This window comes from Roseateles paludis (assembly GCF_039872745.1).
GTDB classification, from domain to species: domain Bacteria; phylum Pseudomonadota; class Gammaproteobacteria; order Burkholderiales; family Burkholderiaceae_C; genus Pelomonas; species Pelomonas paludis.
The window spans coordinates 1-221,320 of sequence record NZ_JBDPZD010000006.1; the positions used below are offsets into that span (position 1 = coordinate 1).

Here is a 221,320-nt window from a genome sequence, read left to right on the forward strand (position 1 = left end):
CCTTCGGGTTGGGCCTGTAAGGGGGCTGATCCTTCGTTGCAAATGCGCGCTGGGCATTGAGCCCAGCTGTGCTTTGCGCCTCGGCTGAGTCCCCTTGCAGGCCCAACGCGCCCCCGGCCCAAAGCCCGACCGACTCCTAGAATCCCACAATGATTGCCGTCGAACCCACCCTTGCCCGCCTTGCCACCGCGCGTGCCGCGCTGCTGGAGCCTTTCGGCCTGACCGAGTCCGCGCTGGCGCAGGCGCTGCGCCTGATCACCGAGCACCGGGTGGACGACGCCGACCTCTACTTCCAGACCACGCGCTCCGAGGGCTGGAGCCTGGAGGAGGGCATCGTCAAGAGCGGCTCCTTCAGCATCGACCAAGGCGTGGGCGTGCGCGCCGTGGCCGGCGAGAAGACGGCTTTTGCCTACTCGGACGACATCTCGGAGGCTGCGCTGCTGGACGCCGCGCGCACCGTGCGCACCATCGCTGCCGCCGGGCAGAGCCGGCGGGTCAAGGTGCCGGTCGAGCCCCGCGTGGCCGGCAGCCGCGAGCTGTACGGCCTGGCCGACCCCATCCTCAGTCTCGACAGCGTCTCCAAGGTCGCGCTGCTGGAGCGCGTCGAGCGCCTGGCCCGTGCCAAGGACCCGCGCATCGTCCAGGTGATGGCCGGCCTCGCCGCCGAGCACGAGGTGGTGCTCATCGCCCGGGCTGACGGCACGCTGGCGGCCGACGTGCGGCCACTGGTGCGGCTCTCGCTCACCGTCATCGCCGAGAGCAATGGCCGGCGCGAGGTGGGCTCCAGCGGCGGCGGTGGGCGCTTTGGCCTGGCCTACTTCACCGAAGCCATGCTGGCCAGCTATGTGGACGAGGCCGTCAAGGCGGCCCTGACCAATCTGGAGAGCCGCCCGGCCCCAGCCGGCGAGATGGTCGTGGTGCTGGGCCCGGGCTGGCCGGGCGTGCTGCTGCATGAGGCCGTGGGCCATGGTCTGGAGGGCGACTTCAACCGCAAGGGCTCCAGCACCTTCGCCGGCCGTATGGGCCAGCGCGTGGCGGCCAAGGGCGTCACGGTGCTGGACGACGGCACCATCCCCGACCGCCGGGGTTCGCTCAATGTGGACGACGAGGGCGCCGCCAGCCAGCGCAATGTGCTGATCGAGGACGGCATCCTCAAGGGCTATATCCAGGACGCGATGAACGCGCGCCTGATGAAGACCTCGCCCACCGGCAACGGCCGCCGCGAGAGCTATGCCCACATCCCCATGCCGCGCATGACCAATACCTACATGCTGGGCGGCAAGGACGACCCGCAGGAAATCATCGCCTCCATCGACCGCGGCCTCTACGCCACCAACTTCGGCGGCGGCCAGGTGGACATCACCAGCGGCAAGTTCGTGTTCTCGGCCAGCCAGGCCTTCTGGGTCGAAAAGGGCAAGATCCAGTACCCGGTCAAGGGCGCCACCATCATCGGCAACGGCCCCGACGCGCTGACCCGCGTCAGCATGATCGGCAACGACATGGCGCTGGACTCCGGCGTCGGCGTCTGCGGCAAAGAGGGCCAAAGCGTGCCCGTGGGCGTGGGCCAGCCCACGCTGCGCATCGACGGCTTGACGGTGGGCGGCACGGCCTGAGTGCGGTTCGCCTCCCCCTAGGCTGATAAGTCCGGATTCATAGGCCTCTGGCGTTGGTGTGTCAGGCCTGGCGTGCGTCGTTGACGCGCGCAGGCGCTGGCAACCTTCCGGAGGCACCGATGCAATCCCCCCTGAGCATGGCTGTGGCCATGTCTGAAAAGAGCCTGCTTTCAGGCCACAACGCGGACGCTAATGCGCTGGTCCGGCGTGTGGTGGCTGAGATGCGCACCCTCATCGACGCTGCGGCGACGCCCGGCGACACGGCCCCCGCCGAGAGCGACCCGTTCGGCTTGCGCGCCAGCCTCGCTGCCGGCCGCCGCCTGGTCCAGGCGCGCGCGCCGCTGGCGTTGCCGCCCGCCCTGCCGGTGACGCAGCAGCTCTTCAGCCGCCCAGCCGTAGAGGTCGAGCCGCTGCTGGATGCGTCGCTGCAACTCACGCTGACCCACCTGGCCTGCCGGCGCGCCACGGCGGGGGCGGGCGATGACGAAATCCAGCTCTCGGGCGTGCTCGTCGACCCGCTGGGGGTGGTGACCCGCTTGCCGCTGCTGGATCTGGGCGACTTCCATGCGGGCGTGATCAAGAACAACGGCGGCACTGGCTGGGCTCTGGCCAGCAGCGCCAGCAATGCCGCCTGGGGCCTGCCCCAGCGCTGGAGCCTGGTGCTCGTCGTCAACGAGGTGGACAACGGCGGCTTCCCGGAGTTCCTCGCGGATCTGCTGGAGCGGCTCAAGACCGCCATCGTCGATCGGGTGAAAGAGCTCGTGTCGGCCGGTGTGGCCACAACCGTTGGCGGCGCGATCGGGAGCTTGGCGGGCGGCGCCTTTGGTGCGCTGATCGGCTACATCCTTGGCGAGTCCATCGGCCATGTGATCACCCTGCTCAAGGACTGGTGGCAGGACGACCAGCTGCGGCCCTGGTCCATCGCCATCTCGGCCGACAGCCCGTTTGAAGACCGTGTGGGCCTGGAGCCCGTGCAGTTCTCTGGCTTGGGGGGCGGCTACGCCGGGGCGGTGGAGGTCCGGCTGAACTGGCGCGCTGCGCCGGCCGCCATGGCGTTGGCGGGCGCCGGGCTTGCGGTGGGCGATGAGCGGCTTGATGTCTTCACCCGCACGCCCGGCCAGGAGCTGGCGCAACTGCCCATCACCCTGGGCGTGGTGCGCAACTGGCTGCGGCTCGGGCGCTTTGCAGCCTCCTGCCCGGCGGCCCTGGCCACGCCCGACGGCTTTGAGCTGCTGGCGCTGGACCCCAACGGCAGCTTCGAGGGCGTGCAGGCGCAGCAAGGGCGCATGACGGGCTCGCTGTTGGTGGCCCAGGGCGCCAACCAGAGCGCCGCGGCGCCCGCGCTGGTGTCCTGGGGCGGCGCGCGGCGCGATGTGTTTGCGCGCGGCGCTGACCGGCAGCTGTGGCATTGGTGGAGCGACGGGCAGGGCTGGTCCGGGCCGGAGCCGCTGGGCGGTCACCTCGTCTCCGCGCCGGCTGCGGTCTGCTGGGGGCCGGACCGCATCGACGTGTTTGCCGTGGGCTTTGACCTGGCGCTGTGGCACCTGTGGTGGGACGGCAAGGCCTGGTCGGCCTGGGAGTCGCTGGAGGGCGTCTGCACCTCGGCGCCAGCGGCTTGCTCATTCGCTGCCGACGAGCTGGACGTGTTCGTGCGCGGCGGGGACGGCGCGATGTTCCACAAGCGCTGGGACGGGCGCGGCCCGGGGCTGGCCGGCGCGCGCCACCTTAAGCCTGGGGCAGGATGGTCGGACTGGCGGACGCTGGGCGGCGAGTTCTCGGGCGCGCCGGCGGCGGCCGCGCGCAAGGCCGCCGCTTTTGAGATCGAGACGCCCCGCACGCCCGAGCGCTTTGCGCTGCCCTGGCCGAGCCGGCGCATCGACCTGGTGGCCCCGGGGCTTGATGGCGCCTTGTGGCACAACGCCCAGCTCGCGGGCCGGTGGCTGGGGTGGCAGAGCCTGGGGGCGCCCGCCGATTGAGCGGGTTGCTGCGCGCCGGGGCTCGCGCACTGCGAGGCCAGCCATGCGTGGCGGCGAAGGGCATGCCCCGGCACTGCCGTGCTACATTCCAGCCCCATGTCTCGCGCCGTCTATTTTTTTGCGTTCTTTTGGTTCTGCCCCACACCGGCGCAGGAGACTTGAACGCGTAAGCGCAAACCAAACTCCTAGAAACCGCCGGCCTCAAAGCCCGGCGGTTTTTTCTTTTCCAGCCCCACCCTTCACATCCAGGTGCCCCGATGAATGCCAAAGCCGTCTCCAGCCCCGAGTCCCAGCCGCGCTACGCGGTGGAGGACAAGACCAGCAAGACCGATGACGAGCGCATCGCCAGCGTCACGCCGCTTCCGCCGCCGGAGCACCTGATCCGCTTTTTCCCCATCAGCGGCACCAAGACCGAGGCCCTGATCGGCGACACGCGCAAGCGCATCCGCAAGATCCTGCACGGCAAGGACGACCGGCTGCTGGTCATCATCGGCCCCTGCTCCATCCACGACCCGGCCGCTGCGATGGAGTACGCCAAGCGCCTGCTGGTGGAACGCGAGCGCTACGCCGACACGCTGGAGATCGTGATGCGGGTCTACTTCGAGAAGCCCCGCACCACCGTGGGCTGGAAGGGCCTGATCAACGACCCCTACATGGACGAGACCTTCCGCATCGACGAGGGCCTGCGTATCGCGCGCCATTTGCTGCTGGAGATCAACCGCCTCGGCATGCCGGCCGCCAGCGAATTCCTCGACGTGATCTCGCCCCAGTACATCGGCGACCTGATCTCCTGGGGCGCCATCGGCGCGCGCACGACCGAGAGCCAGGTGCACCGCGAGCTGGCGTCGGGCATCTCGGCGCCCATCGGCTTCAAGAACGGCACGGACGGCAACATCAAGATCGCCACCGATGCCATTCAGGCAGCGGCGCGCGGCCACCACTTCCTGTCGGTCCACAAGAACGGCCAGGTCTCGATCATCCAGACCCGCGGCAATGAGGACTGCCACGTCATCCTGCGCGGCGGCAAGGCCCCCAACTACGACGCTGCCAGCGTGGCGGCCGCCTGCGCCGACTTGGAATCCGCCAAGCTGCCCGGCCGCCTGATGGTGGACTGCTCGCACGCCAACAGCAGCAAGCAGCACCTGCGCCAGCTCGAGGTGGCGCGCGACATCGGCGCCCAGCTCAAGGCCGGCAGCGACCGCATCTTCGGCGTCATGGTCGAAAGCCATCTGCACGACGGTGCCCAGAAGTTCACCCCCGGCAAGGACGACCCGACGAAGTTGGCCTACGGCAAGAGCATCACCGACGCCTGCCTGGGCTGGGATGACTCGCTGGCGGCGCTGGAGGTGCTCTCCGAGGCGGTCAAGGCACGGCGCTGACCTGACGCCCCTCGTCTGGTCTCGCCCCGCTGAACGCGGGCGAATCCAGCCGGTCCCCCGTGGGGACGTCGATGATGGCGGCATCGAGCCGCGATCATCGTCAGTGCGGGCCGGCTTGGGGCGGCCCGGCGCTCGGCCCGGGGGCGCCCAAGCCCGGAGATGCCTTTCAGCTCTTGAAATCCCCACCACGCGGCCCCATCTGGGCCGCGTTTCGCTTTCAGACCTTTCTCTGACCCGCCATGACCAAGCACACCCACGCCTTCCAGGCCGAAGTCAAGCAGATCCTGCACCTCGTCACCCACTCGCTCTACTCCAACAAGGAGATCTTCCTGCGCGAGCTGGTGTCCAACGCGTCGGACGCCTGCGACAAGCTGCGCTTCGAGGCGCTCGACAACGCGGCCCTGTACGAGGACGCGCCAAATCTTGAGGTGCGCATCCGCTTCGACGAGGACGCCAAGACCCTGACCATCAGCGACAACGGCATCGGCATGAGCGCCGAGGAAGCGGCGGCGCACCTGGGCACCATCGCCAAGAGCGGCACCCGCGAGTTCATGGCCAAGCTCGAAGGCGACCAGAAGAAGGACGCCCAGCTGATCGGCCAGTTCGGCGTGGGCTTCTACTCGGGCTTCATCGTGGCCGACCGCATCACCGTTGAGACCCGCCGCGCTGGCCTGCCCGCGAGCGAAGGCGTGCGCTGGAGCAGCGAAGGCACCGGCGAGTACGACATCGAGACCATCACCAAGGCCGGTCGTGGCACCGACGTGATCCTGCACCTGCGCGAGGGCGAGGAGGAGTTCCTCAAGACCTGGCGGGTCAAGAGCACGGTCAGCAAGTACTCCGACCACATCTCCCTGCCCATCCTGATGCGCAAGGAGACCTGGGACGCCGACAACGCCAAGCAGGTGGTGACCGACGAGTGGGAGCCCATCAACAAGGCCTCGGCCCTGTGGACGCGCAGCAAGAGCGAGATCACGCCCGAGCAGTACGAGGAGTTCTACAAGCAGATCTCCTACGACACGGAGGCCCCGCTGGCCTACACGCACAACCGCGTGGAGGGCCGCAGTGAGTACACCCAGCTGCTCTACATCCCGAAGAAGGCGCCGTTCGATTTGTGGAACCGCGACAAGCGCGGCGGCGTCAAGCTCTACGTCAAGCGCGTCTTCATCATGGACGACGCCGAGAGCCTGATGCCGGTCTATCTGCGCTTCGTCAAGGGCGTGATCGACTCGGCTGACCTGCCGCTCAATGTCTCGCGCGAACTGCTGCAGGAAAGCCGCGACGTGAAGGCCATCCGCGAGGGCTCGACCAAGCGCGTGCTGGGCATGCTGGAGAGCCTGGCCAACAGCGAGGACGCCGCCGAAAAGCAAACCTACGCCGACTTCTGGAAGGACTTCGGCCAGGTGCTCAAGGAAGGCATCGGCGAGGACCACCAGAACCAGGAGCGCCTGGCCAAGCTGTTCCGCTTTGCGTCGACGCAGGCCGACGAGGGCGTGTCCCTGGCCGACTACCTGGGCCGCATGAAGGAAGGTCAGGAGGCCATCTACTACATCACCGCCGACTCACTGAGTGCCGCCAAGCACAGCCCGCAGCTCGAGATCTTCCGCAAGAAGGGCATCGAGGTGCTGCTGCTGGTGGACCGGGTCGACGAGTGGATGCTCAGCCACCTCTACGAGTTCGAAGGCAAGCCGCTGCAATCGGTCGCCAAGGGCTCGGTGGACCTCGGCAAGCTGCAGGACGAGGAAGAGAAGAAGAAGGTCAAGGAAGCTGCCGAGCAGTTCAAGCCCCTGCTGGAGCGCCTCAAGACCACTCTGGCCGAGCGTGCCAAGGACGTGCGCGTCACCACGCGCCTGGTCGATTCACCCGCCTGCATCGTGGTGGAAGAGGGCGACGTCAGCGGCCATCTGGCCCGGTTGCTCAAGCAGGCCGGCCAGTCAGCGCCGGTCTCCAAGCCCACGCTCGAAATCAACCCCGAGCACGCCCTCGTCAAGCGCCTGGACGGCAGCGACCACTTTGACGACCTGGCCCAGGTGCTGTTCGATCAGGCGGTGCTGGCCGAAGGCGGCCACCTGGAGGACCCGGCTGCCTATGTGCGCCGTGTCAATGCGCTGCTGACGGCCTGAGCAGCCGCATCAATGCAAAGGGCCGGCATTGCCGGCCCTTTTTGCTTGGGGTGTTTGAGCCCCGAGGCGGCGCGTCAGGCGGACCGCTGACGAGCGCGGCGCACGGCGATGCCGACCAGGCCCAGGGCCATCAGTGCATAGGTCGAGGGCTCAGGCACGGCGGCAGCGAGTTGCAAGCCCAGCGATTGGTGCACGAGTGCTGAGGGGTGGATGTCGTCCCAGTAGAAATGCTGGTTCGGATTGGCGCACAGCGTTCCCGGCGTGGCGGGGCCACCGGTGTAACAGGGCGTCGTGATGTCCATGCCGAGGCCTGACGCTGCAGCCAGCAGCACATGCTGACGGGTGAAGGTGTCGAACAGCGTGAGATGGGCGTCGGGGTGCTGCGCTCCCCAGGCTGTGTAGACCGAGGAGAGTGCGCTGTTGAACACGAGGCTCAGGAAGCTCAGCCCGGTCGAAGCGCCGGGTAGCGAGGCGTCCAGGGCAAGTGCACGAGGGGTCGCCCCCAGGTCAGGCATGAGTGGCAACAGGAAGCTGCGTGCGCCAGCGTTGTAGAGCTGATCCACCGAGCTCACCAAGTTGAGTGCGCCACCGAGGATGATGCTGCCGAAGTTGGGCGACGGCGTGTCGAGCGCGACCAGGAAGTCGTTGGGCCCGCCCCAAACGAAGTACAGGCTGTTGGCGTCAGCGTGGCCCCCGGTTGCGGACAGATAGCCAGCCACCTGTGAGCGAATGCCCGTGGGCTCTAGCGCCGTGCCGGGGAATTGCGGGTTGCTGAACCCGGTGCCAGCACCGCCAAAAGCGACGTCAATCAGCGGGGCCCCGAGTTGCTGTGCGAGCACCTCGACGGCAACTTTGCCATTGCTGAAGCGCCCATTCCAGTAGGCACCGGTGAGGGGGATGAGGCCGCCGGTGGCGGACAACAGATTGCCGTTGTCGGACAGCGAGTCACCAAAGGCGACCACGGAGTTGTAGGCCGAGGCCGTCAGGCTGGCAGTGGCCAGGGCGGCCGCAGCCAGTACGGAACGCAAGGTGCTCATTGCAACGCTCCCAAACAATCGTTACCAAAGGACTTGAAGTGTCCGTGTGCACCCAAGTTCGGCTGAGGGGGGTACCGACCAAGAACTAGGGGGGTGAGGCGCTTTGCCCTTTGAATGGGGGGTGGGTTCAGGCGAAGCCGTCGCCGTCGAAGTCCACTTCGTCGTCCAGTCGGGGGGCTTGCGGCTGAGCGTCCTTGGGCTGCATCGCGGTGAGCTGTTCACGCAGCAGGCTGACCTGGTCCATCCAGTAGTTGGCCGTGCCGAACCAGGGGAAGGCCAGCGGGAACGCCGGGTCGCCCCAGCGGCGGGCCAGCCAGGCGCTGTAGTGGATCATCCGCAGGGTGCGCAGCGGCTCGATCAGACGCAGTTCGCGGTCGTCGAAGTCGGCGATCTGTTCGTACCCTTCAAGCAGGGCGCGCAGTTGGTGGTTGGCCTGGTCGGCGTCGCCGGACAGCAGCATCCACAGGTCCTGCACGACGGGGCCGTTCACCGCGTCGTCGAGGTCCACGAAGTGCGGGCCTGCGTCGGGCGTCCAGAGGATGTTGCCGGGGTGGCAGTCGCCATGCAGGCGGCACAGCTGCAGGTCGGGCAGCGACGCAAAGGCCGCTTCGATCATGGCGATGCACTGGGCCGTGACGTCGGCCCAGGCCGGCGCGATCTCGGGCGGTAGCGCATCGTTCGCCAACAGCCAGTCGCGTGCGGCACAGGCCGGGCCGGCACTGTGCCAATCGACGCGGTGGCGGAAGGCTTGGCGGCGCCCGACTTCATGCAGGCGCGCCAGCAGTCGGCCAATCCAGCGCAGGACCTCTGGGTCCTCCAGCTCGGGCCCTCGGCCCCCTTGGCGCGGCGCCACGGCCAGGCGCTGGCCGGCCACGTGCACCAGCGTCGCCGCCTGCCCCGACTCGTCGCGCAGCGACCAGGGAGCGACGACCGGGACCTCGGCCGCCGCCAGTTCGGCTGCAAAGGCATGCTCTTCCAGGATCTGGGCGTCTGTCCAGCGGCCGGGCCGATAAAACTTGGCGACCACTGCCTGGCCATCTTCCAGGTGAACCTGGAGCACGCGGTTCTCGAAGGAGTTGAGCTGCAGCATGCGGCCGTCCGGGCGCAAGCCGGCCGCTTCAAGCGCATCGAGCATGAACTCGGGGGTCAGCTCTCCGAAGCTGAGGTCGGGCGTGGCCCGCATCAACGGCGCCAGCGCGAGCTTGCCTGGTGGGCCGGGCGTGATTCGGGCTCGTCAACCACGATGCCCGCGATGTCTTCCGACAGTTCCTCGTCCGCCGGCACCTGGGTGCCAAAACGTGGGCGCATGGCCGGTCGGCGCGGCGACGTGCGGGGGTGGCTGCCTGGGCGTGGGAGCTCGGCCGGCCAGGGTGAGCGCAGCGTGGGCACGTCGTCCCACGAGCGCCCTGGCGCGGGTTCGTCCTGGCGTGAGCGCGGGCTGCGGCGTTCAGGCCCGACATAGGGGAAGGGGCTGCCGTAGGGCGTGCTCACGGCCGGCATCGGGGACATGACGGGCGCCGGGGCTACATCCGGCATCTCCACCGCTGGCGGCGGCATGGCCACGGCGGGCGCAGACACCATCGTCGGGGCAGCCATCGGCGCCGCACCACCGGCGCCGTGCGGCACCAGCGCTTGCAGCTCGCTCACCGAGGGCAGTTGGTCTGCTGCCAGCCGCAGGTAGCGGACGCGACATGCATCCAGCGCGGCGTGCTTGAGCTGCTGTCGCTGCAGCGAGGGGCCGCGATCGGTGTCGAGATCGATGGCCACCAGCACGCGGCCATTGGCGCTGCAGATTGCGAAACTGACGAACAGGCCTTCGACGACATCTGCCCAGACCGGGGCCTGCTTGGTCTCGCTGGGTTGGCAAAAGCGCTCCAGCGGCAGACGCGAGAGCAGCACATGGTGGGGCAGGGCCTCCCGCAGCAGTCGCAGCAGCCGGCGCTCCTCGCTGCTGAACACCGGGCGCGTGACGAGCGTCAGCTCCTCGGGCAGGGCTGCCGACATGCGACGCCCACGCCAGAGCGACCAGCCCAGTGCGATTGATAGCGCAATCACTGCAAGGCTGAGAACGACGATCCAGCTGAACGCGTACTCGGGCATGTGTGTCATCGTGTAACGGATATCACTTTAGCCGAGTGGGCGAACTTTGCCCTCTGGAGGTTCACCTGATCCGGGGTCTAGGAGGACCTCCAGGCAGGGGGCAGGGTTGCTACTGGCCCAGGCGCCAGGTATCTGCCCACGCTTCCAGCAGCCGTGCCTGCTGCTTCATCTGCAAATCCCATTCGGCCAGGTTTTGCTCGACGAGCTGGGCAATATGGCTGGAGACGTTGTCGGCTGGCAGCCGGACGCGAGCCTCGGCATCGGCGCCGAAGTATTCGATCTCGGCCCCGGCGGCGCGTGCAATTCGCAGCATCGGCTGGTTGATGGCCAGCGCCTGGATGATCAGGGTGTCGATGCCGCGATTGCGTGCGTGCAGGCTGGCCGCATCGAACAACCGGCGGCCCAGGCGGTGGCCTCTGGCGTGAGCAAGCACTGACACGCCGAAGTCTGCAACCGTCGGGCCGCAGGGTGCCAAGTGGGCCAGGCCGGTCAGTTCCAGTCGGTGGTTGAAGATGCCCAGCACCTCGTCCGCCTCGAAGTCGATGCGGCGCACATAGTCGGCAATCTCGCTGTCTGAAGCCTCGAATCCAAAGCGCAGGTAGCGGTCGCGGCTGTCCAGCGCCAGCAAATGGCGGCTGACCCTGGCCTTGTGGCGCCGGCTCAGTGCCCGGATGGGCACCCAGGTGGACAGGCGCGCCATGGACGCCCGGGCATCGGCCAGGCTGCCGTCCGGGTCGAAAGCCGGGTCGAAGGGCGTGGGCTGGCCGGGGTCAGGCTTGGGCATGGGCTGGATCGTCTCGCATTTGTTCGACCGAGAGACCGAATGGGGCGGGCCCAGAGCGGCAAATCCCCCCACGACTCGCAATATTGCGCGGCACCAGCATGCGTGCGCCGGCGCCGAACGGCCTGGCTTGGCGCTTGGGGGCGGTTCCGCTACACTAGTGGGCTTTTCCCGTCTTTGGCTGCGGGAAGGAACGATCGTGAGAGGCGGCGCCACTAAGCCTGCACCGAACGACGGATTCAACCAGCCAGTTTTAAGAGATCAACTCATGAAGACCTTCAGCGCCAAGCCGGCCGAGGTGACGCACGAGTGGTTTGTGATTGACGCCACCGACAAGGTGCTCGGACGTGTTGCCAGCGAAGTGGCACTCCGTTTGCGCGGCAAGCACAAGGCCATCTACACGCCTCACGTCGATACCGGTGACTTCATCGTCGTCGTCAATGCCGACAAGCTCCGTGTGACCGGCAACAAGGCCACCGACAAGGTGTACTACCGTCACAGCGGCTTCCCCGGCGGCATCTACGCCACGAAGTTCAAGGACATGCAAGCCAAGCATCCGGGCCGCGCCCTGGAGAAGGCCGTCAAGGGCATGCTGCCCAAGGGCCCGCTCGGCTACGCAATGGTCAAGAAGCTGAAGGTCTATGCAGGTCCCTCGCACCCGCACACCGCTCAGCAGCCCAAGGCTCTCGAGATCTAAGGAACGGCCATGATCGGAAATTGGAACTACGGCACTGGCCGCCGCAAGTCGTCGGTCGCTCGCGTCTTCATCAAGAAGGGCACGGGTCAGATCACCATCAACGGCCGCACGATCGAGCAGTACTTCGGTCGTCAAACGTCCATCATGGTGGCGCGTCAGCCCTTGCTGCTGACCAACAACGGCGAAGCCTTTGACATCAAGGTGAACGTGCACGGTGGCGGCGAGTCCGGCCAAGCCGGCGCCGTGCGCCTGGGTATCACCCGCGCGCTGATCGACTACGACGCAGCCCTCAAGCCCGAACTGAGCCGCGCCGGCTTCGTCACGCGTGATGCGCGTGAAGTCGAGCGTAAGAAGGTCGGCTTGCACGGCGCCCGTCGTCGGAAGCAGTTCAGCAAGCGCTGATCGGCGCTTTGCCCTGCTGGAAAGGCCGCTCATCGAGCGGCCTTTTTCATGGCCCTGTTCGCGGCGTGGAATCCTTTAAAGGGACAATCGCGTCCAGTCATTCACTACGAGATCGCCATGAGTGCCGTTCTGGACACCCCCAACACCGACATCCCTGCGCCCCTGGTCTTCACCGACAGCGCCGCCGACAAGGTGCGCGATCTGGTCGCTGAGGAAGGCAACCCGGACCTGAAGCTGCGCGTCTTCGTGCAGGGCGGCGGGTGCTCGGGCTTCCAGTACGGCTTCACCTTTGACGAGGCCGTCAACGACGACGACACGCAGATGATGAAGAACGGCGTGACGCTGCTGATCGACGCGATGAGCCTGCAGTACCTGGTCGGCGCCGAGATCGACTACAAGGAAGACCTGCAGGGCGCGCAGTTCGTGATCAAGAACCCGAACGCCAGCACCACCTGCGGCTGCGGCTCGTCGTTCTCCGTCTGAATTCGTTTCAGGCCGGGTAGAGCGCGCCGAGCAGGCGCAGCCCAGCCGCCCCGGTGACCTCGGGCAGATTGCCCGGTTGCCGGGTGACAAAGCGATGGCCGAGCCAGGCAAAAGCGGCGGCTTCCACCTGGTCAATCGGCAGCCCGAGGGCGCTGCTAGGTTGCACCTGGACGCCGGGCAGCAGCGCCGTGAATCGGGCCATCAGCGCTGCATTGCGCGCGCCACCGCCGGAGACAACCAGCCGGCTCAGTGCGGGCTGATGCTGCTGCAGCGCATCGGTCACACAGCGCGCCGCCAGTTCGCACAGCGTTGCCTGCACGTCTTGCGGGTCGAGGCCGGGTGACAGGTGGGCGTCGAGCCAGTCCAGATGGAACACGTCGCGGCCGGTGCTGCGGGGCGGCGGCAGCCGGAAGAAGCGGTCGGCCAGAAGCCGGTCCAGCAGCTCCGGCAGGACCTGGCCTTGTGCACCCCAGGCACCGTCACGGTCAAAGCGCTCGCCTCGGTGCCGCAGGATCCAGCCGTCCAGCAGGCAATTGCCCGGCCCCGTGTCGAAACCCAGGGTGCGCCCGTCGGCATGCAACAGGCTCAGGTTGCTGATGCCGCCAAGGTTGAGCACGGCAACGTCTTCACCATGTCGGCCAAACACCGCGCGGTGGAAGGCCGGCACCAAGGGCGCACCTTGCCCGCCAGCCGCGACATCGCGGCTGCGCAGGTCGCAGACCACGTCGAGCCCGCATAGCTCGGCCAGCAGCGCGCCATTGAGCAATTGCAGCGTGTAGCCCATGACCGGGCGGTGCCGCACCGTCTGGCCGTGTGCGCAAACGAGGGCAACGTCGGGGTGGGCCATGCGCAGTTGCCGGACGACATCCGCATAGCTGCGTGAGATCTCGCTCGCGGCCAGCGCGGCGCGGTGCAACTCGTTGGGGCCCGGCGTGTTGAGGGTCAGCAGGTCGTCACGCAGCTCGGGCAGGAAGGGCGCGTAGGCATGGGCCAGCACGGCCAAGCGCTCGGCGTCGAAGACGACACCATCCACGCCGTCGAGCGAGGTGCCGGACATCAGTCCGATGTAAAGCCTGGGTGTTGGCGCGCTGGCGCTCACTCGGCGGAGCTGACGCCGTCCATGGACTCAGCCACGGACAGCTGCGTCTTGACGCTGGCCACCGTGGAGAGGAAGGTGCCCTTGGCGTGCGCCGGCAGCACCACGGCTTCGGACGCCTTGGCGATGGCGCGCGGGTCCATGTGCCGGCCATTGACGCGGAACTCGAAGTGCAGGTGCGGGCCGGTGGCCCAGCCGGTCATGCCGACCTTGCCGATCAACTGGCCTTGCTCGACGCGCTGACCCTTCTTGACGTCGATCTTGGAGAGGTGGGCGTAGACCGTGCTGCGGCCTCCGGCGTGGCGGATCTGGACGACGTTGCCGAAGCCGGCGTTCCAGCCCGCCTGCTCGACCACGCCGTCGCCCACCGTGCGCACGGCGGTGCCGGAGGGGGCGCCGTAGTCCACGCCGTTGTGCTGGCGCCAGCTGTTCAGGATCGGGTGCATGCGCATCGCAAAGCCGGAGGTGATGCGCGAGAACTCCATCGGGCTGGCCAGGAAGGCGCGGCGCTTGCTGGTGCCGTCAAGGCTGTAGAAGCTGCCCTTGCCGGTGACCGCGTCGCGGAACCAGACGGCCGAGTAGGTGCGGCCGTTGTTGACGAATTCACCGGCAATCAGGCGGCCGGCGCCGCTGCTGCTGGGGCCGCCGTCCGTCGTGTTCCAGGTGATGGGCTCGCCGTCGGCGGTCATGGACTCGAAGACGACCGAGAAGCGGTCGCCCTTGCGCAGCTCGCGGTGGAAGTCGATGTCGCCGGAGAACATGTCGGCCATCTGGGAGGCGATGGCGTCGGGAATGTTGGCGTCGTCGGTCGCGGCGAACAGCGAGGTGCGGATGCTGCCGCTGCCAAAGCGCACCTGGGCCTGGAGCGGTGCGGTGGTCAGCGATGAGCGGAAGCTGTTGCCCACGCGCTCCACCGTCAGGCGCGTGAAGTGCGTGCCCAGTTGCTCACTGCGCTCGGCCGGGAAGCGGGCCACCAGGCGATCGACGCGGCCGGAGGCGTCGGCCGTCAGGTGGACCATCTTGCCGGCGCGGCCTTGCAGGATGCGGCGGGCCAGCGGGTCCTTGCGCAGGAAGGCGGCGGCATCGGGATCGAACGCGCCCGCGCGGCGCAGCAGGCTGTCCGGCGTGTCACTGCTGCGGGTCGCTTCAGCGCGGGTCAGCGCGAGGTCGTGGGCAGCCAGTTCGTTCAGTTGGTCTTCGACGTCCAGGCTGGGCAGCTGTTCGACGATCTGCTGCTTGGGCAGGCTGCTGGCGTCCGGCGCCAGCGGCGCAATGCCAAAGGCCGTGACCGCAAAGCCCGACAACGCCGTGACGACAGCGCCCGTCAGCGCGCGCGGGTAACGCGCCGCGAAGGCTTCGGCTTGGCTCAGCGCCGTTTGCAGTCGTTGCAGTACAGGGCTCAAGAGACGGGTCGGGTCAAAGGCAAGGAATCGGGACTGCAGGGTGGCCCGGAAGGCCAGCGGCGCCGGAGCGCGCTCCTCTAGAATCGCGGCCCGCGGGTGTAGCGAAATTGCTACAGCGCTGGCCCAGAGGGAAAGGGAATTCTACCGGGCGACCGGTCGCTGACATGGCTGGAAACCCGAGCCCTTTTCGACTTTGGCCGCCGCCTGCCCCCGAGAAATCCCTTCACCGCCGCCCGCCCGCCGCCCGCCTGCCGGCCCGGCGCACTGCTTGAACACCATGAGCCAAGACGCCGCCCGCCCGCAATACCCCGTCACCGATGCCGTCCTGGAGGCTCTGGCCGTCACGCGCCGGGGCGTGGAAGAACTGCTGCCCGAGGCCGAGTGGACCAAGAAGCTGGCGCGTTCCGCCGCCACCGGTGTGCCTCTGCGCATCAAGCTGGGCCTGGACCCGACGGCGCCCGACATCCACCTGGGCCACACCGTGGTGCTCAACAAGATGCGCCAGTTGCAGGACCTGGGGCACCAGGTGATCTTCCTGATCGGCGACTTCACCAGCCTGATTGGCGACCCCTCGGGCCGCAACTCCACCCGCCCGCCGCTGACCAAGGAACAGATCAAAGCCAACGCCGAGACCTACTACGCCCAGGCCAAGCTGGTGCTCGACCCCGCGCGCACCGAGATTCGCTACAACTCCGAGTGGTGCGAGCCCCTGGGCTCGGCCGGCATGATCCAACTGGCCGCCAAGTACACCGTGGCCCGCATGCTGGAGCGCGACGACTTCACCAAGCGCTTCCAAAGCCAGACGCCGATCTCCGTCCACGAGTTCCTCTACCCGCTGATGCAGGGCTATGACTCGGTCGCTCTCAAGAGCGACCTGGAGCTGGGCGGCACCGACCAGAAGTTCAACCTGCTGATGGGGCGCCACCTGCAGCAGGAGTACGGCCAGGAGCCCCAGTGCATCCTGACCATGCCGCTGCTGGAGGGTCTGGACGGCGTCGAGAAGATGTCCAAGTCCAAGAACAACTACGTGGGCATCACGGAAGCACCCAACAGCATGTTCGCCAAGATCCTCTCGATCAGCGACGTGCAGATGTGGAAGTGGTACGACCTGCTGTCCTTCAAGTCCATCGCCGAGATCGCGGCGCTCAAGGCCGAGGTGGCTGGGGGCCGCAACCCCAAGGACACCAAGGTCATGCTGGCCAAGGAGATCACCGCGCGCTTCCACAGCGCAGCGGCCGCCGAGGCTGCCGAGGCCGACTTCAACAACCGCGCCCGCGGCGGCATCCCCGACGAGATCCCCGAGGTCTCGCTCAGCGGCGCCCCCATGGGCGTGGCCCAGGTGCTCAAGGCCGCAGGCCTCGTTGCTTCGACGAGCGAAGGCCTGCGCATGATCGAGCAGGGCGGCGTGCGCATCGGGGGTGAGGTCGTGTCCGACAAGGCCTTGAAGCTCGACGCCGGCCAGCACGTGCTCCAAGTTGGCAAGCGCAAGTTCGCCCGCGTGACCCTGGCATGAAGACCCGCATCGAGCTCCTGGCCCCGGCCCGCGATGCCGACATCGGCATCGAAGCCGTCAACCACGGGGCCGATGCGGTCTACATCGGCGCCGACCGTTTTGGCGCCCGCGACAAGGCCGGCAATTCGGTGGCCGACATCGCCCGCCTCGCCGCGCATGCGCACCGCTACGGCAGCCGCATCTTTGTCACGCTCAACACCATCCTGCGCGACGACGAGCTGGAGGGCGCCCGTGCCCTGACGTGGGAGCTGTACGAGGCCGGCGCCGATGCGCTCATCGTGCAGGACATGGGCCTGCTGGAGCTGGACCTGCCGCCCATCCAGCTGCACGCCAGCACGCAGACCGACATCCGCACCCCCGAGAAAGCGCGCTTCCTGCAGGACGTCGGCTTCAGTCAGATGGTGCTGGCCCGCGAGCTGGACCTGAAGCAGATCCGCGCCATCAAGGCCGTGGTGCCCGATGCGCACCTGGAGTTCTTCGTCCACGGCGCGCTGTGCGTGGCCTACAGCGGCCAGTGCTTCATCAGCCACGCGATGACGGGCCGCAGCGCCAACCGGGGCTCTTGCAGCCAGGAGTGCCGCCAGCCCTTCACGGTGCTCGACGCTGCCGGTCGCATCGTGGCGCACGACAAGCACGTGCTCTCGCTCAAGGACAACGACCAGAGCGCCAACCTCGAAGCTCTGATCGATGCCGGCATCCGCAGCCTCAAGATCGAAGGCCGCTACAAGGACATGGCGACGGTCAAGAACGTCACCGCCCATTACCGCAGCCTGCTCGACGCCCTGTTCGAGCGTCGCCCCGAGCTGGCCGCCAGCAGCGACGGTCACTGCCGTTTCACGTTCACGCCCGAGCCCGAGCAAGGCTTCAACCGCGGCGGCACCGACTACTTTGTGAACGGCCGCAAAGAGGACATTGGCGCCTTCGATTCGCCCAAGCATGCGGGCATGGCGCTCGGCACCGTCTGCCGCATCGGCCCCGAGGACTTCGACCTCGACACCGGTGACGCCACCCGTGTGGTCAACAACGGCGACGCGCTCACCTGGTGGGACCGTCAGGGCGAGTTGCAGGGCGTGCCGGTCAATGTGGCTACCCCCCTTGGCGGCACACGGTGGCACATCGAGCCCAACCTGTCCAAGGGCCAGTCCTTCAGCGCCCTCAAGGACCTCTTCCCCGGCACCGCCATCAACCGCAACCGCGACATGGCCTGGGAGCGCCTGCTGGCCAAGCCGTCGAGCGAGCGCCGCATCCTCGTGGACCTCACCCTGGCCCAGACCCGCGAGGGCTTTGAACTCACGCTCAAGGACGAAACCGGCGTCAGCGCCCGCGTGCCCCTGCCGCTCGCCCACGAGCCGGCGCGCGATGCCAAGCAGGCGGACGCCCAGGTCAAGGACGCGCTGGCCAAGCTCGGCGACACGATTTTTGAAGCCCGCCGCGTGCGCACGGCCTGGCGCGAGCCCTTCTTCATCCCCGCCAGCAAGCTCAACGCGCTGCGCCGCGAGGGCATTGCGGCGCTCGAAGCCGCGCGCGCCTCAGCGCTACAGCGCCTGCCCCGCGCCACGCCGGTCAAGCCGCCCGTGCCCTACCCCGAAGACACGCTCAGCTACCTGGCCAATATCTACAACGCCAAGGCGGCCGCCTTCTATGCGCGCCACGGCGTCAAGGTCATTGGCGCCGCCTACGAGAGCCACGAGGAACTCGGCGACGTGCCGCTGATGATCACCAAGCACTGCGTGCGCTTCAGTTTGAGCCTCTGCCCCAAGCAGGCCAAGGGCGTCACAGGCGTGCAAGGCACCGTGCGCGCCGAGCCCATGACCCTGCAGCACGGCGAAGACCGCTTCGAGCTGCGCTTCGACTGCAAGCCCTGCGAGATGCACGTCGTCGGCCGCATGCAAAAGCATGTGCTGAAGGCGCTCAAGGCAGAGCCGATCACGTTCTACCGCGCGCGCTCGTAGCCGTCACACGCAGCGTCCAGAATCTGCCCATGGACGCCTGGCACGACACCACCCACGATCTGTGCAGCCCTGACGCGCTGCGCGCCCTCTACCCCGCGCCTCAGCGCCCGGCCGCAGCGGCCACGCTGGACAAGGAGTGCGACCACATCCACCCGGTCTACCGGCCCTTCATCGAGGCCTCGCCCTGGTGTGTGCTGGCCACGCGCAACAGCGAGACCGGCGCCTTGGACCTCTCGCCGCGCGGCGGCGCGGGCGCGGCCAAGCTCATCGAGGTGGTGGACGACGGCCGCACCCTGCTGCTGCCTGACCGGCGCGGCAACAACCGCATCGACACCCTGCGCAACCTCGCGGCCGACCCTGAGCTGGGGCTGCTCTTCCTGATCCCCGGCGTGGGCGAGGCCATCCGCGTGCAGGGCCGTGCGCGCATCAGCGCCCACCCCGCCTTGTGCGCCCGCTTCGCCATGGATGGCGACCGCCTGCCGCGCAGCGTGTTGGTGATCCAGGTCAGCAAGTGCTTCTTCCAGTGCGCGCGTGCATCCAAACGTAGCGGGCTCTGGCGTGCTGATGCACAAGTGGCGCGCGCCAGCCTGCCGTCTACCGGCAGCGTGCTCCAGGCATTGAGTGCAGGGTTTGATGGCGCTGGCTATGACGAAAGGTTGGAGGTGCGCCAACAGCAGACGCTTTACTAGCGGCTGGTCAGGTGTCAGACGGGAGCTGTCGTGGATTCAAAGAGCATTTTTCGAAATGGTGTGCTGGGTCTCGAAATCACGGTCTTTGTGTTGACTGCTTTCGTGAGTTCAGCTGGTGCTGAGCAGGTCCTCGAAAGGAGGCCAGCTGATGTTGAGTCGATCACCAAAGATTCTGTGGGTGTTGCTTGGGACTTCGTCGATATGCCACTTGGCAAAGTGTTGCTCGTCCGCGCTGGCACGCAGCGTTGCGCAGTTCGATTCCTTTCCTCGGGCGTCGTGAAGCCAGCTGACTCGGCGCTGGCCTTCTACCGTGGCCGCGAAAAGGTCGAAGCCACGATGGAGGTGTTCGATGCGAAGGAAGGGCGTGTCCGTCAACAGCGCCTGGACAAATGGACCGATTTCCAGTGGGGCAAGGTCGTTCCCTACGGACCTTCTCACGACTCGCTGAGGTGCGGTCGGTTGAAGCTCTTTTGGTTTCTTCCCACTGCGCTGAGTTTTGGCGACCAGAAGGGGGTCGAGTTCGCTCCAACCAACGTCGATAGCGTCGCTGCAATCAATTTCGACGATCCGCGTTGGCGCTGGTTTGGCATTGACATGCAGCGTGGGTACTTGGTACTTCCGGTTGACTCACTGGAGTTGGACAAGTCAAGTCAGGGCCACTGATTGATGGCCCTCCCGCAGGCTGGGTTACATCTCGAATGAGTATTGACCCAATGCAATGTCATCGGCGGCGGTTTGCACAGACACTGCACGCCCATGGCATCGCCGCCCTTGCTCCAGACCCACGCCCTCTGCGGATCACGCGGCGGGCGGGCCTTGTGGCAGGGCTTGAGCCTGCAAGTGCAGCCCCAGGACTGCCGCTGGCTGCGCGGCGCCAATGGCAGTGGCAAGACGACCTTGCTGCGCACCCTGGCCGGCTTGCGCTCGCCAGAGAGCGGGCGTGTCGAGCGTGGCGCCTTGCGTTACCTCGGGCATGCGCCCGGTGTGCCGGATGCGCTGACGCCGGCCGAACATTTGGCATTTGCCGCGCAGTGGCAGGGCAGCTCGGCGTCGTCGGATGCTCAGAAGCAAGCGCTGCAGCGCTGGTGCGGCAAAGCTTGGGCGCGCCGCCCGGCGCGCAGCCTCAGCCAGGGGCAGCGGCGGCGTGCGGCCTTGGCGGTGCTGGCCTTGCCGCAGCCGGTGGGCACGGTGTGGCTGCTGGACGAACCCTTTGATGCGCTCGACGACGAGGGCGTGAGCCTGCTCTGTGCGCAGATGCAGGCGCATGCAGATGCGGGCGGCGCGGTGCTCTTCACCTGCCACAGCCAAGCGCTGGCCGAGCGGGTGCGGCGGGGTGAGGACCTGGTGCTCGGATGAGTTGGATCCTGCTGCGCCGCGAGCTGCTGCTGGCCCTGCGCCGGCCCATGGACGCCTTGCTGCCGCTGGGCTTTTTCGTGGTGGCGGCCAGCCTTTTTCCGCTGGGTGTGGGCCCGGAGCCCGAGCGGCTGCGCGAGATGGCGCCGGGTGTGATCTGGGTCTGCGCGCTGCTGGCCAGCTTGTTGTCGCTGCACGGCCTCTTCGAGCCCGATGCGCAGGACGGCTCGCTGGACCAGCTGCTGCTGCCACCGCATTCGGCCTGGCGTCTCGCGGGTGTGAAGGCACTGTCGCACTGGCTCACGCATGGCCTGCCGCTGCTGGTGGTGGCGCCGCTGCTGGCCTTGATGTTTGGGCTGGGTGGCGCAGACCTCGGCCTGCTGCTCCTCACGCTGCTGCTGGGCAGCCCGGTGCTGAGCTTGCTCGGTAGCCTCGCCGCCGCGCTCACGCTCGGGCTGCGGGGCGGCGCGCTGCTCAACCTTTTGATCGTGCTGCCGCTGGCGGTGCCGGTGCTGATCTTTGGCAGCGGTGCCGTGGCGGCGCAGCAGGCCGGGTTGCAGGTAGCCGGGCATTTGTCGCTGCTGGCTGCGCTGCTGCTGGCCACGGCGGCCGGGCTGCCGCTGGCCACCGCGGCTGCTTTGAGAATCGCTGTGCAATGAGTCGTCTCTACACCTTCGCCGCTCCCGTGCGCTTTTATGCGCTGAGTGAGCGCGCCATGCCCTGGCTTTGGGCCGCCACCTTGCTGCTGGGTGCAGCCGGCCTCTACCTGGGCCTCGTCGTTGCGCCTACTGATGCAACGCAGGGCGAGGTCTATCGCATCCTCTTCCTGCACGTGCCGGCCGCCTGGCTGTCGATGCTGCTCTACCTCGCCATGGCTTTCTGGGCGGTGATGGGCTGGGCCTTCAAGGCGCGCATGGGCGGCGTGCTGGCGCGGGCCATTGCGCCCACGGGCGCGCTGTTCACGCTGCTGGCCCTGGTCACCGGCTCGCTGTGGGGCCAACCCACCTGGGGCACCTGGTGGGTGTGGGACGCGCGGCTCACGTCCGAGCTGATCCTGCTGTTCCTCTACCTCGGCTTCATGGGCCTGGTCAACGCGATTGACGAGCCCGCGCGGGCCGATGCCGCCGGGGCGCTGCTGGCCCTGGTGGGCGCGGTCAATGTGCCGGTCATCTATTTCTCGGTGCGCTGGTGGAACACCCTGCACCAGGGTGCCAGCATCAGCATGACGGCCGCGCCGCGCATGGCCGAGCAGATGCTGCAGGCGCTGCTGCTGTGCACGCTGGCGCTGTGGGCCTACGCCTTCGCCGTGGTGCTGCGTCGCGCGCAGGCCGGCATCCTGGCGCGCGAGGCGGGCATGGCCTGGGTGAGGGATTTGAGATGACCGACCACGAACTCTTTCTCACGGCGTCCTACGCCTTCGGCCTGCTGTGCTTGGTCGCCGAGGCCCTGTGGGTGCGCGCCCGCCATCGCCGTGCTTTGGCGGATGCCCAAGAAGCTGCGGAGGACGCTGCATGAAGCTGCGCCACAAACGCCTGGCCCTGGTGGGCGGTGTGCTCGTGCTGCTGGCGGTGATAGGCGCGCTCGTCGTCAATGCCATGCGCAGCAACCTCGTCTTCTTCTACACGCCCACGCAGGTGGCGGCCAAGGAGGCGCCTGAGGGCAAGAGCTTCCGCATCGGTGGCCTGGTGGTCTCGGGCAGCTTGCAGCGTGAGGGCGTGCTGTCCAGCTTTGTCGTCACCGATGGCGCGCAGCAGATCAACGTGCGCTACCGGGGCGCGCTGCCTGACCTCTTCAAAGAGGGCAAGGGCGTGGTCGCGCAAGGCAAGCTCGAAGGAACCACCTTCATGGCCCGCGAGGTGCTGGCCAAGCACGACGAGAACTACATGCCGCCCGAGGCTGCGGCTGCGATGAAAGCCGGGGGCAAACGGTGATCGCCGAACTCGGCCACTTCTCCCTCTGGCTGGCCCTTGGCGTGGCGCTGCTGCTGGGCGTGCTGCCCTGGCGCTGGCCCGAGCCTGGCGAGCGCCTGGCTGCGCCGCTGACCGGCTGGCTGGCGCTCTTTATCGGGGCTGGCTATGTGGCCTTGAGTGCCTCCTTCCTGCGTGCCGACTTCTCGGTGGCCTACGTGGCCCAGCACTCGCACAGCGCCTTGCCCTGGCCCTACCAGCTAGCGGCGGTGTGGGGCGGGCATGAGGGCTCGCTGCTGCTGTGGGTCACCCTGCTGGCCGGCTGGATGCTGGCGCTGCGCCGCGCCTCGCGTGACTGGCAGCTGGTGCTGCGCGCGCGGGTGCTGGCGGTGCTGGGGCTGCTGGCGGCGGGTTTTCTGCTCTTCCTGCTTTGCACCTCCAACCCCTTCGAGCGGGTGCTGCCCGCGCTGCCCGAGGGGCGCGACCTGAACCCCCTGCTCCAGGACCCTGGCATGGTGATGCACCCGCCGCTGCTCTACATGGGCTATGTGGGTTTTGCGGTGGCGTTTGCGCTGGCCATCGTGGCGCTGTGGGCGGGCGAGGTGGACGGCCCCTGGGCGCGCCGCGCGCGGCCCTGGACGCTGGCGGCCTGGGCTGCCCTGTCGTTGGGCATTGCGCTGGGCAGCTGGTGGGCCTACAGCGAGCTGGGCTGGGGCGGCTGGTGGTTCTGGGATCCGGTGGAGAACGCCTCCTTCCTGCCCTGGCTGGCCGGCACGGCGTTGATCCATTCGCTCGCGGTGATGGAGAAGCGCGGCGCCTTCAAGGCCTGGACGGTGCTGCTCGCCATCCTGGCGTTTTCGCTGTCGTTGCTGGGCACCTTCCTGGTCCGCTCGGGCGTGCTCAGCTCGGTCCACGCGTTTGCCACCGACCCGCAGCGCGGGCTCTTCATCCTGGGCTTCTTGCTGGCGGTGGTGGGGCCGTCTTTGGCGCTCTACGCCGTGCGGGCCGGGCGGCTGGGGCTGGGCACGCGCTTCAGCTTCTTGAGCCGAGAGACCGCGCTGCTGGCCAACAATTTCATGCTGCTGGCGGCCTGTGGCGCGGTACTGCTGGGCACGCTCTACCCCCTGCTGCTGGACGCACTGACGGGGCAGAAGCTCTCGGTCGGGCCGCCGTACTTTGAGGCGGTGTTTGTGCCGCTGATGCTGCCGGTACTTGTGCTGCTGGGCGTGGGCCCGGTGCTGCGCTGGCGGGAGGCGGAAGCCGGCCCGCTGCTGCGCGCCCTGCGCTGGCCGCTGGCGCTCGCACCCCTGCTGGCCCTGGGCCACGGCTGGGCTGAAGGCACCGTGGGCGTGATGACGGCCCTGGGCCTCTTGATGGGCTGGTGGGTGCTGGCCACCACCGCTGCGGACCTGGGTGCGCGGCTCGTCAAGTCACAGGCCTTGCCGCGCAGCGTGGCCGCCATGCTGCTGGCGCATGCGGGCGTGGGCGTGTTCGTCATCGGCGTCACCCTCGTCAGCAGCCAGCAGCAAGAGCTGGACACCCCGCTGCGCGCGGGCGAGGTGGCGACGCTCGGCTCCGTGCGCCTCAAGCTGCAAGACGTGCGCAGTGTGGACGGCCCCAACTATCGCGCCGCTGAGGCCCGCCTAGTGTTGTCGCGCCCCGGCCAGGCTGACACCGTGCTGCGCCCGCAAAAACGCCTCTACGAGAGCAGCGAAATGCCCATGACCGAGTCCGCCATCGAGCGCGATTGGCGTGGCGATGTGTACGTCTCGTTGGCCGAGCCGGTGGACACGCCGCAGGGCCGGGCCTGGATCGTGCACTTGGCGATCAAGCCCTATGTGGCCTGGGTCTGGGGCGGCGTGGTGCTGATGGCCTTGGGCGGCCTGCTGTCCGCGACCGACCGGCGCTACCGCACGAGGGGTGGCGCATGAAGCACTGGAAGCTCTGGCTGCCCCTGGCCGCATTGGCCGTGCTGGCACTCTTCCTCGCACGTGGCTTGCAGCTCAACCCGCACGAGTTGCCATCGCCCTTGATCGGCAAGCCCGCGCCGGCCTTCGTGCGGCCACTCCTGCAGGGCGGCAGCTTTGACACCGCCTCGCTGCAAGGCCGCGTGGCCGTGCTCAATGTGTTCGCGTCCTGGTGCGCGCCCTGCCGCGAAGAGCACCCGCTGGTGACGCGGCTCGCCCAGCAGCACCCGCAGGTGGCCTTTGTGGGCCTCAACTACAAGGACGAGCCCGCCGCCGCCCAGCGCTGGCTGCGCGAGCTGGGTGACCCGTACACGGCGGTGGTTGTCGATGCCGATGGCCGCGTGGGCATCGACTACGGCGTCTATGGCGTGCCCGAGACCTTCGTGATCGGCCGAGACGGCCGCATCGCCTACAAGCACGTGGGGCCACTGACGCCCGAGGTCATCGCGCAGCGCATCGAGCCCTTGCTGAAAGGGGCGGTGCCATGAAGCGATGGCTTGCTTTGCTCAGCTTCAGCGCCACGCTCGCGCTGGCCGCGCCCAGCCCTGCCGAGATCGAGGCGCGCACCAAACATCTGGCGCACGAGCTGCGCTGCCTGGTCTGCCAGAACCAGACCCTGGCCGAGTCCTCCGCGCCGCTGGCGCAGGACCTGAAAGTTCAGGTGCGCGAGCTGATCGCCGCCGGCAAGACCGACGACGAAGTGCTGGCCCACCTGACCGACCGCTATGGCGACTTCGTGCGCTACAAGCCGCCGCTCAAGGCCTCGACCTGGCTGCTCTGGGCTGGCCCAGCGCTGCTGTTTGTGCTGGGCCTGGGCCTGTTGGTGCGCCTGGTGCGCCAGCGCGCGCACCTGCCGGACGAGGCGTTTGATGAGGAGCCCCGCGATGACGCATGACCCTCTCAATGCCCCCGGCCTGGCCACCCTGCGCCGCCTGCGCGCCGAGTTGGCAGCCCTGCCTGATGACGCCGCACCCGCCGCGCGCGACGCCCTGGCGCAGTCGGTAGCCGCTGCCTTGCTGGCCACCCGCCCCGCACCCGTGCCGGTCTTGCCCTGGCGCTGGCGTGCGGGCTTAGTGGGGGTGGTGGTGCTGGTGGCTGCGGCCGGCTATGCCTGGAAGGGCTCGGTCGCCGGCTGGCACCCGGCGCCACCACCCAACCCGGCCGAGGCCATGGTGCAGCGCCTGGCCGACCGCATCGCCGCCGCGCCCGACAGCGCCCAGCCGGCCGAATGGGCCATGCTCGGCCGCTCGCTCACCGTGCTGGGCCGGCAGGCCGAGGCCATTGCCGCCTATCGGCAGGCGCTGACCCGGCTGGGCACGGCAGCGGCGCCGGAGGCAGCGGGTTGGCGCGTCGAGCTGGCCGACCTGCTGGGCAGTGCAAAGTCCGGGTCGCTGGCAGGGGAACCGGCTGAACTTGTGGCCCAGGCGCTCGCGCAGGATGATCGCCACCCAAAGGCACTGGCCCTGGCCGGTGCCGCCGCATGGCAAGCGGGGGAGCATGAACAGGCCCGGCGGTATTGGCGCCGCCTCCTGGAGGTGACGCCGGCCGACGAGCCCTTGCGACGAATCGCCGAGCAGGGACTCGCGCAACCTTGATCTGACGCAAGGGCTACCGCCCCACGCTTGCCGACACTGGCGTCGTCCTGGCAAGGGAGTCTCGACATGTCGGTTCTCGGGGTCGTTGTACGCACCCATCCTCAACATCTGGCCGCCGTGCTGCCGCGCTTGAATGCGCTGCCTGGCCTCGATCTGGTGGCCAACCCGGGTGATGGGCGGCTTGTCCTGGTCCTTGAAGACCAACCCGACCGGTCCGCCGCCGCCTGCCTGGGCGACCTGGCCCAGTGGCCCGAGCTGTGGTCCACCACCCTGGTCTATGAGTACTCGGGGCCTGACTCCCCCAGTCCTCACTCTGAGGCGACCGACTGGCGGCATGAGCTGAACACGCTCGACACGTCCGCTGCCCGCCCCGCCTCTACGGCGTCTTCTGCGGCCCCGCTCGCCGCCCCCATCCCGTCTTGAACTGGTTCATGGCGCGGTGCGCCATGGCCTGCCAAGCTCCATCGTTTTCCCCTTTTGTTCAGGATGCCTCCCATGGACGCAACGTTGCCCACCAGTGATCGCGACAGCAGCAGCAACAGCCGCCGCGACTTCTTGAAGACCCAGGCTGCCGCCGCCGCCACGGCTGCCGCTGGCCTGCCGGTTGCGGTCCACGCAGCGCCTGCCGCCGCCGACACCGGCGTGCGCTGGGACAAGGCGCCTTGCCGCTTCTGCGGCACCGGCTGCTCGGTCGTCGTGGGCGTGCAGAACGACAAGGTCGTGGCCACCCAGGGCGACCCCGAGGCCCCGGTCAACCGCGGCCTCAACTGCATCAAGGGCTACTTCCTGTCCAAGATCATGTACGGGCAGGACCGCCTGACCACCCCGCTGCTGCGCAAGAAGAACGGGGTCTATGACAAGGACGGCGAGTTCACCCCCGTCAGCTGGGACGAGGCCTTCGACATCATGGCCAGCAAGTGGAAGACCGCGCTCAAGGAGACCGGCCCCGCCAGCGTCGCGATGTTCGGCTCCGGGCAGTGGACGGTGTTTGAAGGCTATGCCGCCAGCAAGCTCTGGAAGGCCGGTTTCCGCTCCAACAACCTCGACCCCAACGCCCGCCACTGCATGGCCAGTGCCGTCACCGGCTTCATGCGCACCTTCGGCATTGACGAGCCCATGGGCTGCTACGACGACATCGAGCAGGCCGACGCCTTCGTGCTCTGGGGCAGCAACATGGCCGAGATGCACCCCATCCTCTGGACGCGCGTGACGGACCGCCGCCTCTCGCACCCCGAGACCAAGGTGGCCGTGCTCTCCACGTACGAGCACCGCAGCTTCGACCTGGCCGACATCCCCATGGTCTTCAAGCCGCAGACCGACCTGGCCATCCTCAACTTCATTGCCCACTACATCATCAAGAACGGCAAGGTGAACCAGGAGTTCATCAAGAAGAACTGCAACTTCAAGAAGGGCGAGACCGACATCGGCTACGGCCTGCGCCCTGGTCACGAGCTGGAGAAGGACGCGAAAAGCAATGGCTACCCAGGGACCGACGGTAGACCGAAGGGCAGCCCCAACGACGCCACGCCCATCAGCTTTGACGAGTACGCCAAGTTCGTCTCCGAGTACACGGCCGAGAAGGTGAGCGAGCTGTCGGGTGTGCCCGTCAAGCAGCTGGAAGACCTGGCCAAGCTCTACGCCGACCCCAAGGTCAAGGTCATGTCCTTCTGGACCATGGGCTTCAACCAGCACACACGCGGCACCTGGGCCAACAACCTCGTCTACAACATCCACCTGCTCACCGGCAAGATCAGCTCGCCCGGCAACAGCCCCTTCAGCCTGACCGGCCAGCCCAGCGCCTGCGGCACCGCGCGCGAGGTGGGCACCTTTGCCCACCGCCTGCCGGCCGACATGGTCGTCACCAACCCCGAGCACCGCAAGCACACCGAAGAGATCTGGGGCCTGCCCGACGGCACCATCCCCGACAAGATCGGCCTGCACGCCGTGGCCATGTCGCGCGCGCTCAAGGACGGCAAGCTCAAGTGCTACTGGAACACCACCAACAACAACATGCAGGCCGGGCCGAACATCAACGGCGAGATCCTGCCCGGCTGGCGCAACCCGGCGGCCTTTGTGGTGGTCAGCGACGTCTACCCCAATGCCAGCGCCATGGCGGCCGACCTGATCCTGCCCAGCGCCATGTGGGTCGAGAAGGAAGGCGCCTTCGGCAATGCCGAGCGCCGCACCCAGTTCTGGCGCCAGCAGGTCTCGGCCCCCGGCCAGGCCCGCAGCGACCTCTGGCAGTTCATGGAGTTCAGCAAGCGCTTCAAGATGGAAGAGGTCTGGCCTGCCGAGCTGCTGGCCAAGAAGCCCGAGTTCAAGGGCAAGACCCTGTTCGACGTGCTCTACAAGAACGGCAAGGTCAACAAGTTCCAGACGGCCGACCTCACCAAGGTCAATGCCAAGTACATCCCCGGCTACAGCAACGACGAGTCCAAGGCCTTTGGCTTCTACGTGCAGAAGGGCCTCTTCGAGGAGTACGCCGAATTTGGCCGTGGTCACGGGCACGATCTGGCCCCCTTCGACGTTTATCACGAGGCTCGCGGCCTGCGCTGGCCCGTGGTGGACGGCAAGGAGACGCTGTGGCGCTTCCGTGAGGGCTATGACCCCTACGTCAAGAAGGGCGAGGGCGTGAAGTTCTATGGCCACAAGGATGGCCGCGCCGTGGTCTTTGCGCTGCCCTACCAGCCCGCCGCCGAGAGCCCCGACAAGGACTTCGACCTCTGGCTGTGCACCGGCCGCGTGCTGGAGCACTGGCACACCGGCACCATGACGCGCCGTGTGCCCGAGCTGCACCGCGCCGTGCCTGAGGCCCTGCTCTTCATGCACCCCGACGACGCCAAGGCCCGCAACCTGCAGCGCGGCATGAAGGTCAAGGTCGCTTCGCGCCGTGGCGAGATCACCTGCCAGGTCGAAACCAAGGGCCGCAACAAGGTGCCACGCGGCCTCGTCTTCGTGCCCTTCTTTGACGAAGGCCGCCTGGTCAACAAGCTCACGCTGGACGCCACCTGCCCGATCTCCAAGGAGACGGACTTCAAGAAGTGCGCCGTGAAGGTCGTGAAGGCATGACAAGGACCACCCCCGAAGCGCTTCGCGCCTCCCCCTCAAGGGGGCGCACCCGATGGCCCGGCAAAGCCGGTTCCATGGGTGCCGCTGGGTAAGGCACTAGGTTGGCAAGCAAGGACAACTGGTGATGAGCTTGAGCCGTCGGGAACTGCTGCAAGGTGCTTCGACCGCCTGCACGGCTGGCCTCTTGGCTGGCGGTGCGGCCGTGGTCGCGCACCCGGCGCAGGCCCGCCCGGCGCAGGCGCTGCGTCCCCCAGGGGCACGCGCTGATGAAGCCGACTTCCTCGCCGCCTGCGTGCGCTGTGGGCTGTGCGTGCGCGACTGCCCGCCGCAAAACCTCAAGCTCAGCCGCTGGGGCGATGGCCTGGCGGCCGATGTGGCGGTGGGCACGCCTTACTTCGTGGCCCGCGACATCCCCTGCGAGATGTGCGAGAGCGTGCCTTGCGTCAAGGCCTGCCCCACCGGCGCGCTGGACCCGCAGCTCACCAAGATCGAGGACGCCCGCATGGGCCTCGCGGTGCTGATCGACCACGAGAGCTGCCTCAACTTCCTGGGCCTGCGCTGCGACGTCTGCTACCGCGTCTGCCCGGTCATCGACCAGGCCATCACGCTGGAGAAGGTCAGCAACCCGCGCTCTGACCGCCACGCCATGCTGCTGCCCACCGTGCACGCCGACGCCTGCACCGGCTGCGGCAAGTGCGAGAAGAGCTGTGTGCTGGAGCAGGCCGCCATCAAGGTGCTGCCGCGCGAGCTGGCGCAGGGCGAGCTGGGCCACCACTATCGCAAGGGCTGGGAAGCGCCCCAGCGCGAAGCCCAGCCGCAGTTCGACCTGCCCGTGCAGCGCCTGCCCCAGGGCGGTGGCGATGTGGCCCCCTTGCGTGGCGGCCAGGCGGCCTACCCGAACGCTGCGTACGGCGATGCTGCCGCCTCGGCACCCAGCCACGGAGGCGCGCCATGACGAGCGCCGCTACCGCGTCCGCCGTGCTTGGCACCGTGCAAGCCAAGCGCCCCGCCCGCTGGCGCTGGCTGGCCGCGCGCCGGCTCAGCCAGCTCACCGTGTTCGCGCTCTTTCTGCTGGGGCCCTGGGCGGGGGTCTGGGTCGTCAAGGGCAACCTGGCCAGCAGCCTCACGCTCGGCGTGTTGCCGCTGACCGACCCCTTTGTGTTGGCCCAGTCGGTGGTCAGCGGGCACTGGCCCGAGCGGGCGGCGCTCATCGGCGTTGCCATCGTGCTGGTCTTCTATGTTTTCGTCGCGGGCCGCGCGTACTGTGGCTGGGTCTGCCCGGTCAATGCCGCCACCGACGCTGCCTCGTGGTTGCGCCGCCGCTTCAAGCTCACGGGCGGCCGCACGCCGCCGCGTAGCCTGCGCTACTGGCTGCTGGGCGCTGTGCTGCTGGTCAGTGCGCTCACCGGCCAGATGGTCTGGGAGGCCGTCAACCCCGTCACGCTCACGCAGCGCGCGCTCATTTTTGGCGGGTCCTTCGCCTGGGTGCTGCTGGCCGCCGTGTTCCTGTTTGACCTGTTTGTCGCGCCGCGCGGCTGGTGCGGCCATGTCTGCCCCATGGGCGCCGCCTATGCGCTGCTGGGCAGCAAGCCGCTGCTGCGCGTGGCCGCCACCCACAGCAGCCGCTGCGACGATTGCGGCGACTGCTACGCCGTCTGCCCCGAGCCGCAAGTGCTTGTGGCCCCGATCAAGGCCAAAGGCGGGGCTGGCCCCGTCATCACCGCCCGTGAGTGCACCGCTTGTGCGCGCTGCGTCGATGTCTGCCCCACCGACGTGCTGCGCTTCACCCATCGCTTCGATACCCAGAGGGACTGACCCATGAACTTCCCCACGCTGCTCAAGAGACTCGCCCCCGTGCTGCTGGCCCTTGGCCTCTTTGCCGTCGGCATCGACCAGGCCCGTGCGGCTGACAAGCCCGCAGCCGCCCCCGTCAAGCTGGAGGGCCTGCGCAATGGCACGCCGCTCAACCAGGACAACCCGCCCGGCAACTTCCGCCAGGAGCGCGACCACCCCGTCAGTGAGCGCGACTTCGTGCAGCAGCCCCCGCTGATCCCGCACACCATCAGCGGCTACCAGATCACCAAGAACTTCAACAAGTGCCTCGACTGCCACGCCTGGCAAAAGACCAAGGAGAGCGGCGCCACCAAGATCAGCGTCACGCACTTCAAGAGCCGTGATGGTGTCGAGCTCGACAAGGTCAGCCCCCGCCGCTACTTCTGCACCCAGTGCCATGTGCCGCAGAGCGATGCCAAGCCGCTGGTGCCCAACACCTTCGAGCGCGCCAAGGGGATGCAATGAAGACGCTGGTGAAACGCCTCTGGGCTTTCGCCCACACCCGGCAGTTCTGGATCCTCTCCATCGCATTCGTCGGCGGCATCATCTTCTGGGGCGGCTTCAACACCGCCATGGAGTGGACCAACCGCGAGGCCTTCTGCATCTCCTGCCATGAGATGGAGCAGAACGTCTTCCAGGAGTACCGCAACACCATCCACTACCAGAACCGCACCGGCGTGCGCGCCACCTGCCCCGACTGCCACGTGCCCAAGGAGTGGGGCCCCAAGATGATCCGCAAGATCCAGGCGAGCAACGAAGTGCTGCACAAGATCCTCGGCAGCATCGACACGCCCGAGAAGTTCAACGCCAAGCGCGCCGAGCTGGCACAGCACGAGTGGGACCGCATGAAGCGCACCGACAGCCACGAGTGCCGCAACTGTCACAACTTCAACTACATGGACTACGCCGAGCAGAACCGCCGCGCGTCCACCCGCCACCAGGTCGCCTTCACGGCAGGCCAGACCTGCATCGACTGCCACAAGGGCATCGCCCACACCCTGCCGCCCATCGCCCAGCCCATTGGGGCCGAGAAGGCCGGCCAGGTGGAACTGCCGCCCACGACACCGGCCTCCGCCGCCTCAGCCAGCACCGGGGCCAGCCACTGAGATGGAGGTGCAGATCACTCCGTGATCTGCACGCCCTTGCCAAACGCCACACGGCCCTTGATCTCGGCCGCCGCCGCGTTCGGCTCCGGGTAGAACCACACCGCATCCGGGTTCAGCTCACCGTTCACAAAGAGGCTCATGTAATGGGCCTGGCCCTTCCAGATGCAGCTGGTGCGGTGGTTGCTGAAGCTCGTGTACTCGCGCTTCAGCGACTCGGGCGGAAAGTAGTGGTTGCCTTCCACCAGCACCGTGTCGTCGCTCTCGGCGATGGTCACGCCCATCCAGATGGCTTTCATTGCGCGCTCCGCAAACATTGAGGGCCGCCACGCTACCACCGCGTGGTTCAGCGAAGATCCAGACCATGAAAGTCATGGGAATCGCCGGCCGTTCCGGCATGGGCAAGACCACGCTGCTGGAGCGCCTGGTTCCGCACTTCACCGCCCAGGGCCTGCGCGTTTCGCTCATCAAGCACTCGCACAAGGACATCGAGGTCGACCGCCCCGGCAAAGACAGCTACCGCCTGCGCGAGGCCGGCTGCCAGGAGGTGCTCCTGCTCGGCCGCACCCGCTGGGCCCTGATGCACGAACTGCGCGGCGACCCCGAGCCCGAGCTGCCCTACCTGCTCTCCCGCCTCCAGCACTGCGACCTCGTGCTCGTCGAAGGCTTCAAGGGCGGCGACTTCCCCAAACTCGAAGTCTTCCGCCCCGCCCACGGAGCCCCACCCCTCTGGCCCGAGTGGCCGGGGATTGCGGCGGTGGCGAGTGATGCGGTGTTGGAGGACTGCCCGCTGCCGGTGGTGTCGTTGGGGGACACAGCGGGGATTGCGGAGGTGGTGTGGGGGAGGGCGGGGAGTGTCTGAGGGGCGGGTGGACGTGGACCGCCGCGCTCGGCGCGATCGCCAGTGGCGGGGAGGCACGGGTGCCGACGACACTTCTACGATCTCGCTGCGTCGGGGCTCGCGCTTGAACCGACGTTCGCTAGATCGTGAACGATCTCAAGTTGGCCCGCGCAACACGAAGGAGCGGTCACATGTGCACAGCTGATTGGCATCTCTTGTTGGAGTACCTCAAGGTGCTCTTGAGTTGGCCACCCATTTCACTCGTGATCGCGTTTGTTCTGATTACAAGGTTTCGGAGCGCTATTGACGACTTCCTCAAGCGACTTGTTGAGGGCAACATCTTTGGTCAAGAGTTCAAGGCTGTGCCTCCCGAGAGGCAATCTGATTCTGCTGGCGTGACAGAGGACGGCCTAGCAAAAGCAGCAGAAGCCTCTGCTCAATTGCCTGAGCCGCAACCGGCTCAAGTACAGCAATTGCCTCCAGAGCTTGCTGGCGATCCACTTGCTCCAGCAGCGGTTGCCTACGTAAGGAACAATCCCGCGCAGACCGTCCTTGAGTACAAACGTGTGCTCTTTGCCTACAACTCAGAGAAGTTGTTCGCTCGAATTTATGGAACTCAAATTGAGCTGTTGGAGTTCCTCGCTGCGCGTCGTGGGGACCCAGCGACCCTGACGTTGCTCGTCAGGTTTCATGAAGAGCACCAACAAAAGGTTGGTAGCGCAGACTATCCGCTATGGGAGTACGTAGCGTTCTTGGTCAACTTTGGCGTCGTCGCAGTGGCTGGACCTGAGAGTGCACGTGAGTACTCCGTAACTCAACATGGTTTGGAGTTCCTCTCGTACATCAAGACCAACTATCCGCACCATTGGAACAAGCGTGCGTATTGAGCTAGCCCTTGCGGTAATGTGCTTCGACAAGCGGGCAACCAGTTTGTCGAATGACAAGTTCCGGGGTGTGTGATACGGGTTGATCTACCCGGACCACACCCTCAATGCGCCAGCATCGCCCTCGGCGCTGCCAACTTGGCCTCGATCAGCGCATCCTCGGCGGACTCGCGGGCGGCTTCGAGTTGGTGGCAGAGCTCAGCAATGCCGTCGTCGCGGCCGCCGATGACTTCGGGGAGGGGGGCGGAGGCAATCTCGGCCGGCAGGTCGGCCAGGGCGCCGATGAGCTGGAAGAGCAGTTCCATGCTCGCCTCGCCGGGCGGCAAGTCACGGGCGGCGCCGAGGCTGCGGGCCAGGTACCAGCAGGCGTCGGCGGCGTTGTTGCAGGCCTGGGCTTGCAGCTCCAGCGCGCGGCGGCGGGCGTTGTCGGTTTGCTGCGCTTCGGCCTGCTCAATCCGCGCCGGCACGGCGCCATCGGTGACGAAGGCGTCGGGCGAAAAGTCGAAAAGATCCAGATCGAGGGCCATGTTCAGCGCTTTGCGAAGGCGAGCCTGGATGGTAAGGGTGGGTACTTGAGGGTTTCGTCCCCCCATCCCAACGCCCGTGCGTGAATTCGTCACGCGCGGGCCGGCTCCGTGGGGCTGCCAACGTTGTCGATAGCATCCGGCCGATGAACGCGACCCCCCAACGTCACCTCGACGTCCGCCACGGCGTGGCGCTGTGCGTGGGCATGGTGGTGGGGGCGGGCATCTTCAAGACCGCGCCGATGGTGGCGCAGGCCTTGCCCGATGCTTGGCAGCTCTACATGGCCTGGGTGCTGGGCGGTGTGCTGTCCTTTGTGGGGGCGCTGTGCTTTGCCGAGCTGGCGGCGGCCTTCCCGGACGCCGGTGGCGACTATCACTTCCTGCGCCGTGCCTTTGGTGACCGGGTGGGTTTCCTATTTGCCTGGTCGCGCTTTGCGGTCATCCACACGGGCTCGATGGCCTTGCTGGGCTTTGTGTTTGGCGACTATCTCGCCACGGTGGTGGACCTGTCGCCCTGGCTCGGCCAGCACGCGAGCAGCGCGCTGGCGGCGGGGCTCATCGTGGCGCTGACGGGCTTGCAGTGCCTGGGCGTGCGTGTGGGCCTGGGCACGCAGCTGGGTTTGACGGTGCTGGTGCTGGGCGCGCTGCTCAGCCTTGGCACGGCGGCCGGCATGCACGCGGTGGCGGGGCAGCCGGCGCTGGACGCGCGGGCGGCCACCACGGCAGTGGACTGGGGCCAGGCGATGGTGTTCGTCTTCCTGGCCTACGGGGGCTGGAGCGATGCCGCCACGCTCTCGGCCGAGCTGCGCGATGAACGGCGCGGCGTGCTGCGTGCGCTGCTTTGGGGCCTCGGTCTTGTGATGGGCGTCTACCTGTTGGCCAACTGGGCCTATGTGCGCGTGCTGGGCCTCGCCGGCCTTGCACGCAGCGAGGCGCCGGCGGCCGAGCTGATGCGCGTTGTACTCGGTCCCGAGGCCGAACTCCTGATGGTGGCGGGCGTGTCCTTCGCCGCCGTGGCGGTGATGAATGCCATCCTCATCGCCGGCCCGCGCACCACCTACGCCGCTGTGCGTGATCTGGACCGGGCCTGGCACCTCGGTCGCTGGGACGCCACGCGCGGCAGCCCTACCGGCGCGATGCTCGCCACCTCGGCCGTGGCCCTGCTGCTGGTGGCCTTGGGCGACTTCACACGCGGGGGCTTCTCGACGATGGTGGACTACCTGTCGCCGGTGTATTGGGGCTTCCTGCTGCTGAGCGGCGCGGCCTTGATGGTGCTGCGTCGCAAGGAGCCGGGCGCCGAGCGGCCCTTCAAAGTGCCGCTCTACCCCTGGCTGCCCCTGCTGTTTTGTGCCTGCAGCGCCTATGTGCTGTGGGCCAGCCTGGTCTATGTGAAGACGGGTGCCCTGGTAGGGCTGGGCGTGTTGGCGCTGGGGGCGGTATTGCTCAGCGCTTCTTGGCGGGCCGCGTCCAACCGCTGATGGCCACCTGCTTGCCCCGGGCCACTGCCAGCTCGCCGGCACCGACGGGCTTGGTGATGGTGGAGCCGCCGCCGATGGTGGCGCCCGCGCCAATGGTGACCGGGGCGATGAGCACGCAGTTGGAGCCGACGTGGACGTCGGGGCCGATTTCGGTGCGGTGCTTGTTGGCACCGTCGTAGTTGGCGGTGATGGAGCCGGCGCCGTAGTTGACGCGCTCGCCCACGGTGGCGTCGCCCAGGTAGGCCAGGTGGTTGGCCTTGGCGCCAGCGGCGAGGGTGGAGTTCTTGACCTCGACGAAGTTGCCGATGTGGACCTCGGCGCCGAGCTGGGCGCCGGGGCGCAGGCGAGCGAAGGGGCCGACGAGGGCGCCCTCGCCGACGCTGGCGCCGGCCTTCTCGCCGTCGATGTGGGTGAACTCGTGGATGCGGGCGCCGCTGGCGATGCGGGCGTTGCGGATCACGCAGTGGGCGCCGATGCGGACGTTGTCGCCCAACTCGACATGGCCTTCAAACACGCAGTTGACGTCAACCTCGCAGTCCTGCCCGTGGGTCAGGCTGCCGCGCAGGTCGAAGCGGGAGGGGTCGGCGAGGCGCAGGCCGGCACGCATCAGGCGGTCAGCCTGCTGGGCCTGGAAGGCGCGCTCGAGTTGGGCGAGCTGCACGGGGTCGTTGACGCCGAGCACTTCGGTCTCGGAGTGGGCCTTGATGCCGAGCACGGGCAGGCCTTCGGCCACGGCCATGGCGACGATGTCGGTCAGGTAGTACTCGCCCTGGGCGTTGTGGTTGGTGAGCGCGCCAACCCAACGCTTGAGCGCGCCGGTGGGGGCGGCCATCATGCCGCTGTAGCCCTCGTGGATGAGGCGCTGTTCAGGGCTCGCGTCCTTGTGCTCGACGATGGCGAGCACGCCGCCGTCCTCGGGGTCGCGAATGATGCGGCCGTAGCCGGTGGGGTCGAAGAGATCGACGGTGAGCAGCACCAGCGCCGCGCCGGCACAGGCCTCGATCAGCGCCTTGGCGGTGGAGGTCTCGATCAGCGGGACGTCACCATTGAGGATGAGCGTCGTGCCTTCGCCAACCAGCGCGGGCACCACCTGCTGGATGGCGTGGCCGGTGCCGAGCTGGGGCATCTGACGCACGAAGCTGATGCCCGGGGCAGCCACCGTGGCCTCGACTTGATCCGCCCCGTGCCCGGTGATGACGATGCGCGCGTCGGCCGTGAAGGCCTCACAACTGCCCAGCACGTGCGACAGCAGCGGGCGCCCGGCCAGCTTGTGCAGCACCTTGGGGGTGGCCGACTTCATGCGGGTGCCCTTGCCCGCAGCCATGATCACGATGTTCAGCGCCATTACGACTCAGCTTCTTAGAAAAGCAAAGTCGGGATTATGGGCAGCGCTCAGGCGCCGAACGTGGTCAACGGGGTACCTGGATCGTGACGCGGTGCGACTCAGGGTTGGATTTCGGGAATTCCGCAAGCGCGGCTTCAAAGAGGGCGCCGATCAAGGCGCCGTCGCCGCTGGACAGGCCATCGTTGCTGGCATGGGCTTCGTACAGCGCCTCGCCGCTGGCGCGGTCGCGCAGCAGCACGGCCACGGCGCGTTCGTAGCGCACGTCCCAGAAGGGGTCACGCCAGCCGGCGCGATAGGGGCCGACATAGCGCCAGGCCATCAGGCTGCCGCGCCAGCGCCACCACAGCGGGTCGTTCCAGGGGGCAGGGTCGTAGGCGCTGATGCGGGCGCCGAGCGAGACGAGTATGTCGGCGCTCTTGGTGTCGGCCGCGGGCTTGAAGCCGGCCTTTTCAAGCGCGGCGCGGGCGGCGGCTTCGAGCTCGTCCTGGCGCTTGTTGCCCTGCTGCGAGGGCAGGCGGTCAAAGGCATAGGTGCCGGCGGCGCGGCCTTCGGGCCACTGGCCAAAGGACTTGGCGTCGGCCGACAGGTGGTAGGGGCCGCTGCAGGCCGAGAGCGCCGCAGCAGCGATGGCCGTGAGGCCGATGAGGGCAGAACGACGGGTGGTGGACATGGCAGACCTCCGAACAGCGATGGGGGATGGCCCCCGGGGCATCTTGAGGCGCCAAGTTTGCCGCAGCATTGCTGGCAGGCTGGCCCTGAGCCGTCTAGGGGCTGACGCCGAGGTGGCGTAGGCAACGCAGCCGCTCAGGGTTGCGGTGCCGCCACGGTGGGTTTGGCGCAGCGGGCCGGCTGCTGGCCGCGCGTGGCGGCGTCCAGCAGGCTGGTCTCGGGGTCGTCAGGGCTGTCCATGCTCAGCTCAAAGAGCATCAACCCGCCCAGGCCCTGGCGGCGTGCGAACTGGGCCTTGCGGGCGACGAGGCCGGGTGTCTCGAAGTAGGTGTCATCGAGCACGCCGCGCTCCAGCGGCACTTGGCGTGCGTGCAGCGAGGGCAGCAGGGCGCGGTAGGGCAGGTCCTGCACCTCGCGGTTGCGGCCGTCGGCAAAGCGTTTGCCGTAGAAGGGGATGCCGGCCACGATCTTGTGGCGCGCAAAGCCGCGCTGCTGCAGGTCCTGCACGGCTAGCTGGAAGGTGTCGAAGTCAGCGTGGTGGCCGACGGGCGAGCTGTCCCAGCGGCCGGTGAAGTCGAAGGCCATGAGGTTGACGAAGTCGACGTGCTGCTGGATCTCGGGCAGGTATTGCGGCCCGATCCAGGGCCCGGCAAAGACCGAGGCGCTGAGCTGCACTGACGCCGGCAGCGCGGCCCGCAAGGCGGCCAGCAGGCGCACGAGCTGGCGGCTCTCGACGGGGTCATTGCCGCCCTGATGTTGGCGGGCCTGACGGGTCCAGTACTCCCAGTCGATGTCCACGCCGTCGATGCCTTGGCGCTGTACCCACTGGGCCACCTCGCCAGTGAAGCGCGCCAGGCGCTCGTCAGAGGCGGCAATGCGCTGGAAGGCATCGCCATAGCCCCGTGCGCCGCCGATGGCCACGGCCACCTTCACGCCCTGGGCGCGGGCGGCGCTGACAGCGGGGCCGACGAGCGCGTCCAGCGCCGAGGTGTCGAGGCTGCCGTCTGCCTTAGGCAGCGCAAAGACCAGGCCGAGGTGGCTGAGGCGGTCCCAGCGCACCTTGGCAAGCGGCAGCGCCTCCTGCGCCCACGAGGGGTAGACACCGATGACGGGCAGGCAGGTGGTCTTGGCCACGTCGTCGGCCGGCGGTTCGGCGCTGCAAGCCACCAGTGAGGCGGCCAGTGCAGCCAGTACGCCGAGCCGCATGCTGGCGCTGCTTACTTGCAGGTGAAGCTCTTGGCGTTCACCTCACGCACATTGCCGGCACCGCAGGTGGCAATGGCCTTCTCGCTCATCTTGGCCACGTCGCCCGCGACGTCTTGTTGGTAGGACGAGGGCGGGGCGAAGACGCAGCCGGTGGCCAGCACGGCGGCGGTGGCGATGAGGGCGAGGGAGCTGAGGCGGGGCAGGTTCATGGCCGTTGGGGCGCGGGGCCACCGAGGAGTTGAAGACGGCCGGACTCTAGGCGGGCAGGCTCTGGCGCGCACCCGCCACGCGACGAACTGCGGATTGGCGGGGTCAGGCCGCGTCAGTCCTCTTCGCGCATCAGGCGGATGACCGAGCTGGGCTGCGGCGTCTCGCAGCTCTCGTCGTCGTCAAACGCAATGTCCCCGCCAGCATCGGCCACGCCGGTGGCCTTGATGGTCTCGAAGGGGAACAGGGCCTTGTCCATCATGTGGGACGTGACGATGCTGCCCATGGCGGTGAAGATGTTGTCGATGCGGCCGGGGTAGCGGCGCTCCCACTCGTTGATCATGGCCTTGACCTGCACGCGCTGGAGGTTCTCCTGGCTGCCGCAGAGGTTGCAGGGAATGATCGGGAACTGGCGGTGCTCGGCCCAGCGGACGAGGTCGGGCTCTTTCACGTAGGCCAGGGGGCGGATGACGACGTTCTTGCCGTCGTCGCTGACGAGCTTGGGTGGCATGCCCTTCATGCGGCTGCCGAAGAACATGTTGAGGAAGAGCGTGGTGACGATGTCGTCGCGGTGGTGGCCGAGGGCGATCTTGGTGGCGCCAAGCTGCTGGGCCACGCGGTAGAGGATGCCCCGGCGCAGGCGCGAGCACAGGCCGCAGGTGGTCTTGCCCTCGGGGATGACGCGCTTCACGACGGAGTAGGTGTCCTGCTCCTCGATGTGGAAGGGCACGCCGCGGCTCTTCAGGTAGCCCGGCAGCACGTCCTCGGGGAAGCCGGGCTGCTTCTGGTCGAGGTTGACGGCCACCAGCTCGAACTTGATGGGCGCGCGCTGCTGCAGATTGAGCAGGATGTCGAGCATGGCAAAGCTGTCCTTGCCGCCTGAGAGGCAGACCATGACCTTGTCGCCTTCTTCAATCATGTTGAAGTCGGTCACGGCCTGGCCGACCTGGCGGTGCAGGCGCTTGGACAGCTTGTTGATCTCGTGCGCGGCCTTTTTGTCGGCGGCGGCTTGTTCGGGGTCGAGGGCGACGGCGTCGTTCATATCGGTTACCACTCTCCGGTTTCGGAGCTCACAGCGACTTCGCAGTCGGGAAAGATTTCAAGCTTGGTCAGCTTCACGCGCACGCCGACGACGCCGGTCAGGCTCATCAGGCGGTTGCTGAGTTTGCCCACCAGGGCCTCGACGAGGTCGGTGTGCTCGGTGGTGCACTCGTCGATGATGGCGGCGCGGATGCGGCGGTAGTCCAGCACGCGGCCGATGTCGGCGTCGCGCGCGACGATGGGCAGCGCGCCAAGGTTGACCTCGGCATCGACCTGGATGGGCTGCGGGCCGTCTCGCTCGAAGTCGAGGATGCCGAGGTTGGCCTTGAAGCGCAGACCCTGCAGGTGGATGACCTGGCGGTTGTTGAAGCGCTGCGGCGCGGCGGTCGGGCCTTCGGGCCGCAAGGCCTGCTCGATGAGCTTGGCGGCCTGGACGCCGTCGGCCAGCGCCGTCTGCACGCAGGGATGCCAGCGCCCGCTGGCGTCACCGGCAACAAAGGCATGCGGGCGGTCGTGCTCGCTGAGCAGGTCAAAGGCCGAGGGCTCGGGCTCGAAGCCCAGCAGCGCGGCGACAAACTCGAAGCGCTCGTCGCCGGCTGTGACGCCAGAGTCGTCGGGCCGCAACCCGTCGGGCAGCGGCGTGGCCAGGCGCAGCTGGATACGGGGGTGGACCTCGATGCGCTGGATGAGATGCGTCTGCGCGCGCCAGCTGCCGCGCGCCCAGAGCGTCACGTCAAAGCCTCGCTCGGCCAGGAAGAGCGCGTTCTCGGCCGCGTTGTCGCCCGCGCCCAGCAGCAGCACGCGGCCGGGCGGCAGGGTGTCGCGCTTGGCGGTCAGCGCGTTGGCGTCCAACACGCGCGGGTGCGGCACCGCAAAGTAGCGCGCTGGCTTCAAGAGCCGCAGGCCGGTGGCCACCAGCAGCGCGCGGGTCTGCAGGTGCTCGCCGCTGGCCAGTTGCAGCGTCCAGGCGCCGGCGGCGTGGCGGGCCGATTCGGCCGTGCTGGAGAGGCGCAACAGGACGCCGGGCGTGGCCTCCACCTGGGCCGCGTAGTGCAAGGCCAGGTCAGCCAGCGCGCGGGCCGGTTGGCCCAGCACCCAGTTCTGCCGGAAGCTCAAGGCCCGCAGCGCGGCGCACAGCTGCGGCTCGCGCTCCACCAGCACCGTCGACAGCCCCAGCTGCGCCAGCCACGACGCCGCGCTGCAGCCCGCAGGGCCGCCGCCGAGGATGGCAACGTCGAAGGAAGTTTGAGCAGGCATGGCGGGTTGCAAAGGCGACGCTGAACAAGTCCCCGCAAATGCGCGCGCCGCGATTCGGGATGGGCTGCTAGGCGCAAAGCGCAGCGATACCCGTAGGTATCGCGAGCATTTGCAACGACGCAGAGCGCCCGAACTCGAGGATGCGCGCGCTGCGAGGGACTTGTTCAGCGTCGCCCTGAGCCCGCGATTATCCCCGCCGGGTCTTTTTCCAGACCCGCCAGCCCAAGAGCCCCGCGAGCAGCACGCCATACACGGCCGGCTCGGCAAAGTTGTGCTTGCCGGCGCGCATCCAGATGAAGTGCAGCAGGGCAATCACGGCAGCCGCGTAGACCAGGCGGTGCAGCGCCTGCCAGCGCGCGGCGCCCATGGCCTTGATGGCGCGGTTGAAGCTGGTGGCGGCCAGCGGCAGCATCAGCACCCAGGCGCTGAAGCCCATCCAGATGAAGGGCCGCTTGGCGATGTCGGCCGCGATGGTGGGCAGGTCAAAGCCCTGGTCGAGCCAGGCGTAGGCCAGCAGGTGCAGGCTGGCATAAAGGGCCGTGAAGAGGCCCAGCATGCGCCTGAAGCGCGCCAGCGCGGCAATGCCGCTGAGCTGGCGCAGTGGCGTGATGGCCAGCGTGAGCCAGAGCGCGCGCAGCGTCCAGTCGCCCAGGCCGCGGATCAAGCCTTCGGCAGGGTTGGCGCCGAGCTGGTTGGTGCCGATGGCGTAGATGAGCCAGGCCAGGGGCAAGAGGCACGCAACGAAGAGCCCCGGCTTGGCGGCCGGGTGCAGCCACAAGGACTTGGCCACCTCAGTAATTCTTCTTGAGGTCCATGCCGGCGTAGAGCTGCCCGACCTGGGCCTCGTAGCCGTTGAACATCAGCGTCTGGCGGCGCCTGGCCAGCAGGGCGCCAAAGCCGCTGCCGCTTTCTTCGCCAATGCGGCGCTCGGTGGCCTGGCTCCAGCGCGGGTGGCTCACATTCGGGTTCACGTTGGAATAGAAGCCGTACTCCTGCTGCGCGGCCTTGGTCCAGCTGGAGACGGGCTCCTTCTCGACGAAGCGGATCTTGACGATGCTCTTGGCCGACTTGAAGCCGTACTTCCAGGGCACGGCCAGGCGCAGCGGCGCGCCGTTCTGGTTGGGCAGCACCTCGCCGTACATGCCGTAGACCAGCATGGCCAGCGGGTGCATGGCCTCGTCGATGCGCAGGCCTTCGACGTAAGGCCAGTCCAGCACGCCCGAGCGCACGCCGGGCATCTGCGACTTGTCGGCCAGGCTGGTGAACTCGACGTACTTGGCCTTGCTGGTGGGCTCGGCGCGCTTGAGCAGCTCGGACAGCGAATAGCCGACCCAGGGGATCACCATGCTCCAGCCTTCGACGCAGCGCAGGCGGTAGATGCGCTCTTCCATGGGCGCGAGCTTGAGCAGGGCCTCCAGGTCAAAGCGGCCGGGCTTGGCGCACTCGCCCTCGACGACGACGCTCCAGGGCCGGGGCTTGAGGGTGTGCGCATAGCGCGCGGGGTCGGCTTTGTCAGTGCCGAACTCGTAGAAGTTGTTGTAGCTGGTGGCGTCCGCCTGGGTGGTGAGCTTGTCCATCACCACGGCGCCCGCCACGCTGGAGCGCGTGGCCGCGAGCTTGGCGCCCGCATGGGCGGAGGTCGCGCCGAGCGACCCAAGCGCGCCAAAGGCAGCAAGCGCATCACGGCGGTTGAGATACAGCCGGCGTGGCGTGATCTCGCTGGGCGAGGGTTCAAAAGCGGCAGGGACGCGGATCAGCATGGGGGACTCTCCATCGGCAACCGCTGTCGGTCGCGCAAGCCGGGGCTGACCTTACAGCGTGCCGTAGCTGTGCAGGCCCGACAGGAACATGTTCACGCCCAGGAAGGCGAAGCTCGTCACCAGCAGGCCGACCAGGGCCCACCAGGCCGACACCTGGCCACGCAGGCCCTTCATCAGGCGCATGTGCAGCCAGGCGGCGTAGTTGAGCCAGACGATCAGGGCCCAGGTCTCCTTGGGGTCCCAGCTCCAGTAGCCGCCCCAGGCATCGGCCGCCCAGAAGGCGCCGAGGATGGTGGCGATGGTGAAGAAGGCAAAGCCGAGGGCGATGGCCTTGTAGAGCAGGTCGTCGAGCTGGACGAGGTCGGGCAGGCGGGCGGTGAGGCGGTTGCGCAGCACGATGGTGAGCGCGAGGAAGCCACCGACCCCGGCGATCTTGCGGGCCCAGGCATCGAGGCCGTTGACCGTGTCGGCGTCCAGCGTGGCGCCGACGCGCACCGCCAGGATCAGCGCGACGATGCCCAGCGGCATGCCAACCAGGCCGATCCACAGCGAGCGCGCAGGCGTGGTCTTGAGCAAATAGGCCAGGGCCACCATGGCCGCGAGCGCAAAACTGCCGTAGCCGACGAAGTTGGCCGGCACGTGGATCTTCATCCACCAGCTTTGCAGCGCAGGCACCAGGGGCTGGATCTCATGCGCCTCGCGCGCCACCGTGTACCAGAGCAAAAAGCCCACCGCACTGCTGACGACGAGCATCACGTAGGCGCCGAGCGCACGCGTCTGGAAGCGGGCCTCGTAATACAGGTAGAACAGCGTGGTCAGCCAGCAGAAGAGGACGAACACCTCGTAGAGATTGCTGACGGGGATGTGGCCGATGTCGGGGCCCATCTGGTGGCTCTCGAACCAGCGCACCATGGTGCCCACGAGCGCCATGAAGACGCCGCCCCAGGCCAGCTTGGAGCCAATGGCCTCGGCAGCGCTTTGCTGCCCCTGGCGGGTGAAGAAACCGCCCCAGTAAAAGAGCATGCTGAGCCAGAAGCACAGGCTCATCCAGAGGATGGCGCTCTGGCTGGAGAGCATGTACTTGAGCAGGAAGACCTTCTCGGCCGCGCCCAGGTCGGCGCCATGGGCACCGGGGTGGCCGCTGTAAAGCGCGATGGCGCCCAGCGCCGCAACGCCCACCGCCAGGGTCAGCCCGCGCAGCGGCGCCCAGAACCACCCCAGCAGCACCAGCGAGGGCACGGCGGCGGTGAGGATGCCTTTTTCATAGTCGTCCATCGCGGCGCCGTAGCGGGCAAAGGCATAGCCAGCCCCGGCGAGCACGAGGGCCGCAAAGCCCCAGTCCAGCAGGCTGCGGCGCTGCAGCAGGTGGCTGCGGGGCGGGGCGAAGGCGGTGGTGGTGTTCATGGGGCCTAGACCTTCTCAGTGCGCGCGTTCGTCTTCGTGCAGCACCGCGCGGCGCAGTTCATCAAACACGAGGGCGTTGTCCGGGGTGTCGCGGGTGGTGGAGAGCGCGAGCCTCACCAGGCTGCCACCCGCTTCGTTGGGGCTGGGGGTGATCCAGATCCAGAGGCGACGCTCGCGGATGTAGAGCATGGCGAAGACGCCGATGATCAGCAACACCGCGCCCAGATAGACCAGCTTTTGCCCAGGGGCTCTGGCCACCTGGAAGACGCTGGCCTGGACCTGCTCGAAGCTGCTGAGCTGCAGCAGGTAGGGCGCGGGGTAGTAGAGGCTGTCCGACAGCGCCAGCACCGACTGGGTCATGAAGGCTTGGGTGGCTGCGTCGGTGGCGGGGGGCGGCAGGCCGGCGGTTTCGCGCGCGAGCTTGTGCAGCTCAAAGAGGCTGCCGTTGAGGATGCGCAGCAGCACCTCGGACATCTTGGCGCGCTCGGCCTCGGGGACCTTGCGTTCGACAAAGTCCGACAACGCGGGCAGGCCGCGGGGGCGGTCCTTGGCGCTTGGGGCAGCGGCGTCCGCAACGGCGCCGGCAAAGAGGCCGAGCACTTGCTGCGTGGTGGCGAGCAGTTGGGGCTGCATGTCGGTCCGGCCGGCCGGGGTGCCTTGCGCGGCATAGCGCTCGGCAGCGCGCTGGCGCACGGCAGGGTCCAGCAGCGCGCGGCGCAGGTTCAGGAAGCCATCGAGGCTGTCCTTCTCGTCCACCGGCATGCGCAGGTAGCGGAAGCCCTCGGCGGCGGACTCGCGCATGCCGGCAAGGAAGACGCGCTGGCCGTCGAGCTCGACCGGCAGCATGTAGTTGTTGTACTCGCGCGCCTGGCCGGCCGCATCGCGCAGCCGGTAGCTGAACGAGGGGCCGACATTGCGCAGGTCCTTGTTGGTGCGGACCTTGGCGCCGCTGCCGAGGTGGTCGCCGAGCTTGAGCTCGGCGGCCGCTTCGTTGGCGCCCATGTTCTCGACATTGATCACGCGCAGCCCGGCGATCTCAAGCTGCTGGTCGCCCAGCGCGGCCACAAGCTGCTTGTCGCCCACGCGGCCTTCGAGTTCGAACGCCTGCCCGGCATCCATCGGCACGGCGTGCAGTTTGAGCTTGGAGCCGCCGTCGTCGAAGCTGCTTTGGTAGATGGCAATGCCGCGATGGATCACCGGCTCGTTCACGCGCACCGTGGCCTTGCGCTCGGCGCCGTGGCCGTCCAGGTCGCGCAGCACGATGTCGCTGGCAAAGCTCTTGGGCATGCCGGTGCTGTAGTACTCGACCTTGAACTGCTTGAGCTCGATCTCGAAGGGCAGGTCCTGCAGCACGACGCCGCTGGGCAGGGTGATGAGGCCCGTGGCCGCACGCTGGCCCTCGGGCACGAAGACGTTGGCCCGGAACCCCGGCGTGCTGCTTGCGAGCCGGTGCTCAGGTCGCACATCCGACACCAGGCCTGAGCCCGAGTAGGGCTGCTTGCCCTGGGCCCACATCACCAGGCGCACCATCAGGTCGCCATCGAGCAGACCGCCCACGCAGACCAGCACGATGGCCGAGTGCGCGGCCAGGTAGCCGATCTTGTTGGCCGCGCCCTTGCGGGCCGCGATCATGATGCCGTTGTCGCGCCGCTGGACGCGGAACTTCCAGCCGCGCAGCTGCAGCAGCTTGCTGAACTCGGTCAGCGCGAGGGACGGCGCGCTGTGCACATCGCCAATGGCCTTGTGGTGGTGGGCCGTCAGCGACTGCTCGCGCACGTTCTCCTTGAAGCTGCGCAGGTCAGCCAGGATCTTGGGCGTGTTGCGGGCAATGCACAGGCTGGTCGAGAGCACCAGGAAGGCCAGGATCAGCAGGAACCACGGTGCGCTGTAGACCGTGTAGAGCCCAAGCCGGCCAAACAGCTCGGCCCAGAAAGGCCCGAACTGGTTGACGTAGTTGCCCATGGGCTCGTGCTGCTTCACGACCGTGCCCACCATGGAGGCGATGCAGATCACCGTCAGCAGGCTGATCGCAAAGCGCATCGAGGCGAGCAGCTCGTAGAGCTCTCGCGCGGCGGAGCGGGAGGGAGGTGCGGTGGGGAGGGCGGCGTCCGTCATGGAAGCGGGGGCGCAAAAAAAGGCCGGTGCGCGGGCACCGGCCTTCGTTCAGCGAGGCTGCGTGGGCAGCGGATCAGCGAAGACCGGCGACGTAGTCGGAGACGGCCTTGATCTCCTTGTCGTTCATCTTGGCGGCCACGCCCGTCATCGGGGCGGAGTTGGTGCGGCCACCGGCGCGGAAGGCGAGCATCTGGGCTTCGATGTAGTCGCCATGCTGGCCACCGATGCGTGCGTACTGCGAGGGAATGCCAGCGCCCGTCGGGCCGTGGCAGGCGGCGCAGGCCGGGATGGCGCGGTCAGCAATGCCGCCGCGGTAGATCTTTTCGCCCAGCTGGACCGTGTCCTTATTCTTGGCAAAGCCCGGCTTGGCGGTCTTGCTGGCGTAGAAGGCGGCGACGTTGCGGATGTCTTCTTCGCTCAGCGGCGCAGCCATGCCGTTCATCACGGCGTTCTTGCGCTTGCCGGACTTGAACTCGGTCAGCTGCTTGACGAGGTAGTCAGCGTGCTGGCCTTGCAGGATGGGATTGGCCGGGCTGCCGCGCGAGCCGTCCGCCGTGTGGCAGGCGGCGCAGACGTCGGACGAAATCTTGGCGCCCTTGGCCAGATCAGGCTTGGCCGCTGCGGCGGGTTCGTTCGCGGAGGCCGACACGGCCAACAGCAGGCTCGACAAGACAGTAGCGACAATCTTCATGGATGCTCTAGGTTTCGTTGGGCGCAACCGCAGAATTTTACAATGACCGGCTAGCAAGCAGGACCCCTTCATGACCGATGCCTCCTCGCCCCCGGCGAACCCCGAAAAGATCGCCCTGGCCTGGACGCACACCGCGCGCTTCCTGACGACCGCCAGCCAACTGGATCAATTGCCCGCGACGGAGCTGCCGGAGATCGCCTTCGTCGGCCGCTCCAACGCCGGCAAATCTACGGCCATCAACACCCTGGCGCAGCACAAGCGCCTGGCCTTTGCGTCCAAGACGCCGGGGCGCACGCAGCACATCAACCTCTTCGAGCTGGGCCCCAAAGACGCGCCCGACGCGCTGTTTGCCGACCTGCCCGGCTACGGCTACGCGGCGGTCAACCGCGAGTCCAAGCTGCGCTGGCAAAAGGTGATGGCCGACTACCTGGAGGTGCGGCGCAGCCTCTCCGGTGTGGTGCTGATGGTGGATTCGCGCCTCGGGCTGACGGACCTGGATCTGCAGTTGCTGGACTTTGTGGCGCCCCGCGTGCGATCGGGCGCGGTGAAGTTCCTGGTGCTGCTGACCAAGGCCGACAAGCTCAATCGCAAGGAGGCCGATGCATCGCTGCGTGCCGTCTCTGACCAACTCGGGGTGCTGGCTACCGACGAGGCCGACGTCGGCATCTCGTTGTTCTCGGCACTGAGCAAGCGCGGCGTCGGCGACGTCGCCCAGGCCCTGCATGCCTGGGCCCATTCGGCCCCGCCCGCCAGCGAAGAATAGCCCAAGGCGCATCTAAATCGATGTATACTGCTAGCTTCAGTCGCGGGGTGGAGCAGTCTGGTAGCTCGTTGGGCTCATAACCCAAAGGTCGTAGGTTCAAATCCTGCCCCCGCAACCAATATTCAGCAGCAACGCTCGCGCGTTGGCAGCAGACGATTCAAAGCCCGCAGCAACGCGGGCTTTGTCGTTTCTGGCGGCACGTGGCGGAGCATTGCGCTTTTCAGCTGAGGCGCGGCGATCGGGCGTAATTCGGCCAAGAAAAAAGCCCAGCAACTTGCGCTGCTGGGCTTCTCTTGATTTGGTGGCGCTTCAGGGATTCGAACCCCGGACCTGCGGATTATGATTCCGTCGCTCTAACCGGCTGAGCTAAAGCGCCTGAGCCCGCTAGTATAGCGGGCCGTGCGAAGGTTTTGCAAGGCATGTTCAGTTTCTTCAAGAAGCGTCCCAAGGCCGAAGAGGCCAGCATCCAGACCCAGGCGGCGACCCCTGTCGCCCCGGCGGCCGTGCCAACTGCAGCGCCAACCGCAGCGTCTTTTGCGCCGGTCATGCCAGCCGCTGCATCCGGCGCTGCGGCCCAGGCTGAAGCACCGCGCAAGGGGTGGCTGGATCGGCTGCGGTCGGGCTTGCGCAAGACGGGCTCCAGCATCGCCCAGGTCTTCACGGGCACGCAGATCGACGATGCCTTGTACGAGGAACTTGAGGATGCGCTGCTGCTGGCAGACGCGGGCGTCAAGGCCACGCAGTTCCTGCTGGACGACCTGAAGCGGCGGGTGAAGGAGGCCAAGGCGACCGACCCGCAAGCCGTGCGCCTGCTGCTGGTGGATGCGCTGGCCGACCTGCTTCAGCCGCTGGAGAAGCCACTCGCTGTGGGGGCTGCGACGCCGACCGTGGTGATGGTGGTGGGCGTGAACGGCGCAGGCAAGACGACCAGCATTGGCAAGCTGACGCGCCATCTGGCGGCGGCCGAGCAGCGCGTGTTGCTGGCGGCGGCGGATACCTTCCGCGCCGCTGCGCGCGAGCAACTGGGCGTCTGGGCCGATCGCGCGCAGGTGGAAATCGTCAGTCAGGAGGGCGGCGACCCAGCGGCCGTGAGCTTTGACGCAGTGAATGCCGGCAAGGCGCGCGGGGCGGACGTGGTCATCGCCGACACCGCCGGCCGCCTGCCCACCCAGCTTCATCTGATGGAGGAGCTGAAGAAGATCAAGCGCGTGATTGGCAAGGCCATGGAGGGCGCGCCGCACGAGGTGCTGCTCGTGGTGGACGGCAATACGGGGCAGAACGCGCTCACCCAGGTCAAGGCCTTTGACGAGGCGCTGGGCTTGACGGGCCTCGTCGTGACCAAGCTGGACGGCACCGCCAAGGGCGGTGTGCTGGCCGCGATCGCGCGGGAGCGCCCGATCCCGGTCTACTTCATCGGCGTTGGCGAAAAGCTGGAGGACCTGGAAACCTTCAGCGCCCGCGAATTTGCCAGGGCGCTGCTGGAATAGCCCTTCAGTGATGGGCCTTCAGTGGGCGTGCGGTGAGTCGGTGTAGGCGCCCGCGCCCATAACCCTGGGGAAGAGATGCTGGTGCAAGCGCTGGCTGTCGTCGCTTTGCCAGGCGCGGTCCCACACCGTCACTGCAAGCCCCGACGCTTCCAGTACGCGCAGCAGGCGCTCGCGCTTGCGAGTGAGCCGAGGGTCTTCCTCGGGGGCTGGCATGACGATGGCCGACCGCACATAGCCATGCTCGTCGCACAGGACGAAGTCGACGGTCAGCAGTCCGGTGCGTGACAACCACTCGCGGTAGGAGTGCTGCTTGGGCACCTTTACCACCTTGTAGAGCGGCACATGCGCCAGCAAAAAGCCTTTGGGGTGCTCCAACGCCAGGGCCTGCGCGATGTGCTTGTGGGCGATGCGCTCGGCGCTGGCCAGCACCCGTGTGGGCGTGGGTGGCCAGAGCATGACGGTGTCGGTGGCGTCGGCACGACTGGCGCCGCGTTGTGCGGTGAGGTTGTGGAGCCAGGCGCCCACGGCGCGGGGAAGGTTGAGGTTCAGCATGTCCGAGACGCTATCCGGCGCGGCGCGCCTTGACCACCGCTGAGCGTCCCTTGAGCTTGGGGGCAAGTGTGAGGACTTGTTACCTGCCTCAGCCCATCATGCCGCCCATGCCCTTCATGCCGCCGAACTTCTTCATCATCTTCATCAGCCCGCCGCCCTTCATCTTCTTCATCATGCCCTGCATCTGGTCGAACTGATTCAGCAGGCGGTTGACGTCCTGGATCTGCACGCCGGCGCCGGTGGCGATGCGGCGCTTGCGGCTGGCCTTGCTCTTGCCGTCCATCAGCAGCGCGGGCTGCTTGCGCTCCTTGGCAGTCATGGCATTGAGGATGCCTTCCATGCGGCGCATGTCGCGCTCGGCGCGGTCCATGTCGGCCTGGCCGGGTTGCTTGTTGCCCATCATGTTGGTGGGTAGTTTGTCGAGCAGGCCACCCAGGCCGCCCATCTTCTTCATCTGCTGCAGCTGCAGCAGGAAGTCGTTGAGGTCGAAGCCGCTGCCGCTCTTGAGCTTCTCGGCCATGGCCTGGGCCGAGGCCATGTCCACGCTTTGCGTGACCTGCTCGACCAGGGCCACGATGTCGCCCATGCCGAGCACGCGGCCGGCGTGGCGGTCGGCATCGAACACTTCGAGGCCATCGATCTTTTCGGACACACCCGCGAACTTGATCGGCGCGCCGGTGACCTGCCGCACCGACAGCGCGGCGCCGCCTCGTGAGTCGCCATCAAGCTTGGTGAGGATCACGCCCGTCAGGGGCAGTGCGTCCTTGAAGGCCTTGGCGGTGTTGACGGCATCCTGGCCCTGCATGGCATCGACGACGAACAGGGTCTCGACCGGGTTCAGCGTCGCGTGCAGGTCCTTGATCTCGGCCATCAGCGCTTCGTCAATGGCGAGGCGGCCGGCCGTGTCGACCAGCAGCACATCAAAGAAATGGCGCTTGGCGTGGTCGATCGCGGCGAGCGCGATGTCGTGCGGCTTCTGGTTGGGCTCGGACGGGAACCACTCGGCGCCAGCCTGGCGCGTCACCGTCTTGAGCTGCTCGATGGCGGCGGGGCGGTAGACGTCGGCCGAGACGGTCAGCACCTTTTTCTTGCGCTTCTCGATCAGGTGCTTGGCGAGCTTGGCCGTGGTGGTGGTCTTGCCGGCGCCTTGCAGGCCGGCCATCAGGATCACGGCCGGGGGTTGGGCGGCCAGGTTGATGTCGGCCACGCCCTCGCCCATGGTGGCGGCGAGTTCTTTCTGGACGATGGAGACCAGCACCTGGCCGGGGTTGAGCGAGCCCACCACCTCCTGGCCCAGTGCCTTCTCCTTCACCCGTGCGATGAAGTCGCGCACCACAGGCAGGGCCACGTCGGCCTCGAGCAGGGCCATGCGCACTTCGCGCAGCATGTCCTGGACGTTGCTCTCGGTGATGCGGGCCTGGCCGCGCATCGTCTTGACGAGGCGACCCAGGCGGTCAGATAGGGTGGAGGCCATCGGGGGCGGGGCGCACCGGCAGACTGCACGGAGGCCAAAAGTACACTCGGCTCATGAGTTTATCGCCCGCCCTCACGTCGCCTGCCACGCCTTCGGTTGCGCTGGCCGTGGCGAGTGGCCTGGCCTTGTTGAGCTATGTCTGGGCTGGGGTGCAGGCCCAGGCGCGGGCATCGGCGCCGCCGGGCGAGTCGCAGACCATCCGCTCCGGCCTGAGATGGACGGCGCTGGCTTCGGCCTGGGGCGTGCATCTGCTGGCCTTGGTGGTGGATATCAGTGGCTGGGGCCAGGCGCAGGACGGCGCCCGCTTTGGCTTTGCGCCGGCCTTGTCGCTGACGGTCTGGCTGGTGTTGACGGTCTACCTGGTCGAGAGCCGCTTCTACCCCTTGCACAGCGTGCGCCGCGTGCTGGCCTTGATCGCGGCACTGGCCGTGGGGCTGGCCTGGTGCTTCCCGGGTGAACTGCGCCCGACCGCCGCTTCGGCCTGGGCGCCGCTGCATTGGATGTTCGGGCTTGCGTCCTACGCGCTGTTTGGCGTGGCCGTGCTGCATGCGGGGTTGATGAACCGGGCTGAGCAACGCCTGCGCCATGGTCGCGCCAGTGAGGGCTTGCCGGTACTGCGCCTGGAGCGCTTGACCTTTCAATTCGTGACCGCAGGCGTGGTGGTCTTGTCGCTGGCGATCCTGCTGGGCTGGTGGTTCACGCCGCACTGGCGCTGGGGTCACAAGAACCTGCTGTCGGTGTTGGGCTGGCTGGTGCTGACGGCCTTGCTGGCTGGGCGGCGCTTGTATGGCTGGCGCGGCCGGCGCGCCATGCGCTGGCTCTACGCCGGGGCCGGGCTGCTGCTGCTGGCCTATGTCGGCACGCGCTTTGTGCTGGAGGTCGTGCTGCAGCGCGGAGGAGGGCTGGGCGGATGAAATACCTGTTGTTGCTGATCGTGCTCGCCCTGGTGTTCTATATGTTGGGCCGCAAGCGCCAACCGCCGCCCGCGCAGCCGCCAGCGTCATCTGCGCCGCCGCCCGTGAGTCGCGGCCAGACCATGGTGGCCTGTGCGCACTGCGGCTTGCACCTGCCGGAGCAGGAATCCCTGCCCGGTCGAGGCGGGGCCTTTTGCAGCACCGAGCACCGGGCCGCCTACGAGGCTGCCCACGCTCGCCCGTGACGGTGGATAGCAGCCCCTCGGCCTGGTTCATCGAGGCGGCGGCCGCCGAGCCGGATGGCGATGAGGCCGGCAGCGCGTTTGACCGCCTGCACCGCGCCTTCATCGCCGCGCGCGCGGCCCTGGGCTTGGCCCTGGTGGCGGCGCAGCTGATTGCGCATGCACTGACAGCCACCCTCGCCACCCGCACCCTGAGCCTCAGCGCGGTCTATGCCGCCGAGGCCCTGTTGCTGTGGGCCTTGCCGCCGCTGCGTCGTGGCGTCACCGCGCGCAGCCTCGCGCGCGTCAGCCACCTGCACTGGTGGAGCCTGATCGGCATTGACTTGCTGCTCTTCGGGGCGCTGCACAGCCTCGATGCCAGCAGCGTCAACTACGGCGCGCTCTTCGTCATGCCCGTGCTCACGGCGGGTGTGTTGTGCCCACGCCTACTGGCCCTGGCCACGGCGGCCATGGCGACGCTGGCCCTGCTGGTGCCCGAGCTGTGGAGCCTGCTGACCAATGACGGCGGCAGCCTGCGCTTCACCCAGGTGGGTCTGGTGGGTGGCGGGCTCTTTGTCGTGGCCTTGCTGACCAGCGAGCTGGCCGGGCGTCTGGCGCGCGAAGAGCGTGCGGCGCGCGGCAGCCTGGCCATGGCACGCCAGCAGGAGCAGCTGAGCCGCCTCGTGATCGACGAGATGCAGGCCGGCGTGCTGGTGGTGGACCGACGGGGCCGGGTGCGTGCGGCCAACCCGGCGGCCGGGCAGTTGTTGGGCGAGGCGCAGCCGCTGTCGCTGCGCGGCCGCGCGGCCTGGCAGCCCTTGGTGGCGGCGGTCGAGCGCGCCTTTGCCGAAGGCGCCTGGCCGGAGAACGGCGGCGACGTGGTGTTGCTGCTGCCCGGCGGGGTGTCGCGCAGCCTGCGCCTGCGGCTGCGCTTCACGCGGCGGCGCGAGCAGCAAGGGGGCGAGGAGCTGTGCGTGCTGCTGCTGGAAGACAACCGCGAGCTGCTGGCGCGCAGCCGCCAGGAGAAGCTGGCTGCCATGGGCCGCGTGTCGGCCGGCATTGCGCACGAGATCCGCAACCCGCTGGCCGCCATCGCGCAGGCCAATGCCTTGCTGTCCGAAGACCTGGTGGGTTCGCGCAATGAGCAGCTGACCCAGATGATCGGCTCCAACGTGCAGCGCCTCAAGCGCCTGGTGGACGATGTGATGGAGGTGGCGCCTGGCGTGGGTCCCACCAGCCAGCCGCTGGATGCTGCGCAGCTGCTGCGCGATGTCGTCGAGGACTGGGTGCGCATCAATGGTCTGGCAGGCTCGGGCCGCTTTGTGCTGCAGCCCTTGCCGGCTGATGCGATGGTGCTGTTCGAGCCCGAGCATTTGCGGCGCGTGCTGGTGAACTTGCTCGACAACGCGCTGCGCCATGCCACTCATGACGCTGGCGCCATCCAGCTCTCTCTCGCCCCGTTGGCCGAGGACCCGGAAGCGCTGGAGCTGGTGGTCTACAGCGCCGCAGCGGCCATCGCGCCCGAGATTGAGCGGCATTTGTTTGAACCTTTCTTCTCGACGCGCAGCCGAGGTTCCGGCCTGGGGCTCTACATTTGCCGTGAGCTGTGCGAGCGCCACAACGGCCGTATCGAATACCGCCGCCGCCGCACCGAGCCCGAGGGCAATGAGTTCTGCGTCCAGATGCGCCGATTCCACCAAGCATGAGTTCCAAACCCCGCCTCCTGGTCGTTGACGACGAGCCCGATCTGCGCACGCTCTACGAGCTGTCGCTGCTGCGCGAAGGCTACGAGGTGGACAGTGCGGCCGGCGTGGCCGAGGGCCTGGCACTGCTGGCGGCGGGCAGCTACAACGCCGTCATCACCGACATGAAGCTGCCCGATGGCAGCGGCCTGGATGTGCTGCGCTGGCTGGAGCAGCGCGGCCGGGGCGAGAAGACCCTGGTCATCACGGCCTTTGGTTCGGCCGAGAACGCCGTCGAGGCCCTCAAGGCGGGCGCGTACGACTACCTGACCAAGCCGGTGGATCTGCGGCAGTTCCGCCTGGTGGTGGCCTCGGCCCTGGGCCGCAGCGCACCCGACCGCGAGGAGCGCCGTGCCCCGCCGCGCAGCCCGCAAGGCGCCATGGCCCGGCTGGCGGGCCAGTCGGCGGCGCTGCATGAAGTGCGCTCGCTCATCACCAAGGTGGCGCGCAGCATGGCGCCGGTGCTGGTGAACGGCGAGTCTGGCACCGGCAAGGAGCTGGTGGCGCGCGCCATCCACGAGTGCGGCGCCCGAGGCAGTCAGCGCTTTGTGGCCGTCAACTGCGGCGCCATCCCCGAGAACCTGCTGGAGGCCGAGTTCTTTGGCTACCGCAAGGGGGCCTTCACCGGCGCGCAGGAGGACCGCGAGGGCTTCTTCCAGGCGGCCGATGGCGGCACCTTGTTCCTCGACGAAATCGGTGACCTGCCGCTGGCCATGCAGAGCAAACTGCTGCGCGCGATCCAGGAGCGCTCGGTGCGCCCCGTGGGGGCGGTCGTCGAAGCGGCGGTGAACGTGCGCGTCGTGAGCGCCACCCACAAGGACCTGGCGGCCGAGGTGGCGGCCGGGCGCTTCCGGCAAGACTTGTTCTACCGGCTCAATGTGATCCAGATCCGCGTGCCGCCGCTGCGCGAGCGCCTGGAGGACCTGCCCGAGATCAGCGACCGCGTGCTTGAGCGCATCGCGCACGATGCCGGCGTCTCGCCGGCCCCGCGCCTCACTGCGGCGGCGCTGGAGACGCTGTCGCGCTACGCCTTCCCGGGCAATGTGCGTGAGCTGGAGAACCTGCTGCACCGCGCGCTGGCGCTGGTGGGCGGCGAGTGGATCGACGCTGACGAACTGGGCCTGCCCGACACCTTGCTTGACGACACCCGCAGCGACACACAGTTCGCAGCCATCGACGGCGAGGTGCATGCCAAGGGCAGCGCTGGCGAGGTCAGCGTGCCCGATGCGCTGCCCGAAGACCTTGCCGCCTACCTGGATGAAGTCGAGCGCGCCATCCTGCTGCGCGCGCTTGAAAAGCATCGTTACAACCGCACCGCCGCTGCCGCGAGCCTGGGACTGTCCCTAAGACAGATCCGCTACCGCATGGCGCGGCTCGGCATCACCGCGGGCGACTAGCCGAGATCGCCACTGCATCGGCCCCAGGATTGGCGCGGGCCAGCGGGCCAAAAGTGCGCCCAAGCGAGCATTGGCGCGGGGTTGTGGGGTGCGAGGTCCATGCCATCGCACTTGCCGGCCCGATGCTCAATTTCCGGCGTCCATTTGTGCGCTTCCGCTAGCCCTCCGGGCTGTCGTCGTCAAGCGGATTGATACGCTATGGGTAGTGGTTGAGCGAGGCATAGGCCACAGATATAGTGTCCTGCATGCTATTCTGCTGAACCGGTTGACCCCCAATGCCCACTCCCTGGTTCGTCGAGCAAACGCCCCTGCGGCGCACCGTGTCACGAACCCCCTCGCGAGTGTTTTGGCCCGCCAGTCAGCCGGACTTTCTGACCCCAACGCCATGAGTGCTTGAGCACTTGTAGGCGTGAGCTTTGCCGTATCGCTTTCCGACCCCACAGAGAGGACGTTCCATGCTTCAAGATGCCGTTGCGACCAGCGCCGCCGCTTCCTCCGCCCCCTTCTCGCCGGACCTGTCCGGCGCCGCGCCTCGCACGACGTCTCCGAGCGAGATCGTCCCGCCGACCGTTTACCAGTCCTACCAGATCATTCGCCGCAATGGCGCCGTCGTCGCCTTTGAGCCGAGCAAGATCGCGGTCGCTTTGATGAAGGCCTTCCTGGCCGTGCATGGCACCGGTGGCGCGGCGTCGGCCAGCGTGCGCGAGACGGTGGAGCAACTGACCCAGAACGTCGTCCGCGCCTTGCTGCGCTCGCGTCCGAGTGGCGGCACCTTCCACATCGAAGACGTGCAAGACCAGGTCGAGCTCGGCCTGATGCGCAGCGGCCATCACGAAGTGGCGCGCGCCTATGTGCTGTACCGCGAGCGCCGCGCTCAAGAGCGCGCCCGTGCCGGCGAAGCGACCAAGGCGGCCGAGCCGCAGTTCATGGTGCTGGACGGTGGCGAGCGCCGTGCACTCGACCTCGGCAGCCTGCGCAACCTGATCGCCTCCGCCTGCGAGAACCTCGGCGCCGATGTGCGCCCCGAGCCCGTGCTGGCCGAGACCCAGCGCAATCTGTACGACGGCGTGCCGATGGAGGAGGTCTACAAGGCCGCCATCCTCGCTGCGCGCACCCTGATCGAGAAGGATCCGGGCTACAGCCGCGCCACCGCGCGCTTGCTGCTGCACACCATCCGCCGCGAGATCCTGGGCCGTGAGGTCATGCAGGCTGAGATGTCGCAGGCCTATGCCGACTACTTCCCCGGCTTCATCAAGCGCGGCGTGCAAGCCGAGTTGCTGGACGAGAAGCTGCAACAGTTCGACCTGGCCAAGCTGGGCGCGGCGCTCAAGGCTGAGCGTGACCTGCAGTTCGATTACCTCGGCCTGCAGACCCTGTACGACCGCTACTTCCTGCACATCGAGGACGTCCGCATCGAACTGCCCCAGGCCTTCTTCATGCGCGTCGCCATGGGCCTGGCACTGAACGAGATCGACCGCGAAGCCCGCGCCATCGAGTTCTACAACGTGCTCTCCACCTTCGACTTCATGTCGAGCACGCCGACCTTGTTCAACTCCGGCACCCGCCGCTCGCAGCTCTCCAGCTGCTACCTCACTACTGTCGAGGACGACCTGGACGGCATCTACGAGGCGCTGAAGGAGAACGCGCTGCTGTCCAAGTTTGCCGGCGGCCTCGGTAACGACTGGACCAATGTCCGTGCGCTGGGCTCCTATATCAAGGGCACCAATGGCAAGAGCCAGGGCGTCGTGCCCTTCCTCAAGGTCGTGAACGACACCGCTGTGGCCGTCAACCAGGGTGGCAAGCGCAAAGGCGCGGTCTGCGCCTATCTGGAAAGCTGGCACCTCGACATCGAAGAGTTCCTGGAGCTGCGCAAGAACACCGGCGACGACCGCCGCCGCACGCACGACATGAACACGGCGAACTGGATCCCTGATCTGTTCATGAAGCGCGTCATCGAAGGTGGCGACTGGACCCTGTTCTCGCCCAGCACCTGCCCCGATCTGCACGACAAGTTCGGCAAGGACTTTGAGACGGCCTATGTCGGCTATGAGCAGAAGGCTGACCGCGGTGAGCTCAAGCTCTTCAAGCGCATGCCCGCCAAGGACCTGTGGCGCAGGATGCTCTCGATGCTGTTCGAGACCGGCCACCCCTGGATCACCTTCAAGGACGCCTGCAACGTCCGCTCGCCGCAGCAGCATGTTGGCGTCGTGCACTCGTCCAACCTCTGCACCGAGATCACGCTCAACACCAATGAGAGCGAGATCGCCGTCTGCAACCTCGGCTCGGTCAACCTCGCCCAGCACTTGAAGGATGGCCAGATTGATCAGGCCAAGCTCAAGAAGACGGTGGCCACGGCGATGCGCATGCTCGACAACGTCATCGACATCAACTACTACGCCGTCAAGAAGGCGCGCGACTCCAACCTGCGTCATCGCCCGGTCGGCCTCGGCATCATGGGCTTCCAGGACGCGCTCTACCAACTGCGCACGCCCTATGCCTCGGAGGCTGCGGTTGAGTTTGCCGACCGTTCGATGGAAGCTGTCTGCTACCACGCGTACTGGGCGTCGACCGAACTCGCCGCCGAGCGTGGCCGCTACTCCAGCTACAAGGGCTCGCTGTGGGATCGCGGCATCCTGCCGATCGACTCCATCGACCTGCTGGCTGAACAGCGCGGTGGCTACGTGGACGTGGACCGTTCGGTGAGCATGGACTGGGACGCCCTGCGCGGCCGCATCGCCGAGCACGGCATGCGCAACAGCAACTGCATCGCCATCGCCCCGACGGCCACCATCTCCAACATCATCGGCGTGGACGCCTCGATCGAGCCTTGCTTCGGCAACCTGTCGGTCAAGTCCAACCTGTCGGGCGAGTTCACGGTCATCAACGAATCGCTGGTGCGTGACCTCAAGAAGCTCGGCCTCTGGGACGACGTGATGGTCATGGACCTCAAGCACTTCGATGGTTCGCTGCGCCGCATCGACCGCGTGCCTGAAGACGTCAAGGCGCTCTACGCGACGGCCTTTGAAGTCGAGCCCGTGTGGCTGGTCGAGGCCGCGTCGCGCCGCCAGAAGTGGATCGACCAGGCGCAGAGCCTGAACATCTACATGGCCGGCGCCTCGGGCAAGAAGCTCGACGAGACCTACAAGCTCGCCTGGCAGCGTGGCCTCAAGACCACCTACTACCTCCGCACCATCAGCGCCACGCAGGCCGAGAAGAGCACGGTCACGCGCACGGGTCAGCTCAACGCAGTGTCTTCAGCACCCGCTGCCGCAGCCGCCGCAACGCCTGCGCCGATGGCTGCCGCCGAGCCTGATGTGCCTGCGACCGACATCAAGTTCTGTTCGATCGACAACCCCGACTGCGAAGCTTGCCAGTGATCGTGCAACGCAGCATGCAGTTGTCTATACAACTTCGTGCTGCGTTTTCGATGCCCTCGTGCAACAGGACGGGCTCTCGCGGCTTGCCAAGGCTTGTTGAGCTGTTGAGCCCCTACCGATAATTCACCGCCACAGGAAGACCCCACCATGCTGGTCTGGGACGAAGACACCGCCTCCACCGACACCTCTGCCGCCATCAAGGCCGCACCCCAAAACGCGACGGGCGTGATGCCCGTGACGCGTGAGGCTTCAACCCCTTTTGTTGCTCCTGTCGCCACCTCCGCTCCCGAGTTGCCTGAGCCCCGCCTGAGCGGCGAGCCGGCCTCCGCACGCCGCGTCCGCGCGGCTGACAAGCGCATCATCAACGGCCAGACCGACGTCAACCAACTGGTGCCGTTCAAGTACAAGTGGGCCTGGGAGAAGTACCTCGCCACCTGCGCCAATCACTGGATGCCGCAGGAAGTGAACATGAGCCGCGACATCGCGCTCTGGAAGGACCCCAACGGCCTGACCGAAGACGAGCGCCGCATCATCAAGCGCAACCTCGGCTTCTTCGTCACCGCCGACTCGCTGGCCGCCAACAACATCGTGCTCGGCACCTACCGGCACATCACGGCGCCCGAGTGCCGTCAGTTCCTGCTGCGTCAGGCCTTCGAAGAGGCCATCCACACGCACGCCTATCAGTACATCGTTGAGTCCCTCGGCCTCGACGAGAGTGAAATCTTTAACGCCTACAACGAAGTTCAGTCCATCCGCGACAAGGACGAGTTCCTGATCCCGTTCATCGACGCGATCATGAAGCCCGAGTTCAAGACCGGCACACCCGAAGCCGATCAGACCCTGCTCAAGAGCCTGATCGTGTTTGCCTGCTTGATGGAAGGCCTGTTCTTCTATGTCGGCTTCACCCAGATCCTGGCCATGGGCCGCCAGAACAAGATGACCGGTGCCGCCGAGCAGTACCAGTACATCCTGCGCGACGAGTCCATGCACTGCAATTTCGGCATCGACCTCATCAACCAGATCAAGCTTGAGAACCCGCACCTCTGGACCTCCGAGTTCAAGGCCGAGATCAAGGCCTTGTTCATGAAGGCTGTCGAGCTGGAGTACCGCTACGCCGAGGACACCATGCCGCGTGGCGTGCTGGGCCTCAACGCTTCGATGTTCAAGGGCTATCTGCGCTTCATCGCCAACCGGCGTGCCACGCAGATCGGGCTGGAGGCGCTCTTCCCGAACGAAGAGAACCCCTTCCCCTGGATGAGCGAAATGATCGACTTGAAGAAGGAGCGCAACTTCTTCGAGACCCGCGTGATCGAGTACCAGAGCGGCGGCGCGCTGAGCTGGGACTGATCCGAACTTTTTGCGCTGCAAGAGATCAAGACACGTGACGGCATCCTCCAACGACCAGCAGGTCCGGGCCATAGAGCCCATGGGGTGGCGTCATTCCCGCGTTCATGGCATCGGAGCGTTCCTCCTGGACGACTCGCGGGCCATGGATAGCCGCACGGCTTCGGACCGGTTCGAAGCAGGCGGTTTTTTCTCAACTTGATCAAGGAGAAACACATGGCAACTGCAACCAAGAAGGCTCCGGCCAAGAAGGCTCCGGCCAAGAAGGCCGCTCCGGCGAAGAAGGCCGCTCCGGCCAAGAAGGCCGCTGCAAAGAAGGCCCCGGCCAAGAAGGCCGCTCCGGCGAAGAAGGCCGCTCCGGCCAAGAAGGCCGCTGCGAAGAAGGCCGCTCCGGCCAAGAAGGCGCCTGCCAAGAAGGCCGCTCCGGCCAAGAAGGCTGCGGCTAAGAAGGCCGCTCCGGCCAAGAAGGCTGCACCGGCCAAGAAGGCCGCGATGCCTACCAAGAAGGCCGCTGCCAAGCCGGCTGCCAAGAAGGCTGCTCCCAAGAAGGCCGCTGCGCCCAAGAAGGCTGCTGCCAAGCCCGCCGCCAAGCCGGCTGCCAAGAAGGCTGCGCCCAAGAAGGCCGCCGCCAAGCCTGCCCCTGCTGCCAAGCCTGCCCCTGCGCCTGCTGCCGCCGCTCCGGCCCCGGCTGCCAAGACGGCTCTGAGCCCTCAGGCTGCCTGGCCCTTCCCGACCGGCAACAAGCCCTGAGCCTGAATGCCGACACTGGCGCTTTGGCGCCGGTGTCGGTTCAATGGCAACTGTGCTGCACCCGCCACGGCCTCGTGCCCTGGCGGGTTTTTCTTGCGCGCTTGGTTTGTCGGTCTGGCGTGCGGCGCGGCCTCAGCGCTTCAGCGCGCGATCGATCTGCCGGCGCTCAAGGCTGGAACACGTCCACCGTGTAACCCGTGACCCGATGCGTGCCCGTCGAGAGGGGCAGCGAGAACGCCTTCTCGGCCTCGGGCCCGAGACGATCCACAGCCGGCACGAGTGCCGTGGGCGGGAAGACGCGCCGTGCTAGCAGGGCACCGCTGGCGTCAGTGAGGCTCAGCTCCACCCAGGGCATGGCCACCTCGACGGCCGAGGTGTTGCGCAAACTCAGCCCCAGCTTGTAGGCATTGCGCTGGCCCATCTGCGTGAGCGAGGTGGTCTCGATCAACAGCACGTCAGCGCGCTTCCAGGGCTCGACCTTGCAGGCCGCGACGCTGCAAAGCGCCACCACGGCGGGGCGCAGCGCCGGGAAGAGTGCAGCCACTGCATCGCGGAAGTGGAGCGTCATTTGCGCCAGCAGCGCGATGCACAGCACGACCGATGCCGCCATCAGCCCGCGCCGCACGGCGGGCTGCTGCCAGCGCTCTCCCGCCCGCGCTCGGCGCATGAACTCGGGCAGCGCCTCGGTCGGGATGGGCGTGGGCGGCGTGGGGGTGAGCGGCGCAGCGCCCGTGGGCACGTCCAGCGCTTCGGCCTGGAAGGGTGCCAGGGGCTCGTCGACCCAGCGAGGCTCAAGCCGATCACCCCGCTGCGCAGAGAAGGCCTGCGCTGTATCCAGCGCAGGCTCTGCGGGCGCCGGGGCTTCAGCGGGCTCGAAGGACTCAGGCGCCGAGGCAGGCTCAGGTTCATCGCGGCGGCTGGCCTCCGGCGGGTCGCTGGCCCAGGCTTGGGGCGGTGCGCTCGGGGGCGAGTAGGGCGGCTCGTCCGGGGCCGGAGCGGGTGCCTCGGGAGGTGCTGAATAGGCGGGTGGCTCCGGCGGTGGTGGCTCGGGTGCGAAACGGGCTGGCCAGTCAGGCGCCGGCTCGCGCTCCATGTCGAACAGCAGCTCGCGGGCGTCGAAGACTTCGTTGCAGCGGCCGCAGCGCACCCAGCCATCGGAGACGCGCAACTGGTCTTCGACGATGCGGAAGATGGTGCCGCAGGCGGTGCAGCGGGTGGCCAGGCTCATGGGTGAATCATCCCATGTGGCAACCGTGCTGGCGTCAGGACTTGCGCTGGGCGGTCATCCGGATCCAGCCCTCGTCCTGTTCGCTCACTTCCAGGGCCAACCAGGGCGCGTAAGCGGCCTTCAAGTCATCGGCCTGGTGCGCCAGGATGCCGGCCAGCACGAGGTGCCCACCCGGTGCGACGTGGGCGCACAGCAGCGGCGCGAGCAGCTTCAGGGGCGAGGCCAGGATGTTGGCGAGCACCAGCGGGTAGGTGCCGGCGGCGGCGGCTGGATCGGCCGCGTGGACTTGAGGCGTGGCGTTGGCCGCCGCGTTGTCGGCCGTGGCGCGCAGCGCGGCAGGGTCGATGTCCACGGCGTCGATGTGCTGTGCGCCATGCAGTGCCGCGCCGATGGCGAGGATGCCGGAGCCGCAGCCGTAGTCGAGCACGCGGTCCCAGCCCGGCGCGAGCTCGGCATGCTGGGCGATCCAGCGCAGGCACATCCGCGTGGTGGGGTGGGTGCCCGTGCCAAAGGCCAGGCCTGGGTCCAGGCGCATCACGCGCGTGGCGGCGGGTGGGGCCTGATGCCAGGACGGCACGATCCAGAAGCTCGGCGTGATCTCGACCGGCGAGAACTGACTTTGCGTCAGGCGCACCCAGTCCTGCTCGGGCACGGCCTGGACGGACTGCACATGCACCTCGGCCGCCCAGTCCTGCGCCAGCAGCAGCGTGGCGGCCTCGGTGGCTTCGGCCTCGGAGCTGAACAGCGACTTGACGACCGAGCGCTCCCAGCCGGGCTTTGGCGCGGGCATGCCGGGCTCGCCAAACAGCGCGCGCTCTGCCTCGGTGTCGGCATCGGCGTCTTCGACCGAGACGGCCAGCGCCTCGATTTCCATCAGCGCGTCGCTGACGATTTCGACATCCGCCTCGCGGCAGACCAAGGCCAGTTCAAACAGATGGCTCACAACCACTATTTCTTGTGCTGCTGCATCCAGCCTTCGAGGTAATGGATGCTGGTTCCGCCCTCGATGAACTTGGTGTCGACCATCAGCTCGCGGTGCAGCGGGATGTTGGTCTGGATGCCTTCAACCACGGTCTCGGACAGCGCAATGCGCATGCGCGCCAGCGCCTGGTCCCGCGTGTCGCCGTGGACGATGATCTTGCCGATCATGGAGTCGTAGTTGGGCGGCACGAAGTAGTTGGTGTAGGCGTGCGAGTCCACGCGCACCCCGGGGCCGCCGGGCGGGTGCCACATGGTGATGCGGCCAGGCGAGGGCGTGAACTTGACCGGGTCTTCCGCGTTGATGCGGCACTCGATGGCGTGGCCCTTGAGCTCGATCTGGCGCTGGCTGAAAGGCAGCTTCTCGCCGGCCGCGATCTTGATCTGCTGCTGCACGATGTCGATGCCGGTGACCAGCTCGGTGACCGGGTGCTCGACCTGCACGCGCGTGTTCATCTCGATGAAATAGAACTCGCCGTTCTCGTACAGGAACTCGAAGGTGCCTGCCCCGCGATAGCCGATCTTCTTGCAGGCGGCGGCGCAGCGGTCGCCCACCTTCTCGATCACGCGGCGGGGGATGCCCGGTGCGGGCGCTTCCTCGATGATCTTCTGGTGGCGGCGCTGCATGGAGCAGTCGCGCTCACCCAGCCACACCGCATTCTTGAAGGTGTCGGCCAGCACCTGGATCTCCACATGGCGTGGGTTCTCCAGGAACTTCTCCATATAGACCTCGGGGTTGCCGAAGGCGGCACCGGCCTCGGCACGCGTGGTCTGCACGGCATGGACGAGGGCGGCCTCGGTGTGGACGACGCGCATCCCGCGCCCACCACCGCCACCAGCCGCCTTGATGATCACCGGGTAGCCAACGCTGCGGGCGATGCGGATGATCTCCTTTGGGTCGTCAGGCAGCGCGCCCTCGGAGCCGGGAACGCAGGGCACGCCCGAGCGGATCATGGCCTGCTTGGCCGAGACCTTGTCGCCCATCAGGCGGATGGACTCGGGCGTCGGGCCGATGAAGACGAAGCCGCTGCGCTCGACGCGCTCGGCAAAGTCAGCGTTCTCGGACAGGAAGCCGTAGCCGGGGTGGATGGCCTCGGCATCGGTCACCTCGGCCGTGGCGATGATGGCCGGCATGCTGAGGTAGCTCTGCGCCGACGGCGCGGGGCCGATGCAGACGGCCTCGTCGGCCAGCTTCACATACTTGGCGTCGCGGTCGGCCTCGGAGTACACGACGACGGACTTGATGCCCATCTCGCGGCAGGCGCGCTGGATGCGAAGGGCGATTTCGCCTCGATTGGCGATGAGAATTTTCTTAAACATGTTTGCTCGGCTCCATCGCCTCAGTTCGCTGCGCGAACTGCGCAATTTGCCGTGCCTGCGGCACGTCCGCGCTGCGCGCGAGCCCCCCGATTCGCAATCAGGATCTTCTTAAACATAGGCACTCGGCTCAACCGTCCTCATTCGATGACGAACAGCGGCTGACCGAACTCGACGGGCTGGCCGTTCTCGACCAGCACCTTGGTGATCGTGCCTGTCTTGTCGGCCTCGATCTCGTTCATGATCTTCATGGCCTCGATGATGCAGATGGCATCACCTTGCTTGACGGCCTGGCCGACCTCGGCAAAGGACTTGGCGTTGGGGCCGGACGCCCGGTAGAAGGTGCCGACCATGGGCGACTTGACGATGTGGCCGGTCTCGGCGGGCGCGGCGGCCGGGGCGGCAACAGCCGGGGCAGCGCCGGCAGCCATGACCACCGGGGTCGGTGCGGCAGGGGCGGCATAGACCGGGGCGGCCTGCAGCACGGCGGCCTGCGGGTCGGCCTTGACGATGCGCACCTTGCCGTCGGCTTCCGTGATTTCAAGTTCGGAGATGTTCGACTCCGAGACGAGGTCGATCAGGGTCTTGAGCTTGCGCAAGTCCATGGGAGAGGGCTCCAGCGGTTTGTTGTTGTCGTGGGGGTCAGGCCGACGCGGCAGGGCGGCTTGACAGGGCGTGCTGCAACGCCAGGCGGTAGCCGTTGGCGCCGAGGCCGCAAATGACGCCGACCGCCAGCTCACTCAGGTAGCTGTGGTGGCGGAAGGCCTCGCGGCGGTGGATGTTGGAGAGGTGAACTTCGATGAAGGGGATGCTGACCCCGGCCAGGGCGTCACGGATGGCGACGCTGGTGTGGGTGTAGGCCGCCGGGTTGATGACGATGAAGTCGGTACCGTCGGTGCGGGCAGCCTGGATGCGGTCCACCAGCGCGCCTTCGTGGTTGCTCTGGAAGGACTGCAGCTTGGCGCCGGCATCGGCCGCCATCTGCGCAAGTTCTGCGTCGATCTGCGCCAAGGTCTGGCGGCCATAGACCTCGGGCTCGCGGGTACCGAGCAGATTGAGGTTAGGGCCGTGCAGGACGAGAACTTGCATCGATCAGGCGCGTCCACCACGGTAGAGCCGCACCCCTAGAAATGAGAAGGGCGAACTTTACGCGCTTTCGGCACGATTTCGACGTGAGATCCGGGAGATTCCCGATCTGGACCGTATTTGGCCCCCGATGACCGCAGGATCAGGACGCAGCCAGCTTGCGCAGCTCGTCCAGGTGCGTGACGCCCATGCGCTGCCAGCTGATTTCGGCGGTGTCGTCGAAGACGATGGAGAACGGCAGGCCGCCGTCGGTGTTGCCAAGCTGCCGGACCAGGCCCAAGCCGCCGTCGCCGGCCATGGCGATGGGGAAGGCCAGCGGCTGCTTTTGCAAAAAGGCGCGCACCGGCTCTGGCTGGTCCACGGCCACGCCCAGTACCTGCCAGCCCCGGGCCTTGGCCTCGCCGTAGAACTGGTTGATCTCGGGCAGCTCCTTGATGCAGGGCGGGCACCAGGTGGCCCAGAAGTTGACTAGCAGGGGCTTGCCGCGCCAGCGGCTCAGGTCGATGGGCTGCCCGGTGGGGTCCCGGAAGTCATGGGTCCAGAAGGCCTGGGCGACCGCCGACATCGGTGGCGGCGTGAAGCGGCGCCAGGCGACAGCGCCGCCCACGAGGGCTGCGCCCACGCCAGCGCTGGCCAGGATGAGACGGCGGGTGATGGGGTTCATGGGGCGAGCAGGGCTTGGAGGGCAGGGAGGTCGCCGCGATCGGTGCGGCCTTGGGTGTCGGGCCGCAGGGCGCCGCGCAGATCGTCAAAGTCCAGGATGCTGAGGCACAGGGGCACGGTCTCGCCCAGGGGGCGGCAGGGCACTTCCAGCACCAGCATGTCCACATCCCGGCCGCGCGGGCCCCGGGTGGTGGTGACGTCGAAATCCTGCCCGCGGTTCAGCAGGGCGATCTCGGCGGCCTTGCTGTCGTCGCAGTACAGCTCCAGATGGACGCGCGACAGCCGGTTGGCCGTGCCGCGCCAGACGGCGCCGGTCAGGTGGGGGCGGAACTCGGTCAGCCGCTCCATCCAAGAGGCGGCCAGTTCACGCAGGCTGCGCAGCTCGGTGGGCTGGGTCTCGGCTTCAAAGACGGCGAGGTGCTCGATCAGCGCTTCCTCGACCAGGTCGTTGCCCGGCAGCGCGGCGCGCGGGCTGCCCAGGTCGCGGGCGGCGCGTTGCTTGGCGGCGCCCCAGTCCAGGCCTTCGTCGGCAATCAGCCGGGCGGCCGAGGCGGCGATCTCGCGGGCGAGCAGCGTGGGTTCGGCCATCGGGATCAGTGGCTCAGGGCAGTTGGACGTCGTTCATGCGGGCCGTGATGGTGCCAGCCCGGCCCAAGACGTAGGCGGACGCGGGGCTTTTCTCGAACTTCTTGGGTGCTGGGAGCATCACCGCCAGCCGGGCGGCCTCGGAGGCGCCCAGCCGTGCTGCATCAACGTGGAAGTAATGCCGCGCTGCCGCCTGCGCGCCGAACAGGCCCTCGCCCCACTCCACGCTGTTCAGGTAGATCTCCAGGATGCGGCGCTTGTCGAGCAGGGCTTCGAGCATCAGGGTCAGCAGCAGCTCCTGGCCCTTGCGGACGAAGTTGCGTTCACTCGAGAGGAAGAGGTTCTTGGCCAGTTGCTGGCTGATGGTGGAGCCGCCGGCCAGCTTGGCCACCGCCTGGCCCCGGGCTTCGGCACGGGCCTGGGCCTTCTCGTTCTTTTGCCAGGCCTGCTTGACGGCGTCCCAGCGCACGCCGTCGTGGCTGGCGAAGAGGTCGTCCTCGCTGGCGATGACGGCGCGCTTGAGCGTCTTGGGCAGTTGCTCATCGTCCAGCCAGGCCTGGCTCCAGAGCAGCTCATGCTTGTCGCGCAGCAGGCGCACGGCCTCGCTGCGCTGGAAGGCGGTGGACTGCGGGTCTATCCAGCGCATCGTGAGGATGCGCAGCGCAAAGAACGCTTGCAGCGCCACCAGCGCCAGCAGCCAGACGGCCAGCAGGCGGCGCACTTGCGTCACAGCTGGGCCCGCAGCGCAGCAAGCACAGGGGCGGTGTCGGGCCGCACGCCGCGCCAGAAGTGGAAGGCCTCGCCGGCCTGCTCCACCAGCATGCCCAGGCCATCGCGCGGCTCGGCGCCGTGCCTGGCAGCCCAGTCGAGAAAAGCCTGGGCCTTGGGGCCATACATCATGTCCAGCGCCAGGCCGCCGCGCTTGAGCACGCGGGCGTCCACCGGCGAGCCGGCACCCGCCAGGCTGGCGGCGGTGGCATTGATCACCACGTCCTGCTCGGCCGGGGCGTCATCGAGACCGCCTACCTGCAAGGGCACGCCCAGGTGGGTGTGGCTGGCCTGCAGCTGCTCGGCCTTGTCGCGGCTGCGGTTGACGATGCAGATGCGCGCCGGGCCAGCGTCGATCAGGCTGCCCAGCACGCCGGCCGCCGCCCCGCCCGCGCCGATCAGCAGCACCGACAGGCCCTTGAGCGGCCGGCCGGCATTGCGCTCGATGTCGCGCACCAGGCCGACGCCATCGGTGTTGTCGCCCACCCAGCCGTCGGCATCAAAGCGCAGGGTGTTGACGGCCTGCGCGAGTTGGGCGCGCGGCGTCAGGGTCTTGGCCAGCTTGTAGGCCTCGAACTTGAACGGCACGGTGACATTGCAGCCCTTGCCGCCCTGGGTCGCAAAGCGCCGCAGCTGGCCCTCGAAATCGTCCAGCGGGCACAGCAGGCGGCCGTAGTCGAGGTCCTGCCCGGTTTGCTTGGCGAAAGCGGCGTGGATGTCGGGCGAGCGGCTGTGCTCGACCGGGTTGCCGGCGACAACGTATTTGTCTGCAGTCATGGGTTGGGCTGGGCGGCCAAGGTGGTGGCCAGGCCCTCGTCGCGGGTGAAGCGGAAGCGTGAGGTGATCACCAGGATCTCGGCGCCCTTGAGCATCTCGGCGCTGAAGTAGCCGAAGGGGCTGGCGGCCTGGACGATGGCGATGGCGCGTTGGTCGAGCCGCGCATTGCCGGAGGACTGGACCATCTCGGTGTCCACAACGCGGCCGCGCGCATCAATGTGCAGGTTCATGGTCAGCTCGCCATAGAGCTTGCGGCCCCGGTACTCGGGGAAGTCGCGCGTGCCGCGCTCCTCGATGCGGCGGCGCAGCTGGTCGTAGTACTGGGCGTAGACGACTTCGCGCGTGGCCGGGCTCACGTAGCGCTTGCGTGGGCGGGCGTTCTCGTTGTTGACGCGCTTTTCGATCTCGGCGAGCAGCTCGACCAACTGGCGGCGGCGCTCGGCCTGAGCGCGTTCAGCCTGGGTGGTGGCCTCGCGGCGCGGGTCGGGCAGGGGCATCACGGCCAGCTCGCGGCGGATCTGGGTCAGCAGTTGCTGCTGCTGCTCCTGCAACTGCGTGACCTGGGCCTTCTGCACCTCGGCGGCGTCGCCGATCTCGGCCTTGGGCGAGGGCGGCAGCGGCGAGGTGGCGCGGCCCCGGTCGGCGTCCCCGCCGCCCGCCAGGCTGGCCTGGGCCAGCACTTGCGCCTTGGTGGGCGGCTCCTTGGAGCGGGCGTTGACGAGCACCACCTCCAGCGGCGTGTCCTGGAAGATGCGGTTGAAGGTGTTGGGCGACGCGATGCGCAGGAACAGCAGCCCTCCGTGGATGCCCACCGAGACGAGGAGGGCGATCTGGAGGGAGCTGAGGCGGCGCATGCGGCGGGAGGGCTCAGGCAGCCTCGCTGCTCGGCTCGGGAGTCTCGCTGACGTCGATGGCGAGGGTCAGCGGCGCGGCCGCTTCGAGCTCCTCGCCGTCGTCCTCAGCGTTCTCGTCCACCGCAGCGGCAGCATCCAGGCGTTCGATCAGGTTGGCGTGCACGTCCAGCGTCATCTCATCGATGCCCGTGATGCGCACCCGCACCTGGGTGCCGCGCGGCAGCGGCTCGCAGCCCAGGGCCTTGAAGACCAGGGGCAGGGTATCGGCGCGCACCAGGCCTTCCTTCATCACGCTGGCGGTCAGCTCGGTCACGCCGTTCTGGGCCAGGTAGCGCAGGGTCCAGAAGCGCTCGATGCCGTTCTGGAAGCCGTTGTAGGCCGCGTAAGCGGCCTCGAAGCCCGAGATGATCGAGAACAGCTGTGCGTCCTTCGGCTTGAAAGGCGCCACCAGAGCGGCGGTCTTGCCGTGGCGTGCGCAGGCAATGATCTGCCACTGGTTGACCAGGTCGACATAGCGGCGCAGTGGCGACGTGGCCCAGGTGTACTGCGCCACACCCATGCCGGCGTGGGGCTGCGGCTTGACGCCCATGCGCACCTTGATGCCCGGCGCCAGGCTGGCCTGGCTGCGGTAGATGCCGGGCAGGCCCAGCTCGGCCAGCCAGCCGCCCCAGGCCGAGTTGGCCAGGATCATGGCCTCGGCCACGATGAGGTCGAGGCTGGAGCCGCGCGGGCGGGTGCTGATCTCGACGGTCTCGTCGCCCGTGGGCGGCGCGGTCCGCTCGCCAGCCAAGCGGAAGTTGTAGTCCGGCCGGTTGAAGGTCTCGGGCTTGCCGCGCACCACTTCACGCGCGGCCTTCAGGTGCTTGGCCAAGCGCCAGGCAAAGGCCAGCTCGGGCGCAAAGGCGTAGTCGGCTGTTGCGCTGCCCGACAGGGTCGCGTCGGTGATCACGCCGTCCAGCTTGTCGTGGCGCAGGTTGGCGGCGATGGGCACGCGCTCCAGCTTGGTCTCGCGGGCTTTGAGCTCGAAGCTGGTCTCATCCAACGTGAAGTAGATGGAGACAGCAGGGCAGTCGCGGCCTTCGATCAGCGTGTAGGCCTGCACCACCTCGTCGGGCAGCATGGTCAGCTTCCAGCCCGGCATGTAGACGGTGGAGAAGCGCTCGCGCGCGACCTTGTCCACGGCCGAGTCGGGCTGGATGGCCAAGCCCGGTGCGGCGATGTGCACGCCGAAGATGACCGTGCCCGTGCCGAGGCCCTGGACGGACAGCGCGTCGTCGATCTCGGTCGTTTGGGAGTCGTCGATGGAGAACGCCTGCACGGCTGCCAGCGGCAACTCGTCCTTGATGGCCGGGGCTTCCAGCGCCGGGAAGCCGACGCCTTTGGGGAACTGTTCGAACAGGAAGCGCTTCCAGTGGAATTGGTAGGCACTGGTGATGGCACCCGCGGCTTGCAGCAGGTCCAGCGGCGCGCGCTGCGATTGGCGGCTGGCCTCCACCACGGCCTTGTACTCGGGGCCGTTCTTGTCGGGCTTGAAGAGGATCTTGTAGATCTGGTCCTTGACGGGGGCCGGGCACTGCCCGGCCACCAACTCGGCGGCCCAGGCCTCGATCTGCAAGGCCTGCTGGCGCTTGCGCTCGATGCCCAGCAGCGCAGCCTTGACGGTCTCTTCGGGCGCCTTCTTGTACTGGCCCTTGCCGGCGCGGCGGAAGTAATGCGGCGCCTCGTGCAGGCGCAAGAGCGCCGCCGCCTGGTGCGTGACGCCGGCCTTGGCGTCGAAGTAGTCGCGCGCCAGGTCGGCAAAGCCGAACTCGTCCTCGGGCGCGAACTCCCAGGCCAGGTCCAGGTCGATGGTTTCGGCCAACTGGCGGGCCTCGCTCAGCAAGGCAGCGGGGGCGGGTTGCTCGAAACGCAGCAGGATGTTGGCGGACTTCACCTTCACCCGCTTGCCGGTATCGAGCTCGATCTGGGCAGAGGCCTCGGCCTCGCTCATCACGCGGCCGGCGAGGAACTTCCCGGCGTCGTCAAAGAGGGCAAACATGGAGCGGCATTCTCGCCGAGCAGGAAGGCCTCCACGGCGGGCAGCAGGGGCTCGAAGTCGGTCAGCCCATGGTCACCGCCTTCCAGCAGCAACAGCTGTTGCTCGCGGTAACGGGCCTGCATCTCGCGCCAGTCCAGCACCTCGTCGCCTTTGGCGATCACCGCAAGGTAGCGCTGGCGCAGGCTGTGCGGTGGGCGCAGGGCCTGGAGCTGCGCGACGTGCTCGGCGGTGAACTCGAACGCGAGTTCGGGGTCGTGCCAGCAGGTTTGCAGGCCGATCTGCCGTGCCAGGTCACGCGCGGGCTCCACGGCGGGGTTGAACAGCACGCCCCGCCAGAGCCGCCGCTCGGCCAGCGCGGTGGCGTAGTAGCCCCCGAGCGAGCTGCCCACCACGGCCGTGCTGGCGGCGGGCCAGCTGGCGGTGATCGTGTCGATCAAATCCATCGCGGCTTGGGGGCCCGGCGGCAGCTGCGGGCAGGCCCAGTGCAGGCCCGGCTGCGCGGCCGCCCACAGGGCCATGCGGCGCGCCTTGGCGGATTGCGGCGACGAGCGAAAGCCGTGCAGGTAGAGCAGGTGTGTGAGCATTGCGACCCAAGTGTCAAAAGTGATGCGTGCAAATCACGTTGACTCTAGCCAGGCCGACGCAGACAGTGCGGCCTCTTCTCTATTGAGGATGTTGTACATGTTCCAGCCCCTGCCGACCCGCAGATTGATGGCCCTGGCCCTGACGCTCACTTTGGGCGCCTGCGCGACGGCGCAAACCACCATCACACCGATCCCGCCCGCGAACGGGGCCTCGGCGCCGGTGGCTGCCCCGCGCCCGCCGGTGGACCCGACGGCGCCCAAGCCCTTCCTGGACGTGATCAAGGGCGCGCGCGAGCAGCCGGGGCTGTTCCCCATCTGGCGCAAGGACGAGAAGGTCTGGCTGGAGATCCCCAAGGCGGCGTTCAACAAGCCCTTCCTGTTCTCCGTCAACGTGGCCAACTCGCTGGGTGAGCGGGGCCTCTACGCCAGCCAGATGGACGACAGCCATCTGGTCGAGTGGCGCCGCATCGGCAACCAAGTCCAGCTGGTGGCGCTCAACACCGCCTTCCGCGCCGAGGGCGACACCAAGGCCATGGTCGAGCAATCCTTCTCGCCCAGCCTGATCACGGCGGGTGTGGTGGCCGCGCAGGACCACCCGGATCGCAAGTCCACCCTGGTGGACGCAGGCATGTTCCTGTACGACATCCCTGGCTTCTCGACCGAGCTGGAAGTCAAGTTCCGGCTGGTGTACGGCCCGGACCGCGCCAACAGCTACTTCGAGGCCACGCGGGCTGAAAGCCAGCTCACCACGCTGACCGCCCGCATGCACTACGCGACCGCGCGCATCCCGGCGCCGCCGCTGGTGCCGCCGGCCGTGCCCATCCCCAGCGCGCCGCAGACCACGCCCGACGCGCGCTCCTTCTTCTTCAGCTTCGTCTACAACTTCCGGGCGCTGCCCGAGACGCCGGCCAAGGTCCGCCACCTGGACCCCCGACTCGGTCACTTCATGACCAGCTATGTCGACCTCTCCGACGACGTGAAGCCCGGCACCCGCGTGCACCTGCTGAACCGCTGGCGCCTGGAGAAGAAGGACCCCGCCGCCGAGCTGTCTGAGCCCGTGCAGCCCATCGTCTACTGGCTCGACAAGAACATCCCCAAGAAGTACCGCGAGGCGGTCACTGCCGGCATCCTGGAGTGGAACAAGGCCTTCGAGAAAATCGGCTTCAAGAACGCCATCGAGGCCCGCCAGCAGCCCGACGATGCCGACTGGGACAACATGGACGCGATGCACGCCTCGGTGCGTTGGTTCACGGGGGCTGACGTGGGCTTTGCCATCGGCCCGCGCCGGGTGGACCCGCGCACCGGCGAGATCCTGGACGCCGACATCGGCATGAGCGACGTCTTTGGCCGGGGCGCGCGCCGCTTTGTGCGCGACGACGTGTCTGCGCTGCGCGTGATGGAGGCTGCATCCAGCGAGCAGCGCCTGGAGCGGGTGACCCGCGCCTGGCGCGGCGAGGCCGAGCTGTGCACCTACGCGGCCGAGGCCGCGAGCGAGCTGGGCTTTGCGCTGGACCTGCTGGCCGCGCGTGAGGGCCTGGACTACGACGGCCCCGAGGCCGAAGCCTTTGCCCAGGCCGTGGTCAAGGACACGGTGATGCACGAGATCGGCCACACCCTGGGGTTGAAGCACAACTTCCGCGCCAGCAACTCGGTGTCGGCGCAGAAGCTCAAGGACAAGGCCTACACCGATGTCCACGGCATCACCAACTCGGTGATGGACTACACGGCCTACAACATCCCCTTGAAGGGCGAGGCGCCCACCACCCTGGTCAACAGCACCCTGGGTGCCTACGACTACTGGGCCATCGAGTACGCCTACAAGCCGCTGCCCCAGGACCAGGAGACCGCCGAGCTGGCGCGCATCGCGGCGCGCTCGACCGAGCCCGAGCTGGCCTATGGCGACGACGTGGACCAAGGCATCGGCGGGGCCTATGACGGCTTCGACCCGCGCTCCAACCAGTTCGACCTGGGGGACGACACCCTGGCCTTTGCCAAGAAGCGCCTCAAGCTCAGCCAGGAGCTGTGGGAGCGCCTGCAGACGCGCAAGCCCGAGGCGGGCGAGGACCCGATGCGCAGCCGGCGTTCGCTGGACTCGTCGTTCCGCCAGTTGGCGCGGGGCGTGCAGGCCGTGTCCAAGTACGTGGGCGGCCTCTACGCCGAGCGCGTGGTGCCCGGCATCACGCCCAAGACGCCGTTCCGCCCCGTCGAGCCCGCGCAGCAGCGTGAGGCGCTGAAGTTCATCACCGGTAGCTTGTTCTCGCCCGAGGCTTTCCGCTTCAAGCCCGAGTTCCTGGCCAGCCAGACCCTGGACTACAACGAGTGGGGCCGCGGCCTGCCGCTCTCCATCCCCGACGTGGTCCTGCAACTGCAAGGACTGGCGCTGGACCGCCTGCTGGCCCCGCAAACGGCGCACCGCCTGATCGAGCAACCCACCTATGTGCCCGAGGCGCAGCGCAAGGGCCTGATCTCGCTCGGCGAGGTCTGGGGCTCACTGCAGGGTGCGATCTGGAGCGAGCTCAAGACCGGTGGCGAGATCGACCCCCTGCGCCGCCGCCTGCAGCGCGACCACATCCGCCGCTTGCAGCAGCTGTTGAACCGCAGCCTCAATGGCGCTGCTGGCTTTGCCGATGCCTTTGCCGTGGCCCGCTTCCATGCGGTGCAGTTGGTGGCCAGCCTCAAGGCCGCCGGCGCCAGGCCCGGCCTGTCGCTCGAGACCCGCGCGCACATCGCCGAGAGCGCGGACCTGCTGGACGCGATGCTGAAGGCGTCGGTGACGAAGAGCTGAGTGCGAGGCCCCCGGGGCCTTGGTCAGGCCCGGGCGGCCAAGCTTTGCAACAGCTTGGTGTGGATGTCACCGAAGCCGCCATTGCTCATGCAGAGCAGGTGGTCGCCGGGTTTGGCGAGCTTGACGACGGCGCTCACCAGCGCCTCCACGTTGTCCGCCACCTGGGCGTGGCTGCCTAGCGGCGCCAGCGCCTCGCGGGCGTCCCAGCCCAGGCCGCCCTGGTGGCAGAAGCTCAGGTCGGCCTCCTCCAGCGCCCAGGGCAACTGGGCCTTCATGGCGCCAAGCTTCATGGTGTTGGAGCGTGGCTCGAAGATGGCCAGCACCCGGTCGCCAGCGGCAATGCGGCGGCGCAGGCCGTCCACCGTGGTGCGGATGGCGGTGGGGTGGTGGGCGAAGTCGTCATAGACCTTGATGCCCGCCACTTCGCCACGCAGCTCCATGCGGCGGCGCACGTTCTGGAAGCTGGCCAGCGCCGCGCAGGCTTGCTCTGGGGGAACGCCCACATGCTCGGCAGCGGCGATGGCGGCCAGGGCATTGAGCTGGTTGTGCTCGCCCATCAGCGCCCACTCCACGCGCCCGACCTTGAGCGCGCCGCGCAGCACATCAAAGGCCTGCGGCTCGCCCCGCACGCGCAGCACGCCGGGCTCCTCGCGCTTGGCACCAAAGCGCAGCAGCTCGCTCCACTGCCCGCGCGCCAGCACGCGCTGCAGCGCCTCGTCGCGGGCGTTCACCACCAGACGGCCTGAGGCCGGCACGGTGCGCACCAGGTGGTGGAACTGGGTCTCGATGGCAGCCAGGTCCGGGAAGATGTCCGCGTGGTCGTACTCAAGGTTGTTGAGCACGGCAGTGCGCGGCCGGTAGTGGACGAACTTGCTGCGCTTGTCGAAGAAGGCGGTGTCGTACTCGTCGGCCTCGATCACGAAGGCCGCGCCTTTACCCAGCCGTGCCGAGACGCCGAAGTTCTGCGGCACGCCGCCCACCAGGAAGCCCGGCTGCAGGCCGGCGGCTTCGAGGATCCAGGCCAGCATGGAGGTGGTGGTGGTCTTGCCATGCGTGCCCGCCACGGCCAGCACATGGCGGCCGTGCAGCACGTGCTCGGCCAGCCATTGCGGACCCGAGACATAAGGCAGGCCGGCGTCGAGGATGGCCTCCATCAGCGGGAAGCGCTCGCCCCGCGTGACCACATTGCCAATCACGAACACATCGGGCTTGAGCGCCAACTGGTCGGCCCCAAAACCTTCGATCAACTCGATGCCCAGGGCCTGGAGCTGGGTGCTCATGGGCGGGTAGACATTGGCGTCGCAGCCGGTGACGCGGTGCCCGGCCTCGCGCGCCAGCGCGGCAATGCCGCCCATGAAGGTGCCGCAGATACCCAGGATGTGAAGGTGCATGGCGGGTCAGCGCAGGGCCGAGCGGGCCGCTGCCAGGGTGGCAGCCAGGTCGGCCTCGCTGTGGGCCGCCGAGACGAATCCCGCTTCGTACAAGGCCGGAGCAAGATAGATGCCTGCATCCAGCATGCCGTGGAAGAAGCGGTTGAAGCGCTCCTTGTCCGTGCTCATCACGGTGCCGTAGTTCTGGGGCAGTTCGGGCAGCAGGAAGAAGCCGAACATGCCGCCCTGGCAGTCGGCGCTGAAGGGCACGCCGTTGTCGCTTGCCACGGCCTTGAGGCCATCCACCAACTGGCGGGTCTTGGCCGAGAGGGCGTCGAAAAAGCCGGGGCGGCTGATCTCGCGCAGCGTGGCCAGGCCGCAGGCCGTGGCTACCGGGTTGCCGGACAGCGTGCCGGCCTGGTAGACCCCGCCCAGCGGGGCCAGGTGCTTCATCACCTCGCGCTTGCCGCCAAAGGCAGCCAGCGGCATGCCGCCGCCGATGACTTTGCCGAACACCGAGATGTCGGGCTCGAAGCCGGGCAGCAGGCTGGCGTAATGGCCCTGGGCGCTGGTGAGACCGACGCGGAAGCCCGTCATCACCTCGTCAAAGATCAGCAGCGCGCCGTGCTGGCTGCACAGCTCGCGCAGGCGGCGCATGAAGGGCAGGCTGGCGCGCACGAAGTTCATGTTGCCGGCAATGGGCTCGACGATCACGCAGGCCAGTTCGGGGCCCTGTGCGGCGAAGCAGGCCTCGAGTTGCTCGACGTTGTTGTACTCAAGCACGAGGGTGTGCTGCGCCGTCTCGGGCGGCACGCCGCTGCTCGTCGGGTGGCCGAAGGTGGCCAGGCCTGAGCCGGCCTTCACCAACAGGGCATCGGTGTGGCCGTGATAGCAGCCCTCGAACTTGATGAACTTGGTTCGGCCGGTGGCGCCCCGGGCCAGGCGGATGGCGCTCATGGTCGCTTCGGTGCCGGAGCTGACCAGGCGCACCTGGTCCATGCTCGGCACCAGTGCCAGGATGGCCTCGGCCAGCTCGATTTCGCGCTCGGTCGGCGCGCCGAACGAGAGCCCGTCCCGCACGGCCTGTTGTACGGCTTCGACAACTGCGGGATGACCGTGTCCCAGGATCATGGGACCCCAGGAGCCGATGTAGTCCACGTAGCGGCGCCCTTCGGCGTCGTAGATATAGGCCCCCTCGCCCCGGGCGATGAAGCGCGGTGTGCCCCCCACAGCGCGGAAGGCGCGGACGGGCGAGTTCACGCCGCCCGGGATGACGCGCTGCGCGCGCTCGAAGAGCTCGATGTTCGTGGCCATGGCAGAGACAAAAAAGGAAACGGAGGGAGGCGTCAGTGCACGCGTCGCGGTGGGTCGGGGGGCGCCACTTCGGGCTCGCCCTCGGCGCCGGATTCGGGCTCGTCGCCTTCGGAGGGCGGCAGCGCCCAGAAGAAGCGATCGGGCACCACATTGCCCATGCCGGGGCGGAAGCCGGCGTCCAGCGACTGGTCCAGGAAGGACAGCGCCTCGCTGACGGCCGAGTGCAGCTCGGCGCCCACCGACATCAGCGCGGCCAGCGCCGCCGAGAGCGTGTCGCCGGCACCGATGAAGCCGGTCTCGAAGCGCTCGAACTTCTCACCGGTGATGGGGCCTTGCGCATTGGCCAGCACGTTGTCCACGAAGCCATTGGGCAACTGGATGCCGGTGACCAGCACATGCTGCGCGCCCGCCTCGGCAGCAGCCACGGCCAGCTCGCGTGCCGAGGGGTTGCGCTCGTTGTCCCACTCGGGGAGCAGGAAGTCGGTCAGCGACTTCTGGTTGCCCACCAGCACATTGGTCAGCGGCAGCACCAGCTCGCGCAGGGCGTCGTGATAACTCTGGCTGTCGTCCTCGTCCATCCAGCTGCTGGCCGGCAGGTAGGTGACCAGGGGCACGTCTGGGTAGTCACTCAGCACCTCGGCCACGGCCGAGACGTTCTCGGCATTGCCCAGGAAGCCGACCTTCCAGGCGGTGATGGGCACGTCTTCGAGGATGTGCCGCGCCTGCTCGGCGATGCAGTCATCATCGAGCGAGCTGTGCTCAAAGCTCTCGGCGGTGTCGCGCAGGACCACGGCGGTGACGACGGGCAGGCAATGCGCCCCCATGGCCGCAATGGTGGCCACGTCGCCGGCCATGCCGCCGGCGCCAGTGGGGTCGCTCGCATTGAAGGTCAGCACGCACGCGGGGGGCGGTGCCTCCTGCTCGTCCGCTGGCAGGTCGGCCTCGGCGGCGTCAGGGATGGATGTGGGACTCATGGTGTGGAGGGCTTCACGCGAACGCAGAAAAGGATGCTGTTTCTACCCTGTGTTTGCCCTCAGCAGGCGCATGATTTCGCGTGGCTAGAATGAATCGATTGTAGTGAGCAACCCCATAAGAAGACGGCATCGTGAGTGAACCGAAGACCTGGATGTGCCTGATCTGCGGATGGATTTACGACGAGGCCGCCGGAGACCCCGAGCATGGCATTGCGCCAGGAACTGCTTGGGCCGACGTGGACATGAACTGGGCCTGTCCTGAGTGCGGCGCGCGCAAGGACGACTTCGAGATGGTGGCCATCTGAAGTCGATCACAGCGCCCTCGCCCTTGGGTTAGGTTGACGATGGGCGTTCGAGCTGCGCGGCCACTGGGTCTTGGCAGAGGGATGAGCCACTGAGGAGACAGGGTTTGGAGCTTCAGGCAGTTGAAGTTGGACCGCAAGGCACGCAGGCAACGGCTCGCGTGCTCGTCATCGATGACAGCAACACCATTCGTCGCAGCGCCGAGATTTTTCTCAAGCAGGGCGGCTATGAAGTCGCGCTCGCCGAGGACGGTTTCGACGCCTTGGCCAAGCTGGGCGACTTCCGCCCCGACCTGGTTTTTTGTGACATCTTGATGCCGCGCCTGGATGGCTATCAAACCTGCGCCATCATCAAGCGCAATCCGCAGTTCGCCGCTGTGCCCGTGATCATGCTGTCCTCCAAGGACGGCTTGTTCGACAAGGCACGGGGCCGCATGGTGGGCTCGCAGGACTACCTGACCAAGCCCTTCACCAAAGACCAGCTGTTGCAGGCCGTGCGCCAGCACCGCCCCTGAGGATCGCCCGAGAGATCGACATGACCATCCATAACATCCTGTTGGTTGACGACTCCAAGACCGAACTGCATGCGCTGTCCGAGATGTTGACGAAGCGTGGCTACTCGGTGCGCACCGCCGAGAACGGCGAGGAGGCCATGAAGCGTCTGGCCGAAGCCAAGCCCGACCTGATCCTGATGGACGTGGTCATGCCCGGCCAGAACGGCTTCCAGCTGACCCGCGCGATCACGCGGGACGAGCGCTTCGTCGGCGTGCCGGTGATCATGTGCACCAGCAAGGGCCTCGAGACCGACCGCGTCTGGGGCATGCGCCAGGGCGCCACCGACTACGTCGTCAAGCCCGTCAAGTCGGACGAGCTGATCGCCAAGATCAAGGCGCTGGGCTGAGATGACGGCCACTGACACCCTCTGCTTGCCGCGCCGTCTGGCGGCCGGGCGGCACTGATGGCCAACCGTCAAGCGCTGCGCGAACTGCAGGAGCGCCTCGCCGCGCGGATGCAGGCTGCTCGCGAACAAACCGTCACGGCCAACTGGCTGGCAGTCGAATGCGCGGGGGCAGGCATGCTGTTCTCGCTCAAGCAGGCCAGCGAGATCTTTGCGCCGGTGCCGCTCAAGCCCGTGCCCTACGCCAAGCCCTGGATGGCGGGCGTGGCCAATCTGCGCGGCGGCCTCTACACCGTCATCGACCTGGCTGTTTTGCTTGGCCTGCGTGACCCCGGCCCGCGCGTCCAGACGGCGCAGAGTCGGCTTGTGGCCCTGCATACGGATCTGGGCCTCAATTGCGCCTTGCTCGTGGACCGCCTCAGCGGCCTGCGCAGCGATGCACAACTGCCACTGGCGGCTGACCAGCCGCAAGGTGCGCGCCCGCGTTTCGCCGGCCCGATGCGGGTCGACGACAACGGCCGCCGCTGGCAGGTGATCGATCTCGAAGCGCTTTCGCGGCAGGAGCATTTCCTGCGCGTGGTGGTCTGATAGTGGCGCATTGCTTGCGCCTGCACTTGGAAAGAACGAGGGTGAGATGAGCCTCCTGGACAAGATTCGCGGAAAGACGGACACCACTGAGGGCGCGGAGGCGCCGGACACCGACCTGGTGAGTGATGGCAGTGAGGCGGCATTCGACGCCACGCGCGCTTCAGACTCCATCCTGGTCGGTCCCGACACGATGTTCCGTGCCGATGCCACGCCTTCGATCATCACGCCCGTCGCGCCGAGCGAACTGGGGCCGAACAGCGAGTTCGCCTCCACGACGATGAGCTTCGGGCCCTCGACCCTGATTGAAGGTGCGGACCTTCAACCTAAGTCGGGTGCGGACAAGCTGCGCGACCTCTTCGGGCGCCACCGCCAGCGCGTGCTGACGGGCCTGGTCGTCGCCGGTCTGCTGGGCACGGGTCTCAGCGTCACGATGGTGCTGGTTAGCGGCAACCGCAGCGCGGCGCAGGTGCGCGGCGCGGGCCAGGCGCTGATGCACTCGCAGCGGATGGCGAAGTCCGTGTCGGCGGCCCTGGTGGGCAACACGGCGGCGTTCGCGGAATTGCGTGAGTCGGTCAGCACCCTGACCAGTGTGGTGGGCAGCTTGCGGACGGGCCAGGGCGACCTTTCCCAGGCGCCTGCTGCGGTGCAGCCTTCGCTGGAATCGCTGCAGCCGCTGGTGGACCGCGCCGAGAAGAACGGCAAGACCGTGCAGGACCAGGAAAAGGTGCTGACCCAGATCGGTCAAGCGCTGCGCGCCATCAACCGCCAGTCGAGTGACCTGCTCGAATCCGCCGAGGCCGTGTCCTCGCAGGCCCTGCAGATCAACAGCTCGGCGGCCGAAATTTCTGCCGTGGGTCAGCTCGTGATGCTGACGCAGCGGATCGGCAAGAGCGCCAATGAGTTCCTGACCGCCGAAGGCGTGAGCACCGAAGCCGTGTTCCTGCTCGGCAAGGACTTGAACGCCTTCAAGCTCATCACCGAGGCCTTGATCAGTGGCAGCTCCGAGCTGCGCCTGCCCGCCGCGCGCGACCCGCAGCTGAAGGAAAACCTCAAGACCCTGCTCAAGCAGTACGAGCAGACCCGCACCCAGGCCTCGGCCATTCTGGGCAACCTGCAAGGCTTGGTCGCGGCGCGTGAAGCCCAGACCGCCATGCTGGGTGACTCCGAGCCGCTGCGCAAGGGCCTGGAACTGGTTGCCAACGATCTGGAGAAGTCCGGTGGTGCTGGCTTCGGCCTGATCGCCTTCATGCTGCTGTCGCTGGTCGCCCTGGTGGGCGGTGCCTTCGGCTTCCTGCGCCTCTACCTGGCTGACCAGGAACGTCGCGCCGAGATCGCTGAAGCGCAGCGCCGCGAGGCCGAGGCGCAAGAGCAAGAGGCCAAGCGCGTGAACGACGCCAACCAGGCGGCCATTTTGCGGTTGATGAACGAACTGGCCGCGGTTGCTGAAGGTGACTTGACCCAGACGGCCACCGTGACCGAGGACATCACCGGCGCGATTGCCGACTCCGTGAACTACACGGTGGAGGAGCTGCGCAACCTCGTCGGCCAGGTGCAGGGCACAGCAGCGCGCGTGACGGACACGACGGCGGCGGTGGACCAAACCTCGACCGACCTGCTCGCCGCGTCCAAGGAACAGCTGCACGAGATCCGCTCCACCGGTGAGGCCGTGCTGCAGATGGCGAGCCGAATCAACGAGGTGTCCGCACAAGCGCAGGCAACCGCCGATGTGGCCCGCCAATCTCGTCAGGCTGCTGAGCAGGGCAAGGAGGCGATGCAGAACAACATCGCCGGTATGAACACCATCCGCGACTCCATCCAGGAGACGTCCAAGCGCATCAAGCGGCTGGGCGAGTCGTCACAGGAAATCGGTGAGATCACGGAGCTGATCTCGGACATTACCGAACAAACCAACGTGCTGGCCTTGAACGCCGCCATCCAGGCCGCGTCAGCGGGCGAAGCCGGTCGCGGCTTCTCGGTGGTGGCGGAAGAAGTGCAGCGTCTGGCTGAACGCTCCGGCGATGCGACGCGGCGAATCGCGGCGCTCGTCAAGGCCATTCAGACCGACACCCACGACGCCGTGGCCGCCATGGAGCGCTCAACGCGCGGGGTGGTGGAAGGTACGCAACTGTCTGACGCGGCCGGTAAGGCGCTGGAAGACATTGACCGTGTGTCGCGCGAGCTGGACGAACTGATTGTTCGAATCTCCGGCCAAGCCAGCCAGGAAGCCCGCCAGGCCAACGAAGTGGCGTCGAACATTCAGCACATCTTCGCCGTGACCGAGCAGACCTCCGAAGGCACACGCTCCACCGCGCAGATGGTGCATGAGCTGTCGCGATCCGCCGAAGCGCTGCGCGCCTCGGTGACCCGATTCAAAGTTGCTTGATCGCCCGCCGGCATGGACCAGCTCTCGCGAGACCAAGATCAACAGGCCGACCTGAGCCCCCTGGCGTGGGTTCAGGACGAACTGCGCCGCTCGCTTGAGAGCGTCCACAAAACCCTGCGTCGCCTCATCCGCGACGCCGACGTCAGCCGCACCGGCTTCGATGCCTCGCAGCCCAGTGTGCCGCTGCAGCAGGCGGCCGCGCAGCTGCACCAGGTGGTGGGGGTGCTGTCGCTGGTGGGCCTGCCCGCCGGGGCCACCGTGCTGCGCGCCTCCGAAGCAACGGTCCAGCGCTTGGCGCAGAACCCGCTGGAGGTGGACCTGCGCCACGTCGAGGCCATCGAGCGCGCCGACTTTGCGCTGATGTCCTACGTCGCCCGCCTGTTGGCTGGCACCAAGACCTCGCCGTTGTTGCTGTTCCCGGTCTATCGGGAGTTGCAGCAGCTCAACGGCGTCACACGCATCCACCCTGCTGACCTCTGGACCCACGAGTGGGTGTGGCGCGAGATTCCGCTCGAAGCGGACGTGCTGCCGCGTTCGCCCGAGGCTGTGCGTGCGCCTTTCGAGGCGGCGCTGCTGCGCCAGATGCGCACGCCTATGCCCAGCCATGCGGCCAACCTCAGCAACCTGTGCGCTGGGCTGGCGGCCTCGATCAACCCGTCCAACGCCCGCACGCTGTGGCAACTGGCGGGTGCCTTCTTCGAGGGCCAGGCCTTGCGCCTGCTGCCGGTGGACGACTACATGAAGCGCCTGGGCTCGCGCCTGCTGCACGAGCTGCGCTCCGTGGTCCAGGGCCAGCCCGAGGCGTCCGAACGCCTGGCGCATGACCTGCTCTTCTTCTGCGCCCAGGCCAAGGTGGCCCAGGGCGGCTGCCCACGTCTGCTGGCTGTGCACGAGGCCTGGCGCCTGGCCGACGAGGATGTCGGTAACTACGACGACAGCTCGCTCGGCCGTGTCGACCCGGCCTGGGTGGCTCAGGCCAAACGCCGCGTGCTTGCCGCCAAGGAAAGTTGGTCTGCCGCCGCCGAGGGCGATGCCCACCGCCTGGCCAGCCTGGACGAGCAGTTCGCGGCGCTGGGCGAATCCCTGACCCGCCTCTTCCCCAGTGGCGATGTACTGGCCCAGACCCTGCAGCGCGCCGTCGTGTCCACGCTGCGCTCCGGCCAGCCGCCGTCGCCCGCGCTGGCGATGGAAGTCGCCACCAGCGTGCTCTACATCGAGGCCGCGCTCGACGACGCCGCCTTCGACCAGGCCGACCAAGCCGACCGCGTGCGCCGCTTGGCGCGCCGCGTCGATGCTGTCGGGCACAACCAGCCGCCCGAGCCGCTGGAAGACTGGATGGAGGAGCTCTACCGCCGCGTCTCCGACCGCCAGACCCTGGGCAGCGTCGTGCATGAACTGCGCGCCAGCCTCTCCGAGGTTGAGCGCCAGTGCGACGAATACTTCCGTGACCCCAGCCAGCGCGCCAAGCTGATCCCCGTGCCCGGCCAGTTGTCGGCCATGCGCGGCGTGCTCAGCGTGCTCGGCATGGAGCAGGCGGCCCAGGCCGCAGTGCACATGCGCGATGAGGTGGATGGCCTGGCCAACACCGAGATCGACTTCCAGCGCGCCAGCGCCATTGGCGCTTTCGAGCGCCTGGCCACCAACCTGGGCGCGCTCGGCTTCCTGATTGACATGCTCAGCGTGCAGCCCCATCTGGCCAAGAGCATGTTCCGCTTCGACCCGATCTCGGGTCGCCTCGAACCCGTGATGGGCCGCCGCGAAGGCGCCGTCGAGCTGCCCGACTTTGCGGCCAGCGGCTTCGACGTCGAGACCCTGGATGGCGGCCACGAGCTTGCCCCGCATTCCGAGCCCGCCCTGCCGCATGTGGATCTGGCCGACATGGGCCTGCCCAGCCTCGACCTGGCCACCAGCGCGCCGGCGCCCGCCGTGGCAGCGCCCGTCGCCGCTCCGGCTCCCGCCCCTGCCCCACAAGTGGTCGATCTGGTTGACGACCCCGAGATGCTCGAAATCTTCCTGGAGGAAGCCGACGAAGTCATCGAGCGCGCGCGGGCCGCACTGGCCGCGCTGCGCGAGGCGCCCGCCGACCAGGAGCAGCTCACGGTGGTTCGCCGTGCCTTCCACACGCTCAAGGGCAGCTCGCGCATGGTCGGCCTCAACGACTTTGGCGAGGGCGCCTGGGCCTGCGAGCAGCTCTACAACAGCCGGTTGGCCGAGGTGCAGCCAACGGCCGACGTCTCCCTGCAAGCCTTCAGCCAAGGAGCGCTCGACTACCTCGCGCACTGGCGCGCCCAGATTGGCGGCGCGCAGCCCGGCATGTCGGCCTCGGCGCCGCTGCGGGCCAGCGCTGACGCCTTGCGCCTGAACGGCGAACTGCTGCCGCTGGGCGCCGCTCCGGCGCTCGACGTCACGCTCGAAGCCCTGCCCGAGGCCGCGCCCGAACCCGCAGCCCAGCCCGAGCCCCAGGTCATCGAGGTCGATGCCGAGGCCCCGCCGCTGGCCTCCGAGTTCGTGCTCGACATCGAGCCCGAGGCCCCTGTGGCCGAGGTGCCAGACAGCTTGCCCGAGATCGAGCTGGAAAGCCTCGACGGCATCGAGGTGATCGAAGCCGGCACCGAAGCCGGCAGCCTTGGCGAACTCGACGACCTGCGCTCCGCCCTGCATCCGGGCGCCGCACCGCAGACGCAGGCCTTCAGCGACACCGAGGTCATCGAACCCATGGTGTTGGCCGAGCCCAGTGCTGCGTCAGAAGCCATCACCGAAGCGCCGCTGGGCTTGGACCTCGACCTGGGTGGCACCACAGCCGGCGCGCCGCTCACCGAAGTGGAGGCCGAGGCCATCGCCAGCCTGTCCATGCCCGAGGTGGCTGACGTCGGCGCCGATGCGCCCGAGGCCCTCAGCATCGAACTGCATGTTGAGCCGGACGTTGCTGCGGACGTTGAACTGGTCGCCGAACCTGCTGTTGAACTCGTCGCTGACGAGCCAGCTGAACCTGCGCCTGCCCCCGAACCCGAACCTGAAGTCGAAGAGGTCAAGCACATCGGGCCGCTGGAGATCAGCGCCACCCTCTTCAACATCTTCCTCAGCGAGGCCGACGAGCTCTCGCGGCGCCTGCAGGACGGCCTGGCGGGCTGGGCAGCCGAACCCGGCACGCCCCTACCCACCGGCCCTGAGGCCCAGGCTCACGCCCTGGCCGGCGCCGCCGCCACCGTCGGCTACGACGAGCTTTCGCAACTGGCGCGCGCGCTGGAGCATGCACTGGAGCGCGCACAGCGGGCCGCGTATTTCGAGCCCGAGACGGTTGCGCTCTTCCTGCGTGCGGCCGAGGACGTGCGCCAGCTGCTGCACCAGTTTGCTGCCGGCTTCCTGAAGGCGCACGACGCCGAGATCGTCGCGGCGCTGAATGCCTTCGACCCGCCCGAGGCTGCCGAGACCGAGGCGGGCACCGTGATGGGCCTGCCGCGCGACTTTGGGCACGACGAGGACGACCACCAAGCCACCACGGCCGTGCCGTTCGATGAGGCCCCGGCCACGGTCGCCGCAGATCTGGCGGCTCAAGGCGACGCCTTGAACGACCTTGCCCAGGCCGCTGAGCCCATCTACGAACCGACCGCTGAACCAACCCACGCCGCGCACCACGGCGGCGACGAGGCCGAGTCCACGCTGCATGCGCCGCTGGCGATGGATGAGCCCAGCGAGCCCTCGGCCGCTGCCATGCCCGAGCCCGCCGCAGAACCCGCGCCCGAGCCGACGCCTGAAACGGCGCCCGAAGCCCTGGCCGAGCCCGGTGCAGGCGCTGAGACCGACACGCCCAGCGGCGACCAGATCGACCCCGAGCTCTACCCCATCTTCGAAGAAGAAGGTGTGGACCTGCTGGCCCAGCTGCATGCCGCCTTGCGCGACTGGCTGGAGGCCCCGGGCGAGCTGAGCCGCTCGGACGCGTCGATGCGCGCCCTGCACACCTTCAAGGGTGGTGCGCGCCTGGCCGGCGCCATGCGCCTGGGAGAACTGGCGCACAACCTCGAATCGAGTGTCGAAGCCCTGCTGCGCGCGGGCCAGGCCGGGCATGCCGATGTCCAGGCCTTGCAGGACCAGGCCGATGCGCTGGAGCACAGCTTCGAGCAATTGGGCCGCAGCCTCAGCGGCGCGCCCGCTACGCCGGCACCTGCGGTCCCCGCGCCAGCGCCGGTCATGGCGCCCGTCGCTGAACCCGAACCGCAGCCCGTGCTGGCTGCCGCAGAGCCCCCGGCCCCCGAGCCTGTGGCGCCGCCGGCTGCCGTCGAAGCCATCGTCGTACCCGCCGAGCTGCCGCGCTACGCGCCGCCCGTCGAAGAGGCCGCGCCTGCCGTTGTGCGCGAGATCGACTGGAGCCGCTGGAGCGCCGACGAGACCGAAGCCCCCGCAGCGACCGAATCGCTCGCCCTGGCCCAAGCCCAGGTGCGCGTGCGCGGTGCCTTGCTCGAGCGCATGGCCATGCAGGCCGGCGAGGTCAGCATCCGGCGCGCCCGTCTCGAATCCGAGCTGGGTCAGATCAAGGGCGCCTTGGTCGACCTGGACGACAACTTGGAGCGCATCCGCGCCCAGTTGCGCGAGCTGGAACTGCAGGCCGAAGCGCAGATGCACATCCAGCAGGAGCTGGCGCAGTCCGGTGGCCGTGAGTTCGACCCGCTGGAGTTCGACCGCTACACCCGCTTCCAGGAGCTGACCCGGATGCTGGCCGAGTCGGTCGGCGACGTGGCCACGCTGCAGCGCACGCTGGGCCGCAGCGTCCAGACCGGCGAAGACGAACTGGCCGCCCAGTCGCGGCTGACGCGCGAGCTGCAGGACGACCTGCTGCGCACCCGTCTCGTCAGCTTCGACAGCATCGGCGAGCGTCTGCACCGTGTGGTGCGCCAGGCGGCGCGCGACTCCGGCAAACAGGTGCGCCTCGACATCCAAGGCGCCCAGACCGAAATCGACCGCAGCGTGCTGGAGCGCATGGCCGGCCCCTTCGAGCACTTGCTGCGCAACAGCGTGGCTCACGGCATCGAAGCGGCTGAGCAACGCCAGCAAGCGGGCAAGGATTCGACGGGCGTGCTGCGCCTCGACGTCAGCCAGCAGGGCAACGAAGTGCTGCTGCGCTTCAGCGACGACGGCGCCGGCCTCAACCTGGAGCGCATCCGCCGCCGCGGTGAAGAGTCCGGCCTGCTGCAGCCCGGTGCCGAGGTTGATGCCGGCCGCTTGCACCGCCTGATCTTCGAGCCCGGCTTCTCCACCGCCAGCGAGGTGACCGAGCTGAGCGGCCGGGGCGTGGGCATGGACGTGGTGCGTGCCGAGGTCAACACCTTGGGCGGCTCCATCGAGACCGACTCCACGGCGGGGCAAGGCACCAGCTTCCTGCTGCGCCTGCCGCTCACCACGGCACTGACCAAGATCGTGCTGCTGCGCAGCGGCGACCAGATCGTGGCCGTGCCTGCCACGCTGATGGACTCCGTCCAGCGCACGCCGGTCGCAGCGGTCGAGTCGGCCTATGGCACGGGTCATCTGGCCTTTGGCGCTGACCAACTGCCGTTCTATTGGCTCGGCGGTTTGCTGGGTCAAAGCGGCCGTGGCCACACCACAGGCCGGCACGCGCCGGTCGTCATCGTCCGCAGCGGTCAGACGCGTCTGGCACTGCACGTCGACGAAGTCGTCGGCAACCAGGAAGTCGTGGTCAAGAACCTCGGCCCGCAGCTCAGCCGCGTGCCGGCACTGGCGGGCATCAGCCTGCTGGCATCGGGCGATGTGGCGTTGATCTACAACGTCGTGGCCCTCGCCGACCGCTACGGCGCCGAGGCGCGCGCGCGGGTGGGCGTCGATGCGCCGGTGGTCGAGACCGTGGTCGACACCACCGATCAAGCGCCGCTGATCATGGTGGTGGACGATTCGCTGACCGTGCGCCGCGTCACGCAGCGCCTGCTGGAGCGTGTGGGCTACCGAGTCCGCCTGGCCAAGGACGGCCTGGACGCGATGGAACAGCTCGCGGCAGACGAACTTCCTGTGGTGGTTCTCTCAGATATTGAGATGCCACGCATGGACGGCTTTGATTTGGTGCGTAATATGCGGGCCGACGCGCGGCTTGCGAACTTGCCGGTCATCATGATCACTTCGCGGATCGCGCAGAAGCATCGGGATTACGCAAGCCAGCTAGGGGTCCAGCATTACCTGGGCAAACCCTATGACGAAGAACAGTTGTTGGGCGTGATTGCCGGATTCGCCCGCACAGGGCTCCACCGGCGTAGTGAGTGAGGGGCATGTCGCAAGTCGTAGACCATCTTGCCGAGTTGACGGGCTTCCGTGACCGTGACGTCATGGACGTCACGCTCGTGACCGCGCTGCGCGAGTTGGTGCAGCCGGCCAGCGTGGCCATCTACCGCCCGGTTGGCGACGAAGGCAAGCAGCGCTGGCTGACGCGCGCCCGGCTCGAAGAAGGCCAGGCCGTGGCCACCGCCGACCCCGTCTGGGCCACCTTCGACAGCCTGCCGCCCGTCGCTTCCTACCCGCATCGCTTCGAGTGCTTGCGCACGGGGCAGTTCGTGCAGGCCGAGGTCGACACGCCCGAGGGCAAGCGCTGGGCGCATCACTTCCCGGTCGCCGCCGGCCGCGAGGTGCGTGGCGTGATCGAGTTGATCCGGCCGCAGGCCCTGGACGTGGGCGAGCAGCGCCTGCTGTCCAACGTGCTGCGGATTTATCACAACTTCCAGGGCCTGCTCGACTACTCCGAACGCGACACCCTCACGGGGTTGCTGAACCGCAAGTCCTTTGACGAAAGCTTCCTCAAGGCCCTGGGCGAACTGGCGGCGTCCACCGCCCATGCGCCCGAGCCCGAGTTGGATGGCGCTGACCGGCGCCACAGCACCGGCCGCCTGCACCATGTGCTGGGCGTCATCGACATCGACCATTTCAAGTCGGTCAACGACGGCTTCGGCCACTTGATTGGCGACGAAGTCTTGCTGCTGCTGTCGCGCTTGATGGGCTCCAGCTTCCGCTTCCATGACCTGCTCTACCGCTTTGGCGGTGAAGAGTTCGTGGTGCTGATGCGCTGCGACGAGAACGATCATGCGGGCCAGGCCTTCGAGCGCCTGCGCCATAACACTGAGAGCTATGCCTTCCCTCAGGTGGGGCGCATCACGATCAGTATTGGCTTCACCGAAATGCGCCCGACTGACACGCCGGCCTCCGCCTTCGAGCGCGCCGACAAGGCCGTCTACTACGCCAAGTCGCACGGCCGCAACCAGGTGCAGAACTTCGAGACCTTGGTTGGCCACGGTGAGCTTGAGGAAGCGGCCGAAAAGGCCAGCGACGTCGAGCTGTTCTGAGCCCCCTGCCGGCCGCACCGCGCGGGCCGGCTCTTGCCCTCCCCTCCCTAGCGCCAGTCGCCCGTCGGCGCGCGCTGCGCACCTGCGTGGTCGGCGTGCCGCAGCGCTTGCCAGCGCTTTCATGGTAGCGATAACTTGGTCACGCGCCGCTTGATCTACCGCGCGCCTGCCAGGCTGCGCGCTCCTATCCTGCCGGCCTTGTGTTCTCGCATGGATCGCGGAGACGGCATGGGACTGAATGCGTCGGCAAAGAAGTCGGGGGCTCGCTGGTGGGGCAGCTCTCGGGCGGTGGAAAGTGCCGAACTGGTTGAAGGCCTGAACGCTGCTTCGCGCGGCGACCTGTCGCAAAGCCTGGACAGTCACGATGGGCGGGGCCTGATTGAGCGCTTCAACGCCATGTGCGCCTCGTTGTCCGGGCGCGTGGGCCAGATCCGCAACAACGCCAGCATCGTGGCCATGGCTGGCGAGTCGCTGGCCGACGATGTGCGCCACCTCGACGAGCGCACCCAGGAGCAAGCGCGCCAGCTCGACCAGGCCTGGAGTCAGGTGCAGCAGCTGGGCGACAGCATGCAAACGGCTGCGCAACGCGCCGATTCGGCCCACAAGGTGTCGTCCCGCGTGCGCGAAGCGGCCGAGTCCGGCGCGGCGCTGATGCAAGAGGCGGTGACCCAGGTGCGCCAGATCGAGGCCAGCTCGCGCGAGATGAGCGACGTCATCGCCGTCATCGACAGCATCGCCTTTCAGACCAACATCCTGGCCCTCAATGCGGCCGTTGAAGCCGCGCGCGCGGGCGAGCAAGGGCGGGGCTTTGCCGTGGTGGCGTCCGAGGTCCGCTCGCTCGCGCAGCGCAGCGCCGAGTCGGCCGCCCAGGTCAAGCGTTTGATTGCCCGTTCCGCCGAGCAGGTGGACCTGGGCGTGCGCGGCATCGAAACCCTGGGCCAAACGCTCAGCAACATCGTCGATGGCGTGCGCGACCTGTCCACCGACATGGGTGAGATGGCCACCGCCAGTGCGGGCCAGGCCCAAAGCCTGAACCGCATCGCCCAGGCCGTTCAAGGCGCCAACGACCTGACCCAGCGCAATGCCGAGATGGTGGCTGCCTCGGCCCGCGCGGCGCGTGAACTGCACGCGCGCACCGACGAACTCACGGCAGCCGCCCAGCGCCTGCGCCTGCGCCAGGGCAGCGCGGACGAGGCGCGTCAGATGGTCGAGCGGGCGGTTGCCCTGATCAAGCGTTCGGGACTCGCTGCTGCGGTGCCGCGCCTGGTGGACAAGTCCGGCGAGTTCTTCGACCGCGACATGTACATCTTCATCTTCGACCGCAGCGGCATCTTCACCGCCTTCGGCCCCAACCCCAGCTTCCATGGCGGGCACCTGCGCCAGGTCAGTGGCCTGCAGTGGGAGCACCTGCTGCGCGACGGCTTTGCCTGTACCGACCAAGGCGGCGGCTGGGTGGACTACCAGACCGTGCGGCCCGGGACGGGCGAGGTGCTGGAGAAGGTGTCCTTCGTCCGCCCGCTGCCCGGCGATCTCCTGATCGGCTGCGGCGTCTACAAGCTCTGATCTTTTTTGACCACGGCAAAGCGCGCCAGCGTGCGCTCGCGCGCGGCTGCGTGGTCGACGATGGGCGCCGGGCCGCCATGCAGCCAGGGCTCGTGGATCTGCTTGGCGTCCAGGTGTGAGAGCTCGGGGCAGTAGCGTTTGATGAAGCGGCCCTCGGGGTCGAACTTCTGGCTCTGCGTGACCGGGTTGAAGATGCGGAACCAGGGCTGGGCATCGCAGCCCGTGGACGCCGCCCACTGCCAGCCGCCGTTGTTGGCCGCCAGATCGAAGTCCAGCAGCAGCTGGGCAAACCAGGCCTCGCCGCGCCGCCAGTCGATGCCGAGATCCTTGGTCAAGAAGCTGGCCGTCACCATGCGCAGGCGGTTGTGCATATAGCCCGTCTGCGCGAGCTGGCGCATGCCGGCATCCACCAGCGGGTAGCCAGTCTCGCCCCGGCACCAGGCCTCGAAGAAGGCCTCGTTGTCGTCCCAGCTGACGGCGCTGTACTCGGGCTTGAAGGGCAGGCGTGCGGCGTGCGGGAAGTGGTGCAGCAGCTGGTGATAGAAGTCGCGCCAGATCAGCTCGGACAGCCAGGTTTGCGCGCCGCCTGAGCTGTGCGACTGCGCCAGCCGCACCAGCTCCCGCACCGACACCGTGCCAAAGCGCAGGTGCACGCCCAGGTAGCTGGGGCCCTTGATGCCGGGGAAGTCGCGCGTCTCGTCGTAGCGGTCCATGCGGGGCAGAAAGTCAGCCAGCAGGGCTTGGGCGCCGGCCTCGCCCCGGCCCACGGCGGGGCTCAAGTCGCTGGCCTCAAAGCCCAGGTCGGCCAGGCTGGGCAGGGCGTCCTGGCCGCGCACCAGGCGTTCGGCCCGCACCACGCGCTCGGCCACGTCCTGCGGGCGCAGCCGCTGCAGCCAGGCGCGCTTGTAGGGCGTGAAGACGGTGTAGGGCCGCCCGGCAGCGGTCAGCACCTCGGCGCGCTCCAGCACCACGTGGTCCTTGCAGGTGTGCAGCGGGCAGGGCAGGGCGGCCGCCACCTCGGCGTCGCGCGCCAGGGCGGCTGGGTCGTCGTCGTGGCTGGCGTGCACGGCGTCCACGCCCAGTTCGCGTGCCAGGGCCGGGATGATCTGGCGCGGGTCGCCCACCCGCACCAGCAGGCCGGCGCGGGCATGCAGGTCGGCCACGGCGGCGTGGATGAAGTCCACCCGCCGGTCCTGCCTGGGCAGGGGCGCGAGGATGGTGGTGTCGAAGACAAACACCGTCCAGACGCGCTCGGCCTCCGCCGTGGCGGCGGCCAGGGCCGCCGAGTCATGCAGCCGCAAGTCGCGGCGCAGCCATACCAATGCAGTGCTCATGCGGGAAGTGTCGGACAACTAAAATGCCCTCATGCCCCCTGACCGCATCGTGCTGACCAACCAGTTCCTCATCGCCATGCCGGGCATGGCCGACGAGACCTTCGCGGGCACGGTGGTCTACCTTTGTGAGCACAACGAGAACGGGGCGCTGGGCCTCGTGATCAACAAGCCGATCTCCATGACGCTGGGCGGCCTGTTCGAGAAGGTCGAACTCACGCCACCCGACGACGAGCGCTCGGCCGGCCCGGTCTTCTATGGCGGCCCGGTGCAGACCGACCGCGGCTTTGTGCTGCACGAGCCGCTAGATGCCAGTGGTGGCCACTACAACGCCACGCTGTCGGTGCCCGGTGGGCTGGAGATGACGACCTCGCGCGATGTGCTCGAAGCCCTGTCCAGTGGCGCCGGCCCACGCCGTGTGCTGGTCACCCTGGGCTACAGCGGCTGGGCCGCCGGCCAGCTGGAAGAAGAGATCGGCCGCAATGGCTGGATCACCGTGGACGCCAGCCCGGACATCATCTTTGACACGCCGGTCGAGCAGCGCTACGAGCGTGCGCTGGCCTTGCTGGGCATCGACCCCCGCATGCTCAGCAGTGACGCGGGGCACGCATGAAGCCTGTGGCAGGCTCCGCGGCGTCCCTTCAGTCCTTTCTTGCTTTTGACTTTGGCACCCGCCGCATCGGCGTGGCCTCGGGCACGCGCCTGATGAGCGTGGTGGAGCCACGCGGCAGCCTGCGAGGCGGCGACGCGGCCTTCGATGACATCGCCCGCCTGGTGCGCGAATGGGAGCCGCAGGGCCTCGTCATCGGCGTGCCGCGCCACCCCGACGGCGCCCCGCACGAGATGACCGAGAAGGCCCAGCGCTTTGGCCGCCGCCTGGCCGGGCGCTTCCATCTGCCGGTGTTCGAGGTGGACGAGCGCTACACCTCGGTCGAGGCCGAGAGCCAGGGCGCCGATGACGTGGACGCCGGGGCCGCAACCCTGATCCTTGAACAGTTCCTGAGAGAGACAAGCTCATGAATGAATTGCTACTCGACGCCGAGGCCCTGTACCTCGACCTGCGTCGCGGGGTGGAGCGCCTGCTTCAGCCCGATATGGCCCTGGTGGGCGTCTGGAGCGGCGGCGCCTGGCTGGCCGAGCGCCTGGCGCTTGACCTCAACCTTGGCGTGGCCGGCGTCATCTCCAGCAGCCTGCACCGCGACGACTTCGGCTCGCGCGGCATGGTGCATGGCAGCGACCCCACGCGCCTGCCCTTCGAGGTCGAGGGCCGGCCCATCCTGCTGATCGACGACGTGCTCTACACCGGCCGCACCACGCGCGCCGTCATCAACGAGCTGTTCGACTTCGGCCGCCCGGCCAGCGTGCAACTGGCCGTGCTGGTGGACCGAGGCGGGCGCCAGCTGCCCATCGAGCCGGCCTTCTCGGCCGCGCGCGTCAGCCTGGCGCCGGGCGTGAGCCTGCGGCTGGAGAAGACCGAGCAAGGCCGCTTCGGCTTCCACCTCAAGACCCGGGAGAGCGCTGATGCTGAGTAAACGCAACCCGCAGCTGAACAAGCACGGCGAGCTCATCCACCTGCTCTCCATCGAGGGCCTGCCGCCGACGGTCATCACCCACATCCTCGACACCGCGAGCAGCTTTCTCTCGGTGAACGACCGCGAGGTCAAGAAGGTGCCGCTGCTGCGCGGCAAGTCGGTGTTCAACCTGTTCTTCGAGAACAGCACCCGCACCCGCACCACCTTCGAGATCGCCGCCAAGCGGCTCTCGGCCGATGTGCTCAACCTCGACATCGCGCGCTCCAGCACGGCCAAGGGCGAGACCCTGCTCGACACCGTCGCCAATCTCAGCGCCATGCACGCCGACATGTTCGTCGTGCGGCACAGCGAGAGCGGCGCGCCCTACCTCATCGCCCAGCACTGCGCCCCGCACGTGCACGTCGTCAACGCCGGTGACGGCCGCCACGCGCACCCCACGCAGGGCTTGCTGGACATGTACACCATCCGCCACTTCAAGGGCGACTTCCGCAACTTGACCGTGGCCATCGTGGGCGACATCGTCCACTCGCGCGTGGCGCGCAGCGACATCCATGCGCTGAACATCCTCGGCGTGCCCGAGATTCGCGCCGTCGGCCCCAAGACCCTGGTGCCGGGCGACCTGCGCGAGATGGGCGTGCGCGTCTGCCACGACATGGCCGAGGGCGTGCGAGATGCCGACGTCATCATCATGCTGCGCCTGCAGAACGAGCGCATGAGCGGCGCGATGCTCCCAAGCAGTGGCGAGTTCTTCAAAGCCTTCGGCCTCACGCCCGAGAAGCTGCAGCTCGCCAAGCCCGATGCCATCGTCATGCACCCCGGGCCCATCAACCGGGGCGTGGAGATCGACTCCACCGTGGCCGACGGCGCGCAGAGCGTGATCCTGCCGCAGGTCAGTTTCGGCATCGCCGTCCGCATGGCTGTCATGGCAATCCTGGCTGGAAACGACGCATGAAGATCCTCATCAAGAACGGCCGGCTGATCGACCCCGCCACCGGCCTCGACAAGGGCGGTGACCTCGCCATCGCCAACGGCCGCATCGTCGGCCTGGGTGACGTGGGCGCCTTCGAGCCTGATCGCGTGATCGACGCTGCGGGCCTGGTCGTGGCGCCGGGCCTTGTCGACCTGGCGGCGCGCCTGCGCGAGCCAGGGCACGAGCACGAAGGCCTGCTGGAGAGCGAGCTTGCGGCGGCAGCCGCTGGCGGCGTGACCAGCCTCGTGTGCCCGCCCGACACCGACCCTGTGCTCGACGAGCCGGGCCTCGTCGAGATGCTCAAGTTCCGCGCCCGCAAGCTGTCGCGCTGCCGGCTCTTCCCGCTCGGGGCGCTGACGCGCAATTTGGAAGGCAAGGCCCTGACCGAGATGGCCGAGCTGACCGAGGCCGGCTGCATCGGCTTCTCGCAGGCTGAGGTGCCCATCAAGGACACGCAGGTGCTGCTGCGCGCCTTCCAGTACGCGGCCACCTTTGGCTACACGGTGTGGCTGCGCCCGCAGGATGGCTTCCTCAGTGGCGGCGTGGCCGCCAGCGGCTCGGTGGCCACGCGCCTGGGCCTCTCGGGCGTGCCGGCCATGGCCGAGACCCTGGCGCTGCAGACGGCCTTCGAGCTGGTGCGCGCCACCGGCGCCCGCCTGCACCTGTGCCGCCTGTCCAGCGCCAAGGGCGTGGAACTGGTGCGTGCCGCCAAGCTTGAGGGCCTGCCCATCACGGCCGATGTGTCCATCAACTCCCTGATGCTGACCGACCGCGACATCGGCTACTTCAACTCGGCCTTCCGCGTGACACCGGTGCTGCGCCAACCCAGTGACCGCGATGCCCTGCGCGCCGGCCTGGCCGACGGCACGATTGACGCCTTGGTGAGCGACCACATGCCCGTCACGGCCGACGAGAAGACCCTGCCCTTCGCCGAGGCCACGCCTGGCGCCACGGGCCTGGAACTGCTGCTGGGCCTGGCCCTGCGCTGGGGCCAGGATGCTGGGCTCTCGCTCGCGCAGTCGCTCGCGGTGGTCACCGCCGCGCCGGTGCGCGTGCTGGGCCCTGCGCTGGGCTCGCTGGGCGAAAGCGCCGGCCGCCTGGTGGTGGGCGGCGTGGCCGATGTCTGCGTCTTCAACCCCAACGCGCCCTGGCAGGTGATGCCAGGCGAGCTGCGCAGCCAGAGCAAGCACACGCCCTTCGACTTCTCGATCAGCGGCGTCGAGCTGCCGGCCCGCGTGCGCTGCACCCTGGTGGCGGGGCAGGTGGCCTTCGACGCTGCCTGACCGCGCCGATGCGAGCCCTCGTCGGCGTCTGGCGCCTGCTGCGGCTGTTGCCGCACATTGCCGGTGGCCTCTGGATCGTGGCGCGGCGCTTCAAGCGCTGCAGCCCCGCCGAGCGCCACGCGCACATCCAGGCCTGGTCGCGGCAACTGCTGGTGATCTTTGGCGTTGAGCTGAGCGTGCAAGGCGCGGCGCCCGCCTCGCTGGCCGGCCACCTGGTGGTGGCCAATCACGTCTCCTGGCTCGACATCGCCGCCCTGCACGCCGTGCTGCCCCAGGTGCGCTTTGTCTCCAAAGCCGACGTCAAGCACTGGCCGGTGGTCGGGCTGCTGGTCGATGGCGCCGGCACGCTCTTCATCGAACGCGCCAGCAAGCGTGACGCGATGCGGGTCGTGCACCAGACCGCCGACGCCCTCAAGGCCGGCGATGCCGTCGCCGTCTTCCCCGAAGGAACCACCGGCCCCGGCCCCGAACTGCTGCCCTTTCACGCCAACCTGCTGCAAGCGGCCGTGAGCATCGAAGCGCCGGTGCTGCCGGTGCTGCTGCGCTGGCACGAGCCCGGGCAGCGCTTCTCAACGGCCGCGCAGTTCGTCGGCGACACGACGCTGGCGCAAAGCCTGTGGCGGGTGGTGACGGCGCGGGGGCTGAGGGTGGTGGTCTCGGTGCTGCCGGCGGAAGCATCCGTCGGCCAGGAGCGCCGCGCCCTGGCGCAGGCGCTGGAGCTGCGCTTGCGCGAGGCACTGGTGTCCTCTTAGTCCGGCACCACGAAGGGCAACTGCAGGCCGCTGAGGCTGGTGCGCCAGGCCTGGTCGTCCTTGCTGAGGGTGACGAGTTGGCGGGCTGGGGCACCTTTGGGCCCGAAGCGCACGGCGAGGTGGTCGAAGTGGTGGTCCAGCACGCCATGCGGGTGCTGCACCTTGATTTCGAATCGGCGCCTGGAGCCAGGCTCGCGGGCGGCCACGGCATGGCCGCCCAGATGCCGCCGGTAGGCCATGCAGGCTGGCGTGATCGCGCCCCTTGCGACGCATTCCGCGATCAAATGGACCAGGAAACGGTTCAGCAGATAGGCCTTGCCGAAGTGCCGCTCCATCACGAAGTGATCGACGCGGCCGCTGCCACGCCTCAGGCAGGACTCGATGGCCTGCTGTACCAGGGTATCGCCCGCCAGCCGGCCTGCCATTCGTTGGCAGGCGGCATCGATGGTGATTGAGCGGGCGCTGTCCTGCGTCGGGTGCCAGGCCGCAACCAGCCGGTGTTGCTGCTCCAGCGCGCTGAGCGTGGGCAGTTCGGCGTCGAGCTTGGTTTGCAGCCCGGCGTGGTGCTGCCGCAGCGCCTGCCACATCTGCAATGGGTGATCGAAGGGGGTGAGCGCGCGCAGCACGTCTTGCAGGGCGCCATCGCCGCCGCCGAACACGCCTGTCGCCTCGTCGGCCGTCGAGGCGGCTTGCAAAGCATCCGGCTCAGTCCAAAAGCCTGGGCCGCTGACGCCCAAACCCTTTTTCAGCACGGGGTCGGTCAGCTCGACGCCTTCATGCCCCATGCCGCCGGCCAGGATGACGTAGTCGGCATCGAAGTAAACGGACTTGAGTTTGCCGAGCCAGATGTCTCCGTAGAGACCGAGTAGTGGCAAGTTCGGACGCTGCATGAAGGGCGCCGGGGCTGCGTGCTGCGCCCGCCAGTGCTGGACAAAGGCCTGGACGTAGCGTGTCACCTCCGCAGGGTCGATACCGGTGAGCACCGCCGGGGGCCGGACCAGGCCCTGCAGCCAGGTCAGCATCTGGCTCGCGAAGGCCGACGCGGTCAGTGGGACGGCACTGGTCCAGGTGGGTGTGGCGGCCGGTGCGTGGGGCCAGTCAGTGCCTGTGGGCGGGTAGCTCTGGTCGCCGAAGAAGCTGGAGGGCCATTCGTACATGAAGGGACCCACATAACGCCAGGTGCAGGCCCGTTGGAGCGAGAGCGGTTTGGCATTGCGTTCCACCAGCAGGGTTTCGCAACCGGTATCGGCCAGCGCAGCGCCAGCGGCCACACCGGCGACGCCGGCGCCGACGATGAGCACGCGCCGGCACTCGGGCTCCTGCAGCAGCTCGCGCACCAGCAATTGCGCGCGCACCACCTGGTCGCGGATGCTGACGTTGCGCAGGTCGCTGGAGAGGTCGAACACGCGCGGCGCGCATTTGGCGGCCAGCAAGGCCAGGGTGGAGCCGGCGCTCATCGCTCGATCCTCGTCAGCGCGTTGCTCAGTGCGGCGTCAAAGTCCTCGGCGGCGTAGCTGAGGAGATAAGGGTGGCTCAGTACCTCGCGCAGGCCACGCGCGGGGTCGCCTTCGCCCTCGGGGGTGTTGCCGTTGCCGCCACCATCACCGCCTCGGCCTCCACCGCCACCGAAGGCGCGCGGCAGCCGCGATTCGTAGTGCCCTGATTGGTTGCGCACCAGCAGGCCTCTGTCAACCAGGTCACGCAGCATCGACTGCGCGAGCTGTGCCGCGTTTGTCGCACCGGCCTCCTCAAGGGTACGTTGCAGGTCGTAGGTGCTGAAGGGCTGATCACCCTGCCTCAGCAGGAAGCCCATCACCACGCCAGGCAGTTGATGGTCAGGCAGCGGTTCGCGCTGGAACTCCATGAGGCGGGCCCTCCCAAGGGTGGATGCCGGGCATGGTAGCGGCGAGGGTGCCGCTACGGGTCCTCAATACGGGTGATGCAGCCAGCCCAGGCCAGTGCTGGTGGCGCCTGCGGGCCTGTATTCCAGGCCCACGTGGCCAGCCCAGCCTGACGTGCCGAGCCAGACCAGCTCGGCCGCGAACTCACCCGGCGCCGGCTCCTGCCGCGCAGCCACGCCCGCGAGCTGCACATGGCCCAAGCGGTTCAGCGCCAGCGCATGCTGCAAGTGGTTGAGCGATTCACCACCCTCGCTGATGCGGCAGTGGTACAGGTCGAGCTGCAGCTTCACGCGCTCGGTGTCGAGCAGGTCGAGCAACTCGTGCGCCTGGGCCTGCCGGTGCAGGAAGTAACCGGGCATGCCCACGCGGTTGATGGGCTCGATGCTGAGGGTGAGGCCGGCCGGGGCGTGCTGGGCCGCCCAGCTCAGATTGGCGAGCCAGGTGGCGCGAGTCCCAGGCGTGTCCTCGGCGATGCCGGACATCAGGTGCAGCAGCGGGCAGCCGAGTTGCTGGGCGAGCAGCCAGCCCTGAGCGGCCGCCGCGCGGAAGTCGGCCTCGCGGCCAGGCAGAGCGGCCAGGCCGCGCTCGCCGGCGTCCCAATCGCCGGCGGGGGCGTTGATGAGGGCGACCTGCAGGCCCTCCAAGCGGGCTTGCAGGTCGTCGACTGCAAAGCCATAGGGCCTAAGCAATTCGACCGCTTCAAAGCCGTCCTGGCGGGCGGCCTCAAAGCGGTCGAGGTAAGCGTGCTCGGGGTAGAGCCAGTCAAGGTTGGCGGCAAAGCGCCAACGCTGACTGGGCCCCGGCTTGTGGATCAAGCCTTCTTGCCTTGCGCGGCAACAGCGGCAGCCGCAGCAGCAGCGGCTGCCGGGTCGCCGAGGTAGTAGCTCTTGATGGGCTTCAGGTCGGCGTCGAGTTCGTAGACGAGAGGGATGCCGTTGGGGATGTTGACGCCGACGATGGCGTCATCGGCGATGTTGTCGAGGTACTTGACCAGGGCGCGGATGCTGTTGCCGTGGGCGGCGATGAGCACGCGCTGGCCAGACTTGATGCTGGGGGCGATGGTCTCGTTCCAGAAGGGCAGCACGCGGGCCACGGTGTCCTTGAGGCATTCGGTCAGAGGCACCTCGGCGTTGTAGGCGCTGTAGCGGCGGTCGCTGCGCTCGCAGCGGGCGTCGGTCGCTTCTAGGGCCGGCGGCGGGGTGTCGTAGCTGCGGCGCCAGATGAGCACCTGCTCGTCGCCGTACTGCTTGGCCATGTCGGCCTTGTTGAGGCCTTGCAGGGCGCCGTAGTGGCGCTCGTTCAGGCGCCAGGAGTGGCGCACGGGCAGCCAGGTGCGGCTCATTTCTTCGAGGGCGTACCAGAGCGTCCAGACAGCACGCTTGAGCACCGAGGTGTAGGCGATGTCGAAGTCGTAGCCGGCTTCCTTCAGCAATTGGCCGGCCTGCTTGGCCTGGGCCACGCCGGTGGGCGTGAGGTCCACGTCCGTCCAGCCGGTGAAGCGGTTTTCAAGGTTCCAGGTCGATTCGCCGTGGCGGATGAGGACGAGCTTGTACATGGGGCAGCGGGGCTTGGGTGAGGGTGGATGAGGGGCAAATTGTAGGAAGCCGGGGCGTTGGCCGGCCGCGTGCCCCGTGGGCCGGGCTTCCGGGTGGGGCAAGGGCCGATTGCTTCGTGACGGAGTGGGGCTTGTCCGTGCCCGGTGTTGGGTCTTGCGGACGGGCGTCGATAATTTGCGCCCCGAGTCCTGCCGCGTGAGGCCCTGCTTGAAGTTCTTGATCGACAACTGGTTCTACATCATGGCGGCCCTGCTGTCGGGCGGCATGCTGGCCTGGCCGCGCCTACAGGCCAGCGCCACCGGCGGGACGCTGACGACGTCGGCAGCGGTGCTGCGCATCAACCGCGAGAAGGGCGTCGTGATCGACGTGAGCGAGCCGGCCGAGTTTGAGCAGGAGCACGTGGCCGGGGCGCGCAATGTGCCCTTTGGCCAGTTGGAAGGCCACAAGCAATTGCCGTCCAACAAGGCGCTGCCCCTGGTGGTGGTGTGCCCGAGCGGCGCACGCGCTGGGAAGGCCGCCGCGCTGCTGCGCAAGGCCGGCTACGAAAACGCGCAGGCCCTGACGGGCGGGACGCGTGCCTGGCGTGAGGCGCAACTGCCGGTGGAACGCAAGGGAGCCTGAGCATGGCCGCCGTGAAGATGTACACCACCCAGGTCTGCCCCTACTGCCTGCGGGCCAAGGCCCTGCTGAAGCAGCGTGGGGTGGCGCAGATCGAGGAGGTCCGCATCGACCTGAACCCGACCGAGCGCCAGGCCATGATGGACCTGACCGGCCGCCGCACGGTGCCGCAGATCTTCATCGGCAGCACGCATGTGGGCGGCTGTGACGAGCTGATCGCGCTCGATCAGCGCGGCGAGCTGATGCCGTTGCTGCAGGCCAGCTGACAGCCCCCCATCGAGGTGTCCGCAGGCCCTGCAGGGTCGTGCTGGATAATCCTGCTATCGCCCGCGGCGCTCCGGTCCAGCGGGCTTTTCTTTGAAAGCCATCCATGTCCGACGAGACCAACGCTCCCGCCACGCCCGCTGCCGCTCCTGAAGGCACGCCGATGTTCCAGATCCAGCGCATGTACCTGAAGGACTTGTCGCTGGAGCAACCGAATTCGCCGGGCATCTTCACCGAGCAGTCGCAGTCGCAGGTGGACATCAACCTGACGCTGGGCTTCGAAGCCGTCTCGGAAGGCATCTACGAGGTGACGGTCACGGCCACCGTGAACACGCATGTCGGCGATCGCACGATGTTCCTGATCGAGGCCAAGCAGGCCGGTGTCTTCGAAATCCGCAATGTGCCCGCGCAGCAGCTCGACGGCCTGCTGGGCATCGTCTGCCCGCAGATGATCTACCCCTATGTGCGCGCCATCGTTTCGGACGTGTGCAGCCGTGCTTGCTTCCCGCCGGTGATCTTGGCCGAAGTGAACTTCCAGGCGCTGTACGAGGCCCAAAAGGCACAACAGGCTCAGCAAGCCGCTGCTGCTCCGCAAACCCTGAACTGATGATTTGACCCGCCCGCACGCCCCACCTCGGTGGGGCGTTGTGCCTTCTGGCCCTCAATGAGCTGCCCATGACGCAATCGCTGCAGATCCAGGTGGTTGGCGCCGGTGCCTGGGGCACGGCCCTGGCGATCCAGGCCGCCCAGGCCGGGCACGCGGTGACGCTCTGCGCCCGCTCGCCCGCGGTGGCGCAGCGCCTGGCCGCCGAGCGGGTGAACGCGGCCTACCTGCCAGGCGCCGCATTTCCTGATTCGCTGGCGGTGGCGCATGACGCCGACAAGGCGCTTGCTAAGGCGGACCTGCACATCATCGGCACGCCCATGGCGGGTCTGCGCGAGGCGCTGGGGCGGCTCCCGGCGGCGGCCAGCGTGTTTTGGCTCTGCAAGGGCTTTGAAGCCGGCACCGGGCGCCTGGGCCACGAGATCGCACGCGAGGTGGGGCCGCAACTGCGCGTAGGCGTGTTGTCGGGCCCGAGCTTTGCGCAGGAGGTGGCCGCCGGGCGCCCGACCGCCTTGGTCGCGGCGAGCCGCGACGAGGGGCTGGCGCAGCTCGCCGTCACGGCCCTGCACTCGGAGCGGCTGCGCATCTACACCTCGGGCGACCCGGTGGGTGTCGAGGTGGGTGGCGCGGTGAAGAACGTGCTGGCGATTGCCGTGGGCATCTGCGACGGCTTGGGCCAGCGGGCCGATGCGCCGCTGGCGCCAGGGCTCAACGCCCGGGCGGCGCTGATCACGCGCGGGTTGGCAGAGATGATGCGACTGGGCCTGGCGCTGGGCGCGCAGCCGGACACTTTCATGGGCTTGTCAGGCCTCGGGGACCTGGTGCTGACGGCGACGGGCGATCTGTCCCGCAACCGCCGCGTGGGACTGGCATTGGCGCAGGGCCGCAGCCTGCCCGAGGTGCTGGCCGAGCTGGGCCATGTGGCCGAGGGTGTCTACAGCGCCCCGACGGTGCTGGCGCGGGCCCAAGCGCTGGCGGTGGACATGCCGATCACGGCGGCCGTCGTGGCGCTGCTGGCCGGGCGGCTCACGCCTTGGCAGGCGGTGGAGCAGCTGATGGGGCGCGGCGCGCGCGCGGAATCCGAGCGCTCCTAGGAGCCGCCCAGATAGCCGTTCTGCCGCCAGGCGTCGAACACGGCCACGGCGACGGCATTGGAGAGATTGAGGCTGCGCTGACCCTCTCGCATCGGCAGGCGCACGCGCTGCGCAGACGGGAAGCTGTCGCGCAGCTCGGCGGGTAGACCGGCCGTCTCGCTGCCGAACACCAGCCAGTCGCCCTCGCGCCAATGCATCTCGCTCAGCAGTTGGCTGCCCCGGGTGGTGAAGGCGAAGAGCCGGTCCATCGCCGGTGCTTCGCTGGCGAGAAAGGCCTCCCAACTGGCGTGGCGTCGTGTACGCGTGTACTCGTGATAGTCGAGCCCGGCGCGCTGCAGCAGGCGGTCTTCCATCGAGAAGCCGAGCGGTTCGATCAGGTGCAGCTCGCAGCCCGTGTTGGCCGCCAGGCGGATGACATTGCCGGTGTTGGGCGGGATCTCGGGGTGGACGAGCACGATGCGGAACATGCCCGCGAGTATCGGCGCCGATGAGGGCGCAGTTGGTGGCTCAAGTGCCGGGCTCGGGCGTGCGCGCGAGCGTCCAGGCCTGCACCTCGGCCGCGCCCGCCTGGCGCAGCACGCGGGCCACTTCAAACACCGTGGCGCCGGTGGTGAGCACGTCGTCCAGCACCGCCACGCGGGCGCCCTTGAGTTCGGCCAACCGGGTGGGTTCGGCAGCAAACGCGCCACGCACATTGGCGGCGCGGGCGTCGAGGTCCAACTGGGCTTGCGCGCCGGTGTCGCGCAGCCTCAGCACCAGCTCGGGCTCCACGCGCAATCGCAGGCGCCGCCCCAGCGATTTGGCAATCTCGTGCGCCTGGTTGTAGCCGCGCTCCTGCAGCCGCTGGCGAGACAGCGGCACTGGGACGATGAAGTCGGGGGCCGGCACGCCGGCGCCTTCGAGCGCCTGGAGCAGGCGCTCCGCCAGCACTTCGCGCAGGTCGAGCGCGAGGTGGTACTTGAAGCGTTGCAGCAGGGTGTCCCACGGGAACTGGTAGTCCAGCGCAGTGACGCAGCGTTCGACCGGCGGCGGCGTCTTGAGGCAGCGCCCGCACTGCACGCGGCCAGCCAGCGCCGGGCTGGCCGGCAGGCGTAGCCCGCAGCTGTGGCAGCGCAGGACGGGCGCCGCGTAGCGGCCCAGGCAGTCGGTGCAGACGCGGCGCTCTGACCAACTGCGGCAAATCGCGCACTGGCCCGCACAGCGCATCAGAACGCGCTCGACGAAGCGGGGCCGGTTGGGCGGAATGGTGCGCGCGTCGAGGCTCAAGGGCATTCGAAAAATATACTTTTCACCCATGCACCCCTCGCCAACGCCCCCTAACTCAAACGTGGGGTCCGGGGTCGCCCCGAGTCCGAGCACGCCGCAAGCCGCGCGGCCCGAAGCCATCGACGCGGTGGCCGTGTCTCGCCAGGCCCGGCGTCTGGCCCAGGCCGATGCGCCGCCCTGGCTGCACCTGGAGGTGGCGCAGCGCATGGCTGAACGGCTGGACTTCATCAAGCTGCGGCCGGAGCAGGTGCTCGACACCTCGGCGTGGCTCGGTGCCAGTGCGGAAGCCCTGAAGGCGGCCTACCCCAAGGCCCAACTGCTGTGGCGGCATGCCGACCCCGCATTGGCGCACCGGAGCCAGGAGGCGCTGGCGCGACCTTGGTGGGCGCTCGGCCGTGGCGCGCCGGCCCGGTGGGTCGGCGATGACCCAGCCACGGCGCCGCTGGTGTGGTCCAACCTGGAACTCCACGCCCGAGCCGACCTGCCTGCGTGGCTGGCCGACTGGGCCGCGCGGACCGAGGTGGGCGGCTTCGTGATGTTCTCGTGCTATGGGCCGGACAGCTTCGTCGAACTGCGGCCGCTCTTCCGGGCCGCTGGCTGGGGCCGGCCTGCGCCCGCCTGGTGGGACATGCATGACATCGGTGACCTGCTCGGCCGCGCCGGCTTTGCCGACCCGGTGATGGACCAGGAGCGACTGCGGCTGACCTGGTCGTCAGCCGACCGCTTGCTGACGGACCTGCGGGCGCTGGGCGGCAATGTGGCGCCGGATCGCTTCCCGGGGCTGCGCACGCCGCGCTGGCGTGCGGCACTTGTCCGGCAGTTGGAGGCGCTGCGTGGGCCTGATGGTTTGATCGCACTCAGCCTTGAGCTGGTGTTTGGTCACGCCTTCAAGGCGGCGCCACGGCCGGGCGCGGCGGGCGAAACGCGGATTGGCGTGGACGAACTGCGCGCCCAACTGCGCTCGCCGAACAAGGGCCGGCCGACATCCGGGGGTGAGTCGTGACGCCGTGGCCAGGAAAGGCCGTTGGCAGCCTGGAACGAGGCTCGACCTTGGTGCGCTGGGCTAGAATGCTGGGTCTTTCCGACCGGGCATTGCCGTCGTGCGCGTGACCGCACTGTGCCGGCTGGAAATTCAAATCCGTGGACGCCGCCAGCCGCAGCTGGCATGCGTTCCTGGGGATGCGAGGGTCGTCCTGGGTCTGCCGGCGCTCCCGCATTGGGTTGAGTTGATAAGCAAAGTGACGACCATGATGAAGATGAACGCACGAGTCCGTCGAACCGGCCGCCTGCTGTCGCAAGCGGCGCTCGGGACGGCAATGCTGCTCACCACCGGCGCCGCCATGGCGGTGAAGGACCTGCCCGGCGGTCCGGCCGTCAATCAGATCAACCTGCACCCCCCGGTCACCAAGATCGCGGCCGACCAGATGTGGCTGCACAACTTCATGCTGATCGTCTGCCTCGGCATCTTTGTCGCGGTCTTCGGTGTGATGTTCTATTCCATCTTCAAGCACCGCAAGTCCAAGGGCGCGGTGTCCGCCAACTTCCACGAGAGCGTGGCCGTTGAAATTGCCTGGACCGTGGTGCCCTTCATCATCGTCATCGCGATGGCCCTGCCGGCCACCAAGGTGGTGGTCGCCATGAAGGACACCACCAATGCCGACCTGACCATCAAGGCCACCGGCTATCAGTGGAAGTGGGGCTACGACTACATCAAGGGCGAAGGCGAAGGCATCGGCTTCCTCTCCACGCTCGATACCGCCCAGCGCGAGCAGTCCGACAGCGGCAAGCCCGAAGCGGTCGACAACTACCTGCTCAAGGTGGACAACCCGCTGGTGGTGCCCGTGGGCAAGAAGGTGCGCATCATCACCACCGCCAACGACGTGATCCACGCCTTCATGGTGCCGGCCTTCGGCATCAAGCAGGACGCGATCCCCGGCTTCGTGCGTGACACCTGGTTCAAGGCCGAGCAGACGGGCGATTTCTATGGCCAGTGCGCTGAGCTCTGCGGCAAGGAACACGCTTACATGCCCATCCATGTGAAGGTGCTGTCGGCTGACGACTACAGCGCCTGGGTGGCCGGCAAGAAGAAGGAAATGGCCGCCAAGGCTGACGACCCCAGCAAGGTGTGGGAACTGGCCGCGCTGATGGAGCGGGGCGAAAAGGTGTACTCAGCCAACTGCGCCGCCTGCCACAAGGCCGATGGCAAGGGCGCCGGCCCGATCAAGGCCCTCGATGGCTCGGCTGTCGTGACCGATGCCGACAAGCTGGCTCAAGTGGCCGTGGTGCTCAAGGGCCGCCTCGACAAGGGCATGCCGGCCTGGGCGCAGCTCTCGGACACCGAGATCGCCGCCCTCGTCACCTATACGAAGAACAGCTGGTCCAACAAGACCGGCCAAGTCGTGCAGCCGGCTGAAGTTGTCGCCGCTCGCAAGTAAAGCCCAGGACGCCAGGAACAAGGAAACATCATGAGTGCAGTGCTTGACCCCCACGGCCACGGCGTTCACGGCCACGACGACCATCACGACCACCACGCCCCTACCGGCTGGCGGCGCTGGGTGTTCGCCACCAATCACAAGGACATCGGGACCCTGTACCTGCTGTTCAGCTTCGCGATGCTGATGATCGGCGGCGTGCTCGCCCTGTGCATCCGCGCCGAGCTGTTCCAGCCCGGTCTGCAGTTCTTCAACCCCGAGCTGTTCAACCAGTTCACGACCATGCACGGTCTGATCATGGTGTTCGGGGCCATCATGCCGGCCTTCGTGGGCTTCGCGAACTGGATGATCCCGCTGCAGATCGGCGCGGGCGACATGGCCTTTGCGCGGATGAACAACTTCAGCTTCTGGCTGCTGATTCCCGCCGGCTTGATGCTCGCCGGGTCGTTCTTCATGCCTGGCGGCGCGCCGGCAGCAGGCTGGACGCTCTACGCGCCCCTGACGCTGCAGATGGGCCCCTCGATGGACGCCGGCATCTTCGCGATGCACATCATGGGCGCGTCGTCGATCATGGGCTCGATCAACATCATCGTCACGATCCTGAACATGCGCGCGCCCGGCATGACGCTGATGAAGATGCCGCTGTTCGCCTGGACCTGGCTGATCACCGCCTACCTGCTGATCGCCGTGATGCCCGTGCTGGCTGGCGCCATCACCATGACCCTGACCGACCGTCATTTCGGCACGAGCTTCTTCAGCCCGGCCGGCGGTGGTGACCCGGTCATGTACCAGCACATCTTCTGGTTCTTCGGGCACCCCGAGGTCTACATCATGATCTTGCCGGCCTTCGGCATCGTCAGCGCCATCGTGCCGGCCTTCGCTCGCAAGCGCCTGTTCGGCTACGCCTCGATGGTGTATGCCACGGCCTCCATCGCGATCCTGTCCTTCATCGTGTGGGCCCACCACATGTTCGCCACCGGCATGCCGGTGACGGGCCAGCTGTTCTTCATGTACGCCACGATGCTGATCGCCGTGCCGACGGGCGTGAAGATCTTCAACTGGCTGGCCACGATGTGGCGCGGTTCGATGACCTTTGAAACCCCGATGCTGTTTGCCGTGGGCTTCATCTTCGTGTTCACGATGGGCGGCTTCACCGGCCTGATCTGCGCGATGGCGCCGATCGACATCCAGATCCAGGACACCTACTACGTCGTCGCCCACTTCCACTACGTGCTGGTGGCCGGCTCGCTGTACGCGCTGTTCGCCGGCGTCTATTACTGGGGCCCGAAGTGGACCGGCGTCATGTACTCCGAGACGCGCGGCAAGATCCACTTCTGGTGGTCGCTGATCGCCTTCAACGTCACCTTCTTCCCGATGCACTTCCTGGGTCTGGCTGGCATGCCGCGTCGCTATGCCGACTACCCGATGCAGTTCACCGATTTCAACCAGATCGCCAGCGTCGGCGCCTTCGCCTTCGGTCTGGCCCAGGTCTACTTCTTCCTGTTCGTCGTCGTTCCGATGATGCGCGGCAAGGGTGCCAAGGCACCGCAGAAGCCCTGGGACGGCGCCGAGGGTCTGGAGTGGGAAGTGCCGTCGCCGGCACCGTTCCACACCTTCGAGACGCCCCCGAAGCTGGACGCCACCGCGACCAAGATCGTCGGCTGAACCGAGCTCAGTGGTCATGACGCCTGAACAGCGCAAGAGCAACCGGCGGCTGGGCCTGATCCTGGCCTCCGTGGCGGCGGCGTTTGCGATCGGTTTCGTGGCCAAGCTCGTGTTGTTCGGGCGCTGAGGACGGTAGACCGTGGCGCGCAATCCTTTCGGCACCCTGGTCGGTGCGCTCGCGAGTGCCAACCGCGAGCTGCTGTTGAAGCTCGCAGTGATTGCCGTACTGATGTTCGGGTTCGGCTACGCGATGGTGCCGATGTACCGGGCGATCTGCAGTGCGCTCGGCATCAATGTGCTGTCCTTGTCTGAGCGCCAGGAGATCTCGCGCCAGCAAGGGCTGGCCGACGGCAACGGGCAGGTGGACCGCAGCCGGTCCATCACGGTCGAGTTTGACGCCAATGCCCGCGGGCCCTGGGACTTCAAGCCTGCGGTCAGCCATGTCGTCGTCCATCCGGGCGAGCTGGCCACGGTGATGTACGAGTTCAAGAACGTGCAGAGCCGGCCGATGGTGGCGCAAGCCATCCCAAGCTATGCGCCCCATCAGGCCAGCACGCACTTCAACAAGCTGGATTGCTTCTGCTTCAGCGAACATGTGCTGCAGCCTGGCGAGAGCAAGCAGTGGCCGGTGGTGTTCGTCATCGACCCCAAGCTGCCGCGAGACGTCAAGACCATCACCTTGTCGTACACCTTCTTCGAGGTGCCCGGCAAGAGCGCAGCCAAGCAGGCGGCGCTGGTCGTGCCGGGAGCGCGGTCATGAGTCAGGACTTGCGCGAGGCCGTTCAGCGCAAGGTGTCTTTCAGGCAGACCGTCTCGGCGGTGGCCTGGTCATTCTTCGGCGTGCGCCGGGGGGCCGATCACGTCAGTGACATGCAGAAGCTCAACCCTGTGCATGTCGTGATCGCCGGCCTCATTGGTGCGGCTTTGTTTGTTGTGCTGCTGGTGCTGCTGGTGCAGTGGGTCATCGGCAGTGGCGTGGCGGCTGCCTGAGGCAGCTGGCCCGGATTTGAAAATAGGTAGAGGAGAAAAGCGCGATGTCCGCAGCAACGTCCCACGGCAGCACGCCGTACTACTTCGTGCCGGGTCCGTCCCGGCATCCGGTCCTGGCCGCCACGGGCCTGTTCTTTGTCATCCTCGGGGCCGGCCAGTGGGTCAATGGTCACGGTTGGGGCATGTACTCGCTGTTCGGCGGCCTTGTGTTCTGGGCCTTCGTGCTGCAGCAGTGGTTCCGTGAGGCCATCGCTGAAAGCGAGAGTGGCCTCTATGGTGACCGCATCGACGTCTCCTTCCGCTGGAGCATGTCCTGGTTCATCTTCTCCGAGGTCATGTTCTTCGCCGCCTTCTTTGGCGCGTTGTACTGGGCCCGCGTGCATTCGGTGCCCACGCTTGGCAATGCCGAGCATGCCTTGCTGTGGCCCGACTTCAAGGCCATCTGGCCCAGCGTCGCTGCCGGCAACACCGGTGCGCCCGCTGGCACGGTGGAAGCCTTCACGACCATGGGCCCCTGGCCGCTGCCGACCGTCAACACCGCGCTGCTGCTGACCTCGGGTGTGACGCTGACCATCGCCCACCACGCACTGATTGCCGGCAACCGCAGCAAGACGATCGCGTTCATGTGGCTGACCGTGCTGCTGGGCGTGACCTTCCTGTTCGTCCAGGGCTACGAGTACTCGCATGCCTACCACGAGCTCAATCTCAAGCTCAGCTCGGGCATCTACGGCTCCACCTTCTTCATGCTGACCGGCTTCCACGGTTTCCACGTGTTTGTCGGCATGCTGATGCTGCTGTTCATCACGCTGCGACTGCAGAAGGGCCACTTCACCCCGCAACGTCACTTCGGTTTCGAAGGCGCTGCCTGGTACTGGCACTTTGTGGACGTGGTGTGGCTGGGCCTGTACCTGATCGTCTACTGGATGTAAGCCGGCCCCAGCTGCCGACCACTCAAAGCGCCGCGCCTGCGGCGCTTTGTCGTTTGGTGGTTGTGTGGTTCCTTCAGCGGCCGGCCGGCAGGCCTGTCGGCTGGATCCAACCCAGGGCGTAGCCCAGCAACACCAAGGCAAAGATCGCGATGGACACGCCCACACGAACCGCCAATGCACGCGCCATCCGGGCGTTGCGGCTGGCGTCGTCGTCCGCGCCGCGCTGGCCATTGCGAAGCATGAAGAAGCCTGCGGCAGCCAGCGCTGCCAGCACGCCGACGAATGCGATGGCGACCAAGGTTTTCATGGTCAAGGATTATCCGTGCCGGCTCCCGCTCGCCTGAACCGCGCGCTGCTTGCGGCGCTGGCCGTGTCCGGCGCCCTCGCAACGGCCTGGCTGGGTCGCTGGCAGCTGCACCGCGCCGACGAAAAGATCGCGCAGCAGCATCTGATCGAGCAGCAGGCCGAACTGCCTGCCCTGGGGGTGGCCGACCTGGCCCGCGCGGACGCTGCCCGAGACCAAGGCCGGCGCGTGGTGCTGACCGGCCGTTGGTGGCACAAGCGCACGATCTACCTCGACAACCGGCCCATGGACGGCCGCGTCGGCTTCATCGTCGTGACGCCACTGCGCCTCTCGGATCAACGTGTGGTGCTGGTCCAGCGCGGCTGGGTGCCGCGCAATTTCGCGGACCGCCAGGCGCTGCCCACCTTGCCCCAAGCCAGCGACGAACAGCGGGTGCAAGGCCGCTTGATCGCCGCGCCATCGCGGGCCTACGAACTCGGCGCAGCCCAAGGGACATCGTCGATCCGGCAAAATCTCGACCCGGCGGCTTATGCGCACGAGATCGGCGCGCCGCTGCTCCCCATCACCGTGCTGCAGACCGACGCCGACGGCGACGGCCTCTTGCGGCATTGGCCTGCGCCGGATCTCGGCGTGTCCAAGCACCACGGCTATGCCTTTCAATGGTTCGCGCTCTGCGCGCTGATCTCGGGTCTTTATGTCTGGTTCCAATTCGTCCGCCCCCGGCGGGCACCCAAGCCCTGAGCCGCTGAACTTCTCCGTCCATGCGCTGCCTGACCCGCGCGACAGCGCGCGTGTGCGCGTCGGGCGGCTCAAGATGTTGTTCATCCTGGCCTTGTGCGCGGCACCGGTGGTGGCGTCCTACCTGGCCTTCTATGTGTTCAAGCCACGCGGTTCGGCTTATGGGGAGCTGATCCTGCCCACCGTGGAGCTGCCGTCCAGCCTCCCCTTGCGTGACCTGGCCGGCCGCCGCGTGGCGCCCGATGCCTTGCGGCAGCAGTGGCTGCTGGTGGTGGTGCAGGGCGCCGATTGCCCGGCCACCTGCGAGCGCGTGCTCTACGTGCAGCGCCAGCTGCGCGAGATGCTGGGCAAGGAGCGTGACCGCCTGGACAAGGTCTGGCTGATCCCGACCGAGGCTGACACCGACGCGCCGCTGGCCCTGCGCCCCGAGTTGCAGGCGGCCGTCTCACAGCCGGGCGTCGAAGTCGCCGTGCTGCGTGCGCCGGCGGCGGCCCTGCAGGCCTGGCTGCAGCCGGCACCCGGCCAGACGCTCGCCGATCACCTCTACGTCGTCGACCCCATGGGCCGCTGGATGTTGCGCGAGCCCATCGAGGACGACCCCGTCAAGATCAAGCGCGTGATGGGTGACCTGCAGCGCCTGCTCAAGGCCAGCGCGAGCTGGGACACCCCGGGGCGTTGAGCCGCCATGGCCATGGACTGGACCCCTTTGCTCCAGGTCGCTCTGCTCGGGGCGGCCGTGGCGGCCGTGCCGCTGACGTGGTGGCACCTGCGTGCCTCAGGTGGCAGCCCGGCGGCGCGCCTGCGTGCGCTCGCGGTGCTGACGGCCTTCCTGACCTTCGACCTCATCGCCTTTGGCGCCTTCACGCGGCTCACCGACTCGGGCCTGGGCTGCCCGGACTGGCCGGGTTGCTACGGTCAGGCCAGCCCTGTGGGTGCGCGGGCGCACATCGCCGTCGAGCAAGCCGCACGGCCCACGGGGCCTGTCACCCACGGCAAGGCCTGGGTCGAGATGATCCACCGCTACTTGGCGGCCGGCGTCGGCGTGCTGTGCGTGGTCTTGTGCTTCCAGAACTGGCGGCAACGCGCCAGCGGCGTGGGCCGCCCCGGCCTGGCGACGCTGACCCTGGGCTGGGTCATCTTGCAAGGCGCCTTTGGCGCGCTGACGGTCACGATGAAGCTCTTCCCCGCCATCGTGACCCTGCACCTGCTGTTTGGCATTGGCCTGCTGCTGTTGCTCGTGTTGCAGGCCGAGGCCTTGCAGCCACGGCCGCTGCAGGCGTCCGCCGCATTGCGGACCGGCCTGTGGGTGCTGCTGGTGCTGGTCGTCCTGCAGGTGAGCCTGGGCGGCTGGGTCAGCACCAATTACGCCGTGCTGGCCTGCGACGAGTTCCCCAGCTGCCGCGCCGGCAGCCTCTGGCCCGACGCAGACTTTGCCGGCGGCTTCACGCTCTGGCGCGAGCTGGGCACCGATGGCCGCGGCGGCCTGCTCAGCTTTGCGGCACTCATCGCCATCCACCTGGCCCACCGCGTGGGCGCTTTCGCCGTGCTCGCGGGCCTGATCTGGGCGGGGCTGCGGCTGCGGCGTGAAGGCCTGACGCGGCCGGCTGCCTGGCTCTGGGGTCTGGCGGCCTGGCAGTTCCTCAGCGGGCTGTCCAACGTCGTGCTGGGCTGGCCCTTGGTGGCCGCGCTGGCCCACACCAGCGGTGCTGCCGCCCTGCTGGCCGTTCTTGTGTCCTTGCTTGCTCGGCTGCACGCCGGGCAGCGCATCCGCTAGGCTTGATCTCCATGGCCACGACCTCTCCGGCTGCCCCCGTCGCGTTCTCCGCGCGCTGGCAGCAGTTCTACCAGCTGACCAAGCCGCGCGTGGTGCAGCTCATCGTGTTCTGCGCGGCCATCGGCATGGCGCTCGCCGTGCCTGGCTTGCCGAACGGCGCCGAGGCCCTGACCATGCTGTACGCCGTGGTCGGCATCTGGCTGGTGGCGGGCGCCGCTGCGGCGTTCAACTGCCTGATCGAGGACGGCATCGACGCGCGCATGAAGCGCACCGCCTGGCGCGCCACCGCCAAGGGCGACCTCAGCCGCAGCCATACCCTGCTGTTCTCGGCGCTGCTTTGCGGCGCGGGCATGGCTCTGCTGGCCTGGGGCGTCAATGTGCTGACCATGTGGCTCACCTTCGCCACCTTCGTGGGCTATGCGGTCATCTACACCGTGGTGCTCAAGCCCATGACGCCGCAGAACATCGTCATCGGCGGTGCCTCCGGCGCCATGCCGCCGGTGCTGGGTTGGGCGGCGATGCGCGGCGAGCTGGGCCCCGAGCCCTGGATGCTGTGCCTGATCATTTTCGTCTGGACGCCGCCGCACTTCTGGGCGCTGGCGCTCTACCGCGTCGAGGACTACGCCAAGGCCGGCCTGCCCATGCTGCCGGTCACGCATGGCAACGACTACACGCGGCTGCAGATCCTGCTCTACACCTTCGTGCTGCTGGCGGCCACGCTGCTGCCCTTCCTGGCTGGCATGAGCAGTTGGCTGTATCTCGCCAGCGCCCTCGTGCTGGGCGGCATCTTCTGCGCCTATGGCTGGCAGCTGTGGCGCGACTACTCCGATGCGCTGGCGCGCCGCACGTTCTGGTACTCGATCTGGTACCTGGCCCTGCTGTTTGCGGCGCTGCTCCTCGACCACTACCTACTAGGCTGAGCCCATGCTGAAACGCACCCTCCTGCTTGCCAGCGCCTTGTTGCTGCTGGCGGCCTGCCAGAAGGCCGGCCCGGAGCGCCAGGCCTTCAAGGGCATCGACCTCACGGGGGCCGAGTACGCGCGCTCCCTCAACCTCACCGACCAGGACGGCCGTGCACGTTCGCTGGCCGACTTCAAGGGCAAGGTCGTCGTGGTCTTCTTCGGCTACACGCAATGCCCCGACGTCTGCCCCACCACCATGGCCGAGGTGGCCGAGGTCAAGCGGGCCCTCGGGCCGGATGGCGAGCGTGTGCAGGGTGTGTTCGTCACCGTTGACCCCGAGCGCGACACGGCGGCCCTGCTCAAGGCCTACCTGGGCAGCTTCGACCCCAGCTTCGTGGGCCTGCGCGGCAGCGAGGAGCAGACCCGCGCCGCCGCCAAGGAGTTCAAGGTCTTCTACGCCAAGGTGCCCGGCAAGACGCCCGACTCCTACACCATGGACCACACGGCCGCGAGCTTCATCTTCGACACCGAAGGCCGCGTGCGCGTCTATGTGCGCTACGGCGCTGGCGCGCAGCCGCTGATCGATGACATCAAGCTGCTCTTGGCTGAAAAATAGGCCCACCCCCTACGGCCTTCGGCCGCCCCCTCAAGGGGGCACTGCCAGTGGCCCGGCGAAGCCGGTTCCACGGCAGTCGCTGGATGAAAAAAGCCCCGGCTCACCGGGGCTTTTTGTTGGGGAGGTCGGGGGCTCAGGCGGTTTCCAGCGCCTTGCGCATCTTCTTCATCGCCGCCACTTCGATCTGGCGGATGCGCTCAGCGGACACGCCGTACTCGGCGGCCAGTTCGTGCAGGGTCATGCCACCCGAGGCGTCATCGTTCACCTTGAGCCAGCGCTCCTCGACGATGCGGCGGCTGCGGGGGTCGAGCGCATCGAGGGCGTGCAGGATGCCGTCGCCAGCCAGGTGGTCACGCGTGCGCGCTTCCAGCACCTGGGTGGGCTCGTGCTGGTCGTCCGCCAGGTAGGCAATTGGGGCAAAGCTCTCGCCTTCGTCGTCGGTCGGGGCTTCCAGCGCCACGTCGCCGCCAGACAGGCGCGTCTCCATCTCCAGCACTTCCTCGGGCTTCACGTTCAGCTCGCGGGCCACGTGGGCCACTTCGGCCTCGCTCAGGCTGGTGCGGTGGCTGTCGGCGTCGCTGTGGCCGGCCTTGAGCGCCTGCTTCATCGAGCGAAGGTTGAAGAACAGCTTGCGCTGGGCCTTGGTGGTGGCCACCTTCACCATGCGCCAGTTCTTCAGGATGTATTCGTGGATCTCGGCCTTGATCCAGTGCATCGCATAGCTGACCAGGCGCACGCCTTGGTCGGGGTCAAAGCGCTTGACGGCCTTCATCAGGCCGACATTGCCTTCCTGGATCAGGTCGCCCTGGGGCAGGCCGTAGCCGAGGTACTGACGCGAGATCGACACGACCAAGCGCAGGTGCGACAACACCAAGCGCCCGGCGGCCTCCAGGTCACCCTGGTCACGCAGGCTGCGGGCAGCGGCAGACTCTTCCTCGACCGTCAGCAGTGGCAGCCGGTTCACGGCGGAGATGTAAGCGTCCAGGTTGCCCAGCGACGGCACCAAGGCCCACGGATCGCGGACGGTCAGCGCTGAAGTGGCAGTGGCAGCAGACATGTTGGATTCCCTCTCGTAGACACGGTGAACAACCCGTGACGAAGCAATATTAGCACTCGACTGTAGCGAGTGCTAAGAGTGTCCGAGACCCCGAATGACCACCAATTCACGGGGCGAATCCGGCGAGCAGGCGCTCACCTTGCCAGTCACCCGGGGTGAGACCCCGGGGCCGACTTGCCGAGGCTCCGTCAGTCCACCAGCCCGAAGTCCGGGCTTTTGATCATGGCCTCGATGTCCAGCAGGATCAGCATGCGTTCGCCGATCTTGCACAGGCCGGTCATGAAGCGGGAGTCGATGGCCGCCGGCACCTCGGGGCGGGGCTTGATCTCGCTGGCGGCCAGCTCCAGCACGTCGGAGACCGAATCCACCACGATGCCCACCACACGGCCTGCCACGTTCAGCACGATGACGACGGTGAAGCCGTTGTACTCGCTGGGTTGGCTGAGGCGGATGCGCAGGTCCAGGATGGGAACGATCACGCCGCGCAGGTTGACCACGCCCTTGACGAAAGGCGGCGCGTGGGCGACGCGGGTCGGCGCCTCGTAGGAGCGGATTTCCTGCACCCGCAGGATGTCGAGGCCGTATTCCTCGCCGCCGATGCGGAAGGTGAGGAACTGGCGGCCGTCCACGCGCGCGGCGGCTTGGGAGGCAGTGCCGGAGGCGGGCACGAGTTCAGTCGAGCTCATCGTGTGCTGGGCAGCTGTAATGCAGATGCTGATGATTCTGCACCGTCCAGGCCGGGTGGTGCGGCGGCGCGCAAGCGCAACACAAAGCAAGCGCCTGAGTCTGTGACATCGAGCGCATCCAGGCTGCCGCCGAGCATCTCGGCCAGATGGCGGCTGAGCACCAGTCCAATCCCGGTGCCAGGCACGCTGCTGCGCTCCTGGCCCAGGCGCTCAAAGGGTTGGAAGAGGCGCAGCCGCTGTTCGGCGCTAAGGCCGGGGCCGGTGTCGCGGACCCGGATCTCGACCCAACCGGGCTCGCGGCCTTCGGCCTCCAGGAAGACCAAGCCGCCGTCTCGGTTGTACTTGATGGCGTTGGAGAGCAGATTGGTCAGGATCTGGACCAGGCGTGTCGGGTCGGCATAGACGTGCGCGGCGCTGGGGGCCAGGGTCACCCTCAGCTCCACCTGCCGCTCCTGCGCCATGCCGCGCACCATGGCCTGGGCCGAGGCCACCAAAGGCGCCAGCGCCAGCTGGCTCAGCTCCGCGCGCATGCTGCCCGCCTCGATGCGGGACAGGTCCAGCGTGTCGTCGATCATCGCCAGCAAATGCCAGCCCGCCTGGGCGATCTGCTCGGCTCGCTCGGCGTGGGCGCGGGGCAGGGGCGACTCGGTGTCCATCTCCATCAACTGGGTGAAGCCGAGGATGGCGTTCAGCGGTGTGCGCAGCTCATGGCTCATGCGCGACAGGAACTCGCTCTTGGCGCGGTTGGCCGCCTCGGCGGCCAGCGCGCGCTGCTCGTCCGACAGGTCCTCCACCACCCCCAGCAAGGACTGCGGCTGACCCTGGGCGTCCGGCAGCAGGCTGACACGCGCGCGCACCTGGATCTCGCGCCCATCGCCGGTGCGGTAGCGCTTCTGGCGGCTGTAGGACGTGATCTCGCGGCGCAGCAGCTGGGCTGCCAGGCGGCGGTCCTCGGCCTGGTCCTCGGGCAGGGTGATCTGGCTGATGGACATGCCCATCAGCGCCTCGGCGCTGTAGCCCACCAGGCGGCAGTAGGCCGGGTTGACCTCCTGGAAGCGGCCCCTGACGTCGCAGAAGGCGATGCCGATGGGCGCCTGCTCGAAGATGCTGCGAAAGCGCTGCATGGTGTCGCGGAGCGCTCGCTCGCTCTCGCGGCGCTCGGCCATCTCGTGCTCCAGCGCGGCGGTGCGCAGGCGCACCAGGGACTCGACCTTCTCGGTGCGGCCCGACAGCGCCAGCAGCAGCATGCCGATCAGGGCCGAGCTGCCCAGGCCCATCAGCGCAAAGGGCCAGGTGTGCCGCTCGGTCAGCCGCGCCGCCTGGCTGGCGCCACTGGTGTCGCTGACGTGGATCGCCCATTGGCGCTGCCCGATATCCAGCACCCGCGTGCTGGCAAAACCGCGCGGCTGGGCACGTTCGCAGTCGGTCGGCCCAGCCAGGCGCTGGGGCAGCGCGCTGTCGGTGATGTCGGTCAGGCAGATGTCCAGCCGTTCGGGCCAGGTGGCCACCACGCGGCGCAGCAGCAGGTCGGGGCGCAGCGTGACGAAGGCCAGGCCGCTCAGGCTGATGCGGCGGTCGGCCGGCGTGGCGTGCGGGCCGTCGAACAGCGGCTGGTAGATCACCACGCCCGTCGCTGTCTCGGCGTCCTGCGTCAGTTGGAAGCCGGCGGTGGCAGCCGCCACGCCGGTGGCGATGGCGCGCTCGGCCGCTGCTCGGGCGTGCGGGATGGAGCGGATGTTCACGCCCAGCGCGCCCCGGTTGCGCGCCAGCGGTTCGATCAGCCGGATCGCCAGCAGGTCCTCGCCCTCGGGCGGCGCGGCGTCGTCCGTGCGGCTGCGGTCGTGGGCATGGAAGTCGTCCAGCCCGTCCGCGCGGGCCGCCGCCTCGAAGGCTGCAACGTCGGCTCGCGCCACACGGCGCGCCCAGCCCAAGGCACGCAGTGCGCCGTCTGCATGCACCAGGGGCGCCGTGGCGCGGGCAAAGTCCGCCTGCGAGGGCAGGCGGCCAGGCAACTCAGCAATGCCCTGCACCCCGGCCAGCGTGAGGAAGGGTTCGCGCAGCAGCCGCTCCAGGTCCAGCGTGGCGTGGGTGGCATCGCGGTCGAAATCGCTCTGGCGGCGCTCCAGGTCCCAGCGGCTCACCTCGGCCATGCCCAGCACCACGGCCGTCGTCAATGCCAGCAGGGGCAGGGCCACCGTGTAGCGGCGCGAGCGCCAGGCCTCGGGCGGCGTGGCCAGCAGGGTCAGGGTGATGGGCGCCGCGATCATGGCGCCCAGCGCGTCACCCATCCACCACGTGAGCCACAACTCGGCGCTGTTCTGGCCCAGTGCGGCCCCGCCCAGCACCAGGGCCGCCACGCTGGGGCTCACCAGGCCGCCGACGCCGACACCCAGGCCATAAAAGCGCAGGATGGCGCCGCGGTCGGTCAGGGTCAGCTGGGTGTCGCGGCGGCGGATCAGCCAGGCCCCCAGGGCGGCCTGGGCCATGGCACCCAGGCTCACCAGCGCCGCGTTCAGCACCGGCGCCGTGCCTGACAGCTGCCATTGCGCCGCGTAGTTGATGACCATGGCGCCCAGCCAGATACAGGGCGCCCAGCGCAGGCCGTAGACGGCCAAGGCGGCCAGGGCAAAACCGGCGGCCGGGAACAGCGGTGAGGCCGCCTCCCCCGGCAGCGTGACCCGCGTGCCCAGCCAACCCAAAAGGGCATAGCCCAGGGTCAGGACGGCGGCACGGCGGCTCAGGGCCAAGGCGTCTTTGCGCATCTTGGCCGCGAGTGTCTGCCAGACCCGGCAGTAGAGCTAGACGTTGAACAGGAAGTGCAACACGTCGCCGTCCTTGACGACGTACTCCTTGCCTTCCGCGCGCATCTTGCCGGCGTCCTTGGCGCCTTGTTCGCCCTTGAACTTGATGAAGTCGTCGTAGGCGATGGTCTGGGCTCGGATGTAGCCGCGCTCGAAGTCGGTGTGGATCACGCCGGCCGCCTGTGGGCCGGTGGCACCGATGGGCACGGTCCAGGCGCGCACTTCCTTCACGCCGGCGGTGAAGTAGGTCTGCAGGCCCAGCAGCGTGAAGGCCGCGCGGATCAGGCGGTTGAGGCCCGGTTCGTCCTGACCCATCTCGGCCAGGAAGAGGGCGCGGTCCGCGTCTTCCATGTCAGCCAGCTCGGCCTCGGTCTTGGCGCAGATGGCCACCACGGGCCCGTTCTGGGCGGCGGCGTACTCGCGCAGGCGATCGAGGAAGGGGTTGTTCTCGAAGCCGTCCTCGGCCACGTTGCCGACAAACATCGCCGGCTTGGCGGTGATCAGGCAGAGCGGCTTCAGGATGGCCAATTCTTCCTTGCTGAAGTCGATTGAGCGCACCGGCTTGGCCTGGTCCAGCGCGGCCTGGCATTTCTCCAGCACCTTGACCAAGGCGATGGCTTCCTTGTCGCCGGCGCGAGCCACCTTGTTGTATCGGTGCAGGCTCTTCTCGACGGTGCCCAGGTCGGCCAGGCACAGCTCGGTCTGGATCACCTCGATGTCGGCAATCGGGTCGACGCGGCCATTGACGTGGATGACGTTGGGGTCCTCGAAGCAGCGCACCACGTTGACGATGGCGTCCGTCTCGCGGATGTGGCTGAGGAACTGGTTGCCGAGGCCTTCACCCTTGCTGGCACCGGCCACCAGGCCGGCGATGTCCACAAACTCCACCACGGCGGGCAGGATGCGTTCGGGCTTGACGATCTCGGCCAGGGCCGCGAGGCGCGGGTCGGGCAGCTCGACGATGCCCACATTGGGCTCGATGGTGCAGAACGGGTAGTTCTCGGCGGCGATGCCGGCTTTGGTCAGGGCGTTGAAGAGCGTGGACTTGCCGACGTTGGGCAGGCCCACGATGCCGCATTTGAGGCTCATGGCGGGGCTTTCTGGAGACGGGGGTAGGCCGAACGGCCCCCCTTGTAAGGACCTGGGATTTTAGGTGCCCTCCCTACAATGCCTCGATGCAGAGCGCGGATGCGAATGTCGATGTCTTGATCCGGGGTGCCGGAGCCGTGGGCAGCAGCCTGGCGCTGGCGCTGTCGGCCCAGGGCCTGTCGGTTGCCCTGCTGGGGCGTGAGGAGGCCCCGCGCGGCCCCGATGTGCGCACCTACGCCCTCAATGCCTCCGCCGTGTCGTTGCTGCGCGAGCTGCGCGTGTGGGATGCCTTGCCGCCCGAGGCCATCGCGCCGGTCTATGACATGTGGGTCGCCGGTGACGCGCCGGGCGCCCGGCTTGATTTCTCGGCCTGGCAGCAGGGCGTGTCGGAGCTGGCTTTCATCGTTGATGCCGGCGCGCTGGACGAACAACTGGCTGCCGCCTTGCGCTTTGCGCCCCGGGTGACGCGGGTGCGCGAGCCGGTGTCGGCGCGCCTCACGGCCCTGTGCGAGGGGCGTGACTCGGCAAGCCGGCAAGCGCGCGGTGTCGAGTTTGCGGCCAAGGCCTATGGCCACCATGGCGTGGCCGCGCGCCTGGCCAGTGACCAGCCCCACCAGGGCGTGGCGCGGCAGTGGTTCCGCGCGCCCGACGTATTGGCCCTGCTGCCTTTCAACCGGCCGGAGCCGGGGGCGTCCCATGGCCTGGTGTGGTCGGTGCCCGCCGAGCGCGCCGAGGCCCTGCTGGCCATGCCGCCGGAAGACTTTGAGCGTGAACTGAACGACGCGACGCAAGGTAGCGCCGGCCGCCTGCAGCTGGGCAGCGAGCGCGCCGCCTGGCCGTTGATGCTGGCGGCAGCGTCCGAGGTCAGCGGCGAGGGCTGGGTGCTGCTGGGCGATGCCGCCCACCTCGTGCACCCGCTGGCCGGCCAGGGGCTCAACCTCGGGCTGGCCGACGTGGCCTGCCTGGCCCGCGTGCTGGCCGCGCGCGAACCCTGGCGCGGCCTAGGGGACGCGCGCCTGCTGCGCCGTTTCGCCCGCGAGCGCTACTTGCCCAACCTGGCCATGGGCCAGCTCACCGATGCGCTGCAGCGGCTCTTTGCCAGCGATGCCGGCCTGGTGCGCGAGGCGCGCAATCGGGGCCTCACGGCGCTCAACCACCTCCCACCATTGAAGCGCTGGCTCACCCAGCGCGCGCTCGGTCTATGAAGTCAATCTCCACCCGTTGCCTCGCCCTGCTCGCCGTCCTGGTCACCGCCGCCCTGCCGGCGCTGGCCAATGAGGCCGCGATCCGCAAGTCGCTCACCACGCTGCAGCCTCAGCTGCCCAAGATCGACGAGGTGCGGCCCGGGCCGCTGCCGGGCTTGTGGGAGGTGCGCTTTGGCAACCAGATCAAGTACACCGACGCGACGGGCACCTACTTCATCGACGGCGAGATCCACGACCTCAAGAACCAGCGCAACCTGACCGAGGAGCGCGTGGTGGCCGCCAGCCGCATCGACTTCAACAGCCTGCCATTCAAGGATGCGCTGATGTGGAAGAACGGCAGCGGCAAGCGCAAGATCGCCGTCTTTGCCGACCCCAACTGCGGCTACTGCCGCCGCTTTGAGCAGGCGCTGCAGGAGATGAAGGACATCACCGTCTACACCTTCGTCATCCCCATCCTCGGCGGCGATTCGCCTGAGAAGAGCCGTGCCATCGCCTGCGCCAAGGACCCGACCGCCACCTACCTGGCCTGGATGCTGCGCGGCGAAGCTTTGCCCAAGATGCCGGCCGGTTGCGACAGTGCCGTGGTCGAGCGAAATGCCGCGTTGGCGCAAAAGGTCTGGGTCAATGGCACGCCGGCCGTCATCCTGCCCGACGGCACTCGGCTGCCGGGCGCCGTCGGCGCGGTGGAACTGGAGCGCCGGCTGCAACAGGTGCTCGGGGGCAAGTCGTGAGCGAACTGGCTGCGCTGGCCCTGCCAGCGGACCGGCAGCAGGCGGAGCGCCTGGCCTATGCCGGCCTCGTGCCTTTCGTGCTCGGCACGCTGCTGATCTGGCTGATCGGCGACCGTGACCTGGAGCAGCATGTCTTTGTGAGCCATGGCCTGTCGGCCTACGCGGCCTTGGTGATCTCCTTCCTCGGCGGCATCCACTGGGGCCTGGGCTTCACGCGCGGCGTGCCCGGCAAGCGAGCCTTGTTCTGGGGCGTGGGTGCCAGCCTGCTGGGGTGGCTGGGCGTTTTGATGCCGCCCTACGCCGGCCTGGCCCTGCACGGCGCCGTGCTGATTGCCTGCTACTTCAATGACCGCCGCGTCTACCCCGCCTACGGCGCGGGCGACTGGCTGACGCTGCGCTTCCGGCTCACGGCGGTGTCGTCGCTGAGCTGCTTCCTGGCAGCGGCGGGCAGCTGATGCTGAGCTACCGCATCGAACTGGCGCACCAAGGCGCCCATCAGTTCCGCGTCACGCTCACCGTGCCCCAGCCTGCCGACCAGCAAGTGCTGGCGCTGCCGGTGTGGATCCCGGGCAGCTACCTGGTGCGCGAGTTCGCCAAGCACTGGAGCGGTTTGTCCGCGCAGCAGGCCGGCCGGCCCGTGGCGCTGAAGGCGCTCGACAAAGCCTCCTGGCAGGCTGATTGCGTGGCCGACGTGCCGCTGCAGGTCAGCGCCACGGTCTACGCCTTTGACCCCTCGGTGCGCACCGCGTGGCTGGACGCCGACCGTGCCTTCTTCAACCCCAGCAGCCTGTGCCTGCGCGTGCTGGGGCAGGAGGAGGCCGTGCACCGCATCGAGCTGGGGCCCCTGCCCGATGGCTGGCAGGTCGGCACAGCGATGCGTCGCGTGGAGCATGGCTACGAGGCCACGGGTTACGACGAGCTGGTGGACCACCCCTTCGAGATCGGACCCTGGCGTGCGGTGGACTTCGACGCGCTGGCCGTGCCGCACGAGATCGTGCTGGCCGGCGCCTGGCCCAATGCCGACCTGGGTCGCCTCGCGGCCGACGTGCAGCGCATCTGCGCGGCGCAGATCGCCTTCTGGGGCGTCGCACCCTTTGATCGTTACCAGTTCCAGCTCTGGGCGGTGGACGACGGCCACGGCGGCCTGGAGCACCGCGCCAGCACGGCCCTGATCGCCGCGCGCCGCGAGCTGCCCACGGCCATCGAGAGCACCACGGCGCCCAGCGACGGCTATGTGCGCCTGCTCGGCCTCTTCAGCCACGAGTACTTCCATGCCTGGAACGTCAAACGGCTGCGGCCGGCCGAGTTCGCGCGCTTTGACTACCAGCGCGAGAACACGACCGAGCTGCTGTGGTTCTTCGAGGGCTTCACGTCCTACTACGACGACCTGATGCTGCTGCGCGCCGGCCTCATCGACGCGCCGCGCTACCTCAAGCTGCTGGCCGCCACGGTCAATGGCGTGCTGGCCGCGCCGGGGCGCTTGACGCAGTCGCTGGCCGAGGCCAGCTACGAGGCCTGGATCAAGTACTACCGCCCCGACGAGAACAGCCCCAATGCCACGGTCAGCTACTACGCCAAGGGCGCGCTGGTGGCCTTGTGTCTGGACCTGGCGCTGCGCGAGCAAGGCCGCGACCTGGACGGTCTGATGCGCCAGCTCTGGGCCGAGACGAATGGCGGCCCGGTCAGTGAAGCCCAGATCCTCGCTGCAGCCGGTGCTTGTGCCGCGCGCCTGCATGACTGGGTGCACACCACGGGCGAGTTGCCTTTGCGCGAGCTGCTGGCCGGCCATGGCATCGAGTGGCGCGACGAAGGCCGCGCCATGCTGGCCCAGCGCCTGGGCCTGCGGCTGCGCGAGGCCAGCGGCGTGCAGGTCACGCATGTGCTGGCCGGCTCGGCGGCGCAGGAGACCGGGCTCAGCGCCAGAGATGAGATCCTCGGGGTCAATGGCTGGCGCGTGCGTCGGCTCGACGAGGCTTTGCAGTGGCTGGAGCCCCAAGGCGCGCTTGAGCTGCTTGTCGTCCGTGATCAACGCTTGCTGACCCTGAGTGCGCAACTGCCGCCTGCGGGCCCTGCCAGCGTGACGTTGACGCTCGGCTCCGATGAGGGGCCAGCCCTGCGGCTACGGCAGGCCTGGTTGGGGGCTTGAAGACACGGCCGCCCTTGCTGCTGGTGCTGGCCGTCGTGCTGGCGCACTGGGCATTGCGCCAGGGCGTCGAGCAGGTACAGGCCGATTGGCGCGAAAGCGCTCCCCCACCGGCGCGGCTGCAAGCTGCATTCGTACGAGAACTTCGTCCAAGCCTTCCGCCTGCAACGCCCCCCAGATCGGCGCCGCCTGCCGTGCCAGCGGCAAGCCCGTCCGAGGGGCTGCCGTTGCATCGGCACCGGCTCGGCGAGGGCATGCCCAATGAACCCGCGCCCCCGGCCTCAGCCCCGCAGGAGCGGGTCCCGCTTGCCCACGTCGAATCCGCAGCGTCTGCGGTACTGCCGCCAGCGCTCGACCTGTCGCTGCCCGCCACTGCCCTGCCTGTAGGCCTTGGCGAACCCGGCCCCGAATGGCCGCTCTCCACGCGGCTCGACTACCGGCTCACCGGCAACTACAACGGACCGCTCCACGGGACCGCCCGTGTCGAGTGGCTGCGCAAGGGCGCCGAGTACCAGATGCATCTGGACGTCGAGGTCGGCATCCTGCTCACCCGGCGATCCTCCAGCTATGGGTTGCTGACGGCCGAGGGCATTCGCCCACAGCGCTATGTGGAGGAGACCAAGGTTCCGCTGCTGGCACCGCGCCGGGCCACTGTGCAGTTCTTTGAGCACCAAGTGCAATTTGCAGACAACCGCATCGAGTTGCTGCTCGCCGGTGCGCAAGACCAGGCCAGCCAATTCGTGCAGCTCACCTGGCTCTTTCTGACCGGCCGCAAGCCAGTCATGCCAGGTGTCGTTGTCGACCAACCCCTGGTGCTCGCTCGCAAGCAGTACGCCTGGCGCTATGAGGTCGTGGGTGAGGAGCTGCTGCAGACGCCGCTCGGCGAACTGCCGACCTGGCACATCAAACCCCAGCGCGAGGCCGGCGGCGGCGACCTGACCGCCGAGGTCTGGCTGGCACCGAGCGTCCAATACCTCCCCGTGCGCATGGTGCTGCGGCGCGATGCGGACACCTGGATCGAATTGCAGCTGAACCGCGTGCCGCTGCAGGCGGAAGCCGCCCCCAGTGAAGCCACGCCCCCCACACGGAGTGCCCCATGACTTACGAATGCATCCTCACCGCCACCCAGGGCGCTGGTCCGCGCAAGACCGGCGTGATCACGCTGAACCGCCCCAAGGCGCTCAACGCCTTGAACGACCAGCTGATGAACGAGCTGGGAGACGCGCTGCACGCCTACGAGGCCGATGAGGGCATCGGCTGCATCGTCATCACCGGCAGCGAGCGAGCCTTTGCGGCCGGCGCCGACATCCCGGCCATGGCCCAGCACAGCTTCATGAGCGCCTTCAAGAGCGGCCTCATCAGCAAGAACTGGGAGGTGCTGCGCGAGATCCGCAAGCCCGTCATCGCGGCCGTGGCCGGCTTTGCGCTGGGCGGCGGGTGCGAGCTGGCCATGATGTGCGACTTCATCATCGCGGCCGACACCGCCAAGTTCGGGCAGCCCGAGATCAAGCTCGGCATCATCCCCGGCGCCGGCGGCACGCAGCGCCTGCCGCGCGCCGTGGGCAAGAGCAAGGCCATGGACATGCTGCTCACCGCCCGCATGATGAACGCCGACGAGGCCGAGCGCGCCGGCCTGGTGTCCCGCGTCGTGCCGTTCGAGAAGCTGATGGACGAGGCGCTGGCCGCTGCCGAGGCCATCAATGCCATGAGCGGCCCCTCCGTCATGCTCATCAAGGAGCTGGTCAACCTCGCCTACCAAGCGCCGCTGTCCGACGCCGTGGCCGTGGAGCGCCGCTACTTCCACGCCCTCTTCGGCACCGACGACCAGCGCGAGGGCATGGCCGCCTTCGTCGAGAAGCGCGCGCCGGTGTTTCGTCATTCCTGAAAACAGGAAATGAAGGCGCCGGAATGGTCGATTCGCTCATAAACGCGAATAGTGTTTTGATTTTTGCCTAGTGTTTCCCCTGAGAAGGCTTCCCTAGAGTTCAGGCCATGGACAGCGCGGTCGCTCTGTCCGCAGACCCCGGCGGCAAGCCCGCCACCAGTTTCTCTAGGAGCCTCTCATGAACGCATTTGCCACCTCTTCGCGCATCGCCATCGCCCTTGCTGCCGTGCTGACGGCCGGCACCGCACTGGCTCAATCCGAACCCGCCCCGGCCCGCACCCGCGCCCAAGTGATCGCCGAACTGGTTGCCGCCCGCGCCAACGGCGAACTGGCCGCCATGCACCAGGAAAAGGGTGTTGACGTGCAAGCCCTCGTGGGCGCCCCGACCACCGAGCTGCCCGCCCACGCCGTGCTGCCCCGCACCCGCGTCACGGCCGAAGAAATCGCCGAAGCCCACGCCGCCAACGGTGAGCGTGAGCTGGGTAACTTCGAACCCGTCGCCCCGCGCAAGCCGCGCGCCGTTGCTGGTCGTTGATCAGACTGCCAAGCGTCAGTTGTCGCAGGGCGCCCCGGGAGGGGCGCCCTTTCTGCTTTGGTTCGGGGCGCAGGGAGCGGCGGCCTGAGTGATCGTCAGTCCAGGAAGCGCGCCGCTTTGTCGGTCGGAGGCACGAGGCAGGCCTCAGTCCGGCCGAACCAGCGGTAGCGGTTACGGGCGATCAGGCGATAGAGCGGGTCTCGGATGGGGGCTGGTATCAGCCAAGCCAGCCAAGCCAGGCGCCAAGGCCAGCCCAAGGCGTGCAAGACACGGAAGATCGCCGCCGTGTGCTGCCAGGATCGATCACCGTCCACCACCAGCAGGGTTTGCAGACTGTTCACCTGCAGGCCCGCCTGCTTCAACAAGGCTTGGCCCGTCTGGCCCTGCATGGACGCAAATCGGATCCGGCCGACGCGGTCACGCGGGAGCAGGAATTGCACCCAGGCATTGCAGAGCAGGCAGTGCGCGTCGAAGACGATGATCACGGGGCCTCAGGCAGATCCAGATGGCCACGATAGCCGGCCACGCGCCCGAGGCCGGGCACCTCGGCGCTTACCTCGAAGTGCAGGCGCTGCCCGTCCCCGTACTCCCGGGCCACGACGCGGGGCATCAGCCAGGTCGGGCAGGGCAAGCCCAGGAAGCGCAGCCCCACCAACTGCATCTCCAGCCCCTGCGGGCTGGCGGCGAGCCGGAAGCGCAGGCGCGACAGGCCGAGCGACTCGTGCAACTCCTGCCTCACCAGGCGCAGGGTGGACCGCATGGTCTGCGCTGGGAAGTGGCGGGTCCAGGTTTCGGCAGTGGGCGAGGCATGCAGCTCAAAGCGAATCGCGCCGGCCGTGGCCTGGCGGGGCGTGCCCAGGCACCAGGCCAGGCATCGGGCCAGCCAGGTGGCGGGGGCATCGGTCTCGACCTGCCCGGTCAGCGACCAATTGCCGCTGAGCGTATGAAAGCGTCGCACGGCCTGGGGCAGTTGCTCAAAGGCCGGCCCCAGGGCCTGGCAGTACATGGCGAGTTCAGCCACCGGTGGTCTCTCCCATCTCGATGTTCAAGCCCTCGCACTCGCGGGCGAACTCGGCGAGGCTGAGCAGGCCAACGCAGGGCTGGGCGCCGATCAGGCTCGCATCGCCGGCTCGCAGACGGCGCACCAGGGCAGCGGCGGCCAGTGTGGGGACGTACGGCCCATCGCCGCGTGTGGCGCACAAAGTCCAGGTCCGGAAGGTCGTGCGGCCAAGGGCCTGCAAGCCCGTCACGCACACGTGCATGGCCCCGGCGTCGGTGCCGAAATGCCGCAAGGCGTCCGACGCGCGCTTGAGCCAGTTAGCGTGGCGTGACCAGTCGCGCACCCAGCCCCAGCGCGCCAGTTGCGCCATCAAGTTCATGCCTGCGTGTAGCAGCTTGAGCTCCAGTCCCGCGCCAAACCGCACCTCGGGCTGGCCGGGGTAGCGCTGCGGCAGCAGGGCCAGGTCAGGCACATCGCAGGGCGACAACCAGCGCAGCCCGACGGGCGCCGGGTAGCGATGCGCCCAGCGGCCGACCCAGCCGTGGCGCAGCGCACCTGCCGCTGCCGGCAGCGGCTTGCCGCAGTAGCTGAGGATGGCCTGCACTGTCGAGAGCCCGCGCTCGGTCTTGTTGCCGGGGCTGATGCCGATGTCAATCCTGTGCAGGCGCTCGAAGCCCGCGCTCAGATGGTCCGCCGCGGCACTCGACAGCGCCGGCACCGAGCTGGCCCCACTCAGCACGGCCACGCCGGCCTCGCGCGCGGCGGCGTCCAGGCGGTGGATGCCGCAGACGAAGTCACGGCCGTCGGCGAGGTCGATGTAATGGGCACGGGCCTCGATGCAGGCCTCGGCAACGCGATAGCTCTGGCTCTGAAAGGGGCCGCAGGTGTGGATCGCCACCGCGGGGGCTAGGCTGCGGAGCTGGGCGTCGAAGTCGGGCGCGTTGATGTCCAAGGCCAGCGCGCGCAACGAACTCACGGCGCTGGCTTGGAGGCGCTGGACCCGAGCCTGCGCTTGGGGCAGTGAGCGACCGGTGACCAAGACTTCCAGCCCCGGCTGCCGGCACAGGCGCTCTACCAAGCGGCTGCCGAAGAAGCCGTAGCCGCCCAGGACAAGGACGCGGTAGGCCGGCATGCTGAGGTGTCAGTCTGCCGGCGCCCGCCAGGGTCTCACCCCTCCCGCCGCAGCGCCGGGAACAGCACCACGTCGCGGATCGAGGGGGAGTCGGTCAGCAGCATGATGAGGCGGTCGATGCCGATGCCGCAGCCGCCGGTGGGGGGCATGCCGTACTCCAGTGCGCGGATGAAGTCGGCGTCGTAGAACATGGCCTCTTCGTCGCCAGCGTCCTTGTTGGCTACCTGGGCCTGGAAGCGGGCGGCCTGGTCTTCGGCGTCGTTCAGCTCGGAGAAGCCGTTGGCGTACTCGCGGCCGGTGATGAAGAGCTCGAAGCGCTCGGTGATCTTGGGGTTGGTGTCGGAGGCGCGGGCCAGGGGCGAGACCTCGACGGGGTAGTCGATGATGAAGGTCGGGTCCCAGAGCTTTTCTTCGACGACGGCTTCGAAGAGCCCGAATTGCAGCTCAGCGAGGCTCCAGCGCGCCGGGGCTTCTTCGCCCTTGGCGACGATCTTGGCGCGCAGCACTTCCGGGCTGTCAGCCTCGGCTTCGGTCAGGCCGGCGTAGCGGATCAGCGAGTCACGCACCGAGACGCGGGCAAAGGGCTTGTCCAGCGCCACGGGCTTGCCGGCGTAGCTGAGGGCCGCGCTGCCGGTGGCGTGGATGGCGGCGTCGCGCAGCACGGCTTCGGTGAAGTCCATGATGTCGTGATGCGTCCAGTAGGCCGCATAGAACTCCATCATCGTGAACTCGGGGTTGTGCCGGACCGAGATGCCTTCGTTGCGGAAGTTGCGGTTGATCTCGAACACGCGCTCGAAGCCGCCCACCACCAAGCGCTTGAGGTAAAGCTCGGGCGCGATGCGCAAGAACATCTGCTGGTCCAGCGCGTTGTGGTGGGTGATGAAGGGCTTGGCGTTGGCGCCGCCGGGGATGGGGTGCAGCATGGGCGTCTCGACTTCCAGGAAGCCGTGGTCGACCATGAAGTTGCGGATGGAGCTGACCGCCTTGCTGCGCGCGACGAAGCGCTTGCGGGCCTCTTCATCGGTGATCAGGTCGACATAGCGCTGGCGGTACTTCTGCTCCTGGTCGCTCATGCCGTGGAACTTGTCGGGCAGGGGGCGCAGGCTCTTGGTCAGCAGGCGCAAGGAGCTGACGCGCACCGACAGCTCGCCGGTCTTGGTCTTGAAGAGCGTGCCCTCAGCGCCCACGATGTCGCCCAGGTCCAGGTGCTTGAACTGCTCGTAGCTGGCCTCGCCCACGCCGTCCTTGGTGACGAAGAGCTGGATGCGGCCGGTGGCGTCCTGCAGGGTGCCGAAGCTGGCCTTGCCCATGATGCGCTTGAGCATCAGCCGGCCTGCGACGCTGACCTTGAGCGCTTGCGGCTCCAGCGCCTCGTTCTCCAGGGCGCCGTACTCGGTCTGCAGCGGCAGCGCGCGGTGCTGGGGCTTGAAGTCGTTGGGGAAGGGGATGGGGGTCGAGGCCCGCAGCGCGGCGAGCTTCTCGCGGCGCTCGGTGATCAGCTGGTTCTCGTCAATGGCGGGGGAGGCAACAGCAGGGGCGGAATTCGGCGTGGTCATCGTGGGCCTTCACAAGGGGCCGCGATTTTAGAATCCTGCGCCCTATGACCGCCGCATGACCGATTCCCACCGCCTGACGCGCGCCACGCTGACCCTGCTGGGCGGCAGCGCCTTGGCGCAGGCCCTGCCATTGCTGCTGGGCCCGTGGCTGGCGCGGCTGTACACGCCGGCCGAGTGGGGGCAGTTCGCGCTGGTGTGGTCGGTGGCGGCCAATCTGGCCGTGGTGGGCTGTGCGCGCTACGAGTTTGCGCTGGCGCTGGAGCTTGAGGAGCCCGCCGCCGCGCGCTTGATGGCGCTGTGCCTGCGGGTGTGGCTGGCGGTGGTGGGTGCGTCGGTGCTGGTGGGCGCGGCCTGGATGCTCTGGGCCGACCTGCCGCTGGCCGCCGCGCTGCCCCTGGCCGTGGCCGCCAGCAGCTTGAGCCAATGGATGGCGCAATGGGCGGCGCGGGGCGGCGCCTTCCGCGCCTTGGCGGCGGGCCGCTTTGTGCAATGGGGTGGGGCGGCCGTGGCGCAGGTGGGCGCGGGGCTGCTGGCCTGGGGCGTCTGGGGCTTGATGGCTGGTGCCACGCTGGGCGCCGCAGCCGCTGCCTGGCTGCAGATGCGGCCGGCCCCCGAGGGCGGCTGGCGACGCCTGCTGCAGGCCCAGCCCTGGCGCGATCTGGCGCACAAGCACCGCGACTTCCCGCTGCTCAACACACCACATGCCTTCGTGGGCGTGCTGCAGGACACGCTGGCCCTGGCGCTGCTGGCGGCCTGCTGGGGCGACGCTGCGGCCGGCGCCTGGGCCCTGGCCCTGCGCTACCTGAAGGCGCCGGCCAGCCTGGTGGGCGGGGCGCTGTCGCAGACGCTTTATCCGCAGCTTGCGCGAGAGGCCGATGGCCGCCCGCTGGTGCGCCGCAGCCTGCTGCTGCTGGCCGCCTTGGCCCTGCCGCTGATGGCGGTGCTGCTGCTCTGGGGGCCAGCGCTCTTCGTCTGGGCCTTTGGGCCGGCCTGGGCCCCGTCGGGTGAGCTGGCGCGCAGCCTGGCACCTTATGTGGCGCTGCACTTCATCGCCTCGCCGCTGTCGGTCGTGTTGATGGCCTGGGGCGCGCAGGCCTGGGGGCTGCGCCTGGCGCTCGTGGGGCAGGTGCTCTTCCTGGCCGGGCTGACGCTGGGCAGTTGGTGGGGCGGGCTCACCGGCGCGGGCTGGGGGGTGTCGGCGGCGATGCTGCTCTACTTCGGCTACTTCTTCTGGAAGCTCTGGCACTGGCCTCGATGATGCGCACCCTGTTCAACCGTTGGCGTCGGCGCCTGGCCCGCGCGCTGCTGCACCGCATGGTCTTTGGCGAGGCCGGGCAGCCGCACACGCGCATCGCGCCCAGCACCTGCATCGAGGGCGAGGCCGGCCTGCGGCTGGCGGACCACGTCTTCATCGGTCAGTTCAATTTCATCGACGCGACGCACGGCCTGGTGGTCGAAGAGGGCGTGCAGATCACCAATTTCTGTTCCATCGTGACCCACAGCACCCATGACACCCTGCGCGTCAACGGCCGCCGCACCGCCACCCTGGGCGGCGAGCTGCCCGGCTACCGCAAGGGCGCCATCCACCTCGGGGCCTACAGCTTTGTGGGGCCGCACAGCTTGATCGAGCCTGGGAGCCGCCTGGGCAAGGGCGCCATCCTCTGCGCCTATGGCCAGCTGCGCGGCGATGCGCCCGACTTCGCCATCATGGCCGGCCAGCCTGCGCGCCCCGTGGGCGACACGCGCGAGCGTGATGCCGCCTTGATCGCCAAGCACCCCGAGCTGGCCGAGGCCTATGCCGCCTGGGCCGGAGCCAAGCCATGAAGACGCGCCGCCTGCCCAGCCCACCGTCACGCCAAACCCTGGGCCAGACCCTGGGCCGGACCGCGCTTTCCGGCGGCTTGCGCCTGGTCTTGATTGGCGATGGCGAGAGCCCGCATTTGCTGAAGTGGGCGCGTGCGCTGGCGCCCCGCGTGCAGCTCTGGGCCATCTCCTCGCGCGGCTTCATGCCGGGCTGGGAGTTGTTGGTGCCCGATGCCCAGCGCCTCGCGTTGAACACCCGGCCCGAGCATGGCGGCGGCAATATTGCGTTGCTCAAGCAGCTGCCCAAGGTGGGCGCGTGGCTGTCGGCCGTGGATGCCGATTGGATCCACGCCCACTACCTCACTTCCCACGGCAGCCTGGCCTGGGCGGCCAGGCTCGGGTGGCGGCTGCGCGCGCAGATCGCGGGCTCGGCCTGGGGGAGTGACATCCTCGTCACGCCGGATCAGAGCGCGGCCTACCGCTGGCTGACCCGCAAGGTGCTCAAGGCCTGCGCCGTCACCACGTCGGACTCGCAGCACATGGCCGACAAGATGCGCGAGCTGGGCGCTGGGGAGGTGATGGTTTTCCCCTTCGGGCTGGAGGCCATGCCTCGCCAGCGCGGTGAGAAGGAGCCCTGGCTCTTTTTTGCCAACCGGGGCCTGGAGCCGCTCTACCGCCCGCAGCTGGTGCTGGAAGTGTTTGCGCGCATTGCCTCGCAGTGCCCGCCGGCCCGGCTGGTGATGGCCAATGATGGCTCGCTGCGCCCCTGGCTGGAGAACGACGTGATGGGCCGGGGCCTCGCTGACAAGGTCAGCTTTGTGGGCCGGCTGGGCGCCGACGAGCAGGCGCGCTACTACGACCAGGCCAGCTGGTACCTGAGCCTGCCCGAGAGCGACTCGGTCTCGGTCTCGGTGCTGGAGGCCATGGCCCACGGCTGCGTGCCGCTGCTGTCTGACCTGCCGGCCAACCGCGAGTTGATCGGCAATTCGGAGCGCGGCCTCATCGTCTACGAGCCCAAGGGCATCACCAAGCGCTTGGTGCAACTGCAGCCCGAGCAACTGGCAGCGGCCAACCGCCAGTGGGTGCAGCAGCACGGCCTCTTCGAGCCCGGTGTGCAGCGCTTCTTGACGCGGCTGCGTGAGCTGTCCCGCGCATGAGGATCCTGCTCATCAACCACTACGCCGGTTCGCCCCGGCACGGCATGGAGTTCCGGCCCTACTACCTGGCGCGCGAGTGGGTGCGTGCGGGGCACGAGGTGACCATCGTCGCGGCCTCGCAGTCCCATGTGCGGGCGGTGCAGCCTGAAGTGGGCGCAGCGCCGGTGGAGGAGCTGATCGACGGCATCCGCTACCGCTGGCTGCCCACCCCTGTCTACCAGGGCAATGGGGTGGGGCGGCTGCGCAATATCGCGTCCTTCCTGCGGCAGGTGTGGCTGGATGCCGCGCGGCTGGCGCGCGAGCTGCGGCCCGAGGCGGTGATCGCCTCCAGCACCTACCCGATGGACATCTGGGTGGCGCGCCGCATTGCTCGGATGGCCGATGCCAAGCTGGTCTATGAGGTGCACGACCTCTGGCCGCTGTCGCTGATCGAGCTGTCCGGCATGTCGCGCCGCCACCCCTTTGCCATGCTCTGCCAGAAGGCCGAGAACGACGCCTACCGCGACTGCGACCGCGTGATCTCGATGCTGCCCAAGGTGCAGGTCTACATGAAGGCGCACAAGCTCAACCTGGCGCGCCTGCACATCGTGCCCAATGGCTTTGCGCCCGAGGAATGGGCGGCACCTGGTGCGCCGCTCGCGCCCGAGCTGGCGGCGCATTTGGCCGCACAGCAGGCGGCCGGGCGCGTGGTGGTGGGCTACGCCGGCAGCATGGGCCTGCCCAATGCGCTGGACGTGCTGCTGGACGCGGCCGAGCAGTTGCCTGATGCAGAGATTGCCCCGATCGCCTTCGTGCTGGTGGGCCAGGGCCACGAGGCCGCCCGCCTGGCCGAGCGGGCCCGGGGCCTGCCCAACGTGGCCTTCTTCCCCGCCATCCCCAAGGCCCAGATCCCGACGCTGCTGGGCGCGTTCGACATTGCCTACATCGGCTGGCAGCGCACGCCCATCTACCGTTTCGGCATCGCGCCCAACAAGCTGATCGACTACATGATGGCCGGCCGCGCCATCCTGCATTCCGTCGAGGCTGGCAACGACCCCGTGCGCGACGCTGGCTGCGGCCTGACTGTGGCCCCCGAGGACCCGGTCGCCGTGGCCCAGGGCCTGCAGCGCCTGGCTGCGATGAGCGCGGATGAGCGCGCCGCCCTGGGCGCCCGGGGCCGCGCCTACGCCCTGGCCCACCACGCCTACCCAAAGCTCGCCGCCCGCTTCATCGAGGCCCTGCGGTGAGCCACGACGAGCTGGCCCAGATCGAGGCCCGCTACGCACGGCGCGGCGCGTCGGCGGCCGACCGCTACTCGCTGCTGCGCCCCGACGTCTGGCAGATCTGGGCCGAGCGGCACCGCGCGCTGCTGCGCGGCCTGGCGCGCCAGCCCACAGGCCCGCAGCACTGGCGCGTGCTGGAGGTGGGCTGCGGCGCGGGCGGCAACCTGCTGGACCTGCTGCGCCTGGGCTGCCAGCCCGAGCACTTGACGGGCCTGGAGCTGCTGCCCGAGCGCCTGGCCGCTGCGCAGGCCTGCCTGCCCGCTGCGGTGCGATTGCTGGGGGGCGACGCCACCACGGCTTCAATAGCGCCCGCCAGCCAGGACCTGGTGCTGCAGTTCACCGTGTTCTCGTCCATCCTGGACGCTGACCTGCAGCAGCGCCTGGCCGCCGCCATGTGGCGCTGGCTCAAGCCGGGCGGCGCCGTCGTCTGGTACGACTTCGTCGTCAACAACCCCGGCAACCCCGATGTGCGCGGCGTGCCGCTGGCCCGCGTGCGTGCGCTCTTCCCCGAGGGCGTGCTGCGCGCAGAGCGCCTGACCCTCGCGCCACCGCTGGCGCGCGCCGTGTGCCGCGTGCACCCGGGCCTGTACGGCCTCTTCAACGCGCTGCCTCTGCTGCGCACCCACCGCCTGGTGTGGATCGAGAAACGACAATCCGCCGCATGAGTTCGCCCCTGCCTTTTTTGCCCTTCGCCCTGCCTGAGATCGGGGACGACGAGATAGCTGAAGTCGTCGACACCCTCAAGTCCGGCTGGGTCACCACCGGCCCCAAGGCCAAGCGATTCGAGGCCGCGTTTGCCGAGTTCCTGAACGAGCCGCAGATCGAATGCATCGCCGTCAACTCGGCCACGGCGGGCTTGCACCTCGCGCTGGAGGCCATCGGCATCGGCCCGGGCGACGAGGTCATCACAACCACCCACACCTTCACCGCTACGGCCGAGGTGGTGCGCTACCTGGGCGCCGACGTGCGCCTGGTGGACATCGACCCCGCCACGCTCAACATCGACCTCGCCCAGGTCGAGGCCGCCATCACGCCCAGGACGCGCGCCATCATCCCGGTCCACTACGCCGGCCTGGCGGTGGACATGCTGGAGCTGCTCGACATCGCCCGCCGCCACGGCCTGCGCGTCGTGGAGGACGCGGCGCACGCGCTGCCCAGCACCATCGAGAAGGAGCTGATCGGCACGCTGGGCAGTGACGCCACGGTCTTCAGCTTCTACGCCAACAAGACCATGACGACAGGCGAGGGTGGCATGCTGGTCACCCGCAACGCCCAGCTCGCCAAGCGCGCCCGCGTGATGCGCCTGCATGGCATGAACCGCGACGCCTTTGACCGCTTCACCGCCAAGGTGCCTAGCTGGTACTACGAGATCGTGGCACCGGGCTACAAGTACAACCTCACCGACATCGCCGCCGCGCTGGGCCTGCACCAACTCAAGCGCTTGCCGGCCTTCCAGGCGCGGCGAGAGGCCATCGCGGCCCGCTACCAGGCGGCCTTTGCCGACCTGCCCGTCATCCTCCCGCCCGAGGCGCCCGAGGGCGACACGCACTCCTGGCACCTCTATGTGCTGCGCCTGGCCGACACGGCGCCCATCGACCGCGACGCTTTCATCGAAGGCATGTTCGCCGCCGGCATCGGCTGCAGCGTCCACTATGTGCCCCTGCACCTGCACCCCTACTGGCGTGATCGCTACGGCCTCATGCCTGAGCAGTTCCCGCACTCGCAAAAGGCCTTCGAGACCATGGTCAGCCTGCCGCTCTACACGGCCATGAGCGATGCCGACGTGGAGCGCGTCATCGGCGCCGTGCGAGCGCTGTTGGAGGCCTGAGTCGTCGTGGCCAAGCGCCTGTTCGATGTGCTGGCGGCCGGCATCGGCTTGCTGGTGCTGGCGCCCTTGCTGCTGCTGATTGCGGCCTGGGTCAGGCTTGATTCACCCGGGCCCGTGCTCTTCCGCCAAGAGCGTGTCGGTCGCCATGGCCGGCCCTTCCTCATCCACAAGTTCCGCACCATGCGTGTGGAGCCTGGCCCTTTGATCACCATCGGGCAGGACCCACGCATCACCCGCAGCGGTGCCTGGCTGCGTCGTAGCAAGTGCGACGAGCTGCCCCAGCTCTGGGACGTGCTGCGCGGCGCCATGAGCCTCGTCGGCCCGCGGCCCGAGGTGCCGCGCTATGTGGCGCTCTACCCGCCCGCGCTGCGCGACCAGGTGCTGGCCGTTCGCCCCGGCATTACCGACCCAGCCGCGCTTGCTTTCAGCCACGAGGCCGAGCTGCTGGCCGCCGCCGGCGACCCTGAGCGTGAGTACGTGGAGGTCATCCTGCCGGCCAAGCTGGCTTTGTCCGCGCGCTACGCGGCCGAGGCTTCGCTGGCCACCGACCTGCGGCTCATCCTGCAGACGCTTGGCCGGCTGTTGGGCCGGCAGCTGACCCGGTGAGCGCGCGGCGACAATCCCGCCCCCGATCATGAACTGGCAGCAACTCGACACCGTCCTCACCCGCCTGCGCCCGCAGCGTGAGCGCCTGGCACTACTGCTGGACGCTGCCGTTGTGGCCCTGGCCTGGCAGGGCACCTATTTGTTCCGTCTCGGCTTCGAGCGCTGGTTCAGCGCCCGTCCGAGCTACGACGGCTGGGTCTTGCTCGGGTTGGTGGCGGTCTACGCGCTCGTGTTCAAGGCTTTGCGAGTTCCCAAGGGCATGTGGCGCTTCTCGGGCTTCGGCGAGGTCAAGCGTCTGGCGGTGGCCTGCGGGCTTGCGGGCCTGTTGGCCGCCCTGGGCGTGCGCATGGCCGCGCTGCACGAGGTGCCCCGCGCCGTCCTGGCGCTGCACCCGCTCTTCACCCTGATGCTGCTGGCCATGATGCGCATGGGCTATCGCATGCTCTATGAGCACATGCGCAGCCGCATCAGCGGCAGCAGCCATGAGCAGCGCCGAGCCCTCGTCATGGGTGCGGGCGACGCTGGGCGCCTGCTCGTGGCCGGCATTCAGCACAGCGCCGGCTGGGTGGTGGTCGGTTTTCTTGACGATGACCCTGCCAAGCGCCATGCCCGCGTCGCAGGCTTGCCCGTGCTCGGCGCCCTGACCGACGCACCGCGCTTTGCCGAGCTGCACGGGGCCACCCACCTCATCGTCGCCATGCCCGCCGCCACAGGCCCCGAGCGCCGCCGCGCGCTCGACCTGGCTGCCGAAACCCATCTGCCCGTCCTCACGGTGCCCAGCAGCGCTGAACTGCTGGCGGGCCGCCGGGTCAACGAGGTCCGCGACATCGAGCCCGAGGACCTGCTCGGCCGCCCGCCAGTGCAGCTGGACGAGGCTGGAATTGCAGAGACGCTGAACGGCAAGGTCGTCATGGTGACCGGCGCGGGTGGCAGTATCGGCAGCGAGTTGTGTCGCCAGATAGCCCGCTACGGCCCGCACACCATCGTGCTCTATGAGCTTAGCGAATTCGCGCTCTACAGCATCGACCAGGATCTGTCGCAGGCTTTTCCGCATGTGCAACTGATAAGGCTGATCGGTGATGTGAAAGAGCTCCAGCACCTGCGCGATTGCATGGCGTTGCATCGACCGGAGGTGGTCTTCCATGCGGCCGCGTTCAAGCACGTACCCTTGATGGAAGAAGAGACCAACGCGCTGGCTTGCCTGCGCAACAACACGCTAGGCACGTATCACGCTGCCCTGGCTGCGGCTGAAGCTGGCGTCCGGCGCTTTGTGCTCATCAGCACGGACAAGGCCGTCAACCCCACCAATGTGATGGGGGCGACCAAGCGCGCCGCCGAACTGGTTTTGGCAGAAGTGGCCCTGGAACATTCGGGCACGCGCTTCATGGCCGTGCGTTTCGGCAATGTGCTGGGCTCGAGCGGCTCCGTGATCCCGAAGTTCAAGGAACAGATTGCGCGTGGTGGCCCTGTGACGGTGACGCACCCCGACATCATTCGGTACTTCATGACCATTCCCGAGGCGGCCCGCTTGGTGATCCAGGCAGCGGTGATTGGCGAGAGTGGTCAGGTGCTGGTGCTCGACATGGGTGAGCCAGTGAAAATCGTTGACCTCGCGCAGCAGATGATCCGCATGAGTGGACACGGCCTCGACGAGATCCGGATCGAGTTCACTGGGCTGCGCCCTGGCGAGAAGCTCTTCGAGGAACTGCTCGCCGACCGCGAGGCCACCGAGCCCACCAGTTGCACCGGCCTGCGCGTGGCGCGCCTCGTCAACGACGGTGCTGGTGCGGTCGTGCTGCAGGATCTACTCACTTCGCCTGACGCAGGGCCACGCGAGTTGCTGCGGCGCTGGTTGGGCGCAGAGTTTCATGTTCCACATTGAGTCGAGGATGTCGATGATTTTGAGCATTCGTGGTTTTGTGGTGTCGGCAAGTCTGGCCCTCGGGCTGGGAGGAGCGGGCGCGCAGGTGCCTTGGTCGGCCGGGCAGATCGAACTGAAGAGCAGGCCGAGTGAACTGCTGATGGCGCCCGCTGCTGCCTGGTACCCGGTGCTTGCGACGGTGCAGTCTCGGTTGGAGGCTCGTGGCCAGCAGGAGGCCACCTTCAGCGCAGGCGAGAAGGTTGAGCTCTTGGTCTATCGCACCGCACTGGCCCAGGCGCGTAGCGACTGGAAGGCCGTGCTTCAGTACACTCAGGCGGTCCGCGAGTTGCAGACCGGCGAGTCTGGCCGTCGCACCGCAGGACTGCTGAACGAGTTGCTGGCGCGACAGGCCCTGGAAAGGGCTGATGACGCCTGGCTGCGCGAGACTACGCGTCGTCAGGTAGCGGCGATGCCTTGGGACGACGTAGCACCGGCCATCCTCGCGATCCGCAAGGCATTGGCCGAGATGCAGCCGGAGGCGGTTCAGCAGTTCGTCGCCAGCCAGATGGACCTGTCCACCAGCATGACCAAGGGGCAGGCCAATCTGCCCTTCGTGATGCAGCTGCTGGGTGCGCGCTATCAGCTCCAGCAGGTCATACCGCACCGCGCTGCTCTGCTCGTCGGGCTGGACGACGCCATCCGCGAGCGCGAAGGCGCTAAGTGAGAGCGGCCGTCAGGCGCTCTATGGCCTGATCAGGCGTGCACTCCGCGGTGTCGACGCGCAGCTCCGGTGCTTCGGGCGCCTCGTAAGGCGAGTCGATGCCGGTGAACTGCCGTATCTCACCGCGGCGCGCCTTCGCGTAGAGGCCCTTGGGATCGCGCTGCTCGGCCACGGCCAGTGGTGCATGGACGTGTACCTCGTAGAAGCGCCCCGGCGCAAAGCGCTCGCGCGCTAGCTGACGTTCGCGGGCAAAGGGTGAAATCAGGGCCACCAGCACCCACAGGCCTTGGTCGAGCATCAGCCGGGCCACCTCGGCCGTGCGGCGGATGTTCTCGACGCGGTCAGCATCGCTGTAGCCGAGGTCGGCACACAGGCCGCGCCGCAGCGCGTCGCCGTCTAGCAAAGCCACGCGCTCACCGCGTGCGCGCAGGGCCACTGACAAGCCCTCTGCCAAGGTGCTCTTGCCGGCCCCGGAAAGGCCTGTGAGCCAGATCACTTTGGCTTCACTCATCGCTTCATTTGCCGCCATGCTTCAGCCAACTCATCCGGCAACCGGCCTTCGTAATAGCCTTGGCGCGGGGGGGAGAAGTCCTGCTTGCTTTCTGGCATCCGTAGGACAGCGAAGAGGCCTGATTCTTTGCTCAGGCGCCCTTGCACAGCTAGGGCGACGTAGGCCGCCCGGTTGCGTATTTCGGTGAGTTTGTGAATCGTCCCGCTGCAATCGACGTGACCAAGCAGGATCGCGCCGTATCCGTTGGCCTCACAGAGGTCAAAGAAAAACGTCGGTTGGTAATTGAAAAACCCGTGGTCGTAGGCCCCCTGGTTGGGAACGGAGTGGAGCATCAGGCCCCCGGGGGCGCAATGCTCGTGCATGGTCTTGAAGACTTGGTATTGATTGAACACATGCTCTGAGGTGCCGAAGTTTGTAACGACTTCGAATTGCCCCTGGAGAGGCACGGGTGAGTTCAAGTCATAGGCGAGCGCCACGCCGGGCGAACCATTGAGGTCGATGGCGACATAGCGTTCATGCTCATACACGAGGCGGTAAAACAACTTGGCGATGTGGAAGCGCTGCCAGTCGCCCCCGGTCTCCAGCGTTTCGGCAAGTTGTGCCTCGACCTCCTTCTTTAGTGTTGCTGGCACACCCAACTGGTCGGCTATGTCGGGAAGTTCGTTCGCGTCCACATCGCCGAACCAGTTTTGCTCGCCCAACTCGAGCAGGTTTGGCGTCTTTCCACCGCCAACGTAGCCTCCGCGCCGCAAGGCCATGAGTATTTGGATGTGCAGGTGGGCAAGTGCCATGAATCGTTCCGTGAGCTTACTGACCGGCTTCGCAAACCAGAAAGACGGTGGAGCACAGGTCGGGGTACTGCTGGCCGAGCTGGTAGCAGCCCTCCAGGTAGGCTGGCGTGATGATGTCGGTCTTCAGCAGCCGGTCCCACTGAAAGTTGGCAAGCGCCTTGAAGAAGATGCCGGAGCGGTGCAGCACCTTGAGGCCGGCTCGCGTGGCGTCGCGCTCCAGGGTGTCGAGCGCATAGGTGCAGCGGTGGCCGTGCTCGGCCTCGGCCGGCGTGACGGCGGCGTTGTGGTCGATCAGGCCCATCTTGACCGCAATCTGGCGTGACGGCGCGTTGGCGTTGGGGCAGGCCAGGAAGAAGCGGCCACCGGGCACGAGCCATTCGCGATTGACGCGGGAGAGCACGGCAATCGGATCGTCCAGGTGCTCTAGCACATGGGTCATCACGATGTTGTCGTAGCGGCGGGGCAACTGGACCTGCTCGAAGAGCGCATTGACGCCTTGAAACTTGTCGCCAAGCCGTTGCTTGGCCTCCTGCATGGCTTGGTCCGAGGCCTCGACGCAGGTGATGTCGCTGAAGTGCTCGGCCAGGCGGCGGGTGAAGTCGCCCTTGAAGCTGCCCAGCTCCAGCATGCTGCCCGGCCTAAAAAACGGGGCAAAGGAGCGCACCATCAGTGGGTGCATCACGTCGAAATCGAAGCCGTAGGCGTACTGGCGCGCGTTGTCGGCGTGCTCGGCGTTGTAGTCGCGTGGGTTGCTCATCAAAGCGCTCGTTCAAGAATGAGGGTGGGGCAGTCGGTGGGTGTGGGCTCGGCCCGGAAACCATGGCGGCGGTACAGCGCGCGCGCGGGCGCATTGTCGTTGTGGACTTCAAGCCGAATGCGCTTCAGGTCAAGCTCGATCGCTAGCTGCAGCGTGCGCTCCAGCAGTTGGCCGGCCAGACCTTGCCCCTGGTGGCTTGGCAGCACGCTGACGCTGCTGATGAAGCCGCCGCGATCCGGGTCATTGGCATACATGGCGATGCAGCCCGCCAGCACTGGGCCGTCCCAGACCTCGATGCGGGTCGCACGCGCCGCGAGCTTTTCAGCGTAGGCGGCGAGTTCGAGTCGGTGGCTCAGCGGTGGGATGAAGCTTGTGTCTGTGGCCTGCAGATGAGCCAGCAGTTGGGCGGCGTTGGCCTCGTCCCGGGCGAAGCGCAAGCTGCTCACGGTTCGAGCAACGCCGCGCCGAAGCCTTCACGGCCAAAGGCGTTGCCGTTGTAGAGCAGCACAACGCGGCCGTCGATCTCGGTCAGGTGGGGATAGCACACCATGTCGCCGTCCCAGGCGTCCGGCTCTCGCTCGAAGCGAGGCAGGTCATCGGCGCGCGTCCAATTGACAAGGTCGTCGGACCAGGCCTGGCCGAGCCGGTAGCCGCGCGATGGATCGGTGCGAAAGCCGGAGGCCTCGCGATAGCAGAACACCATCAGGTAGCGGTTGTTGACCTGGATCACCGAAGGCAGGGCTTGGCATTCGTCGGCGCCGAGCCGGTCAGGGATGAGGGCGCGGCCCTCCTCTTTGGTCCAGTGGATGCCATCAGGCGAAGTGGCGTGGCCGATCTTGTAGATGCGGTCGGGCGCCGGCTCGCCGGCGAATTCCTTCCAGCCGGTGCCAAACATGGTCCACATGTGGAAGAGGCAGTTGAAGCGGCGCACAAAGGCGTCGCCAACGAGGCAGGGCTCGTGCAGGCTGGGCCCGAGCACGGGGCCGGGGCCGGCGCGTTCGAAGCTGCAGCCACCGTCACGGCTTATGGCCAGGCCCACGGCGGTCTCGACCGATACCGCGACGCGGCGGCTCCAGCCGGTGGTGTAGGCCCATATCTCGTTGCTGACGACGGTCGGGCTGAACGGGAAGATGCCATGTTCGTCGAAGCTGCCCAACCCGCCGAGCGGGAGCACAGGCGCCGCGTTCACGCCGATCACGGTCCGCAGGTCGCGCGAGAAGTCAGCGAAGGCGACTTGGCTCAAGAACTTGCCATTGCTCTCGTCGCGGGCTCGGGTGGCGAAAAACACCCGCACGCGGTCCGGCAGCACCACAGCCTGAGGTGATTGCGCAAAGCCGGCTCCCGCGCCAGGCAGGGCGTGATCGAAAGGATTGAAGATGCGCCCGAGCTTGCGCCAGTGCATCAGAGGTCTCCTTCGAGACGGGCAATGCCGAAGCCCTCGCGGCCGACGCCATTGCCGAGGTAGGCGAGGTAAGTCACGCCGTCGACCTGGAATACGTGGGGGTAGGCCACCATCTCGCTGTCCCAGCCTTCGGGTGACACATCGAGACCAGCGCGAGCATCGTTGCGAACCCAGTTCAGTAGATCCGAGCTTGACGCATAGCCTATGCGGTAGCCCTTCTCCTTGCCGCGGAAGCCTGCGCTGTAGCGGTAGCAGAAGAACATGTGGAAGCGCCCGCCCGACTCGAAGACATCGGGGCTGGCTTGCGCCTCGTCGGGCTCGATGCGGCTCTCGATCAGGTCGCGGTCCTGCCGCTGCCAGCGCAGGCCATCGTCGGAGGTGGCCATGCGGATCTTGTAGACCGGCTCGGGCTTGCCATCGACCTGCTTCCAGTTGCGGCCGGCAATGTAGAAGAGCTGGTATTGACCCATGCCAGGGACGTTGAAGCGCCTGACTTTGGGGCCGCTGATGACATAGGGTTCGTTCAGGCTGGCCGCCAGCAGCGGGCCATCGCCTTCGCGCTGGAAGGTCCTGCCGCCATCTCGGCTGACGGCAGTGCCGATGGCGGTGTCGAAAGGGACTGACTCGCAGCGCGTCCAACCGGCGTAGTACGCGCGCAGCACATCGCCCTGCGGGATGACCGACACGGGGTAGGTGCCGAACTCGTCAAAACAGCCAAGACCGCCGAGAGACAGGATGGGCTGCTCAGCCATGTCGAGCACCCGGAGCGGGTGCTGTCGGTCGAGGTCTACCCAGGCCGAGTAGGAGACGAACTGCCCCCGGGCATCAGGCTCAGGACGGCACGAAAAATAGACTCGGAGCCGATCCGGCAGGTGCAGTACGTGGGGCGCCTGGGCGAAGCTGCGCAACCAGGGGCGGTCATGGATCTCCTGAGGCACGAACGGGCGACCAAGTTTGGTCCAGCGATACGGGTTCAAAGCAGTTCGAATCGGGTGCGGACGGCCTCGGCCACGGCCTCCGGGGGGTTGAACATCAGCACATCCAGGATGGACAGCCAGGGCACGAATGCGTTGCCGAACTGGGGGTACTCGAAGGGCAGGGCCTTGTGGAACTTGAGTTCGATGCCTCGCGCCGCGAAAGCCTCGCGGTCATACAGTTCATGGCCGCCGATGGCGTTGATATAGGTGCTTGCGCCGAGCGCCTCACACAGCGCGAGGACCTTGTCCTGAGCCTTCAGGCTTTCGTCGTGCGCCACCGTCGACGAGACGACCAGCTGCGTCGTGAGTCCCAGACAATCTCGCACCTTGACGATGGACTGCCAGAGATAGTCGAACAGATTGGCAGCCGGGTGCAGCACGATGCTCTGCAGCCAGGGCAGCAGCGCCTCGAACTGAGGAGCCTTGCGGTAGGCCCCTTCGAGTTGAGCCAGCAACTTGCGGCGATCAAAGGCGGGCGCCAACTCCCGCTCGCAAACCATCAGGGCGTCAGAGCCCTGCGTCAATTGAAGCGAGAACATGGCATCGCTGCCGTTCAGCAGCATGCGGTTGCGGTTGATCCAGCCCTTTTTTGTGTATTTGATGCGGTCGTAGACGACGAAGGCGTCTACCGCCGCCATCAGCTGCCAGTAGCCGATGTAAGGCAGGAAGTAGGGCTGCATGATCGCCAAGCGCATGGCAGCTCAGCGTCGTTGGGCACGGATCACGTCGACGATCTGGTCTTGCTGAGAGGAGGTCAGGTCTGGGTAGATCGGCAAGCAGAGCACTTGCTCAGCGGCGCGGGTGGCAACGGGTAGGTTGGCAGGCGCGGCCGAGGGCAGCGCGCGATACATCGGGAAGCTGCTGATCAAGGGGTAGAAATAGCGGCGCGCGTAGATGTTTTCGCGGCGCAGGGCCGTGTACAGCTCATCGCGCGAGCCCCCGAATTCAGGCTTCACCAGGATCGGAAAGTAAGAATAGTTGTGCTTGCTGCCAGGGCTCGGAGGCAGGCACTCGATGCCGGGAATGTCTGCAAGTGCCTGTCGGTATTGCCTGTCAATCTGACCACGGAGGCGCAGTGCCTCGTCAACGTGCTGCAACTGGAGCAAACCCAGCGCCGCGTTGAACTCGCTCATCTTGCCGTTGATGCCAGGCGCCACGACGGTCACTTCGTCTACAAAGCCGAAGTTCTTCAGCTGATCGATGCGCAGCTTGGTCTTGGCGTCCTTGCAAACAATGGCGCCACCCTCGAAGGTATTGAAGACCTTGGTGGCATGGAAGCTCAGGACGGAGAGGTCGCCGGCGTTCAAAACGCTCTGGCCATCCGCTTCGACGCCGAATGAGTGTGCTGCGTCGTAGATCACCTTGAGGTTGTAGGTGTCGGCAATCCGCTCGATCGCTGCGATGTCGCAAGGGTGACCGTAGCAATGCACCGGCATGATGGCGGTCGTCTGCGGCGTGATGGCGGCTTCGATCTTGGAGGGATCGAGGTTCAGGTTCACCGGGTCCACATCCACGAACACGGGCTTGATGCCGTTCCACAGCAGCGAATGCGCCGTCGCTACGAAGGAGTACGGGGTCGTGATCACCTCACCCGTGATTCGCAGCGATTGCAATGCTGTGAGCAACGCCAAGGTGCCGTTCGAGAAGAGTGCGATCTGATTGACACCAAGATACTCACACAGCGCCCGCTCGAACTTCTGGTGCATCGGCCCGCCGTTGGTGAGGAACTTGCTGTCCCAAACCTCTTTGAGGTACGGCAAAAACTCCTCAAACGGCGGCAAGTGTGGCTGAGTGACGTAGATCGGTTTCTGGCTCATGACGGGGTGCTCAGGCAGGGATGGGCTCGCCGACCTTCAGCAGGTGGTGTGAACTGGCCTGAAGGGCCTCGTGATTGCGATAGATCCAGTCAAAAGCGTCGACGAACTCGGTTTCATCCTCCGGGCGCGGTGGTCGAAAGAGCTTGGCCTTGACGTCGGTAGCTTTGAGCTGATCAACGATGGCTTGTCGCGCGACGTCATCGTGGATCAGCTTCATAGCCGTCTGAAAGTAGTCTTCGTCGTTGTCCGACACAAGCCATGAGGGTAGTCCGACCATGCGCATGACGTCACGATCACCAATGCTAAGAACCTCGTTGGCGAAGTACGCAACGGTCGGCACGCCAAGCAGACAAGTGTCGACGGTACTGTTGGTGTTGCCAAATGGAAAAGCGGCAAGGGCGACATCGCAGCGCTTGAGTGTTTTTAGGAATGCAGCATAGTTTCGCGAAGGCTCAAGGGTGAAGCGTCTAAACCGTCGTTCAAAGACTTGCTTGATCCGATCAAACATCACTCCGGATGCACTAGCAAAAAAATGGAAGTGAACGGGGCGGCTAGCTTCGGTTTCTATGCGTTCGCACAGGTTTAGAAACCTGGGAGACAGCTTCATAAGCGAGCTGTTTACCGCCACGTGAACTCGCCCGTCCTCGAACGGAGTACTCTCGAAATCAAAGTCCAACGACTCATCGAATGGGATGAACTGACCCCACGCAGACCTCTCGATGACTTTGGCTCCAAACTCATGAGCGGCCTCACCATGGCCCAGCTGGACAAGCGTGTAGTCGATCGTGTCGGTCATGGCCGGTGCTGGGTGCCCAAGCGTCATTACCTGGATCGGCGAGAAGCGCAAGTTCGCGACCATCTGAGTCCACTCCGACATACCTAGACTCGGGTAGTAGATGATGTCAGGAGCCATCTTGACGATGCGTGCACCAATGTCCTTCATGTTGACACCCTCTTCGAGATAGACGACATCGTCGAAAAGCTCCTCAGCTACTTCGGGTGTTGCGAAGCCGGCGCTAACCATGCAAACGGTTCTGAACTTGGACTTCAGTTGGCGCCAGCACGCCGCGTAGCTTCTGAGCATTGCGTGACCATTTGTCATGCGCTCTGCTGCGACCAAGAGGGTTGGATGCTCCACAACTCGGCGTGGAGCAGATCGCCCTTTCAAGCCGCCAATCTGATCCAAGCGCCGCCAGACCTCATTCAGGGACTGCTTGACTCGATGCTTGCCTGCGTGGTCTGCGTAGCTGCAATGCATCCATGCAGAAGTCATCGCTTGGATGATCCCAGGGGTAGGGCGTGCACCTTCAATCAGATGGCAATTCTCAATCAGCAGGCTCCGGTTCGCCTCCCCGCGCGCATGATGAACGAACGGCGCAGTGAACCAACCAACCACCAGTGGTAACAGCTGATCAGGAGGCAATTTCAGGACGCCCTGGATCAGCGAGTCGGGGAGTGCATCGAGCGAATAGAAGAGGGACAGGACGAAAACTTGATTCGAACGGAGCGTGACACTGTCATCGGCATTTCGGATGCCGTTGTAGCGTAGAAGATGGTAGGGGCCTTCGTAGCCACTGAGCTCAAAGATCGCTTCGAGCATGGGTTTTCGACCTGAAAGAAAGTCGATCTGGCCAAGGTCAATCTGGAAGTCTGGGCTGCAGATGAGCGCAGAGATCATTGCCGCGATTCGGGTGTAGGCCGCTCTGCGGTCCTCGGCCGGCGCTTGGGGCAGGATGCCCAATGGGGATCTGCGTAGGCTCATCGCTTGAAGCAGATTCAGCAGCAACTGCACCCCTTCCTTGGTTCTACGCTGGAAAACGGCGCGCTCCAGCTCGTCAATCAGGCGGTCAATATCGTCGTCTTGTGAGGTCATAGATGGGGTTGAGGTGGGGCTGCAGGCCGCATTCGAGGCAAGACGAGTCGCAGCGCCAGTAGAGGCTCTATGCAGCGCGGCAGTCTATCTTGCGGACGGTCTCCACTTCCGTTGGCCCCCCGATGGCGAGCGCAGAATCGGGCGTGCTCTGGCGCGGGCATGCCGTGGCACCGTAGCCAAGAATTGATGCGTGCACGCAACGCGAAAGGGGAAAACCCCGAGGGTGGTCGCAGTCGAACCCCCCGACCCCGTTGGAATCGTCTGATATGCTGCTCGGCAACCTGCTTCGGAAGACCGTGCATCAAATGCATAGTTCGGATGACGCGGGGGAGGCGAAGCAGAGCGCTCTGCGTCGACGCAGTGGTCGCCGTATTGGTGGCTGTTGCGGCCCTGTTAAGGGGCAGAGCATCATCCCGTGCGGCGTGCTGAGAGCGCTGAATCGCTAAATCCAAGTGTTTGATACTTTGTTGCAACAACGATCCGGAGAGTTCATCAAGATGAAGAGCTTCACCACCAAGGCCCTCGCTGTGGCGGCCGCCGCAGCCTGCGGTTCCACCGCCTTCGCTGGCTCCCAAACGGCCACCCAACGCAATTACGCCTTGGAGGCCATTACCAACTCCACCGCCGTCACGCTTGATGACATCAAGACGCAGATTGGTGTGGCGCGTACGCCTGCCCAAGACTTCACGGTTGTTGTGAAGCCTCAGGGCAGCGGCAGCAAGTTCAATGGAACCTGCCCGATTCCGACGATTGAAGTCGGCTCTGGCGGTACCAACTATGCCGCCAATATCGCCGTTTCCCTGAAGCGTGCCTCGGCAACTGAGTGTGCGTACGAAGTGGACGTCACCAATCAAACCATGCAGGCCAACAACATTCTGTTGAACCTGTCTGGCTTGGTGCTGCAAAACCACAGCCTTGCCGCTGAAGGTGCCACGGAAAGCGTCAATGTTGGTATCTGGGATCTCGGTGAAACCGCCCGCATTGATAACTCCGACGGCTTGGTTAACGTCGTTGCAAAGAGCCAGCGTGCTGTCACCCTCTCTGCTGCGCAGGACACTGGGACGACCGCCGACGTGAACTTCAACGGTGGCAATTCGCCCCTGTTCGGTTTCGTCAATCAAAACGCCGACACCACGACCGTTGCAGAAGCCAACTTCTCGCTGTTGTCGAACAACTCGCTGGTGAATGCCACGGGTTCAGCTTTTGACGTTAAGGTCCACGTCACCAAGGTGACCTTCACCGTGACTGGTGATCAGGATGGTCTCGATGTGGCCAACGCAGTGGTCAATGTGAACCTCGGTGGTACTGTTGTGAACCCGACGGTCGCTGCTGCTGGCAATGGCACCAGTGCCACTTTGACGTTCAATACGGCTGGTACGTCGTTCGCCAATGGCGCTCCTGGCGCTACCGGCACTGTCGTGCAGGTGAAGGTGCCAACGGCAAACACCAAGTCGCTGGGTACTTCGCGTACCTTCGGCGTCTCGGCTGTCGTCGATCCGGCCTTGGCAAATGTGCCTGACCAAAACCTGGCTGGCAACGCTTCGTGGTGGGTTTGGGGTGCGAACGCAATCGAACTACGCACGGCGTTCTTCAATAACGATACCGCAGGTGGTAACCTGACCCGCTTCTTCTTCCAGAACACGGGTTCTGCCGCCAAGGCGACAGCGGTTTGCCACGGCGAGCCGACGTCCTGGGCGTCAGGCGCTACCACCCCGACGTACGGTTCGAAGCAGACCTTCACGCTGGACACCGGCACGACTGCTGTGAACGCTTCGGACATCTGCACGTTCAATAACGGCAGCAAGCGTGGTTCGATCGTGTTCACGATCAATTCCGCTGCTTCGAAGGTCAAGGGCGTCTATCAGCAAGCCGTCAACGGTACCGCTGCTGGTTATATCCCGCTGGAGCGTCCGTACGCTGGCAGCACGTATTGATCGTTGCCGCCTAGCGGTTTCGGGCAAGGGGCACCTCGGTGCCCCTTTTTCTTTGTAGGATGAGATCAGTCGCAAGGGCTGAACTCATCGACTCGCATCCCTTTCTTTCCGACGCTTGCACATGCCGACGAAGCCGCATCGCAACCTCGCCGCCAGAAACGTTGGCTTTACCTTGCTCGAAATGCTGGTTGTGTTGACCATCATTGGCCTGATTGCAGGATTGGTTGGCCCTAGGCTTTTCAAGAAGGTGGACCAAGGCCGCATCACCACGGCAACCACTCAGATCAAGTTGCTCCGTGGCGCAGTTGAGAATCTACGCTTGGATATCGGCCGCTATCCAACCGCTCAAGAGGGGCTGAGCCTGCTCACTCGGGCGCCAGCGGATCCCGCTCTGGTGACACGTTGGAGGGGGCCTTACCTTGATGAAGCGGTCCCGCTAGACCCGTGGGCGCATCCCTACCAGTACGCTACACCAGGCCGTGATGGCCAGCCATTTGCATTGTTCTCGCTGGGTGCCGATGGGCAGCCTGGAGGAGAAGGTGATGCCCAGGATTTGGGTGTTTTGCCGCCGAACTAAGTTGCGGGGCATCCCACTTGCGATCGCTCTAGCCGCAAGGCGGGGCAATGCGGCCCAAGCGCACATCGCCGCTGAGCCGAAGTGCTCTGGATTCACGCTGCTGGAGATGCTGGTTGTACTGGCTCTACTGGCGCTAATGACCGGGCTGGTCGCTCCCTGGAGTTCAGGCTGGCTAATGGGTGCCCGTGAACGTGGCTTGGAATCTGACCTTCGGGCCTATTTGGAGGCGATGCCGATCCGGGCCTTCCATGCGGGTGAAGCGCGGCAGGTGGAGGCGGAGGAGTTGCTAAGCGCGATTTCCGATAGGTCTGGCCACGTGATCCTGAAGCTAGACAAGCCGCTCCGATACGCGGCCAATGGATTTGCAGAAGGCGGCAAGATCGAGATCATCCGAGGTGCGCGACGTGACGTCTGGTTGGTCGAGGCCGTCAGTGGCCAAGTTCGCGAAGCGCCTTGAAGTGACGTCTCGTCTCCCTAGCGGACTGGTGCGTGGCTTCACGCTGTTGGAAGTGGTGGTCGCATTGATGATCCTTGCCACCTCCGGCCTTGCGCTTTTCGCGTGGCTCAGTCAGAACATGCAAACGGCTTCGCGACTGGAACTCGTGCAACGTCGAGCGCAATTGCAGTTGGAGGGGATCGAATGGCTCGCCACTATCAATCCGGCGCTTGAACCAGAGGGCGTGCGCATTAAGGGAGAGCTGAAGTTGGTCTGGACGAGCGCGTTGCTGGAGGCGCCTCGACCAGAGTTTGATCATGGGGGTGCCATGGTGCCCCGATGGCAGCTGAGCCTTCATCGCATCGCGGCGAAGCTTGAGAAACTTGATTCGCAGTTGTCGGTCGAATGGGAGCAAGACCTCGTCGGCCGGCGGATGCTGTTCGGGGCACTTCGTGCAGAAGCAAAGACCCCACATGTCGAGCGCGCAAGATGAGAAGCTCGGGACTGCCGTGGCAGCGTGCAGCCGGCTTTACGCTGGTGGAAATGCTTGTGACGCTCGCGCTTACCTCGTTGATCGCGACCTTGTTGTGGCAAGCCGTTCAGCAGGCGGCACGCGTCGAAGCAATATTGCAACGAGCTGGGTTTGACGGGCAACTCCTGACGGTGAGACGGGAGTGGGTGCGAGACCTAGTCCGTTCCGCAACGGTCGAGATGCTTGGAGCGGAAAGGACGTTTGTCGGCACGACTGACCGCGTTCGACTGGTGAGTGGCGAGACCCTCGGATTCGCGCCGAAACCGTCCAGAAGCCTGGAGATTCGGATCGAAGCCGATGTTTCGCGAAATCAGCGAAGGCTAGTGCTTGCGGATGAGACTGAGGGCGGCGCAAACGGTGTGCCCAAGCGGGCGGTTGTCGAACTCCTTAGGTGGGGCGGCAGTGCCGGTGCGATACGCTACTTCAATGATGCGGGTCAATGGGTGGATCAATGGCCTGCTGAACCGCAAATGCAGGCACAAACCGGAAATCCGGAGTTGGATCTTCGGCTGGAAGCGCTTGCGAAACTACCGCGACTGCCAAGATTTGTCTGGCTCGAGATGGGAGCGGATGCTGGTGGACCGTTGATTGTAGAAGTGGCGGTAACGCAAGCGGGCCGCCCACGCTTGTCTGCCTGGGAGCTTCAGTGAGGCGGTTGAACAGGCGCAGCCGCCAGTCTGGCTACGTGCTGCTCATGGTCCTTGGCGCATTGGTCGTCATCGCGTTCATCGCGCAGCGTTTTGCTCAGCGGAACGATGAGTTGCGTCGGGCTGCGCTGAACTTCCAGTCCTACGCTCAGGGTGCTACTGCTGCCTCGAGCGCGTTGGCGCAGATCCTGTACTGGAACGCGTCACGCCCTTTGATGCCGGCGGGGCGAGGCAGCCTTGCCGGGCAGGTACGTCACGATGGGACGCCATACCGGACGCAAGCCGGGGCGGTGATCTCCGTTCAAGACTATCGCGGCTTGCACTCCATCAACGGGGGCGACAGGCGAAGCCTTTTAGCCCTGCTAGTTCAGGACGGCGTGGAGGTCTCGAGAGCGCAAGCGATGATCGATGTGCTGGACGACTACATCGACACCGATCGCCTGAAGCGATTGAACGGCGCAGAGTACTTCGAGTATCAGGCGCTAGGACTCGCGGGTCCTCGTAACGATTGGCTGGTCTCGATCAGCGAGTTGAGCTCGATGCCACTCTGGCGTGATGACCCCGTGCGACTCGCTCGGCTGGCGAGCAACGTTTCTCCGGATCTGGGCCATCTCTACAACCCATTGACGGCGCCCATAGCAAGCTTGAAAGCTATGTTTCCGAAGTTAGCCCCCTCGCACTTCGGGCGCATACTGCAGGCGCGCAGTGAGGAAGGCATATCGAGGCTGCCACAACTGAGTGCGCTCGTGGGGCAGCCGCTTGACGATGACGCATACATTCTGCTGCCCGGAAACGACAGCCGTATCGTCGTCTGGGCTCCAGGCTTGCCAAGGGCGCGTGAGTACAATGTCCGCTTGACACCCGCAGGGGAGCTAGGCCCGTGGGTCATCACTGAACAGCACAGCACCAAGCGGCTAAAAACGTCTGATGAAGCTCCCCGCGCTATTGCATTCCCTCTGGCGATTTCCGCGCAGCGCCCCGAGGGCAGCGTGGCGCCTTGATGGGTTTGTTGCGGCTCCAGCGCACAGTGCCTGGGCGCATACCGATGTCATCGTCGCGCGCAGCTGTTGCCGTTTGAAATGGTTCCGCCTGCAGGGCGTACCTCCGGCAGAGAGGCTCTCGGCGTTGCGCTTGCAGGCACAAGCTTGGCAGCCCTTTGAGTCGCATTCGGCCCGGTTGATCATTTGGGGCGAATTGGGTCTTGCAATCTCTTGGGATGCCGACGCGTTGGAGCGCGATCTTGTTGAGCATGGCCTGATGCTCGACCAGTGCCATGTGATTCCTGAACTGCTGTTGCAGCAGTCGATGGGTGATGGCGTGCGCATTGCGCAGGGCCTCGAAGGCTTTGAAGCGCAGTGCTGGCAGTCGGGGCAACTGCATTCGAGCCGATGGTGGCCAACGCGTCCTGCGGCTGCGGAATGGCTGAGCTTTCTGAGGTCGGCAGGGCAGACAGGTGCCTCAGACGAGTCGATAGCGCCGATGCAGTTCGATGTGCCGGAGGCTGTTGAACTGCTGCCGGAAGCATCGCCATGGGTCAAGCATTACGCTTTGCAGGCGGCGGGCAACGCCGGGCATCGGCAGTTGGAAGGGCGCCTTGTCTATGGGGGCGCTGTGTTGCTGGCGCTTGCTGCTGGCGCAGCGGCGCATTCGCTTTATGAGGCATGGCGCCTGGAAGCCGTCCTCAAGGCTCAGCTCTCCGAACTCAAAGCCAAAGCGGATTCCGTGATTGCCGTAAGAGAACGAGCGATCAGCGAACTCACAGATGTGCAGAGACTGGCCAATTTCGCCGCAGTGCCGCAGCCGATAGAGGTGATCGGCCATCTGCACGACACGCTCGCGCGGACCGGCATCCAGGTCAAGGAGTTGGAACTGGAAGGCGAGCGGCTGAAGCTGGGCTTGCAACTCGGACCAAACGTGGCCAGGGCCAGCATCGTCAAGGACCTTCAATCGGGCGGCTGGTTTGCGGACGTGAACGAGGCGCGTGGTGACGGTGGTGGGCGCACGCTGCTCACACTCGAACTCAGAATCAAGGGCGCACATGCTCCAGTGGCCGGGGCTGCCGAGGCCCCGGCGGCGAGCCCGCCACCGGCGCCGAATGGGGCCCAGCAAGTCTCGACATCGCCGGCGCCAGCGCCTTCGACGATGCCGCCCGCTCCCGGCCCGGCCGCAAAGCCGCCGGCGGCAGACCAGCGCAAACGCAATGACCCGCCGCCGGCGGAGCCCTTCAAGCCCATCTTTGCCAAACCCGATGCGAATGGCATGCCGCCTGCGGATGTGTTTGACGCTATTCCGAGCCGCTGATGACGCCTGACACCGTTCAAGTACAGCTCGCGCAATTGCGATCACAGTGGGAGGAATCGGGGCTCATCCGACTCGGTCTGTGGGCCGCTTTGGGCACCCTTTGTTTGTACGCAGTGCTGGCGGGGTTTGACGCGGCGGATGCGGCGGTAGAGCGCAGCCAGGGCTTGCGGGCTGAAATCCAGCGGTTCCGGTCTCTGACCAAGGATCAAGAGTGGCCGCGCAGGCAGGAGGAAGTGCTGGGCTTGCGTGCCGCCTACGACACGACGGTGTGGTCAGAGGCGGACCTTGCACTTTCGGAAGCGGCACTTCAGGACTGGCTGCGCAACGCGGCTCAAAAGCTCGGGCTGAAGTTGCGCGACTTGGCGGTGGTCCGGGCAGAGGCGGACGCGAAGAGCGCCTCTGACCTGCCAGCAGGGTATGTGGTGCTGAGAGTTCGAATGAGCTTGGAGATGCAACGCACGCCGCTGCTGAGTTTGCTGGCCGAGATTGGACGACAGGAGCGTCGCATCGTGGTGGAGCGACTCACGATGCGCACGCTCAGCCAGCCAGCCACGGCCGACATCGATTTGCGCGTGCTGGCGCGTCCGGGGGCGGCACCATGAAGCCCATGGCCTGGGGGCTACTGGTGGTTGTATTTGGCCTTGGCTGGCTGGTTTCTGGCAGCACGTCCGAGAGCCCATCATTGGTCGCGGCGCGCCGCGATGTCTGGGAACTCCCGGACCTGCCCGCAAGACGAGACCAGGCCGCGCGTGCGATTGCGCTGGCGGGTTCTCCAATCTTCGAGCCCGAGGCCGCAGTCTTGGCGGCGGCTGCCGCTGCCAAGGCTGAGGACAAGCGTTGGCGTGTCGCCGGAATTTACGGTCGGGGCCACGAGCGCCGGGTGCTGATTGGTTTTGCCGTCGCCGGCAAGCCGCCATTGCGGCTGGGTGTTGGCGACAAGGTGCCCAGTGGCGAGCAAATTACCCAAATCCGTGACGGCGAAGTTTTGATCCGCGTGGGCAAGAAGCAGGTTCCCTTGGGGGCTGATTACCGTGAATGAAATCAAGATGAAGCATCGGCAACGCCCGTCAGCCCCGCTGGCACTGAGCATGGTCATGGCGCTTCTGGCGGGTTGTGCGCCGTTGGCGCCGACCATCCCGGCACCGTTGATGAAGTCGAACAGCGCTTCAGAGTCGTCGCGCGCCACCGACGGTGTCGCGCGTGGCGAGACGCGAATCGTGGCCGGTCCCGTCACGCCTGAGACCAAGGTGCAGAAGCTTGAGGCCGTGGCTCCCAGCCCAGCGCCCACGGACGACACCGTGGCGGCTGTCAACCTGCAGCAGGTTGCGCTGCCGACCTTTATCCAGGTCGTGTATGCCGATGTGCTCAAGAAGAACGTCAGTGTCGACCCCGCCGTCAATGCACGCACCGATCTCGTCACCTTCAAGGCTGGCCAAGGGCAGACCGCATCGCAGGTTGAGTCGGCGATGCGGCTCTTGCTCAAGAGCTACGGCCTGTCGGTCGTTGAGGTCGGAGGGCTCGTGCGCGTGGTGCCTGACAACGCCAGCCAGGGGGACCTTCCAGGCATTCGCTATGGAGCCGCCCTGCCCGAAGTTCCGGTGTCCTTGCGTCCAATCTTTCAGTTGATTCCGCTGCAGTCCGTCCGCCAGACGGACGTGGTCAATTGGCTCAGGACCTTGTTCGGCGAGCGGGTCAAGGTTCAGGAGGACTCGTCGCGCAATGCCGTTCTTGTGAGCGGGAATCCAGACAACGTGAAAGCTGCGGTAGAGGCCCTGGCGGTGCTCGATCAGCCGGCGCTGAAAGGCCGCACGAGCTTGACCCTGACACCTGCCTATGGCTCGGCAGACGAACTCGCGCGGCGCCTCTCCGAGGTCTTGACGGCAGAAGGCTATGCCGTGCATCCCGTTGGGTCACCCGTGGTGGCTGGTGGCTTGCGCAGCCCAATCATCCTGCTGCCCGTGTCCAGTCTGAACCAGGTGTTCGTGTTTGCGGTCGGCGAGAAGGTCGCCGACCACATCGCCGAATGGGCCAGGACACTGGATCGGCCGAACGAGCGTGGTGTCGGCAAAAACCTGTTCACCTACGCCGTGAAGCACAAGGATGCCGAGTTGCTCGCGGTCACGCTGGAGCGCGTGCTCGGGGGCGGGGGCAGCGTCGCCAGCGCCGCTGCGCCAACCGCCGGTAGCGGCACCCCGACCGCCGCGACAAGTGGCCGAGCCAACGTGGTGGTGGACAAGGCGTCGAACACCTTGATCTTTCAAGTCAACCCTGATGAGTTCGGTCAGGTTTCCGCTCTGCTCCAAAGCCTGGACCGCCCCACCAAGTCTGCGCTGATCGAGGTCACCGTCGCTGAGCTCAAACTGGAAGAGGGCGCCCAACTTGGCGTGCAGTGGCTGTCGGATCACATCTCTGCGCAAAGCGGCTACAAGGTCTCGGCCAGCAGTGGCGCTGGAACGACCGGCGGCTTCAACTTCCAGATCCTGAACGGCGCTGGTGCGGCACGCGTCGCCATCGATGCACTGGCCAGCAACTCGCGGGCCACGATCCTCTCAAGCCCTCGCCTGATGGCTCGCAACGGCGAGACGGCGTTGATCCAGGTTGGCGACGAAGTCCCGGTGCTGACCCAGCAACTCGGCTCGACAACAACCGCCGGCGCGACGGCGGGTCTGTTGCAGACCTATCAGTACCGCTCGACCGGCGTGATCCTGAAGATCAAGCCGGTGATCCACTCCGGCGACCAGATCGACCTTGATCTCTCCCAGGAGGTCAGCCAGCCTGTCCAGGTGACGACTGGCAACGCGACGGCCCCCACCATCTCCACGCGAAAGGTCGAGACCAAGCTCACCTTGCGAAACGGCTCCACCATGCTGTTGGCTGGGCTGATCGATGGATCGTCCTCCGACGGCAATGGGGGTGTGCCCCTGCTCAAGGACATTCCGCTGCTCGGCAGTCTCTTCCGCAACCAGACCGTCAAGAAGTCCCGGCGCGAGATGATCATCCTCATCACGCCCTACATCGCCAACGACTCGTCCGAGGCCGAAGCGATCACGGACTCGTTCCGCAAGACGCTGGGTGACTGGGCGCGGACGCCGGCGCTGGACACCACCGGCACGCCCATCCCCAAGCCATGAATACGTCGGCGCCCGCCGCAGTCGCCCCCTTGATCGGCGCGCTGCTCCTGCAGCGCGAGCAGATCCGTGCGGAGGACCTGAACAGCGCGCTGCGCTTCCAGGCCGAGCAAGGGGGGCGCATCGGCGCCGTACTGCTGCGCATGGGCGCGGTGACGGCTGAGCGCCTGTTCGCCGCCCTGTCCGAGCAACTAGGCCTAGGCTGGGCCCGCTTCGAGGCACTGGATGAAGGTGCCCTGCGTGAGGCTGCCGTGCGCCTCGGGGCTGCCAGCGACACCTTGCGTCGCCTCCAGGCCTTGGCTTGGCATGACGGCAACTGCTGGCAGGTGGCGAGCGTTGATCCGCTGGACTCTGAGGTGCGTGAGTGGGCTCAGTCACACCCGGACCTCGTCGATGCCGCCTGGTGGCTGATCGCGCCGGACGACTTCGAGCGCTGGTGCCAGCGTCTCGAGCAAGGCGTGCTCAGCACGGCAATGGACGAGCGCGCGCTGCGCGAGATGGCCGAAGACGCCCCGGTGATCGCCTGGGTCAACAACCTCATCGCCCAGGCCGTCGAATCCCGCGCATCAGACATCCATCTGGAGCCGGGTGAGCGCGAGTTCGAAGTCCGGCTGCGAGTGGACGGTCAACTGCACACGCGCCTGAGCCTGGGCATGGACCGCTACCCGGCCGTCGCCTCGCGTATCAAGCTGGTTGCTGGGCTCGACATCGCCGAGCGTCGGTTGCCGCAAGACGGGCGCATTTCCACCCGCGCGGCGGGCGCCGAAATGGATGTCCGCGTCTCCACCATTCCGGCGGTGTTCGGCGAGTCCATCGTGATGCGGCTGCTGCCCAAACGCCGCGCTGATCTCAGCCTGGAGCGACTCGGCTTGCGACCGAGCCAGTTGCAGCAGTTCAAGCATTGGCTGGGCCTGGCCAACGGGCTGGTGCTGGTGACGGGCCCCACCGGCGCGGGCAAGAGCACGACGCTGTATTCGGCACTGGCGGCGACGAACGACCAGAGCCGAAAAATCCTGACGGTGGAGGATCCGGTTGAGTTCCGGCTTCCTCACGTCATTCAGGTTCAGGCGCAGCCCGAGATTGGCTACACCTTCGCACGCGCGTTGCGAGCCTTTCTGCGGCACGACCCGGACATCATCATGGTGGGCGAAATCCGTGACCGCGAGACCGCCGAGATCGCCATCCAGTCGGCCCTGACAGGGCACCTCGTGTTGGCCACATTGCACACCAACGATGCGCCGTCGGCAGTCACGCGGCTGGTGGACATGGGCGTTGAGCCTTTTCTGGTGGGAGCGGCGTTGCGGGCCGTGATGGCTCAGCGCCTCGTTCGCCGGCTGTGCGAATCCTGCGCCGCGCCGCGGACGGATGCGCCCGCCGTCAGCGAAGCGGATCTGGCCCTGACGTTGGCAGATGCGACGGCTGAGGATCCATCGCAACCCTTCCCGAGGTGGCGGCAGGCTGCTGGTTGCCCCGCCTGTGATGGAACCGGCTTCAGGGGGCGCATCGGCATTTACGAAATGCTCGACATCGATGCCGAGATGCAGCATGCGCTGGCCCGTGAGGCTGGGCAGACGGCCGTGGTCGAGATGGCTCGCCGCAGGGGCTATCGCACCTTGGCGCAAGAGGGCGTGCTCAAGGTTGTGCAGGGCGTCACCACGCTCGACGAAGTGCTGCGCGCGACCGGTGGCGCAGGCGACTGATGCGCTTCGAGTACACGGCCCGGGACTTGGCAGGCCGCCCGCATAGCGGCCAATTGGATGCGGCGGACGCTGCCGACGCCATGGCTCAGGTCTCGGCCCAGGGTCTGACTCCCGTGCAGTTGCGGGCGCTGGTGGAGCGCCCCGCCGTCTCGCGTGCTGCGGCCGGCCGCGTCAAGCTGGCGGATCAGGTGGTCTTGCTGCGCGAGCTGGCCACGCTGCTGGCTGCCGGCGTCGCGCTTGGCGAGGCGTTGCCCAGCCTGGTGGAAGCCTATGCGGGTCAGGCCCTAGGGGCCCCGTTGGCGAGCATGGAGATCCAGGTGCGCGGCGGTGGGCGCTTGTCCGATGCGCTCAAGCTGCCCGACTTGCGCATGCCGGTGTACGTGATCGCCTTGACCCAGGCCGGCGAAGCCAGTGGCGCCCTGGCGCAGGCACTGCAGGACGCTGCTGAGCAGATGGAGCTGAGCCGCCGCGCCGTCGAAGACCTGCGCAGCGCCCTCATCTACCCGAGCGTTCTGGTCGGCGCTGGCACGCTGGCGGTGTTCTTCATCTTCGTGGGGGTGGTGCCTCGGTTTGCCAATCTCATCCGGGGCAGCCGCCAGGTGCCCGAGTTGTCGCGCTGGGTCATCGAGTCCGGCGTTTTCGTGCGTGCGCATCTGTGGGAGACGCTGGCGCTGCTGGGTGCAGTGATCGGCGCCATCGCCTTCTCGATGACGCGGGCCTCAACGCGTGATGCCCTGCTGCAGGCGCTGCTCAAGGTCCCCGTGGTGGGGCCGTGGCTGATACAGGCCGAGATCGGGCGCTGGGCAACGGTGCTGGGCGCGTTGCTCACCAACAAGGTGGCCATCCTCCCGGCCCTGGAGCTCGCACAGGGTGTGCTGCGCTTGCGCCCGCTACGTGCCGGCCTGGAGCGGGCGGCCAAGGGCCTGCAGCAGGGGCAGAGTTTGAGCGCGGGCCTGGAAACGCAGGCCTGGTTCCCTCGGACACGACTGAATCTGATTCGCGTCGGTGAGCGCTCGGGCGAACTGCCACGCATGCTGCTGGCGCTGGGCCAGAGTCAGCGCGAGGCGGCGGCGCTGCTTCAAAAGCGCATGCTCGGGCTGATCGAGCCCATCGCCATTCTGCTGATCGGCGCGGTGATCGGTTTCGTGATGGTGGCGGTGATGATGGCCATCACCAGCTTCGACACGCTGGTGTAGCCAGCCGCTATCTGAACGCCTGCTGCGCCGCGTCCAGCGCCTCGACGCCCTGGGCCGCCGCCGCTGGAATGCCGGCATCGTAGTGATCGATGCGCCCTTGGGCTACGCGGCCCACGGCTGTCTGCAGGGCGTCTGGATGCTCAACCGACAGCCCGAGCCGATGCAGGACGCGCTCCACAGCCTCGCCCGGCCGCTCGGCGAGGTCTTGCTGCCAGCAGGTCGTCCAGCGTGTGGCCGGCAGCGATTGCAGTTCAGGGCTGCGCAGCACCTCGGCGCAAGACCGCAGCGCATCGCCCAGGAAGGCGTCGACCCTGTCGGCCGACCAGGGCACCGAGCTGATGTGGTGTTCCTCGATCATCTGTCGCCACATCTTTCGGTTGGAGTGCAGCACGCTGGGGGCATCGCGCAGCATCCACACCACTTGAGCATTCGGGAAGCGGCGCAACAACGCGGGCAGCCGGAAGCTGTGGTTCGGTGACTTCAAGAGCAGGCGCTGCCCATGCCGCTGCTCAGTCGCAAGCACGCCCTGCAGGAAGCGCTCAAACCTGGGCAGCCAGGCGTCAGCCGACGCCAGCCAGTAGCTGGGGTCCAGGGCGCGTGTGAGTTCGCCGCAGCGGTGGGGTTGCAGGAAGGCGCGGTAGGCCGAGTCCACCCCTAGGCATAGCAGCGCGAACTCGTCCTCCTGGGGCGAGCGTGCGCTGATCTCCAGCCCGTCCATGGGGCGCGCGCGCCTGACGGTGTCAGGTGGTGCGGGAAGCAGCTGGAACGAGGACGCGTTCATGCATTGCCAGGTCTGCGGCGTGGGCAGGCCGGTTGCCGCTGTGAGCAGCTCGTGCATGACGGTGGTGCCGCTGCGCCAGGGGCCGACGATGAAGATGGGCGCGGCCAGGGGGGGCGCTTGCGTCAACTGCGCGTCGCTGAGGCGGCGGTTCCAGCTTGCCCAGAAGCTGCGCCACGCCATGCCGAGGCGCTGGGCTTGCGGCAGCTCGTGCCAGTGGGCGTCCTCACGCAGCCAGCGCAGCAGGTCAGGATGCACGGTGTGCAGGGGGCTAGTGGCCACGCGGCGTACCAAAGCGCGCGGCGCGCTGTGCTTCTGCGTCGTTCAGCTTCGCGTCTAGCAAGGCACGCAGGCGCTTGGTTGTGGCGGCATCCTGGGTGCTGAGGTCATGCTGCTCCAAGGGGTCGGCGCGCAGGTCGAACAGCTCCACGCGGCCCGCCGCCAGGTGCAACACCAGCTTGAAGTGCCCGTCGATCACGGCGTAGTGCCCGTCGTGCAGCGGTTGGAAGCGGCTTTGCCGTTCCATGGCCATGCTGAACACGGGCGCCTCGGCCAGAGCCTCGCCCCGCAGCGCCGGCGCCAGGCTGCGGCCATCGGCCGTCGCGAGCTGCGGCGCGCCCGCGATGTCGGCCATGGTGGGCGCAAGGTCGGCGAGGCTGACGGGCTGCTCCACCACCCGACCCACCGTCTGGCCGGGCAGCTTGATGACCAGCGGTACCCGGATCACCGCGTTGTGGATCAGGTCCCCGGCATGGCCGAGGAAGCCGCGCTCGAAGGACTCGCCATGGTCGGAGCTGATGACGATGAGAGCCTTGTCCAGCTTGCCTCGGCGCGCCAGGGCATCGAGAAACTCGCCCAGCGCCGTGTCGGCACCCATCATGGCCTCGCGGTAGCGCAGGCGGTGCTTGTCGATCAGGGCCTGCTGCGCAGGCTGGTAGTCGCCCATGCTGCGCATCTGAGCCCAGCGGTCGAGCTCGCCGCGCGGCAGCAGCTTGTACTTGCTGGAGGCGGGTGGCAGGTACGGGTCATGCGGCGGCAAGGTGTGCACCCACAGGAACTGTGGGCGCCCGGCGGGCGCAGCGTCCAGGCGCTGCAGTGCGGCGGTGTAGGTCAGCTCCGGCGCAAAGGGGCTGTGCTCGGCGTGCTGGTAGACGTCCAGCGTGTCCAGGAAGGGGATGAGCGACGACAGCCAGAACGGCAGCGTGGTGTCGGCAAACACCGACAGCGCCCGGCGCGGCACCAGGCCCAGCGATGGAGAGTCGGCCACTTCCTCGGTCGAGTAGGTGGCGAAGCTGCCGTGGTGACGCGGGCTGGCCATCAAGTTGGCGCTGAGGGCGTGGGCCTCGTAGCCCTGGGCGCGCAGCAGGGCTGCGAGCGTGGCGGAGCGCGCCGGCTCGGCCATCTTGGCCACGATCTGCACGCCCCAGTGCGTCCAAGGCAGCGCACCGGTCTCCATGGTCGCGGTACTGGGGGTCGTGAAGTTGGCCGATGCGTAGTGCTGTGAGAAGCAACTGGCCTGGGCCGCAAACGCCTTCAGGCGTGGCATGTGGGTGGGGCCGGCCTCGCCACAAATGGCTGCATCGGCTGCCGCCATGGTGTCGAGCGTGATGAAGTAGATGTCCGGCGCGGGCTGCGTGGGGGCTGCGGCCAGGGCCGGTGCAGGCCGCCAAGGCAGCACCCGAGGCGGCAGCGCCAGCAACAGGCCGAGGCCAGCCACCAGCACCAAGGCCGCCAGGGGCCGCAAGGCCAACAAGGCCAGCGCCCAGCGCTGCGCCAAGCGTGCAATCGCACCTCGATAGACAAGCCACGCCAGCACCGCCAGCACCGCGAGCGCGGCGGCCACCCGCTGCGGGGCGCCAATGGCCGGCAGCGCGGGCAGGGTCATGCGCAGCCAGGCCCATCCGGCTGAGCCCAATTGCCACACACAGACCCAGCCCACGGGCAGCAGCACAAGGCTCCAGGCCAGCGCATGGCCCACCCTCGGTGAGGCACCGAGCTTGCGCGCGAAGGCCGACAGTGCACACCCCGTCAAGGCCAGCACCAGGGCCACCAGCGCAAGCAGCCAGGCGGCCAGCCCCACATCGCGCGCCAGTTCAAGGCCGGTGGCAAAGCCCAGAAAGGCATCGATCTGGCGCAGCAGGGTCACCGGCATCCATAGCACCACCAGGCCGGCCAGGCCCGCAGTGGCCAGGCGCCAAACGGATGCTGCCAATGCGTCCGACCCTGCCGGCGCGTCCTTCATTGCGTGGACTTGCCGCGCAACCGTTGCCACAGCCGCCGCAGGGTCTCTGCAATCCAGCGCCGCAGGAACAGCCACGCACCCACGATGGCCGCGAACACCGGCGTCAGGATCTGGAACAGCAGGCCGCCCGCGTTGGGGTCGATATAGGCCTGGCTGTCGGGCGCATACAGCACCAGCAGCAGGCAAATCACAAAGGTAGGCAGTTTCATGCGCGACGAGAGAAGGCCGTAGAGGGGGCCACGCTGGCCCCGGGGGCGCATGCGGGAGCGAGGCCAAAATTCTAGCGACAGGCTCCTAGAATTCCGCGCCCCTCACCCTTTCGTCACCGGCGCTCGCCCGTGCCCCGCCATTGAAGCTCGCCGGCCCCACGCTCCTCAACCTCATCGGCCTTGGCTTGCCGATGTTGTTGGGGCTGGCCTTGATCCCCAGCTTGCTGCTAGGACTTGGTGGCAGCCGCTTCGGGGTGCTGGCGCTGCTCTGGACGGTGGCGGCGTATTTCGGGCTGTTTGACTTTGGGCTCTCCCGAGCGTTGACGCAGGCGGTCGCGCGCTGCCGGGCCGCTGGCGATGCTGCCGCCGCGCGCGGCGTGGCGCGTGTGGGGCTGTGGGTCCTGGGCTTAGGGGGAGTGGTGCTGGGCTTGGTCTTGGCTGCTGTGGCGCCCTGGGTGGTGGGTAGCTGGCAGCAGGTGCCCGAGCCGGACAGGGCGATCCTCGCCTTGCGGGTGCTGGCGTTGGGCTTGCCCGGCTTCATCCTCAGCAGTGGTTATCGGGGCGTGCTGGAGGGCGCGCAGGCGTTCAAAGCGCTGAACCTGCTGCGCTTGCCGATGGGGGCCTGGACCTTTCTGGGCCCTTGGCTGGCCTTGCAGATCTGGGGGCCCGATCTGGTGGCCGTGGCCTGGATGCTGATGGCCGGGCGCTGGCTGGCTTGCCTGGCCCATGCCGCCGTGGTGGCGCGCGTGCTGGGACGCGGGCCCGTCACGCCGCCCGATGCTCGCGGCCTGCTCGTGGCAAGCGGCTGGCTGTCGGTTGTGGCAGGCGTGAACCCGCTGGTGGCGGCGGCGGATCGCTTCATCCTGGGCGCGCTGGCTTCGGCCCATGCCGTGGCCCAGTATGTGACGCCGCAGGAGTTGGTGACCAAGCTCAGTGTGCTGCCTGCCGCACTCACCTCCGCCCTGTTGCCGCAGTGGGTGCAGGCCGGGCCTGTGGGAGCGAAGCAAGCCTTGCTGCGAGCGCTGCGGCCACTGCTGTACCTGGTGCTGCCGCCGCTGCTTGTCCTGGCCATGGTGGCCGAACCCTTCTTGCAATGGTGGTTGCGCGCCGCCTTTGAGCCCGGCATCGTGCCGGTGCTGCAGGTCCTGTGTGTGGGCGTTGGCTTGAATGCCTTGGGCTATCTGCCTTCGACCTGGCTGCAAGCCTGCGGCGACTTCCGCAGCCTGGCCTGGGTGCAACTGGCGCTGCTACCGCCCTATGTGCTGCTGATGTGGTGGCTGTGCCAGCGCCATGGCGCCTTGGGCGCTGCCGCCAGCTGGACGTTGCGCATGGGCGCGGACGCTGCCTGGCTGTGGCTGCGTGCGCTGCGCACGCAGCCGGCCCCATCGGAGGCACAGCCGTGACCCAGCCTCTCGTCACCCTCGTCACACCCGCCCACAACCAGGGCGAATACCTGCGCGAGACCATGTTGAGCGTGCTGGCTCAGGACTACCCGCATCTCGAATACATCGTCATCGACGATGGCTCCAGCGACGAGACCTGGGCGGTGGCGCAGGCGGTGGCGGCCGAGCATCCGGGGCGGGTGCAGGTGCTGACGCAGGCCAATGCCGGGCAGTCGGCCACGCTGAACCGGGGCTGGGCGATGGCGCAGGGCGAGTTGCTCGGCTATCTCAGCTCGGACGATCGCCTAGAGCCCGGGGCGGTGCGGGGTCTTGTGGCCGCCTTGCAGGCCGCGCCGGCCTGTGCCGTGGCCTATGGGGACTTCAGGATCGTGGACGCGCAGGGCCACTTCATCCGCATGGCGCGGGCGCCCGCGTTCGACCAGCGCGCCTTGCTGGAGGACCTGGTCTGCGCGCCTGGCGTCGGGGCCTTGTTCCGGCGCGAGGTGTTTGCGCGCACGGGCGGCTGGGACGTCCAGCGCCGCCAGGTGCCGGACTTCGAGTTCTGGTTGCGCGCCAGTGAGGTGGGCGACTTTGTTCACCACCCTGCCTGCGTGGGCGACTACCGCATCCACGAGGGCTCAGCCTCGTTCAAGGTGATGCCGCCCGAGCGGGCCGATGAGATTCTGCGTGTGGTGCAGCAGCACTGGGCCCGGCGACCCGACACGCCACCGGCCGTTGCGCGCAGGTCCGTTGCGCGTGCGTTCACGCTTGCCGGCAAGAATCACGCGCAGTCGGGCCGTGTGGGGCAGGCCTTGCAGCGCTATGCCGCCGCGCTGCGTTTGCGCCCGGCCCTGCTGTTCGAGCCCGGCCTGTGGCGCCAGATCGTGGTGGGCTTTGTGCGGCGCTGGCATTTCAATCGGCAGATGGCGAAGGAGTCGAGCTCATGAGTGAACCCACCCTGCTGGTGATGGGGGCCAACGGCATGCTGGGGCATGTGGTGCTGCGCTGGTTTGCATCGCGCGGAGCCCATCGCGTGGTGGGCACGGTGCGCACCGAGGCTGCCGCCGAGCCACTGCGCGCGCAGTGCCCGCAGGCGGAGATCCGCGTTGGCGTGGATGCCACCAAGATGTCGGGGCTGCGCGCGCTGTTTGCCGAGGTCAAGCCCACGGCCGTCATCAACTGCGTTGGCATGGTCAAGCAGCTGGCGGGGGCAGACAGCCCGGCCACAGCCATCCCCGTCAACGCCATGCTGCCGCACCGGCTGTCGCGCCTGTGCGGCGACACGGGCGTGCGCCTGGTTCACATCAGCACCGACTGCGTGTTCTCGGGCTCACGGGGCCGCTACACCGAGGGCGACACGCCCGATGCCGAAGACCTCTACGGCCGCACCAAACTGATGGGTGAAGTCGAGGCGCCGCATGCCGTCACGCTGCGCACCTCCATCATTGGCCCCGAGCTGAACAGCACCCACGCCTTGCTGGGCTGGTTCCTCGCGTCCAAGGGCACGGTGCCGGGCTTCAGCAATGCCATCTTCTCGGCCCTGCCCACGGTGGAGCTGGCCCGGGTGATCGACGAGCATGTGCTGGCCCGGCCCGAGCTGCAGGGCATCTATCACGTGGTGGGCCCGAGCATCAACAAGTGCGACCTGCTGAAGCTGGTGGCCAAGGTTTACCGCAGCGACACGCAGGTGAGCGAGGAGCCCAACCCGGTGGTGGACCGCTCGCTCGACGGCCGCCGCTTCGAGGCGGCAACCGGCTATCGCTCGGCCGACTGGCCGGCCTTGCTTGAAGGCATGCGCGCCTTCGGCTGAAGCGCGGCGCGCAGCAGATCGCGGGTCTGCGCCACGGCGGGTGATGCGGCGAGGGCGTGCTCGGCATAGGCCCGGCATTGCGGGCGCGTGGCGGCCAATGCGTCGGGGTCCAGCGCATCCAGCCAGGCCACGAAGGCTTGCGGGTCGTTCAGCGGCAGGTCGGCCCCCACGCCGGCCGCTTGCAGCTGGCGCCAGGGCGTGCGGTCGCTGAGCAGCACGGCGCAGCCGCAGAGCAGGGCTTCCTGCACCACATAGCCGTGGTTCTCGCTCAGGCTGGGCAGGAAGAGCAGGTCCTGCGCGGCCAGCAGGGGCGGCACGGCGGCAGGCGCTTGCGGGCCTAGGTAGCTGGCCTGGATGTGCGCGGGCAGGGCTTGCAGGCGGGCCTGGCAGTCGGCCCACACGGCGGCGTTGCCGATGGGGCCGGCGATGCTGAACTCGACCGGCCGCGAGACGCGCGCCAGCACGTCGATGGCAAAGCCGAGGTTCTTGACCGGGTCGATGCGGGAGAGGAACAGCACGCGCAGTGGCCCTGGTGCATGCGCAGTGAGCGCTGGTGCCGGGAAGTCGGCCAAGGGTGGTGGCAGGTCGGGCGCGATGTGGGCCCGGGCGCCCACGGCGCGCTCGATGGCCGCCGCTTCCTCTACTTGCGTGGCATGCCATTGCGCTCGCGCCAGCAAACCCAGGCCGCGCAGCAGGGCCAGGTAGAGCCGCTTGGCCAGGGGGCGCTGCGCCAGGGCACCCGGCATCAGCTCGCCGCGTGGGGCGATCAGCAGTGGCGGCGCATTGGTCCCGCGCCGACGCGCCCAGAGCAGGGGCAGCAGGGCCAGGTCAGGCGCCATCAGGCTTTGCAGGTAGATCAGGTCGAAGGGCTCAGCCAAGGTGGCGTGCAGCACCTGCCTGCCGGCCTGCCCGCGGGCCAGGTAGCGCAGATCGAGGCCGGTGGCGCGGCGGGCGGCGTCGCGCGCGGCCTCGGGGTAGGTCGTGGGGCTGCGCAGGTCGTGGTCACGGGCGAGGACGGTGAAGTCGAATTCGTCCTTCAGCGCTGCGGTGAGTGCCTGCACGGCGCGGACCGAGCCGCCGCCTTGCTCGGCCGGCAGGAAGTAGGGGCTGAGCAGCAGCACCCGGGGGCGGCGCGGGGAGGCGGGCGCCGCCGTCGTGCTCATGACCGGGCCTCGGCCAGCAGGCGCTCAAGCTGGGTGATCAAGGTCGCGCGGTCGAACTCGCGCTGGCCGTAGGCACGCGCCTTGGCGGCCATGTCGGCGCGCGCCTCGGGCGGCAGGGTGGCCATCTGCAGCGCGAGTCGGGCGAGCTGTGCGCCATCTCCGGCAGGCGCCACCAGGCCCGCGCCAGCCTCGCGCACCACCTGCGCACCTTCGCCGTCGATCATGGCCAGGATGGGCCGGCCGGCGGACAGATAGGCCGAGACCTTGCCGGGGATGGTCATCGCAAAGATGGGCTCGGCGCGCAGCGAGACGATCAAGGCATCGGCGCCCTTGAAGAACTCGGGCATGCGCTCCAGCGGGTGGCGGCCGAGCATGAAGACGGTGTGCTGCAGGCCACGGGCCTCGATCTGCTCGCGGATCCAGGCGGCCTGGCGGCCATCGCCGACGATCAACCAGTGCAGGTCAGGGCGGTGCCGGGTAGCCTCGGCAGCGTCGAGCAGGGCGGGGAAGTCCTGCGCATCGCCCAGGTTGCCGGCGAACATGAGCTTGAAGCAGCCGGCGTGCGGAGCCAGCTCGGGCGCTTCGACGACATCGTCCAGCCCGGCATCAAAAGTGGCCTCGCCCCATTGCGGGAAGTAGCGCGTCTTCTCGGGCGTTTGCGACCAGCGCTCGATGGCGGGAAAGAAGCCCTTGGACTGCGCCAGGATCAGATCGCAACGCTTGTAGATGAAGCGCACCAGAGCGCCAACGGCGTTGAGCCCTCGCTCCGAGCGCACCATGCCCACGGCCGAGAGCGTGTCGGGCCACAGGTCCAGCACCCAGAGCAAGAGCGGCGCGCCTTTGAGGCGCCGCAGCAGCACGGCGGGCAGGGCCGAGGTGATGGGCGAAGTCTCGAAGCAGAAGATGGCGTCGAAGCGCCGGCCGCGCAGCCGCCAGGGCCCAAGCACGCAGCCCCAGAAGACGAAGCTCCAGTAGTTGAGCAGCAGCCGCAGCGAGCCCTGACCGCGCGGGCGCAGCGGCAGGCGGATCACCTCCGCGCCGTGGTACTGGGCAAAGGCGGCGGGGTCGGCCACGTAGTCGTCAAACAGGCTGCCGCCGGGGTAGTTGGGGCGGCCGGTGAGCACGGTGACTTCGTGGCCACGCGCACGCAGCTCCGAGACGATCTCGTTGACGCGGAAGACCTCGGGCCAGAAGTACTGGCTGACGACGAGGACGCGCATCGATGTCAGTCGTATTGGCGCCAGACGACGCGCTTCACGTAGTCGGTGTAGCTGTGCAAGATGCGCACGACCTTGTCGGACACATTGGGCATGCTGTAGTCGGCCACCAGGCGCAGGCTGCGCTCATCGCCGCGCGGCTGGGTGGCGAGGACGGCGAGGCCCTGGCGCACGCGTTCAACAGAGAGCCCGGTCATCATCACCGAGGCCTCTTCCATGCCCTCGGGGCGCTCATGGGCCTCGCGCAGGTTGAGGGCCGGGAAGTTGAGGATGGAGGACTCTTCGGTGATGGTGCCGCTGTCGGACAGCACGGCGCGGGCCGAGCGCTGCAGGCGCACGTAGTCGAGGAAGCCCAGCGGCTTCATCAGCCGCACGCCGGGGTGGAATTTCACGCCTTCGGCGTCGATGCGCTTCTGGGTGCGCGGGTGCGTGGAGACGATGACGGGCAGGCCATGGTCCTCGGCCACCGCGTTGAGCACGCCGCAGAGCTTGCCGAAGGTGCGCGGCGATTCGATGTTCTCCTCGCGGTGGGCGCTGACCACGAAGTAGCCGAACTCGGTGAGGCCGAGGCGCTGCAGCACGCTGGAGGCGTCGATGCCGGCGCGGTAGTGATTCAAGACCTCGAACATCGGGCTGCCGGTCTTGATGACCTGGTCGGGCGGCAGGCCTTCGCGCAGCAGGTAGTCGCGGGCGATGCTGCTGTAGGTGAGGTTGATGTCGGCCGTGTGGTCGACGATGCGGCGGTTGGTCTCCTCGGGCACGCGCATGTCGAAGCAGCGGTTGCCGGCCTCCATGTGGAAGATGGGCACCTTGCGGCGCTTGGCCGCGATGACGGCGAGGCAGGAGTTGGTGTCGCCGAGCACCAGCATCGCCTCGGGCTGCTCGGTCTCCAGCACGCGGTCCACGCCGGCGATGACGTTGCCGATGGTCTGCGCGGCGCTGCCCTGGGCGGCGTTGAGGAAGTGGTCGGGCTTCTTGACGCCGAGGTCGTCGAAGAAGACCTGGTTGAGCTCGTAGTCGTAGTTCTGGCCGGTGTGCACGAGCACGTGCTCGCAGTGCTGGTCCAGCGCGGCCATCACGCGCGAGAGGCGGATGATCTCGGGCCGGGTGCCGACGACGGTCATCACCTTCAAACGCTTCATGATGTCTTGACCTTCATGCCGGTGGTGTCGGGGCGGGCGCGGTCGAAGTTCTCGTTGGCCCAGAGCATGACGATGAGCTCGTCGTCCCCGATGTTGGTGATGTTGTGGGTCCAGCCCGGGATGGTCTCGACGATCTGGGCCTCGCCGCCGCGCGTGACGATCTCGTGCGTCTCGCCAGTGTCAATCTGCCGGAAGCCGAAATGCGCGGTGCCCTTGATGACCAGGAACTTCTCGGTCTTGGTGTGGTGGTAGTGCTCGCCGCGCGTGATGCCGGGGCCGGCCGTGAAGTAGCTGAACTGGCCGGCGTCGGGCGTCTTGAGCATCTCGACGAAGACGCCGCGCGGGTCGGCATGCCGGGGCACCTGGTAGGCAAAGCCTTCAGGGGGCAGGTAGCTGACGTAGGTGGCGTAGAGCGCGCGCTTGAGGCCGGTGCCTACGGCGTCGATCAGCAGGCTGTCGCGCGTGGCACGGAAGCCCCGCAGGGTCTCGGCCAGCTCGCCGACTGTGGTCTCGTAGGTGCGCGCAATCTCGACAAAGCCGCCGGGCGGGCGGCCCAGCAGCGAGAGGAAGTGGTCGAGCACGTCGTCGATATAGACCAGGCGCAGCGGCGCAGCCGGGTCGTTGATGGTGACGGGCAGGTCGCGCGCGATGTTGTGGCAGAAGGTGGCCACCACCGAGTTGTAGTTGGGCCGGCACCATTTGCCGAACACATTGGTCAGGCGGTAGATGTAGACCGGCACGCCGCAGACGCGGCTGTAGCGCAGCAGCGCGTCTTCGGCGGCGCGCTTGCTCTGGCCGTAGGTGTTGTCCAGCAAGGCCTGGGTGGACGAGGCAAAGGCCACCGGCGGGCGCCCGGGCAGGCTGCCGAGGATGGACACGAGGCGCAGGCTGAAGTCGGCATTGCCATCGTCGAACTCGACAGGGTCTTGCGGGCGGTTGACACCCGCGAGGTGGAAGACGAAGTCCAGGCCCTGCAGCTGCGCGATCAGCGTGGCGTCATCGACCTCGTGCGAGATCAGCCGGATCTCGTGCGACTGCAGCTCGCGCAGCCGCCACTGCAGGTTGCGGCCGACAAAGCCGGAGGCGCCGGTGATGCCGATCTTCATCAGTCTTCCGCGGTCACGTTGGCTTCACCGGCTGCGATGCGGCGCATGAAGTCGAGCTTGTGCAGCAGGGCGGTCATGCCAGCCACGTCGAGCTGCTCGGTGTTGTGCGAGGTGTAGTCGGTGGCTTCCTGGATGCGGGATTCACCTTGCTCGACGTACTTGGTGTAGTTGAGGTCGCGGCCATCGGCGGGGATGCGGTAGTAGCCGCCCAGGTCTTCGGCGGCGGCGCGCTCCTCGCGGCTGAGCAGGGCTTCGTAGAGCTTCTCGCCGTGGCGGGTGCCGATCTCGCGGATGGGGTGCTGCGGCGTGCCCAGCACGCCCAGCACGGCCTCGGCCAGCACGCGGATGGTGGCCGCTGGGGCCTTCTGCACAAAGATGTCGCCATTGCGGCCGTGCTCGAAGGCGTAGAGCACCAGTTCGACCGCGTCGTCCAGCGTCATCATGAAGCGCGTCATCTCCGGGTCGGTGATGGTGATGGGCTGGCCCGCACGCACCTGGCTCACGAAGAGCGGGATGACGGAGCCGCGTGAGGCCATCACATTGCCGTAGCGGGTGCCGCAGATGACGGTGCCCGTGCCCTCCAGGTTGCGCGAGGCAGCGACCATGACCTTCTCCATCATGGCCTTGGAGATGCCCATGGCATTGATGGGGTAGACGGCCTTGTCGGTGGACAGGCAGACCACGCGCTGAACGCGGGCCTGGATGGCGGCCTCCAGCACGTTCTCGGTGCCGAGCACATTGGTGCGCACGGCCTCCATGGGGTGGAACTCGCAGGACGGCACCTGCTTGAGCGCGGCCGCGTGGAAGCAGTAGTCCACGCCACGCATGGCGCCAGCCACGGCACGCGGGTCGCGCACGTCGCCGATGTAGAACTTGAGCTTGGACGATGCGTACCTCTTGCGCATGTCGTCCTGCTTCTTCTCGTCGCGGCTGAGGATGCGGATCTCGCGCAGGCCGGAGTCGAGGAAGCGGCGCAGCACGGCGTTGCCGAAGCTGCCGGTGCCGCCGGTGATGAGGAGGACTTTGTCGTCAAACATGGTCAGCGGGGCAGGGCGGTGGCAAAGAGCGCGTCCTTCTGGGCGGGCTGCGGATAGTTGATAAGCACGGCGCGGTACTGGCCCTTGAAGACGAACAGGCTGCCGGCCGCGCAGCCGACGACGCCACAGGCGCGGATCAGGGCCTCGATGTCGGCCAGCGAGCCGGCGCCGCCCAGCACGCTCATGGGGATGCGCAGGGCCGCGCGCATCTGCTTGGCCAGGTCGAGGTCGTAGCCCTTCATCGTGCCGTCGCGCTCAACCGAGTTGATCACGATCTCGCCGGCGCCTTGGGCCTGGCATTCCCGGGCGAAGGCGATGGGGTCCAGCTTGTGGGCGCGGGTGGCGTTGTGGCTGCAAAGCTCGTAGCCGCTGGCAAAGAAGCCGGTCTTCTTGCGCACGTCCAGCACCACGACCACGCTCTGGCCACCCACGGCGTCGGCGATGCGGCGGATGCAGCCGGGGTCTTCCAGGGCGGCACTGCTCAGGCAGACCTTCTCGACCCCCAGCTCGATGATGCGCTTGGCCTGCTCGGGGGTCGAGACACCGCCACCATAGGCCAGGGGCATGCGGCACTCGGCGGCCAGGTCCTGGATCAGCTTGTAGTCGGGCTCCTTGCCCAGGCGCGTGGCGTCGATGTCGAGCACGATGAGCTCGTCAGATTCCTTCTCGTTGAAGATCTTGACGGCATTGATCGGGTCGCCGACGTAGGTGGGGTCCTTGAAGCCGACCGTCTTGACGAGGCCGCTCTCATGGACGAGCAGGCAGGGGGTGATGCGGGGGCGCAGCATGCTCAGGCCTCCAGCTGAGAGAAGTTGCGCAGCAGCGCGGCGCCCCAGTGGTGGCTCTTCTCGGGGTGGCCTTGCATGCCATAGATGCAACCGCGCCGGACCGAGGCGGTGAAGCGCCCGCCGTAGTCCGCCTCGGCGGCCACGTCGGCAGCATCCTGGCACTCGAAGTGGAAGGAGTGCAGGAAGTAAAAGCGCGCGTCCTGCTCCAGCCCGGCAAACAGCGGCGCGGCGGGCAGCGGGGCCACGTCGTTCCAGCCCATGTGGGGCAGGGGCAGGCCGTCCATGCGGCCGGTGCTTTCAAAGTGCCGCACGCGGCCCGGCACCCAGGCGAGGCCACGGGCCTGGCCCTCCTCGCTGCTCTCGGCCAGCATCTGCATGCCGACGCAGATGCCGAGGATGGGCGTGCGGCCCCGTGCCGCCACGGCGTCCAGGGCCTCGCGCATGCCGGAGGCGTTGAGGCGGTTCATCGCGTCGTCGAAGCCGCCCACGCCGGGCAGGATGATGTGGCTCGCGTCCTCGATCTCGGCCGGCGTCGTGGCAAAGCGCGTGGCGATGCTCATGCGCTTGTACATGGTGGCCAGGGCGCCGATGTTGCCGACGCCGTAGCTGACGATGGTGACCGTCACCGGATGATGGCCCGCTGGATACCCAAGGCGCGCAGCACCTTGGTGCCGAGTTCAATGAGCGCCATGTCGTTGGCGTAGTCCTTGTAGGTCTTGTTTTCGCCGGCGTGCAGGGCTTGCAGTTCGGCCACGGAGAGGCCCAGCTTGGTGGCGATGTATTCGAAGTCCTGCGCCAGCGCGTCCTCGGTGTAGGCGGGGATGGCGATCTTGGCCAGCGCGTCCTCACGCTTCAGTTGCCCCGTGAGGATGAGGCTGGAGAAGTGCGCACGGCGCTTGTCGTAGCCGAACTTGCTGGGCAGCCAGTAGCCCTCGTAGAAGCGCGTGAAGCGCGACTCGTAGTGCTTGTGCGCGTACTTCTGCCAGCCGTACTTGGCCACCAGCTCGTCCATCGCCGCTTCCTTGAAGAAGGGCACGTTGTTGAGCGGCTTGACGACCTGCACGCCCTTGAAGAAGCGGTAGTAGATCTTGAACTTGAAGATCCCGGCGAGCGGGAACTTCTTCAAAGGCCGGGTGCCGAAGCGGCGGTGGATGTCGCGCAGCTGGCGCACGTCGGACGCGTGGTAGTGCCACTCCAGCGGCTCGCGCACGCACTCAGTCGAGTAGTTGGCGCCGGTCAGGATGTACTTGGCGTTGTGCTTGGCCGCGAAGTTGTACAGGCCGGCGAAGAAGGCGTGGTCCTGCGGCGTGTCCAGGTGCGGCACCTGGGCCTTGAAAAAGGCCAGCTGCAGGTCGCGCATCTCGGGCCAGTCCACCACCTCGGTGAAGAGGTCGAGCCCGAGGCCATCAACGAGCTTCTCGATGTTGTTGACCGCCTGCTGCGAATTCCAGCCCGCGTCCACGTGATAGAGCAGCGGCCGCAGGCCGAACTTCTCCTTGGCCAGGTAGGTCACGTAGCTGCTGTCCACCCCACCCGACAGCCCGATCAGGCAGTCATGGTCACGGCCCTGGCCGTCGCGCTTCATGCGCTCCACCACGGCCATGATCTCGCGCTCACCGCGCTCGTCGGTGTGCCAGTTGGGGAGGATGTTGCGGTGGTAGTTGTTGCAGTAGTCGCACCAGCCGCGCTCGTCGAACACGATGCCGGAATCGGACGTGTCCATGATGCAGTTGGAGCAGATTTGGTAGGGGCGCATGGTGGGGGAGCTAGGGCGAGGCCGGTGGGGCGAGGCGCCTTGCGAGCTCGGTGTAGTCGAGGTTCTGGCGCGCGAAGGCCAGGGACCGCTGCTTCATCTCCTCGACCTGCTGGGGGGCGCGTGCCAGCGCCTGCATGGCGTCTGACAGCGAGGTCTGCGAGTTGATGAGGAAGCCGTTGTTCACGAAAAGGGCTCGGTGGCTGGGGACGTCCGACACAACCAGGGCGCAGCGGCAGCACATGCTGGTCTGGGTCGTCGCGGTTTGCCCTGAGGGTTGCAGGAACACGTCAGCGGCGCAAAGCACATCTTCCAGCTCTTGAGGGGACTTCCAGCCCAGGAACCGGATCCGAGGGTCTGAAGCGATCAAGGCCTCACAGCTTTCGGCGTCGTCCACGATGGTGCCGACGATCCAGAACCTCAAGTGCTCCGAAGGCGTCCCGACAAAGGCACGCAGTGCGTCTGGCAGCAGTTTGTTGGCCGTGATTTTGCCCGATTGCACGATGACGATTTCCGCCTCAGCAACGCCGTGGGCTTGCCGGACCTGGTGGCGCCGTGCGTGGTAGTCGGCGTCGTCGTGGATGTGGCCCGCCAGCGGAAAGAGATCGACCTGGCTGCGGGGCACGCGGTAGAAGTCGGTGGCGAACTGGATGGACTCGACGGTGATGCACAGCACCCGCCGCACCACGTCGAGCACGCTGCGCAGGATGGGGCGGTAGAAGCTGGCGTGCAGCAGCTGCCGGGACACCCAGCCCCGGGCACTGTTGTTGAAGTCCTCGTGGCAGTCGACATAGAGCTGCACGTCGGGGTGGGCGCGCGCATAGCGGGCCACGGTCAGCAGCTCCCAGGCGCACATGCCATGGAAGAGGATCACGTCCGGCTTCAGCTCTTCCAGCCATCGCCGCACACCGGGGTAGGCGCGCACCTTGCGCGCCAGCGTGGCGGGCAGGCCGGCGCGGTAGGGCAGCCGGATGACGCGCGCCCCGTCGGTGCCCAGGTAGTCAGCGGGCTCCACGTAGCAGGGCTTGCGCTCGGCATCGAAGGACTCGGTCGACGCAATGATGGTGACCTGATGCCCGTCCTTCACATGCTGGGCGGGCAGGTGGTTCTCCTGGTAGCCGTAGCCGTCTATGTAGAAGCAGGAGAGGCAGAGGTGGACGATCTTCATGCGGCGTCCAGCCGGGCCAGGAAGGCGACGGGGTCGGTTATCACCGGCCCGAATTCCCGCAAGCGTGCGTCGGGCCAGGTCCACCATTCGCTGCGCAGCAGGCCCTCAACGATCTGCGGCTCGAAGCGATGCCGGATCAGGCGCGCCGGGTTGCCAGCCACGACGGCGTAGGGCGGCACGTCGTGGGTGACCACGGCGCCCATGCCGATGATGGCGCCGTGTCCAATGCGCACGCCGGCCTTCACGAAGGCTCCGTCGCCGATCCAGACGTCGGCGCCGATGCGCGTGCGGAGCTGGGGCAGGTAGTCGTGCCGCGCGAACTTGGTCGTCACGCTGTCCTTGTGCGCCAGGAAGACCGGGCTGGTGGACACGAAGTGAGCCGGATGGGCGACGCCGCCGATGCAAAGGTGGCTGGCCAGCGAGCAGAAAGGCCCGAGCTCGACATTGAGCAACTGGCAGTCATAGCCGACGAAACTGTGGCGGTCGACCGTGCAGTCGACCAGTGTGCTGCCCGAATGCACGCGTGAGGTCGCGTGCACGCGGGTGTTGCGCAGGGCCGTGCCGCGCGCGACCTTCACGAATTTCGACCAGAGGTAGGCAAGCATGGTGGACGGGGCGCCTCAGGCGATGGGCGCTTTGGGTTTGGCGCCGTGCAGGACCGCAAGCCAGAAGACGCCGCCAAAGGACAGCATCGTGGTGAAGAAATTGCCGTTCGTGAGCGAGATGCCCACGGGTAGCAAGGCCAGGGTGCTGAACAGCGGAGGCCACCCCCGTGAGACGCGCCCCAGCAGCCACAGCCAGCCGGTAAAGACGACGCCGATGCACAGCACGCCAACAGCGCCAGCAGCAGCAATGCCGTCGCCCGCGAACAGGTTGGCGTTCACGTTGAAGATGGGATTGTTGTAGGTCCGGTCACCCACCATGTAGCCGAGGTTGGGCCAGAGTGAATCGCCATGGGCATAGGCGGGGGGCGGGATCAGCAGATCGACGCCCTTCACGTGCGTCCAGGCCGTGTGGCCGATCTGCGAGAAGAGGTCCTCATACTGGCTGAGCGTCAGCCCGGGGATGGCGATCGTCCGGAAGGTCAGCAGCAGGGCGAACAGGGCCGCCACGAGATCAACCTCCTGGTACTGGCTGGACAGCAGCATGGCCACGGCCAGCACGGCGAGGATGAACTCAGCCGCCGCATGGCGGCTCCGGCGGCCGTTGAGCAGCAAGTACATCAGGACCAGGATGATCGGCAGCAGCAGGATGGTGCGCTGCGCGGTGATGGCATACATGGTCAAGCCGCCGGCCAGGCCGCCGAGGATCATCCAGTAGCGACGGCGCAGCAGCCCGAGCAGCAACAGCGTGGGGTTGAAGACGTTGGAGAAGTAGGTTTGCAGGTAACCCAGCACGGCACTGTCGGCGGTTCCCGAGACCCGCTGCTCGTACACCATGGCCTGGTCGTCGAGCGATGCGAAGCCCATCACCGAGTGGTAGTTGCCCAGCAGGGCGAGCATGCAGCCCAGCCAGACCCAGCAAGTGAAGCGCTCAAGCGCGCGGCTGGGCCCCTGCGAGGGCAGCCTATCAACCGGGTTGGGCGCGCGCCGCCAGAGCGTGAGCCCGACCGCGATGAAGACGGCAGACAAGGCCAGCAGGAACGGGCCGTAGACATCGAGCGCGTCCGTGCGGAGCAACAGCGAGGTCACCAGCCCAGGGATGTAGACATTGGCATAGAGCAGGAAGGCGACGAGGGCCTGGGGCGACGACAGCACCGGGCATTGCACCAGCGCTGTTGCGATGAGCAGGACCGCGCCAAATGCGAGTCGGTTGCTGTCGAGGGGCTCGTAGGTGAAGCCGAAGTAGTTCCAGACCGGAGAGAGGTAGGTCACGTAGGCGTCATAGAAGGCGCCGGTGAACAGCAGCACGAAGGCCAGGAACACGAGCCGACGCTCCAGCGAAATGGAGACGCCTCGATCGCCGGCGGCGATGCCCGAAGGCAGGGTGGCCAGGGCAGGGGTCGGTGTCATGCGTGCACCAGCCGGCCAGCACCAGCGGCGAGCACGGCGCCGCCCACCCAGGCCGCCACCGGGCGTGCCTGCGCCAGCATTTCGCGCAGCGCGGAACGGCCGCTGGCCCCAACCGCCCACAAGATAACCAACAGGTAGGCCAGGTAAAAGACGCCGCCCGAGAGCGCATACACCTCAGGGGTCCACGCCGCAGCCCAGTGCAGGCTCAGCAACACCAGGCCCACGCGCAGCGCCAGCCCACCCAGCTGCAACATCAGCGCGGCGCGCTGACGCGAACACACGTGCAGTGCCATGGATAGCGGCACCGCCAGGAACTGCAGCAGGAACCACGGGGTCATCCAGCTCAGCAGGTGCCCGGCACGCTGCCACTGGGCCCCAAAGACGAGTGGAAACAGCAACGGGGCCAGGATGCCAACGGCCAGCAGGGGGCCAGCGCCGGCACGAACCAGGTTGCCGAGCACCGCGACGCTGAAGGCGCCGAGCTGGCCCTGACGCAGAGACTCTGGCGCGCGCGACAGGTAGGCCTGGCTGATGGCGGTGCCAATGAGGGACAGGGGCGCCTGGGCCGCAAACATGGCCATGGACAGCTGGCCGGCCTCGGCCGGGGCCACCTGCGCGGCGATCAGGATCACCGGCAGTTGGATGGCGGCACTGTTGGCCAGCGCTTCAGCGGTGGAGTAGAGCGGGAAACGCCGGTAGGCCTTGGCCTGCGGCCAGAGCCGCTGCAGCGGGGTGGCGCGCCAGGCCGACCAGGCGGCCCTGCCCATGACCAGGCTGCCCACGCCCGCGTTGAGCACATTGCCCAGCAGCAGCCCGACGGGATGACCGGTGGTGGCTCCGACGGCGAGTTGGGTGCCTGCGCCGCAGGCGGACTGGGCCACCCGGCTGCGCGCCAGCAAGCCAAAGGCTTTGCGCCTCACGGACCAGGCCTGCATCGTGGCGAAGGCGCCTGCTGCCAAGAGTCCGAGCGGAAACAGCCACAGGTAGGGCGCCAATCCTGGCTGGCCCAGTCGCGCCACGAGCCAGTCGGGCGCCAGGGCCACGACGAGGGCGAGCAGCAGGCTGGTGCCAACGCAGCAGGCCAGCGACAGCACGACAAGCTCCTGAGCTTGCGTATCGCTTTCGGGCAGCGCGATCGCGAGCTCGTAGCGCAAGCAGGCGGCCACGGACAGCACGGCCAGGCAGCCGGCGAAGACAGCCAGCAGTCCGAAGTGCTCCGGGCTGTAGAGCCGAGAGAGCAGCGGCATCGAGACCGCCGTGATGCCATGGGCCACGACCGCACCACTGGCCAGCACCATCACCGCGCGCGCAAAGGCGCCGGGCGGCTCGGGATGTGGCGCTTGTGGCTTCATCGGGGAGGCGGGCAAACCTGGCGCAGACCTCGCCGCTCAGACTTGGGTTGTGGCGGAGCGCAGGGCTTGCACGACGCGCTCCTGCGTCGCGGCGTCCAGGTCGGCACTCATCGGCAGGCTCATCACCACATCAGCCGCCCAGTTCGAGTGCGGGAAGGCCTCGGCCGGGCAGTCGGGCACGGCGTAGGCGGGTTGCTTGTGCAAGGGGCGCGGGTAGTGGACGGCGGTCGGGATGCCCTGCTGCTTGAGCGCCTCGACGACCGCAGGACGGTTGGCGACCTTGACGGTGTACTGAGCCCACACGCAGTCGCGGTCGGGCGCAACCTGCAGCAGCTCCACCGGCGCGCCGCTGGCGCGGATGAGTTCGGCATAGCGGGCACCGATGCGCTTGCGCTCCTCGATCTCCCACTCGAAGCGTTCCAGCTTGCCCAGCACGATGGCGCATTGCAGGGTATCCATGCGGCCACCGACGCCGACGCGGGTGTGCAGGTAGCGCTGGCTCTGGCCGTGTGTGCGGATCTCGCGCATGGCTTGGGCCAGCACGTCGTCATTGGTGAAGAGCGCGCCGCCATCCCCGTAGCAGCCCAGCGGTTTGCTGGGGAAGAAGCTGGTGGCGCCGATGCGCGAGACATTGCAGCTCTTCCTGCCCTTGTAGGTGGCACCAAAGCTCTGGGCGGCGTCCTCGATCACGCTGAGGCCGTGGCGGGCCGCGATGGCGTTGATCTCGTCCATGTCGGCCACCTGGCCGTAGAGGCCGACCGGCATGATGGCGCGGGTGGCCGGGGTGATGGCGGCTTCAATCAGGGCGGGGTCGATGTTGCAGTCGCCGGGCTTGATGTCGACGAACACCGGCTTGGCGCCGGCCAGCACGATGGTCTCGGCGGTGGCGGCAAAGGTGAAGGGCGTGGTGATGACCTCGTGGCCGGGGCCAATGCCTTCGGCCATGAGGGCAATCAAGAGGGCCTCGGTGCCGCTGGCGACGGTGATGCAGTGTTTGGCGCCGGTGTAGGCGGCAAGCTTGGCCTCCAGCTCGGCGACCTCAGGGCCCATGATGAATTGGCCATGATCGAGCACGGCCTGGATGCGCGCGTTGATGCTGGGCTTGAGGGCTTGGTATTGGGACTTGAGGTCGATGAACTGCATGCGGGTCAGTCCTGGATCAGTTCGCAGCGACCGTCAAGCAGCCGATAGCGATCGCCCGTGTGTGGGCAGGTGGCGGCATCGCCGTCGAAGTGCAGGCGCTCGCCGTGGCGGCTCATCCAGCCGGACTGCCGGGCAGGCACGCCGACCATCAAGGCAAAGTCGGGCACGTCGCGGTTGACGACGGCGCCAGCGCCGATGAAGGCGTAGCGGCCGATGGTGGTGCCGCAGACGATGGTGCTGTTGGCGCCCAGCGTGGCGCCCTGGCGCACGACGGTGCGGCGGTACTCGGCCTTGCGGGTGACGGCGGAGCGGGGGTTGTAGACGTTGGTGAAGACCATGCTCGGGCCGCAGAAGACGTCGTCTTCCAGCGTGACGGCGTCGTAGACCGAGACGTTGTTCTGGATCTTGACGTTGTTGCCGATCACCACGTCGTTGCCGACGAAGACGTTCTGGCCGAAGGAGCAATCACGCCCGATACGCGCACCACCGCTGATGTGCACGAAGTGCCAGACGCGGCAGCCGTCGCCCAGTTCGGCGCCGGCGTCGACGATGGCGCTGGGGTGGATGGTGGTGGCCGTGGCCATCAGTAGTGCAGCGGCAGGTTCACGCGCTTGCCGTCGCGGGCCGATTGGTAGAGGCCGATCAGCAGCTCCAGGGACTTGAGGCCCTCGCGGCCATCGGTCTCGGCGTTGGCCTTGCCCTGCAGCACGTCGATGACGTTGCGGTAGTAGAGCGGGTGGCCAAAGCCGTAGACCGAGGTGGTCTGGTAGCTGGCGTCCTGGATCTGCGCATCCATGGCGTGGGGCTCGGCAAACTCCCAGTGCTTGATCTCGTTGACGGCCATGCCGCCGACGACCACGCTGCCCTTCTCGCCCAGGATGGTGATGGAACCTTCCAGGTTCTTGGGGTAGGTGAGCATGGTGACGTTGATCGAGCCCATGGCCCCGTTGCGCCACTTGATGGCCGCGACGCCGGTGTCCTCGACCTCGATGTTGCGCGCCAGGGTGCCGGTGTAGGCCATGATGCTTTCGACCGGGCCGACGATCCAGTCCAGCAGGTCCACGTAGTGGCTGGCCTGGTTCATGAAGGCGCCGCCGTCGAACTCCCAGGTGCCACGCCACTTGGCGCTGTCGTAGTAGGCCTGGGGGCGCGACCAGAAGACGTTGACCGTCACCATGTAGATGCGCCCGAAGCGGCCCTGGCTGACCGCGTTCTTCAGCATCTGCAGCGTCGGGTTGCGACGGTTTTGCTTGACGACGAAGAGCCGCACGCTCGCCTCGTCACAGGCGCGCACCATGTCCAGGCCTTCTTGCCAGCGTGTGGCCATGGGCTTCTCGGTCATGACGTGGAAGCCCGCCTTGGCGGCTTCAATGCACTGGCGCGGGTGCAGGCCGCTGGGGGTGGTGAGCACCACGCAGTCTGCCTCGGTGGCGGCCAGCATGGACGCGAAGTCGGCGTGGCCGCGCGCGCCGGTCTGGGCGACGGCGGCTTGCAGCGCGGCGGGGTCGGTGTCGCAGACGTCGACCAGCTCCGCGTCGTCAGCCAGCTTCTTGATGGACTCGAAGTGGTTCTTGGCGATGCGGCCACAGCCGGCGAGTGCAAAGCGGACCTTGCGGCCCTGGATGGGGGGATGGGTGGGCTTCATGGCCGGAAGACTTTCAAACTCTCAGGCGCCGGAGGCGCGGCGGCGGGCCAGCGCTAGGGCCACGGCGGCGGCGAGACCCAGCCCGAAGCCCACGATGGCGAAGATGCTGCGCTTGGGCTTGGATTTGCGTTCGGGCACCAGGGCCGGGTCGATGACCTGCACCTGGCCGCCTTCACGGCTTTCGTCGACGCGAGCGATCTCGTACTGGCGGGCGATCAGGTCGTACAGCGTCTCTTGGTACTTGAACTCGCGGTAGGCGCCGATGTAGCCGCCTTGGGTGACTCCCGCCTGCTCGGCGCGGGCCTGGCGGTCCATTTCGCCGCGCAGGGCGGCCACCACAGCCGATTGCTGCAGCACCTCGGGGGCTTGGTCGGCCAGGTTGCGGCGCATGGCCTGCAGGCGCACTTCGGCGGTGGTCAGCTCGGCACGCAGGCGGGCCAGTGCCTCAACGGCGGCCTTGGGCTCGACCTTGATGGCGCTGCCTGCGAGCCCGCTGCCTTGCAGCGCGGCCTGTGCGGCGTCCAGCTTGACGCGCACCTGCTTGAGCTGAGACTCGAAGAACTCGCGGCGCTGCTGGGCCTCGCTGAGGGTCAAGCTCGCGGCCAGCTTCCGCAGTTCCTCGACGTAGGCATTGGCAATGTCAGCCGCACGCTGGGGATCGTGGTCATCCACTTCGATGCTGATCACGCCGTCCTTCTTGCCGAGGCTGGCGCGTGTGCGCTCAACCAGGGTGATGCGAGCGTCGTGCTTGAGCTTCTCGTCGTAGACCTTCAGCAGATCAAAGCGGTCTAGCAGACGGTCGGCGACGCTGCGGCTCTGGACGAAGGCCACGTACTGGTCACCTGTGTTGCGGATGGCACCTGAAAGGCCGGCAAGTGCACCAAGTGATGCCAATGCCCCACTGGCGCTGGACTGCTGCGATTGGGGCGGCAGGAAGCTGGTGCGTGCGGTGAAAGTGGGCTTGATGAGATAGCTCAGGCCCACTGCGAGCGCCGCGACCAGGAACGGCGTCGCCACCGCAACGCGCCAGTTGGCCACCAGCGCGCCAACGATGTCTGTCAAGTTGAGGTCGGCCGGCGCGCCACCGGAGGCTGGCGTTGGAGTTGTCATCACCGCGCGCCTCAGTTCTTGAGCGCCTTGAGGCCAGCAGCCCCGAGACCGAACTGGTAGAAGATCTGCGTCCAGTCGCGGGCGCTCTGGACGAAGGTGGACTTGTTCAGCTCTTCCGGCACAAAGATGGTGTCGCCGGGCTCCGCGTGGATCGCGGTCAGCCCAGAGTTGCTCGACATCCACCCCGAACTCTGGCGCGCGCTGAGCACGCTGCCATTGGCACGGACAACGAAAGTGCTGCCAACGTCGGCCCCCCGCGTCGGCCCGCCCGCCTGCTGTAGAAAGTCCTGCAATGCACCGCCGCGCCCGAACACGAAACTGCCTGCATTGAAGACCGAGCCAAAAACACCCACAGTGCTTGGTCGGGCCGGGATGACCAACCGGTCACCGTCTTCCAGCGCGAGCGCGGGCAAGGACGTTGCTGAGGGTGTCATTTGCAAAACGATGCGGCCGGTGGGGCGAACCGTGCGCATGCGTTCGACCAGCTTGCCGGTGCTGGTCTGCCGAGCTGTCTGAACTGTGGCCTCTTCGGCCGTCGTGGCGCGCTGAGTGGAGGCAGAGCGCACGAGCTCGTTTTCCAAGTCCCGCATGGCACGTTCGTAGTTCATTTCCTGCTGCTGTCGCACGCTTTCCCGCAGGAACTCCGCGCCAAACGGGAAGGCTCCGGGCGTCAGGCCGCCGGCTGCGGTCACCGCATCGGCCAGCGTGCTTCCCGGGGGCAGGATGTACTCGCCCGGTCGCAGCACTTCACCTTCAATGCGGACCCGCTTGTTCTGCCGCTGCTGCGGCTGTGCCGCAGTGATGGCGCTGACGGCCCGCACCACGTCACCCGCGCGCGGTAACTGGCTGCCTTGCTGGGGCAGCGCCAGCTCGACAACTCGCTGTTCGCTGCGTTGGCTCAGACGCTCGATGAGCAGACGCGACCGGTCGGCGACTGCTGTGAAGCCGCCGCCCATGGCGAGCAAATCAGCAACCGTTTCGCCGGCTTTGAGTTCGAAGACGGCCGCGTTGTTGACGCTGCCAATGAGGCCGACCTGTTCACCGACGGCCGTGAAGTGGATGACGTCCTCGGGCTGCAAGCGGCGGTCTGAACTGCGATCGCCCTTGATGAGCAGGTCGTACAGGTCGAACGCCACCGGCGCGGCGCCGGCGCGCCTGAGTTCGATGCGGCGGAAGCTGCCGGCGGCGTTGGGCCCGCCAGACAGCATCACCGCGTTGATCAGGGAGGCAGCACCCGTCACGGCATAGGCGCCCGGGCGCTGGGCGTAGCCCGTGACGTACACCCGCATCGTGCGTAGACGGTCGATCGAAGCGCTGAGCTTGAAGTTCTTGAACACCTGCGCCACCCGCGACTGCAGCGTGGCGTTGAGCTCATCCTGGCGCAAGCCTGCCACCATGACTGGGCCAACGCGAGGCAGGTGGATGCGGCCGAGGCGGTCAACCGTGGGGTTCAGATCGCCCTCGACGGAGCCCCACAAGGTCACTCTAAGCTCATCGCCAACGCCAATCACGTAGTCCGGCGGCACCAGGGCGCCGGATTCGGCATCCACAACAGGAACACTGTCGCCAGAAATCAAGCGAGCGCCAAAGCGCTCAATGACTAGATCTTTGTTCTCCACAAGCCCTTGGACGTATTGCTCGAACTCTCCGGGCTGATACGGCGTTGTGGGCTGCACCACCGGACGTTCGCGCCGGTCGTCGTCGTCGGACCGCCGGTCCCGGTCTTTCTCGCGGGGCTTATCGTTGTCTCGTGCACGGTCGTCGCCGCGATCACGGCTATTGCGCCCGCGGTCACTTTCGCTGGCCTTGCGTTGCGATTCCAGGCGGTATACCCCGGATGGCTCCGCTGAGCCATTCGATGCATTGCTTGAACGGGCATCTGAGTCGGTAGCAGCCAGGGTTGGCATCACCATGACAGTGAGCAAGCTGGCAAGCGCGAAGACCGAGCCCACCCGCCGGTTGGCTCCGTTGCAAATGGAGGTGAGGGTGCTTTGAGTCATGCGAATAGGGTCATGCCGGGAGCCATCCTGGCGGATGAAGGCAATACATGTGGCCGGACAACGGCCTATAGCAAAGCGGCGCGAGATTCTAGGGGACGCATGGAGGCACATCGGGCTATAGCGGGCGGATAAACTGCTGCCGGTCGCGTACTCGTTTCGGGGTTGTCGGCTGACGGGGTGTGACAGCAAGGTATCGCCCACTGCCTGGCTCTTGAGGGAACACAGGACATGCTTGTCGTCTTCTTTCTGAGCTTCTTCTGCGCCGCAGCCCTGACCTTGCTGCTCGTGCGTTCGTCGCACCTGCACGGCGGGCTGTCCAAGGACTTTGATCTGGCGGGGCCGCAGAAATTTCACTCGCGGCCGGTGCCGCGCATCGGCGGTGTCGGCATCTTCGCGGCCTTTGCGGCGGGTGTGCTGACGCTGGCCTGGCGGCAGGTGACGAGCTTTGAGTGGGTGCTCACGCTGCTGCTGTGCTGCGCGCCGGCCTTCGTCTCGGGCTTGGTGGAGGACCTGACCAAGCAGGTCAGTGCACTGCGACGTCTCAGCTTCACGGCGTTGTCGGCGCTGCTGGGCGCCTGGCTGCTGGATGCATCGATTGCGCGCACCGAGATCCCGGGGCTGGACTGGATCGCCGCAATGCCGGTGGGCGCCGCCGCCCTGGCGGTGTTTGCGGTGGCGGGCGTGGCCAATTCGGTCAACATCATCGATGGCATGAATGGCCTGGCGTCCATGTGTGTTGCCATCATGCTGGCCGGCTTGGCCTATGTGGCCTTGCAGGTGGGCGACACGCTGATCGCCAGCCTGGCCATCACCGTCATCGGCGCGACGCTGGGCTTCTTCCTCTGGAACTACCCCAACGGCCTGATCTTCCTGGGAGACGGCGGCGCCTACTTCCTGGGCTTTGTGCTGGCCGAGCTGGCCATCCTGCTGCTGGCGCGCAACGACACGGTGTCGCCGATGTTCCCGCTGCTGCTGTGCGCCTACCCGGTCTGGGAGACGGTGTTCTCCATGTACCGGCGCAAGCTGCTGCGGGGTCGCCCGGTGGGCATGCCGGATGGCATTCACCTGCACAGCCTCATTTACCGGCGCCTGATGCGCTGGGCCATCGGCAGCCGGGATGCAGCCATCCTGACCCGCCGCAACGCGCTGACGGCGCCTTACCTCTGGGTGCTGTGCAGCCTGTCCGTCATCCCGGCCACCATCTGGTGGGACGACACCCAGGCGCTGCAGATGATCCTGGTGACCTTCGTCGTGGGCTATGTGCTGCTGTACTGGCGGATCGTCAAGTTCCGCACCCCGAAGTGGCTGGTGCTGCGCGTGCCGCAAGCCGTGGCGCCGCCGCCCGTAGCTGCCGCCGGGGCCTCGGTTTCCAGGGGCGGGGATAATCCGCCGCATGATTGACACCCACGAGCCGGCACTAGACGCCGCGCCAGCCGCCCGTTTCGACACCCTCCCGCTCGACCCCAAGCTCCTGCGGGCAGTGGCCGATTCCGGCTATCTGACGATGACGCCCATCCAGGCCAAGGCGATTCCCATCGTGCTGGAAGGGCGTGACGTGATGGGTGCGGCCCAGACCGGCACCGGCAAGACGGCGGCGTTCTCGATCCCGCTGCTGCAGCGCATGCTCAAGCATGAGAACCCCAGCGTGTCGCCCGCGCGGCACCCGGTGCGGGCCCTGGTGTTGGCCCCAACGCGCGAGCTGGCCGACCAGGTGGCCGAGAACGTCAAGAAGTACGCCAAGCACACGCACCTGCGCTCGACCGTCGTCTTCGGCGGCATCGACATGAAGCCGCAGACCTTGCAGCTCAAGGCGGGCGTCGAGGTGCTGATCGCAACACCGGGCCGCTTGCTCGACCACATCGAGGCCAAGAACTGCGTGCTCAACCAGGTCGAGTACGTTGTCCTCGACGAAGCCGACCGCATGCTCGACATCGGCTTCCTGCCTGATCTGCAGCGCATCCTCAGCTACCTGCCCAAGGCGCGCCAGACTCTGCTGTTCTCGGCCACTTTCTCGCCCGAGATCAAGCGCCTGGCGCAGAGCTATCTGCAGGACCCCATCCTGGTCGAGACCGCGCGTCCCAACCAGACGGCCTCCACCGTCGAGCAGCGCTTCTACGGCGTCACGGACGACGACAAGCGCGGCGTGATCCGCCAGATCCTGCGCGACCGCTCGATCCGCCAGGCCATCGTGTTTGGCAACTCCAAGCTCGGCGTCGCGCGCCTGGCGCGTTCGTTTGAGCGCGATGGCCTGCGTACCGCCGCTCTGCACGGTGACAAGTCGCAGGACGAGCGTCTCAAGTCGCTTGATGCCTTCAAGCGTGGCGAGGTGGACCTGCTCGTGGCCACCGACGTGGCGGCGCGGGGCCTGGATATCGCCGACCTGCCGGCTGTCTTCAATTTCGATGTGCCCTTCAATGCCGAGGACTATGTCCACCGCATCGGGCGCACGGGCCGCGCCGGCGCCTCGGGCCTGGCCGTGACCCTGGTGACCCGGGCGGACACCCGTCTGGTGGCCGACATTGAAAAACTCATCAAGCGCAAGATCGAGGTCGAACCCTTTGAGGTCGAAGGCGAGCGTCCGCGTTTCGAGTCCCGTCGCCGGCGCGAAGAGGCGCCTGTCGAAGAAGAAGCACCGGCGCCCCGCGTGAGCCGGCCTTCGTTCCGCCCGGTGGCGCCGTCTGCGGACCCGTTCTTTGACAAGCCCTACGAGTCTTCCGAGCGCGTCGAACCCGCCGCCTGGGAGAAGGGCAAGCCCACCAGCCCGGCGCCCAAGGGCCTGTCGGCCTATATCAAGCCCAAGCGTCAGGTGGCGGCACTCTTTGGCGGCAAGCCCAAGGCGCCCGCCGAGTCGGCCTGATCGAGGCGACTCTCAGGCCAGCAAAGCGAAGACCGCGGGCACCTTGTCCGGCAGGCTGCGGCCTGAGCGCTTCCAGTCGGCGACCGTGGCCGTGTGCGTCCAGCCGCCCGGCAGCGTGAGGCCCACCGAGATCGACAGCCGGGTGCTGGGCTTGAGCGCAGCCAGCAGGGCCTGCCGCAGCGCCTCGTTGCGGTAGGGCGTCTCGATCATCAGCTGGGTCTGCTGCTGACGCTGCGACAGTGCTTCAAGCTCGCGCAGCCGTGCCGTGCGGGCGGCGGCCTCCACCGGCAGATAGCCCACGAAGGCAAAGCTCTGGCCATTGAGGCCGCTGGCGGCCAGCGCCAGCATCAGGCTGCTGGGCCCCGAGATCACCACCACCTCCAGGCCTTGCGCGTGTGCCAGCGCGACGAGGCGGGCGCCCGGGTCGGCAACTGCCGGCAGGCCGGCCTCGGACAGCAGGCCCAGGTCGTGCCCGGCGTGGGCCGGCGCCAGCAACGCAGCCCAGTCGGCGCTGTCGTCGCCCGTGGCGCGCCCCTTGGGCGGGCGCGGCAGCTCGGTGATCTGCACCGCCTGCAGGGGCTGGGCCAGCGGTGTCAGCTGCGCCACCCGCTTGAGCAAGGCTCGCGTGGTCTTGGCGTTCTCGGCGGCCCAGTGCTGCAACTGCGCCGCGCGGTCGATGGCTTGCTGAGGCAGCACCTGGCGCAGGTCGAGGCTGTCGTCCACGCCAAAGTCCAGCGTGTTGGGCATCAAGATGAGGCGGCCGCGCGTCATGCCAGCGGGTCCAGGCCAAAGTGGCGCAACAGGGCGCAGGTGCGGATCAGCGGCAGGCCGATCAGCGCGGTCGGGTCGTCCGACTCGACAGCCTCTAGCAAAGCGATGCCGAGGCTTTCCACCTTGGCGCTGCCGGCGCAGTCGTAGGGCTGGTCCAGCCGCAGGTAGCGCTCGATGGCGGCGTCACTCACATCGCGCACCCGCACCGTCACCGTGGCCACATCGGCCACCAATTCCGGGCCGCGTGCCACGGCCACGGCGGTGTGGAAGTGCAGGGTCTTGCCCCGCATCCGCTGAACCTGCGCCAGCGCGACTGCGTGGCTGCCGGGTTTGCCCAAGGCGGCGCCGTCCAGGTCGGCGACCTGATCGGAGCCAATCACGATGGCGTCTGGCCGCCCCAAGCCGCCGGCCCGCGCCTTGGCGGCTGCCAGGCGCGTGGCCAGTTGCAGCGGCGTCTCTCCCGGCAACGGGGTCTCGTCGACCTGGGGGTCCACGGTGTCAAAGGGCAGATGCAAACGGACCAGCAGTTCGCGTCGGTATGGCGAGGTCGAAGCCAGGATCAGGGCAGTCATGCCGGGATTTTCTACACTCCGGGCCTATGAAACGCAGTCACGTCGCCACCAAGCTCGACCTCGAAGCCTTCGCCCGCGATGGCGCCAGCCTGGCCGGCGAGTGGCCGGCCGCCGACCTGCCGAGGCTGGTCGAGTCCGGGGCGCTGGACCATCCTGCCGCCCAATGGCCCGCCGTGCGCTGGAGCCTGCAGGGCGAATTGCGTCAGCCCCGCGCGGCGGCCGCCCAGATCTGGCTGCATCTCCAGGCGCAGGCCGAGCTGGACCTGACCTGCCAGCGCTGCCTGCAGGCCTACCGCCAGCCGCTGCAGGTGGACCGCTGGCTGCGCTTTGTGAGCGAAGAGGCGGAAGCGGCCGCCCTCGATGCCGACAGCGACGACGACGTGCTGGCGCTGGAGCGCCACCTCGACGCCCAAGCTCTGGTGGAGGACGAACTGCTGCTGGCCTTGCCCATCGTGCCGCGCCACGAGGTCTGCCCGCAGCCGCTGGTGGCAGCCAACACCGAGCTGCCCGACGTCGAGCCCGTCCGCCCCAACCCCTTCGCGGCCCTGGCCGCGCTGAAGCCTTCGCCCAGCAAAGACTGAGCGGTCTTCAGCCGGCTTGGCAGGAAAAGCCCGTGCTGCTACAATGGCAGGCTTTTCTGCGGTCGGGATGCGCTTGGGCTTTCGAGCCGGCAAGTCACCGGTGTGAGCGCAGAACCTTCGCTGTTTCTTCTGCGCTAGCCCCTCAGAACTGATCTCTGGAGAATCCTCATGGCCGTTCAACAAAACAAGAAGTCGCCCTCCAAGCGCGGCATGCACCGTTCGCACAACGCCCTGGGCACGCCCGGTACGGCCATCGAGCCCACGACCGGTGAAGTGCACCTGCGTCACCACATCAGCCCGACCGGCTTCTACCGTGGCCGCAAGGTGCTCAAGGGCAAGGCTGACGCCGCCTGATCGTTGACCCGTGCGTGTTGCCTGCGGCAAAGCCCCAGGCCGCGCTCCTGAGACACCCACAACCCGGCCTGCGAACCTCGCTGTGCCGGGTTTGGTCTTTGTGGATCCCCACATCCCATGACCGCTTTGCAGCCATTGCCCGATCCGATTCGCCTTGCGGTGGACTGCATGGGCGGCGACCACGGCCCCAGCGTCACCTTGCCGGCCTGCCAGGCATTTCTGGCCCAGCACCCGCAGGCCGAGCTGATCCTCGTCGGACGCGCCGAAGCCTTGGCGGCTGCCCGCGCCTGGCCGCGCTGCCATGTCGTCGAGGCCACCGAAGTCGTTGAAATGGACGACTCCATCGAGGTGGCGCTGCGCAAGAAGCGCGACTCGTCGATGCGCGTGGCCATCCAGCAGTTGCGCCCGAAGGAGCCTCAAGCGCTGCTCGCCCACGCCTGCGTGTCGGCGGGCAATACCGGCGCGCTCTGGGCTGTGGCCAAGTTCGTGCTCAAGACCCTGGAGGGCGTGGATCGCCCGGCGATCGCGGCCGTGATGCCCAACCGCCGGGGCCGCTTCACCACCGTGCTCGACCTGGGCGCCAACGTCGACAGCACGGCCGAAAACCTGCTGCAGTTCGCTTTCATGGGGAGCGCCCTGGTGGCGGCTGTGGAGGGCATCGAAGAGCCCAGCGTCGGCCTGCTCAACATCGGTGAAGAAGCCATCAAGGGTAGCGAAACCATCAAGCGCGCTGGCGAGCTGCTGCGCGAGGCCTCGGCCGCTGGTCAGCTCAACTTCCATGGCAACGTGGAAGGCAACGACATCTACAAGGGCACGACCGATCTGGTCGTCTGCGATGGTTTTGTCGGCAACGTCATGTTGAAGACCTCGGAAGGCTTGGCCGGCATGATGGGCGACTTCATCAAGGACGAGTTCAGCCGCAACGGCCTGACCAAGCTGGCGGCACTGGTGGCGATGCCCGTGCTCAAGCGCTTCAAGCGCCGTGTGGATCCGCGTCGCTTCAATGGCGCGGCCTTGCTGGGTTTGCGCGGATTGGTCTTCAAGAGCCATGGGTCGGCCGATGCCGTGGCGTTCGAGAACGCTCTGGCGCGCGCCTATGATGCCGCCCGCAACCGGCTGCTCGACCGGGTCCAGGACCGCATCGTGGCCACGCTGCAAGCCGCAGGGAACACGTCGCCGGTCGCCACCGCTGAATGACCGCCTCCTCGACCGCACTCCCGCCTTCCTCGCGCATCCTTGGCACCGGCAGCTACCTGCCGGCAAGGCGAGTGACCAACCAGGACCTCGCGGACCAACTGGCCCGTGACGGCATCGAAACCTCGGACGACTGGATCGTCGAGCGCACCGGCATCCGCGCGCGCCATTTCGCAGCAGACGGCGAGACCACCAGCGATCTCGCGCTGCCGGCCGCACGCGCCGCGCTGGACGCGGCGGGCCTCACGGCCGACGAGATCGACCTGATCATCGTCGCCACGTCCACGCCCGACATGGTCTTCCCGTCCACCGCCTGTCTGCTGCAGCAAAAGCTCGGCATTGCCGGCTGCGCGGCATTCGACGTGCAGGCGGTCTGCTCCGGTTTCGTCTATGCGCTCAGCGTGGCCGACGCCATGATCCGCACCGGTGCAGCGTGCAAGGCGCTGGTGGTCGGTGCCGAGACCTTCTCGCGCATCCTCGACTTCAAGGACCGCACGACCTGCGTGCTGTTTGGCGACGGCGCCGGTGCCGTGGTGCTCGGGGCCAGCGATGCGCCCGGCCTGCACGCCACCGAGCTGCACGCCGATGGCCGGCACGCGGACATCCTCTGCACCCCCGGCACCGTGGCCGGCGGTCAGGTCTCCGGTGTGCCCCTGCTGCGCATGGACGGCCAGGCCGTCTTCAAGCTCGCCGTCGGCGTGCTGGAGAAAGTCGCCCGTTCGGTCCTCGACAAGGCCGGCGTGCCTGAGACCGACATCGACTGGCTGATCCCGCACCAGGCCAATATCCGCATCATGCAGGGCACGGCCAAGAAGCTGCGCCTCTCGCTCGACAAGCTCATCGTCACCGTCGACGAGCACGGCAACACCTCTGCTGCCTCCATCCCGCTGGCCCTCGACGTGGCCGTGCGCGATGGGCGCATCCAGCGCGGCCACAAGCTGATGCTCGAAGGCGTGGGCGGCGGTTTCACCTGGGGCGCGGCCCTGCTGACTTACTGATCCATCCCGTTCTTTCGCCATGACTGCACGATTCGCTGTTGTCTTCCCGGGCCAGGGCTCCCAGGCCGTGGGCATGCTCGATCCCTGGGGCAACCACCCCGAAGTGCTGCGCACCTTGGCCGAGGCCTCCGAGGCCCTGGGCGAGGACGTCGGTGCCCTGATCCATGCCGGCCCCAAGGACCAGCTCGACCTCACCACCAATACCCAGCCTGTGATGCTGACGGCCGGCATCGCCGCCTGGCGCGCCTGGGTGGCCGAGACCGGGCTGCAGCCGGTGGCCGCTGCGGGTCATTCACTCGGCGAGTACACCGCCCTCGTGGCCGCTGGCAGCCTGAGTCTGGCTGACGCACTGCCCCTGGTGCGCTTCCGCGCCCAGGCCATGCAGCAGGCCGTGCCCGTCGGTGCCGGGGCCATGTACGCCGTCCTGGGCCTGGACGGTGATGCCGTGCGCGCCGGATGCGCCCAGGCCGCCGCCGAGACCGGCGAGGCCATCGAGGCCGTCAACTTCAATGACCCCAAGCAGACGGTGATCGCTGGCAGCAAGGCCGGCGCCGAGAAGGCGGCCGAGATCCTGAAGGCCGCCGGCGCCAAGCGGGCGCTGCCGCTGCCGGTGTCGGCACCGTTCCACTCCAGCCTGATGAAGCCGGCCGCTGATGCGCTGCGCGAGAGGCTGGCAAGCGTCACCTTTTGCGCGCAGGCCTTCCCGGTCGTCAACAACATCGACGTTGCCGTCACCGACAACGCCGACGCACTGCGTGACGCGCTGTACCGCCAGGCCTTCGGCCCCGTCCGCTGGGTCGAGGTGGTGCAGGCGCTGAAGGCGCGCGGCGTCACCCACATCGTCGAATGCGGCCCCGGCAAGGTGCTGACCGGCATGGCCAAGCGCATCGATGCCGAACTGCAAGCCACCTGCGTGGCCGACCCTGCCACCCTTGCTGAAGCCCGCACTTTGTTGGGCTGACCACCATGACTGACACCACTTCCTTGGGCGTTGCTCTCGTCACCGGCGCTAGCCGCGGTATTGGCCGCTCTATCGCCACCAAGCTGGCTCAGGACGGCTGGCGCGTGATCGGCACGGCCACCAGCGAGTCCGGCGCCGCCGCCATCACCGAGGCCCTGGCGCCCCACGGCGGACGCGGCCTGGTGCTCAACGTCACCGACGGCGCCAGCGCACAGGCGGCTGTCGATGAGATCGTTGCCAAGGACGGCGGCCTGCACCTGCTCGTCAACAACGCCGGCATCACCCGCGACGGGCTGTCGATGCGCATGAAGGACGAGGACTGGGACGCTGTCATCGACACCAACCTCAAGGCCGTCTTCCGACTGTGCCGCGCGGCCACCAAGCCGATGATGAAGCAGCGTGCCGGTCGCATCGTCAACATCACCTCGGTCGTGGGTGCCTCGGGCAACCCGGGCCAGGCCAACTACTGCGCGGCCAAGGCCGGCGTGGCGGGCCTCACGCGCTCGCTGGCACGCGAACTCGGCAGCCGTGGCATCACGGTGAACTGCGTCGCCCCTGGCTTCATCGCCACCGACATGACTGAGGTCCTGCCCGAGGCGCAGAAGACTGCGCTGCTGAGCCAGATTCCCTTGGGCCGCCTTGGCCAGCCGGGCGAGATCGCGGCGGCCGTGGCCTTTCTGGCCAGCCCTGCGGCCAGCTACATCACCGGCACCGAACTGCACGTCAACGGCGGCATGTTCATGAGCTGATTCCCCTTACGGGCAGCCACCTAGGGCCGCAGCTCTAGAACTCGTAGAATGCGCGGCTGTTTTTCTTTCCCCCTACTCCTGGAGGAGTCATGAGCGATATCGAAGCACGAGTCAAAAAAATCATTGCCGAACAACTCGGTGTGGCTGAAGCCGACGTCACCAACGAAAAGGCTTTTGTGGCCGACCTCGGCGCTGACTCCCTGGATACCGTCGAACTGGTGATGGCCCTCGAAGACGAGTTCGGCATCGAGATCCCCGACGAAGAAGCCGAGAAGATCACGACCGTTCAGCTCGCGATCGACTACGCCGTCAAGCACCAAAAGGCCTGACGCGCCCGCACCCGCATGACCCGTAGAAGAGTTGTCGTCACCGGCCTGGGCCTCATCAGCCCTGTGGGCAATACGGTGACCGAAGGCTGGGCCAATATCCTGGCCGGCCGTTCCGGCATCGCCACCGTCACCCGCTTTGACGCCAGCATCCTGGCCTGTCATTTCGCGGGGGAGGTCAAGGGCTTCAAGATTGACGAGTACATCTCGGCCAAGGAAGCCCGGCACATGGACACCTTCATCCACTACGGGCTGGCCGCTTCGATGCAGGCCGTGCGGGATGCCGGTTTGCCCACCGGCGACCAACTCACCGAAGAGACGGCCGAGCGCATCGGCGTGATGGTGGGCTCGGGCATCGGCGGCCTGCCGCTGATCGAAGAGACCCACACCGAGCTGGTGAATCGCGGCCCGCGCCGCATCTCGCCGTTCTTCATTCCGGCCTCGATCACCAACATGATCTCGGGCCACGTCTCCATCCAGTACGGCTTCCAAGGCCCCAACCTCGCCATCGTCACGGCCTGCACCACGGGCCTGCACTGCATCGGCGAAAGCGCTCGCATCATCGAGCGCGGTGAAGCCGATGTGATGGTGGCCGGTGGCTCCGAGGCCGCCGTGTCGCCGCTGGGCATTGGCGGTTTCGCGTCGGCCCGCGCGCTGTCCACCCGCAATGACGACCCGGCCACCGCCTCCCGCCCCTGGGACAAGGACCGCGACGGCTTTGTGCTGGGCGAGGGCTCGGGCGTGCTGGTGCTCGAAGAGTACGAATACGCCAAGGCTCGCGGCGCCAAGATCTATGCCGAGATCGTCGGCTTTGGCATGGGGGCGGATGCCTTCCACATGACGGCCCCCAACGTCGACGGCCCCAAGCGCTCCATGCGCGCGGCGCTGCGCGATGCCGGCCTCAACCCCGACCAAGTCCAGTACATGAACGCTCACGGCACCTCGACGCCGCTGGGCGACGTGAACGAGACCAACGCGACCAAGCTGGCTTTTGGCGACCATGCCAAGAAGATGGTCATCAGCTCGACCAAGTCCATGACCGGCCATCTGCTCGGTGGCGCGGGCGGCATTGAGTCCGTCTTCACGGTGCTGGCCATCCACCAGCAGATCGCGCCGCCCACGATCAATATCTTCAACCAGGATCCTGAGTGCGACCTGGACTACTGCGCCAACGCTGCGCGGGAGATGAAGATCGAGTACGCCGCCAAGAACAACTTTGGCTTCGGCGGCACCAACGGCACGCTGATCTTCAAGCGGGTCTGATCCCGCGTTCACGTACCGCAGCGCGACGGCCATGCGCCAAGCGCCCCCTCTTGTCGTCGTGGTGCTGCCCGATCGGCGTGCGGCCTGGGCGGTTGCCGCCTGCGTCACGCTAGCTGCAGGGGGGCTGGCGCTGCGCTTCCTGCCGTGGGCGCTGCTTGGCCTGCCCTTGGTGGCCTGGTTGGGGTTCAGGCTTGCCCGCCCGGCAGAGCGCCGCCTGCGGTTCGATGGGCAGCAATGGTGGCTGTTAGCACCAGGGTGGCGTGACGAAGTGCAGGTCAACCTGCGGATCGCCATTGACCTGGACGGTTGGCTGCTCCTGCAGGCCACGGCAGCCACCTCACGTTGGATTCGCTATTACTTCCCCTTGAATCGGGCGGGGCAAGGCAGCATCTGGGGGCAGCTACGGGCCACGTTGATTTCGGCCCCGACCCGCCCCCATGGATGACGCAGACGCTTTTCTCGTTGCCCAGGCCCAGTCTGGCAGCCAAGCCGCCTTCGAGATGCTGGTGCTCAAGTACCAGCGCCGCGTCGAGCGCTTGCTGGCCCGTTCCGTGCGCGAGCCCGACCTGGTGGCCGATCTGTGCCAGGAAACCTTCCTGAGTGCCTGGCGCGCCTTGCCGCAGTTCCAGGGTGGCAGCGCCTTTTACACCTGGCTCTACCGCATCGCCATCAACCTGGCCAGCAAGCAAGCCCAGCGCCAAGGCAAGCGTTTGGTGCTGGAGACGCAAATTGATGGAACTTTTGAGCCCGAGCCGGATCCAAGCCATCAGGACACGCCCGAAGCCCTGCTGGCGAGCCGCCAGATGGCAGAGCGTTTGAACCAGGCGGTGGACGCTCTGGCCGACGATCAACGCCAGGCCCTGTTGCTGCGTGAGGTGGATGGATTGAGCTACGAAGAGATCGGAGAGTTGATGCAGTGCGCGCCCGGCACCGTGCGCTCGCGCATCTTCCGCGCTCGTGAGGCGGTGGCTGCCAAGCTGCGCCCCTTGCTCGACCGCGCACGGGGAGCCGGGCGATGGTGAGCGAGCGCCTGCAGCAAGCCCTGTCGGCCCTGGCCGATGGCCGTGCCACGGCCCAGGAGTGGGCCGAGATCGAAGCCGCCTGGGCCCACCAGCCCGAGCTGCGGGCTCAGTGGGCCGAGATCGCCTGGATCGGTGATGGCCTGCGCTCGCAAGACCTGCTGCGCCAGCGGGTGTCTGATGAAACCCTGCAGGCTGCGCTTCGTGCCTCACCCCATGCCACCCCCAACGCCGGACCACGCGCGCGCCGCGACTGGTGGGCGCCCGCCGCCGCCGTAGCAGGCCTGGCGCTCGTGGCTTGGTTGGTGCCGGGCCTGCGCGGCGAGGCGCCCGTGGTCATCGCAGCGGCACCCGCCACCACCAGCCCCTTGGCCGGCGAGAGCTTTGCCCAGGCCGTGGCGGCCCCCAGCTACGGCCGCAACCCCGGCGCCTGGTCGCACCTGCCAGCGGCTGGTGGTGTGCGCGAAGCGAGCCTCGGGGTCGCGCCTGCGCCTGTTTTCCCTTGGGACCTGGCGGTGACGCCGCCTTGGGTCCCGTCCCTGCCCGCGTCGGACCCGGCCTCCGGGCCGGCCGTGCGTCGTTGACTGTCCTTGTCCATTTCAACCTGACTAGAACTCCTATGCCCCAAGCCCCTCGTCGTCTTGTGCTTGCGCTGGTTGCCGGCGCATTGAGCCTCAGCCTGTTCGTGCCGGTCGGCAGTGTGAGCGCGCAGCCGCGTGTCGAGCTGCCCGATTTCAGCGAGTTGGTCGAGCGCGTTGGCCCCGCCGTCGTGAACATCCGCGTGTCAGAGAAGGTGCGCGGCGGTGTGTCGATCAATGGCATCCCGGAAGAGATGCTGGAGCAGTTCCGGCGTTTCGGCGTGCCCGTGCCAAATCAGCGTCGCGGCGCCCCGCGTGGGGGTGACGATGACGACGGCCCGATGCGCAAGGGCGTCGGCTCGGGCTTCATCCTGAGCAGCGATGGCTATGTGATGACCAATGCCCACGTTGTGGGCTCGGCCGATGAAGTCATCGTCACGCTGACCGACAAGCGCGAGCTCAAGGCCAAGATCATCGGCAGCGACCAGCGCTCCGACGTGGCCGTGGTCAAGATCGAAGCCACGGGCCTGCCGGTGGTCAAGATCGGCGACAGCAGCAAGGCCAAGGTCGGCGAATGGGTGATGGCTATCGGCTCACCCTTCGGCCTGGAGAACACCGTCACCGCCGGCATCATCTCGGCCAAGCAGCGCGACACCGGCGACCTGCTGCCCCTGATTCAGACCGACGTGGCCATCAACCCCGGCAATTCAGGTGGCCCGCTCGTCAACCTGAAGGGCGAGGTGATCGGCATCAACTCCCAGATCTACAGCCAGAGCGGTGGCTACATGGGCATCTCGTTCTCGATCCCCATCGACGAGGCGATGCGGGTGGCCGACCAGCTCCGCGCCGGTGGCCGCGTGGTGCGTGGCTTCCTGGGCGTGCTGCCTGATGACCTGTCCAAGGAAGTCGCTGAGTCGCTCAAGCTGCCCAAGGCCGCAGGTGCCGTGGTGCGCCAGGTGACCGAGGGCAGCCCGGCGGACAAGGGCGGCGTCGAGGGGGGTGACGTCATCACCAAGGTGGATGGCAAGCCCGTCGAGAAAGCGGCTGACCTGCGCCGCCTGATCGCTGCCGTCAAGCCAGGCCAGAAGGCCACGCTCCAGGTCTGGCGCCGGGGCGCCTTCAAGGACCTGGTGATCACCATCGGCGAGGACGAGCGCAGCAAGCGCGCCACCAATGCCGACCCCGACGCCGGCGACAAGTCGCCCAACCCGGCCGCCACACTGGGCCTGCGCCTCGGAGACCTGAGCGACGCCCAGCGCAAGGAGGCCAAGGTCAAGGCCGGCGTGCGCGTCGAGTCGGCCAGTGGGGTGGCTGCCAAGGCCGGCCTGCGCGAGGGCGACATCATCTTGTCGGTCGACAACGTCGAGGTCAGCACCGTCAAGCAGTTCCAGGCCCAGGTCGCCAAGGCCGACAAAGGCAAGGCGCCGCTCAACCTGGTCGTCAAGCGCGACGACATGGTCAGCTTTGTGCTGATCAAACCCAGCCGGTAATCCAGGGCCCCCATTGTTGGGGGGCAATCCAGCGTTGGCTGGTCGGACATACCGGATTGCGAAACCCAAAGCCGGGCCGACCGGGCGCCCCAAGCCCAGGCCTGGCGCAGGTATGCGCTTGCTCACCTGGCGGTGGAGCCGGGATTGGCGGTACGAGCCGCTAGAATTCAGCCGTTTTCGGGCCATTTGGTGCCGAATCCCGGCTGATTCGTCGGGCCTTCGCCACAGCCCGCAGACATCCACAGATTGCCCACAGGGGCCTGTGGATAAGCTGTTGAAAGTTTTTGCTGTTGGCGACCTGCAACGACCGGGAATTGAGCGCTGGCGCGGGTTTCCGGGCAGGCCTTTTGACTAGAATGAAGGCCCAACAAGCAGTTGCCATACGATTTTGTTGGAAGGCGCGTCTCCCCTTGGACGTGCCTTTTTTTTGACTTCAGCACGCCGCTTCGCGGCTTCACATCGCTTCGCGATATGAGCTTCCGTCGCAACGGCTGCCGCCGTTGTAGCTCCTGCTCCGCGTGCCCAAGACTTTGATGAACCACATCCGCAACTTCTCCATCATTGCCCACATCGACCACGGCAAGAGCACGCTCGCGGATCGAATCATTCAACGTTGCGGGGGCCTGTCTGACCGCGAGATGGAAGCCCAGGTGCTGGACTCGATGGACATCGAGCGCGAGCGCGGCATCACGATCAAGGCGCAGACGGCTGCGCTGCAGTACACGGCGCGGGACGGCCAGGTCTACAACCTGAACCTGATCGACACCCCGGGGCACGTGGACTTCTCGTACGAAGTCAGCCGATCGCTATCGGCCTGCGAGGGCGCGCTGCTGGTGGTGGATGCGAGCCAAGGTGTCGAGGCCCAGACCGTGGCCAACTGCTACACGGCGCTGGACCTGGGCGTTGAGGTGGTGCCGGTGCTGAACAAGATGGACCTGCCCTCGGCCGACCCGGACAACGCCAAGTCCGAGATCGAGGACGTGATCGGCATCGATGCGTCGGACGCCATCCCTTGCTCGGCCAAGACCGGCATGGGCATCGACGAGATCCTGGAGGCCGTCATCGCCCGCATGCCCGCGCCGCGTGGCAACCCGGACGGCGCGCCCCGGGGCATGATCATTGACGCTTGGTTCGACAACTACGTTGGCGTCGTGATGCTGGTGCGTGTGGTCGATGGCCAGATCGGCAAGGGCGAGCGCATCCGCATGATGGCCACCAATGCGGTCTACGGCATCGAGCACCTGGGCGTGTTCACGCCCAAGAGCGAGAACCGCGAGCAACTGCGTGCGGGTGAGGTGGGCTTCGTCATCTGCGGCATCAAGGAGCTGGCCGCCGCCAAGGTGGGCGACACCATCACCCTGGAAAAGAAGCTGCCCAACAATGCCGGCCCGGCGACCGAGCCGCTGCCCGGCTTCAAGGAAATCCAGCCCCAGGTGTTTGCGGGCCTCTACCCGACCGAGGCCAGCGAGTACGACCAGCTGCGCGACGCGCTGGAGAAGCTCAGCCTCAACGACTCCTCGCTGCGCTTCGAGCCCGAGGTGAGCCAGGCGCTGGGCTTCGGCTTCCGTTGCGGCTTCCTGGGGCTGCTGCACATGGAGATCGTGCAGGAGCGCCTGGAGCGCGAGTTCGACCAGGACCTCGTCACCACCGCCCCGAGCGTGATCTACGAGGTCGAGCTGGGCGACGGCACCATCCTCAAGGTCGAGAACCCCAGCCGAATGCCCGACCCCGGCCGCATCGCCGAGATCCGCGAGCCCATCGTCACCGTGCATCTCTACATGCCGCAGGACTACGTCGGCGTGGTCATGACCCTGGCCAACCAGAAGCGCGGCGTACAGCTCAACATGGCCTACCACGGCAAGCAGGTGATGCTCACCTACGAGATCCCGCTGGCCGAGATCGTGCTCGACTTCTTCGACAAGCTGAAGTCTGCCTCGCGCGGCTACGCGTCCATGGACTACGAGTTCAAGGAGTACCGCGCCGCCGACGTGGTCAAGGTCGACATCCTGATCAATGGCGAAAAGGTCGACCCGCTGGCCATGATCGTCCACCGCAGCCAGAGCCAATACCGCGGTCGTGCCGTGGCCGCCAAGATGCGCGAGCAGATCCCGCGCCAGATGTACGACGTGGCCATCCAGGCCGCCATTGGCGCCAACATCATCGCGCGCGAGAACATCAAGGCGCTGCGCAAAAACGTGCTGGCAAAATGCTATGGCGGCGACATCACCCGCAAGCGCAAGCTGCTCGAAAAGCAAAAGGCCGGCAAGAAGCGCATGAAGCAAATCGGTTCGGTCGAGGTCCCGCAGGAAGCCTTCCTGGCCATCCTGCAGGTGGACGACTGAAGCCCCCCTCCCATCCCCTTTCAAAGTCTTCGATGAGTGCTCTCACCGGTGTTCTGTACGCGCTGCTTCTGGCCTACCTGGGTGGCTGGTACATGGGGCAGTGGAGCGGCAACTTCGCCCTCCTGCTCTTCATCCTGACGACGGTCACCTTTGCCTACTGGCTGGCCGAGCGCTTCCACTTCCTGCCGGCCCGCAAGGCCGCCGCGCAGGCCCTGGTGGACAGCGACGCCAAGCGCCGCGAGACGCTGGCCAGCCAAGGCATTCAGCGCGTGGACGGCGACATCGAAGGTGCCCGCCAGACCCTGCTTCAGCAACCTTGGTGGCTGGATTGGACGGCAGGTCTCTTCCCGGTCATCTTGGTCGTCTTCCTGCTGCGCTCCTTCGTCGTCGAGCCTTTCAAGATCCCGTCGGGCTCGATGGTCCCGACCCTGATGGTGGGTGACCTCATCCTCGTCAACAAGTTCCACTACGGCATCCGCCTGCCGGTCATCAACAAGAAGATCATCGCCAACCACGACGTGCAGCGCGGCGACGTGATGGTCTTCCGCTACCCGATGAACCCGGAGCAGGATTACATCAAGCGCGTGGTCGGCATCCCGGGTGACGAGGTCAGCTACCAGAACCAGCGCCTCTACATCAACGGGCAACTCGCGCCCGTGCAGCCGCAGGGCGACTTCTACGACGACAGCGGCTCGCCGCGCCTGTACCGCCCGCGCTTCACCGAGAAGCTCGGCGAGCGCGAGCACCAGATCCTGGTTGAGCCCAAGCAGGGCGCCCTGTTCCGCCCCGACGCGAACTTCCCGCACCTCGACCAATGCAACTACACGCTCGAAGGCGTGAACTGCAAGGTCCCGGCGGGCCATTACTTCATGATGGGTGACAACCGTGACAACTCACGCGATTCGCGTTACTGGGGGTTCGTGCCTGACGAGAATATCGTGGGCAAGGCCTTCTTGATCTGGATGAATTTCGGTAACCTCAAGCGCGTCGGCTTCTTCGAGTGACGCCTCGTCGTCATCACCCCTCACACCCCATGCAGCAGCAGCGCGGACTGACCCTCATTGGCCTTCTGTTCTGGGCCGTTGTCGTTGCCTTTGTGGCCTTGATTGGCATTCGGGCGGTGCCCACGGTGATCGAGTACTACACGATCCAAAAGGTCGTGGACCGCATCGCTGCCAGCAACCCCTCGACCGTGCCAGCCGTGCGCCAGGAGTTCGAACGCTTCGTGCAGGTCGAGTATTCGATCCAGAGCATTCGCGGCTCGGATCTGCAGGTGACCAAGGAGAACGACCGGGTCGTCATCTCCTTTGCCTACGACAAGGAAGTGCCCATCGCCGGGTCGGTCTATCTGCTGATCAAGTACGAGGGTCGCAGCCGCTGATGGCCAGTGGGCTTGTTGCCCTGCAGCAGCGCCTGGGGTATGCCTTTAGACAGCCCGAGCTGCTGACCCGGGCCCTTACCCACCGCAGCTTTGGGCAGGACCACAACGAGCGGCTGGAGTTCCTGGGCGATGCCGTGCTGGGCCTCGCGGTGTCTAGCCTGCTCTTCGAGGGGCGCTCGGCGTCCAGCGAGGGCGACCTGACCCGCGTGCGGGCTCACCTGGTGCGCGAGGCCAGCCTGCACCAGCTCGCGCTCAAGCTCGGCCTGCCCGATGTGATGCGCCTGTCCGAAGGCGAGGCCCGCGATGGCGGCGCACAGCGGCCCTCCATCCTGGCTGACGCCGTCGAGGCCGTGCTTGGTGCCGCTTACCTGGACGGCGGCTACGACGCCGCGCTCGGCATCGTGCGGCATTTGCTGGGCGCCACCATGGCTGAGGCCAGCGCCACCCCCAGCTTCGCGCGTGACCCCAAGACCGCCCTGCAGGAGTGGCTGCAAGCCCGTCGCCACGCGCTGCCGCAGTACCGCATCGTCGCTACCCGTGGTCGTGCGCATGACCAAGAGTTCGACGTCGAGTGCGCCGTCCCTGCCTTTGAAGCCACCGAGATCGGCCAGGGCCGTTCACGCCGCAGTGCCGAGCAGGCGGCGGCAGAGCGTATGCTGGCGCGCCTAACCCGCTTGTGAAGATGCTTCCCGGCCATGTCTGACGCTGTCGCACCCGACCCCAGCCCCGAAGCGCCGCAGCGCTGCGGTTTGATCGCCATCGTCGGTCGCCCCAACGTGGGCAAGTCCACCTTGCTGAACGCCCTGGTCGGCCAGAAGGTCAGCATCACCTCCGACAAGGCCCAGACCACGCGCCACCGCATCACCGGCGTGCGTACTGTCGATGAAGCCCAGTTCGTGTTTGTCGACACCCCGGGCTTCCAGACCAAGCACAACGTCGCGCTCAACCGCAACCTCAACCGTACCGTGCACGGCGTGCTGGCCGATGTGGATCTGGTGCTCTTCGTCGTCGAGGCCGGCCGCTTCGGGCTCGACGATGCCAAGGTGCTGGCCCTGCTGCCGGCCGACAAGCCCGTCGTGCTGGTGGCCAACAAGCTGGACGCCGTGCACCGCCGCGCCGAGCTGGCCCCCTGGCTCAAAGGCATGGCCGAGCGCCGTGACTTTGCCGAGTTCGTGCCGCTTTCGGCCAAGAAGGAGGCCGACGTCACGCGCCTCTTCAAGATCCTCAAGCCCTACCTGCCCGAGCAGGGTTGGTTCTATGACGAGGACGCGCTGACCGACCGGTCCGAGCGCTTCCTGGCCAGCGAGATCATTCGAGAAAAGCTCTTCCGCCTAACCGGCGACGAGCTGCCCTACACCTCCACTGTCATCATCGACAAGTGGGAGGAAGAGGGCACCCAGCGCCGCATCAGCGCCAGCATCGTGGTCGAGCGCGAGGCCCACAAGGGCATGATCATTGGCCAAGGCGGCGAGCGCCTCAAGCGCATCGGCTCCGAGGCGCGGCAGGAGCTGCAGACCCTGATGGACGCCCGCGTCCACCTCGAACTCTGGGTCAAGGTGCGCTCGGGCTGGGCCGACAGCGAAGAGCACCTGCGCTCCTACGGCTACGAGTGACATGAACCGGCGGGAGACCGGTCGCACGGGCCCGGTCCGGGCGAAAGCGCCGTCGCGCGGAGCGTCAGGCACACAGCCCCAACTCGCCTTTGTGCTGCATCACTACGACTGGAGCGAGACCAGTCTCATCCTTGACCTCTTCACCCGCGAGTCCGGCCGCGTGGCCGTGGCCGCCAAGGGTGCCAAGCGGCCTTACTCGCAACTGCGCGCCGTGCTGCTGCCGCTGCAGCGCATCCAGGTCAGCCTCTCCAAACCCACGCTGACCGAAAGCGGCGAGGTGCAGACCCTGCGCGGCGCCGAATGGGCCGGCGGCAACACCCTGCCCGGTGGGGCTGGCCTGTTTTCGGGCTACTACCTGAACGAGCTGTTGATGAAGCTGCTCGCCCGGCACGACCCGCACCCGCAACTCTTCGACGCCTACGCCGACACCCTCGCTGCCTTGGCGCAGCGCGATGACACCGCTGCGCTGCGCGCCTTCGAGCTGCGGCTGCTGGCCGAGCTGGGCCTGCTGCCCGACCTCAGCGTCGTCACCGCCACGCAGCGCGCGCTCGACCCGGCTAGCCGCTACCAGCTCTCGGCCGACAGCGGCCTTGTGCCCGCCAGCCACGACAGCGGCGCGCTGCGGGGCGACACGCTGATCCACCTTCAAGCCGCTCTGCTGCACGGCAGCGGTGATGCCCTGCGCGCTGCCTGCGCGGCCGAGTTGCCCTTGCTGAAAGCCGCACTGCGCGGCCTGCTGCACCATCACCTCGGCCACCAGGCCTTGCGCACCCGCGCCCTGCTGGTGGACGTGCAGAAGTTGCTCGACACTTGAGGGCCCACCCTCAGGCATCGCATGAACCCGCTCGCTCCCGCCGCCGCCAGTTGCGCCCTGTCCGTCAACGTCAACAAGGTTGCGTTGCTGCGCAACACCCGCCACCTGGGCGTCCCCAGCGTGCTGCGCGCGGCCGAGCAATGCCTGATGGCCGGCGCCCAAGGCATCACCGTGCACCCCCGGCCCGACGCGCGCCACATCCGCCCGAGTGACGTGGATGAATTGGCGGCCTTCCTTAAGGACTGGCCCCACATCGAGTTCAACATCGAAGGCAACCCGACGCAAAACCTGATGGACTTCGTGCGCCGCATCCGCCCGCACCAGGTCACCTTCGTGCCCGATGCCGAAGACCAGTTCACCTCCGACCACGGCTGGCAGTTGCCGCAGGATGCCGAGCGCCTGCGCCTCTTGATCCGCGAGGCCCAGGAGCTGGGCGTGCGCGTCAGCCTCTTCATGGACCCCGAGCCCACCGCCATGCCCCATGTGGCCGCGCTGGGGGCGGACCGCATTGAGCTCTACACCGAGAGCTTTGCCAGCAGCTTTGGCACGCCGCGCGGGCCAGAGGTGCTGGCCGCCTTCACCGCCACCGCCGAGGCCGCCTTGCGTGAAGGTCTGGGCATCAACGCCGGCCACGACCTCAACCGCGACAACCTCACCGCCTTCCTGCGCGCCGTGCCCGGCGTGCAGGAGGTCTCCATCGGCCATGCGCTGATTGCCGATGCGCTGGAGCTCGGCTATGCCGAGACGGTCAAGGCCTATCTGCGCGCCATCACCGAGGCGGGTCGATGATCTTTGGCGTCGGCACCGATATCTGCGACATCCGCCGCGTGGCCGACGCGCTGGCGCGGCGTGGTGACCGCTTTGCGCAGAAGGTGCTGGGCCCGCAGGAGCTGCGCGTCTTCCAGGAGCGCCGTGCGCGCGCCGAGGTACGCGGCACGGCCTATCTGGCCACGCGTTTCGCCGCCAAGGAAGCGTTCTCCAAGGCCATCGGCCTGGGCCTGCGTGCGCCCATGAGCTGGCATGCCTGCGAGCTGCTGAACGGCCCCATCGGCAAGCCCGAGTTCGTGCTGCACGGTGAGCTGGCCCAATGGTTTGCCGACCGCAGCCTGCGTGCGCAGGTGAGCATCAGCGACGAGCGAGACACTGCCGTGGCCTTTGTCGTCGTCGAGGACCTCCGGCTGGCATCGGACCGAGGCAGCGAACCCGGCGCGGCGCGCGAAGCCAGCATGCCGTCGACGCGCGCGGTGTAGTCCTGGCCTGGCGCCTCTCAGTGGGCGCCGTGAAAGAGCAGCCGCTCGGCCAACTCCCGGCGCGCTGGCGGCTGGGTCTGCACGCGGTCCAGCAGCGCGATGACCGGTTCGCAGCTGGTGTTCGGCGTGGCGGCGGTGGTGGGTGTGTCGCGCCACAGCTGTGCCAGCGCACCCAGGGCGCCGGCGCCCATGGAGCGTGCCAGCACCTCGGTCTCGATGGCATTGGGCGGGCGGGGCAGCCAGCGCGGGGGATTGGACTGGGCGGCGTCGAGCAGCCATTGGCTTTCCCGCACCTGCAAGGGCAGCGGCAGCGTCGGGCGGGCTGCGATCCGGCCGTCCAGCAGGTCGCGGCAGCCAGGGCGGCCATTGCGCTCGGCGGGCGTGCGCAGGGCCTTGAGCTGGTCGGCTACCAGTTGCACATAGCGCCGCCGCAGGCCGGTGTCGGCACTGGCAATCAACTGGGGCATCTGCTGCGCCAACGGTGAGAGCGCGGCGGCCTGCACCTCCGTATCGGACAGGCCGGCCGAGCGGGCTTCCCACATGCGCTGCGCCACCGCCTCGATGGTGCCGCCCTGGCGGCGCTCCAGCGCGTCCCACACCGGGTGGGTGCGCAGCGCATCCTGGAAATCGGCCAGCCCCGAGCTGCCGGCCAGCGGCAGTTCGACGTCCAGCGTTTGCGGCAGCGGCGCCACCAGGCCTTGCAGGTCACGTTCCTTCGGGAACCACATGCTGCGCGCCGGCGTGGCCAGGGTCTTGTCGATCAGGGCCTCCGGCAGGCCCAGCTTGCGGTAGGACTCGGCGAGGTTCTGGTTGGCCAGCTCCTCAAATACCGGGTTGAAGGTGCCCGTGGACGCGCGGTGAAACCCGAGCCGCGCACCCGGCGTGAGCTGGCGCGGCTGGCCGGCCATGAAGACCAGGGTGCAGGCGCTGGCGCAGGTGCCCACCGCACGGCTGGCATGGCGGTGCTGCTGCAGGGCCTCGGCCATGCGTTCAGCCTCGCGCACGCGGCCACCGGGCGACTCAAGTTCCACCCGCTTCAACTGACTGGCCTCGCTGCTGGCCAGCAGCTTGCGCACCCGCTCGCCATCGCCCATGCCGATGGTGCCGGCCACGCGCAGGCTGCGCCCATCGGCCGAGAGGCTGAGCGTGGCCTGGCCGATGGGGTCGATGCCACGCGCCATCTGCCAGTAGTTGCCCACATTGGGCGCAAAGCCAAACAGCACCGAGGCCCCAAACTGCAAGGCCCCGAGCGCCAGCGTCACGCGCGCCAGCCAGCCCCACAGGGCAGCACCCTCGTCGCGCAGGTAGTTGCCCGCAGCGCGCCAGGCGCCGACGATGCACCACACATCCATGCCCATCAGCAGCGGCACGCCCAGCAGGGTCACGATGGCGCTGATCTGCAGCGAGTCGCCCTTGACGCTGATCCAGCTCATCAACCCGGTCAGCAGCAAGGCCAGCGGCGTGGCCAGCAGCATGTTGTTGAGCCAGTAGCTGCGCGCCAGGCTCAGCTCGCCGCGCCAGTGGCGGGCGATGTAGCTGCCTTCGGTGGCCACGGGCGGCGGGGCAGGGCGGGCGCGCCGGCGCGGCTGCTTGGAGGCCTGCTGCCAGGCTTGCGGGGCCTCGGTGGGCCGCACGATGCCCGTGCCGTCCACCATCGTGGGGTCGACGTAGGGGCGAGGGGGCTGGGTGTCCGACATGCCAGGCATCGTAGATTCGGCCCCCCGATCTTTGATGGCAATTTGCACGCTGTGGCGCGCCTTGTGCGGCCGGCTTGTCCCATGAAAAAGGCCCGGGCTGAGCCGGGCCTTGGGAGTGGCGGTTGAGCCGCCGTGGCAGTCGGGGCCGGTTTCAGGCCTCGAAGGGCAGCTTCACCTGGCTCAGGTCCTTGCGCGTCTCGACGAGGATCAGCGGGCCTTCGTCCAGCACCACCACGGGTGCCGGCTCGCGGCCCAGCGGTGCGGGGGCAGGCTCGGCCGCGATGGCGGCCTGGGCGGCGGCAATCTTGTCGGCATCCGAGTTGACCCACTGCAGACCGGCGCCTTCGGCGATGGCTTGCAGGTCACTCAGCGGCAACACGAAGGGCTGTGCGGCCACAACCGGGCTCGGGCTCGGGGCCGGTGTGGGCGCCGGCGTCGGGGCGGCCACGCCGGAGTCATGGGCGCTCAGCGCTGCTTCGATCAGCGAGACCTGCTGGGGCACCACGACAGCGGCCGGGGCAAGTGTCTCGGCGCCTTCCGTGCTGGTCGCGTCAGCGGCTTGTGGCACGGCGTCGTCCTTGCGGCCATCGCGGTCGTCGCGATCGCGCCGGCCCCGGCGGTTGCGGCGGCGGCCACCCTCGCGGACAGCGCCTTCGTTGGCGTCGTCGCCGTCATCGACAGGGCTGTCGGTGGCGGGGGCCGCGTCGGTGGCGGTGTCCACCGGCGCATCGGCAGCGGCTTCGGTGCCAACTTCAGGGGCGCCGTCGGCCCCACGGCCCTCACCGCGACCACGTCCACCACGGCGGCGGCGGCGGCCACGGCCTTCGCGTTCGTCGCCCGCGCCTTCGGCGGTGGGCTCGGTGGCTTCGGCCTGGGTATCGACAAAGGCGGGCGGTGTGTCATGCGCTGCGGCCAGTGCCGGGTCCAGCAGGGCGGTGGCGTTGTCGCTCACTTCGGCCGTGGGTGCGCGCTCCTGGCGGGGGCGGCGCTCGCCACGTTCACCGCGGTCGCCGCGCTCACCGCGCTCTGCCCGTTCGCCACGCGGCGGGCGTTGCTCGCTGCGCGCGGGCGTCTCGGCGCCTTCGGCTTCGGGGCGGGCATCCGGGCGCTCGGCGCGCTCGTTGCGTTCGTTGCGTTCGTTGCGTTCGTTGCGCTGGCCATTGCGGCCACCGCGTTCCTGGCGCTCACCACGGCCTTCGGTCGGCTTGTTGGCCTCGCGGCCCTCGGTGGGCTTGGCGCCGCCGCGACCACGGTCTCCGCCACGGTCGCGGCGGCGGCCATCGCGGCCTCCGTCACGTCCACCATCGCGGCCGCCATCACGGCCTTCACGCTTGGGCTTGTCGGTGCTGGCCGCTGCGGCCGGGGCCGGCTTGGCCTCGATGGCGGCGGGCTCGCTGCCGCCCGAGAGCCAGCCGATCAGGCGGCTGAACAGGCCCTTTGGCGCCGGTGCGGCGGCGGGTGCCTTGGCGGCTGGTGCGGGTGCGGCCACGGGCGCAGCCGCCACCGGGGCGGGTGCCGGGGCCGGCATCGGTGCGGGCAGCTCGGGCAGGATGCCCTTGATCACCGGCTCCTGCTTGTTCTTCTTCTCGATGTCACCGCGACGGGTGATGCCCACCTCGTCGGTCGGCTCCTCGATCATGGTGTAGCTGGCCTGCAGGTTTTCCAGGCGGGGGTCGTCGTGGCGCAGGCGCTCCAGCTTGTAGTTCGGCGTCTCGAGGTGCTTGTTGGGCACCAGCAGCACGGTGACACGCTGCTTGAGTTCGATCTTGGTGATCTCCTGGCGCTTCTCGTTGAGCAGGAAGGAGGTGACCTCCACCGGCACTTGCACGTGCACGGCGGCGGTGTTGTCCTTCATGGCCTCTTCCTGGACCATGCGCAGGATCTGCAGCGCGCTGCTTTCCGTGTCGCGGATGTGGCCGGTGCCGTTGCAACGCGGGCAAGTGATGTGGTTGCCTTCACTCAGCGCCGGGCGCAGGCGCTGGCGGCTCATCTCCAGCAGGCCGAACTTGCTGATGGAAGCGAACTGCACGCGGGCGCGGTCGTTGCGCAGCGCGTCACGCAGACGCTGCTCGACCTCGCGGCGGTTCTTGGATTCCTCCATGTCGATGAAGTCCACGACGATCAGGCCGCCCAGGTCGCGCAGGCGCATCTGGCGGGCGATTTCGTCGGCCGCTTCAAGGTTGGTGCGGGTGGCGGTTTCCTCGATGTCACCGCCGCGCGTGGCGCGTGCCGAGTTGACGTCCACCGAGACCAGGGCCTCGGTGTGGTCGATCACGATGGCGCCGCCCGAAGGCAGGTTCACCGTGCGGCTGTGGGCCGTTTCGATCTGGTGCTCGATCTGGAAGCGGCTGAACAGCGGCGCGTCGTCGCGGTAGCGCTTCACGCGGTGCCCCTGGTCGGGCATCACGTGGTTCATGAACTGGTGGGCCTGGTCGAACAGATCGTCCGTGTCGATCAGGATCTCGCCGATGTCGGACGTGAAGTAGTCGCGGATCGCGCGGATCACCAGCGACGACTCCTGGTAGATCAGGAAGGCGCCCTTGCCCGCCTTGGAAGCGCCGTCGATGGCCTCCCAGAGCTTGAGCATGTAGTTCAGGTCCCATTGCAGCTCGGCAGCCGAGCGGCCGATGCCGGCGGTGCGGGCGATCAGGCTCATGCCCTTGGGGTATTCGAGCTGGTCGAGGGCCTCCTTCAGCTCCTCGCGCTCTTCGCCCTCGATGCGGCGGCTCACGCCACCGCCGCGCGGGTTGTTGGGCATCAGCACCAAGTACCGGCCGGCAAGGCTGACGAAGGTGGTCAGTGCCGCGCCCTTGTTGCCGCGCTCTTCTTTCTCGACCTGGACCAGCAGCTCCTGGCCTTCCTTGATCGCGTCCTTGATGGTCGCGTTCTTGACGTCGGTGCCGTCGCGGAAGTACTGGCGCGAGATTTCCTTGAAGGGCAGGAAACCGTGGCGGTCTTCGCCATAGTCCACAAAGCAGGCTTCGAGCGACGGCTCGACGCGCGTCACCACTGCCTTGTAGATATTGCCTTTGCGTTGTTCGCGGCCTTCGATTTCGGTCTCGAAGTCCAGCAGCTTCTGGCCATCAACGATGGCCAGGCGACGCTCTTCCTGCTGCGTCGCATTGATCAGCATGCGTTTCATGTCGTCATCACTCCTCGCGCGCTGGATTTGGAATCCAGGCGCATCACCTCACACGCCGCTCGAAGGCGGCATCAAGATGCACGGGCGATGACGCTGAACCGTGGAAGGAATCGCCCTGGACCGTCTGGCAGCCGATCAGAAGATCGGCGCTCGGACGGCGTTGGCGCGTGCGGCCAGGCGGTCGGCAACGGTTGGCGCTCGCCCGACCCCGCGCGTCGCGGCGGTGCGCCGCGCTCTCGCGCCGGCACGGGGCCGGGGCGGCGCATGAAGGGGGAGGGGAGTGCTCATCCGCTGAAGACTGCTGGACGCGGGCCAGAGACCGGATACGACGGCGGGCCGGTGGGCCCAGGCGGCGTCGATCTCTCGCCTTGAAACCTTGTTCTTGCTCGCAGTGCCGATTCAGAGAACGGGGGCTGCTCGCGGGGTTCGTGTCATCGCTCTGCCACACCAGGCAATGGGCCGCAGGCTCACTTGGGGAGACCGCCTGTCCACCGATCTGGCGCGTTGCATCGCCACTGGCAACTCGGGCCTAGCCCGGAGCTGCGCCGCGTTGCCACCGCTAAAATCAAAAGAATCAAACACTTACGGCGACAACGTGGTGAAAAGGATTATAGAGGCAGGCCGGCGGCAGCCAGCCCGGCCAGCCGCCACGCGCAAAGCCGTGCTTTCCCCAGGGCCGGCGCCCGAAACCCGGCCAAGTGTGAAATTTGTCCAGGTCGATGAAGGTTCGGCCGGCCAGCGGCTCGACAACTTCCTGCTGCGCGAGCTCAAAGGGGTCCCCAAGACCCACGTCTACCGGGTCATCCGGGCCGGCGAGGTGCGCGTCAACAAGGGCCGTGCCCAGGCCGACACTCGCCTGGCCCTGGGCGACGAAGTGCGCATCCCGCCGGTGCGCGTGGCCACCAAGCCCGATGACGCCCCGGCCGCCCCGCCGCGCGAGTTCCCCATCGTGTTCGAGGACGAGCACCTGCTGGTCATCGACAAGCCAGCCGGCGTGGCCGTGCACGGCGGCTCGGGCGTCAGCTTCGGTGTCATCGAACAACTGCGCCGCGCCCGGCCCACAGCCAAGTTCCTGGAGCTGGTCCACCGGCTGGACAAGGAGACCTCGGGTCTCTTGATGATCGCCAAGAAGCGCAGTGCGCTGACCCACCTGCAAGACCAACTGCGCGACCGCGAGACCGGCAAGACCTATGCCGCTCTCGTCTGGGGCGACTGGCCCGAGAAGCTCAAGGTCATCGACGTGCCCTTGGTCAAGTTCGTCGGCAGCGACGGCGAACGCTGGGTGCGTGCCGGCACCGCCGACGAGCCCGACGCCAAGCGCTCCATCAGTCTGGTCAAGGTGACACAGCGCCTGGGCTGGGCCACCTTGCTCGACGTCACCATCAAGACCGGCCGCACCCACCAGATCCGCGTCCACCTGCAGCAGGCCGGCCACCCCATCGTCGGGGACCCCAAGTACGGCGACTTCGAGCGCAACCGCGAATTGGCCCGGGGCCCGCAGCGCTTTGACCGGATGTTCCTGCACGCCCGGCAGTTGCGCGTCAGCCACCCGGCTACTGGGGCTGAGCTGCTGCTCACTGTGCCCCTGCCGGCTGAATGTGAGAAGCTGCGCGCCCACTCCACACCCCTTGCATGAGACCCCAACGCTTCGACCTCCTCGCCTTCGACTGGGACGGCACCCTGTTTGATTCCACGGCCCTGATCGCTCGCAGCATCCAGCGCGCGGCGGTGGACCTGGGGCTGGAGGAGCCGGACTACGACGAGGCCAAGTACGTGATCGGGCTGGGCTTGCGCGATGCGCTGGAGCGCGTGGTGCCGGGCCTGTCGCCTGACCGCTATGGCGACCTGGGCCTGCGCTACCGCCACCACTACCTGGGTTCAGAGCACGAAGTGGCCCTGTTCGACGGCAGCGTTGAGATGCTGCAGGCCCTCAAGGCGCGGCACCACTGGCTGGCCGTGGCAACAGGCAAGAACCGCGTGGGCCTGGACCGGGCCTTGGTGACGGCCGACCTGACCAAGATGTTTGATGCCACCCGCACGGCCGACGAGACGCGCTCCAAGCCTCACCCGCAGATGCTGCACGAGCTGATGCGCGAGTTCGGCGTCGAGCCCGAGCGCTGCCTGATGATTGGCGACACCACGCACGACCTGCAGCTGGCGGCCAATGCGGGTGCGCCTTGCGTGGCCGTCAGCTTTGGCGCGCATGACCACGAGACCTTCGGTGAGTTCAACCCGCTGTTCATCGCGCACTCGACGCGAGAGCTGCACGACTGGCTGATTCAGCATGCCTGATACCGCCGGACTGCCACTCTGCGCATCGACCGAGCTCGAAGAGCGCGGCCGGGCGCACACCTTCGAGGTGCTGCAGTGGCGCGAGCCGGTCACGGCCTTTGCGATGCGCTTTGAAGGCCAGGTGGTGGCCTACCTGAACCGCTGCGCGCACGTGCCCACCGAGATGGACTGGCAGGAAGGCCAGTTCCTTGATGGCGACAAGGAATTCATCATCTGCAGCATCCATGGCGCCATGTACGACCCGCGCTCTGGCCGCTGCATCTCGGGCCAATGCGGACGCATGGGCCTGACGCCTGTCACTGTCAGCGAGCGCGAAGGCCAGGTCTACTGGCACCCCAGCGCTGACACCAAACCCGCCTTTGAAGACTGACCATGGACGACCAACTCCCACCCCCCATGCCCGACCCCGTGGACGTGCCGGCCAAGCCCGCGCCGTCGGCTACCCCAGCGGCCGTGGACCCCGCCCTGGCCCTGCTGGCCCAGGAGTTTTTGCGTGACCGGCGGGCCGAGCGCCGCTGGCGGGTGTTCTTCCGGCTGATGTGGCTGGGCGTTGCCGTCTTCCTGGTCTATGGCATCTGGGCCCAAGGCAAGCACGTGGCCACCACGGCCGCGCCGCACACGGCACTCGTCGAGGTGCGCGGCGAGATCGCGTCTGACACCGAGGCCAGCGCCGAGCTGCTGCTCTCCGCCCTGCGCGATGCCTTCAAGGACGAGCATGCCGAGGCCGTGGTGCTGCGCATCAACTCGCCCGGCGGCAGCCCGGTGCAGGCCGGCATCCTCTATGACGAGATCACCCGGCTCAAGAAGCTGCATGGCAAGAAGGTCTACGCGGTGGTCGAGGAGATCTGCGCCTCGGGGGCCTACTACATCGCCGCGTCGGCTGATGAGATCTACGTCGACAAGGCCTCGCTCGTCGGCAGCATCGGCGTGCTGATGGACGGCTTTGGTTTCACCGGCGTGATGGAGAAGCTGGGCGTCGAGCGCCGCCTGCTCACCGCTGGTGAGAACAAGGGCATGCTCGACCCCTTCAGCCCCTTGCCGGCCAAGCAGCGTGCCTTTGCGCAAAGCATGCTGGACCAGATCCACCAGCAGTTCATCGCTGTGGTGCGTGAGGGCCGGGGCAAGCGCTTGAAGGAAACGCCCGAGATGTTCTCGGGCCTCTTTTGGAACGGCGAAGAGGCCGTCAAGATGGGCCTGGCCGACGACTTCGGCAACCTCGACTATGTGGCGCGCGAGATCGTCAAGGCTGAAGAGGTGCTCGACTACACGCCGCGCGACAACGTGGCTGAGCGACTGGCCAAGCGCTTTGGCGCGGCCATCGGCTCGGGCGCCGTGAAGGCGCTGCGCGAGATGTCGCCGATCCGCTGACCTGCCCAGATGAACCAAGGGCCGCCGCCCCGGCTGGGGTGGCGGCACGAGGAGGCTGTCGGACTTGGAGCGTCGGCTGCAATTTGGCCTCAGCGGTCCATTTTTCGCGGACTTCTTGACCCATAGCTTCGGCTATGGGCCTGCGAACTCCACAAAAACTGTCCTCGCTGGGGCCCAATTTCGCTTCGACGCCCCAAGCCCGACAGCCTCCTTGTCACGTCAGGCGCCGCGTTTTACTTGGCGGCAGCCGGTGCTTGCGTGGCGGCCTGGGCCACCGGGGCCGGCGCCGCGCTGGCAGTGGGCTTGGCCTCGACCTTGGGCTCAGCCTTGTGAGCCGCCTTGGCCACATGCTTGGCGTGGGGCTTTGCTTCAGCCTTTGCTTCGGCCTTCACCTCAGCTTTCACCTCAGCTTTGGGCGCTGCCGCCACCATGGGCTTGGCTTCGGCCTTGACGGCGGCTTGCGGCGCGACAGCGGGGGCCGCAGGCTTGGCGGCTTCCGTGACTGCCGGGGCCGGCGTCGCTGCGGTTGTGGCAGCGGCTGTCGGCGTGGCGGTGGGGGCAGCGGGCGCTGCAGATTGGGCCAGAACCACGCCGGTGCTGAGGGCAAAGACGGCAGTGGCGATCACGGTCTTGAACGAGTTCATGTGCATAGCTCCAGGTGGATGCAAGGTGGGTTTTGACTTGGGTTCAGCAATCGCGATGCTTGCGGCTTTCAACGACGCCTGGGTGTCGCTCGTTGACCCTCGCCAAACCCGTTTCAAAGCCTTACAAAGCGAGTCATGACCTCCCGCTTCACTTGGCACAACGCCTACCCCAGCCAGCGCAGCCCGCTGTTCGCGCGCAACGTCGTCGCCACCTCGCACCCACTGGCCGCACAAGCCGGGCTGCAGATGCTGCGGCAGGGTGGCAACGCGGTGGATGCCGCCGTGGCTACGGCCGCGTGCATGACCATCGTCGAGCCCTGCAGCAATGGCCTGGGGTCAGACGCCTTCTGCATCCTCTGGGATGGGCAGCAGTTGCATGGCCTCAACGCCTCAGGGCGCGCGCCCGCAGCCTGGACGCCTGAGTACTTCAAAGGCGCCAGCGCTCTGCCGGTGCGTGGCTGGGGCGCCGTCACGGTGCCCGGTGCCGTCAGTGCCTGGGCGGCATTGAGCGAGCGCTTTGGCAAGCTGCCCTTTGCTGACCTGATGCAGCCCGCCATCGAGGCCGCCGAGCGTGGCTACGCGGTGCCGCCCGTGGTGCAGAGCAAATGGGCCCAGGCTGCGCAGGTGACCGAGCTGGTGCGCCAGCCGGGCTTTGCGCAGGCCTTTCTGCCCAAGGGCCGCGCGCCGATGGTGGGCGAGCGCTTTGCCTTCCCGGCGGCCGCACGCGGCCTGCGTGCCATTGCCGCCACGCGGGGCGAGGCCTTCTACCGGGGCGAGATCGCTGCGGCGCTGGCCGCTGCCGCGCACGAGGACGGTGGCGCCATGACCGAGGCTGACCTGGCCGCCTACCAGCCCGAGTGGGTCACGCCGCTGGCCCAGGATGTGTTCGGCCACACGCTGCACGAGATCCCGCCCAACGGGCAGGGCATGGCGGCGCAGATGGCGCTGGGCATCCTGCAAGCGCATGGCTTGCCCGATGTTGGCCCCGACAGCCCCGAGGCCCTGCACGCGCAGATCGAGGCGATGAAGCTCGCCTTTGCCGACATCTACCGCTACGTGGCCGAGCCGGGCAGCATGCCGCTCAGCGCCGCCGACCTGCTCGACCCGGCCTACCTGGCTGAGCGTGCGCGCTTGATCGACCCCGGCAAGGCCCAGGTTTTCGGGCCTGGCAACCCGATGAAGGGCGGCACCATCTACCTGACCGCTGCCGACGAGGCCGGGATGATGGTCAGCTTCATCCAGAGCAACTACATGGGCTTTGGCTCGGGCGTGGTGGAGCCCAGCTACGGCGTGTCGCTGCAGAACCGCGGCCACGGCTTCTCGCTCGACCCCCGCCACCCCAACATCGTGGCGCCGCGCAAGCGGCCTTTCCACACCATCATCCCCGCCTTCCTGACCAAGGACGGCGCGCCGGTGATGAGCTTTGGTGTGATGGGCGCCAACATGCAGCCGCAAGGCCATATGCAGATGCTGGTGCGCATGCTGCACTACGGCCAGCAGCCCCAGGCGGCCAGCGATGCGCCGCGCTGGCGCTACAGCGAGGGGCTGAACATCAATGTCGAGCCCCATATGCCGGCCGCCACCATTGCAGGCCTGCGTGCCCGTGGCCACCAGGTGGGCGACATCCACGACAGCTACCAGGACTTCGGCGCCGGCCAGTTCATCTGGCGGCTGGGCGACCCGGCGGTGGAGGGCTACGTGGCTGCCAGCGACTCGCGGCGCGACGGCGCGGCCGTTGGGTTTTGACTTGTGGCAACGCTGAACAAGTCCCTCGCGCGCAGCGCATCCCTGCTTTGGGCGGCCTGCGTTGTTGCAAATCCTCGCCGTAGCCAGTGCTACGGCTGTGGTTTGCGCCTAGCAGCCCATCCCAAACCAGGGCGCGCTGCATCACAGGGACTTATTCAACGTCGCCCGTAAGATGCCGGCATGACCAAGCTGCTGGATCTCGATTAGTTCCGACCCCCACGTGTCGTCGCGAGCGGTGCTCGCCCTGTGGTGTGTGTCTGGAGTTGTCGGTCCATGTCGTCATCCTTTCTTTCCTCGTTCAAGCTGCCCGCTGGCGATCTGCTGCGCGATGCGGTCTACCGGCGCCTGTGGGCGTCCATCCTCGTCTCGTCGCTGGGCGGCCAGATCACGCTGCTGGGCCTGCCGCTGACGGCGGCTGTGCTGCTCAATGCCAGCCCCACCCAGATGGGCTTGCTCCAGGCGCTGCAGGCGCTGCCCTTTGCGCTCTTCGCCCTGCCCACGGGCGTCTTGCTCGACCGGGTGCGCAAGCTGCCGGTCTACATCGGCGGCGAGGCGCTGCTGGGGGTGGCGGTGGGCTCGGTGCCGATAGCGGCGTGGCTGGGCGTGCTGGGCATGCCCTGGCTCTATGTGGTGGGCTTCATCATCGGCATCGTCAACACCACGGCGGGCAGTGCCGCGCAGATCGTGCTGACCCAGATCGTGCCGCGTGAGCGGCTGGTCGAGGCGCATGCCAAGAACGCGCTGGCCTCATCGGGTGCGGACGTCGCCGGCCCCGGGCTGGCAGGCTTGCTCATCAAGCTGCTGAGCGCACCCATGGCCCTGGCGGTGGACGCGCTGATGCTGCTGGTCTCGGTCACCATCCTGCGCGGTATCCGCGTGACTGAAACCCTGCGCGAGGGCGCGCGCCGCCACTTCTGGGACGAGCTGATGGAGGGCCTGCACTTCGTGCGCGAGCGGCGGCTGCTGGTCAGCATGGCCTTTGTGGTGGCGGGCTGGCATCTGTTCTACAACGCGGCTCTGGTGGTGCAGATCCTGCTGGCCACGCGCGAGCTGCACCTGGCGCCGCAAATGGTGGGCTGGTCCTACGTGGCCGTGGGCATTGGCACGGTGCTGGCCAGCAGCTTCGGGCACCGCATCAGCCGCCGCATCGGGCCCGGGCCCTGCCTGGTGCTGGGCTTGGGCATCTGCGGCGGGGGCTGGCTGGTGTTGGCGCTGGCGCCTGAGGGGCCGCTGGGTGTGTTCGCCTTCGCGCTCATGCTGTTTGCCTGGGGCGTGGGGGCGGTGCTGATGTTCATCAACTTCTTGTCGCTGCGCCAGTCGGTCACGCCTGCGCCCATGCTCGGCCGCATGACCAGCACCATGCGCTGGCTCATCCTGCTGCCCGCCGCGCCCGGTGCGCTGCTGGGTGGCTGGCTGGGCGAGCATGTGGGCCTGCGCTCGGCCCTGGCCTTTGCCGGCGTGGGCACGCTGCTGATGGCCACCTGGGCCTGGCGGCATGAGGTGATCCGCAGCGTGCGCGAGCTGCCCAAACCGCAGGAGGTGCTGCCCACATGAACGCCGACTCCATCGTCCAGCCGGGCGACCCGATCTTGATCGACGTGCCGCGCGAGCTGGTGGGTGAACGCCTGGTGCTGGCTGCGCCGCAGATCGGGCTGGGCGCCGAGCTGGCCGTGGTCATCACCCAGTCGCTCGCCCATCTGCGCCCCTGGATGCCTTGGGCCAAGGACACCCCCAGCGCCGAGAGCGCCGAGGCCGTGGTGCGCCGCATGCACGCGGACTTCATCGCCCGCCGGGATCTCGTTTTCCACATCTTTGCGCGTGGTGCTGACGGCCGGCGCGGCCGCCTGCTGGGCGGCAGTGGCCTGCACCGCATGGACTGGGAGCTGCGCAAGTTCGAGATCGGCTACTGGCTGCGTCCCGAGGCCCAAGGCCAGGGCCTGGCCAGCGAATGCGTGTGCCTGCTGGCCGACATGGCCTTGCAGACCCTGCAAGCCCGCCGCGTCGAGATCCGCGTCGATGCGCGCAACACCCGCAGCCGCGCCGTGGCCGAACGCTGCGGCTTCGAGCTGGAAGGTGTGCTGCGCAACGACACCCTGGGCGTGGACGGCACGCCGCGCGACGCGGCCGTCTACGCGCGCATCGGCGCCTGAAGCGCTACTTGGCCAGCAGCGCCGCGTCCGCCCAGGTCACGGGCAGCGCTGCTGCGTCTGGCGTGCTCGCGCGCACCACCAGTTCGATCAGCTTCACGCCGGCCACGTCGGCCGAGAGCGGCTCGCCGCTGTCGCCCCACTTCAGCGGCCGGCTGGTGGCGAGCAGCTTGCCGTCGCCATAGACCGCAAAGGTGGCCGTGCTGGCAGCGTCGCGCGCCGAGTCGTTGACGCCCACCGTGGCGGTGAAGCGGCGGTAGCCGGCGTTGCGCACCTCCAGACGCGAGTTGGCCAGGGCGCCGATGCCCGTCTCATAGCGCCGGCCCTTCAAGGCCAAGGCCTCGCCGTAGGGCGCACTGTCAGCCTGCACGCCGCCCCAGCCGGCGTAGATCGGGCGCTCGCCACTGCCGCGCGTGCCCTGCCAGCCCTTGGCTGAGCGGTGCAGGGTTGGGTCGGGCATGGGGTTCACCACGCCGTCCACGGCCGGGTTGACGTTGCCGGGTTGCTCTGAGAGGTAGAGCCCATCGGCCAGCATGCGGCTGCCGCTCCCGCTGCGAGCCTTAAAGACCAGGGTCTCGTGGGCCGCCAGCTTCAGCTTCAACTGGCCACGCAGCCGCTGCGTCTTGCCGCTCCACAGGTCGCGCAGTTCCACATCGGCATCGGGGCGGAGCTTCAAATGCGCGGCCTGCAGCTCCACATCGAGCGGCGCGGCCGTGCGGTTGAACACGGCCACGGCCTTGTCGCCGCTGCTCAAGGTCTTCACCAGGATCTGCACATCATGGCTGTCATAGGCCACGGTGGCCTGGTGGCCGGCGGGGTCCTGGTTGAGGGCGATGAGGTCGGCATTGCCCAGCAGCTTGACGAGGGCGTCCGGCGCCTTGCGCATGTCCATGCCGATGAAGAGCGGCGAGTTCAGCATGGCCCAGAGCGACAGGTGGGAGCGCGCCTCGGTCAGGTGCTGGGCATCGAAGTCGCCCTTGCCGATGAAGAGCATGTCCGGGTCGTTCCACGAGCCGGGATGGGCGTAGAAGGCCCGCTTGGCCGCGCTGTCGAAGT

The 221,320-nt window shown here is 67.5% G+C and carries 216 protein-coding genes, 2 tRNA genes and 1 pseudogene (1 of these 219 cut by a window edge); 130 read left to right on the forward strand and 89 right to left on the reverse strand.

Features of this window, described 5'->3' with window-relative positions:
• The first annotated feature begins 149 nt into the window (after positions 1 to 149).
• The 4 genes from tldD (at position 150) to htpG (ending at position 7,088) form a co-directional block, all read left to right on the forward strand.
• Positions 150 to 1,613, forward strand: a complete 1,464-nt coding sequence (gene tldD, locus ABDJ85_RS16890) for a metalloprotease TldD (protein ID WP_347705968.1) — start codon at positions 150 to 152, stop codon at positions 1,611 to 1,613.
• A gap of 119 nt (positions 1,614 to 1,732) precedes the next feature.
• Positions 1,733 to 3,589, forward strand: a complete 1,857-nt coding sequence (locus tag ABDJ85_RS16895) for a DUF8189 domain-containing protein (protein WP_347705969.1) — start codon at positions 1,733 to 1,735, stop codon at positions 3,587 to 3,589.
• Between the two features lie 257 nt (positions 3,590 to 3,846).
• On the forward strand, positions 3,847 to 4,968 hold the full coding sequence (locus ABDJ85_RS16900) for a 3-deoxy-7-phosphoheptulonate synthase (protein WP_347705970.1): 1,122 nt from the start codon (positions 3,847 to 3,849) through the stop codon (positions 4,966 to 4,968).
• A gap of 239 nt (positions 4,969 to 5,207) precedes the next feature.
• A complete protein-coding gene (gene htpG / locus ABDJ85_RS16905) occupies positions 5,208 to 7,088 on the forward strand; it encodes a molecular chaperone HtpG (RefSeq protein ID WP_347705971.1) in 1,881 nt (626 codons plus the stop codon).
• A 74-nt stretch (positions 7,089 to 7,162) separates the two neighbouring features.
• On the opposite strand, the gene ABDJ85_RS16910 is transcribed toward htpG, so the two are convergent.
• From ABDJ85_RS16910 to ABDJ85_RS16925, 4 genes are all read right to left on the reverse strand, one after another.
• Positions 7,163 to 8,125 (reverse strand): SGNH/GDSL hydrolase family protein, encoded by a 963-nt coding sequence (locus ABDJ85_RS16910; protein WP_347705972.1) that lies wholly within the window; start codon positions 8,123 to 8,125, stop codon positions 7,163 to 7,165.
• A 127-nt stretch (positions 8,126 to 8,252) separates the two neighbouring features.
• Positions 8,253 to 9,308 carry a serine/threonine protein kinase gene (locus tag ABDJ85_RS16915; protein ID WP_347705973.1) on the reverse strand — a complete coding sequence of 352 codons (1,056 nt, stop codon included), beginning with the start codon at positions 9,306 to 9,308 and terminating at the stop codon, positions 8,253 to 8,255.
• Complete coding sequence (locus ABDJ85_RS16920) at positions 9,308 to 10,225, reverse strand: DUF2726 domain-containing protein (protein ID WP_347705974.1); 918 nt, start codon at positions 10,223 to 10,225, stop codon at positions 9,308 to 9,310. Before ABDJ85_RS16920 ends, ABDJ85_RS16915 begins: the two co-directional genes overlap by 1 nt.
• A gap of 109 nt (positions 10,226 to 10,334) precedes the next feature.
• Complete coding sequence (locus tag ABDJ85_RS16925; RefSeq protein WP_347705975.1) at positions 10,335 to 11,009, reverse strand: GNAT family N-acetyltransferase; 675 nt, start codon at positions 11,007 to 11,009, stop codon at positions 10,335 to 10,337.
• A 265-nt stretch (positions 11,010 to 11,274) separates the two neighbouring features.
• On the opposite strand from ABDJ85_RS16925, the gene rplM reads away from it, so the two are divergent.
• The 3 genes from rplM (at position 11,275) to erpA (ending at position 12,588) form a co-directional block, all read left to right on the forward strand.
• On the forward strand, positions 11,275 to 11,703 hold the full coding sequence (gene rplM / locus ABDJ85_RS16930) for a 50S ribosomal protein L13 (protein ID WP_233391566.1): 429 nt from the start codon (positions 11,275 to 11,277) through the stop codon (positions 11,701 to 11,703).
• A gap of 9 nt (positions 11,704 to 11,712) precedes the next feature.
• Complete coding sequence (gene rpsI, locus ABDJ85_RS16935) at positions 11,713 to 12,105, forward strand: 30S ribosomal protein S9 (protein WP_347705976.1); 393 nt, start codon at positions 11,713 to 11,715, stop codon at positions 12,103 to 12,105.
• 117 nt (positions 12,106 to 12,222) lie between these two features.
• Positions 12,223 to 12,588 (forward strand): iron-sulfur cluster insertion protein ErpA, encoded by a 366-nt coding sequence (erpA, locus tag ABDJ85_RS16940; RefSeq protein ID WP_347705977.1) that lies wholly within the window; start codon positions 12,223 to 12,225, stop codon positions 12,586 to 12,588.
• Between the two features lie 7 nt (positions 12,589 to 12,595).
• Here erpA and ABDJ85_RS16945 read toward each other — a convergent pair whose 3' ends face one another.
• Together ABDJ85_RS16945 and ABDJ85_RS16950 are read right to left on the reverse strand one after the other, a co-directional pair.
• Entirely contained in the window at positions 12,596 to 13,687 is a 1,092-nt protein-coding gene (locus ABDJ85_RS16945) for an anhydro-N-acetylmuramic acid kinase (RefSeq protein ID WP_347705978.1), read from the reverse strand.
• Positions 13,684 to 15,087, reverse strand: coding sequence for a M23 family metallopeptidase (locus ABDJ85_RS16950; protein ID WP_347705979.1), 1,404 nt, complete (start codon positions 15,085 to 15,087; stop codon positions 13,684 to 13,686). Before ABDJ85_RS16950 ends, ABDJ85_RS16945 begins: the two co-directional genes overlap by 4 nt.
• A 277-nt stretch (positions 15,088 to 15,364) precedes the next feature.
• On the opposite strand from ABDJ85_RS16950, the gene tyrS reads away from it, so the two are divergent.
• From tyrS to ABDJ85_RS17045, 19 genes are all read left to right on the forward strand, one after another.
• Positions 15,365 to 16,600, forward strand: a complete 1,236-nt coding sequence (tyrS, locus tag ABDJ85_RS16955; RefSeq protein WP_347705980.1) for a tyrosine--tRNA ligase — start codon at positions 15,365 to 15,367, stop codon at positions 16,598 to 16,600.
• Entirely contained in the window at positions 16,597 to 18,552 is a 1,956-nt protein-coding gene (locus ABDJ85_RS16960) for a peptidase U32 family protein (RefSeq protein WP_347705981.1), read from the forward strand. The genes tyrS and ABDJ85_RS16960 overlap by 4 nt, the downstream gene beginning before the upstream one ends.
• A 29-nt stretch (positions 18,553 to 18,581) precedes the next feature.
• Complete coding sequence (locus ABDJ85_RS16965; RefSeq protein WP_347705982.1) at positions 18,582 to 19,241, forward strand: MSMEG_1061 family FMN-dependent PPOX-type flavoprotein; 660 nt, start codon at positions 18,582 to 18,584, stop codon at positions 19,239 to 19,241.
• 30 nt (positions 19,242 to 19,271) lie between these two features.
• Positions 19,272 to 19,904 (forward strand): hypothetical protein, encoded by a 633-nt coding sequence (locus tag ABDJ85_RS16970; protein ID WP_347705983.1) that lies wholly within the window; start codon positions 19,272 to 19,274, stop codon positions 19,902 to 19,904.
• 93 nt (positions 19,905 to 19,997) lie between these two features.
• The gene (gene ccmA, locus ABDJ85_RS16975) at positions 19,998 to 20,597 is read left to right on the forward strand and encodes a heme ABC exporter ATP-binding protein CcmA (protein WP_347705984.1); all 600 of its coding nucleotides are present in this window, start codon (positions 19,998 to 20,000) and stop codon (positions 20,595 to 20,597) included.
• Positions 20,594 to 21,253 (forward strand): heme exporter protein CcmB, encoded by a 660-nt coding sequence (gene ccmB, locus ABDJ85_RS16980; protein ID WP_347705985.1) that lies wholly within the window; start codon positions 20,594 to 20,596, stop codon positions 21,251 to 21,253. Before ccmA ends, ccmB begins: the two co-directional genes overlap by 4 nt.
• A complete protein-coding gene (gene ccmC, locus ABDJ85_RS16985; RefSeq protein ID WP_347705986.1) occupies positions 21,250 to 21,975 on the forward strand; it encodes a heme ABC transporter permease CcmC in 726 nt (241 codons plus the stop codon). The genes ccmB and ccmC overlap by 4 nt, the downstream gene beginning before the upstream one ends.
• Positions 21,972 to 22,109, forward strand: a complete 138-nt coding sequence (gene ccmD / locus ABDJ85_RS16990; RefSeq protein WP_347705987.1) for a heme exporter protein CcmD — start codon at positions 21,972 to 21,974, stop codon at positions 22,107 to 22,109. Before ccmC ends, ccmD begins: the two co-directional genes overlap by 4 nt.
• Positions 22,106 to 22,525, forward strand: coding sequence for a cytochrome c maturation protein CcmE (ccmE, locus tag ABDJ85_RS16995; RefSeq protein ID WP_347705988.1), 420 nt, complete (start codon positions 22,106 to 22,108; stop codon positions 22,523 to 22,525). The genes ccmD and ccmE overlap by 4 nt, the downstream gene beginning before the upstream one ends.
• The gene (locus ABDJ85_RS17000; RefSeq protein ID WP_347705989.1) at positions 22,522 to 24,432 is read left to right on the forward strand and encodes a heme lyase CcmF/NrfE family subunit; all 1,911 of its coding nucleotides are present in this window, start codon (positions 22,522 to 22,524) and stop codon (positions 24,430 to 24,432) included. Before ccmE ends, ABDJ85_RS17000 begins: the two co-directional genes overlap by 4 nt.
• A complete protein-coding gene (locus ABDJ85_RS17005) occupies positions 24,429 to 24,956 on the forward strand; it encodes a DsbE family thiol:disulfide interchange protein (protein WP_347705990.1) in 528 nt (175 codons plus the stop codon). Before ABDJ85_RS17000 ends, ABDJ85_RS17005 begins: the two co-directional genes overlap by 4 nt.
• Positions 24,953 to 25,363 carry a cytochrome c-type biogenesis protein gene (locus tag ABDJ85_RS17010; RefSeq protein WP_347705991.1) on the forward strand — a complete coding sequence of 137 codons (411 nt, stop codon included), beginning with the start codon at positions 24,953 to 24,955 and terminating at the stop codon, positions 25,361 to 25,363. The genes ABDJ85_RS17005 and ABDJ85_RS17010 overlap by 4 nt, the downstream gene beginning before the upstream one ends.
• A complete protein-coding gene (locus ABDJ85_RS17015) occupies positions 25,353 to 26,063 on the forward strand; it encodes a tetratricopeptide repeat protein (RefSeq protein ID WP_347705992.1) in 711 nt (236 codons plus the stop codon). The genes ABDJ85_RS17010 and ABDJ85_RS17015 overlap by 11 nt, the downstream gene beginning before the upstream one ends.
• Positions 26,064 to 26,129: 66 nt before the next feature.
• Entirely contained in the window at positions 26,130 to 26,486 is a 357-nt protein-coding gene (locus ABDJ85_RS17020; RefSeq protein ID WP_347705993.1) for a chaperone NapD, read from the forward strand.
• Positions 26,487 to 26,558: 72 nt separating this feature from the next.
• The gene (napA, locus tag ABDJ85_RS17025) at positions 26,559 to 29,132 is read left to right on the forward strand and encodes a nitrate reductase catalytic subunit NapA (RefSeq protein ID WP_347705994.1); all 2,574 of its coding nucleotides are present in this window, start codon (positions 26,559 to 26,561) and stop codon (positions 29,130 to 29,132) included.
• A 124-nt stretch (positions 29,133 to 29,256) separates the two neighbouring features.
• Positions 29,257 to 30,087, forward strand: coding sequence for a ferredoxin-type protein NapG (napG, locus tag ABDJ85_RS17030; RefSeq protein WP_347705995.1), 831 nt, complete (start codon positions 29,257 to 29,259; stop codon positions 30,085 to 30,087).
• On the forward strand, positions 30,084 to 30,947 hold the full coding sequence (napH, locus tag ABDJ85_RS17035; protein ID WP_347705996.1) for a quinol dehydrogenase ferredoxin subunit NapH: 864 nt from the start codon (positions 30,084 to 30,086) through the stop codon (positions 30,945 to 30,947). Before napG ends, napH begins: the two co-directional genes overlap by 4 nt.
• A gap of 3 nt (positions 30,948 to 30,950) precedes the next feature.
• Positions 30,951 to 31,430: a nitrate reductase cytochrome c-type subunit gene (locus ABDJ85_RS17040; protein ID WP_347705997.1), complete on the forward strand. Its 480-nt coding sequence runs from the start codon at positions 30,951 to 30,953 to the stop codon at positions 31,428 to 31,430.
• Positions 31,427 to 32,071: a NapC/NirT family cytochrome c gene (locus tag ABDJ85_RS17045; RefSeq protein ID WP_430765565.1), complete on the forward strand. Its 645-nt coding sequence runs from the start codon at positions 31,427 to 31,429 to the stop codon at positions 32,069 to 32,071. The genes ABDJ85_RS17040 and ABDJ85_RS17045 overlap by 4 nt, the downstream gene beginning before the upstream one ends.
• 14 nt (positions 32,072 to 32,085) lie before the next feature.
• Here the strand turns inward: ABDJ85_RS17045 and ABDJ85_RS17050 are convergent, their stop codons facing one another.
• Complete coding sequence (locus ABDJ85_RS17050; RefSeq protein WP_347705999.1) at positions 32,086 to 32,367, reverse strand: DUF427 domain-containing protein; 282 nt, start codon at positions 32,365 to 32,367, stop codon at positions 32,086 to 32,088.
• A gap of 65 nt (positions 32,368 to 32,432) precedes the next feature.
• Here ABDJ85_RS17050 and mobB point away from each other — a divergent pair, with 65 nt between their 5' ends.
• Both mobB and ABDJ85_RS17060 read left to right on the forward strand, forming a co-directional pair.
• Complete coding sequence (gene mobB, locus ABDJ85_RS17055) at positions 32,433 to 32,930, forward strand: molybdopterin-guanine dinucleotide biosynthesis protein B (protein ID WP_347706000.1); 498 nt, start codon at positions 32,433 to 32,435, stop codon at positions 32,928 to 32,930.
• Positions 32,931 to 33,100: 170 nt separating this feature from the next.
• Positions 33,101 to 33,796, forward strand: coding sequence for a hypothetical protein (locus ABDJ85_RS17060; RefSeq protein ID WP_347706001.1), 696 nt, complete (start codon positions 33,101 to 33,103; stop codon positions 33,794 to 33,796).
• A 101-nt stretch (positions 33,797 to 33,897) separates the two neighbouring features.
• Here ABDJ85_RS17060 and ABDJ85_RS17065 read toward each other — a convergent pair whose 3' ends face one another.
• A complete protein-coding gene (locus ABDJ85_RS17065; RefSeq protein ID WP_347706002.1) occupies positions 33,898 to 34,320 on the reverse strand; it encodes a hypothetical protein in 423 nt (140 codons plus the stop codon).
• A gap of 143 nt (positions 34,321 to 34,463) precedes the next feature.
• Here ABDJ85_RS17065 and ABDJ85_RS17070 point away from each other — a divergent pair, with 143 nt between their 5' ends.
• A complete protein-coding gene (locus ABDJ85_RS17070) occupies positions 34,464 to 35,795 on the forward strand; it encodes an APC family permease (protein ID WP_347706003.1) in 1,332 nt (443 codons plus the stop codon).
• Here ABDJ85_RS17070 and glmU read toward each other — a convergent pair.
• From glmU to ABDJ85_RS17130, 12 genes and pseudogenes are all read right to left on the reverse strand, one after another.
• Positions 35,761 to 37,140, reverse strand: coding sequence for a bifunctional UDP-N-acetylglucosamine diphosphorylase/glucosamine-1-phosphate N-acetyltransferase GlmU (glmU, locus tag ABDJ85_RS17075; RefSeq protein WP_347706004.1), 1,380 nt, complete (start codon positions 37,138 to 37,140; stop codon positions 35,761 to 35,763). The genes ABDJ85_RS17070 and glmU overlap by 35 nt on opposite strands.
• 64 nt (positions 37,141 to 37,204) lie before the next feature.
• A complete protein-coding gene (locus ABDJ85_RS17080; RefSeq protein WP_347706005.1) occupies positions 37,205 to 37,810 on the reverse strand; it encodes a DUF4136 domain-containing protein in 606 nt (201 codons plus the stop codon).
• Positions 37,811 to 37,944: 134 nt separating this feature from the next.
• Positions 37,945 to 39,015, reverse strand: a complete 1,071-nt coding sequence (locus tag ABDJ85_RS17085) for a glycoside hydrolase family 18 protein (RefSeq protein ID WP_347706006.1) — start codon at positions 39,013 to 39,015, stop codon at positions 37,945 to 37,947.
• A gap of 11 nt (positions 39,016 to 39,026) precedes the next feature.
• Positions 39,027 to 39,224 carry a hypothetical protein gene (locus ABDJ85_RS17090; protein ID WP_347706007.1) on the reverse strand — a complete coding sequence of 66 codons (198 nt, stop codon included), beginning with the start codon at positions 39,222 to 39,224 and terminating at the stop codon, positions 39,027 to 39,029.
• 113 nt (positions 39,225 to 39,337) lie between these two features.
• Entirely contained in the window at positions 39,338 to 40,264 is a 927-nt protein-coding gene (gene ttcA, locus ABDJ85_RS17095; protein ID WP_347706008.1) for a tRNA 2-thiocytidine(32) synthetase TtcA, read from the reverse strand.
• A gap of 5 nt (positions 40,265 to 40,269) precedes the next feature.
• The gene (locus ABDJ85_RS17100; RefSeq protein WP_347706215.1) at positions 40,270 to 40,668 is read right to left on the reverse strand and encodes a dihydroneopterin aldolase; all 399 of its coding nucleotides are present in this window, start codon (positions 40,666 to 40,668) and stop codon (positions 40,270 to 40,272) included.
• Positions 40,669 to 40,980: 312 nt separating this feature from the next.
• Positions 40,981 to 41,769, reverse strand: a pseudogene (locus ABDJ85_RS17105) (FAD-dependent oxidoreductase); the annotation flags it as partial.
• Complete coding sequence (msrQ, locus tag ABDJ85_RS17110) at positions 41,708 to 42,319, reverse strand: protein-methionine-sulfoxide reductase heme-binding subunit MsrQ (RefSeq protein WP_430765567.1); 612 nt, start codon at positions 42,317 to 42,319, stop codon at positions 41,708 to 41,710. The pseudogene ABDJ85_RS17105 and the gene msrQ, both read right to left, overlap by 62 nt.
• The gene (msrP, locus tag ABDJ85_RS17115) at positions 42,312 to 43,280 is read right to left on the reverse strand and encodes a protein-methionine-sulfoxide reductase catalytic subunit MsrP (protein ID WP_347706010.1); all 969 of its coding nucleotides are present in this window, start codon (positions 43,278 to 43,280) and stop codon (positions 42,312 to 42,314) included. Before msrP ends, msrQ begins: the two co-directional genes overlap by 8 nt.
• Before the next feature lie 51 nt (positions 43,281 to 43,331).
• Complete coding sequence (gene ccsB / locus ABDJ85_RS17120; RefSeq protein WP_347706011.1) at positions 43,332 to 44,684, reverse strand: c-type cytochrome biogenesis protein CcsB; 1,353 nt, start codon at positions 44,682 to 44,684, stop codon at positions 43,332 to 43,334.
• A 15-nt stretch (positions 44,685 to 44,699) separates the two neighbouring features.
• A complete protein-coding gene (locus ABDJ85_RS17125) occupies positions 44,700 to 46,799 on the reverse strand; it encodes a cytochrome c biogenesis protein ResB (protein ID WP_347706012.1) in 2,100 nt (699 codons plus the stop codon).
• Positions 46,800 to 46,872: 73 nt separating this feature from the next.
• Positions 46,873 to 47,490 (reverse strand): c-type cytochrome, encoded by a 618-nt coding sequence (locus tag ABDJ85_RS17130; RefSeq protein WP_347706013.1) that lies wholly within the window; start codon positions 47,488 to 47,490, stop codon positions 46,873 to 46,875.
• Between the two features lie 70 nt (positions 47,491 to 47,560).
• Between ABDJ85_RS17130 and yihA the strand changes: the two genes are divergently transcribed.
• Both yihA and ABDJ85_RS17140 read left to right on the forward strand, forming a co-directional pair.
• Positions 47,561 to 48,253 carry a ribosome biogenesis GTP-binding protein YihA/YsxC gene (yihA, locus tag ABDJ85_RS17135; protein ID WP_347706014.1) on the forward strand — a complete coding sequence of 231 codons (693 nt, stop codon included), beginning with the start codon at positions 47,561 to 47,563 and terminating at the stop codon, positions 48,251 to 48,253.
• A 41-nt stretch (positions 48,254 to 48,294) separates the two neighbouring features.
• A tRNA-Met gene (locus ABDJ85_RS17140) sits at positions 48,295 to 48,371 on the forward strand.
• Between the two features lie 181 nt (positions 48,372 to 48,552).
• Here ABDJ85_RS17140 and ABDJ85_RS17145 read toward each other — a convergent pair.
• Positions 48,553 to 48,629 (reverse strand) — tRNA-Met (locus tag ABDJ85_RS17145).
• Positions 48,630 to 48,672: 43 nt separating this feature from the next.
• On the opposite strand from ABDJ85_RS17145, the gene ftsY reads away from it, so the two are divergent.
• Positions 48,673 to 49,740, forward strand: coding sequence for a signal recognition particle-docking protein FtsY (ftsY, locus tag ABDJ85_RS17150; protein WP_347706015.1), 1,068 nt, complete (start codon positions 48,673 to 48,675; stop codon positions 49,738 to 49,740).
• 18 nt (positions 49,741 to 49,758) lie between these two features.
• Here ftsY and ABDJ85_RS17155 read toward each other — a convergent pair whose 3' ends face one another.
• Together ABDJ85_RS17155 and ffh are read right to left on the reverse strand one after the other, a co-directional pair.
• Positions 49,759 to 50,292: a PDDEXK family nuclease gene (locus ABDJ85_RS17155; RefSeq protein WP_347706016.1), complete on the reverse strand. Its 534-nt coding sequence runs from the start codon at positions 50,290 to 50,292 to the stop codon at positions 49,759 to 49,761.
• Positions 50,293 to 50,380: 88 nt separating this feature from the next.
• Positions 50,381 to 51,766, reverse strand: coding sequence for a signal recognition particle protein (ffh, locus tag ABDJ85_RS17160; protein ID WP_347706017.1), 1,386 nt, complete (start codon positions 51,764 to 51,766; stop codon positions 50,381 to 50,383).
• A 53-nt stretch (positions 51,767 to 51,819) separates the two neighbouring features.
• On the opposite strand from ffh, the gene ABDJ85_RS17165 reads away from it, so the two are divergent.
• The 7 genes from ABDJ85_RS17165 to ABDJ85_RS17195 all read left to right on the forward strand — a co-directional run bounded on the left by ABDJ85_RS17165 (position 51,820) and on the right by ABDJ85_RS17195 (position 61,511).
• Positions 51,820 to 52,680 (forward strand): cytochrome C assembly family protein, encoded by an 861-nt coding sequence (locus tag ABDJ85_RS17165; protein WP_347706018.1) that lies wholly within the window; start codon positions 51,820 to 51,822, stop codon positions 52,678 to 52,680.
• On the forward strand, positions 52,677 to 52,925 hold the full coding sequence (locus tag ABDJ85_RS17170; RefSeq protein ID WP_347706019.1) for a PP0621 family protein: 249 nt from the start codon (positions 52,677 to 52,679) through the stop codon (positions 52,923 to 52,925). Before ABDJ85_RS17165 ends, ABDJ85_RS17170 begins: the two co-directional genes overlap by 4 nt.
• 2 nt (positions 52,926 to 52,927) lie before the next feature.
• Positions 52,928 to 54,607 carry a two-component system sensor histidine kinase NtrB gene (locus tag ABDJ85_RS17175; RefSeq protein WP_347706020.1) on the forward strand — a complete coding sequence of 560 codons (1,680 nt, stop codon included), beginning with the start codon at positions 52,928 to 52,930 and terminating at the stop codon, positions 54,605 to 54,607.
• A complete protein-coding gene (locus ABDJ85_RS17180) occupies positions 54,604 to 56,040 on the forward strand; it encodes a sigma-54-dependent transcriptional regulator (RefSeq protein ID WP_347706021.1) in 1,437 nt (478 codons plus the stop codon). Before ABDJ85_RS17175 ends, ABDJ85_RS17180 begins: the two co-directional genes overlap by 4 nt.
• A gap of 455 nt (positions 56,041 to 56,495) precedes the next feature.
• The gene (locus ABDJ85_RS17185) at positions 56,496 to 59,417 is read left to right on the forward strand and encodes a ribonucleoside-diphosphate reductase subunit alpha (RefSeq protein WP_347706022.1); all 2,922 of its coding nucleotides are present in this window, start codon (positions 56,496 to 56,498) and stop codon (positions 59,415 to 59,417) included.
• A gap of 147 nt (positions 59,418 to 59,564) precedes the next feature.
• A complete protein-coding gene (locus tag ABDJ85_RS17190; protein WP_347706023.1) occupies positions 59,565 to 60,764 on the forward strand; it encodes a ribonucleotide-diphosphate reductase subunit beta in 1,200 nt (399 codons plus the stop codon).
• Positions 60,765 to 60,977: 213 nt separating this feature from the next.
• On the forward strand, positions 60,978 to 61,511 hold the full coding sequence (locus ABDJ85_RS17195; RefSeq protein ID WP_347706024.1) for a histone H1-like DNA-binding protein: 534 nt from the start codon (positions 60,978 to 60,980) through the stop codon (positions 61,509 to 61,511).
• Positions 61,512 to 61,677: 166 nt separating this feature from the next.
• Here ABDJ85_RS17195 and ABDJ85_RS17200 read toward each other — a convergent pair whose 3' ends face one another.
• From ABDJ85_RS17200 to ABDJ85_RS17255, 12 genes are all read right to left on the reverse strand, one after another.
• Complete coding sequence (locus tag ABDJ85_RS17200; protein WP_347706025.1) at positions 61,678 to 62,739, reverse strand: zinc-ribbon and DUF3426 domain-containing protein; 1,062 nt, start codon at positions 62,737 to 62,739, stop codon at positions 61,678 to 61,680.
• Positions 62,740 to 62,773: 34 nt separating this feature from the next.
• Positions 62,774 to 63,673 carry a 50S ribosomal protein L11 methyltransferase gene (gene prmA / locus ABDJ85_RS17205; RefSeq protein ID WP_347706216.1) on the reverse strand — a complete coding sequence of 300 codons (900 nt, stop codon included), beginning with the start codon at positions 63,671 to 63,673 and terminating at the stop codon, positions 62,774 to 62,776.
• A gap of 14 nt (positions 63,674 to 63,687) precedes the next feature.
• Positions 63,688 to 65,037 carry an acetyl-CoA carboxylase biotin carboxylase subunit gene (gene accC / locus ABDJ85_RS17210; protein WP_347706026.1) on the reverse strand — a complete coding sequence of 450 codons (1,350 nt, stop codon included), beginning with the start codon at positions 65,035 to 65,037 and terminating at the stop codon, positions 63,688 to 63,690.
• A gap of 137 nt (positions 65,038 to 65,174) precedes the next feature.
• Positions 65,175 to 65,639, reverse strand: a complete 465-nt coding sequence (gene accB / locus ABDJ85_RS17215) for an acetyl-CoA carboxylase biotin carboxyl carrier protein (RefSeq protein WP_347706027.1) — start codon at positions 65,637 to 65,639, stop codon at positions 65,175 to 65,177.
• A 37-nt stretch (positions 65,640 to 65,676) separates the two neighbouring features.
• Complete coding sequence (gene aroQ, locus ABDJ85_RS17220) at positions 65,677 to 66,123, reverse strand: type II 3-dehydroquinate dehydratase (protein ID WP_347706028.1); 447 nt, start codon at positions 66,121 to 66,123, stop codon at positions 65,677 to 65,679.
• Between the two features lie 139 nt (positions 66,124 to 66,262).
• Positions 66,263 to 66,784, reverse strand: a complete 522-nt coding sequence (locus ABDJ85_RS17225) for a TlpA family protein disulfide reductase (RefSeq protein WP_347706029.1) — start codon at positions 66,782 to 66,784, stop codon at positions 66,263 to 66,265.
• Positions 66,781 to 67,371 (reverse strand): hypothetical protein, encoded by a 591-nt coding sequence (locus ABDJ85_RS17230; RefSeq protein WP_347706030.1) that lies wholly within the window; start codon positions 67,369 to 67,371, stop codon positions 66,781 to 66,783. The genes ABDJ85_RS17225 and ABDJ85_RS17230 overlap by 4 nt, the downstream gene beginning before the upstream one ends.
• 13 nt (positions 67,372 to 67,384) lie before the next feature.
• The gene (mtgA, locus tag ABDJ85_RS17235) at positions 67,385 to 68,098 is read right to left on the reverse strand and encodes a monofunctional biosynthetic peptidoglycan transglycosylase (protein ID WP_347706031.1); all 714 of its coding nucleotides are present in this window, start codon (positions 68,096 to 68,098) and stop codon (positions 67,385 to 67,387) included.
• Positions 68,095 to 68,913, reverse strand: a complete 819-nt coding sequence (gene aroE, locus ABDJ85_RS17240) for a shikimate dehydrogenase (protein ID WP_347706032.1) — start codon at positions 68,911 to 68,913, stop codon at positions 68,095 to 68,097. The genes mtgA and aroE overlap by 4 nt, the downstream gene beginning before the upstream one ends.
• Entirely contained in the window at positions 68,910 to 69,767 is an 858-nt protein-coding gene (locus ABDJ85_RS17245) for a TonB family protein (protein ID WP_347706033.1), read from the reverse strand. The genes aroE and ABDJ85_RS17245 overlap by 4 nt, the downstream gene beginning before the upstream one ends.
• Positions 69,768 to 69,780: 13 nt before the next feature.
• On the reverse strand, positions 69,781 to 71,805 hold the full coding sequence (locus tag ABDJ85_RS17250; RefSeq protein ID WP_347706034.1) for a ribonuclease catalytic domain-containing protein: 2,025 nt from the start codon (positions 71,803 to 71,805) through the stop codon (positions 69,781 to 69,783).
• Positions 71,757 to 72,389, reverse strand: coding sequence for a YqiA/YcfP family alpha/beta fold hydrolase (locus ABDJ85_RS17255; RefSeq protein WP_347706035.1), 633 nt, complete (start codon positions 72,387 to 72,389; stop codon positions 71,757 to 71,759). Before ABDJ85_RS17255 ends, ABDJ85_RS17250 begins: the two co-directional genes overlap by 49 nt.
• 97 nt (positions 72,390 to 72,486) lie before the next feature.
• Between ABDJ85_RS17255 and ABDJ85_RS17260 the strand changes: the two genes are divergently transcribed.
• Entirely contained in the window at positions 72,487 to 75,174 is a 2,688-nt protein-coding gene (locus ABDJ85_RS17260) for a zinc-dependent metalloprotease (protein WP_347706036.1), read from the forward strand.
• Between the two features lie 23 nt (positions 75,175 to 75,197).
• Here the strand turns inward: ABDJ85_RS17260 and mpl are convergent, their stop codons facing one another.
• From mpl to thiD, 3 genes are read right to left on the reverse strand one after another with little or no spacing between them, the layout of a single operon-like run.
• Positions 75,198 to 76,565 (reverse strand): UDP-N-acetylmuramate:L-alanyl-gamma-D-glutamyl-meso-diaminopimelate ligase, encoded by a 1,368-nt coding sequence (gene mpl, locus ABDJ85_RS17265; protein ID WP_347706037.1) that lies wholly within the window; start codon positions 76,563 to 76,565, stop codon positions 75,198 to 75,200.
• Between the two features lie 6 nt (positions 76,566 to 76,571).
• Positions 76,572 to 77,858 (reverse strand): glutamate-1-semialdehyde 2,1-aminomutase, encoded by a 1,287-nt coding sequence (gene hemL, locus ABDJ85_RS17270; RefSeq protein WP_347706038.1) that lies wholly within the window; start codon positions 77,856 to 77,858, stop codon positions 76,572 to 76,574.
• Positions 77,859 to 77,890: 32 nt separating this feature from the next.
• Positions 77,891 to 78,832, reverse strand: coding sequence for a bifunctional hydroxymethylpyrimidine kinase/phosphomethylpyrimidine kinase (gene thiD / locus ABDJ85_RS17275; RefSeq protein ID WP_347706039.1), 942 nt, complete (start codon positions 78,830 to 78,832; stop codon positions 77,891 to 77,893).
• A 152-nt stretch (positions 78,833 to 78,984) separates the two neighbouring features.
• Here thiD and ABDJ85_RS17280 point away from each other — a divergent pair, with 152 nt between their 5' ends.
• The 8 genes from ABDJ85_RS17280 (at position 78,985) to ABDJ85_RS17315 (ending at position 91,900) form a co-directional block, all read left to right on the forward strand.
• Positions 78,985 to 79,137 carry a rubredoxin gene (locus ABDJ85_RS17280; RefSeq protein WP_347706217.1) on the forward strand — a complete coding sequence of 51 codons (153 nt, stop codon included), beginning with the start codon at positions 78,985 to 78,987 and terminating at the stop codon, positions 79,135 to 79,137.
• Between the two features lie 104 nt (positions 79,138 to 79,241).
• Entirely contained in the window at positions 79,242 to 79,649 is a 408-nt protein-coding gene (locus tag ABDJ85_RS17285) for a response regulator (protein WP_347706040.1), read from the forward strand.
• Positions 79,650 to 79,669: 20 nt separating this feature from the next.
• The gene (locus ABDJ85_RS17290; RefSeq protein ID WP_347706041.1) at positions 79,670 to 80,035 is read left to right on the forward strand and encodes a response regulator transcription factor; all 366 of its coding nucleotides are present in this window, start codon (positions 79,670 to 79,672) and stop codon (positions 80,033 to 80,035) included.
• A gap of 57 nt (positions 80,036 to 80,092) precedes the next feature.
• Complete coding sequence (locus tag ABDJ85_RS17295) at positions 80,093 to 80,620, forward strand: chemotaxis protein CheW (protein ID WP_347706042.1); 528 nt, start codon at positions 80,093 to 80,095, stop codon at positions 80,618 to 80,620.
• A 46-nt stretch (positions 80,621 to 80,666) separates the two neighbouring features.
• Positions 80,667 to 83,003, forward strand: coding sequence for a methyl-accepting chemotaxis protein (locus ABDJ85_RS17300; RefSeq protein ID WP_347706043.1), 2,337 nt, complete (start codon positions 80,667 to 80,669; stop codon positions 83,001 to 83,003).
• A 12-nt stretch (positions 83,004 to 83,015) separates the two neighbouring features.
• Positions 83,016 to 89,267 carry a hybrid sensor histidine kinase/response regulator gene (locus ABDJ85_RS17305; protein WP_347706044.1) on the forward strand — a complete coding sequence of 2,084 codons (6,252 nt, stop codon included), beginning with the start codon at positions 83,016 to 83,018 and terminating at the stop codon, positions 89,265 to 89,267.
• Between the two features lie 5 nt (positions 89,268 to 89,272).
• Positions 89,273 to 90,337: a GGDEF domain-containing protein gene (locus ABDJ85_RS17310; protein WP_347706045.1), complete on the forward strand. Its 1,065-nt coding sequence runs from the start codon at positions 89,273 to 89,275 to the stop codon at positions 90,335 to 90,337.
• A gap of 288 nt (positions 90,338 to 90,625) precedes the next feature.
• Complete coding sequence (locus tag ABDJ85_RS17315; protein ID WP_347706046.1) at positions 90,626 to 91,900, forward strand: methyl-accepting chemotaxis protein; 1,275 nt, start codon at positions 90,626 to 90,628, stop codon at positions 91,898 to 91,900.
• Here ABDJ85_RS17315 and ABDJ85_RS17320 read toward each other — a convergent pair.
• Complete coding sequence (locus tag ABDJ85_RS17320) at positions 91,888 to 93,234, reverse strand: cryptochrome/photolyase family protein (RefSeq protein WP_347706047.1); 1,347 nt, start codon at positions 93,232 to 93,234, stop codon at positions 91,888 to 91,890. The two genes, ABDJ85_RS17315 and ABDJ85_RS17320, sit on opposite strands and share 13 nt — an antisense overlap.
• A 31-nt stretch (positions 93,235 to 93,265) precedes the next feature.
• Here ABDJ85_RS17320 and ABDJ85_RS17325 point away from each other — a divergent pair, with 31 nt between their 5' ends.
• Genes ABDJ85_RS17325 through ABDJ85_RS17350 form a run of 6 tightly spaced genes read left to right on the forward strand, consistent with a single transcriptional unit; the run spans position 93,266 to position 97,768 of the window.
• The gene (locus ABDJ85_RS17325) at positions 93,266 to 93,844 is read left to right on the forward strand and encodes a YqgE/AlgH family protein (RefSeq protein WP_347706048.1); all 579 of its coding nucleotides are present in this window, start codon (positions 93,266 to 93,268) and stop codon (positions 93,842 to 93,844) included.
• Positions 93,841 to 94,251 carry a Holliday junction resolvase RuvX gene (gene ruvX, locus ABDJ85_RS17330; RefSeq protein ID WP_347706049.1) on the forward strand — a complete coding sequence of 137 codons (411 nt, stop codon included), beginning with the start codon at positions 93,841 to 93,843 and terminating at the stop codon, positions 94,249 to 94,251. Before ABDJ85_RS17325 ends, ruvX begins: the two co-directional genes overlap by 4 nt.
• The gene (gene pyrR / locus ABDJ85_RS17335) at positions 94,248 to 94,763 is read left to right on the forward strand and encodes a bifunctional pyr operon transcriptional regulator/uracil phosphoribosyltransferase PyrR (RefSeq protein ID WP_347706050.1); all 516 of its coding nucleotides are present in this window, start codon (positions 94,248 to 94,250) and stop codon (positions 94,761 to 94,763) included. Before ruvX ends, pyrR begins: the two co-directional genes overlap by 4 nt.
• Positions 94,753 to 95,715, forward strand: a complete 963-nt coding sequence (locus ABDJ85_RS17340; protein WP_347706051.1) for an aspartate carbamoyltransferase catalytic subunit — start codon at positions 94,753 to 94,755, stop codon at positions 95,713 to 95,715. Before pyrR ends, ABDJ85_RS17340 begins: the two co-directional genes overlap by 11 nt.
• Complete coding sequence (locus tag ABDJ85_RS17345; RefSeq protein WP_347706052.1) at positions 95,712 to 97,016, forward strand: dihydroorotase; 1,305 nt, start codon at positions 95,712 to 95,714, stop codon at positions 97,014 to 97,016. Before ABDJ85_RS17340 ends, ABDJ85_RS17345 begins: the two co-directional genes overlap by 4 nt.
• 8 nt (positions 97,017 to 97,024) lie before the next feature.
• Entirely contained in the window at positions 97,025 to 97,768 is a 744-nt protein-coding gene (locus ABDJ85_RS17350; RefSeq protein WP_347706053.1) for a lysophospholipid acyltransferase family protein, read from the forward strand.
• On the opposite strand, the gene ABDJ85_RS17355 is transcribed toward ABDJ85_RS17350, so the two are convergent.
• The 4 genes from ABDJ85_RS17355 to gpmA all read right to left on the reverse strand — a co-directional run bounded on the left by ABDJ85_RS17355 (position 97,765) and on the right by gpmA (position 101,224).
• Positions 97,765 to 99,225 carry an FAD-dependent monooxygenase gene (locus ABDJ85_RS17355; RefSeq protein WP_347706054.1) on the reverse strand — a complete coding sequence of 487 codons (1,461 nt, stop codon included), beginning with the start codon at positions 99,223 to 99,225 and terminating at the stop codon, positions 97,765 to 97,767. The two genes, ABDJ85_RS17350 and ABDJ85_RS17355, sit on opposite strands and share 4 nt — an antisense overlap.
• On the reverse strand, positions 99,222 to 99,632 hold the full coding sequence (locus ABDJ85_RS17360; RefSeq protein ID WP_347706055.1) for a hypothetical protein: 411 nt from the start codon (positions 99,630 to 99,632) through the stop codon (positions 99,222 to 99,224). The genes ABDJ85_RS17355 and ABDJ85_RS17360 overlap by 4 nt, the downstream gene beginning before the upstream one ends.
• A gap of 63 nt (positions 99,633 to 99,695) precedes the next feature.
• Positions 99,696 to 100,484: a hydroxypyruvate isomerase family protein gene (locus ABDJ85_RS17365; RefSeq protein WP_347706056.1), complete on the reverse strand. Its 789-nt coding sequence runs from the start codon at positions 100,482 to 100,484 to the stop codon at positions 99,696 to 99,698.
• A complete protein-coding gene (gene gpmA / locus ABDJ85_RS17370) occupies positions 100,481 to 101,224 on the reverse strand; it encodes a 2,3-diphosphoglycerate-dependent phosphoglycerate mutase (protein ID WP_347706057.1) in 744 nt (247 codons plus the stop codon). Before gpmA ends, ABDJ85_RS17365 begins: the two co-directional genes overlap by 4 nt.
• A gap of 208 nt (positions 101,225 to 101,432) precedes the next feature.
• Here gpmA and ABDJ85_RS17375 point away from each other — a divergent pair, with 208 nt between their 5' ends.
• From ABDJ85_RS17375 to ABDJ85_RS17390, 4 genes are all read left to right on the forward strand, one after another.
• Positions 101,433 to 101,846: a rhodanese-like domain-containing protein gene (locus ABDJ85_RS17375; RefSeq protein WP_347706058.1), complete on the forward strand. Its 414-nt coding sequence runs from the start codon at positions 101,433 to 101,435 to the stop codon at positions 101,844 to 101,846.
• 2 nt (positions 101,847 to 101,848) lie between these two features.
• Entirely contained in the window at positions 101,849 to 102,109 is a 261-nt protein-coding gene (grxC, locus tag ABDJ85_RS17380) for a glutaredoxin 3 (protein ID WP_347706059.1), read from the forward strand.
• A gap of 104 nt (positions 102,110 to 102,213) precedes the next feature.
• Positions 102,214 to 102,714, forward strand: coding sequence for a protein-export chaperone SecB (gene secB, locus ABDJ85_RS17385; RefSeq protein WP_347706060.1), 501 nt, complete (start codon positions 102,214 to 102,216; stop codon positions 102,712 to 102,714).
• An 80-nt stretch (positions 102,715 to 102,794) separates the two neighbouring features.
• Positions 102,795 to 103,805, forward strand: a complete 1,011-nt coding sequence (locus ABDJ85_RS17390) for an NAD(P)H-dependent glycerol-3-phosphate dehydrogenase (protein ID WP_347706218.1) — start codon at positions 102,795 to 102,797, stop codon at positions 103,803 to 103,805.
• Here ABDJ85_RS17390 and trmL read toward each other — a convergent pair.
• Both trmL and ABDJ85_RS17400 read right to left on the reverse strand, forming a co-directional pair.
• Positions 103,802 to 104,272, reverse strand: a complete 471-nt coding sequence (trmL, locus tag ABDJ85_RS17395; RefSeq protein ID WP_347706061.1) for a tRNA (uridine(34)/cytosine(34)/5-carboxymethylaminomethyluridine(34)-2'-O)-methyltransferase TrmL — start codon at positions 104,270 to 104,272, stop codon at positions 103,802 to 103,804. The genes ABDJ85_RS17390 and trmL overlap by 4 nt on opposite strands.
• Positions 104,273 to 104,312: 40 nt before the next feature.
• The gene (locus tag ABDJ85_RS17400; protein WP_347706062.1) at positions 104,313 to 105,077 is read right to left on the reverse strand and encodes a ComF family protein; all 765 of its coding nucleotides are present in this window, start codon (positions 105,075 to 105,077) and stop codon (positions 104,313 to 104,315) included.
• Positions 105,078 to 105,198: 121 nt separating this feature from the next.
• On the opposite strand from ABDJ85_RS17400, the gene ABDJ85_RS17405 reads away from it, so the two are divergent.
• From ABDJ85_RS17405 to ABDJ85_RS17435, 7 genes are all read left to right on the forward strand, one after another.
• On the forward strand, positions 105,199 to 106,074 hold the full coding sequence (locus tag ABDJ85_RS17405) for a biotin synthase (protein WP_347706063.1): 876 nt from the start codon (positions 105,199 to 105,201) through the stop codon (positions 106,072 to 106,074).
• Positions 106,075 to 106,387: 313 nt separating this feature from the next.
• Complete coding sequence (gene coxB / locus ABDJ85_RS17410; RefSeq protein ID WP_347706219.1) at positions 106,388 to 107,506, forward strand: cytochrome c oxidase subunit II; 1,119 nt, start codon at positions 106,388 to 106,390, stop codon at positions 107,504 to 107,506.
• Positions 107,507 to 107,536: 30 nt separating this feature from the next.
• Complete coding sequence (gene ctaD, locus ABDJ85_RS17415; protein WP_347706064.1) at positions 107,537 to 109,168, forward strand: cytochrome c oxidase subunit I; 1,632 nt, start codon at positions 107,537 to 107,539, stop codon at positions 109,166 to 109,168.
• A gap of 16 nt (positions 109,169 to 109,184) precedes the next feature.
• Positions 109,185 to 109,295, forward strand: coding sequence for a cytochrome oxidase small assembly protein (locus ABDJ85_RS17420; RefSeq protein WP_347706065.1), 111 nt, complete (start codon positions 109,185 to 109,187; stop codon positions 109,293 to 109,295).
• A gap of 102 nt (positions 109,296 to 109,397) precedes the next feature.
• Positions 109,398 to 109,928, forward strand: coding sequence for a cytochrome c oxidase assembly protein (locus ABDJ85_RS17425; RefSeq protein WP_347706220.1), 531 nt, complete (start codon positions 109,398 to 109,400; stop codon positions 109,926 to 109,928).
• Positions 109,925 to 110,158: a DUF2970 domain-containing protein gene (locus ABDJ85_RS17430; protein ID WP_347706066.1), complete on the forward strand. Its 234-nt coding sequence runs from the start codon at positions 109,925 to 109,927 to the stop codon at positions 110,156 to 110,158. The genes ABDJ85_RS17425 and ABDJ85_RS17430 overlap by 4 nt, the downstream gene beginning before the upstream one ends.
• A 44-nt stretch (positions 110,159 to 110,202) precedes the next feature.
• Positions 110,203 to 111,087, forward strand: coding sequence for a cytochrome c oxidase subunit 3 (locus tag ABDJ85_RS17435; protein WP_347706067.1), 885 nt, complete (start codon positions 110,203 to 110,205; stop codon positions 111,085 to 111,087).
• 73 nt (positions 111,088 to 111,160) lie between these two features.
• On the opposite strand, the gene ABDJ85_RS17440 is transcribed toward ABDJ85_RS17435, so the two are convergent.
• Positions 111,161 to 111,394, reverse strand: coding sequence for a DUF2909 domain-containing protein (locus ABDJ85_RS17440; protein WP_347706068.1), 234 nt, complete (start codon positions 111,392 to 111,394; stop codon positions 111,161 to 111,163).
• 15 nt (positions 111,395 to 111,409) lie between these two features.
• On the opposite strand from ABDJ85_RS17440, the gene ABDJ85_RS17445 reads away from it, so the two are divergent.
• Genes ABDJ85_RS17445 through ABDJ85_RS17465 form a run of 5 tightly spaced genes read left to right on the forward strand, consistent with a single transcriptional unit; the run spans position 111,410 to position 115,421 of the window.
• Complete coding sequence (locus ABDJ85_RS17445) at positions 111,410 to 112,132, forward strand: SURF1 family protein (RefSeq protein ID WP_347706069.1); 723 nt, start codon at positions 111,410 to 111,412, stop codon at positions 112,130 to 112,132.
• The gene (locus tag ABDJ85_RS17450; RefSeq protein ID WP_347706070.1) at positions 112,086 to 112,808 is read left to right on the forward strand and encodes an SCO family protein; all 723 of its coding nucleotides are present in this window, start codon (positions 112,086 to 112,088) and stop codon (positions 112,806 to 112,808) included. Before ABDJ85_RS17445 ends, ABDJ85_RS17450 begins: the two co-directional genes overlap by 47 nt.
• 12 nt (positions 112,809 to 112,820) lie before the next feature.
• Positions 112,821 to 113,903 (forward strand): COX15/CtaA family protein, encoded by a 1,083-nt coding sequence (locus ABDJ85_RS17455; RefSeq protein ID WP_347706071.1) that lies wholly within the window; start codon positions 112,821 to 112,823, stop codon positions 113,901 to 113,903.
• Between the two features lie 11 nt (positions 113,904 to 113,914).
• Positions 113,915 to 114,823 (forward strand): heme o synthase, encoded by a 909-nt coding sequence (gene cyoE / locus ABDJ85_RS17460; RefSeq protein WP_347706072.1) that lies wholly within the window; start codon positions 113,915 to 113,917, stop codon positions 114,821 to 114,823.
• Between the two features lie 4 nt (positions 114,824 to 114,827).
• Positions 114,828 to 115,421 carry an SCO family protein gene (locus ABDJ85_RS17465; protein WP_347706073.1) on the forward strand — a complete coding sequence of 198 codons (594 nt, stop codon included), beginning with the start codon at positions 114,828 to 114,830 and terminating at the stop codon, positions 115,419 to 115,421.
• A 133-nt stretch (positions 115,422 to 115,554) separates the two neighbouring features.
• Here ABDJ85_RS17465 and rpoH read toward each other — a convergent pair whose 3' ends face one another.
• The 4 genes from rpoH to ychF form a co-directional block, all read right to left on the reverse strand.
• Entirely contained in the window at positions 115,555 to 116,478 is a 924-nt protein-coding gene (gene rpoH / locus ABDJ85_RS17470) for an RNA polymerase sigma factor RpoH (protein ID WP_347706074.1), read from the reverse strand.
• 188 nt (positions 116,479 to 116,666) lie between these two features.
• Complete coding sequence (locus tag ABDJ85_RS17475; RefSeq protein WP_347706075.1) at positions 116,667 to 117,164, reverse strand: chemotaxis protein CheW; 498 nt, start codon at positions 117,162 to 117,164, stop codon at positions 116,667 to 116,669.
• Positions 117,161 to 119,926: a CHASE domain-containing protein gene (locus ABDJ85_RS17480; protein WP_347706076.1), complete on the reverse strand. Its 2,766-nt coding sequence runs from the start codon at positions 119,924 to 119,926 to the stop codon at positions 117,161 to 117,163. Before ABDJ85_RS17480 ends, ABDJ85_RS17475 begins: the two co-directional genes overlap by 4 nt.
• A gap of 36 nt (positions 119,927 to 119,962) precedes the next feature.
• Positions 119,963 to 121,054 (reverse strand): redox-regulated ATPase YchF, encoded by a 1,092-nt coding sequence (gene ychF, locus ABDJ85_RS17485; RefSeq protein WP_347706077.1) that lies wholly within the window; start codon positions 121,052 to 121,054, stop codon positions 119,963 to 119,965.
• Positions 121,055 to 121,140: 86 nt separating this feature from the next.
• On the opposite strand from ychF, the gene ABDJ85_RS17490 reads away from it, so the two are divergent.
• The 7 genes from ABDJ85_RS17490 (at position 121,141) to ABDJ85_RS17520 (ending at position 127,553) form a co-directional block, all read left to right on the forward strand.
• Positions 121,141 to 122,259, forward strand: a complete 1,119-nt coding sequence (locus ABDJ85_RS17490; protein ID WP_347706078.1) for an FAD-dependent monooxygenase — start codon at positions 121,141 to 121,143, stop codon at positions 122,257 to 122,259.
• On the forward strand, positions 122,256 to 122,990 hold the full coding sequence (locus tag ABDJ85_RS17495; protein WP_347706079.1) for a DsbC family protein: 735 nt from the start codon (positions 122,256 to 122,258) through the stop codon (positions 122,988 to 122,990). The genes ABDJ85_RS17490 and ABDJ85_RS17495 overlap by 4 nt, the downstream gene beginning before the upstream one ends.
• On the forward strand, positions 122,987 to 123,445 hold the full coding sequence (locus tag ABDJ85_RS17500; RefSeq protein ID WP_347706080.1) for a DUF3429 domain-containing protein: 459 nt from the start codon (positions 122,987 to 122,989) through the stop codon (positions 123,443 to 123,445). Before ABDJ85_RS17495 ends, ABDJ85_RS17500 begins: the two co-directional genes overlap by 4 nt.
• The gene (locus tag ABDJ85_RS17505; protein ID WP_347706081.1) at positions 123,445 to 125,136 is read left to right on the forward strand and encodes a M61 family metallopeptidase; all 1,692 of its coding nucleotides are present in this window, start codon (positions 123,445 to 123,447) and stop codon (positions 125,134 to 125,136) included. The genes ABDJ85_RS17500 and ABDJ85_RS17505 overlap by 1 nt, the downstream gene beginning before the upstream one ends.
• Before the next feature lie 251 nt (positions 125,137 to 125,387).
• Complete coding sequence (locus ABDJ85_RS17510; protein ID WP_347706082.1) at positions 125,388 to 126,233, forward strand: DUF3108 domain-containing protein; 846 nt, start codon at positions 125,388 to 125,390, stop codon at positions 126,231 to 126,233.
• Complete coding sequence (locus ABDJ85_RS17515) at positions 126,230 to 127,018, forward strand: enoyl-CoA hydratase (RefSeq protein ID WP_347706083.1); 789 nt, start codon at positions 126,230 to 126,232, stop codon at positions 127,016 to 127,018. Before ABDJ85_RS17510 ends, ABDJ85_RS17515 begins: the two co-directional genes overlap by 4 nt.
• Positions 127,019 to 127,196: 178 nt before the next feature.
• Positions 127,197 to 127,553: a DUF4148 domain-containing protein gene (locus tag ABDJ85_RS17520; RefSeq protein WP_347706084.1), complete on the forward strand. Its 357-nt coding sequence runs from the start codon at positions 127,197 to 127,199 to the stop codon at positions 127,551 to 127,553.
• A 95-nt stretch (positions 127,554 to 127,648) separates the two neighbouring features.
• Here ABDJ85_RS17520 and ABDJ85_RS17525 read toward each other — a convergent pair whose 3' ends face one another.
• Genes ABDJ85_RS17525 through lysS form a run of 4 tightly spaced genes read right to left on the reverse strand, consistent with a single transcriptional unit; the run spans position 127,649 to position 131,241 of the window.
• On the reverse strand, positions 127,649 to 128,038 hold the full coding sequence (locus tag ABDJ85_RS17525) for a thiol-disulfide oxidoreductase DCC family protein (protein WP_347706085.1): 390 nt from the start codon (positions 128,036 to 128,038) through the stop codon (positions 127,649 to 127,651).
• Positions 128,035 to 128,574, reverse strand: a complete 540-nt coding sequence (locus tag ABDJ85_RS17530) for a DUF4166 domain-containing protein (RefSeq protein ID WP_430765566.1) — start codon at positions 128,572 to 128,574, stop codon at positions 128,035 to 128,037. The genes ABDJ85_RS17525 and ABDJ85_RS17530 overlap by 4 nt, the downstream gene beginning before the upstream one ends.
• Positions 128,567 to 129,685: a saccharopine dehydrogenase family protein gene (locus ABDJ85_RS17535; RefSeq protein WP_347706086.1), complete on the reverse strand. Its 1,119-nt coding sequence runs from the start codon at positions 129,683 to 129,685 to the stop codon at positions 128,567 to 128,569. Before ABDJ85_RS17535 ends, ABDJ85_RS17530 begins: the two co-directional genes overlap by 8 nt.
• Positions 129,686 to 129,720: 35 nt before the next feature.
• Positions 129,721 to 131,241 carry a lysine--tRNA ligase gene (gene lysS, locus ABDJ85_RS17540; protein WP_347706087.1) on the reverse strand — a complete coding sequence of 507 codons (1,521 nt, stop codon included), beginning with the start codon at positions 131,239 to 131,241 and terminating at the stop codon, positions 129,721 to 129,723.
• Between the two features lie 55 nt (positions 131,242 to 131,296).
• Here lysS and ABDJ85_RS17545 point away from each other — a divergent pair, with 55 nt between their 5' ends.
• The 9 genes from ABDJ85_RS17545 to ABDJ85_RS17585 are packed head-to-tail and all read left to right on the forward strand — an operon-like array spanning position 131,297 to position 140,482.
• Positions 131,297 to 132,499 (forward strand): lipopolysaccharide biosynthesis protein, encoded by a 1,203-nt coding sequence (locus ABDJ85_RS17545; RefSeq protein ID WP_347706088.1) that lies wholly within the window; start codon positions 131,297 to 131,299, stop codon positions 132,497 to 132,499.
• A complete protein-coding gene (locus ABDJ85_RS17550) occupies positions 132,496 to 133,065 on the forward strand; it encodes an acyltransferase (protein WP_347706089.1) in 570 nt (189 codons plus the stop codon). Before ABDJ85_RS17545 ends, ABDJ85_RS17550 begins: the two co-directional genes overlap by 4 nt.
• On the forward strand, positions 133,062 to 134,201 hold the full coding sequence (locus tag ABDJ85_RS17555) for a glycosyltransferase family 4 protein (protein ID WP_347706090.1): 1,140 nt from the start codon (positions 133,062 to 133,064) through the stop codon (positions 134,199 to 134,201). Before ABDJ85_RS17550 ends, ABDJ85_RS17555 begins: the two co-directional genes overlap by 4 nt.
• Positions 134,198 to 135,427 carry a glycosyltransferase family 4 protein gene (locus tag ABDJ85_RS17560; protein WP_347706091.1) on the forward strand — a complete coding sequence of 410 codons (1,230 nt, stop codon included), beginning with the start codon at positions 134,198 to 134,200 and terminating at the stop codon, positions 135,425 to 135,427. Before ABDJ85_RS17555 ends, ABDJ85_RS17560 begins: the two co-directional genes overlap by 4 nt.
• Positions 135,424 to 136,128, forward strand: a complete 705-nt coding sequence (locus ABDJ85_RS17565; RefSeq protein WP_347706092.1) for a class I SAM-dependent methyltransferase — start codon at positions 135,424 to 135,426, stop codon at positions 136,126 to 136,128. The genes ABDJ85_RS17560 and ABDJ85_RS17565 overlap by 4 nt, the downstream gene beginning before the upstream one ends.
• Positions 136,125 to 137,291: a DegT/DnrJ/EryC1/StrS family aminotransferase gene (locus ABDJ85_RS17570; RefSeq protein ID WP_347706093.1), complete on the forward strand. Its 1,167-nt coding sequence runs from the start codon at positions 136,125 to 136,127 to the stop codon at positions 137,289 to 137,291. The genes ABDJ85_RS17565 and ABDJ85_RS17570 overlap by 4 nt, the downstream gene beginning before the upstream one ends.
• Before the next feature lie 6 nt (positions 137,292 to 137,297).
• Complete coding sequence (locus tag ABDJ85_RS17575) at positions 137,298 to 137,897, forward strand: sugar transferase (protein WP_347706094.1); 600 nt, start codon at positions 137,298 to 137,300, stop codon at positions 137,895 to 137,897.
• Positions 137,898 to 137,925: 28 nt separating this feature from the next.
• Positions 137,926 to 139,779 carry a polysaccharide biosynthesis protein gene (locus ABDJ85_RS17580; protein ID WP_347706095.1) on the forward strand — a complete coding sequence of 618 codons (1,854 nt, stop codon included), beginning with the start codon at positions 137,926 to 137,928 and terminating at the stop codon, positions 139,777 to 139,779.
• On the forward strand, positions 139,766 to 140,482 hold the full coding sequence (locus ABDJ85_RS17585; protein ID WP_347706096.1) for a hypothetical protein: 717 nt from the start codon (positions 139,766 to 139,768) through the stop codon (positions 140,480 to 140,482). Before ABDJ85_RS17580 ends, ABDJ85_RS17585 begins: the two co-directional genes overlap by 14 nt.
• Here the strand turns inward: ABDJ85_RS17585 and cysC are convergent.
• From cysC to ABDJ85_RS17630, 9 genes are all read right to left on the reverse strand, one after another.
• Positions 140,475 to 140,990, reverse strand: a complete 516-nt coding sequence (gene cysC / locus ABDJ85_RS17590) for an adenylyl-sulfate kinase (protein ID WP_347706097.1) — start codon at positions 140,988 to 140,990, stop codon at positions 140,475 to 140,477. The genes ABDJ85_RS17585 and cysC overlap by 8 nt on opposite strands.
• Positions 140,987 to 141,781: a methyltransferase domain-containing protein gene (locus ABDJ85_RS17595; protein WP_347706098.1), complete on the reverse strand. Its 795-nt coding sequence runs from the start codon at positions 141,779 to 141,781 to the stop codon at positions 140,987 to 140,989. The genes cysC and ABDJ85_RS17595 overlap by 4 nt, the downstream gene beginning before the upstream one ends.
• A gap of 16 nt (positions 141,782 to 141,797) precedes the next feature.
• Complete coding sequence (locus ABDJ85_RS17600; protein ID WP_347706099.1) at positions 141,798 to 142,538, reverse strand: class I SAM-dependent methyltransferase; 741 nt, start codon at positions 142,536 to 142,538, stop codon at positions 141,798 to 141,800.
• Positions 142,538 to 142,984: a GNAT family N-acetyltransferase gene (locus ABDJ85_RS17605; protein WP_347706100.1), complete on the reverse strand. Its 447-nt coding sequence runs from the start codon at positions 142,982 to 142,984 to the stop codon at positions 142,538 to 142,540. Before ABDJ85_RS17605 ends, ABDJ85_RS17600 begins: the two co-directional genes overlap by 1 nt.
• Positions 142,981 to 143,940: a hypothetical protein gene (locus ABDJ85_RS17610; protein WP_347706101.1), complete on the reverse strand. Its 960-nt coding sequence runs from the start codon at positions 143,938 to 143,940 to the stop codon at positions 142,981 to 142,983. The genes ABDJ85_RS17605 and ABDJ85_RS17610 overlap by 4 nt, the downstream gene beginning before the upstream one ends.
• Positions 143,940 to 144,692, reverse strand: coding sequence for a glycoside hydrolase family protein (locus ABDJ85_RS17615; RefSeq protein ID WP_347706102.1), 753 nt, complete (start codon positions 144,690 to 144,692; stop codon positions 143,940 to 143,942). The genes ABDJ85_RS17610 and ABDJ85_RS17615 overlap by 1 nt, the downstream gene beginning before the upstream one ends.
• 221 nt (positions 144,693 to 144,913) lie before the next feature.
• Positions 144,914 to 145,612 carry a WbqC family protein gene (locus tag ABDJ85_RS17620; RefSeq protein ID WP_347706103.1) on the reverse strand — a complete coding sequence of 233 codons (699 nt, stop codon included), beginning with the start codon at positions 145,610 to 145,612 and terminating at the stop codon, positions 144,914 to 144,916.
• A 6-nt stretch (positions 145,613 to 145,618) separates the two neighbouring features.
• Complete coding sequence (locus ABDJ85_RS17625) at positions 145,619 to 146,734, reverse strand: DegT/DnrJ/EryC1/StrS family aminotransferase (RefSeq protein WP_347706104.1); 1,116 nt, start codon at positions 146,732 to 146,734, stop codon at positions 145,619 to 145,621.
• A gap of 10 nt (positions 146,735 to 146,744) precedes the next feature.
• Positions 146,745 to 148,607, reverse strand: coding sequence for a hypothetical protein (locus tag ABDJ85_RS17630; RefSeq protein WP_347706105.1), 1,863 nt, complete (start codon positions 148,605 to 148,607; stop codon positions 146,745 to 146,747).
• A 497-nt stretch (positions 148,608 to 149,104) separates the two neighbouring features.
• Here ABDJ85_RS17630 and ABDJ85_RS17635 point away from each other — a divergent pair, with 497 nt between their 5' ends.
• The 12 genes from ABDJ85_RS17635 (at position 149,105) to ABDJ85_RS17690 (ending at position 161,058) form a co-directional block, all read left to right on the forward strand.
• The gene (locus ABDJ85_RS17635) at positions 149,105 to 150,541 is read left to right on the forward strand and encodes a hypothetical protein (protein WP_347706106.1); all 1,437 of its coding nucleotides are present in this window, start codon (positions 149,105 to 149,107) and stop codon (positions 150,539 to 150,541) included.
• A gap of 121 nt (positions 150,542 to 150,662) precedes the next feature.
• A complete protein-coding gene (gspG, locus tag ABDJ85_RS17640; protein WP_347706107.1) occupies positions 150,663 to 151,118 on the forward strand; it encodes a type II secretion system major pseudopilin GspG in 456 nt (151 codons plus the stop codon).
• Entirely contained in the window at positions 151,084 to 151,575 is a 492-nt protein-coding gene (locus ABDJ85_RS17645; protein ID WP_347706108.1) for a prepilin-type N-terminal cleavage/methylation domain-containing protein, read from the forward strand. The genes gspG and ABDJ85_RS17645 overlap by 35 nt, the downstream gene beginning before the upstream one ends.
• Positions 151,550 to 152,047 (forward strand): type II secretion system protein, encoded by a 498-nt coding sequence (locus tag ABDJ85_RS17650; protein ID WP_347706109.1) that lies wholly within the window; start codon positions 151,550 to 151,552, stop codon positions 152,045 to 152,047. The genes ABDJ85_RS17645 and ABDJ85_RS17650 overlap by 26 nt, the downstream gene beginning before the upstream one ends.
• On the forward strand, positions 152,044 to 152,736 hold the full coding sequence (locus ABDJ85_RS17655; protein ID WP_347706110.1) for a PulJ/GspJ family protein: 693 nt from the start codon (positions 152,044 to 152,046) through the stop codon (positions 152,734 to 152,736). The genes ABDJ85_RS17650 and ABDJ85_RS17655 overlap by 4 nt, the downstream gene beginning before the upstream one ends.
• Before the next feature lie 44 nt (positions 152,737 to 152,780).
• Positions 152,781 to 153,734, forward strand: a complete 954-nt coding sequence (locus ABDJ85_RS17660) for a hypothetical protein (protein ID WP_347706222.1) — start codon at positions 152,781 to 152,783, stop codon at positions 153,732 to 153,734.
• Positions 153,661 to 155,034 carry a hypothetical protein gene (locus ABDJ85_RS17665; RefSeq protein WP_347706111.1) on the forward strand — a complete coding sequence of 458 codons (1,374 nt, stop codon included), beginning with the start codon at positions 153,661 to 153,663 and terminating at the stop codon, positions 155,032 to 155,034. Before ABDJ85_RS17660 ends, ABDJ85_RS17665 begins: the two co-directional genes overlap by 74 nt.
• Entirely contained in the window at positions 155,034 to 155,636 is a 603-nt protein-coding gene (locus ABDJ85_RS17670) for a GspMb/PilO family protein (protein WP_347706112.1), read from the forward strand. The genes ABDJ85_RS17665 and ABDJ85_RS17670 overlap by 1 nt, the downstream gene beginning before the upstream one ends.
• Positions 155,633 to 156,073, forward strand: coding sequence for a hypothetical protein (locus ABDJ85_RS17675; RefSeq protein WP_347706113.1), 441 nt, complete (start codon positions 155,633 to 155,635; stop codon positions 156,071 to 156,073). Before ABDJ85_RS17670 ends, ABDJ85_RS17675 begins: the two co-directional genes overlap by 4 nt.
• Positions 156,066 to 158,165 (forward strand): secretin N-terminal domain-containing protein, encoded by a 2,100-nt coding sequence (locus tag ABDJ85_RS17680; protein WP_347706114.1) that lies wholly within the window; start codon positions 156,066 to 156,068, stop codon positions 158,163 to 158,165. The genes ABDJ85_RS17675 and ABDJ85_RS17680 overlap by 8 nt, the downstream gene beginning before the upstream one ends.
• Positions 158,162 to 159,862, forward strand: coding sequence for a GspE/PulE family protein (locus ABDJ85_RS17685; protein WP_347706115.1), 1,701 nt, complete (start codon positions 158,162 to 158,164; stop codon positions 159,860 to 159,862). Before ABDJ85_RS17680 ends, ABDJ85_RS17685 begins: the two co-directional genes overlap by 4 nt.
• Positions 159,862 to 161,058: a type II secretion system F family protein gene (locus tag ABDJ85_RS17690; protein ID WP_347706116.1), complete on the forward strand. Its 1,197-nt coding sequence runs from the start codon at positions 159,862 to 159,864 to the stop codon at positions 161,056 to 161,058. Before ABDJ85_RS17685 ends, ABDJ85_RS17690 begins: the two co-directional genes overlap by 1 nt.
• Positions 161,059 to 161,065: 7 nt before the next feature.
• On the opposite strand, the gene ABDJ85_RS17695 is transcribed toward ABDJ85_RS17690, so the two are convergent.
• Genes ABDJ85_RS17695 through ABDJ85_RS17705 form a run of 3 tightly spaced genes read right to left on the reverse strand, consistent with a single transcriptional unit; the run spans position 161,066 to position 164,287 of the window.
• Positions 161,066 to 162,094 carry a sulfotransferase family protein gene (locus tag ABDJ85_RS17695; RefSeq protein WP_347706117.1) on the reverse strand — a complete coding sequence of 343 codons (1,029 nt, stop codon included), beginning with the start codon at positions 162,092 to 162,094 and terminating at the stop codon, positions 161,066 to 161,068.
• Positions 162,095 to 162,107: 13 nt separating this feature from the next.
• Positions 162,108 to 164,078, reverse strand: a complete 1,971-nt coding sequence (locus ABDJ85_RS17700) for a sulfatase family protein (protein ID WP_347706118.1) — start codon at positions 164,076 to 164,078, stop codon at positions 162,108 to 162,110.
• Positions 164,075 to 164,287 carry a hypothetical protein gene (locus ABDJ85_RS17705; protein WP_347706119.1) on the reverse strand — a complete coding sequence of 71 codons (213 nt, stop codon included), beginning with the start codon at positions 164,285 to 164,287 and terminating at the stop codon, positions 164,075 to 164,077. The genes ABDJ85_RS17700 and ABDJ85_RS17705 overlap by 4 nt, the downstream gene beginning before the upstream one ends.
• A 140-nt stretch (positions 164,288 to 164,427) precedes the next feature.
• On the opposite strand from ABDJ85_RS17705, the gene ABDJ85_RS17710 reads away from it, so the two are divergent.
• The 3 genes from ABDJ85_RS17710 to ABDJ85_RS17720 are packed head-to-tail and all read left to right on the forward strand — an operon-like array spanning position 164,428 to position 167,479.
• Complete coding sequence (locus ABDJ85_RS17710; protein ID WP_347706120.1) at positions 164,428 to 165,690, forward strand: oligosaccharide flippase family protein; 1,263 nt, start codon at positions 164,428 to 164,430, stop codon at positions 165,688 to 165,690.
• A complete protein-coding gene (locus tag ABDJ85_RS17715) occupies positions 165,687 to 166,616 on the forward strand; it encodes a glycosyltransferase (protein WP_347706121.1) in 930 nt (309 codons plus the stop codon). The genes ABDJ85_RS17710 and ABDJ85_RS17715 overlap by 4 nt, the downstream gene beginning before the upstream one ends.
• Positions 166,613 to 167,479 (forward strand): dTDP-4-dehydrorhamnose reductase family protein, encoded by an 867-nt coding sequence (locus ABDJ85_RS17720; protein WP_347706122.1) that lies wholly within the window; start codon positions 166,613 to 166,615, stop codon positions 167,477 to 167,479. The genes ABDJ85_RS17715 and ABDJ85_RS17720 overlap by 4 nt, the downstream gene beginning before the upstream one ends.
• On the opposite strand, the gene ABDJ85_RS17725 is transcribed toward ABDJ85_RS17720, so the two are convergent.
• Genes ABDJ85_RS17725 through ABDJ85_RS17805 form a run of 17 tightly spaced genes read right to left on the reverse strand, consistent with a single transcriptional unit; the run spans position 167,425 to position 186,115 of the window.
• Positions 167,425 to 168,642 (reverse strand): glycosyltransferase family 4 protein, encoded by a 1,218-nt coding sequence (locus ABDJ85_RS17725; RefSeq protein ID WP_347706123.1) that lies wholly within the window; start codon positions 168,640 to 168,642, stop codon positions 167,425 to 167,427. The two genes, ABDJ85_RS17720 and ABDJ85_RS17725, sit on opposite strands and share 55 nt — an antisense overlap.
• A complete protein-coding gene (locus ABDJ85_RS17730) occupies positions 168,639 to 169,862 on the reverse strand; it encodes a glycosyltransferase family 4 protein (protein ID WP_347706124.1) in 1,224 nt (407 codons plus the stop codon). The genes ABDJ85_RS17725 and ABDJ85_RS17730 overlap by 4 nt, the downstream gene beginning before the upstream one ends.
• A gap of 5 nt (positions 169,863 to 169,867) precedes the next feature.
• Entirely contained in the window at positions 169,868 to 171,001 is a 1,134-nt protein-coding gene (gene wecB / locus ABDJ85_RS17735) for a non-hydrolyzing UDP-N-acetylglucosamine 2-epimerase (RefSeq protein ID WP_347706125.1), read from the reverse strand.
• The gene (gene wbjC, locus ABDJ85_RS17740; RefSeq protein ID WP_347706126.1) at positions 170,998 to 172,107 is read right to left on the reverse strand and encodes a UDP-2-acetamido-2,6-beta-L-arabino-hexul-4-ose reductase; all 1,110 of its coding nucleotides are present in this window, start codon (positions 172,105 to 172,107) and stop codon (positions 170,998 to 171,000) included. Before wbjC ends, wecB begins: the two co-directional genes overlap by 4 nt.
• Positions 172,107 to 173,144 carry a polysaccharide biosynthesis protein gene (locus ABDJ85_RS17745; protein WP_347706127.1) on the reverse strand — a complete coding sequence of 346 codons (1,038 nt, stop codon included), beginning with the start codon at positions 173,142 to 173,144 and terminating at the stop codon, positions 172,107 to 172,109. The genes wbjC and ABDJ85_RS17745 overlap by 1 nt, the downstream gene beginning before the upstream one ends.
• 2 nt (positions 173,145 to 173,146) lie before the next feature.
• Positions 173,147 to 173,932, reverse strand: coding sequence for an AglZ/HisF2 family acetamidino modification protein (locus ABDJ85_RS17750; RefSeq protein WP_347706128.1), 786 nt, complete (start codon positions 173,930 to 173,932; stop codon positions 173,147 to 173,149).
• Between the two features lie 2 nt (positions 173,933 to 173,934).
• Positions 173,935 to 174,558 carry an imidazole glycerol phosphate synthase subunit HisH gene (gene hisH / locus ABDJ85_RS17755; RefSeq protein ID WP_347706129.1) on the reverse strand — a complete coding sequence of 208 codons (624 nt, stop codon included), beginning with the start codon at positions 174,556 to 174,558 and terminating at the stop codon, positions 173,935 to 173,937.
• The gene (locus ABDJ85_RS17760; RefSeq protein ID WP_347706130.1) at positions 174,555 to 175,688 is read right to left on the reverse strand and encodes an N-acetyl sugar amidotransferase; all 1,134 of its coding nucleotides are present in this window, start codon (positions 175,686 to 175,688) and stop codon (positions 174,555 to 174,557) included. Before ABDJ85_RS17760 ends, hisH begins: the two co-directional genes overlap by 4 nt.
• A gap of 10 nt (positions 175,689 to 175,698) precedes the next feature.
• Positions 175,699 to 176,853 (reverse strand): glycosyltransferase family 4 protein, encoded by a 1,155-nt coding sequence (locus ABDJ85_RS17765; RefSeq protein WP_347706131.1) that lies wholly within the window; start codon positions 176,851 to 176,853, stop codon positions 175,699 to 175,701.
• On the reverse strand, positions 176,850 to 177,458 hold the full coding sequence (locus ABDJ85_RS17770) for a CatB-related O-acetyltransferase (RefSeq protein ID WP_347706132.1): 609 nt from the start codon (positions 177,456 to 177,458) through the stop codon (positions 176,850 to 176,852). Before ABDJ85_RS17770 ends, ABDJ85_RS17765 begins: the two co-directional genes overlap by 4 nt.
• Positions 177,459 to 177,473: 15 nt before the next feature.
• The gene (locus ABDJ85_RS17775; protein WP_347706133.1) at positions 177,474 to 178,865 is read right to left on the reverse strand and encodes a hypothetical protein; all 1,392 of its coding nucleotides are present in this window, start codon (positions 178,863 to 178,865) and stop codon (positions 177,474 to 177,476) included.
• Positions 178,862 to 180,217, reverse strand: a complete 1,356-nt coding sequence (locus ABDJ85_RS17780; protein WP_347706134.1) for a lipopolysaccharide biosynthesis protein — start codon at positions 180,215 to 180,217, stop codon at positions 178,862 to 178,864. Before ABDJ85_RS17780 ends, ABDJ85_RS17775 begins: the two co-directional genes overlap by 4 nt.
• A 36-nt stretch (positions 180,218 to 180,253) precedes the next feature.
• Positions 180,254 to 181,360, reverse strand: coding sequence for a DegT/DnrJ/EryC1/StrS family aminotransferase (locus ABDJ85_RS17785; protein WP_347706135.1), 1,107 nt, complete (start codon positions 181,358 to 181,360; stop codon positions 180,254 to 180,256).
• 5 nt (positions 181,361 to 181,365) lie between these two features.
• On the reverse strand, positions 181,366 to 181,944 hold the full coding sequence (locus ABDJ85_RS17790) for an acyltransferase (RefSeq protein WP_347706136.1): 579 nt from the start codon (positions 181,942 to 181,944) through the stop codon (positions 181,366 to 181,368).
• Positions 181,944 to 183,005: a Gfo/Idh/MocA family protein gene (locus tag ABDJ85_RS17795; RefSeq protein WP_347706137.1), complete on the reverse strand. Its 1,062-nt coding sequence runs from the start codon at positions 183,003 to 183,005 to the stop codon at positions 181,944 to 181,946. Before ABDJ85_RS17795 ends, ABDJ85_RS17790 begins: the two co-directional genes overlap by 1 nt.
• 21 nt (positions 183,006 to 183,026) lie before the next feature.
• Complete coding sequence (locus ABDJ85_RS17800) at positions 183,027 to 184,115, reverse strand: GumC family protein (protein ID WP_347706138.1); 1,089 nt, start codon at positions 184,113 to 184,115, stop codon at positions 183,027 to 183,029.
• Between the two features lie 11 nt (positions 184,116 to 184,126).
• Positions 184,127 to 186,115, reverse strand: a complete 1,989-nt coding sequence (locus ABDJ85_RS17805) for an SLBB domain-containing protein (RefSeq protein WP_347706139.1) — start codon at positions 186,113 to 186,115, stop codon at positions 184,127 to 184,129.
• Positions 186,116 to 186,343: 228 nt separating this feature from the next.
• Between ABDJ85_RS17805 and ABDJ85_RS17810 the strand changes: the two genes are divergently transcribed.
• Complete coding sequence (locus ABDJ85_RS17810) at positions 186,344 to 187,516, forward strand: MraY family glycosyltransferase (protein WP_347706140.1); 1,173 nt, start codon at positions 186,344 to 186,346, stop codon at positions 187,514 to 187,516.
• Positions 187,509 to 188,972 carry a DEAD/DEAH box helicase gene (locus ABDJ85_RS17815; protein ID WP_347706141.1) on the forward strand — a complete coding sequence of 488 codons (1,464 nt, stop codon included), beginning with the start codon at positions 187,509 to 187,511 and terminating at the stop codon, positions 188,970 to 188,972. Before ABDJ85_RS17810 ends, ABDJ85_RS17815 begins: the two co-directional genes overlap by 8 nt.
• A 12-nt stretch (positions 188,973 to 188,984) precedes the next feature.
• On the opposite strand, the gene ABDJ85_RS17820 is transcribed toward ABDJ85_RS17815, so the two are convergent.
• Both ABDJ85_RS17820 and ABDJ85_RS17825 read right to left on the reverse strand, forming a co-directional pair.
• Entirely contained in the window at positions 188,985 to 189,743 is a 759-nt protein-coding gene (locus tag ABDJ85_RS17820; RefSeq protein ID WP_347706142.1) for an SAM-dependent methyltransferase, read from the reverse strand.
• Positions 189,740 to 190,315 carry a Maf family protein gene (locus ABDJ85_RS17825; RefSeq protein ID WP_347706143.1) on the reverse strand — a complete coding sequence of 192 codons (576 nt, stop codon included), beginning with the start codon at positions 190,313 to 190,315 and terminating at the stop codon, positions 189,740 to 189,742. The genes ABDJ85_RS17820 and ABDJ85_RS17825 overlap by 4 nt, the downstream gene beginning before the upstream one ends.
• A gap of 26 nt (positions 190,316 to 190,341) precedes the next feature.
• Between ABDJ85_RS17825 and ABDJ85_RS17830 the strand changes: the two genes are divergently transcribed.
• The 20 genes from ABDJ85_RS17830 to acpS all read left to right on the forward strand — a co-directional run bounded on the left by ABDJ85_RS17830 (position 190,342) and on the right by acpS (position 207,228).
• Positions 190,342 to 190,896, forward strand: coding sequence for a YceD family protein (locus ABDJ85_RS17830; protein WP_347706144.1), 555 nt, complete (start codon positions 190,342 to 190,344; stop codon positions 190,894 to 190,896).
• A gap of 168 nt (positions 190,897 to 191,064) precedes the next feature.
• A complete protein-coding gene (gene rpmF, locus ABDJ85_RS17835) occupies positions 191,065 to 191,250 on the forward strand; it encodes a 50S ribosomal protein L32 (protein WP_347706145.1) in 186 nt (61 codons plus the stop codon).
• A 117-nt stretch (positions 191,251 to 191,367) separates the two neighbouring features.
• On the forward strand, positions 191,368 to 192,447 hold the full coding sequence (gene plsX / locus ABDJ85_RS17840) for a phosphate acyltransferase PlsX (protein WP_347706146.1): 1,080 nt from the start codon (positions 191,368 to 191,370) through the stop codon (positions 192,445 to 192,447).
• Positions 192,444 to 193,442, forward strand: a complete 999-nt coding sequence (locus ABDJ85_RS17845) for a beta-ketoacyl-ACP synthase III (RefSeq protein WP_347706147.1) — start codon at positions 192,444 to 192,446, stop codon at positions 193,440 to 193,442. Before plsX ends, ABDJ85_RS17845 begins: the two co-directional genes overlap by 4 nt.
• Before the next feature lie 19 nt (positions 193,443 to 193,461).
• Positions 193,462 to 194,403, forward strand: coding sequence for an ACP S-malonyltransferase (gene fabD / locus ABDJ85_RS17850; RefSeq protein ID WP_347706148.1), 942 nt, complete (start codon positions 193,462 to 193,464; stop codon positions 194,401 to 194,403).
• 5 nt (positions 194,404 to 194,408) lie between these two features.
• On the forward strand, positions 194,409 to 195,152 hold the full coding sequence (fabG, locus tag ABDJ85_RS17855) for a 3-oxoacyl-ACP reductase FabG (protein ID WP_347706149.1): 744 nt from the start codon (positions 194,409 to 194,411) through the stop codon (positions 195,150 to 195,152).
• Positions 195,153 to 195,241: 89 nt separating this feature from the next.
• Positions 195,242 to 195,481, forward strand: a complete 240-nt coding sequence (acpP, locus tag ABDJ85_RS17860; protein ID WP_056204266.1) for an acyl carrier protein — start codon at positions 195,242 to 195,244, stop codon at positions 195,479 to 195,481.
• 15 nt (positions 195,482 to 195,496) lie between these two features.
• Positions 195,497 to 196,741, forward strand: a complete 1,245-nt coding sequence (gene fabF / locus ABDJ85_RS17865) for a beta-ketoacyl-ACP synthase II (protein WP_347706150.1) — start codon at positions 195,497 to 195,499, stop codon at positions 196,739 to 196,741.
• A 31-nt stretch (positions 196,742 to 196,772) separates the two neighbouring features.
• A complete protein-coding gene (locus ABDJ85_RS17870) occupies positions 196,773 to 197,186 on the forward strand; it encodes a hypothetical protein (protein WP_347706151.1) in 414 nt (137 codons plus the stop codon).
• The gene (locus ABDJ85_RS17875; RefSeq protein WP_347706152.1) at positions 197,179 to 197,763 is read left to right on the forward strand and encodes a sigma-70 family RNA polymerase sigma factor; all 585 of its coding nucleotides are present in this window, start codon (positions 197,179 to 197,181) and stop codon (positions 197,761 to 197,763) included. The genes ABDJ85_RS17870 and ABDJ85_RS17875 overlap by 8 nt, the downstream gene beginning before the upstream one ends.
• A complete protein-coding gene (locus ABDJ85_RS17880) occupies positions 197,757 to 198,344 on the forward strand; it encodes an RseA family anti-sigma factor (RefSeq protein ID WP_347706153.1) in 588 nt (195 codons plus the stop codon). Before ABDJ85_RS17875 ends, ABDJ85_RS17880 begins: the two co-directional genes overlap by 7 nt.
• A gap of 35 nt (positions 198,345 to 198,379) precedes the next feature.
• Positions 198,380 to 199,828 (forward strand): DegQ family serine endoprotease, encoded by a 1,449-nt coding sequence (locus ABDJ85_RS17885; RefSeq protein ID WP_347706154.1) that lies wholly within the window; start codon positions 198,380 to 198,382, stop codon positions 199,826 to 199,828.
• Between the two features lie 533 nt (positions 199,829 to 200,361).
• A complete protein-coding gene (lepA, locus tag ABDJ85_RS17890) occupies positions 200,362 to 202,170 on the forward strand; it encodes a translation elongation factor 4 (protein WP_347706155.1) in 1,809 nt (602 codons plus the stop codon).
• A gap of 32 nt (positions 202,171 to 202,202) precedes the next feature.
• Positions 202,203 to 203,174, forward strand: a complete 972-nt coding sequence (gene lepB / locus ABDJ85_RS17895; RefSeq protein ID WP_347706156.1) for a signal peptidase I — start codon at positions 202,203 to 202,205, stop codon at positions 203,172 to 203,174.
• A 29-nt stretch (positions 203,175 to 203,203) separates the two neighbouring features.
• Positions 203,204 to 203,551 (forward strand): DUF4845 domain-containing protein, encoded by a 348-nt coding sequence (locus tag ABDJ85_RS17900; RefSeq protein ID WP_347706157.1) that lies wholly within the window; start codon positions 203,204 to 203,206, stop codon positions 203,549 to 203,551.
• The gene (gene rnc / locus ABDJ85_RS17905; protein WP_347706158.1) at positions 203,551 to 204,231 is read left to right on the forward strand and encodes a ribonuclease III; all 681 of its coding nucleotides are present in this window, start codon (positions 203,551 to 203,553) and stop codon (positions 204,229 to 204,231) included. Before ABDJ85_RS17900 ends, rnc begins: the two co-directional genes overlap by 1 nt.
• Before the next feature lie 15 nt (positions 204,232 to 204,246).
• Positions 204,247 to 205,164, forward strand: coding sequence for a GTPase Era (era, locus tag ABDJ85_RS17910; protein ID WP_347706159.1), 918 nt, complete (start codon positions 204,247 to 204,249; stop codon positions 205,162 to 205,164).
• Positions 205,165 to 205,255: 91 nt separating this feature from the next.
• Complete coding sequence (gene recO / locus ABDJ85_RS17915; RefSeq protein WP_347706160.1) at positions 205,256 to 205,978, forward strand: DNA repair protein RecO; 723 nt, start codon at positions 205,256 to 205,258, stop codon at positions 205,976 to 205,978.
• 21 nt (positions 205,979 to 205,999) lie between these two features.
• The gene (locus tag ABDJ85_RS17920; RefSeq protein WP_347706161.1) at positions 206,000 to 206,767 is read left to right on the forward strand and encodes a pyridoxine 5'-phosphate synthase; all 768 of its coding nucleotides are present in this window, start codon (positions 206,000 to 206,002) and stop codon (positions 206,765 to 206,767) included.
• On the forward strand, positions 206,764 to 207,228 hold the full coding sequence (gene acpS, locus ABDJ85_RS17925; protein WP_347706162.1) for a holo-ACP synthase: 465 nt from the start codon (positions 206,764 to 206,766) through the stop codon (positions 207,226 to 207,228). Before ABDJ85_RS17920 ends, acpS begins: the two co-directional genes overlap by 4 nt.
• Before the next feature lie 17 nt (positions 207,229 to 207,245).
• Here acpS and ABDJ85_RS17930 read toward each other — a convergent pair whose 3' ends face one another.
• The gene (locus tag ABDJ85_RS17930; protein WP_347706163.1) at positions 207,246 to 208,925 is read right to left on the reverse strand and encodes a COG3904 family protein; all 1,680 of its coding nucleotides are present in this window, start codon (positions 208,923 to 208,925) and stop codon (positions 207,246 to 207,248) included.
• A 151-nt stretch (positions 208,926 to 209,076) separates the two neighbouring features.
• Positions 209,077 to 212,067 (reverse strand): Rne/Rng family ribonuclease, encoded by a 2,991-nt coding sequence (locus ABDJ85_RS17935; protein WP_347706164.1) that lies wholly within the window; start codon positions 212,065 to 212,067, stop codon positions 209,077 to 209,079.
• A 700-nt stretch (positions 212,068 to 212,767) separates the two neighbouring features.
• Between ABDJ85_RS17935 and ABDJ85_RS17940 the strand changes: the two genes are divergently transcribed.
• Genes ABDJ85_RS17940 through ABDJ85_RS17955 form a run of 4 tightly spaced genes read left to right on the forward strand, consistent with a single transcriptional unit; the run spans position 212,768 to position 215,727 of the window.
• The gene (locus ABDJ85_RS17940) at positions 212,768 to 213,703 is read left to right on the forward strand and encodes an RluA family pseudouridine synthase (protein WP_347706165.1); all 936 of its coding nucleotides are present in this window, start codon (positions 212,768 to 212,770) and stop codon (positions 213,701 to 213,703) included.
• Positions 213,700 to 214,359 carry an HAD family hydrolase gene (locus tag ABDJ85_RS17945; RefSeq protein ID WP_347706166.1) on the forward strand — a complete coding sequence of 220 codons (660 nt, stop codon included), beginning with the start codon at positions 213,700 to 213,702 and terminating at the stop codon, positions 214,357 to 214,359. Before ABDJ85_RS17940 ends, ABDJ85_RS17945 begins: the two co-directional genes overlap by 4 nt.
• A complete protein-coding gene (locus tag ABDJ85_RS17950; RefSeq protein ID WP_347706167.1) occupies positions 214,352 to 214,729 on the forward strand; it encodes a Rieske (2Fe-2S) protein in 378 nt (125 codons plus the stop codon). Before ABDJ85_RS17945 ends, ABDJ85_RS17950 begins: the two co-directional genes overlap by 8 nt.
• Before the next feature lie 2 nt (positions 214,730 to 214,731).
• Positions 214,732 to 215,727, forward strand: coding sequence for a S49 family peptidase (locus ABDJ85_RS17955; RefSeq protein ID WP_347706168.1), 996 nt, complete (start codon positions 214,732 to 214,734; stop codon positions 215,725 to 215,727).
• A 233-nt stretch (positions 215,728 to 215,960) separates the two neighbouring features.
• Here the strand turns inward: ABDJ85_RS17955 and ABDJ85_RS17960 are convergent, their stop codons facing one another.
• Positions 215,961 to 216,371: a hypothetical protein gene (locus ABDJ85_RS17960; protein ID WP_347706169.1), complete on the reverse strand. Its 411-nt coding sequence runs from the start codon at positions 216,369 to 216,371 to the stop codon at positions 215,961 to 215,963.
• A gap of 135 nt (positions 216,372 to 216,506) precedes the next feature.
• Between ABDJ85_RS17960 and ABDJ85_RS17965 the strand changes: the two genes are divergently transcribed.
• The 3 genes from ABDJ85_RS17965 (at position 216,507) to ABDJ85_RS17975 (ending at position 220,267) form a co-directional block, all read left to right on the forward strand.
• Positions 216,507 to 218,117 carry a gamma-glutamyltransferase family protein gene (locus ABDJ85_RS17965; RefSeq protein ID WP_347706170.1) on the forward strand — a complete coding sequence of 537 codons (1,611 nt, stop codon included), beginning with the start codon at positions 216,507 to 216,509 and terminating at the stop codon, positions 218,115 to 218,117.
• Between the two features lie 273 nt (positions 218,118 to 218,390).
• Entirely contained in the window at positions 218,391 to 219,671 is a 1,281-nt protein-coding gene (locus tag ABDJ85_RS17970; RefSeq protein WP_347706171.1) for an MFS transporter, read from the forward strand.
• Positions 219,668 to 220,267 carry a GNAT family N-acetyltransferase gene (locus ABDJ85_RS17975; protein WP_347706172.1) on the forward strand — a complete coding sequence of 200 codons (600 nt, stop codon included), beginning with the start codon at positions 219,668 to 219,670 and terminating at the stop codon, positions 220,265 to 220,267. The genes ABDJ85_RS17970 and ABDJ85_RS17975 overlap by 4 nt, the downstream gene beginning before the upstream one ends.
• Before the next feature lie 4 nt (positions 220,268 to 220,271).
• Here ABDJ85_RS17975 and ABDJ85_RS17980 read toward each other — a convergent pair whose 3' ends face one another.
• A protein-coding gene (locus tag ABDJ85_RS17980; protein ID WP_347706173.1) for an NPCBM/NEW2 domain-containing protein crosses the window boundary here: on the reverse strand, positions 220,272 to 221,320 show its 3' portion. The gene runs 865 nt beyond the window's last position; the window shows 1,049 of its 1,914 coding nt (coding positions 866-1,914); the start codon falls outside the window, past its right edge — the gene reads right to left on this strand; its stop codon occupies positions 220,272 to 220,274.

Coding starts and splice junctions, on each gene's coding strand:
- tldD (WP_347705968.1), top strand. CDS start 150: ATGATTGCCGTCGAACCCACCCTTGCCCGCCTTGCCACCGCGCGTGCC.
- ABDJ85_RS16895 (WP_347705969.1), top strand. CDS start 1,733: ATGCAATCCCCCCTGAGCATGGCTGTGGCCATGTCTGAAAAGAGCCTG.
- ABDJ85_RS16900 (WP_347705970.1), top strand. CDS start 3,847: ATGAATGCCAAAGCCGTCTCCAGCCCCGAGTCCCAGCCGCGCTACGCG.
- htpG (WP_347705971.1), top strand. CDS start 5,208: ATGACCAAGCACACCCACGCCTTCCAGGCCGAAGTCAAGCAGATCCTG.
- ABDJ85_RS16910 (WP_347705972.1), bottom strand. CDS start 8,125: ATGAGCACCTTGCGTTCCGTACTGGCTGCGGCCGCCCTGGCCACTGCC.
- ABDJ85_RS16915 (WP_347705973.1), bottom strand. CDS start 9,308: ATGCGGGCCACGCCCGACCTCAGCTTCGGAGAGCTGACCCCCGAGTTC.
- ABDJ85_RS16920 (WP_347705974.1), bottom strand. CDS start 10,225: ATGCCCGAGTACGCGTTCAGCTGGATCGTCGTTCTCAGCCTTGCAGTG.
- ABDJ85_RS16925 (WP_347705975.1), bottom strand. CDS start 11,009: ATGCCCAAGCCTGACCCCGGCCAGCCCACGCCCTTCGACCCGGCTTTC.
- rplM (WP_233391566.1), top strand. CDS start 11,275: ATGAAGACCTTCAGCGCCAAGCCGGCCGAGGTGACGCACGAGTGGTTT.
- rpsI (WP_347705976.1), top strand. CDS start 11,713: ATGATCGGAAATTGGAACTACGGCACTGGCCGCCGCAAGTCGTCGGTC.
- erpA (WP_347705977.1), top strand. CDS start 12,223: ATGAGTGCCGTTCTGGACACCCCCAACACCGACATCCCTGCGCCCCTG.
- tyrS (WP_347705980.1), top strand. CDS start 15,365: ATGAGCCAAGACGCCGCCCGCCCGCAATACCCCGTCACCGATGCCGTC.
- ABDJ85_RS16960 (WP_347705981.1), top strand. CDS start 16,597: ATGAAGACCCGCATCGAGCTCCTGGCCCCGGCCCGCGATGCCGACATC.
- ABDJ85_RS16965 (WP_347705982.1), top strand. CDS start 18,582: ATGGACGCCTGGCACGACACCACCCACGATCTGTGCAGCCCTGACGCG.
- ccmA (WP_347705984.1), top strand. CDS start 19,998: ATGGCATCGCCGCCCTTGCTCCAGACCCACGCCCTCTGCGGATCACGC.
- ccmB (WP_347705985.1), top strand. CDS start 20,594: ATGAGTTGGATCCTGCTGCGCCGCGAGCTGCTGCTGGCCCTGCGCCGG.
- ccmC (WP_347705986.1), top strand. CDS start 21,250: ATGAGTCGTCTCTACACCTTCGCCGCTCCCGTGCGCTTTTATGCGCTG.
- ccmD (WP_347705987.1), top strand. CDS start 21,972: ATGACCGACCACGAACTCTTTCTCACGGCGTCCTACGCCTTCGGCCTG.
- ccmE (WP_347705988.1), top strand. CDS start 22,106: ATGAAGCTGCGCCACAAACGCCTGGCCCTGGTGGGCGGTGTGCTCGTG.
- ABDJ85_RS17005 (WP_347705990.1), top strand. CDS start 24,429: ATGAAGCACTGGAAGCTCTGGCTGCCCCTGGCCGCATTGGCCGTGCTG.
- ABDJ85_RS17010 (WP_347705991.1), top strand. CDS start 24,953: ATGAAGCGATGGCTTGCTTTGCTCAGCTTCAGCGCCACGCTCGCGCTG.
- ABDJ85_RS17015 (WP_347705992.1), top strand. CDS start 25,353: ATGACGCATGACCCTCTCAATGCCCCCGGCCTGGCCACCCTGCGCCGC.
- ABDJ85_RS17020 (WP_347705993.1), top strand. CDS start 26,130: ATGTCGGTTCTCGGGGTCGTTGTACGCACCCATCCTCAACATCTGGCC.
- napA (WP_347705994.1), top strand. CDS start 26,559: ATGGACGCAACGTTGCCCACCAGTGATCGCGACAGCAGCAGCAACAGC.
- napG (WP_347705995.1), top strand. CDS start 29,257: ATGAGCTTGAGCCGTCGGGAACTGCTGCAAGGTGCTTCGACCGCCTGC.
- napH (WP_347705996.1), top strand. CDS start 30,084: ATGACGAGCGCCGCTACCGCGTCCGCCGTGCTTGGCACCGTGCAAGCC.
- ABDJ85_RS17040 (WP_347705997.1), top strand. CDS start 30,951: ATGAACTTCCCCACGCTGCTCAAGAGACTCGCCCCCGTGCTGCTGGCC.
- ABDJ85_RS17045 (WP_430765565.1), top strand. CDS start 31,427: ATGAAGACGCTGGTGAAACGCCTCTGGGCTTTCGCCCACACCCGGCAG.
- ABDJ85_RS17050 (WP_347705999.1), bottom strand. CDS start 32,367: ATGAAAGCCATCTGGATGGGCGTGACCATCGCCGAGAGCGACGACACG.
- mobB (WP_347706000.1), top strand. CDS start 32,433: ATGAAAGTCATGGGAATCGCCGGCCGTTCCGGCATGGGCAAGACCACG.
- ABDJ85_RS17060 (WP_347706001.1), top strand. CDS start 33,101: ATGTGCACAGCTGATTGGCATCTCTTGTTGGAGTACCTCAAGGTGCTC.
- ABDJ85_RS17065 (WP_347706002.1), bottom strand. CDS start 34,320: ATGGCCCTCGATCTGGATCTTTTCGACTTTTCGCCCGACGCCTTCGTC.
- ABDJ85_RS17070 (WP_347706003.1), top strand. CDS start 34,464: ATGAACGCGACCCCCCAACGTCACCTCGACGTCCGCCACGGCGTGGCG.
- glmU (WP_347706004.1), bottom strand. CDS start 37,140: ATGGCGCTGAACATCGTGATCATGGCTGCGGGCAAGGGCACCCGCATG.
- ABDJ85_RS17080 (WP_347706005.1), bottom strand. CDS start 37,810: ATGTCCACCACCCGTCGTTCTGCCCTCATCGGCCTCACGGCCATCGCT.
- ABDJ85_RS17085 (WP_347706006.1), bottom strand. CDS start 39,015: ATGCGGCTCGGCGTACTGGCTGCACTGGCCGCCTCACTGGTGGCTTGC.
- ABDJ85_RS17090 (WP_347706007.1), bottom strand. CDS start 39,224: ATGAACCTGCCCCGCCTCAGCTCCCTCGCCCTCATCGCCACCGCCGCC.
- ttcA (WP_347706008.1), bottom strand. CDS start 40,264: ATGAACGACGCCGTCGCCCTCGACCCCGAACAAGCCGCCGCCGACAAA.
- msrP (WP_347706010.1), bottom strand. CDS start 43,280: ATGCTGATCCGCGTCCCTGCCGCTTTTGAACCCTCGCCCAGCGAGATC.
- ccsB (WP_347706011.1), bottom strand. CDS start 44,684: ATGAACACCACCACCGCCTTCGCCCCGCCCCGCAGCCACCTGCTGCAG.
- ABDJ85_RS17125 (WP_347706012.1), bottom strand. CDS start 46,799: ATGACGGACGCCGCCCTCCCCACCGCACCTCCCTCCCGCTCCGCCGCG.
- ABDJ85_RS17130 (WP_347706013.1), bottom strand. CDS start 47,490: ATGAAGATTGTCGCTACTGTCTTGTCGAGCCTGCTGTTGGCCGTGTCG.
- yihA (WP_347706014.1), top strand. CDS start 47,561: ATGACCGATGCCTCCTCGCCCCCGGCGAACCCCGAAAAGATCGCCCTG.
- ftsY (WP_347706015.1), top strand. CDS start 48,673: ATGTTCAGTTTCTTCAAGAAGCGTCCCAAGGCCGAAGAGGCCAGCATC.
- ABDJ85_RS17155 (WP_347706016.1), bottom strand. CDS start 50,292: ATGCTGAACCTCAACCTTCCCCGCGCCGTGGGCGCCTGGCTCCACAAC.
- ffh (WP_347706017.1), bottom strand. CDS start 51,766: ATGGCCTCCACCCTATCTGACCGCCTGGGTCGCCTCGTCAAGACGATG.
- ABDJ85_RS17165 (WP_347706018.1), top strand. CDS start 51,820: ATGAGTTTATCGCCCGCCCTCACGTCGCCTGCCACGCCTTCGGTTGCG.
- ABDJ85_RS17170 (WP_347706019.1), top strand. CDS start 52,677: ATGAAATACCTGTTGTTGCTGATCGTGCTCGCCCTGGTGTTCTATATG.
- ABDJ85_RS17180 (WP_347706021.1), top strand. CDS start 54,604: ATGAGTTCCAAACCCCGCCTCCTGGTCGTTGACGACGAGCCCGATCTG.
- ABDJ85_RS17185 (WP_347706022.1), top strand. CDS start 56,496: ATGCTTCAAGATGCCGTTGCGACCAGCGCCGCCGCTTCCTCCGCCCCC.
- ABDJ85_RS17190 (WP_347706023.1), top strand. CDS start 59,565: ATGCTGGTCTGGGACGAAGACACCGCCTCCACCGACACCTCTGCCGCC.
- ABDJ85_RS17195 (WP_347706024.1), top strand. CDS start 60,978: ATGGCAACTGCAACCAAGAAGGCTCCGGCCAAGAAGGCTCCGGCCAAG.
- ABDJ85_RS17200 (WP_347706025.1), bottom strand. CDS start 62,739: ATGAGCCTGGCCACCCGCTGCACCGCCTGCGGCACCATCTTCCGCATC.
- accC (WP_347706026.1), bottom strand. CDS start 65,037: ATGTTTAAGAAAATTCTCATCGCCAATCGAGGCGAAATCGCCCTTCGC.
- accB (WP_347706027.1), bottom strand. CDS start 65,639: ATGGACTTGCGCAAGCTCAAGACCCTGATCGACCTCGTCTCGGAGTCG.
- aroQ (WP_347706028.1), bottom strand. CDS start 66,123: ATGCAAGTTCTCGTCCTGCACGGCCCTAACCTCAATCTGCTCGGTACC.
- ABDJ85_RS17225 (WP_347706029.1), bottom strand. CDS start 66,784: ATGAACCCCATCACCCGCCGTCTCATCCTGGCCAGCGCTGGCGTGGGC.
- ABDJ85_RS17230 (WP_347706030.1), bottom strand. CDS start 67,371: ATGGCCGAACCCACGCTGCTCGCCCGCGAGATCGCCGCCTCGGCCGCC.
- aroE (WP_347706032.1), bottom strand. CDS start 68,913: ATGACTGCAGACAAATACGTTGTCGCCGGCAACCCGGTCGAGCACAGC.
- ABDJ85_RS17245 (WP_347706033.1), bottom strand. CDS start 69,767: ATGCGCCGCCTCAGCTCCCTCCAGATCGCCCTCCTCGTCTCGGTGGGC.
- ABDJ85_RS17250 (WP_347706034.1), bottom strand. CDS start 71,805: ATGTTTGCCCTCTTTGACGACGCCGGGAAGTTCCTCGCCGGCCGCGTG.
- ABDJ85_RS17255 (WP_347706035.1), bottom strand. CDS start 72,389: ATGCTCACACACCTGCTCTACCTGCACGGCTTTCGCTCGTCGCCGCAA.
- ABDJ85_RS17260 (WP_347706036.1), top strand. CDS start 72,487: ATGTTCCAGCCCCTGCCGACCCGCAGATTGATGGCCCTGGCCCTGACG.
- mpl (WP_347706037.1), bottom strand. CDS start 76,565: ATGCACCTTCACATCCTGGGTATCTGCGGCACCTTCATGGGCGGCATT.
- hemL (WP_347706038.1), bottom strand. CDS start 77,858: ATGGCCACGAACATCGAGCTCTTCGAGCGCGCGCAGCGCGTCATCCCG.
- thiD (WP_347706039.1), bottom strand. CDS start 78,832: ATGAGTCCCACATCCATCCCTGACGCCGCCGAGGCCGACCTGCCAGCG.
- ABDJ85_RS17280 (WP_347706217.1), top strand. CDS start 78,985: ATGTGCCTGATCTGCGGATGGATTTACGACGAGGCCGCCGGAGACCCC.
- ABDJ85_RS17290 (WP_347706041.1), top strand. CDS start 79,670: ATGACCATCCATAACATCCTGTTGGTTGACGACTCCAAGACCGAACTG.
- ABDJ85_RS17295 (WP_347706042.1), top strand. CDS start 80,093: ATGGCCAACCGTCAAGCGCTGCGCGAACTGCAGGAGCGCCTCGCCGCG.
- ABDJ85_RS17300 (WP_347706043.1), top strand. CDS start 80,667: ATGAGCCTCCTGGACAAGATTCGCGGAAAGACGGACACCACTGAGGGC.
- ABDJ85_RS17305 (WP_347706044.1), top strand. CDS start 83,016: ATGGACCAGCTCTCGCGAGACCAAGATCAACAGGCCGACCTGAGCCCC.
- ABDJ85_RS17310 (WP_347706045.1), top strand. CDS start 89,273: ATGTCGCAAGTCGTAGACCATCTTGCCGAGTTGACGGGCTTCCGTGAC.
- ABDJ85_RS17320 (WP_347706047.1), bottom strand. CDS start 93,234: ATGAGCACTGCATTGGTATGGCTGCGCCGCGACTTGCGGCTGCATGAC.
- ABDJ85_RS17325 (WP_347706048.1), top strand. CDS start 93,266: ATGCCCCCTGACCGCATCGTGCTGACCAACCAGTTCCTCATCGCCATG.
- ruvX (WP_347706049.1), top strand. CDS start 93,841: ATGAAGCCTGTGGCAGGCTCCGCGGCGTCCCTTCAGTCCTTTCTTGCT.
- pyrR (WP_347706050.1), top strand. CDS start 94,248: ATGAATGAATTGCTACTCGACGCCGAGGCCCTGTACCTCGACCTGCGT.
- ABDJ85_RS17340 (WP_347706051.1), top strand. CDS start 94,753: ATGCTGAGTAAACGCAACCCGCAGCTGAACAAGCACGGCGAGCTCATC.
- ABDJ85_RS17345 (WP_347706052.1), top strand. CDS start 95,712: ATGAAGATCCTCATCAAGAACGGCCGGCTGATCGACCCCGCCACCGGC.
- ABDJ85_RS17350 (WP_347706053.1), top strand. CDS start 97,025: ATGCGAGCCCTCGTCGGCGTCTGGCGCCTGCTGCGGCTGTTGCCGCAC.
- ABDJ85_RS17355 (WP_347706054.1), bottom strand. CDS start 99,225: ATGAGCGCCGGCTCCACCCTGGCCTTGCTGGCCGCCAAATGCGCGCCG.
- ABDJ85_RS17360 (WP_347706055.1), bottom strand. CDS start 99,632: ATGGAGTTCCAGCGCGAACCGCTGCCTGACCATCAACTGCCTGGCGTG.
- gpmA (WP_347706057.1), bottom strand. CDS start 101,224: ATGTACAAGCTCGTCCTCATCCGCCACGGCGAATCGACCTGGAACCTT.
- grxC (WP_347706059.1), top strand. CDS start 101,849: ATGGCCGCCGTGAAGATGTACACCACCCAGGTCTGCCCCTACTGCCTG.
- secB (WP_347706060.1), top strand. CDS start 102,214: ATGTCCGACGAGACCAACGCTCCCGCCACGCCCGCTGCCGCTCCTGAA.
- trmL (WP_347706061.1), bottom strand. CDS start 104,272: ATGTTCCGCATCGTGCTCGTCCACCCCGAGATCCCGCCCAACACCGGC.
- ABDJ85_RS17400 (WP_347706062.1), bottom strand. CDS start 105,077: ATGCCCTTGAGCCTCGACGCGCGCACCATTCCGCCCAACCGGCCCCGC.
- coxB (WP_347706219.1), top strand. CDS start 106,388: ATGCTGCTCACCACCGGCGCCGCCATGGCGGTGAAGGACCTGCCCGGC.
- ctaD (WP_347706064.1), top strand. CDS start 107,537: ATGAGTGCAGTGCTTGACCCCCACGGCCACGGCGTTCACGGCCACGAC.
- ABDJ85_RS17420 (WP_347706065.1), top strand. CDS start 109,185: ATGACGCCTGAACAGCGCAAGAGCAACCGGCGGCTGGGCCTGATCCTG.
- ABDJ85_RS17425 (WP_347706220.1), top strand. CDS start 109,398: ATGTTCGGGTTCGGCTACGCGATGGTGCCGATGTACCGGGCGATCTGC.
- ABDJ85_RS17430 (WP_347706066.1), top strand. CDS start 109,925: ATGAGTCAGGACTTGCGCGAGGCCGTTCAGCGCAAGGTGTCTTTCAGG.
- ABDJ85_RS17435 (WP_347706067.1), top strand. CDS start 110,203: ATGTCCGCAGCAACGTCCCACGGCAGCACGCCGTACTACTTCGTGCCG.
- ABDJ85_RS17440 (WP_347706068.1), bottom strand. CDS start 111,394: ATGAAAACCTTGGTCGCCATCGCATTCGTCGGCGTGCTGGCAGCGCTG.
- ABDJ85_RS17450 (WP_347706070.1), top strand. CDS start 112,086: ATGTCTGGTTCCAATTCGTCCGCCCCCGGCGGGCACCCAAGCCCTGAG.
- ABDJ85_RS17455 (WP_347706071.1), top strand. CDS start 112,821: ATGGACTGGACCCCTTTGCTCCAGGTCGCTCTGCTCGGGGCGGCCGTG.
- cyoE (WP_347706072.1), top strand. CDS start 113,915: ATGGCCACGACCTCTCCGGCTGCCCCCGTCGCGTTCTCCGCGCGCTGG.
- ABDJ85_RS17465 (WP_347706073.1), top strand. CDS start 114,828: ATGCTGAAACGCACCCTCCTGCTTGCCAGCGCCTTGTTGCTGCTGGCG.
- rpoH (WP_347706074.1), bottom strand. CDS start 116,478: ATGTCTGCTGCCACTGCCACTTCAGCGCTGACCGTCCGCGATCCGTGG.
- ABDJ85_RS17475 (WP_347706075.1), bottom strand. CDS start 117,164: ATGAGCTCGACTGAACTCGTGCCCGCCTCCGGCACTGCCTCCCAAGCC.
- ABDJ85_RS17480 (WP_347706076.1), bottom strand. CDS start 119,926: ATGCGCAAAGACGCCTTGGCCCTGAGCCGCCGTGCCGCCGTCCTGACC.
- ychF (WP_347706077.1), bottom strand. CDS start 121,054: ATGAGCCTCAAATGCGGCATCGTGGGCCTGCCCAACGTCGGCAAGTCC.
- ABDJ85_RS17490 (WP_347706078.1), top strand. CDS start 121,141: ATGCAGAGCGCGGATGCGAATGTCGATGTCTTGATCCGGGGTGCCGGA.
- ABDJ85_RS17495 (WP_347706079.1), top strand. CDS start 122,256: ATGAAGTCAATCTCCACCCGTTGCCTCGCCCTGCTCGCCGTCCTGGTC.
- ABDJ85_RS17505 (WP_347706081.1), top strand. CDS start 123,445: ATGCTGAGCTACCGCATCGAACTGGCGCACCAAGGCGCCCATCAGTTC.
- ABDJ85_RS17510 (WP_347706082.1), top strand. CDS start 125,388: ATGCCCAATGAACCCGCGCCCCCGGCCTCAGCCCCGCAGGAGCGGGTC.
- ABDJ85_RS17515 (WP_347706083.1), top strand. CDS start 126,230: ATGACTTACGAATGCATCCTCACCGCCACCCAGGGCGCTGGTCCGCGC.
- ABDJ85_RS17520 (WP_347706084.1), top strand. CDS start 127,197: ATGAACGCATTTGCCACCTCTTCGCGCATCGCCATCGCCCTTGCTGCC.
- ABDJ85_RS17535 (WP_347706086.1), bottom strand. CDS start 129,685: ATGCCGGCCTACCGCGTCCTTGTCCTGGGCGGCTACGGCTTCTTCGGC.
- lysS (WP_347706087.1), bottom strand. CDS start 131,241: ATGACCACGCCGAATTCCGCCCCTGCTGTTGCCTCCCCCGCCATTGAC.
- ABDJ85_RS17545 (WP_347706088.1), top strand. CDS start 131,297: ATGACCGATTCCCACCGCCTGACGCGCGCCACGCTGACCCTGCTGGGC.
- ABDJ85_RS17550 (WP_347706089.1), top strand. CDS start 132,496: ATGATGCGCACCCTGTTCAACCGTTGGCGTCGGCGCCTGGCCCGCGCG.
- ABDJ85_RS17555 (WP_347706090.1), top strand. CDS start 133,062: ATGAAGACGCGCCGCCTGCCCAGCCCACCGTCACGCCAAACCCTGGGC.
- ABDJ85_RS17560 (WP_347706091.1), top strand. CDS start 134,198: ATGAGGATCCTGCTCATCAACCACTACGCCGGTTCGCCCCGGCACGGC.
- ABDJ85_RS17570 (WP_347706093.1), top strand. CDS start 136,125: ATGAGTTCGCCCCTGCCTTTTTTGCCCTTCGCCCTGCCTGAGATCGGG.
- ABDJ85_RS17580 (WP_347706095.1), top strand. CDS start 137,926: ATGAACTGGCAGCAACTCGACACCGTCCTCACCCGCCTGCGCCCGCAG.
- ABDJ85_RS17585 (WP_347706096.1), top strand. CDS start 139,766: ATGTTCCACATTGAGTCGAGGATGTCGATGATTTTGAGCATTCGTGGT.
- cysC (WP_347706097.1), bottom strand. CDS start 140,990: ATGAGTGAAGCCAAAGTGATCTGGCTCACAGGCCTTTCCGGGGCCGGC.
- ABDJ85_RS17595 (WP_347706098.1), bottom strand. CDS start 141,781: ATGGCACTTGCCCACCTGCACATCCAAATACTCATGGCCTTGCGGCGC.
- ABDJ85_RS17600 (WP_347706099.1), bottom strand. CDS start 142,538: ATGAGCAACCCACGCGACTACAACGCCGAGCACGCCGACAACGCGCGC.
- ABDJ85_RS17610 (WP_347706101.1), bottom strand. CDS start 143,940: ATGCACTGGCGCAAGCTCGGGCGCATCTTCAATCCTTTCGATCACGCC.
- ABDJ85_RS17615 (WP_347706102.1), bottom strand. CDS start 144,692: ATGGCTGAGCAGCCCATCCTGTCTCTCGGCGGTCTTGGCTGTTTTGAC.
- ABDJ85_RS17620 (WP_347706103.1), bottom strand. CDS start 145,612: ATGCGCTTGGCGATCATGCAGCCCTACTTCCTGCCTTACATCGGCTAC.
- ABDJ85_RS17625 (WP_347706104.1), bottom strand. CDS start 146,734: ATGAGCCAGAAACCGATCTACGTCACTCAGCCACACTTGCCGCCGTTT.
- ABDJ85_RS17630 (WP_347706105.1), bottom strand. CDS start 148,607: ATGACCTCACAAGACGACGATATTGACCGCCTGATTGACGAGCTGGAG.
- ABDJ85_RS17635 (WP_347706106.1), top strand. CDS start 149,105: ATGAAGAGCTTCACCACCAAGGCCCTCGCTGTGGCGGCCGCCGCAGCC.
- gspG (WP_347706107.1), top strand. CDS start 150,663: ATGCCGACGAAGCCGCATCGCAACCTCGCCGCCAGAAACGTTGGCTTT.
- ABDJ85_RS17645 (WP_347706108.1), top strand. CDS start 151,084: ATGCCCAGGATTTGGGTGTTTTGCCGCCGAACTAAGTTGCGGGGCATC.
- ABDJ85_RS17655 (WP_347706110.1), top strand. CDS start 152,044: ATGAGAAGCTCGGGACTGCCGTGGCAGCGTGCAGCCGGCTTTACGCTG.
- ABDJ85_RS17660 (WP_347706222.1), top strand. CDS start 152,781: ATGGTCCTTGGCGCATTGGTCGTCATCGCGTTCATCGCGCAGCGTTTT.
- ABDJ85_RS17665 (WP_347706111.1), top strand. CDS start 153,661: ATGAAGCTCCCCGCGCTATTGCATTCCCTCTGGCGATTTCCGCGCAGC.
- ABDJ85_RS17670 (WP_347706112.1), top strand. CDS start 155,034: ATGACGCCTGACACCGTTCAAGTACAGCTCGCGCAATTGCGATCACAG.
- ABDJ85_RS17675 (WP_347706113.1), top strand. CDS start 155,633: ATGAAGCCCATGGCCTGGGGGCTACTGGTGGTTGTATTTGGCCTTGGC.
- ABDJ85_RS17685 (WP_347706115.1), top strand. CDS start 158,162: ATGAATACGTCGGCGCCCGCCGCAGTCGCCCCCTTGATCGGCGCGCTG.
- ABDJ85_RS17690 (WP_347706116.1), top strand. CDS start 159,862: ATGCGCTTCGAGTACACGGCCCGGGACTTGGCAGGCCGCCCGCATAGC.
- ABDJ85_RS17700 (WP_347706118.1), bottom strand. CDS start 164,078: ATGAAGGACGCGCCGGCAGGGTCGGACGCATTGGCAGCATCCGTTTGG.
- ABDJ85_RS17705 (WP_347706119.1), bottom strand. CDS start 164,287: ATGAAACTGCCTACCTTTGTGATTTGCCTGCTGCTGGTGCTGTATGCG.
- ABDJ85_RS17720 (WP_347706122.1), top strand. CDS start 166,613: ATGAGTGAACCCACCCTGCTGGTGATGGGGGCCAACGGCATGCTGGGG.
- ABDJ85_RS17725 (WP_347706123.1), bottom strand. CDS start 168,642: ATGAGCACGACGGCGGCGCCCGCCTCCCCGCGCCGCCCCCGGGTGCTG.
- ABDJ85_RS17730 (WP_347706124.1), bottom strand. CDS start 169,862: ATGCGCGTCCTCGTCGTCAGCCAGTACTTCTGGCCCGAGGTCTTCCGC.
- wecB (WP_347706125.1), bottom strand. CDS start 171,001: ATGAAGCGTTTGAAGGTGATGACCGTCGTCGGCACCCGGCCCGAGATC.
- wbjC (WP_347706126.1), bottom strand. CDS start 172,107: ATGAAGATCGGCATCACCGGCGCCTCCGGCTTTGTCGGCCGCAACCTG.
- ABDJ85_RS17745 (WP_347706127.1), bottom strand. CDS start 173,144: ATGTTTGACGACAAAGTCCTCCTCATCACCGGCGGCACCGGCAGCTTC.
- ABDJ85_RS17750 (WP_347706128.1), bottom strand. CDS start 173,932: ATGCTGCGCCCCCGCATCACCCCCTGCCTGCTCGTCCATGAGAGCGGC.
- ABDJ85_RS17760 (WP_347706130.1), bottom strand. CDS start 175,688: ATGCGCCCCTACCAAATCTGCTCCAACTGCATCATGGACACGTCCGAT.
- ABDJ85_RS17765 (WP_347706131.1), bottom strand. CDS start 176,853: ATGAAGATCGTCCACCTCTGCCTCTCCTGCTTCTACATAGACGGCTAC.
- ABDJ85_RS17770 (WP_347706132.1), bottom strand. CDS start 177,458: ATGCTTGCCTACCTCTGGTCGAAATTCGTGAAGGTCGCGCGCGGCACG.
- ABDJ85_RS17775 (WP_347706133.1), bottom strand. CDS start 178,865: ATGACACCGACCCCTGCCCTGGCCACCCTGCCTTCGGGCATCGCCGCC.
- ABDJ85_RS17780 (WP_347706134.1), bottom strand. CDS start 180,217: ATGAAGCCACAAGCGCCACATCCCGAGCCGCCCGGCGCCTTTGCGCGC.
- ABDJ85_RS17785 (WP_347706135.1), bottom strand. CDS start 181,360: ATGCAGTTCATCGACCTCAAGTCCCAATACCAAGCCCTCAAGCCCAGC.
- ABDJ85_RS17790 (WP_347706136.1), bottom strand. CDS start 181,944: ATGGCCACGGCCACCACCATCCACCCCAGCGCCATCGTCGACGCCGGC.
- ABDJ85_RS17795 (WP_347706137.1), bottom strand. CDS start 183,005: ATGAAGCCCACCCATCCCCCCATCCAGGGCCGCAAGGTCCGCTTTGCA.
- ABDJ85_RS17800 (WP_347706138.1), bottom strand. CDS start 184,115: ATGACAACTCCAACGCCAGCCTCCGGTGGCGCGCCGGCCGACCTCAAC.
- ABDJ85_RS17805 (WP_347706139.1), bottom strand. CDS start 186,115: ATGACTCAAAGCACCCTCACCTCCATTTGCAACGGAGCCAACCGGCGG.
- ABDJ85_RS17810 (WP_347706140.1), top strand. CDS start 186,344: ATGCTTGTCGTCTTCTTTCTGAGCTTCTTCTGCGCCGCAGCCCTGACC.
- ABDJ85_RS17815 (WP_347706141.1), top strand. CDS start 187,509: ATGATTGACACCCACGAGCCGGCACTAGACGCCGCGCCAGCCGCCCGT.
- ABDJ85_RS17820 (WP_347706142.1), bottom strand. CDS start 189,743: ATGACGCGCGGCCGCCTCATCTTGATGCCCAACACGCTGGACTTTGGC.
- ABDJ85_RS17825 (WP_347706143.1), bottom strand. CDS start 190,315: ATGACTGCCCTGATCCTGGCTTCGACCTCGCCATACCGACGCGAACTG.
- ABDJ85_RS17830 (WP_347706144.1), top strand. CDS start 190,342: ATGAAACGCAGTCACGTCGCCACCAAGCTCGACCTCGAAGCCTTCGCC.
- rpmF (WP_347706145.1), top strand. CDS start 191,065: ATGGCCGTTCAACAAAACAAGAAGTCGCCCTCCAAGCGCGGCATGCAC.
- plsX (WP_347706146.1), top strand. CDS start 191,368: ATGACCGCTTTGCAGCCATTGCCCGATCCGATTCGCCTTGCGGTGGAC.
- ABDJ85_RS17845 (WP_347706147.1), top strand. CDS start 192,444: ATGACCGCCTCCTCGACCGCACTCCCGCCTTCCTCGCGCATCCTTGGC.
- fabD (WP_347706148.1), top strand. CDS start 193,462: ATGACTGCACGATTCGCTGTTGTCTTCCCGGGCCAGGGCTCCCAGGCC.
- fabG (WP_347706149.1), top strand. CDS start 194,409: ATGACTGACACCACTTCCTTGGGCGTTGCTCTCGTCACCGGCGCTAGC.
- acpP (WP_056204266.1), top strand. CDS start 195,242: ATGAGCGATATCGAAGCACGAGTCAAAAAAATCATTGCCGAACAACTC.
- fabF (WP_347706150.1), top strand. CDS start 195,497: ATGACCCGTAGAAGAGTTGTCGTCACCGGCCTGGGCCTCATCAGCCCT.
- ABDJ85_RS17870 (WP_347706151.1), top strand. CDS start 196,773: ATGCGCCAAGCGCCCCCTCTTGTCGTCGTGGTGCTGCCCGATCGGCGT.
- ABDJ85_RS17875 (WP_347706152.1), top strand. CDS start 197,179: ATGGATGACGCAGACGCTTTTCTCGTTGCCCAGGCCCAGTCTGGCAGC.
- ABDJ85_RS17880 (WP_347706153.1), top strand. CDS start 197,757: ATGGTGAGCGAGCGCCTGCAGCAAGCCCTGTCGGCCCTGGCCGATGGC.
- ABDJ85_RS17885 (WP_347706154.1), top strand. CDS start 198,380: ATGCCCCAAGCCCCTCGTCGTCTTGTGCTTGCGCTGGTTGCCGGCGCA.
- lepA (WP_347706155.1), top strand. CDS start 200,362: ATGAACCACATCCGCAACTTCTCCATCATTGCCCACATCGACCACGGC.
- lepB (WP_347706156.1), top strand. CDS start 202,203: ATGAGTGCTCTCACCGGTGTTCTGTACGCGCTGCTTCTGGCCTACCTG.
- ABDJ85_RS17900 (WP_347706157.1), top strand. CDS start 203,204: ATGCAGCAGCAGCGCGGACTGACCCTCATTGGCCTTCTGTTCTGGGCC.
- rnc (WP_347706158.1), top strand. CDS start 203,551: ATGGCCAGTGGGCTTGTTGCCCTGCAGCAGCGCCTGGGGTATGCCTTT.
- era (WP_347706159.1), top strand. CDS start 204,247: ATGTCTGACGCTGTCGCACCCGACCCCAGCCCCGAAGCGCCGCAGCGC.
- ABDJ85_RS17920 (WP_347706161.1), top strand. CDS start 206,000: ATGAACCCGCTCGCTCCCGCCGCCGCCAGTTGCGCCCTGTCCGTCAAC.
- acpS (WP_347706162.1), top strand. CDS start 206,764: ATGATCTTTGGCGTCGGCACCGATATCTGCGACATCCGCCGCGTGGCC.
- ABDJ85_RS17930 (WP_347706163.1), bottom strand. CDS start 208,925: ATGTCGGACACCCAGCCCCCTCGCCCCTACGTCGACCCCACGATGGTG.
- ABDJ85_RS17935 (WP_347706164.1), bottom strand. CDS start 212,067: ATGAAACGCATGCTGATCAATGCGACGCAGCAGGAAGAGCGTCGCCTG.
- ABDJ85_RS17945 (WP_347706166.1), top strand. CDS start 213,700: ATGAGACCCCAACGCTTCGACCTCCTCGCCTTCGACTGGGACGGCACC.
- ABDJ85_RS17950 (WP_347706167.1), top strand. CDS start 214,352: ATGCCTGATACCGCCGGACTGCCACTCTGCGCATCGACCGAGCTCGAA.
- ABDJ85_RS17955 (WP_347706168.1), top strand. CDS start 214,732: ATGGACGACCAACTCCCACCCCCCATGCCCGACCCCGTGGACGTGCCG.
- ABDJ85_RS17960 (WP_347706169.1), bottom strand. CDS start 216,371: ATGAACTCGTTCAAGACCGTGATCGCCACTGCCGTCTTTGCCCTCAGC.
- ABDJ85_RS17965 (WP_347706170.1), top strand. CDS start 216,507: ATGACCTCCCGCTTCACTTGGCACAACGCCTACCCCAGCCAGCGCAGC.
- ABDJ85_RS17970 (WP_347706171.1), top strand. CDS start 218,391: ATGTCGTCATCCTTTCTTTCCTCGTTCAAGCTGCCCGCTGGCGATCTG.
- ABDJ85_RS17975 (WP_347706172.1), top strand. CDS start 219,668: ATGAACGCCGACTCCATCGTCCAGCCGGGCGACCCGATCTTGATCGAC.